This window comes from Anaerococcus sp. mt242, from assembly GCF_016798225.1.
Taxonomy (GTDB): Bacteria; Bacillota; Clostridia; order Tissierellales; family Peptoniphilaceae; genus Anaerococcus.
The window spans coordinates 1-215,891 of sequence record NZ_JAEUYX010000001.1 but is presented as its reverse complement, the minus strand read 5'-3'; the positions used below and the strand labels follow the sequence as shown (position 1 = coordinate 215,891).

227 protein-coding genes, 2 pseudogenes, 1 riboswitch and 1 other annotated feature are annotated in these 215,891 nt (G+C 32.3%); of the genes and pseudogenes, 44 read left to right on the top strand and 185 right to left on the bottom strand.

Annotation, left to right across the window (positions count from 1 at the left end; all coding sequences use genetic code 11):
• Positions 1-101: 101 nt before the first annotated feature.
• From recQ to srtB (JNO63_RS01075), 14 genes are all read right to left on the bottom strand, one after another.
• Positions 102-1,910 (bottom strand): DNA helicase RecQ, encoded by a 1,809-nt coding sequence (recQ, locus tag JNO63_RS01140; protein ID WP_203126426.1) that lies wholly within the window; start codon positions 1,908-1,910, stop codon positions 102-104.
• Between the two features lie 37 nt (positions 1,911-1,947).
• Positions 1,948-3,099, bottom strand: coding sequence for a DUF4097 family beta strand repeat-containing protein (locus JNO63_RS01135; RefSeq protein ID WP_203126424.1), 1,152 nt, complete (start codon positions 3,097-3,099; stop codon positions 1,948-1,950).
• The gene (locus JNO63_RS01130; protein WP_203126422.1) at positions 3,089-3,511 is read right to left on the bottom strand and encodes a hypothetical protein; all 423 of its coding nucleotides are present in this window, start codon (positions 3,509-3,511) and stop codon (positions 3,089-3,091) included. The genes JNO63_RS01135 and JNO63_RS01130 overlap by 11 nt, the downstream gene beginning before the upstream one ends.
• On the bottom strand, positions 3,504-4,247 hold the full coding sequence (gene truA / locus JNO63_RS01125; protein ID WP_203126420.1) for a tRNA pseudouridine(38-40) synthase TruA: 744 nt from the start codon (positions 4,245-4,247) through the stop codon (positions 3,504-3,506). Before truA ends, JNO63_RS01130 begins: the two co-directional genes overlap by 8 nt.
• The gene (locus tag JNO63_RS01120; RefSeq protein WP_203126419.1) at positions 4,241-5,038 is read right to left on the bottom strand and encodes an energy-coupling factor transporter transmembrane component T family protein; all 798 of its coding nucleotides are present in this window, start codon (positions 5,036-5,038) and stop codon (positions 4,241-4,243) included. The genes truA and JNO63_RS01120 overlap by 7 nt, the downstream gene beginning before the upstream one ends.
• Positions 5,031-5,888, bottom strand: coding sequence for an energy-coupling factor transporter ATPase (locus JNO63_RS01115; protein WP_203126418.1), 858 nt, complete (start codon positions 5,886-5,888; stop codon positions 5,031-5,033). Before JNO63_RS01115 ends, JNO63_RS01120 begins: the two co-directional genes overlap by 8 nt.
• A complete protein-coding gene (locus JNO63_RS01110) occupies positions 5,885-6,706 on the bottom strand; it encodes an energy-coupling factor transporter ATPase (protein WP_203126417.1) in 822 nt (273 codons plus the stop codon). Before JNO63_RS01110 ends, JNO63_RS01115 begins: the two co-directional genes overlap by 4 nt.
• A gap of 8 nt (positions 6,707-6,714) precedes the next feature.
• Positions 6,715-8,133, bottom strand: a complete 1,419-nt coding sequence (locus tag JNO63_RS01105; RefSeq protein ID WP_238390449.1) for a L,D-transpeptidase family protein — start codon at positions 8,131-8,133, stop codon at positions 6,715-6,717.
• Complete coding sequence (locus JNO63_RS01100) at positions 8,130-9,269, bottom strand: THUMP domain-containing class I SAM-dependent RNA methyltransferase (protein ID WP_203126416.1); 1,140 nt, start codon at positions 9,267-9,269, stop codon at positions 8,130-8,132. Before JNO63_RS01100 ends, JNO63_RS01105 begins: the two co-directional genes overlap by 4 nt.
• A 90-nt stretch (positions 9,270-9,359) precedes the next feature.
• On the bottom strand, positions 9,360-10,178 hold the full coding sequence (locus JNO63_RS01095) for an alpha/beta hydrolase family protein (RefSeq protein WP_203126415.1): 819 nt from the start codon (positions 10,176-10,178) through the stop codon (positions 9,360-9,362).
• 1 nt (position 10,179) lies between these two features.
• On the bottom strand, positions 10,180-11,556 hold the full coding sequence (locus JNO63_RS01090) for an NAD(P)/FAD-dependent oxidoreductase (protein ID WP_203126414.1): 1,377 nt from the start codon (positions 11,554-11,556) through the stop codon (positions 10,180-10,182).
• A gap of 66 nt (positions 11,557-11,622) precedes the next feature.
• Positions 11,623-12,168, bottom strand: coding sequence for a TIGR01440 family protein (locus JNO63_RS01085; RefSeq protein WP_203126412.1), 546 nt, complete (start codon positions 12,166-12,168; stop codon positions 11,623-11,625).
• A 72-nt stretch (positions 12,169-12,240) separates the two neighbouring features.
• Positions 12,241-13,146, bottom strand: coding sequence for a DNA-3-methyladenine glycosylase family protein (locus tag JNO63_RS01080; protein WP_295882805.1), 906 nt, complete (start codon positions 13,144-13,146; stop codon positions 12,241-12,243).
• Positions 13,143-13,931: a class B sortase gene (gene srtB, locus JNO63_RS01075; protein WP_203126406.1), complete on the bottom strand. Its 789-nt coding sequence runs from the start codon at positions 13,929-13,931 to the stop codon at positions 13,143-13,145. Before srtB (JNO63_RS01075) ends, JNO63_RS01080 begins: the two co-directional genes overlap by 4 nt.
• A gap of 85 nt (positions 13,932-14,016) precedes the next feature.
• Between srtB (JNO63_RS01075) and JNO63_RS01070 the strand changes: the two genes are divergently transcribed.
• Positions 14,017-14,250, top strand: a complete 234-nt coding sequence (locus JNO63_RS01070) for a glutaredoxin family protein (protein ID WP_203126405.1) — start codon at positions 14,017-14,019, stop codon at positions 14,248-14,250.
• 48 nt (positions 14,251-14,298) lie between these two features.
• Positions 14,299-15,120, top strand: a complete 822-nt coding sequence (locus JNO63_RS01065) for an HAD family hydrolase (RefSeq protein ID WP_203126404.1) — start codon at positions 14,299-14,301, stop codon at positions 15,118-15,120.
• 31 nt (positions 15,121-15,151) lie between these two features.
• Here the strand turns inward: JNO63_RS01065 and JNO63_RS01060 are convergent, their stop codons facing one another.
• The 18 genes from JNO63_RS01060 to JNO63_RS00975 form a co-directional block, all read right to left on the bottom strand.
• Positions 15,152-15,430, bottom strand: coding sequence for a hypothetical protein (locus JNO63_RS01060; protein WP_203126402.1), 279 nt, complete (start codon positions 15,428-15,430; stop codon positions 15,152-15,154).
• A 116-nt stretch (positions 15,431-15,546) separates the two neighbouring features.
• Positions 15,547-16,254 (bottom strand): aldose epimerase family protein, encoded by a 708-nt coding sequence (locus tag JNO63_RS01055; protein WP_203126400.1) that lies wholly within the window; start codon positions 16,252-16,254, stop codon positions 15,547-15,549.
• A complete protein-coding gene (locus JNO63_RS01050; RefSeq protein WP_203126398.1) occupies positions 16,251-16,760 on the bottom strand; it encodes a ferritin in 510 nt (169 codons plus the stop codon). The genes JNO63_RS01055 and JNO63_RS01050 overlap by 4 nt, the downstream gene beginning before the upstream one ends.
• A gap of 2 nt (positions 16,761-16,762) precedes the next feature.
• Positions 16,763-17,062 (bottom strand): hypothetical protein, encoded by a 300-nt coding sequence (locus JNO63_RS01045; protein ID WP_203126396.1) that lies wholly within the window; start codon positions 17,060-17,062, stop codon positions 16,763-16,765.
• A gap of 60 nt (positions 17,063-17,122) precedes the next feature.
• The gene (locus JNO63_RS01040; protein ID WP_203126394.1) at positions 17,123-17,773 is read right to left on the bottom strand and encodes an epoxyqueuosine reductase QueH; all 651 of its coding nucleotides are present in this window, start codon (positions 17,771-17,773) and stop codon (positions 17,123-17,125) included.
• A gap of 73 nt (positions 17,774-17,846) precedes the next feature.
• A complete protein-coding gene (gene rpsI, locus JNO63_RS01035; protein ID WP_203126392.1) occupies positions 17,847-18,239 on the bottom strand; it encodes a 30S ribosomal protein S9 in 393 nt (130 codons plus the stop codon).
• Between the two features lie 10 nt (positions 18,240-18,249).
• Positions 18,250-18,690, bottom strand: a complete 441-nt coding sequence (gene rplM / locus JNO63_RS01030; RefSeq protein WP_203126390.1) for a 50S ribosomal protein L13 — start codon at positions 18,688-18,690, stop codon at positions 18,250-18,252.
• A 190-nt stretch (positions 18,691-18,880) separates the two neighbouring features.
• Positions 18,881-19,675: an ABC transporter permease gene (locus JNO63_RS01025; protein ID WP_203126388.1), complete on the bottom strand. Its 795-nt coding sequence runs from the start codon at positions 19,673-19,675 to the stop codon at positions 18,881-18,883.
• Positions 19,672-20,496, bottom strand: coding sequence for an ABC transporter permease (locus JNO63_RS01020; protein WP_203126385.1), 825 nt, complete (start codon positions 20,494-20,496; stop codon positions 19,672-19,674). The genes JNO63_RS01025 and JNO63_RS01020 overlap by 4 nt, the downstream gene beginning before the upstream one ends.
• Entirely contained in the window at positions 20,493-21,569 is a 1,077-nt protein-coding gene (locus JNO63_RS01015) for an ABC transporter ATP-binding protein (RefSeq protein ID WP_203126383.1), read from the bottom strand. Before JNO63_RS01015 ends, JNO63_RS01020 begins: the two co-directional genes overlap by 4 nt.
• 9 nt (positions 21,570-21,578) lie before the next feature.
• Positions 21,579-22,613 (bottom strand): ABC transporter substrate-binding protein, encoded by a 1,035-nt coding sequence (locus JNO63_RS01010; protein ID WP_203126381.1) that lies wholly within the window; start codon positions 22,611-22,613, stop codon positions 21,579-21,581.
• 371 nt (positions 22,614-22,984) lie between these two features.
• Complete coding sequence (thiD, locus tag JNO63_RS01005; protein ID WP_203126379.1) at positions 22,985-23,788, bottom strand: bifunctional hydroxymethylpyrimidine kinase/phosphomethylpyrimidine kinase; 804 nt, start codon at positions 23,786-23,788, stop codon at positions 22,985-22,987.
• Between the two features lie 192 nt (positions 23,789-23,980).
• The gene (locus tag JNO63_RS01000) at positions 23,981-25,441 is read right to left on the bottom strand and encodes a TrkH family potassium uptake protein (RefSeq protein WP_203126378.1); all 1,461 of its coding nucleotides are present in this window, start codon (positions 25,439-25,441) and stop codon (positions 23,981-23,983) included.
• Between the two features lie 2 nt (positions 25,442-25,443).
• Positions 25,444-26,814 (bottom strand): Trk system potassium transporter TrkA, encoded by a 1,371-nt coding sequence (gene trkA / locus JNO63_RS00995; RefSeq protein WP_203126376.1) that lies wholly within the window; start codon positions 26,812-26,814, stop codon positions 25,444-25,446.
• Positions 26,815-27,098: 284 nt separating this feature from the next.
• A complete protein-coding gene (locus tag JNO63_RS00990) occupies positions 27,099-27,236 on the bottom strand; it encodes a hypothetical protein (protein WP_203126374.1) in 138 nt (45 codons plus the stop codon).
• Between the two features lie 88 nt (positions 27,237-27,324).
• Positions 27,325-28,530 carry a M20 metallopeptidase family protein gene (locus tag JNO63_RS00985; protein WP_203126372.1) on the bottom strand — a complete coding sequence of 402 codons (1,206 nt, stop codon included), beginning with the start codon at positions 28,528-28,530 and terminating at the stop codon, positions 27,325-27,327.
• A 12-nt stretch (positions 28,531-28,542) separates the two neighbouring features.
• Positions 28,543-29,349, bottom strand: a complete 807-nt coding sequence (locus tag JNO63_RS00980; RefSeq protein ID WP_203126370.1) for a hypothetical protein — start codon at positions 29,347-29,349, stop codon at positions 28,543-28,545.
• Between the two features lie 3 nt (positions 29,350-29,352).
• Positions 29,353-30,126, bottom strand: a complete 774-nt coding sequence (locus tag JNO63_RS00975) for a hypothetical protein (protein ID WP_203126367.1) — start codon at positions 30,124-30,126, stop codon at positions 29,353-29,355.
• A 76-nt stretch (positions 30,127-30,202) separates the two neighbouring features.
• Between JNO63_RS00975 and JNO63_RS00970 the strand changes: the two genes are divergently transcribed.
• Both JNO63_RS00970 and JNO63_RS00965 read left to right on the top strand, forming a co-directional pair.
• On the top strand, positions 30,203-30,487 hold the full coding sequence (locus tag JNO63_RS00970) for a GNAT family N-acetyltransferase (protein WP_203126365.1): 285 nt from the start codon (positions 30,203-30,205) through the stop codon (positions 30,485-30,487).
• A gap of 123 nt (positions 30,488-30,610) precedes the next feature.
• Positions 30,611-31,750, top strand: coding sequence for an MFS transporter (locus JNO63_RS00965; RefSeq protein ID WP_238390448.1), 1,140 nt, complete (start codon positions 30,611-30,613; stop codon positions 31,748-31,750).
• A gap of 26 nt (positions 31,751-31,776) precedes the next feature.
• Here the strand turns inward: JNO63_RS00965 and glsA are convergent, their stop codons facing one another.
• A complete protein-coding gene (glsA, locus tag JNO63_RS00960; RefSeq protein ID WP_203126363.1) occupies positions 31,777-32,709 on the bottom strand; it encodes a glutaminase A in 933 nt (310 codons plus the stop codon).
• 134 nt (positions 32,710-32,843) lie between these two features.
• On the opposite strand from glsA, the gene JNO63_RS00955 reads away from it, so the two are divergent.
• Positions 32,844-34,118 (top strand): NlpC/P60 family protein, encoded by a 1,275-nt coding sequence (locus tag JNO63_RS00955; RefSeq protein WP_203126361.1) that lies wholly within the window; start codon positions 32,844-32,846, stop codon positions 34,116-34,118.
• 31 nt (positions 34,119-34,149) lie between these two features.
• Here the strand turns inward: JNO63_RS00955 and JNO63_RS00950 are convergent, their stop codons facing one another.
• The 4 genes from JNO63_RS00950 to JNO63_RS00935 all read right to left on the bottom strand — a co-directional run bounded on the left by JNO63_RS00950 (position 34,150) and on the right by JNO63_RS00935 (position 37,621).
• Positions 34,150-35,130, bottom strand: a complete 981-nt coding sequence (locus tag JNO63_RS00950) for a DUF1002 domain-containing protein (protein WP_203126359.1) — start codon at positions 35,128-35,130, stop codon at positions 34,150-34,152.
• Between the two features lie 8 nt (positions 35,131-35,138).
• The gene (locus JNO63_RS00945) at positions 35,139-35,924 is read right to left on the bottom strand and encodes an Mrp/NBP35 family ATP-binding protein (protein ID WP_203126357.1); all 786 of its coding nucleotides are present in this window, start codon (positions 35,922-35,924) and stop codon (positions 35,139-35,141) included.
• A 110-nt stretch (positions 35,925-36,034) separates the two neighbouring features.
• Entirely contained in the window at positions 36,035-37,054 is a 1,020-nt protein-coding gene (locus JNO63_RS00940; RefSeq protein ID WP_203126355.1) for a PTS transporter subunit IIC, read from the bottom strand.
• Positions 37,055-37,123: 69 nt separating this feature from the next.
• A complete protein-coding gene (locus JNO63_RS00935; protein ID WP_203126353.1) occupies positions 37,124-37,621 on the bottom strand; it encodes a transcription repressor NadR in 498 nt (165 codons plus the stop codon).
• Positions 37,622-37,689: 68 nt separating this feature from the next.
• Positions 37,690-37,917, top strand: a binding site (T-box leader).
• Positions 37,918-37,976: 59 nt separating this feature from the next.
• Here JNO63_RS00935 and JNO63_RS00930 point away from each other — a divergent pair.
• From JNO63_RS00930 to murJ, 4 genes are read left to right on the top strand one after another with little or no spacing between them, the layout of a single operon-like run.
• On the top strand, positions 37,977-39,575 hold the full coding sequence (locus JNO63_RS00930; RefSeq protein WP_203126351.1) for an ABC transporter substrate-binding protein/permease: 1,599 nt from the start codon (positions 37,977-37,979) through the stop codon (positions 39,573-39,575).
• Positions 39,562-40,296 carry an amino acid ABC transporter ATP-binding protein gene (locus JNO63_RS00925; RefSeq protein ID WP_238390447.1) on the top strand — a complete coding sequence of 245 codons (735 nt, stop codon included), beginning with the start codon at positions 39,562-39,564 and terminating at the stop codon, positions 40,294-40,296. Before JNO63_RS00930 ends, JNO63_RS00925 begins: the two co-directional genes overlap by 14 nt.
• Before the next feature lie 8 nt (positions 40,297-40,304).
• Complete coding sequence (locus tag JNO63_RS00920) at positions 40,305-40,817, top strand: hypothetical protein (RefSeq protein WP_203126349.1); 513 nt, start codon at positions 40,305-40,307, stop codon at positions 40,815-40,817.
• Positions 40,814-42,322, top strand: a complete 1,509-nt coding sequence (gene murJ, locus JNO63_RS00915) for a murein biosynthesis integral membrane protein MurJ (protein WP_203126347.1) — start codon at positions 40,814-40,816, stop codon at positions 42,320-42,322. Before JNO63_RS00920 ends, murJ begins: the two co-directional genes overlap by 4 nt.
• Positions 42,323-42,440: 118 nt before the next feature.
• Here the strand turns inward: murJ and JNO63_RS00910 are convergent, their stop codons facing one another.
• From JNO63_RS00910 to JNO63_RS00855, 12 genes are all read right to left on the bottom strand, one after another.
• Positions 42,441-43,562 carry a transglutaminase domain-containing protein gene (locus tag JNO63_RS00910; RefSeq protein ID WP_203126345.1) on the bottom strand — a complete coding sequence of 374 codons (1,122 nt, stop codon included), beginning with the start codon at positions 43,560-43,562 and terminating at the stop codon, positions 42,441-42,443.
• A gap of 116 nt (positions 43,563-43,678) precedes the next feature.
• Positions 43,679-44,254 (bottom strand): hypothetical protein, encoded by a 576-nt coding sequence (locus JNO63_RS00905; RefSeq protein WP_203126343.1) that lies wholly within the window; start codon positions 44,252-44,254, stop codon positions 43,679-43,681.
• Between the two features lie 22 nt (positions 44,255-44,276).
• Complete coding sequence (locus JNO63_RS00900) at positions 44,277-45,326, bottom strand: FIVAR domain-containing protein (protein ID WP_203126341.1); 1,050 nt, start codon at positions 45,324-45,326, stop codon at positions 44,277-44,279.
• Positions 45,327-45,426: 100 nt separating this feature from the next.
• The gene (locus tag JNO63_RS00895; protein WP_203126337.1) at positions 45,427-45,912 is read right to left on the bottom strand and encodes a hypothetical protein; all 486 of its coding nucleotides are present in this window, start codon (positions 45,910-45,912) and stop codon (positions 45,427-45,429) included.
• Positions 45,899-48,925, bottom strand: a complete 3,027-nt coding sequence (locus JNO63_RS00890) for an FIVAR domain-containing protein (protein WP_203126336.1) — start codon at positions 48,923-48,925, stop codon at positions 45,899-45,901. The genes JNO63_RS00895 and JNO63_RS00890 overlap by 14 nt, the downstream gene beginning before the upstream one ends.
• A 205-nt stretch (positions 48,926-49,130) precedes the next feature.
• Positions 49,131-50,723 carry a hypothetical protein gene (locus JNO63_RS00885; RefSeq protein ID WP_203126334.1) on the bottom strand — a complete coding sequence of 531 codons (1,593 nt, stop codon included), beginning with the start codon at positions 50,721-50,723 and terminating at the stop codon, positions 49,131-49,133.
• A complete protein-coding gene (gene srtB / locus JNO63_RS00880; RefSeq protein WP_203126332.1) occupies positions 50,723-51,478 on the bottom strand; it encodes a class B sortase in 756 nt (251 codons plus the stop codon). Before srtB (JNO63_RS00880) ends, JNO63_RS00885 begins: the two co-directional genes overlap by 1 nt.
• Positions 51,479-51,633: 155 nt before the next feature.
• The gene (locus JNO63_RS00875) at positions 51,634-52,683 is read right to left on the bottom strand and encodes a DUF7601 domain-containing protein (protein ID WP_203126330.1); all 1,050 of its coding nucleotides are present in this window, start codon (positions 52,681-52,683) and stop codon (positions 51,634-51,636) included.
• Positions 52,684-52,938: 255 nt separating this feature from the next.
• Complete coding sequence (lepB, locus tag JNO63_RS00870) at positions 52,939-53,544, bottom strand: signal peptidase I (protein WP_203126328.1); 606 nt, start codon at positions 53,542-53,544, stop codon at positions 52,939-52,941.
• Positions 53,537-53,752 carry a hypothetical protein gene (locus JNO63_RS00865; RefSeq protein ID WP_203126325.1) on the bottom strand — a complete coding sequence of 72 codons (216 nt, stop codon included), beginning with the start codon at positions 53,750-53,752 and terminating at the stop codon, positions 53,537-53,539. The genes lepB and JNO63_RS00865 overlap by 8 nt, the downstream gene beginning before the upstream one ends.
• Positions 53,745-58,676, bottom strand: coding sequence for an InlB B-repeat-containing protein (locus JNO63_RS00860; RefSeq protein WP_203126323.1), 4,932 nt, complete (start codon positions 58,674-58,676; stop codon positions 53,745-53,747). The genes JNO63_RS00865 and JNO63_RS00860 overlap by 8 nt, the downstream gene beginning before the upstream one ends.
• Positions 58,677-58,994: 318 nt before the next feature.
• The gene (locus JNO63_RS00855) at positions 58,995-59,849 is read right to left on the bottom strand and encodes a class C sortase (RefSeq protein ID WP_238390446.1); all 855 of its coding nucleotides are present in this window, start codon (positions 59,847-59,849) and stop codon (positions 58,995-58,997) included.
• Between the two features lie 302 nt (positions 59,850-60,151).
• Between JNO63_RS00855 and hydG the strand changes: the two genes are divergently transcribed.
• A complete protein-coding gene (gene hydG / locus JNO63_RS00850; protein WP_203126321.1) occupies positions 60,152-61,570 on the top strand; it encodes a [FeFe] hydrogenase H-cluster radical SAM maturase HydG in 1,419 nt (472 codons plus the stop codon).
• Positions 61,567-62,715, top strand: coding sequence for a [FeFe] hydrogenase H-cluster maturation GTPase HydF (hydF, locus tag JNO63_RS00845; protein ID WP_203126319.1), 1,149 nt, complete (start codon positions 61,567-61,569; stop codon positions 62,713-62,715). The genes hydG and hydF overlap by 4 nt, the downstream gene beginning before the upstream one ends.
• Positions 62,716-63,018: 303 nt before the next feature.
• Here hydF and JNO63_RS00840 read toward each other — a convergent pair whose 3' ends face one another.
• From JNO63_RS00840 to JNO63_RS00780, 13 genes are all read right to left on the bottom strand, one after another.
• Positions 63,019-63,399 carry a GIY-YIG nuclease family protein gene (locus tag JNO63_RS00840; protein ID WP_203126317.1) on the bottom strand — a complete coding sequence of 127 codons (381 nt, stop codon included), beginning with the start codon at positions 63,397-63,399 and terminating at the stop codon, positions 63,019-63,021.
• Positions 63,400-63,629: 230 nt separating this feature from the next.
• Positions 63,630-64,670: a [FeFe] hydrogenase H-cluster radical SAM maturase HydE gene (gene hydE / locus JNO63_RS00835; protein ID WP_203126315.1), complete on the bottom strand. Its 1,041-nt coding sequence runs from the start codon at positions 64,668-64,670 to the stop codon at positions 63,630-63,632.
• A gap of 481 nt (positions 64,671-65,151) precedes the next feature.
• Positions 65,152-67,059, bottom strand: a complete 1,908-nt coding sequence (locus tag JNO63_RS00830) for a hypothetical protein (RefSeq protein WP_203126314.1) — start codon at positions 67,057-67,059, stop codon at positions 65,152-65,154.
• 81 nt (positions 67,060-67,140) lie between these two features.
• Positions 67,141-68,289, bottom strand: coding sequence for a toxic anion resistance protein (locus tag JNO63_RS00825; RefSeq protein ID WP_203126313.1), 1,149 nt, complete (start codon positions 68,287-68,289; stop codon positions 67,141-67,143).
• A 307-nt stretch (positions 68,290-68,596) separates the two neighbouring features.
• Positions 68,597-69,655 (bottom strand): hypothetical protein, encoded by a 1,059-nt coding sequence (locus JNO63_RS00820; protein ID WP_203126312.1) that lies wholly within the window; start codon positions 69,653-69,655, stop codon positions 68,597-68,599.
• Complete coding sequence (locus tag JNO63_RS00815; protein WP_203126311.1) at positions 69,652-70,263, bottom strand: 5-bromo-4-chloroindolyl phosphate hydrolysis family protein; 612 nt, start codon at positions 70,261-70,263, stop codon at positions 69,652-69,654. The genes JNO63_RS00820 and JNO63_RS00815 overlap by 4 nt, the downstream gene beginning before the upstream one ends.
• The gene (locus tag JNO63_RS00810; protein ID WP_203126310.1) at positions 70,263-71,870 is read right to left on the bottom strand and encodes a substrate-binding and vWA domain-containing protein; all 1,608 of its coding nucleotides are present in this window, start codon (positions 71,868-71,870) and stop codon (positions 70,263-70,265) included. Before JNO63_RS00810 ends, JNO63_RS00815 begins: the two co-directional genes overlap by 1 nt.
• A 226-nt stretch (positions 71,871-72,096) precedes the next feature.
• Positions 72,097-72,930, bottom strand: a complete 834-nt coding sequence (locus tag JNO63_RS00805) for an energy-coupling factor transporter transmembrane component T family protein (protein ID WP_203126309.1) — start codon at positions 72,928-72,930, stop codon at positions 72,097-72,099.
• On the bottom strand, positions 72,927-74,633 hold the full coding sequence (locus JNO63_RS00800) for an ABC transporter ATP-binding protein (RefSeq protein ID WP_203126308.1): 1,707 nt from the start codon (positions 74,631-74,633) through the stop codon (positions 72,927-72,929). The genes JNO63_RS00805 and JNO63_RS00800 overlap by 4 nt, the downstream gene beginning before the upstream one ends.
• A gap of 1 nt (position 74,634) precedes the next feature.
• Positions 74,635-75,186: an ECF-type riboflavin transporter substrate-binding protein gene (locus JNO63_RS00795; RefSeq protein ID WP_203126306.1), complete on the bottom strand. Its 552-nt coding sequence runs from the start codon at positions 75,184-75,186 to the stop codon at positions 74,635-74,637.
• An 8-nt stretch (positions 75,187-75,194) separates the two neighbouring features.
• Complete coding sequence (locus JNO63_RS00790) at positions 75,195-76,034, bottom strand: SAM hydrolase/SAM-dependent halogenase family protein (protein WP_203126304.1); 840 nt, start codon at positions 76,032-76,034, stop codon at positions 75,195-75,197.
• Between the two features lie 220 nt (positions 76,035-76,254).
• Positions 76,255-77,028 (bottom strand): hypothetical protein, encoded by a 774-nt coding sequence (locus JNO63_RS00785; RefSeq protein ID WP_203126302.1) that lies wholly within the window; start codon positions 77,026-77,028, stop codon positions 76,255-76,257.
• A complete protein-coding gene (locus JNO63_RS00780) occupies positions 77,028-78,113 on the bottom strand; it encodes a hypothetical protein (protein WP_203126300.1) in 1,086 nt (361 codons plus the stop codon). Before JNO63_RS00780 ends, JNO63_RS00785 begins: the two co-directional genes overlap by 1 nt.
• Before the next feature lie 198 nt (positions 78,114-78,311).
• Between JNO63_RS00780 and JNO63_RS00775 the strand changes: the two genes are divergently transcribed.
• On the top strand, positions 78,312-79,223 hold the full coding sequence (locus JNO63_RS00775) for a helix-turn-helix domain-containing protein (protein WP_203126298.1): 912 nt from the start codon (positions 78,312-78,314) through the stop codon (positions 79,221-79,223).
• Positions 79,224-79,273: 50 nt separating this feature from the next.
• On the opposite strand, the gene JNO63_RS00770 is transcribed toward JNO63_RS00775, so the two are convergent.
• The 5 genes from JNO63_RS00770 to uvrB form a co-directional block, all read right to left on the bottom strand.
• Positions 79,274-80,446 (bottom strand): ABC transporter permease, encoded by a 1,173-nt coding sequence (locus JNO63_RS00770; RefSeq protein WP_203126295.1) that lies wholly within the window; start codon positions 80,444-80,446, stop codon positions 79,274-79,276.
• Positions 80,439-81,329 (bottom strand): ABC transporter ATP-binding protein, encoded by an 891-nt coding sequence (locus JNO63_RS00765; protein WP_203126293.1) that lies wholly within the window; start codon positions 81,327-81,329, stop codon positions 80,439-80,441. Before JNO63_RS00765 ends, JNO63_RS00770 begins: the two co-directional genes overlap by 8 nt.
• A 131-nt stretch (positions 81,330-81,460) precedes the next feature.
• Positions 81,461-81,745 carry a hypothetical protein gene (locus tag JNO63_RS00760; protein WP_203126291.1) on the bottom strand — a complete coding sequence of 95 codons (285 nt, stop codon included), beginning with the start codon at positions 81,743-81,745 and terminating at the stop codon, positions 81,461-81,463.
• Between the two features lie 9 nt (positions 81,746-81,754).
• Positions 81,755-84,583 carry an excinuclease ABC subunit UvrA gene (gene uvrA / locus JNO63_RS00755; RefSeq protein WP_203126289.1) on the bottom strand — a complete coding sequence of 943 codons (2,829 nt, stop codon included), beginning with the start codon at positions 84,581-84,583 and terminating at the stop codon, positions 81,755-81,757.
• Position 84,584: 1 nt separating this feature from the next.
• On the bottom strand, positions 84,585-86,552 hold the full coding sequence (uvrB, locus tag JNO63_RS00750; protein WP_203126288.1) for an excinuclease ABC subunit UvrB: 1,968 nt from the start codon (positions 86,550-86,552) through the stop codon (positions 84,585-84,587).
• A 306-nt stretch (positions 86,553-86,858) separates the two neighbouring features.
• Here uvrB and JNO63_RS00745 point away from each other — a divergent pair, with 306 nt between their 5' ends.
• On the top strand, positions 86,859-87,491 hold the full coding sequence (locus tag JNO63_RS00745) for a PepSY domain-containing protein (RefSeq protein WP_203126286.1): 633 nt from the start codon (positions 86,859-86,861) through the stop codon (positions 87,489-87,491).
• A gap of 41 nt (positions 87,492-87,532) precedes the next feature.
• On the opposite strand, the gene JNO63_RS00740 is transcribed toward JNO63_RS00745, so the two are convergent.
• The 5 genes from JNO63_RS00740 to JNO63_RS00720 all read right to left on the bottom strand — a co-directional run bounded on the left by JNO63_RS00740 (position 87,533) and on the right by JNO63_RS00720 (position 90,031).
• Positions 87,533-87,694 carry a hypothetical protein gene (locus tag JNO63_RS00740; protein WP_203126284.1) on the bottom strand — a complete coding sequence of 54 codons (162 nt, stop codon included), beginning with the start codon at positions 87,692-87,694 and terminating at the stop codon, positions 87,533-87,535.
• Between the two features lie 66 nt (positions 87,695-87,760).
• Positions 87,761-87,931 (bottom strand): hypothetical protein, encoded by a 171-nt coding sequence (locus tag JNO63_RS00735; RefSeq protein ID WP_203126281.1) that lies wholly within the window; start codon positions 87,929-87,931, stop codon positions 87,761-87,763.
• A 77-nt stretch (positions 87,932-88,008) separates the two neighbouring features.
• Positions 88,009-88,182, bottom strand: coding sequence for a hypothetical protein (locus JNO63_RS00730; protein ID WP_203126279.1), 174 nt, complete (start codon positions 88,180-88,182; stop codon positions 88,009-88,011).
• Positions 88,183-88,192: 10 nt separating this feature from the next.
• Complete coding sequence (locus JNO63_RS00725; RefSeq protein WP_203126277.1) at positions 88,193-89,323, bottom strand: hypothetical protein; 1,131 nt, start codon at positions 89,321-89,323, stop codon at positions 88,193-88,195.
• A gap of 3 nt (positions 89,324-89,326) precedes the next feature.
• Positions 89,327-90,031, bottom strand: a complete 705-nt coding sequence (locus JNO63_RS00720) for an ATP-binding cassette domain-containing protein (RefSeq protein WP_203126275.1) — start codon at positions 90,029-90,031, stop codon at positions 89,327-89,329.
• Positions 90,032-90,145: 114 nt separating this feature from the next.
• Between JNO63_RS00720 and JNO63_RS00715 the strand changes: the two genes are divergently transcribed.
• The 4 genes from JNO63_RS00715 (at position 90,146) to JNO63_RS00700 (ending at position 93,637) form a co-directional block, all read left to right on the top strand.
• Entirely contained in the window at positions 90,146-91,147 is a 1,002-nt protein-coding gene (locus JNO63_RS00715) for an ornithine cyclodeaminase family protein (protein ID WP_203126273.1), read from the top strand.
• A 102-nt stretch (positions 91,148-91,249) separates the two neighbouring features.
• Complete coding sequence (locus JNO63_RS00710; RefSeq protein WP_203126271.1) at positions 91,250-91,552, top strand: ArsR/SmtB family transcription factor; 303 nt, start codon at positions 91,250-91,252, stop codon at positions 91,550-91,552.
• Between the two features lie 9 nt (positions 91,553-91,561).
• Positions 91,562-91,786 (top strand): cation transporter, encoded by a 225-nt coding sequence (locus JNO63_RS00705; RefSeq protein WP_004812500.1) that lies wholly within the window; start codon positions 91,562-91,564, stop codon positions 91,784-91,786.
• Between the two features lie 3 nt (positions 91,787-91,789).
• Positions 91,790-93,637 (top strand): heavy metal translocating P-type ATPase, encoded by a 1,848-nt coding sequence (locus JNO63_RS00700; RefSeq protein ID WP_203126269.1) that lies wholly within the window; start codon positions 91,790-91,792, stop codon positions 93,635-93,637.
• Between the two features lie 300 nt (positions 93,638-93,937).
• Here JNO63_RS00700 and JNO63_RS00695 read toward each other — a convergent pair whose 3' ends face one another.
• Positions 93,938-94,603, bottom strand: coding sequence for a hypothetical protein (locus JNO63_RS00695; RefSeq protein ID WP_203126267.1), 666 nt, complete (start codon positions 94,601-94,603; stop codon positions 93,938-93,940).
• A gap of 180 nt (positions 94,604-94,783) precedes the next feature.
• A riboswitch (TPP riboswitch) is annotated at positions 94,784-94,880 on the top strand.
• A 161-nt stretch (positions 94,881-95,041) separates the two neighbouring features.
• On the opposite strand from JNO63_RS00695, the gene thiS reads away from it, so the two are divergent.
• From thiS to thiH, 4 genes are read left to right on the top strand one after another with little or no spacing between them, the layout of a single operon-like run.
• On the top strand, positions 95,042-95,239 hold the full coding sequence (thiS, locus tag JNO63_RS00690; protein WP_203126265.1) for a sulfur carrier protein ThiS: 198 nt from the start codon (positions 95,042-95,044) through the stop codon (positions 95,237-95,239).
• 1 nt (position 95,240) lies between these two features.
• Positions 95,241-95,855, top strand: coding sequence for a sulfur carrier protein ThiS adenylyltransferase ThiF (gene thiF, locus JNO63_RS00685; RefSeq protein WP_203126264.1), 615 nt, complete (start codon positions 95,241-95,243; stop codon positions 95,853-95,855).
• The gene (locus tag JNO63_RS00680; protein WP_203126263.1) at positions 95,845-96,615 is read left to right on the top strand and encodes a thiazole synthase; all 771 of its coding nucleotides are present in this window, start codon (positions 95,845-95,847) and stop codon (positions 96,613-96,615) included. The genes thiF and JNO63_RS00680 overlap by 11 nt, the downstream gene beginning before the upstream one ends.
• Before the next feature lies 1 nt (position 96,616).
• Positions 96,617-97,777, top strand: a complete 1,161-nt coding sequence (gene thiH / locus JNO63_RS00675) for a 2-iminoacetate synthase ThiH (RefSeq protein ID WP_203126262.1) — start codon at positions 96,617-96,619, stop codon at positions 97,775-97,777.
• Between the two features lie 50 nt (positions 97,778-97,827).
• Here the strand turns inward: thiH and JNO63_RS00670 are convergent, their stop codons facing one another.
• From JNO63_RS00670 to JNO63_RS00600, 16 genes and pseudogenes are all read right to left on the bottom strand, one after another.
• The gene (locus JNO63_RS00670) at positions 97,828-98,610 is read right to left on the bottom strand and encodes a CPBP family intramembrane glutamic endopeptidase (protein ID WP_203126258.1); all 783 of its coding nucleotides are present in this window, start codon (positions 98,608-98,610) and stop codon (positions 97,828-97,830) included.
• A 61-nt stretch (positions 98,611-98,671) separates the two neighbouring features.
• A complete protein-coding gene (locus JNO63_RS00665; protein ID WP_203126256.1) occupies positions 98,672-100,186 on the bottom strand; it encodes an ATP-binding cassette domain-containing protein in 1,515 nt (504 codons plus the stop codon).
• Between the two features lie 242 nt (positions 100,187-100,428).
• Positions 100,429-100,809, bottom strand: coding sequence for a hypothetical protein (locus tag JNO63_RS00660; RefSeq protein ID WP_203126254.1), 381 nt, complete (start codon positions 100,807-100,809; stop codon positions 100,429-100,431).
• A gap of 29 nt (positions 100,810-100,838) precedes the next feature.
• Positions 100,839-101,276, bottom strand: coding sequence for a hypothetical protein (locus tag JNO63_RS00655; RefSeq protein WP_203126252.1), 438 nt, complete (start codon positions 101,274-101,276; stop codon positions 100,839-100,841).
• Between the two features lie 342 nt (positions 101,277-101,618).
• Positions 101,619-102,188, bottom strand: a complete 570-nt coding sequence (locus JNO63_RS00650; RefSeq protein ID WP_203126251.1) for a DUF2812 domain-containing protein — start codon at positions 102,186-102,188, stop codon at positions 101,619-101,621.
• Positions 102,181-102,519, bottom strand: a complete 339-nt coding sequence (locus JNO63_RS00645) for a PadR family transcriptional regulator (RefSeq protein WP_203126250.1) — start codon at positions 102,517-102,519, stop codon at positions 102,181-102,183. Before JNO63_RS00645 ends, JNO63_RS00650 begins: the two co-directional genes overlap by 8 nt.
• 531 nt (positions 102,520-103,050) lie before the next feature.
• Positions 103,051-103,902 (bottom strand): MerR family transcriptional regulator, encoded by an 852-nt coding sequence (locus tag JNO63_RS00640; protein WP_203126249.1) that lies wholly within the window; start codon positions 103,900-103,902, stop codon positions 103,051-103,053.
• A gap of 33 nt (positions 103,903-103,935) precedes the next feature.
• Positions 103,936-104,397 carry a DUF4368 domain-containing protein gene (locus tag JNO63_RS08610; protein WP_238390445.1) on the bottom strand — a complete coding sequence of 154 codons (462 nt, stop codon included), beginning with the start codon at positions 104,395-104,397 and terminating at the stop codon, positions 103,936-103,938.
• 122 nt (positions 104,398-104,519) lie between these two features.
• Positions 104,520-105,572 (bottom strand): recombinase family protein, encoded by a 1,053-nt coding sequence (locus JNO63_RS08605; protein WP_238390444.1) that lies wholly within the window; start codon positions 105,570-105,572, stop codon positions 104,520-104,522.
• 78 nt (positions 105,573-105,650) lie between these two features.
• Positions 105,651-105,812 carry a recombinase RecR gene (locus JNO63_RS00630; RefSeq protein WP_144398468.1) on the bottom strand — a complete coding sequence of 54 codons (162 nt, stop codon included), beginning with the start codon at positions 105,810-105,812 and terminating at the stop codon, positions 105,651-105,653.
• Positions 105,813-105,969: 157 nt separating this feature from the next.
• Positions 105,970-106,684 (bottom strand): annotated as a pseudogene (locus tag JNO63_RS00625) (phage replisome organizer N-terminal domain-containing protein).
• A 122-nt stretch (positions 106,685-106,806) separates the two neighbouring features.
• Positions 106,807-107,316, bottom strand: a complete 510-nt coding sequence (locus JNO63_RS00620; RefSeq protein ID WP_203126248.1) for a PcfB family protein — start codon at positions 107,314-107,316, stop codon at positions 106,807-106,809.
• 183 nt (positions 107,317-107,499) lie between these two features.
• Positions 107,500-107,673, bottom strand: a complete 174-nt coding sequence (locus JNO63_RS00615; RefSeq protein WP_203126247.1) for a hypothetical protein — start codon at positions 107,671-107,673, stop codon at positions 107,500-107,502.
• A gap of 73 nt (positions 107,674-107,746) precedes the next feature.
• Positions 107,747-109,362: pseudogene (mobQ, locus tag JNO63_RS00610) on the bottom strand (MobQ family relaxase).
• A 313-nt stretch (positions 109,363-109,675) separates the two neighbouring features.
• Positions 109,676-109,978: a DUF3847 domain-containing protein gene (locus JNO63_RS00605; protein ID WP_203126246.1), complete on the bottom strand. Its 303-nt coding sequence runs from the start codon at positions 109,976-109,978 to the stop codon at positions 109,676-109,678.
• Positions 109,979-110,325: 347 nt separating this feature from the next.
• Positions 110,326-110,976, bottom strand: a complete 651-nt coding sequence (locus tag JNO63_RS00600) for a hypothetical protein (RefSeq protein WP_203126245.1) — start codon at positions 110,974-110,976, stop codon at positions 110,326-110,328.
• 506 nt (positions 110,977-111,482) lie between these two features.
• Between JNO63_RS00600 and JNO63_RS00595 the strand changes: the two genes are divergently transcribed.
• A complete protein-coding gene (locus tag JNO63_RS00595; protein WP_203126243.1) occupies positions 111,483-111,653 on the top strand; it encodes a hypothetical protein in 171 nt (56 codons plus the stop codon).
• A 19-nt stretch (positions 111,654-111,672) separates the two neighbouring features.
• Here the strand turns inward: JNO63_RS00595 and JNO63_RS00590 are convergent, their stop codons facing one another.
• Together JNO63_RS00590 and JNO63_RS00585 are read right to left on the bottom strand one after the other, a co-directional pair.
• Complete coding sequence (locus tag JNO63_RS00590; protein WP_203126241.1) at positions 111,673-111,876, bottom strand: helix-turn-helix domain-containing protein; 204 nt, start codon at positions 111,874-111,876, stop codon at positions 111,673-111,675.
• A gap of 1,066 nt (positions 111,877-112,942) precedes the next feature.
• Positions 112,943-113,935, bottom strand: a complete 993-nt coding sequence (locus JNO63_RS00585; protein ID WP_203126239.1) for a helix-turn-helix domain-containing protein — start codon at positions 113,933-113,935, stop codon at positions 112,943-112,945.
• A 159-nt stretch (positions 113,936-114,094) separates the two neighbouring features.
• Here JNO63_RS00585 and JNO63_RS00580 point away from each other — a divergent pair, with 159 nt between their 5' ends.
• The 6 genes from JNO63_RS00580 to JNO63_RS00555 are packed head-to-tail and all read left to right on the top strand — an operon-like array spanning position 114,095 to position 121,614.
• Positions 114,095-115,849 (top strand): ABC transporter ATP-binding protein, encoded by a 1,755-nt coding sequence (locus JNO63_RS00580; RefSeq protein WP_203126237.1) that lies wholly within the window; start codon positions 114,095-114,097, stop codon positions 115,847-115,849.
• Complete coding sequence (locus tag JNO63_RS00575; RefSeq protein ID WP_203126235.1) at positions 115,833-117,554, top strand: ABC transporter ATP-binding protein; 1,722 nt, start codon at positions 115,833-115,835, stop codon at positions 117,552-117,554. The genes JNO63_RS00580 and JNO63_RS00575 overlap by 17 nt, the downstream gene beginning before the upstream one ends.
• Positions 117,555-117,565: 11 nt before the next feature.
• Positions 117,566-118,909, top strand: coding sequence for an MATE family efflux transporter (locus JNO63_RS00570; RefSeq protein WP_203126233.1), 1,344 nt, complete (start codon positions 117,566-117,568; stop codon positions 118,907-118,909).
• 60 nt (positions 118,910-118,969) lie between these two features.
• A complete protein-coding gene (locus tag JNO63_RS00565) occupies positions 118,970-119,557 on the top strand; it encodes an MptD family putative ECF transporter S component (protein ID WP_203126231.1) in 588 nt (195 codons plus the stop codon).
• A 1-nt stretch (position 119,558) separates the two neighbouring features.
• Positions 119,559-120,215, top strand: a complete 657-nt coding sequence (locus JNO63_RS00560; protein WP_203126229.1) for an energy-coupling factor transporter transmembrane component T — start codon at positions 119,559-119,561, stop codon at positions 120,213-120,215.
• A gap of 10 nt (positions 120,216-120,225) precedes the next feature.
• Entirely contained in the window at positions 120,226-121,614 is a 1,389-nt protein-coding gene (locus JNO63_RS00555; protein WP_203126227.1) for an ABC transporter ATP-binding protein, read from the top strand.
• 230 nt (positions 121,615-121,844) lie between these two features.
• Here JNO63_RS00555 and JNO63_RS00550 read toward each other — a convergent pair whose 3' ends face one another.
• The 18 genes from JNO63_RS00550 to JNO63_RS00465 form a co-directional block, all read right to left on the bottom strand.
• Positions 121,845-122,159, bottom strand: coding sequence for a plasmid mobilization protein (locus JNO63_RS00550; protein WP_203126433.1), 315 nt, complete (start codon positions 122,157-122,159; stop codon positions 121,845-121,847).
• A gap of 214 nt (positions 122,160-122,373) precedes the next feature.
• A complete protein-coding gene (guaA, locus tag JNO63_RS00545; RefSeq protein ID WP_203126225.1) occupies positions 122,374-123,906 on the bottom strand; it encodes a glutamine-hydrolyzing GMP synthase in 1,533 nt (510 codons plus the stop codon).
• Between the two features lie 12 nt (positions 123,907-123,918).
• Positions 123,919-124,737, bottom strand: coding sequence for a pyruvate, water dikinase regulatory protein (locus JNO63_RS00540; RefSeq protein ID WP_203126223.1), 819 nt, complete (start codon positions 124,735-124,737; stop codon positions 123,919-123,921).
• Positions 124,738-124,746: 9 nt separating this feature from the next.
• Entirely contained in the window at positions 124,747-126,813 is a 2,067-nt protein-coding gene (glyS, locus tag JNO63_RS00535) for a glycine--tRNA ligase subunit beta (RefSeq protein ID WP_338014972.1), read from the bottom strand.
• Positions 126,803-127,684, bottom strand: a complete 882-nt coding sequence (glyQ, locus tag JNO63_RS00530; protein WP_203126222.1) for a glycine--tRNA ligase subunit alpha — start codon at positions 127,682-127,684, stop codon at positions 126,803-126,805. Before glyQ ends, glyS begins: the two co-directional genes overlap by 11 nt.
• A gap of 1 nt (position 127,685) precedes the next feature.
• Entirely contained in the window at positions 127,686-128,453 is a 768-nt protein-coding gene (gene recO / locus JNO63_RS00525) for a DNA repair protein RecO (protein WP_203126221.1), read from the bottom strand.
• Positions 128,440-129,321: a GTPase Era gene (gene era, locus JNO63_RS00520; RefSeq protein WP_203126220.1), complete on the bottom strand. Its 882-nt coding sequence runs from the start codon at positions 129,319-129,321 to the stop codon at positions 128,440-128,442. The genes recO and era overlap by 14 nt, the downstream gene beginning before the upstream one ends.
• Entirely contained in the window at positions 129,318-129,719 is a 402-nt protein-coding gene (cdd, locus tag JNO63_RS00515; protein ID WP_203126219.1) for a cytidine deaminase, read from the bottom strand. Before cdd ends, era begins: the two co-directional genes overlap by 4 nt.
• A complete protein-coding gene (locus tag JNO63_RS00510; RefSeq protein WP_203126218.1) occupies positions 129,716-130,561 on the bottom strand; it encodes a diacylglycerol kinase in 846 nt (281 codons plus the stop codon). The genes cdd and JNO63_RS00510 overlap by 4 nt, the downstream gene beginning before the upstream one ends.
• Entirely contained in the window at positions 130,554-131,003 is a 450-nt protein-coding gene (ybeY, locus tag JNO63_RS00505) for an rRNA maturation RNase YbeY (protein ID WP_203126216.1), read from the bottom strand. Before ybeY ends, JNO63_RS00510 begins: the two co-directional genes overlap by 8 nt.
• 9 nt (positions 131,004-131,012) lie before the next feature.
• Positions 131,013-131,975, bottom strand: coding sequence for a PhoH family protein (locus tag JNO63_RS00500; protein WP_443111041.1), 963 nt, complete (start codon positions 131,973-131,975; stop codon positions 131,013-131,015).
• Between the two features lie 86 nt (positions 131,976-132,061).
• Positions 132,062-132,625, bottom strand: a complete 564-nt coding sequence (locus JNO63_RS00495) for a hypothetical protein (protein WP_203126214.1) — start codon at positions 132,623-132,625, stop codon at positions 132,062-132,064.
• Positions 132,618-133,562, bottom strand: coding sequence for a flotillin-like protein FloA (floA, locus tag JNO63_RS00490; RefSeq protein WP_203126212.1), 945 nt, complete (start codon positions 133,560-133,562; stop codon positions 132,618-132,620). The genes JNO63_RS00495 and floA overlap by 8 nt, the downstream gene beginning before the upstream one ends.
• A complete protein-coding gene (locus tag JNO63_RS00485; RefSeq protein WP_203126210.1) occupies positions 133,550-134,185 on the bottom strand; it encodes an NfeD family protein in 636 nt (211 codons plus the stop codon). Before JNO63_RS00485 ends, floA begins: the two co-directional genes overlap by 13 nt.
• 87 nt (positions 134,186-134,272) lie before the next feature.
• Positions 134,273-135,292 carry a type 2 isopentenyl-diphosphate Delta-isomerase gene (gene fni / locus JNO63_RS00480; RefSeq protein ID WP_203126208.1) on the bottom strand — a complete coding sequence of 340 codons (1,020 nt, stop codon included), beginning with the start codon at positions 135,290-135,292 and terminating at the stop codon, positions 134,273-134,275.
• Positions 135,285-136,505 (bottom strand): LCP family protein, encoded by a 1,221-nt coding sequence (locus JNO63_RS00475; RefSeq protein ID WP_203126206.1) that lies wholly within the window; start codon positions 136,503-136,505, stop codon positions 135,285-135,287. Before JNO63_RS00475 ends, fni begins: the two co-directional genes overlap by 8 nt.
• 204 nt (positions 136,506-136,709) lie before the next feature.
• On the bottom strand, positions 136,710-137,084 hold the full coding sequence (locus JNO63_RS00470) for a pyridoxamine 5'-phosphate oxidase family protein (RefSeq protein ID WP_203126204.1): 375 nt from the start codon (positions 137,082-137,084) through the stop codon (positions 136,710-136,712).
• Between the two features lie 8 nt (positions 137,085-137,092).
• Positions 137,093-141,370 (bottom strand): 2-hydroxyacyl-CoA dehydratase, encoded by a 4,278-nt coding sequence (locus JNO63_RS00465; RefSeq protein WP_203126202.1) that lies wholly within the window; start codon positions 141,368-141,370, stop codon positions 137,093-137,095.
• Positions 141,371-141,556: 186 nt separating this feature from the next.
• On the opposite strand from JNO63_RS00465, the gene JNO63_RS00460 reads away from it, so the two are divergent.
• The 6 genes from JNO63_RS00460 (at position 141,557) to JNO63_RS00435 (ending at position 146,578) form a co-directional block, all read left to right on the top strand.
• Complete coding sequence (locus tag JNO63_RS00460; RefSeq protein ID WP_203126200.1) at positions 141,557-142,255, top strand: lantibiotic protection ABC transporter ATP-binding subunit; 699 nt, start codon at positions 141,557-141,559, stop codon at positions 142,253-142,255.
• 1 nt (position 142,256) lies between these two features.
• Positions 142,257-143,009: a lantibiotic immunity ABC transporter MutE/EpiE family permease subunit gene (locus JNO63_RS00455; RefSeq protein WP_203126199.1), complete on the top strand. Its 753-nt coding sequence runs from the start codon at positions 142,257-142,259 to the stop codon at positions 143,007-143,009.
• A 118-nt stretch (positions 143,010-143,127) separates the two neighbouring features.
• Positions 143,128-143,736, top strand: a complete 609-nt coding sequence (locus tag JNO63_RS00450) for a lantibiotic ABC transporter permease (protein ID WP_203126197.1) — start codon at positions 143,128-143,130, stop codon at positions 143,734-143,736.
• Positions 143,737-144,405: a response regulator transcription factor gene (locus JNO63_RS00445; protein ID WP_203126195.1), complete on the top strand. Its 669-nt coding sequence runs from the start codon at positions 143,737-143,739 to the stop codon at positions 144,403-144,405. It abuts the gene before it with no gap.
• Positions 144,384-145,724, top strand: a complete 1,341-nt coding sequence (locus JNO63_RS00440) for a sensor histidine kinase (protein WP_203126193.1) — start codon at positions 144,384-144,386, stop codon at positions 145,722-145,724. The genes JNO63_RS00445 and JNO63_RS00440 overlap by 22 nt, the downstream gene beginning before the upstream one ends.
• A gap of 14 nt (positions 145,725-145,738) precedes the next feature.
• Positions 145,739-146,578: a sugar phosphate isomerase/epimerase family protein gene (locus JNO63_RS00435; RefSeq protein WP_203126191.1), complete on the top strand. Its 840-nt coding sequence runs from the start codon at positions 145,739-145,741 to the stop codon at positions 146,576-146,578.
• A gap of 26 nt (positions 146,579-146,604) precedes the next feature.
• Here the strand turns inward: JNO63_RS00435 and JNO63_RS00430 are convergent, their stop codons facing one another.
• The 13 genes from JNO63_RS00430 to ald form a co-directional block, all read right to left on the bottom strand.
• Positions 146,605-147,915: a family 4 glycosyl hydrolase gene (locus tag JNO63_RS00430; protein WP_203126189.1), complete on the bottom strand. Its 1,311-nt coding sequence runs from the start codon at positions 147,913-147,915 to the stop codon at positions 146,605-146,607.
• 9 nt (positions 147,916-147,924) lie between these two features.
• Complete coding sequence (locus tag JNO63_RS00425; RefSeq protein ID WP_203126187.1) at positions 147,925-149,328, bottom strand: PTS transporter subunit EIIC; 1,404 nt, start codon at positions 149,326-149,328, stop codon at positions 147,925-147,927.
• Between the two features lie 10 nt (positions 149,329-149,338).
• Positions 149,339-150,103: a carbohydrate deacetylase gene (locus JNO63_RS00420; RefSeq protein ID WP_203126185.1), complete on the bottom strand. Its 765-nt coding sequence runs from the start codon at positions 150,101-150,103 to the stop codon at positions 149,339-149,341.
• Positions 150,087-150,947 carry a MurR/RpiR family transcriptional regulator gene (locus JNO63_RS00415; RefSeq protein WP_203126183.1) on the bottom strand — a complete coding sequence of 287 codons (861 nt, stop codon included), beginning with the start codon at positions 150,945-150,947 and terminating at the stop codon, positions 150,087-150,089. The genes JNO63_RS00420 and JNO63_RS00415 overlap by 17 nt, the downstream gene beginning before the upstream one ends.
• A 147-nt stretch (positions 150,948-151,094) precedes the next feature.
• Entirely contained in the window at positions 151,095-151,709 is a 615-nt protein-coding gene (locus tag JNO63_RS00410) for an isochorismatase family protein (protein ID WP_203126182.1), read from the bottom strand.
• 51 nt (positions 151,710-151,760) lie between these two features.
• Positions 151,761-152,411, bottom strand: a complete 651-nt coding sequence (locus JNO63_RS00405) for a metal-dependent transcriptional regulator (RefSeq protein WP_203126181.1) — start codon at positions 152,409-152,411, stop codon at positions 151,761-151,763.
• Positions 152,362-153,285, bottom strand: coding sequence for a metal ABC transporter permease (locus JNO63_RS00400; RefSeq protein ID WP_203126180.1), 924 nt, complete (start codon positions 153,283-153,285; stop codon positions 152,362-152,364). Before JNO63_RS00400 ends, JNO63_RS00405 begins: the two co-directional genes overlap by 50 nt.
• Entirely contained in the window at positions 153,282-154,139 is an 858-nt protein-coding gene (locus JNO63_RS00395) for a metal ABC transporter permease (protein ID WP_238390442.1), read from the bottom strand. Before JNO63_RS00395 ends, JNO63_RS00400 begins: the two co-directional genes overlap by 4 nt.
• Before the next feature lie 2 nt (positions 154,140-154,141).
• Complete coding sequence (locus tag JNO63_RS00390) at positions 154,142-154,849, bottom strand: metal ABC transporter ATP-binding protein (protein WP_203126179.1); 708 nt, start codon at positions 154,847-154,849, stop codon at positions 154,142-154,144.
• A gap of 6 nt (positions 154,850-154,855) precedes the next feature.
• Complete coding sequence (locus JNO63_RS00385; protein WP_203126178.1) at positions 154,856-155,821, bottom strand: metal ABC transporter solute-binding protein, Zn/Mn family; 966 nt, start codon at positions 155,819-155,821, stop codon at positions 154,856-154,858.
• A gap of 112 nt (positions 155,822-155,933) precedes the next feature.
• Positions 155,934-156,857, bottom strand: coding sequence for a TIGR01212 family radical SAM protein (locus JNO63_RS00380; RefSeq protein WP_203126171.1), 924 nt, complete (start codon positions 156,855-156,857; stop codon positions 155,934-155,936).
• 14 nt (positions 156,858-156,871) lie between these two features.
• The gene (locus JNO63_RS00375; protein WP_203126169.1) at positions 156,872-158,344 is read right to left on the bottom strand and encodes an alanine/glycine:cation symporter family protein; all 1,473 of its coding nucleotides are present in this window, start codon (positions 158,342-158,344) and stop codon (positions 156,872-156,874) included.
• 110 nt (positions 158,345-158,454) lie between these two features.
• Positions 158,455-159,567 (bottom strand): alanine dehydrogenase, encoded by a 1,113-nt coding sequence (ald, locus tag JNO63_RS00370; RefSeq protein ID WP_203126166.1) that lies wholly within the window; start codon positions 159,565-159,567, stop codon positions 158,455-158,457.
• 291 nt (positions 159,568-159,858) lie between these two features.
• Here ald and JNO63_RS00365 point away from each other — a divergent pair, with 291 nt between their 5' ends.
• On the top strand, positions 159,859-160,686 hold the full coding sequence (locus JNO63_RS00365; protein WP_203126164.1) for a Cof-type HAD-IIB family hydrolase: 828 nt from the start codon (positions 159,859-159,861) through the stop codon (positions 160,684-160,686).
• A gap of 28 nt (positions 160,687-160,714) precedes the next feature.
• On the opposite strand, the gene JNO63_RS00360 is transcribed toward JNO63_RS00365, so the two are convergent.
• A complete protein-coding gene (locus JNO63_RS00360) occupies positions 160,715-161,242 on the bottom strand; it encodes a hypothetical protein (RefSeq protein WP_203126163.1) in 528 nt (175 codons plus the stop codon).
• Between the two features lie 110 nt (positions 161,243-161,352).
• On the opposite strand from JNO63_RS00360, the gene JNO63_RS00355 reads away from it, so the two are divergent.
• Positions 161,353-161,919 (top strand): DUF3783 domain-containing protein, encoded by a 567-nt coding sequence (locus tag JNO63_RS00355; protein ID WP_203126162.1) that lies wholly within the window; start codon positions 161,353-161,355, stop codon positions 161,917-161,919.
• A 13-nt stretch (positions 161,920-161,932) separates the two neighbouring features.
• Here the strand turns inward: JNO63_RS00355 and JNO63_RS00350 are convergent, their stop codons facing one another.
• Positions 161,933-163,111, bottom strand: coding sequence for a cation:proton antiporter domain-containing protein (locus JNO63_RS00350; RefSeq protein WP_203126161.1), 1,179 nt, complete (start codon positions 163,109-163,111; stop codon positions 161,933-161,935).
• A gap of 146 nt (positions 163,112-163,257) precedes the next feature.
• On the opposite strand from JNO63_RS00350, the gene JNO63_RS00345 reads away from it, so the two are divergent.
• Positions 163,258-164,397 carry a CD0519/CD1768 family membrane protein gene (locus tag JNO63_RS00345; protein WP_203126160.1) on the top strand — a complete coding sequence of 380 codons (1,140 nt, stop codon included), beginning with the start codon at positions 163,258-163,260 and terminating at the stop codon, positions 164,395-164,397.
• Positions 164,398-164,576: 179 nt separating this feature from the next.
• Here JNO63_RS00345 and JNO63_RS00340 read toward each other — a convergent pair whose 3' ends face one another.
• The 39 genes from JNO63_RS00340 to rpsJ all read right to left on the bottom strand — a co-directional run bounded on the left by JNO63_RS00340 (position 164,577) and on the right by rpsJ (position 188,036).
• Positions 164,577-165,161, bottom strand: coding sequence for a ribonuclease H1 domain-containing protein (locus JNO63_RS00340; protein WP_203126159.1), 585 nt, complete (start codon positions 165,159-165,161; stop codon positions 164,577-164,579).
• Positions 165,158-166,609 carry an alpha-amylase gene (locus JNO63_RS00335; protein WP_203126158.1) on the bottom strand — a complete coding sequence of 484 codons (1,452 nt, stop codon included), beginning with the start codon at positions 166,607-166,609 and terminating at the stop codon, positions 165,158-165,160. The genes JNO63_RS00340 and JNO63_RS00335 overlap by 4 nt, the downstream gene beginning before the upstream one ends.
• A gap of 8 nt (positions 166,610-166,617) precedes the next feature.
• The gene (gene deoC, locus JNO63_RS00330; RefSeq protein ID WP_203126157.1) at positions 166,618-167,250 is read right to left on the bottom strand and encodes a deoxyribose-phosphate aldolase; all 633 of its coding nucleotides are present in this window, start codon (positions 167,248-167,250) and stop codon (positions 166,618-166,620) included.
• A complete protein-coding gene (locus tag JNO63_RS00325; RefSeq protein WP_203126156.1) occupies positions 167,251-168,345 on the bottom strand; it encodes a PP2C family protein-serine/threonine phosphatase in 1,095 nt (364 codons plus the stop codon).
• 271 nt (positions 168,346-168,616) lie between these two features.
• Positions 168,617-170,080, bottom strand: coding sequence for a PTS transporter subunit EIIC (locus JNO63_RS00320; protein ID WP_203126155.1), 1,464 nt, complete (start codon positions 170,078-170,080; stop codon positions 168,617-168,619).
• On the bottom strand, positions 170,081-170,956 hold the full coding sequence (gene murQ / locus JNO63_RS00315) for an N-acetylmuramic acid 6-phosphate etherase (protein ID WP_203126146.1): 876 nt from the start codon (positions 170,954-170,956) through the stop codon (positions 170,081-170,083). It abuts the gene before it with no gap.
• Positions 170,937-171,926, bottom strand: coding sequence for a MupG family TIM beta-alpha barrel fold protein (locus JNO63_RS00310; protein ID WP_203126144.1), 990 nt, complete (start codon positions 171,924-171,926; stop codon positions 170,937-170,939). The genes murQ and JNO63_RS00310 overlap by 20 nt, the downstream gene beginning before the upstream one ends.
• Before the next feature lies 1 nt (position 171,927).
• Entirely contained in the window at positions 171,928-172,773 is an 846-nt protein-coding gene (locus JNO63_RS00305) for a MurR/RpiR family transcriptional regulator (RefSeq protein ID WP_203126142.1), read from the bottom strand.
• Positions 172,774-172,852: 79 nt separating this feature from the next.
• On the bottom strand, positions 172,853-173,509 hold the full coding sequence (locus JNO63_RS00300) for an HAD family hydrolase (RefSeq protein WP_203126140.1): 657 nt from the start codon (positions 173,507-173,509) through the stop codon (positions 172,853-172,855).
• A 283-nt stretch (positions 173,510-173,792) separates the two neighbouring features.
• On the bottom strand, positions 173,793-174,134 hold the full coding sequence (gene rplQ, locus JNO63_RS00295; RefSeq protein WP_203126138.1) for a 50S ribosomal protein L17: 342 nt from the start codon (positions 174,132-174,134) through the stop codon (positions 173,793-173,795).
• A 9-nt stretch (positions 174,135-174,143) separates the two neighbouring features.
• A complete protein-coding gene (locus JNO63_RS00290) occupies positions 174,144-175,100 on the bottom strand; it encodes a DNA-directed RNA polymerase subunit alpha (RefSeq protein WP_203126136.1) in 957 nt (318 codons plus the stop codon).
• A gap of 34 nt (positions 175,101-175,134) precedes the next feature.
• Complete coding sequence (gene rpsD / locus JNO63_RS00285; protein ID WP_203126135.1) at positions 175,135-175,728, bottom strand: 30S ribosomal protein S4; 594 nt, start codon at positions 175,726-175,728, stop codon at positions 175,135-175,137.
• Between the two features lie 12 nt (positions 175,729-175,740).
• Positions 175,741-176,136 carry a 30S ribosomal protein S11 gene (gene rpsK / locus JNO63_RS00280; RefSeq protein ID WP_203126125.1) on the bottom strand — a complete coding sequence of 132 codons (396 nt, stop codon included), beginning with the start codon at positions 176,134-176,136 and terminating at the stop codon, positions 175,741-175,743.
• Positions 176,137-176,145: 9 nt separating this feature from the next.
• Complete coding sequence (gene rpsM, locus JNO63_RS00275) at positions 176,146-176,490, bottom strand: 30S ribosomal protein S13 (RefSeq protein ID WP_203126118.1); 345 nt, start codon at positions 176,488-176,490, stop codon at positions 176,146-176,148.
• 9 nt (positions 176,491-176,499) lie between these two features.
• Positions 176,500-176,613 (bottom strand): 50S ribosomal protein L36, encoded by a 114-nt coding sequence (gene rpmJ / locus JNO63_RS00270; protein ID WP_004818043.1) that lies wholly within the window; start codon positions 176,611-176,613, stop codon positions 176,500-176,502.
• A gap of 14 nt (positions 176,614-176,627) precedes the next feature.
• Positions 176,628-176,846 (bottom strand): translation initiation factor IF-1, encoded by a 219-nt coding sequence (gene infA, locus JNO63_RS00265; RefSeq protein WP_203126116.1) that lies wholly within the window; start codon positions 176,844-176,846, stop codon positions 176,628-176,630.
• 111 nt (positions 176,847-176,957) lie between these two features.
• On the bottom strand, positions 176,958-177,620 hold the full coding sequence (locus JNO63_RS00260) for an adenylate kinase (protein WP_203126114.1): 663 nt from the start codon (positions 177,618-177,620) through the stop codon (positions 176,958-176,960).
• Between the two features lie 3 nt (positions 177,621-177,623).
• Positions 177,624-178,898, bottom strand: a complete 1,275-nt coding sequence (gene secY, locus JNO63_RS00255; protein WP_203126112.1) for a preprotein translocase subunit SecY — start codon at positions 178,896-178,898, stop codon at positions 177,624-177,626.
• Between the two features lie 11 nt (positions 178,899-178,909).
• Positions 178,910-179,404 carry a 50S ribosomal protein L15 gene (rplO, locus tag JNO63_RS00250; RefSeq protein WP_203126110.1) on the bottom strand — a complete coding sequence of 165 codons (495 nt, stop codon included), beginning with the start codon at positions 179,402-179,404 and terminating at the stop codon, positions 178,910-178,912.
• 9 nt (positions 179,405-179,413) lie between these two features.
• A complete protein-coding gene (gene rpmD / locus JNO63_RS00245; protein ID WP_203126109.1) occupies positions 179,414-179,596 on the bottom strand; it encodes a 50S ribosomal protein L30 in 183 nt (60 codons plus the stop codon).
• A 9-nt stretch (positions 179,597-179,605) separates the two neighbouring features.
• On the bottom strand, positions 179,606-180,115 hold the full coding sequence (gene rpsE, locus JNO63_RS00240) for a 30S ribosomal protein S5 (protein ID WP_203126108.1): 510 nt from the start codon (positions 180,113-180,115) through the stop codon (positions 179,606-179,608).
• A gap of 13 nt (positions 180,116-180,128) precedes the next feature.
• On the bottom strand, positions 180,129-180,494 hold the full coding sequence (gene rplR, locus JNO63_RS00235) for a 50S ribosomal protein L18 (protein ID WP_203126107.1): 366 nt from the start codon (positions 180,492-180,494) through the stop codon (positions 180,129-180,131).
• Positions 180,495-180,503: 9 nt separating this feature from the next.
• Positions 180,504-181,043, bottom strand: coding sequence for a 50S ribosomal protein L6 (rplF, locus tag JNO63_RS00230; RefSeq protein ID WP_203126106.1), 540 nt, complete (start codon positions 181,041-181,043; stop codon positions 180,504-180,506).
• Positions 181,044-181,053: 10 nt separating this feature from the next.
• Positions 181,054-181,449: a 30S ribosomal protein S8 gene (gene rpsH, locus JNO63_RS00225; protein WP_203126105.1), complete on the bottom strand. Its 396-nt coding sequence runs from the start codon at positions 181,447-181,449 to the stop codon at positions 181,054-181,056.
• 18 nt (positions 181,450-181,467) lie between these two features.
• The gene (locus JNO63_RS00220) at positions 181,468-181,653 is read right to left on the bottom strand and encodes a type Z 30S ribosomal protein S14 (RefSeq protein ID WP_203126104.1); all 186 of its coding nucleotides are present in this window, start codon (positions 181,651-181,653) and stop codon (positions 181,468-181,470) included.
• An 11-nt stretch (positions 181,654-181,664) separates the two neighbouring features.
• A complete protein-coding gene (gene rplE / locus JNO63_RS00215) occupies positions 181,665-182,210 on the bottom strand; it encodes a 50S ribosomal protein L5 (protein WP_203126099.1) in 546 nt (181 codons plus the stop codon).
• Between the two features lie 15 nt (positions 182,211-182,225).
• Positions 182,226-182,534, bottom strand: coding sequence for a 50S ribosomal protein L24 (gene rplX / locus JNO63_RS00210; RefSeq protein WP_203126096.1), 309 nt, complete (start codon positions 182,532-182,534; stop codon positions 182,226-182,228).
• A gap of 9 nt (positions 182,535-182,543) precedes the next feature.
• Entirely contained in the window at positions 182,544-182,912 is a 369-nt protein-coding gene (gene rplN / locus JNO63_RS00205; RefSeq protein WP_203126094.1) for a 50S ribosomal protein L14, read from the bottom strand.
• 18 nt (positions 182,913-182,930) lie between these two features.
• A complete protein-coding gene (gene rpsQ / locus JNO63_RS00200; RefSeq protein ID WP_203126092.1) occupies positions 182,931-183,191 on the bottom strand; it encodes a 30S ribosomal protein S17 in 261 nt (86 codons plus the stop codon).
• Positions 183,192-183,196: 5 nt separating this feature from the next.
• Positions 183,197-183,403 carry a 50S ribosomal protein L29 gene (rpmC, locus tag JNO63_RS00195; protein WP_101539544.1) on the bottom strand — a complete coding sequence of 69 codons (207 nt, stop codon included), beginning with the start codon at positions 183,401-183,403 and terminating at the stop codon, positions 183,197-183,199.
• A gap of 2 nt (positions 183,404-183,405) precedes the next feature.
• A complete protein-coding gene (rplP, locus tag JNO63_RS00190) occupies positions 183,406-183,834 on the bottom strand; it encodes a 50S ribosomal protein L16 (protein WP_203126091.1) in 429 nt (142 codons plus the stop codon).
• Positions 183,835-183,857: 23 nt separating this feature from the next.
• Positions 183,858-184,607, bottom strand: coding sequence for a 30S ribosomal protein S3 (rpsC, locus tag JNO63_RS00185; protein ID WP_203126090.1), 750 nt, complete (start codon positions 184,605-184,607; stop codon positions 183,858-183,860).
• A 9-nt stretch (positions 184,608-184,616) separates the two neighbouring features.
• Positions 184,617-184,955 carry a 50S ribosomal protein L22 gene (rplV, locus tag JNO63_RS00180; protein ID WP_203126089.1) on the bottom strand — a complete coding sequence of 113 codons (339 nt, stop codon included), beginning with the start codon at positions 184,953-184,955 and terminating at the stop codon, positions 184,617-184,619.
• A gap of 9 nt (positions 184,956-184,964) precedes the next feature.
• The gene (gene rpsS, locus JNO63_RS00175) at positions 184,965-185,252 is read right to left on the bottom strand and encodes a 30S ribosomal protein S19 (protein ID WP_203126086.1); all 288 of its coding nucleotides are present in this window, start codon (positions 185,250-185,252) and stop codon (positions 184,965-184,967) included.
• Between the two features lie 9 nt (positions 185,253-185,261).
• Positions 185,262-186,095 carry a 50S ribosomal protein L2 gene (gene rplB / locus JNO63_RS00170; protein ID WP_203126084.1) on the bottom strand — a complete coding sequence of 278 codons (834 nt, stop codon included), beginning with the start codon at positions 186,093-186,095 and terminating at the stop codon, positions 185,262-185,264.
• 11 nt (positions 186,096-186,106) lie between these two features.
• A complete protein-coding gene (gene rplW / locus JNO63_RS00165) occupies positions 186,107-186,400 on the bottom strand; it encodes a 50S ribosomal protein L23 (protein WP_203126082.1) in 294 nt (97 codons plus the stop codon).
• Positions 186,400-187,023 carry a 50S ribosomal protein L4 gene (gene rplD / locus JNO63_RS00160; RefSeq protein WP_203126080.1) on the bottom strand — a complete coding sequence of 208 codons (624 nt, stop codon included), beginning with the start codon at positions 187,021-187,023 and terminating at the stop codon, positions 186,400-186,402. The genes rplW and rplD overlap by 1 nt, the downstream gene beginning before the upstream one ends.
• A gap of 11 nt (positions 187,024-187,034) precedes the next feature.
• The gene (gene rplC, locus JNO63_RS00155) at positions 187,035-187,670 is read right to left on the bottom strand and encodes a 50S ribosomal protein L3 (protein WP_203126079.1); all 636 of its coding nucleotides are present in this window, start codon (positions 187,668-187,670) and stop codon (positions 187,035-187,037) included.
• Between the two features lie 54 nt (positions 187,671-187,724).
• Positions 187,725-188,036, bottom strand: a complete 312-nt coding sequence (rpsJ, locus tag JNO63_RS00150) for a 30S ribosomal protein S10 (protein WP_203126077.1) — start codon at positions 188,034-188,036, stop codon at positions 187,725-187,727.
• A 380-nt stretch (positions 188,037-188,416) separates the two neighbouring features.
• On the opposite strand from rpsJ, the gene JNO63_RS00145 reads away from it, so the two are divergent.
• Positions 188,417-188,770 carry a CidA/LrgA family protein gene (locus JNO63_RS00145; protein WP_203126076.1) on the top strand — a complete coding sequence of 118 codons (354 nt, stop codon included), beginning with the start codon at positions 188,417-188,419 and terminating at the stop codon, positions 188,768-188,770.
• Positions 188,763-189,464, top strand: a complete 702-nt coding sequence (locus tag JNO63_RS00140) for an LrgB family protein (RefSeq protein WP_203126075.1) — start codon at positions 188,763-188,765, stop codon at positions 189,462-189,464. The genes JNO63_RS00145 and JNO63_RS00140 overlap by 8 nt, the downstream gene beginning before the upstream one ends.
• Before the next feature lie 34 nt (positions 189,465-189,498).
• Here the strand turns inward: JNO63_RS00140 and JNO63_RS00135 are convergent, their stop codons facing one another.
• The 10 genes from JNO63_RS00135 to hcp form a co-directional block, all read right to left on the bottom strand.
• Positions 189,499-191,460 carry an ABC transporter permease gene (locus tag JNO63_RS00135; protein ID WP_203126074.1) on the bottom strand — a complete coding sequence of 654 codons (1,962 nt, stop codon included), beginning with the start codon at positions 191,458-191,460 and terminating at the stop codon, positions 189,499-189,501.
• Entirely contained in the window at positions 191,457-192,215 is a 759-nt protein-coding gene (locus JNO63_RS00130) for an ABC transporter ATP-binding protein (RefSeq protein WP_203126073.1), read from the bottom strand. The genes JNO63_RS00135 and JNO63_RS00130 overlap by 4 nt, the downstream gene beginning before the upstream one ends.
• A gap of 99 nt (positions 192,216-192,314) precedes the next feature.
• Positions 192,315-193,271 (bottom strand): sensor histidine kinase, encoded by a 957-nt coding sequence (locus JNO63_RS00125; protein ID WP_203126072.1) that lies wholly within the window; start codon positions 193,269-193,271, stop codon positions 192,315-192,317.
• Positions 193,255-193,941, bottom strand: a complete 687-nt coding sequence (locus tag JNO63_RS00120) for a response regulator transcription factor (RefSeq protein ID WP_203126071.1) — start codon at positions 193,939-193,941, stop codon at positions 193,255-193,257. Before JNO63_RS00120 ends, JNO63_RS00125 begins: the two co-directional genes overlap by 17 nt.
• A 70-nt stretch (positions 193,942-194,011) precedes the next feature.
• Entirely contained in the window at positions 194,012-194,791 is a 780-nt protein-coding gene (locus tag JNO63_RS00115; RefSeq protein ID WP_203126070.1) for a putative ABC transporter permease, read from the bottom strand.
• 58 nt (positions 194,792-194,849) lie between these two features.
• Positions 194,850-195,383, bottom strand: coding sequence for a DUF4367 domain-containing protein (locus tag JNO63_RS00110; RefSeq protein ID WP_203126068.1), 534 nt, complete (start codon positions 195,381-195,383; stop codon positions 194,850-194,852).
• A 57-nt stretch (positions 195,384-195,440) separates the two neighbouring features.
• Positions 195,441-196,919, bottom strand: coding sequence for a hypothetical protein (locus JNO63_RS00105; protein ID WP_203126067.1), 1,479 nt, complete (start codon positions 196,917-196,919; stop codon positions 195,441-195,443).
• 36 nt (positions 196,920-196,955) lie between these two features.
• Complete coding sequence (locus JNO63_RS00100) at positions 196,956-197,603, bottom strand: Crp/Fnr family transcriptional regulator (RefSeq protein WP_203126066.1); 648 nt, start codon at positions 197,601-197,603, stop codon at positions 196,956-196,958.
• Positions 197,604-197,661: 58 nt separating this feature from the next.
• Positions 197,662-198,957: an L-cysteine desulfidase family protein gene (locus JNO63_RS00095; protein WP_203126065.1), complete on the bottom strand. Its 1,296-nt coding sequence runs from the start codon at positions 198,955-198,957 to the stop codon at positions 197,662-197,664.
• Positions 198,958-199,097: 140 nt separating this feature from the next.
• Positions 199,098-200,717: a hydroxylamine reductase gene (gene hcp / locus JNO63_RS00090; protein WP_203126064.1), complete on the bottom strand. Its 1,620-nt coding sequence runs from the start codon at positions 200,715-200,717 to the stop codon at positions 199,098-199,100.
• Positions 200,718-200,886: 169 nt separating this feature from the next.
• Here hcp and JNO63_RS00085 point away from each other — a divergent pair, with 169 nt between their 5' ends.
• The 4 genes from JNO63_RS00085 to JNO63_RS00070 all read left to right on the top strand — a co-directional run bounded on the left by JNO63_RS00085 (position 200,887) and on the right by JNO63_RS00070 (position 204,470).
• On the top strand, positions 200,887-201,375 hold the full coding sequence (locus tag JNO63_RS00085; protein WP_203126063.1) for a PTS sugar transporter subunit IIA: 489 nt from the start codon (positions 200,887-200,889) through the stop codon (positions 201,373-201,375).
• 10 nt (positions 201,376-201,385) lie between these two features.
• Positions 201,386-202,186, top strand: a complete 801-nt coding sequence (locus JNO63_RS00080; protein WP_203126062.1) for a Cof-type HAD-IIB family hydrolase — start codon at positions 201,386-201,388, stop codon at positions 202,184-202,186.
• A 17-nt stretch (positions 202,187-202,203) separates the two neighbouring features.
• Positions 202,204-203,145 carry an alpha/beta hydrolase gene (locus JNO63_RS00075; protein ID WP_203126061.1) on the top strand — a complete coding sequence of 314 codons (942 nt, stop codon included), beginning with the start codon at positions 202,204-202,206 and terminating at the stop codon, positions 203,143-203,145.
• Positions 203,146-203,249: 104 nt separating this feature from the next.
• The gene (locus JNO63_RS00070) at positions 203,250-204,470 is read left to right on the top strand and encodes a diphosphate--fructose-6-phosphate 1-phosphotransferase (protein ID WP_203126059.1); all 1,221 of its coding nucleotides are present in this window, start codon (positions 203,250-203,252) and stop codon (positions 204,468-204,470) included.
• Between the two features lie 44 nt (positions 204,471-204,514).
• On the opposite strand, the gene JNO63_RS00065 is transcribed toward JNO63_RS00070, so the two are convergent.
• The 12 genes from JNO63_RS00065 to JNO63_RS00010 all read right to left on the bottom strand — a co-directional run bounded on the left by JNO63_RS00065 (position 204,515) and on the right by JNO63_RS00010 (position 215,298).
• Positions 204,515-205,444 (bottom strand): DMT family transporter, encoded by a 930-nt coding sequence (locus JNO63_RS00065; protein ID WP_238390441.1) that lies wholly within the window; start codon positions 205,442-205,444, stop codon positions 204,515-204,517.
• 9 nt (positions 205,445-205,453) lie between these two features.
• Entirely contained in the window at positions 205,454-206,011 is a 558-nt protein-coding gene (locus JNO63_RS00060; protein WP_203126058.1) for a chromate transporter, read from the bottom strand.
• On the bottom strand, positions 206,001-206,564 hold the full coding sequence (locus tag JNO63_RS00055) for a chromate transporter (protein ID WP_203126056.1): 564 nt from the start codon (positions 206,562-206,564) through the stop codon (positions 206,001-206,003). Before JNO63_RS00055 ends, JNO63_RS00060 begins: the two co-directional genes overlap by 11 nt.
• Positions 206,565-206,678: 114 nt before the next feature.
• Entirely contained in the window at positions 206,679-208,673 is a 1,995-nt protein-coding gene (tkt, locus tag JNO63_RS00050; RefSeq protein ID WP_203126055.1) for a transketolase, read from the bottom strand.
• A gap of 87 nt (positions 208,674-208,760) precedes the next feature.
• Positions 208,761-209,414, bottom strand: coding sequence for a fructose-6-phosphate aldolase (gene fsa / locus JNO63_RS00045; protein ID WP_203126054.1), 654 nt, complete (start codon positions 209,412-209,414; stop codon positions 208,761-208,763).
• Positions 209,415-209,484: 70 nt separating this feature from the next.
• Positions 209,485-210,165 (bottom strand): transaldolase family protein, encoded by a 681-nt coding sequence (locus JNO63_RS00040; RefSeq protein ID WP_203126053.1) that lies wholly within the window; start codon positions 210,163-210,165, stop codon positions 209,485-209,487.
• A 1-nt stretch (position 210,166) separates the two neighbouring features.
• Positions 210,167-210,979: an SDR family oxidoreductase gene (locus JNO63_RS00035; protein WP_203126052.1), complete on the bottom strand. Its 813-nt coding sequence runs from the start codon at positions 210,977-210,979 to the stop codon at positions 210,167-210,169.
• A 1-nt stretch (position 210,980) separates the two neighbouring features.
• Entirely contained in the window at positions 210,981-211,343 is a 363-nt protein-coding gene (locus JNO63_RS00030; protein ID WP_203126051.1) for a PTS glucitol/sorbitol transporter subunit IIA, read from the bottom strand.
• A 19-nt stretch (positions 211,344-211,362) separates the two neighbouring features.
• A complete protein-coding gene (srlE, locus tag JNO63_RS00025) occupies positions 211,363-212,403 on the bottom strand; it encodes a PTS glucitol/sorbitol transporter subunit IIB (RefSeq protein WP_203126049.1) in 1,041 nt (346 codons plus the stop codon).
• A 1-nt stretch (position 212,404) separates the two neighbouring features.
• Positions 212,405-212,956, bottom strand: a complete 552-nt coding sequence (gene srlA, locus JNO63_RS00020) for a PTS glucitol/sorbitol transporter subunit IIC (RefSeq protein WP_203126047.1) — start codon at positions 212,954-212,956, stop codon at positions 212,405-212,407.
• Between the two features lie 15 nt (positions 212,957-212,971).
• Complete coding sequence (locus tag JNO63_RS00015; protein WP_203126045.1) at positions 212,972-213,424, bottom strand: transcriptional regulator GutM; 453 nt, start codon at positions 213,422-213,424, stop codon at positions 212,972-212,974.
• 8 nt (positions 213,425-213,432) lie between these two features.
• Positions 213,433-215,298 (bottom strand): BglG family transcription antiterminator, encoded by a 1,866-nt coding sequence (locus JNO63_RS00010; RefSeq protein ID WP_203126043.1) that lies wholly within the window; start codon positions 215,296-215,298, stop codon positions 213,433-213,435.
• Between the two features lie 218 nt (positions 215,299-215,516).
• On the opposite strand from JNO63_RS00010, the gene JNO63_RS00005 reads away from it, so the two are divergent.
• Positions 215,517-215,852, top strand: coding sequence for a hypothetical protein (locus tag JNO63_RS00005; RefSeq protein ID WP_203126041.1), 336 nt, complete (start codon positions 215,517-215,519; stop codon positions 215,850-215,852).
• Positions 215,853-215,891 lie beyond the last annotated feature (39 nt).

The window sequence follows — 215,891 nt, the reverse complement described above, 5'->3', positions numbered from 1 at the left end:
TTATATTTGAATTCTGTTCTATATTTTGCCATAAAAAACTGACCTCCTTAAGTTGGTTAGGTCCAACTTTAAGGGGTCAGTTCATTTTTAGTGAGATTTTCTTAATTATTTGCTGCTAGAAATTCTGAAATTTCAGCTATAAATATATCGCCATATTGGATTAATTTTTTATCTCCCACACCCTTAACTTCTAAGAATACTTCCTCACTTTGAGGTTTTATAGTTGCCATTTCTTTTAGTGAAGCATCAGAAAAGATTATAAATGGGGGAATGTTTCTGTCTTTTGATAAGTCAAGTCTTACTTTTTTTAGATGATTAAATAGTTTATCATCATAGTCACGAGGGTCGATTGACCTAGAAATTCTTTCTTTTTCTTTGACAGGATCTTTTTTATTTTCGATTACAAATACTTTTTCATCTTCAAAAAGTACGTCTTTAGATTTTTCAGTTAATTTTAAAATTGGATATTGGCCCCCGCTTACTCTGATATATCCATCTGCAATAAGAGACCCTATCAAGTCTTTGATATACTTTTCATCATTAGATTTCATAATACCATAGGTTGAAATTTCTGATAAATTTTTTTCACGAGCATTTTTATTTTGTGAGCCCTTTAAGCAATCGACAATTGTTTTTGATCCATACCTTTGATCTAATCTATAAATGCATGATAGGATTTTTTGACTGTCAATTGTTGCATCAGTTTTTTTTGTATCTGACAAGCAATTTGAACAATTATCACAAAAATCCATTGAATCACTACCAAAATAATCCAATATAAATCCCCTTAAACAATTGCTGGTGTTTACATAATTTATTATTATTTGAAGTTTTTCTAGCTGATATCTTTTGAAGGCAGGGTTATTACTTTGATTTATTAAAAATTTGTTGATAATGATATCTTGAGCATTGTAAAGCAATATACATTCCGCATCTTCCCCATCACGTCCTGCACGTCCGGCTTCTTGGTAATAGGATTCCATATCTTTTGGCATATTATAATGAATTACAAATCGGACATTGCTTTTATCTATCCCCATGCCAAAGGCATTGGTCGCAACTATTACTTTTTTTCTATCATAAATAAAGTCATCTTGATTTTTAATTCTAGTTTTTTCAGCAAGACCTGCATGGTATTTTGCAACATCTACTCCTATCTTCTTAAGTGACTTGTGAACTTCGTCTACTTTTTTGCGAGTTGAAGCATAGATTATACCAGATTCATTGTTATGGTCTCTTAAAAAATTTTTTAGAAATTTGAGTTTATCATTTGGTTTTTCCACGATATAGCTTAGATTTTCCCTATCAAATCCTGTTACTTTTACAAATGGATCTTTTAAATCAAGATTTTTTATTATGTCATCTCGTACTTCTTTAGTAGCGGTAGCAGTAAATGCTGCTACTGGTATGTCTCCTAGTGCATCGTATATGTTTGGTATTAATTTATAGGCTGGTCTAAAATCATGCCCCCACTGACTGATACAGTGAGCTTCATCTATTGCTAGAAAATTAATATTTAATGTTTTTATAAAGTCCATAAAAAAGTTATTTTCTAACCTTTCTGGGGATATATATAAAAGTTTTATCCTGCCTCTACTTATTTGACTTAATGCATTTTTGTATTCATCACTTGTCATAGATGAATTTATAAAACTTGCACTAATACCATTTTCATTTAAAGCATCTACTTGGTCTTTCATCAGTGATATTAAGGGAGAAATCACAAGGGTAATCCCATCCATAATAAGTGCAGGCAATTGATAGCAAATAGATTTACCTCCGCCAGTTGGCAAGACTCCTAAAACATCTTTGCCATCTAAAATATTATTTATTATTTCTTCTTGGCCTGGTCTAAAGCTTTCATAGCCAAAATATTTTTTTAAATTTTTAATCAGTAAATTTTCTGTCATAATAAATCCTAAAAAAAATAATTAAGCTCCTAAGAACTTAATTATTATTTCCTTGGTCTTGGCTTTTCGCTTCCTCATCTACTTCTTCTTTAGGAAGATCTGAATCAGGATTGTCGGTAGGCTCTTCTTCATTTTCATCTTCTGATGTTGTATCTGTCTCTTCTTGGTCATCTTCAGTTGGAGTTTGATTTGTAATGTATTCTTCCTCTTCAAGGATAGCTCCTTCACCTTTATTAAAGGTTATATCCCCAACTTTAGTTTTTAAGCTGATATCTTTTTGAGCTTTATTATTTTTGCTAAATCCATCTTTTATATTTCTATAAGAAATATTTCCAAGTATGAAATTTCCTACTTCAAGATTTGCTTTTACATTGTAATTATCTAAACCATCTTGGGAGCTTATAATAATATCTCCAGTTTGGGTTGTAAAATCTGATCTGGTACCCAGTTTGCTTTCGTTTATTAAGATATCTCCAGCATTTGTTGTAAGTTTTGTATTTAATAGTTCAGATTTATCTAGTTTAATGTCACCAGCTTCATTTGTCACACTTCCACCAAAAAATGAATTTTCAAAGCTAATATGACCAGATTTTACATTTAAGTCTAGATTTCTAACTTCTAAATCACTTACTTTTACATCACCTGCATTAATATTTGCTTTAATTTCTTCAAGATTTTTATCCATAGGCAAGAAAATTCTAAGGATTTGCACCTTATTTTTCATATTTAATTCCTTACCCTTAATGTTTGATTTTAGATTCAATACCCCATTTTCATAAGAAACATCTATGGTATATTCATCTTCATCTCCTCTTTTAAGATTGGTGTATTCGATGTAAGGGTTGGTATTTGAACGTTGGATACGCACATCAGCTGTTTTTAAATCAATATTGATTTTATTGATTTGATTTAAGTCTACCCTCATGATTGTAGATTCATTGTAAGAATTTTGATCGATGGACTCAGATGTTTGAATATCCTTGCTGGTTGAATTTTGTTTTTTATTTACAAAGTAAAGAGCACCTGCTATTAGAATAATTAAAAGTAGGCCGATAAGTAAATTTCTGCGATTTAAATTTTTATATCTATTTTTTCTTTTGCCTGGTCTTTGGTCTTCTTCATTTAGTATTTCTTCAAGCTCAGGATCGTAAAGCTCTTCATCTTTTATTTTTTGGTTATTATCTTCCATAGTTTTCTCCACTAGGTCTATTTGAATTAACTTGTAGCATTTGCAAAAATAAAGTTAGGACAAAAATCCAAATTATTGCTGAAATATTAAAAATTTCTCCATCATAAAATGGTTTAAGCAATACTTCAAATAGCTTATTTTCTTCAATGCCGCCTATAAAATATTGTACCATAAATATGAGTGTAGTTATATTATAAAATACTATAATTATATTTAGAAAATGTTTGGTAAATTTTAAATCATTTTCATTTATATATATTACTACAGCAATAAGCAAAACACTTGCCAGAATCATAAAATATAACATTTTTTTATTTTCTACATTAAAAAAACCAAATATGGTCATAAATATTAGGACAAAGGCCTTAAATTCATTTAAAAAATTTGATTTTTTTGTTTCTGTATCACTCATAATCAATACTCCATAGATATAGCCCACTTGCAGAAAGGGCTGGGTTTGCTTTTTTTGTATTTTTAGGATCAAAAAAATTTCTAAAATCATCTAAAGATAATTTGCCACGAGCTAGCTCTATCAAGGCTCCAGACATTATCCTTACCTGATTGTGCAAAAAACTATTTGCTTTAAAATATATTTCTAATCTACTTTCATTTTCAATAAAGTATGCATCTTCAATACTACGGATAGTGTTTATTTCTAAATCCTTATCTATACGCATAAAAGCTTTAAAATCGTGTTCACCTTTTAATATATCAAGTCCTTTTTGGAGTTTATCCAAATCCAATGGATATGTAATTTGTTCCATATAATTTCTATGGATGGGATGCATTATTTTATCCCTAAAAATAACATACTGGTAGGTTTTATTTTTTGCAGAAAATCTGGCATGAAAGCCCAAATCTACTTCTTTTGACTCTAAAGAAATAATATCATCTGGTAAATAAGGCTCAATGTGAAATTTAAAGGCCCTAGGATTGATATTTGTAGCTGTCAAAAAATTTACATATTGAGCATAGGCATGGACTCCTGCATCAGTCCTGCCCGCTGCAATTATGCGATTATTTTCATTTGTTACCTTATGAATGGCTTTTTTTACTTCACTTTCAATATTTCTAAGATCTTCTTGGTACTGAAAACCGTGAAAATTAGTTCCGTCATAGCCGATTTTAAGTAATATATTTTTTACCATATATATTTTTTAACTATCATAAATACGCAAAATCCTAAGAATAAAAAGAGAGTCAGATAATCTGTTTTATCCATAAAGATTTCGTTAAGTTTAGTACGTTCTTCCCCAATGCGGTACATTCTGGCTTCCATAGCAGTTGCAAGCTCATCAGATCTTTTAAATGAATTTATAAAAAGTGGTACCAAAAGCGGAATCATAGCTGTGGCACGATTTATAATGTTTCCAGACTCAAAATCTGCACCTCTTGCCATTTGTGCCATTCTTATTTTATTTGCTTCATCAAATAATGTTGGGATAAATCTTAGGGAAATACTTATCATCATTGCAAGCTCTCCTGCTGGAAAACCAAATCTCTTTAGAGGAGAAAATAACTTTTCTAACCCATCAGTTAACTCCATAGGACTTGTTGTATACGTTAATATTGAAGTAGTAAGAATAATTAAAATCAATCTTATGACTGTAAAAACAGTTCTATATACCCCTTCATCGGTAATTGTTAGGGGTCCTACATTTAATATTACATTTCCTGGGGCTGTAAATAAATTTATAAGTGCAGTTACAATGATAATAAATAATAAGGGTCTAAGAGATTTAAATACATTTTTTATAGGAATCTTTGCTACAAAAAGCATAGCAAAAAGCAAAATTGCAAATGGAATAAAGCTAATAATATCATCTACAAAAAATATAGTGATGATATAAGCAAAAACTCCGATAAGTTTTACCCTAGGATCTAGCCTGTGGACAAAGGTATCAAAGGGTAAATATTGGCCTATTGTTACTTTATTCATTGGCTACTCCTAAATATCTACTAAGTTCTTTAACTGCATCCTCTATTGTGTAAATATCATCGCGAACATCATGTCCCTTTTCTTTGTAAGCTGTCATAAATTTTGAAATTTGAGGCACATCTAAGCCTATTTTTTCTAAATCTACTTTCGTAAATGTATCATATGTGGATGCGTCGCTATAAATTTGTCCCTTATTCATTACAATGACCCTATCTACATACTCTGCAACATCTTCCATAGAATGGCTGACTAGGACAATAGTAAGTTCTGGGTCGTTTTCGTAAATATTTATAATTTCTCTAAATATTTCTTCGCGTCCTACCGGGTCTAGACCTGCTGTTAGCTCATCTAAAACTAAAACCTTTGGATTCATTGAAATGATTCCTGCAACAGCGACTCTTCTTTGCTGGCCACCAGAAACTTCAAATGGGGATACATCCTTGTATTTCTCATAATCAAGGCCTACTTTTGCCATAGCTTCTTTAACTCTTAAATCTATCTCATCTTCTGATAGTTTCATATTTGTAGGGCCAAAGGCAATGTCTTTTGAAATGGATTCTTCAAAAAGTTGGTGTTCTGGATATTGAAATACCAAACCCACTTTAAATCTGATATCTCTGCGTTTTTCCTTATCTTTTGTATTTACGTCATCTACTATAACATCACCATTACTTGGAATTAAAAGTCCATTAAGTAATTGGACTAGGGTAGACTTTCCTGATCCTGTTTGACCAATAAGACCTATGATCTCGTGGCTTCCTATGTGTAGATTGATATCTTTTAGAGCATATACTTCAGAAGGTAGTCCCTGATTGTAAATATAATCAACATTTTTTATATCTAAATTCATATGCTCTCCAAAAATTCATCAATACTCAATGGTAGCCTATCAAATTTTACACCTTTTTGTTTAAGTTCATAAGCTACCTCGGTTACTTGAGGTACAGAAAGACCTAGGTCCTTCATTTGATCAACCTTAGAAAAAACTTCACGAGCAGATCCCTCTAGGGCCTTTTGTCCTTTATCTAAAACCACTATTTTATCAGCAATTATAGCCTCTTCCATATAATGGGTTATATATATAATTGTCTTACCATAATTTTTGTTTAAGTCTTCTACAAGCCTTATGACATCTTTTCGACCTTGTGGGTCAAGCATAGCTGTCGGCTCATCAAAAATGATATAATCGCTCATCATCGCTATTACACCAGCTATAGAAACTCTTTGTTTTTGTCCACCTGACAGATTAGCTGGATTTCTTGTTTTAAAATCACTCATACCAACTAATTCTATAGCATTATCTACTCTTTCACGCAGCTCTGGGTTTGGGATTTGTAAGTTTTCTACACCAAAGGCTACTTCTTCTTCGACAGTGGTTGCAACCATTTGATTATCTGGATTTTGAAAAACCATGGAGCACTTGCCCCTCACATCCCATATTAAATTTTCATCTTTAGTATTTAAGTCATCTATCCAAATATTGCCCTCTGTCGGAAAAATCTGTGCATTCATTAGTTTCCCTAGGGTTGATTTTCCAGAACCATTATGCCCTAAAACTGCAACAAAATCTCCCTTATTAATATCAAGATTTAGTCCATTTAGGGCAAAGTGTAACTCTTCATCATCATTTGATGGATAAGCATAACTTAGATTTTCAATTTTTATCATATTCTCTCTTAATAAGCCATTGCTGGCGAGTTATTTGTACTTGACTCGTAAACCACAACTGGTGTTAGGTAATCTACATTTTCAAATAAAGTTTTGGCAACTGATGGTGGCAGATTGTAGCAACCATGTGATCCCCTTTGTAAATATAATTGTCCACCAAAAGCAGATCTCCATGGCGCATCATGGAATCCTTCGCCGTCCCATCCAATTGGCATCCAATAATCTACTGGTGTTTCGTATGATGTTTGTCCATCAAAATTTAAGCCTCTTAATTTTGTATTAGCAGCTTTATTTAAGATTTGACCAACACCGACATTACTAGCCCATCCATCAACTGGTCTTCCTGAAACCAAGTCAGACTCTAAAATTAGGCTACCATTTTTATAAAACCATAAATGCTGACGAGAAATGTCTACTTCTACATAAGTATCACCAATATCTTCCCCAGTTTCAGTTCTAACAAAAGCAATATTATCATAAACTGGCTCGATATCTCCACTTTGTCTAGAGTTTATTTGCTCATAGATTTTATCAACCATGCCATCAACATCTAGTCTAAATCCATATACTCCAGGACCTACCACAATTTCTCCAATACCTGTAGCATTAAATTTACGATTTTTTCCATAAGTATCTGTTTCGCTTGCAAGATATTTTGCATATTCATATACTTTATCATAATTTAGTTCTGGGCCTTCATCATTCATATCAAATAAATCAAGTAATGAATCTCCCTCAAGTTTTAGGTCAAAACCATTAAAATTAAATTTAATTGACATATCTTTTAAGCTTTGAGCATCAGCCAAGGCATCTTGAATTTGTTTTGAATCACTTGTAAGTTCTGGATTTACATAATAACTATCATCTAAAAGCAAATCATTGCTTTTAGTATTTATGTTATCTATTATTGCTTTTTTTAATTTTTCCTTATCAATTTTATCTCCAGAAACTTCTTTTTCTATATAAAAATCTCCGTCCTTCATCGCAATTTTTGCATTTTCTGGCTCGGTAAAATTGCTCATCATGCTTGAGCTATCAATTACTTTATCAAGCTTATCTTTGTCATAAAATACCTTGTAGTCAACATCAAATTTTTGTTTTTTATTACTAAGTAAGGCAGATGGCCAAGTAAACGGATTTTGATCTATTTTTGCATCCTTAGGCACTTCTGCTTTGTAGTCTATGTCTGCTGGATTAATTTTAAAGCTTTTATCAGATCGACCGCTTACATTTAAGCTAAAATCCTCTGGTGCTGATGCTATGGCTTCCTTTTTTGATGCATAGGATATATCTTTGCCATTAAGATATGTGCCTGGCAAGGCTATATTTGAAAAAATTATTGTTCCTATCAAGTAAATAGCAACAACAATTGAAAGAATTATAAGTCCAATTCTTTTACCATTTTTGTTATTATTTGTCTCCGTCAATTATTTCCTCCATTTTTATCAGGCTTTTTTCCAAAATATTGGTAAAAATCAACTTTTTCACCACCGTTATATAACTTTCTTTTTTTTGAAAGTTTTCTTTTAAATTTTTGATCAAATTTCTCATCACTAGTTATAAAATAAAAAGACCAAGTCTCCATATTTTTAAACTTTTGATTTATTTTTTTGTATATATCATCTGTATCAACATGTGATAGTCGCTGTCCATAGGGAGGGTTTGTAATCATAATTCCAAAATCATCTTTTATAGCTACATTTGTAATATCGCGCGTTATAAATGAAATGTCTTCGCCCACCCCTGCATTAATCGCATTATTTTTAGCTAGAGAAATGGCTCTACCAGAAATATCTGAGCCAAGTAAATTTAGTTTCTTGTCATAGTCAATTACTTCTAGTGCTTCTTTTTTTGCCAATTTATGATGGTCTTTGTCTATAAAAATAAAGTTTTCAAAATCAAAATCTCGGTCTATGCCAGGAGCAATATTACGAGCTTTTCTGGCGGCCTCAATCAAAATAGTGCCAGACCCACAAAATCCATCAAATAAAAATCTATCAGAATTATAAAAAGATAAGTCAACTAAAGCTGCTGCTAAATTTTCACGAAGTGGTGCCTTTACGGTATCCTCGCGATATCCGCGTTTATGAAGTCCCTCTCCAGAAGTATCGATAGCAACTGTTGCAAAATCATTTTTTAACATTACTTCTACCTGTACTCTATGGCCATTTTTTTCAAAATGATTGATATTATATCTTTTTCTCATTGATTCGATAATAGCTTTTTCGCTGACAGATTGAATAGTGCGGATAGAAAATAATTTTGACTTATGACTCCTTGCAGAAACTATAAAATTGCTATCTTTTGCCAAAAAATCTGGCCATGAAATTTGCTTAACCTTTTCAAAAAGCTGATCGAAATCATGCGCCTTAAATTCATCAATAACAAGATAGAGCCTATCTGCCTCACGTAAATTTATATTTAGTTTTGAAATATTAGATAAATCAGTATTTAAACTAATCATCCCATCACTAACTTCAAAATCTTCAAATCCCATATCCAAAAGTTGTCTTTTGACAAGAGCTTCAAGACCGAAACTAGTGGTAATCAAAAATTTAGTCATACTTTTATTATAACTTTAAAAACTAATATTTCATCTTGATTTTTAAGGTATTTTGGTCATTAACAATAAAAACCACCCGTAGGTGGTTAATTATTTGTTCTCTTCTAAGAAATTGTACATTTTTTCAAAAACTATTTGTCTATGATCAAAGTTTTTAAATGAATGATCAGCTTCTATTATCTGCTCATATTTTGCATGTGGATAAGCTTTTTCAAGCTTTTGGTTGGCATCATTATACACCAAATCATCCTGGGTTCCTCGCAAGATCAATACATTACCCCTATATTTGCGAGCCTGTCCATAAATATCTTTTGGCAGAAAATCAATCAAGAAATTTTTGTGAAGTTTTACTCCGCCTATATCCACATCTTCTATTTCTCTTACTTTTTTTGCTATTTCTAGCTTTTCAAGATTTCCCCTATCGGTTTTTGGGTCAAAATAGGTCATTCCAGCTATTTTTAAATAATCAGGATTATTCATATCACTTGCTGGGGCTAAAAGCACCATGGCTTTTGGATTAATTTTTGGGGCAATAAGGGTCGATATTACACCACCTAAGGAATGTCCCACAAGATAAATCTTATTTCTATCAACAAATTTACGAAGCCTTGTAAAGTCATAAATCATAACTGCTTCTTCCTCTTCACGACTTACTGTCATATCGTAAAAATCGCCATCAGACTCATTTGTTCCAGAAAAATCAAAACGCACTGTGATATATCCCCTATCTGTTAGATATTGTGAGTTTTGTCCTCGAAACCATGCACTACCATTACGATCTCCACCAAAACCATGGTAGAAAATCACAGCCGGATATTTTTTGCTCGCATCAAAGTCATCAGGAGTATTTATAACACCCCTTAAAATTATTCCGTCTTTTTTTGATATTTGTTCGTAAAAATATTTCATATTAAGCTCTTGAATTTAATATTCTTGCCATTTCAACACCAGATGCTGATGCTTGAGAAAGTGAGTGGGTCACTCCTGAACCATCTCCTAGGCAATATAGACCTTTTTGAGTGGTTTCAAAGTTTTTATCAACCTCTACTACAGAATTATAGAATTTTACTTCTATCCCATATAAAAGTGTATCATCATTTGCCATACCTGGGGCAATCTTATCTAATTGATAAATCATTTCGATAATATCATCAAGCTGTCTTTTAGGCATTACTAGTGATAAGTCCCCGGCAGTCGCATTTAAGGTTGGTTTTGTAAATGATTTTGTCATACGTCTTTCTGATGAACGACGTCCTTTTACTAAGTCTCCAAATCTTTGCATCAAAACACCACCACCTAACATATTTGAAAGTCTTGCAATGGATTCACCATATTCATTTGAATCTTCAAATGGCTCCGTAAATTTATTTGTTACAAGTAGAGCAAAGTTTGTGTTTGGTGATTGAAGATTAGGATCTGTAAATGAGTGGCCATTTACTGTTTGGATTCCATTTGTATTTTCAACAACAACTTGACCGTATGGATTCATACAGAATGTACGGACTACATCATTATATTGCTTGGTTTGATACATGATTTTTGCCTCATAAACATCATCTGTAATGTGTTTGAAAACTTCTGCTGGCACTTCTACACGCACACCAATATCTACACGGTTTTTGTGAGTATTTACCTGAAATTTATCGCAAACTTCTGATATCCATTTGGATCCAGAACGGCCTGCAGCTAAAACTAGATCCTTGCATGTGAAAGTCTCCCCACCATTTGTTTTTATAGTATATGTATCATTTTCATAAGAAACATCTGTTACCATTGTTCTAAATTTAAAATCTATTTGATCTTTTACATAATCATAGATTTTTTGTAGAATAATCTTGTTTCTTTCTGTACCAAAATGTCGTACTTTTGCATCCAAAAGGTGCAAATCATGTCGAAGACATTTTGTTTTTAGGTCATTTTTATCAGTAGAATATAATTCTAAGTCTCCCCCATCAAATTCCATCAAAACTGAATCCACATATTCCATTAGTTCCATGGCTTTTTCTTCACCTATGTACTCGTGTAAGTCTCCACCAAAACTTGTAGTAATATTGTATTTACCATCTGAAAGTGTACCAGCTCCTCCAAATCCATACATAATATTGCAAGGTTTACAGTGAATACAGTGATCAACTTTTCCATCTGTAATTGGACAAGATCTATTTGCTACTTGCCTACCACCATCTATTACTAAAACTTTTTTATCAGTATTTAGCCTTTTAAATTCGTAGGCCATAAAGGCTCCAGCAGCCCCAGCGCCAACTACTATAACGTCATAATTTTCCATAAAAAGCCTCGTTTCTCTAAATTTGCCTAGAGTACTATACAATATTAATTATAAATGACAAGGCTATTATTCATATATAGCTCGGACTCCGCCAATAAGTTTTGGACGTGATTTAAGAGCAGTTACCCTTGCATCTCCAATATATTTTTCTTTTAGTCTAAGTGGTACTTGGACAAATTTTACATGCATTGCTATTTCTGTATCACCAATATCAATGCCCGCTTTTGCTATTACGTGTTCAATAACCACTGGATTTTTCATTTGGCTAAATGCTGCCACACTCATAGCACCACCTGCGTGTAGGGCGGGAACTACTGATACGATTTCAAAATTATTTTTATCGGCCACTTCTTTTTCTATTACAATTGCACGATTTAAATGCTCACAGCATTGTACAGCTAGTTTTATATTTTTTTCATCAAGGATTTCTAATACCGTTTCTATTACTGCGTTTCCAATTTCTAAGTTAGAATCTTTTCCAATCATCCCGCCTTTTATTTCGCTGGTTGATCCACCTAAAACTAAGATATCATTTTCTTTTAAATCTGCTTCTTCTATCAATTCAATAATCGCATTTCTAGTTTGATTTTTAATATTATTTAAATTTTCCATATGTAAATCTCCTTAAATATATTATACGGCTTTAAATTTTTCCAAAAAAATAACCCTAAGCTTTACTTAAGGTTATTTTCCGATTTTTTCTTCCCTACCATAATAAAATAAATATTGTTGGGCATATCCAGCAAGTTCACCAAAATACTCTCTAGCATAGTCATCTACTAATTTTTTTGGAACCTCGTGTCCTATAAAAAGTGTTTCCATAACACGTTTTATCCAAACATCCACTGGGAATGTTTCACGCCTATGATAGGTGAAAAGTAAAATACAATCTGCTACTTTTGGACCAATTCCTGGCATTTCCATTAATTTTTCTTTTAGTTCTTCAGTTGATAATGTCTGATCGCTATCAAAATCTAAATATCCATCAGCAACCAACTTGCTAGCTTCAACTATTCTTACATCACGAAAACCAACTCTGGCAAATTCGCGAAGCTCTAATGGATCTACCTTTGCTAAAACTTCTGGTTTTGGAAATCCATAATATTTGCGTCCCATATATTCGCCTATATAATCTCCATATCTTTCACTAATGATTCTTATAGAATTTTTTATCCTAGTGATACCATTATTTGCAGAAATTATAAAAGAAATTACTGTTTCAAACATCTCTTGATTTAAAATTCTAATTCCATAACCATAGTCGGATGCAGTTTTTAAAATCTCATTTTCTGATAATTGTTTTTTTATTGCGCTATAATCAATACCTAGATCAAAATAATCATAAAATATTTCATAAAAGTCATCTAGAGAAATATTTCTAATCAAAACATCACCTTCTCTTTTTAGGACATTTATGATTTTTCCCAGGTGTACTGCTGTGTATGAACCATCTTCTTCGATATTAAAATTAAAACATTGTCCACATTCAAAAATATGAGTTGGATTGAATGATTCGTGTTTTAAAACTAATCCATCACTAGTTTCTTTTATATTAATTTGATTTTTTTCTTTAAAGATATATCTCATTATTTAACCCTAACTGCATGAATTGCTAGTCTTTGGTCAGCATAGTCGTATTGGCATGTTGAAAGTGTGATGATTTGATCATCAGGTTTAAATGTAACATTTGGTAGACTAACTTCAGAGTTGCCTCTTAGTTGGTTAAAATAAGGAACAACGTCATCTCTATTTGTAAAATAAAGAGTTCTATAAGCATAATCTGCTGGTATACCATATGCTGAGAATATTTGATATTCGCGAAGTTCAGTTTTTGTTGCTAAATAGATAGTTGTATGTTTTTCAGCAAATTCTTGTTTTCTGTATTGGTCAAGCGGTGTAAACATGGAGTTTATTTCCAAGTGGTGACCATAAATTACTGTATTATCATCATTAAAATCTGGTTTATTATTCATATCTATAAATATAGATCCAGCTATGTCGTATTCTTTATTTATTCCTCGACGAAGGTAAAAATCATTATCCGACCCTTGTAAAACAGGATAAGCTATACCAACTTCAGGAATTTCTATAAATCCTACTATATCTTCGTTATTGTATTTTTTAGCTAGGGCGTCCATTACTTTTAAATAATGTTGGTGTTTTTGCTCCCATGGGTCAGCACTTGAGTTTTGATCAGAATTTTCATCACTTTCATGCTGCATTTCTGTCTCAACTTCTTTAACCACATTTGCTAGCTCTTTGTTATTATTTGAATTTGTTCGGTAATCTAGTAGCCTTTTTCCTAAAATTGCAATACAAGCAAGGATTATAAGAATTAGGAAAAACCTAACGACACTCATTACTTTAGATTTCATCGTACCACCTTTAAAATTTAGTTACTATTAGTATAATATACCATAATGAAGATAATATGAAAATAAATTTTAAGGAGATATAACAATGAATGATTATAAATTATTTGTAGGAACAATTTGCCCATATTGCCAAAAAGTAGAAAACTTTATGAAAGAAAATGATATCAAAATTGAAGTAGTAAATATAGAAGAAAACCGTGATGCTATGCGTGATCTAATCGAAAATGGTGGTAAAAGACAAGTTCCATGCCTATACCACGATGGCGAATACCTATACGAATCAGATGATATCATAGAACTTTTAAGGGAAAATAAATAACTGTCATAAATTTTGCTCAAATGGGAATAATATTTAGAAGGAGCAAATATGATAAAATTAATAACATCTGATATTGACGAAACCCTGGTAGACAATTTAAAAAACGTACCAGAGGTAAATACCAGAGCAATAGCCAAAGCAGAAGACAATGGTATAAAAGTAATGCTTGCTACAGGCCGTGGACCATATGAATTAAGGCAAATCCCAAGTCAAGCTGGAGTTACTGGCAAAGACAGATTTATAATTTGTTGTAACGGTGCCATAACTCTTAAGGCAGATACCCGTGAAATAGTAGACTCAATGCCACTAGAATTTGAATATGCTAAGAACGTTTTTGAATTCGCATACAAAAACAATTTACAGTTTTTCGTCTATACTCTGGATCGTAAATACGCAATAAACCTTGACCCAATCGAAGAGTCAAACGAATATACAAACGAGACCAGGGTTGAGGAGATCCAAGGCGATAATATTGATTTTCTAAAAGACGAAATTTTACTAAAAGCCTTGATAAAAAATAATGACATAGATTTCTTGCATTCATTAGAAGTAGATGTAGCTAAAATAACTGATTATAGTTGTGAAATAGCTTATTCTTCTGATTTATATATGGAAATAAATGCAAAAAATGTAAATAAGGCAACCGCCCTAAAAAAAGTTTGCGAATATTATGGATTTGGTATGGAAAATACTTTGGTAATCGGTGATAACTATAATGATGTAGCAATGATTGAAGCTGCAGGCATCGGTGTAGCTGTAGCAAATGCCCACTTGCAGGTAAAAGAAGTAGCAGATTTTGTAACTGATGCGGACAACGAAGAAGGCGCAGTTGCAGAAGCAATTAAAAAATATGCATTTGATAACAAATAAAAAAGAACTGACTAATGAAAGTCAGCTCTTTTTATTTGTACCAATATTTTCCGGAATCATCAATAAATTTTTTATAAACAAAATATATTGCTCCACCAGCTAAGATGACTGGCAAAAATTGAACTATAAGTCCAATTCCTAAACCGAAAATAATTAAAGGTAGGAAAAGTATGCCACCAATAAGTAAAAATGGCAATAATAAGGCTTTTCCAACTAATTTTAGTACTAAACCTAAAACACCAAATATAATTTTAAACACTAGGGAAAATATAAAAGCTCCCAGTGCAAATGTAAAAATTGTAGTCAACATAATCTTTTCCTTTCTGAAATATAATAAATGTCTTTTAATTTATTCTAATAATATTATACCACAATTTTAACAAATTCAACATATTGTTAAATATTTTAATTTAAATTTTAAATATATTAAAGTTTAACTCTTATTTCGCAAGATATTTCAAAAATTTCATTAGACTTCAAATGATAAATATCTTTTTCTTTATCATCAAAGGCATTGCCATTATATGTTGGCTCTATACAAATATAGTCTCCCTTAAAATCAGACCAGAAGACATATTTATTAATGTTTTTTATGCCTATAATTTCAATTTGTTTGTCATTTAATTTAAATTTTTCATTTGAAGAATCTTCACAAATGCTATTTGGTAATTCTTTTTTATCGATGCTTCTATCATTTATTACTACTGAATGATCATGAGCATAAAAGTACGGATGAAAGCCGGGTGCTACTAGTTTTTCTTCATCCGAAATATTTTCTATCATAAGATTTAAAAGTAAGTTTGGCCCGTCTAGCTCATAAACTACAGTAAATTTAACATCTTTGTAGGATTCTACACCCTCTAGGCTTAACTTTATAAAACTTTCTCTTTGTTCTAGAACTTCCCACAATAAATCCCTTCCAAATCCATGGGATGGAAGGGAGTTTAATGTATCATCTACACCAAAATTAGGAGCACAAACGTGCATGCCACCTCGAATTTTAAGAATATCCCCAATTTTAACCATTACTTTCGGAAAAAATATTGGAATATCTTTAACTTCAAAATTATCTATATATGCACCATTTGTATTTACTTCTAAACTTGCTAATGAATTTTTTAAGCTAATTTTCATATATTTTGTATGTCTGGCTCTTGTGCAGGTTGTCTTTTGCCTAAATCTTGGTCAAGCATATAGATTGAGTGCCAGTCATCCCCTACTCTTTCCATTCTGGTAATCATTTTTGTGAAGTTCTCTTCTTCTTCTACTTGTTCATCTATATACCATTGGATAAATGAAAATACACGTGCATCTTCTTCACGAGCTTTATCTGAGATTTCAATAATTCTTTTTGTTACTTCTTTTTCATGTTCTAGGGCAGTTTTTAATACTTCTAAAATACTACCGTAATCGCTTTTTGGTTCAGAAATTGCTTTGTAGTGTGGTCTATATCCAACAGATTGAAGGAATTTTCTCATACCTTCTCCATGCATGATTTCTTCATCTACTTGGATATCTAACCATGTAGTAAAACCATCTAAATCTAGGTCATCTGTGTATGCGCTCATTGCTTTGTATATATAAGCTGACTCATATTCAAAGTTCATTTGTTCATTTAATAAATCCAATACATTGCTCATTTTTATACCTCTTTCATTTCTAAAAAATTGTCATATAAAACATAAACCCCATAAAAACCCAAGTCATTTTTGAGTAAGATTTTAGTTATCTGGCCTATGCTTTTTAGTGGAATCTCGACTGTAAACGAATTATTGCCCACATTTATTTTATTGTGGGCAAGTAATGATTGATCTTTAATTTCATTAAAAATTTCTTTTGCCATTGACCTATCAAAATCAAAATCCAAGACAAAGGTTACTGGATAAGTTTTTGATAAATCCTCCTCATATTCAATTTTTTTGATTAAAGATACATTTTTCATAAAAAAGCCTCATAACTTTTATATTATAGAAATACCCAATTAAAGAAAAAAAACACAGGATTATACTCCTGTGTTCTCCTTTGCCATTTTTTCGCTATGTTCTTTCATTTCCTTATATGAAAATACACATCCACAATATGACTGCCTATATAATTGATATTTTTTTGATAGTTCAATGGACATTTGGTAACCATTGCGTTTTTTAAAATCTGAATATAGATATTTCACTCCAAATTCATCTTCTAATTCCTTGCCTATTTCATTTATCCATTTAGAATTTTTGTATGGAGAGATTGAAAGTGTTGTGCAAAAATAATCATAGCCGTGCTCTTTGGCATATTTTGCAGTTTCTCTTAGCCTTAGCTTGTAGCAATCATAACAAGCTTCTCCGCCTTCAGCTGAGTCTTTTCTTTTTTTTGCTACATCATAAAAGTCTCTTACATCATTTTCTGGGACAATAACTTTGCCATCTATGCCAATTCTTTTGGCCAAGACACCAACATAATCACTTCTTTTTTCTAATTCTGTTCTTGGATATATCATAGGATTATAAAAATACATATCTATATCAAAATCATCTTTTATCCTATGCATTACTGTTGTCGAACATGGAGCGCAACAGACTTGCATTAAAAGTTTAGGTTTTAATCCTTCTTTTCTATTTTTATCTATTATTTTTTCCATTTCTAGATTGTAGTTTATATTATTCATAAAAATGATTATACCTTTAAAATTTCAAATAAAAAAAGCACATATGATATATGTGCTTGTAGTTTCTGTAATATTATCTTTTTGAGAATTGTGAAGATTTTCTTGCTTTCTTTTGACCTGGTTTATATCTTTCTTTTTTACGTGGGTCACGTGTAAGAAATCCTGCTCTTTTTAGAGCTTGTCTGTAATCAGGGTTTACTTCAAGAAGGGCTCTAGCAATAGCGTGTCTGATAGCTCCTGCTTGTCCGTTGTATCCACCACCGTTTACATTAACTTTGATATCAAAGCTATTTTCATTTTCTGTTAGAGCAAGTGGTGCTTTTGCAACGATTCTTAAAGTTTCGAAATCAAAATATTCTTCGATATTTCTACCATTTACTACAATATTTCCGCTACCTGGTCTCATTGTAACTCTGGCAACAGCGGATTTTCTACGTCCTGTTGATTGAATAATTGTATCTGCCATTTAAGTCTCCTTACTTTAATTCCAATTTTTCAGGCATTTGCGCTTCGTGATTGTGATCAGGGCCTGCTACAACTCTAAGTTTTTTAGCCATTTGGCGACCTAGTTTGTTGTGTGGAAGCATACCGATAACTGCATGTTCAACGATTCTTTCTGGGTGTTTATTCATCATATCTTTGTAAGATGTGATTTTTAAACCACCTGTATAACCTGAATATCTTTTGTATTCTTTTTGGTTTTCTTTGTTACCTGTAAGTCTAACTTTATCAGCATTAACAACAATTACATAATCTCCCATATCCATATTTGGAGTAAATGTAGCTTTGTGTTTACCTCTTAAAATTGCTGCTACTTGTGTAGCAAGACGTCCTAATACAGCTCCTTCTGCATCAACAACATACCATTTTCTTTCGATGTCGTTTGCACTTGGAGTGTAAGTTTTTTGATATTTCATCAATATTCCTCCTATAAAAATTTTCGCCTATCATATTTAGACACCGCAGCTGATAGGTGGCGGCTGTACTCGTCCTGACATTTATTTTTAAAATCGCTTACAGGAAACGCGATTTGATCGAAAAGTTTCATAAAAGAAACTTCATAGTCGACTGCTATATATTACTATAAATTCATGACCTTGTCAAGATTTAATGCATAAAAGTTGTTGGATTTTCTTCCTTGCCAAAGATTACTTTTCTATTTTGAATTAATAAGAATATAAATACAACAACAAAAATGATTGCAGATAGGGCATTTATAGATGGATTTATACCTCTACGAGCCATTGCATATATAGTCATTGATAGGTTTGATACTCCATTTCCAGATGTAAAATATGATATAGCAAAATCATCTAAAGAAAGTGTAAAAGAAATAAGAGCACCTGCAAAAATACCATTTTTGATATTTGGTATCAAAACTTTTCTTACTGCATATGAAGGAGTAGCTCCTAAGTCTAGGGCTGCTTCTATTATATTTTTATCCATAGACTCTACCGCTGGTAAGACTGTCAAAACTACATAGGGAATGCAAAACATCACATGAGATAATATCAAAGTGATATACCCAAGATTTAATTTTAAAAATCCATAAAGACCCATCAGAGATATTGCTGTGATGATATCTGGATTTAAGACTGGTAGATAGTTCATATTTAGAATCGCATTTTTCTTTCTACCTCTTAGTTCAGAAATACCTATTGCTGATAGTGTGCCAATAATAGTTGCAACAATTGTAGCTACTACTGCCACTATCAAAGTCGTTTTTACTGCAGAAATAATTTCAGGATTTGAAAAAAGTTCTTTATACCAATCAGTTGTAAAGCCAACCCAGCGTCCACGAAGTTTGCTATCATTAAATGAAAAAACTATCATCACCACAATTGGAGCGTACAAAAACAAAAATACAATTATTGTATAAAGGCGTTCTAAAAATTTTCTCATACAATATCCCCTTCCAAATCACGACCAAATCTTCTTTGAATAAATAGGGCTAAAAATAATATCAGCATTAGTATAATTGCAGTTGCCGAACCAAATCCCCAATCACCAGTAAAGGTAAATTGTTGATCAATTAAGTTTCCTATCATATATACTTTTTGACCACCTAATAGGTTAGAAACAACAAAGGTAGAGATCGCTGGGATAAATACCATTATTATTCCAGTATAAACTCCGGGCAATGATAATGGAAATATTACTTTTCTAAATACAGTTTTCATATCAGCCCCGAGATCTAGGGCAGCATCTATTAGGTTTTTATCAACTTTTTTTAGAGCATTATATATTTGTATAACCATAAATGGCAAAAATTCATAAATCATACCTAGGATTACAGCACTTGGTGTGTACATTATGCCTAATGGCTCGGCCCCCAATGACGCCAAAAACCTATTTAAAACACCATTTCTACCTAAAAGAGTAATCCATCCATAGGTTCTTAGTAAAAGATTTATCCACATTGGCATTATAAAAACAAAAATTAACGATGATGCTACTGCCTCATCCATTCTTGAAATAATGTAGGCAACTGGATAACCGATAAGTAAACAACCAAGAGTTGCTAAAAAAGATATTAGTAGAGTAATTCCAAGCATTTTTAAATACCTAGGTTCAAAAAATCTAGCGTAGTTTCTTAGACTAAAGGAAAAATTATCAAAGGCTATGGATTCAGACCCATTAAATGAGTAAAGAAGAATCAAAACCAGGGGTAAAATTATAAAAACTCCAGCCCAAACTAGGTAAATATTTAGATATTTTTTCATATAAGATTTCCTCCAGGCTCATAAGCTGATACGCTTTCATCTGTGCTTGATCTTTCTTCCATTACATGGATGGCATCAGGATCAATTGCAACACATACATTTGTGCCAATTGCAACATCCTCTGGATGATGAACATTTATCCCAAAATTATCTCCACATACACGAATGTCATAATAGGTTCCTTTAAACATTGAGTTTTGAACAACTCCTTTTAAATTAGCATCTTCCGCTAGATACAAATATTCTGGACGAAGCATAACGCTAACATTTTTGCCAGGCTTTACCTTATCAACGCAAGGATAATCATGACCTAGAAAATTTACCTTGGAACGGTCGACCATTTTGCCTCGAAAAATATTTGAATCTCCCAAGAAATTTGCTACAAATGCATTAACTGGTTCTTCGTAAATGTATTGAGGAGTTCCAAATTGTTCTATAACTCCCTTATTCATAACTGCAATCTTATCTGACATAGACAATGCTTCTTCTTGATCGTGGGTTACGTAAATAAAGGTAATTCCTACTTCTTTTTGAATATTTTTTAGCTCTATTTGCATTCTTTTTCTAAGCTTTAAGTCAAGGGCTCCTAACGGCTCATCAAATAAAATTATTTCTGGCTCATTAACTAAGGCGCGAGCAATGGCAACCCTTTGTTTTTGGCCACCAGATAATCTTGAAATATCCCTATTGCCATAATTTGCAAGATCTACTAAGTCTAAAGCTTTTTCTACCTTTTTTTTGATTTCACTTTCATTTGTTTTTTTTATTCTTAGTCCAAAGGCAACATTGTCAAAAACATTTAGGTGAGGAAAAAGTGCATAGTTTTGAAAAACTGTATTTATATTTCTTTCATTTGGAGGTATTTTTGATATATCCTTGCCCTCAAAAATTACTTCTCCGCTATCCGGTTTTTCAAATCCCCCGATAATTCTTAAAGTAGTTGTTTTCCCACAACCTGATGGACCAATTAGAGTTAAAAACTCGCCTCTTTCTACATCTAAATCAATAGATTTTAGTATTTGTTTTTCATCATAAAATTTATCTATGTTCCTTAATTGTAAAACTTCGCTCATTATCTCCTCCTAATATGATGCAAGAACTTCCACCCACAAGTCGTTATAAACTTGCATATAGTCTTCTAAGTCTTTAAACATTTCTGGCTGTGGATGTTTTGAAAAGTCTGGATACGCTTCTTCTGATTCTGCTATGTATTCTGGAAGATTTTCCCTTACTCCATCTACAACACTAGTAAAACCTTCCATCCACTCAGCATTTGCTGTAGCCACTTTTGGATCTGTAAAATAATTTATAAATATTTCAGCATTTTTTTTGTTTTTTGCGCCCTTTGGTATGGCAAGATTATCAACCTGCATATTCATTCCTTCTTCAGGAGTGACATATTTTAAGTTTTCATTTTGAGTTCTCATTAAGAGTGCATCACCAGAGTACATGACAGTAATTGCAGCATCACCTTGTACAACCAAATCACGAGCCTCATCTGTAAGATATGCATATACCAAAGGTTTTTGCTTAATCAATTCATTTTTTGCTTCATTTAGTTGATCCATATCTTGTGTATTTATAGAATATCCTAATTTTTGCAAGGCAACTGACATGGAAAGTCTTGGCAAATCATACATTATTATTTCGCCCTTATATTTTGGATTCCAAAGGTCGGCCCATTTTGTGATAGGTTCTTTTATAATATCGGTATTGTAAACTATGCCAAAATGGGAGGCAAAATACGGAACTGTGTACTCGTTTTTTGGATCATAATCTAGCCCCTTATATTTTTCGTTTATATATTTAAAGTTAGGAACATTTGAAAAATCAATTTTTTCCAACATATCATTTTTTAATAGTCTTTCTACCATATAATCACTTGGAACTATTACATCATAATTATTTGATGATTGAGAAAGCTTTATAAACATTTCCTCATCAGATGTAAAGGTTTCATAGACAACATCAATGCCAGTTTCTTTTTCAAACTCTGGTATCAAATCCATGTCTAGATATTCCCCAGCATTAAAAACTACAACTTGATTTTTATCTTTGCTGGAGCATGATGTTAAAATTAGTAAGATAAATCCCATCAAAAAAATTTTCTTTTTCATAATTCCTCCTTTTTTAAAATTAGACAAAAAAAGTCCTTGCACATTATTTTGAACAAGGATTTTATAATCATACCTACTTACTCATTATTTAAACCCTCTAGGTATGAAGTTTATTATCAGGATTTGGCAATTTGCCCCCTGTGGTTGTGAGTTTTAACCATATAAATGAGTCTAAAGTATGGCTAAATGTGAGTTGCCCCACCAGTTCTTACCCCACAGGTGTTCTTAATGTATTTTTAAATTTATTAGATTGTAACTACCCCAATTATAAGGTTAAATATTTCAAATGTCAAACTAAATTTTACTAGTTTAACACATGAAATTGATAGTGATAATCATTGCAATTTAAATATTTAGAGTTGATTTTAAAATTAAATTTTATAAGCTTCTTTTATATCAAAGGCATGGTTCATAGGTCCACTGCCTTTACCTAAATCTAGTCCATCTTTTAAGGCGCCTTCTAGATACTTTTTTGCATTTCTTACAGATTCTTCTAGAGATTTATCTTTTGCAAGATTTGCAGCAATTGCTGATGAAAGTGTACATCCAGTTCCATGAGTATTTTCGTTTTTTATGCGTTCTCCCTCAATCCATGTAATATTTAGTGAATCAATTTCAAATAATACATCATTTGCATCATTTATTGAGTGACCACCCTTTACAAGCACACTTACTCCCAGTTCATTAGCCATTTTTTCAGCAGCTACTTCCATATCTATTTCATTTTTAATTTGCATATTAGCTAATATTTCTGCCTCTGGGATATTTGGTGTAATAAAGTCAGCTAGAGGAATTAATTTTTCTTTTAAAGTATCAATTGCATCATCTTTTAAAAGCTTTGCCCCACTTGTTGCTACCATTACCGGATCTAGGACTATGTTTTTTGCTTGATATTCTTCTAATTTTTCTGCAATAGCAGTAATTAAATCTTTATCAGAGACCATTCCAATTTTTACTGCATCTGGATAAATATCAGTAAAAATTGCATCAATTTGTGATTTTAAAAATTCTGGACTTACATCCATGATGTCCGTAACGCCTGTTGTATTTTGTGCAGTCAAAGCTGTAATGGCAGACATAGCAAAAACTCCATTTAAAGTCATGGCCTTAAGGTCGGCTTGGATTCCTGCTCCACCTGATGAATCTGAACCTGCAATTGTTAAAGCTGTTTTCATTATTTTCCTCCTAAATTTATAAAAAAAGAATACCACTTAGGGTATTCTAAAACTACAAAATTTAAAATTTATACTTTGCCATTAACTAAATAAGCTAAGGCCGATGGTATAGTTCTATTTTAGAACTCCCCATATTTACTAAAATATTTCATTGATATTTTCATTGTATAAAATTCAGTTTTCTTTGTCAATTTATTTATTTTTCATATTCTTATAGGTTGCTGGTGAAAATAATAATATCATTGGGTAAAGTTCTAGTCTTCCAAATAGCATTGCAAGGGTTAAAGTAAATTTTGATAGGTATCCTAAATTTACAAAACTATTTATAGGACCAAACTCCCCAAGCCCTGGACCAACGTTGTTATATGTGGTTGCAACTGCTGTAAATGATGTTTCTAAATCATTTGTTTCTAATGTCACTATTAACATAAAAATTATAAACACTAATAAATAAACTAGTAAATATTTATTTACAGAATTTTCAACTTCATCATCTACTTTTTTGCCGTCTAGTTTGTTTACAGTAACTCTCATTGGGTTTATGGTTTGTTTGACTTGATTTATTGCAGATTTACATAACATAGTTATTCTTGAAACTTTTAGACCACCAGCTGTAGATCCTGCAGACCCACCTACAAACATTAATAAGATTAAAATATTTCTAGAAAACATTGGCCATTTTCCATAGTGGGCGGATACATATCCTGTTGTGGTAATAATAGAACTAACTGTAAAAAATGAGTTTACTCCTGCATAGAACTTATCATCATACATTCCTGAAATATTTATAAAAATTAGGATTGATGAGATAGCAACTATTATAGCGTACCATTTTAATTCTTCTGACTTAAAGCTATCTTTTACAGATCTAAATATAGCATAATAATAAAGATTAAAGTTTATTCCAAATAAGAAAATTGCTATACCAAGAACTATTTCAATATATCTAGAATCATAATAACCAACAGAAATGCCACTATTTGCAAAACCACCAGTTCCTGCTGCACCAAAGGCATAGATTATGCTATCAAACAAATTCATGCCGCCAAAAAGTAAAAATATCACTGTAATTGCTGTCATTACCAAATATATAATATACAAAACTCTTGCAGTGTGTGAAAGTTTTGGTGTAACTTTTCCAAAAGTTGGCCCTGGTACTTCTGCTTGCATTAGATTGGTTGATTCTTTATTTGCCATTGGCAAAACTGCAAGAGTAAATACCAAAATACCCATTCCGCCTATAAGATGGGAAAATGATCTCCAAAAAATTATAGAATGTGGCAAAAGTTCCACATCTAATGCAACCGAAGCTCCACAAGTAGTAAAACCGCTTGCCATTTCAAAAAATGCATCAATAAAAGAAGGATAATTTGATGGGGTCAAATATAAGGGAATAGCTCCAATTAAAGAATACAACACCCAGCAAAAAGCTGTTGTAAACATAGCCTCTTTTGTAAAAATGTGGCCTTGTTCACTTCCTAATTTTACTAAAATGGTGCCAGCTAGGCCTGATATGATTATAGGAATTATAAAATTAATTTTTTCATTTGTGGGTTCTTTATAAATAAATGCTACTATCAAAGGTAAGACCATCAGTACTGCTAAAACTTGTAAAAGTCTACCTATGGCATTATTTATTATTTTTAAATTCATACTTACTCCAATATATCATCGATTTGAGTAATATTTTTACTTTTTGTAATAATCATTACCCTATCTCCCCTATCGATTATCGAATTACCAGTTGCTACTTCTATCTGACCATTTAATTCGCTATGTTCTATTACAGCTACTAAGGTATCAGGTCTTATATTTACATCTTTTAGTCTTTGATTAAATATTCTAGAATTTTCACCAACTTCAAATTCTAAGACTTCAACTTGGTCTCCCTCAAGTTTATAAAGATTGTTTAAATAAGAAAGACCTCTTGCATCATATCTAGATCTAATTATCCTGTTAATATAATTACTAGCTGCAGACTTTGGAGTAAAGGTAGCATCAATATCTAATATTCCTGTTAGTTTTAGTAAATTTGTCCTATTTACTTTTGAAATTATCTTATCAATACCATATCTTTGGGCAATTAGAGCTATTAGTATATTTTCTTCATCGATACCTGTTAGTGAAATAACTGCATCAAAACTATCAATTCTTGCTTCTTCAAGGATGTCAGGGTCAGAACCATCAGCATTTATTACTATAGCTTCACTATATTTTTCTTGGATATCAATAGCTTTTTTTCTATTTATTTCTATAATTGTTACATTAAAGTGTCTTTCGAGTAATAGATGAGTCAGATGGTGGGTAATATTGCTTGCACCTATAATTAGAATATCTTTCATCCTAATATTTTCAGGAATTTCTGCCTTATAGAATAAATCTACATCATCTTTACTGCCCATTACATAAATCTTTTGCCCGGCTTCTAGGATAAAATCACCATTAGGTATATAAACTTGATCATTTTCAATAACCATACCTATTAATACGTCAAATTGATTTAAATAAGAGTCAGCATCTTTTAGTCTTAGTCCGTTTAATCTTGAATTTGGGTTTATGGTAATTTCAATAATCAATGCTCTTTCTTCAAGGAAGCTTTGTACATTTCTAGCGTGGGAGTATTTGATTGATCTTTGGATTTCTTTTGCCGCCAGATATTCTGGATTTATAATCAACTTTGATCCAGATATTTCTCGGATTTGATCTAAGTGGCTTATATACTTTGGATCACGAAGTCTTGTTATAATTTCTTTTGCACCTAAAGACCTTGCCAGAGAGGCTGATATTAAATTTGTATCATCATCTCTAGTAAGGGCTATAAATAAATCACAATCACCTACATTTGCCTCTTTTAAAATATTAAGGTCAGTTCCATCACCAACCAAAGCCATTACATCATTTTGTTCAAGCAATCTATTTAATACATCCTTATTATGGTCAATTACTAAAATGTTATGATCTTGTAAGGATAATTCGTTTGTTAAATGGGAACCCACCTTTCCTGCTCCCAAAATTATAATATTCATACAATCCTCCTAAGCCTAATCAGTATAGCACTTTTATATTTAAAATCAAATATGAAAAAACTATACTCTATTTGCTAGTAATTTTAATACTTATTTTCTTTTGTAAGTTGACGGGCTTAACAATAATAGTAGAGGATAAATTTCTAGTCTACCTAAAAGCATGGCAAAGATATTAATATATGACAATGGAATAGCTCCAAATAGCGAATAAAAAATCCAACATATAGCTACTAGAGTCAAGGCATCCTTGATATTAAAAGTTTTTTTAACATTTATTTTATCAATTAATATGTATCTGCTAAAACATATTCTAGTACATCTGGATCTTTTTCTATTATCAATACATCGTGGCCTTCTTCTGCTAGAATCGAAACTATGTTAGATTCGACAGATCCTATCACTATTATGACTATTCTCATCATATGTCAATTCCAATATAATTATGTTTTATAACAAATATTGGATAATTGAAATAAAAAAAGAGGCCTAGGGCCTCAAATTTTTATAATTTTATTCATTGTCTTGCTTTAAAAATTCATAAGCATATTGGGCTAGTAATAAGGCTCCATCTTTAAATGCTTTTTCATCTGGGTTAAAGTCTTGAGCATGGTTGATTGGAAAAGTTGATGGATCCTCTGGATCCCTTGCTCCAATACACATATAAGCTCCTGGCATTCCTTCAAATTCATCATAGCCTGCAAGTAAAAATCCAAAGTCTTCTGATCCAGCAACTTTCATATCAGTCATTACTTTATCATCACCAAATAATTCTCTAGCAACTTTTACAGCTGTGTCTGTAGAAGATTTTTCATTTATAACTGGACCTGCACCTTGATTGTAGGTAAGTTCGCAAGATCCCCCATAAAGTTTTGCTGATAAATCAGCTATTTCTTTTAGTTCATTTAAAAATTTATCCGCTGATTCATTTGAGAAAAATCTAAAACTTCCGACTAGTTTAGCTTCACTAGCCACTGCATTTGCAACTGATCCACCAGAAATCGTTCCATAATTTAAAACTATTGGTTCATTTAGGGCATCCACTTTTCTAGCAACTGCACCATTTGCTCCGTTTATAAAGCTATTGAGCATCATAATTGCATCATGTCCTTCAAATGGAGTTGAGCCGTGAGCAGATTTTCCCTTGAAGTTTACTTCAAAAAAATAATTTCCTGCCATTACTTGGTCATATCCAGTAGCTGCATATCCAAGCGGAATGTTTGTGAAAATATGGATTGCAAATCCACTATCAACACCTTTTGTAACGCCTTGCTTTACAACTGCTTTTCCACCATCACCAGTTTCTTCTCCTGGTTGGAATAAAAGTCTAACTGTTCCTGGTAATTCATCTTTTATTTCTAAAAGTGCACGAGTTGCTGCAAGTAACATTGCTGTATGGGTATCGTGGCCACAAGCATGGGATTTGCCGGCATTTTTAGATTTAAAGTCAAAATCATTTGTCTCTTGGATTGGCAAAGCATCAAAATCTGCACGTAGTAAAACAGTTTTTCCTTCACTTTCTGGGTTTATTTCCGCAATTAGTCCGGTTGGATCAAGTTGTTTTACTTCTAGTCCATAGGATTCCAATTCTTTTTTTATAAAGTCATTGGTTTCTTTTTCTTCCATGGATAATTCTGGATTTTGGTGAAGCTTACGTCTTTGTTCTATTATTTTTTCTTCATCATTATATATAAGTTCTTTTAATTTTTCATTTATCATAATTCATCTCCCTTATATATTATTCATACCCTTTGATTCGTAAACTTCTTTCTCATTCTCATTATTATCAATAGTTTTTGATTTATAATCTAAATAGTGATCGGAAAGCTCTCCCACTACTAGGGTAAGTGCAATCAGAACATAAACTAAAGCAGCTAATAAAATTATTAATATAAGTCCTATGGCAATCGTACCATCTAATCCATTAAAAATAGCTGATAATATAACTATAAATAAAAACACTGGTACTATTATCCATTTTAAAAATGTAATAATAGTTTTACCAAACAAGTCTTTACCAACTTTAAATACTTTTTTAAACATTTCTCCAAAAGTTAAATTTGGATTATCCGCTATCACAAAAAATTGATAGCTTATAAAAACTCCATAAATAATCAAAGCAAGTATCAAAAGTAAAAATACGCCTATACCAGCCCCTAAACCTGAGGGGTCATTTCCAGTGGCTAAACTAAGCACAATTGATGCTACTATTCCAGTAGCAAAAATAATAATTGCAAGTGTTGGAATTATTGAAATCAGAAATGCTAAGAAAAATGATTTAAAATTGAAATGGTTTATATTATCAAAATATTCTCCAACAGTACCCATCCTATTAGAAATCAGTCCTCTAGCTATAATAAAATTAAATATAACATAAACTGCTGTTCTTAATATATTGGAAACAATACCTGATAACGATATAGTCATTGCCTCTAAATCAGCACTTGCTTGAGACAAAATCGCGCTAATTATTGCAATAATTACTATCATGATAAGATTGATAATAAATACTGAAGAAAATTTATAATCTCTTTTCAAAATCTACTCCTTTTCCGTTTCTTCCTTTTTAGGAAATACTTCCTTTTTTACATCCATAGACTCATTGCCTATGTAATCTAGATACACATTTGAGTATTTTATTGTGATAAATATATCCCAAATCTCTCCTAATATAACTATTATTAATGCTAAAAATGGAATGCCACCAATATCTATAAAACCTTGATATCCTGATAAAATAATGAGTACTAAAACAAATCCTGGTAATAGGACATACTTCAAAAATATTTTTATGGTGTGACCAGTTAAGTCTTTACCAACTTTAAATATATGTCTAATTAAAAATGTGAATGGCAAATCGTCCCTATCCGCTACAACAAAATATCTATAGTTTATATATATCAAGAAAATTAAATAAACTATTAATAAAACAATATGTATGATAAGCCCCATCCCTGTTAAAAAGAGTGAGTCAGAAAATAGTAAATATATAAATTCTATTGCATTATCACTATCATTGATCAATTCAAATATAGCTTTAATAAGTTCTAGGAAAAATAAAACTCCTATAGAATTAAAAGTTAGGTGTTTAATATTATGTAAGTAATCTTTAAAATTACCCATCCTATTATGGATAAGACCATAGGAAATTATGTATCTTGTTACAATTATTATAATTGTCGATAAAAATATATATCCTAAATCTACCACTGAGCTATCAAGGACCGATTCATATATCAAAAGCAAAACAATTTGGATAATAAGTGACAACATCACAACACCAATAATAGGACCTATCTTGTAATCTCTATTCATAGTCACCCCCTCATATGTATCTGATTGTTATTAACTTACCCAAAGATGGGTAATTGTATACTAAGAGGTGATAAATATGATTATTAGATTTGATGAAGACCAACTAAAAGCACTTGCCTTTGATGGAGATGAGCAAGTAGGCTATTGCGAAGTAGAAGAAAAAATTGATAGTACATGGGCAATTACACATACAGTTGTAGATGAAGAATATAGGGGCAAAGGGGTTGCTGAAAACTTAGTAGATAAAGTTTGTGAACAAGCACGTGGCAACTACAAAAAAATTCTTCCAATATGCTCATATGCAGTTAAAAAATTTGATGAAGAGCCAGAAAAATACGGTGATATTGACGCAAGAGCATAAAGTTAACTGAGGATTTTCCTCAGTTTTTTTGTGCTTATTTTACTGCTTAAAATGGAAATAAATCTTTACCAAAATCTCTACATTTGATATTATATTTAAAACCAAAGATAATGAGGAAAAATTTTGAAAAAAGATTTAAAAAGACAAATAGCAATCCTAAGTATCGCCCTATATGTTGCTAGCAATAGTATCATATCTGGTGCCCTTGTTTTTATGCAAAAAGACTTTGGGATTTCTATTACAAATGCAGAATCACTAATAACTTTATCATCTATAACCTCGATTATTACCATTTTTCTAAGTGAAAAACTTACTAAAAAAGTAGGGATGAAAAAGTGTGTTTTAATCGGTCTTTTTTTAGTAGGTATATCTTCCATCTTGCCAATTATAAGAACTACTTATACATCCGTTTTCATCAGTCGCCTTATAATGGGAGCTGGTGTAGGTTTGTTTAATGGTCACAGTGCAAATTATATAAATATATTTTACGAGGGTGATAAGGCCTATAGGCTCCATGGTATAAGAAACTCAACCGAATTTATTTCACAAATGGTATTTTTATTTATAGCAGGACTTTTTATTAAGATTCACTGGAAGTATGCATTTTTAGTTTATTCTTTTGCTTTTTTCACTATGGTATACTTTAACAAAATCATTCCAGAAATAGATATAAATGATAATACAGATCTTGGAAAATTTACTATTAATAAACAAATATTTTTCTACATATTTTTTGCCGCGGTAATGATTATGAATGTATCAGCCTTAAGTGTACGTTTTCCAACCATTGCTACCAATCAAAAGGGTCTAGGAGTTGATGCCAATTTATATATGATAATACTGCCTATGTCAGGTATGATTTTTGGATTTTTATTTGGTATTATAAATCGTATTTTGCGTCATAAAACTATCTTGCTGGGCCTTTTTGTATATATAGTCGTAAATCTAGTCCTAGCTTTTTTTGGAAATGATATGTATATATTTTTAATTTGTATGGTTTTCATTGCATTTTCTCAATCACTATGTATCCCCTATCTTTTTACAGAAGTATCAAGATTTGTAAAAGGATCCCATGCTAGAATTGCAAACAACCTTATTTTTATAGGTTGTAATGTAGGCGGATTTCTTGCACCATTTTTCCTAAAGGGTGTAAATGAGCTTTTAAAAACTAATTCCCTAACCCTTGCATTTACTGCCTTTAGCGTAATTTATGGACTAATGCTAATCTTAAATATATATGAAAACAGCAAAACTAAGTCATAAAAATAGAGCAGGATTTCTGCTCTTTTTTAATTTATAAATATTGATAAGTCTAGTTCTTGGCCTAACATATTAAAAATTTCTTTGCCCCTAATGCTATTTCCAGTTTCATCAAGCCTTGGTGAATAAACTCCTATGCCACACACTCCCGGAACTACTCCTAAAATACCTCCAGAAACTCCAGATTTTGATGGAATACCCACATTCATTAAATATCTTCCAGAATTTTCATACATGCCACAAGTTGCCATTTGGCTTAAGACAATTTGTACTTCCGACTTTGATAAAAGATTGTAATGGGTTTCTAAATCACATCCCCTATTTGCAAGGGCTGCACCCATTTTTGAAAGATCTGTCACATTTGTAGAAATTGAGCATGCTCTTATGTATAAATCCAAGACTTTTTCTGGATCATCTTCAAATATTTCCTTACTTTTTAGATAGTATGAAATAGCCTTATTCCTGTCAGTAGTCTCCATTTCTGACTTATAGACCTCATCCATTAGATAAGCTTTTTCTTTTTTGGATAGTTTTTTATAAAAGTCTAGGATCCTTTCAAATTTGTCATCAACGCTAGTTCCTAAAATCATAGAAGCTGTCGTAATGGCCCCTGCATTTATAAAGGGATTTGCGGCCTTATCAGTTATCGGAACTAAAGAATTAAATTCATAACTAGTTGGCTCGCTACCAACCTTGCTAAAAACAGCTTCTGGATCATTATCATGAAGAGCCATTATTAAAAGTAAGACCTTTGATATAGATTGGAGGGAAAATTCATAATCAGAGGATCCATAATTGAATGTCTCCCCAGTTACAGATGTTATGCTTAAGGCAAAATTATCAGGATCAACATTAGCAAGCTCAGGTATATAACTTGCAAGCTCACCTTGACCAATGCATGACTCACTAGTTTTTATTACACTTTTTATTTTTTCATCAATAAATTCTCTGTTATATAACATATTTACACCTCATATAAAGATATACCCAGATTTTTGCTTTGATTTTCCAAAAATATTCTCTTATCCCCTTATAATTGACAACCTATGCAATTTCTTTTAAAATTATACTATAGTACTTTACAAGGGAGATTAATGTGGCAAAAAGATTTCAAAAAGCCTTTATTACTTCATTGATATTTTCTCAATTTTTTATAAATCCAGCAATTTCTCAGGCAGATTCTATAGTTTTAAATAAAAACACAACTGACGGGGTAAATGTGCGCGTAAAAGAAGATGTAAATAGCGAAATCTTTGGTGGGATAGAAGACTTTACAGCTTATGAAATAAAAAATGAATCTAATGATTGGTACCAAATAGAATTTGAAGGCAAAAAGGGTTATGTGGCCAAAAAATGGTTTTATAAATTAAATCACACTAGCCTTTTAGCAGAAACAAACCTAAAAGAAAAAGCTAATAGCGATTCAAATAATCTTACTGATCAAAAACTAAAAGAAAAAACAAAAGTCACAATATTAGAGTTTATCCCTGACAGTGATTTTGTAAAAGTATCCTATGATGAAGACTTTAAAGACAACAAAAAAATAAATACCGTTGACATAAAAGAACTCGAAAATAGCTCATTGCTCTATGACCTAGCAGATACAAATGAAACAAACGATGTTCAAACCGTAATTCTAGGTAAAGAAAATACAGAAATCCCTAGTGTAGTGACCTTAAAGGAAAGCCCTGAAGCTGTTGCTCTTGATACAAATACTCCAAGTGATGAAGCTTCAGATGATGATAACACTTCAGAAATTAAAGAAGGTTATGTCAAACTAGAAGATCTTGCAATTTCAAAAAAAGATCCTAGTGATTTGGAAAAAATGACTAAGTTTTATAATGAAATGAATAACTTCATTAAGGATCAAAAAGCCCGTGAAGAGGCGGCTAAAAATGCTGTCAGAGAAATTACAGAAATTTCATATGTGACTACAACTACATCAGAAAATCAAGTCTCAAATACCAGTCAGTCACAAAAATCAGACACAGTTATGGTTCCAGTTACGGGAAGTCAAACTGGTAACGAGATTTATAAATGGGCCACCCAATATCTTGGAAATCCATATGTTTGGGGTGGAATCGATCCAGTTCGTGGTATAGATTGTTCAGGATTTACTATGCAAGCTTACCGTCAAATAGGTATCAATCTCCCACACTTTGCCCAAAGTCAGCAAAGATACGGGGTAGAAATTCCATTTGGCCAAGAAAAGGCTGGAGATTTAGTATTTTTTGGAACGAGTTTAAATAATATAACCCACGTAGGAATGGCGGATGGAAACGGAAATATGATCCACGCATCAAGCCCACGTTATGGAATAATTATAGGACCTATTAGAAATCCTATATCAATTAGAAGAATTGTAAATTAAAAAAAGGAGCAAAACTGCTCCTTTTTTTAATTTAATTATTGTTTTCACTATTTGATGAATTACCAAATATATTTAAAAATGAATTTACAATTGATTTAAAGAAGTTAAATATTGAATCCAAAAGTCCGCTATCTTGAGCTTCTTTTGCTATATTATCAATTGATTCTTTGTTTTCGTTGTAAAATTTGCCCGCATTATCTGCTAATTCATTTCCAAATTTGATAAGATTATCTCTAACTTCTTCACTATCAATAGCTGAAGAATTTTGATATTTATCAAAGAAATTTATCAAGATATTTATGTTATTATCACTTAGCACATTTTCAAGATTTACATTTTTAAGTGCGTCTTGAATATAAATTCCTATTTGATTAGCATCTGCTGCTTGGCCTGTTTCTTCCTTATGTTCTGCAAGTTTTTGCTTAACCTCGATTACGACCTTATCCAGTTCTGCTGGATCAAATTCTGCCTTATTTTTGTTTTCTTCTGAAATTTCATTTACAGTTTCTAGCTCTTCTTGGGCAACTTTTGCTCTTTCTGGATCTATGTCTTTACCAGAATTAGCTAGAGCTGCATAAACACCAACTAGGGCTGACTCACCTGTTACTGGTTTTGGACTAGCTACATAAATATCTGCATCTGTAATTCCTGCTGTAATGGCCGCATTTGTGTATTGACCTTGGGTAATAGATGTAATATTTGCAGGGGTTACTATATTTACCTTAATACCAGAATTTTCTGAAAGTTTTTTGATATATACTGATGAAATCATATTAGAATTATCAGTATAATAACCTAGATATTTTTGTAGGTCTTCTCCAGTAGCTGTTTTGTAATTTAGATTTGGGTCATTTTCTTTAACACCAAAGGCTTGATTCATTTGGCTAATTTGTTCATTATTTAAAGCTGCACCATAGACTACAGCATCTTTATTTGCATCATTTGCTGCAAAAGCTATCGATGGTACAAAAATACTTAAGGCACATAATAGTGCTAAGAGTCTCTTTTTCATAAACCCTCCTATAATGATTCGATTTTCTCGATTATTGGATTTAATTCTTCTAAGTTTACGTCTTCTACAAGACCTGCATCGATTTTACTTGCTATTTCTGGATTTATAGGAAGCTTGGCAATTGTGTCAATATCGTATTTTCCAGCTACTTCCTCTACATGACTATCTCCAAAAATTTTGTGGTCTGTTCCACAATCTGGGCATTTAAAGTATGACATATTTTCTACAATACCAATTACTTTTTTGCCCATCATTTTTGCCATTTTTAATGATTTTTCTACAACCATACCTACTAAATCTTGTGGTGTTGCTACTGCAACTATTCCATCTATTGGTAGTGATTGAAATACTGTTAAAGGCACATCACTTGTTCCTGGTGGCATATCTATAAGCATGTAGTCTATTTCGCCCCAGTCTACGTCTGTATAAAATTGTTTAATAACGCCTGTTACAATTGATGATCTCCACACTACTGGGTCAGTTTTATTAGGTAAGATCATATTTACTGAAATGATTTTGATCCCATCGCGTGTTACCCCTGGATACATTATACCTTCTTTGGTACCTGTAACGCTTTCATCTATACCAAAAGCTTGCGGAATTGATGGTCCTGTGATGTCGGCATCAAAAACTGCTACCTTGTATCCTTTTTTATTTAATTTATTAGCTAGCATACTGGTTACAGATGATTTACCTACTCCACCCTTACCACTCATTACTGCTATAACTTTACCAACTGAAGAACCTTCATTTAGGTTAACTTTAAATTGGTCAAAATTTCTTTGTTTTTCCATTGGTCTCTCCTTTATAAAAGAAAAAAGCATTATTTAATGCTTCTTCCATAATTATATCTATTTTTCATTAAATTGCCATAAAGGACTTTAAAAAGCTTAATTTCTAGGCATTAAAAATTGATTTTCATATCATTATCTTTAATTAATCCTTTTTTATACATTATATTATAAATTAGATATGAAAGGATTGCTGGCAGGATAAAATGTAAAAATAAAATTTGAATGAGTAAAATCGAAATACTTCTGCTATCAGCCATAGCATTTAAAGTAGAGATTTGACCAACAAGACCACTTGTCCCCATACCAGAACCTAGTGGAGTATTTTCCATTTTAAAAACCAAAGTTGAAATAGGTCCTAAAATTGCTCCAGCAAGCGTTGATGGGATCCATATCCATGGATTTTTGATAATGTTTGGTACTTGAAACATTGATGTACCTAGTCCTTGGGCGAGCAAACCCTCCAGACCATTATCCTTATAGGAAATCACTGCAAATCCAATCATTTGTGCGGCACAACCAACTGTTGCGGCCCCACCTGCAAGACCTGAAAGAGAGAGCATCATGCAAATTGCAGCTGATGAAATTGGTAGAGTTAAGGCCATGCCGACCAAAACCGAAACAACTATACCCATTAAAAATGGTTGTAGTTCTGTTGCCCTCATAATAATATTTCCAAGACCTGTCATAAAGGCAGATACCCCTGGTCCTATTACATCTCCCACTAAAACACCTACTAAAATTGTAAGAGCAGGAGTTATGATTATATCTAGTTTGGTGCGTTTTGATACTAGTTTTCCAAATTCCACTCCAAATATTGTTGCAATATATACTCCGACTGGCCCTCCTAGTTCATAGGCACCTAGACCTACAATAGTGGATGCAAACAAAACTAGATTTGGAGCTTTTAACGCATAGGCTATTGAAACTGCAATTGCAGCTCCTGTTGCTTGACCTACCAAAGGCCAGATTCGTTCTGTTAAAAATGGAATATTAAATGTATTACCAATTGAATTTAAAATCGTCCCTACAAGCAATGAAGCAAAAAGCCCAAAGGCCATAGCTCCCAAAGCATCTATAAAATAAACCCTAGCTGATATATTTATCCCCTGTTGATCTAAATATTTTTTCATTATAACTCCTTAGTTTTTATTAACTAAAGTATAACACAAAAAATATTTATTGTATATACAGTGGGAAAGTCAGCTTAAGTATCCTTTTTCTTTTAGAGCCTTTTCAATATTATCTAGAGTTTTTATATTCTTTGCACTTATAGTGTGATAGTGAACATTTTCTGTAAGATTTTTTAGAGGGGTTGAAATCGTCATATTTTTTACGAAATTATTGACCCCGTTGCGGGAGTGAATATCTAAATCTTTTTTTATAACTCCATATACTGAGTGGTTTATAAAAACATCAATTATTACTCCACCGTTATCAACAATTGTATTTAGCTCATCTTTTATATCTACATCCTCATGTTTTGATTCTATAATGCGGGTTAATTTTTCGCTGTTATCTATTTTGTATCCTTTATTTGTAGAAATTATTTCTATGCCAAATGCTTTTAATACACCTATATCTTTTACAATTATTTGCCTGGATACTCCAAACTTTTCCCCCAAAACTTCGCCTGAAATGGGATTATTACTTGATTGTAATGCATTTATTATTTCTTTTTGTCTTTCACTAAGTTTCATACTTTACCTCTTTTGTTAACTATACCATTTTGTTCTTGACTTTTTTATCAAAATCTTGTATTATATCTTCAACAACGATGAGAAGAAGAGTAACTATTTGGAAAAATCTAGAGAGTCCCGGCTGGTGGAATGGGATATTTGGAAGATTAGTGAAAAAAGCCTTTGAGTTTCTTTGAGGATATTTGATTCAAAGACGTGATTGCACGTTACAGCAAACGAGTATGATGGTACTTAATGAGATGTGCTTTGCAAAAAGTACATGAATTTGGGTGGTAACACGGCCTTTCGTCCCAACAATGCGAAAGTGTGCGTGTATTTTTTTTGGAAATTTTTAAGGCCCAAGAAAGGAAAAATTATGAAAAGAATAAGAAAAATTTTGTTAAGCCTTATCCTTATCTTAGTAACTTTTACAAATGTAAGTTTTGCTAGTGAGGATAGCAATGTTTTAAGAGTTGGAATGGAAGTAAACTATGCCCCATTTAACTTCTCTGAGGTAGATGATAAAAATGGAGCTATCCCAGTTGCAAATTCCCCAGGTGAGTATGCAAATGGATATGATGTGGCAGTTGCAAAAAGAATTGCCGATGAGCTTGGTAAAGAGCTTGAAATTTACAAAATAGATTGGGATGGACTAATACCAGCCCTAACCTCAGGCAAAATCGATGCAATTGTTGCCGGCATGAGTCCAACAGAAGAAAGATTAAAACAAATTGATTTTACAGATAGCTATTATAACGCGACAATAGGGGTTGTAACAAGAAAAGACTCCGCCTATGCTAATGCCAAAGATATCAACGACTATAAAGATGCAAAAATCACTGCACAGCTTGGTACTTTCCACCTTGATCTAATCGATCAAATGGATGGAGTAAATAAGCAACAAGCTCTTGATTCATTCCCAACAATGATTACTGCCACAGTTTCTGGCACAATTGATGGATATATTTCTGATAAGTCTGGTGCATTGATTGCAACAAAGGCAAACAAAGAATTAGTATATAGAGATTTCAACGCAGAAGAAGGATTTGAAATCGACCCAATGCTGACAAGCGTAGCTGTTGGTGTTAAAAAGGGATCAGAATTAAAGGATGATATAAATAAAATTTTAGCAAATCTTCCACAAGATGAGCAAGATAAAATTATGGAAGATATGATAAATGTCGCAAGCCTTAGTGAAGATGATGGCATAGAAGCAGCCGATGAAGATAAATCATTTTTTGGAGAAATGAAGTCAATTTGGAGTAGATATTCTTCCCTATTCTTAAAAGGGATTGTAAATACTTTATTTATTGCAATCGTATCTACAATTTTAGGATTTTTACTTGGTTTACTTGTAGCAATTATCAGAAAAACTGAAGTAAACAAAATCAAAAATCCAATTGGCTATGTAATTTATAAAGTAGTGAACTTTTTACTAGGTGCCTATGTAGAAATCTTCCGTGGAACACCAATGATGGTTCAATCAGTAATTATTTTCTACGGATTAAAACAATATTTTGGCATAAACCTTTCCACAATGTTTGCAGCTATCTTAATTGTATCAATTAATACAGGAGCATATCTATCAGAAGTTGTACGTGGTGGTATAAATTCAATCAATAAGGGACAATTTGAAGCCTGCAAAGCACTTGGAATGACCCACTGGCAAACTATGAAAAATGTAATAATTCCACAAACTGTAAGAACAATCTTGCCATCATTAGGTAATGAATTTGTAATTAACATTAAGGATACATCAGTACTTAACGTAATATCAGTTACAGAATTATTCTTTATGAGTAAGTCAGTAGCTGGATCAACCTACCAATATTTTCCAACCTATTTAATAACAGCCCTAATATATTTCATCCTAACATTTGCAATTACTAGAATTCTTTTAGTAGTAGAACGCAGAATGATGGGCAGAGAATATATCAAAGAATCAAGTACAGGAGCAAAAAATGTCAATAATTAAAGTAAATAACCTAGAAAAAAGCTTTGGAAATTTAAAAGTTCTAAAAGATATTAATTTTAGTGTAGAAAAAAACGAAGTTGTTTCAATCATTGGCTCCTCAGGATCTGGAAAGTCAACACTTCTTAGATGTCTAAACCTACTTGAAACACCAACAAGCGGGGAAATCTTATATGAAGGTAAAAATATCTTGGAAAATGAATTTGATGAACGTCACTATCGTTCACAAGTAGGCATGGTTTTTCAAAACTTTAATCTTTTTGAAAACAAAAATGTCCTAGAAAACTGTACCCTAGGCCAAGAACTAGTAATGGGCAAAAATAAAAAAGAGGCAGAAGAACTTGCCATGAGCTTTTTAACAGATGTCGGTATGCAAAATTTCATCCACGCTAGACCATCACAATTATCCGGTGGACAAAAGCAAAGGGTAGCCATTGCACGTGCCCTTTGCATGAATCCAAAAGTCCTACTTTTTGATGAACCAACAAGTGCCCTTGACCCAGAAATGGTGGGAGAAGTTTTAGAAGTTATGACCAAACTTGCTAAAACTGGAATTACAATGATTGTAGTAACTCACGAAATGGACTTTGCCCGTGATGTATCAACTAGAGTTTTATTTATGGATAAAGGTATAATCCTAGAAGATGGATCTCCAAAAGAAATTTTTGAAAATCCAACTCACAATAGAACTAGAGAATTCTTATCAAGATTCTTAAATAACTAGGAGAACTAATGAAAGATTTAGTAGAAATTTATTCAACTAATGAAGATTCCTTTGCTGTTGGATACATCATTTACCAAAATACAGAAAGATTATTTACCCACTTAGTGGATGATCAAGGCAAATTTGATGGATATCTTTTATTTGATAAATCCACCATAGATGGAATCGAGCGAAATACTGAATATCTAAAAAAAATTGAAAAATACATGGGATTTTGGGGCAATATTTCTATCGGGGACAGCGACAATGAAATCTACCAATCAAAACCTGACTTTAGAGATTTGATAAAATATGCCAAAGATCATAACAAAATCATAACTCTTGCAACAAGCTTTAATTATTATGATGCATCAACAGGTTATGTTCGAGATTTTAACGAAGAATACGTAGTTATAGATGCCATAAATAAGGCAAATGCCCAAGTATTTGACCAATTTGAAATAAAAATAGATGAACTAATAACCCTAGAAATCGAGTCAATCGACAATTTCCTATTGGGTTATGCCAATAAAAAATCATGAACAATACACTGATACTTATAATATTAAATTTAGTAGGAAAAATCTTCTCATTTATTCGTGAGATGATTTTTTCTTTCTTTTATGGAACCGGTCCGATAACCGATGCCTTTAACACATCGACAACCGCAGCTACCCTGATTTTTTCTGTAATCACCTATGCCCTAAGCAAAACTTACATACCAACATACAATGAAGTTTTAAAAAAGGGTGGAGAAGAATCAGGAGATAAATTTACAAATAATCTTCTAAATTTCTCCCTATTTTTGACCTCTGCAATTATGATATTAGGCTTTGCTTTTGCACCAGCTATTGTAAAACTTTTTGCAGCAGGTTATAGTGGAGAAAAATTAAAAATTGCATCTAGCTTTATGCGTGCAATAATTTTAACCATTTATCCAAATATCTATGCAGCAATTTTTTCTGCATACTTACAAATTAAAGGAGATTTTATAACTCCTGCCCTGCCATTAATTATATTAAATATAATTTTGGCAATCACGGTTGCAATTTCAAAGGGTAATGTGACCATAATGACTATTGGTATATTTTTGGCCTACTTTGTCCAATTTATAATTTTTCCAAGAGCCATTAGAAAAACAGGTTTCAAACGTGGTAAGATTAAATTTTCCTTTGACGAAAATGTCAAAAAAATTATAATCCTATCGCTACCAACAACTTTTTCTATGGCTGCAGTTTATATATCAACCATAGTCGACCAATCATTTGCTTCTCTAGTAGCAACTGACGGTGGAGTTTCTATTATAAACTATGCCTTAAAAATCCTTAGGATAGTTAGTTCAACATTTATCGTCCCATTCCAAGTTACAGCCTATCCAATAATTGGAAAATTAGTAGCTGATAATAACTTAAATGGTATGAAAAAATTAACTAGCCAGACCTTGGTAAAAATAATGATTTTATTTATCCCTTCTATAATTGGGATGATGGTTTTATCAGAGCCAATAATTTCATTTGTATACTACCGTGGAGAGTTTACCTACAATGATATGATTGCAACAAGCAAGGTTTTATTTACCTACACCCTATATTTACTAGGTCCTGCCATAGTAGATTTGCTTTATCTATCATTTTTCTCAAATCAAAATACAAAAATACCAACGGTAATTTCATTTATCCAGCTAGGAATAAATATCTTACTAGACTATGCCCTATCAGTAAAATACGGATTAGTAGGACTAGCAATGGCAACAACAATCAGCCAATTTTCATCAGTATTAATGGCTTTTGTAATGTATAAACGAACTTTTGGCAGTTTGGATAATAAATATATTCTAAAAAATATAGGCAAAATTCTAATAGCAGGAGCTGTATTAGGTATATTTGCAAAATATTTCTATCAATTAAGACCATCAAACCTATGGTTGCTAGTCACAATTGCATTTGCTGGAGTGATATATGTAGGAATCATTTATTTGTTAAAGGTAGATGAATTTGATGATATAAAGAATGCTTTTTTAAAAAGGAAGAAAAATAAAAAAGCCTAAGGAGAAATCAGTAGAATAATCATAACGTCATTGGCTTTGTTCTTTTATCATAAGTGATATATAAAATACAATAAGTAAACAATATAAAAAGACCTTTTTTAAAGGTCTTTCTTTTTTTCTAATTTACTACCCTATATTCACCATCAATTCGTTGAATAGTAGTATTTTTCAAACCAGTCCTTAAAGTAGAATTACTTTCAGGTCTATCTGGATTATCATCTATTGTTCTTGATTTGTTAATTTCTTCATCACTTTTTAGGAAATAGTCGTATATTACAAAATCTCCAATATTTTCTACATAACCTTCATTAAAGTTAATAGTTGGATCATCCCATGTTGTGTCTATGTTATACCAAACTCCATTTACCCTAACCATATTCCAGATATGGGGCTCACCTGTTTTTTTAGAATGTCCTGTGGCATATCTAACATCTAGTCCTGCTTTTGTTGCTAGTTTGTCAAAAAGTGTTGCATAGGCATTACATACTCCACCTTCTCCATAAATAATTGATGAAGGATGGTAAATTGAAAATCCGCCGCTCTTATCATTACCATCTCCCCTATTATATTGATTTTTAGTAACGATAAAATCGTGGATTTTTTGAGCTTTTTCTAGATCGTCATCATAAGCATTTATATTTTGATTTACCCATTCATTAGCAAAAAGATCTATTTGGTCATCCACAGTTGGATCTTCCCTAAAAGTTACTGTGAATGTTGCAGATTGAACATATACCTTATCTCCCTTTGTTTTATTAGGATCGTATTTTGTTTTTACATTTGTTTTTCCATACATACTATAGAAGAAATACCAGTCTTCCCTAGCCGTTTCTAAAAACCATGATTGGATTTGTTGATTTGTAGTGTAAGCATTGATATTTACAGTGAAATTTGTATTTCTCTTATCCAAATTTGCTCTAACTATATTTTTTGCTCTGATATTTAAATTATCATTTGTCTCGAGACTAGCCTTATAATTATTTATCCTAACGATAAGATTTTCACTTTTTACTATCAAATCGTCTAATTTTTTTCTATTTTCACCGCTAATAATATTTGGCATATTTTCTATAAGATATTTTGCAGCCCTTATTTGACTTTCGAGTGAACTTGTATCAAGCTTATCTAACTTTGCCTGATCAGCTGCAGCATAGGCAATGTTTGGTCTAATATTTGTATTTATAAGCGGGTTTATGGCCAAAATCATCGCCAAAGAAAACCCAAATAATTTCTTTTTCAAAGTGCAAACCCTCTCTAAATTAAAATTGTATCACTATATAATATACATTTTTTTGACACATTTTAAAGGCTTTTAGACACAAAAAAGACCTACAAGCTGTACTTGTAGGCTTATTTTTAGAGGGTTGATAATATTTTATTTGCTCTTGCAATTAGATTTTCTGATCTTGCTATTAATGCATTTAGTTGTTTATCGAACTTTTTAACATAGTTTGGCATTATTTGCTTAAGCTGTTTTGCAGCCGCTAGAGTAGTTTGATTTCTTTGTATAGCTGCTCTTAGCTGATTTTTTTTATTTTCATTTTGAGCCTTGTTGTTTACCTCTGCTTTTATATTTCTCTTTGCAAGATTTATCCTATTCATGGCATTTCTAAGCTCATCATAGCTTGCTGTATCAAGTCTTGCCAAAACAGATTTTGCTTCAGCGATTGCTGATTCATATTCTGCTTTTACATCTTGACTAGCATAATTGAAATATGCATTTGAATTTACTACATTAACCTCGTCATCTACTGCCAATTGTAATTGTCTTGCTTGGTCAGTGAAATTTTGATTACGGGTAAGTGCTTCTGAGTTTTGAGCAACATTTGCTTGTCTATCATTTGTGTTAGCAAAAGCACTTTGGCTACCTAAACTTAAAAATGCTATATTTACTAATAAGAGTGATTTTAATATTTTTGATTTAAATTTCATCATACCTCCTTAAGGTTTGGTTTTAGCCTCTAATTCCCTTTAGTTGGTTTAAAACTTTTGTTGATCTAGCTACTATATCTTCAGATCTTTTGATTAGTTGGTCTAAGTATTTGGCATTTTTTGTTGCAATATTTGGAGCAATTTTTTTGATTAATAAAACTGACTCTCTAGTTTCCTTATTTTGTCTTATAGCTTCTTCTAATCTTTCAATTTGTTTTTGTCTATCAATGTCACCTTGAGTTTGTTTTTTAGCTAGATTATTTCTTGCTGATTGAACTAAGTCTCTTGCTGATTTGATTTCATCTAAGCTTGAATTTGGATTTTCGATTGTAGATTTTGCAAGGATTGCAGCATTGTTATAAGTATTATATGAGCTATCTGTATAGATATCTTTTTCTGCTCTGATATCTGCTGTTTTTGCAATTTCTTCTCTAAGGCTGTCTAAAGCTTTTTTTCTCTCATCATTTGCAATTATTTCATTTTTTGCTGATTGAACAGCATTTATTGCAAGTTCGTTTTGTAGGTTTGTAAGGTTAAGTCCATTGTCACCTACAGTTTTCCAAGCATTTTGTACCGCAGCATCATATTTTTCTTTTAATTCTTTTGGTGCATTTTTATATGCATCACTTGCTTGGAAGTTTGATTGTTCTGTAGTTAGTTTGATAAGTTCACTTTTGTCAACTTCTCTACCATTTAGATTTGCTTTTGCATTTTCTACTAACTCTACCCTACTATTTAGTTGATTGATGTATAATCTATAAAAATCGTCGTTTTCTGTTTTATAGTTTATCAAACTTTCATATCCCTCTTTTAGGCCTTTTAAGGCATTGGTATATTGTAATTGAGGTTTTTCATCAGCATTTTTAAATTCATATCCCATCAATACAGAATCGTATTGGACAATCTTTTGATTTACTTCTTCTAATTTTTGTCTAAATTCTTTTTCTACTTCAGACATTTCCGTACTAACACTTGTATCTGTGCTTGCCGCGTAAACATTATTTGTGCTTGGTACTAGTAATAATGTTCCTAGAGCAAGAACGGCACTTGTTTTTAATATTTTATTTTTCATATATAACTCCTTTAGTTATTAGAATTATTTCTTGCTTTCATTATACCCTAATGAAGTATTTTTAAAATTATACTAAAAAAAGACCCCGGAGGGTCTTTAATTATTGTGCTTTTAATTGGTCAAGGGCTGTTTGAGCTTTTTCTAGTAGTGAGTTTGATGTTTCTAGTAACTCGTTTAGCTCATCTTCATGTCCGCTTACAGTTTCTGGTGAAAGTTCAAATAGGATTTCTACTGCACGTGCACTTGATCTGTTATCAAAGATTGCTTGTTCTAAAGCTTCGATTTTTTGATCTGCTGACATATCTGCTGTTGATGTATCTTGAGATTGGTCAGTAGTTTCATCTGCATTTTCGTTAGTATCTGCTGAATTTTGTGTATCCTCTGTATTTTCTGCTTTATTTTCAGCTGTTTGTTCTGGAGCTTTAGCTTCATCAGCTGTGTTTTGATTTTCCTTTGCAGTATCTGCTTTGTTTTCTTCTACAACTGGTGCGTTTGCATCTTTGTTTTCATTTTTTACCATGTTGTCGCATCCTGTTAGTGTTACTGTTAATAGTAGTGCTGATGCTAGTGTTTTATTTAATTTCATTGTCTTTTCTCCTTTTTGCTTTTACATTTTTATTTTTATCTTTTTCTTTATTTTTGCCAGTAAGAATATATGCTCCAATGGCTGCTACTAATAGTACTCCTACCCCTACAAGAGATTTTATACCCGTTCTTACAATAGATCCTGGATTAATTGTAGAAGGTACTTGTCTAGTAGTAGTTACTGGTGTAGTTGTTGTTCTTGTACCAGGTACTGTTGTTGTATTTGTCGTAGTTGTTACTGGAGTGCTGCTACCATTTAGTTTTAAAGCATTTGTAAGCTCTGTTTCTGCTGCTAATAGATCATCCATAGTTGCATTTTTATCTTCAAGAGCTTTTAGTTTTGCTTCAACCGCTGCTTTTTTATTTGCATTGGTGATTTGAGATCCATCTTTTTTGTATTTTTCTTTAAGCTTTTCTACTCTTGCTGCAAATTGGTTACCATCTAGAGCATTTACTGCTTGCATTATTTTTTCTGATACTGCTGATAAATCCTCTTCGCTTGCATCTTTATTTTCAAGAATTGCTTTACCTTCTTCGATAGCTTTATCATAAGCATCTCTTAATGTTTTCTGAGCTTTTTTATAATTAACTGAATCTCTTAAATTTTTGTCACCTTTGATAAAGTCTTCAATATTTTGTCTTGATGATTTTTCGTTTTTATTAATATCTTCAATAATTTTTTTGAATTTATCATCAGCTAATACATTGCTTAAGGTATCCTTAGCTTCTTTTATCTTTGTCTTATCCTTACTTTGGATTGCTAGATTTGCTTTTTTAAGCGCATCTTCCAGTTTGTCTTTTAAATCTTTATCAACATTCGCGTATTCTTTGTGTTTTGTAACTTTTGTTGCTAATTCAGCTAATTTTCTAAGTTCTTTTAGATCTTCTGATTCATTTAGGTTATTTATTTTAGCAACAATTGGTTTTATTTCGCTTTGATTTAATTGATTTGTTAGATAAGTTCTAGCATCTTCAATATCAGATGCATTATCACTATTTAGCGCTCTTCTAGCAGCTATAATTGCCTTATTTAAATTTTTGCTTTGAGTAGCTTTTACATTTACATAATCTGGATGAGCTTGAACTTTTGTAGCTAAGTCTATTAAATTTTGTAGGCTCTCCTTATTTTCATCTGCTGCAGGATTGCTAGATTGGCCTACAATTTTTCTTTTAATTTCATTAATACGATCTACATATTTTTGTGATAGTTCTGTGTCTTGACTTAGAGTATCTAAATTTTCGCTTACTAATTTTATCAAATCATTGTATGTTTTTATCAATGACTTATCAGAGTCTTTGCTACTATTATTTTTTACATAATAGCCATAAGTTTGTCTAAATGTAGGAGCTTCATCTACTAGTTCTTTTAAAGTGTTTGAATATTTTACTACATCTTTGTAGCCTAGGTCGGTAAGTGCATTTACAATTTTACTGATGTTCTCATTGATTTTTTCAGTACTTATATCTTTTCCATCTGCAATATCTTTTAATACTAAGCTAGCATCAGATATAGCTTTATCATAAGCTGATTTTTTGTCTGAATTGGCACTTGTATAAGCTGTGCTTTTTGTAACTTCTTCTTTATTTCTTACCAAACTATCCAATAATACTTTTGCTTGGTCATAGGAATTTTGGTCGCCTGTTTCTTTTGAACTTGCTATTTTGTTTTGAGCATCTTTTATAGTTTGTATAGCTGCATTTAAATCATCGACACTTGATTTATTATTCTGAAGAACTCCATTTGCAGCAGTGATAGCATCATCATATGATTTTTTATCTGCATCACTTGCTGATTTGTATGGATCTTGTGTCTTATAAGTTGTTGCTGCATCTACCAATTCTTTAAGAATATCCTTAGGTGCCTTTTCGATTTCTGTGCTGTCAATAACTTTTGTTTTTATTGGTGCTAAGGCAAGCTTTGCAAGGTTTAGGTTATTTAGAGCTTTTTTAAGTTCATCAGCTGTCGCATTTTCCTTTTTTAATACTGCATTTGCATTCGCTTTTGCAATATTATAAGTTAATCTTGCTGTTTGACCTGCATTTTCAAATCCAGCTGGACTTGTATTAATTTCATTTTGAATTTGAGACTTTAATCTACTAGCTTCAGTATTTTTTGAATTTGCTGCAGTAAGTGCATCGTTATAGGCCTTATTTAAGTTATTGTAGGCTGTATTTAATTCAACTGTTGTTGACGAAACATTTTTATACACTTCTTCTGCTTTAGTTAGACTATTATTTAAATTATTTTTAATATTTGAATCTGTAATATTTTTAAATTCGTCTAACTCTGTATAACCATAAGCTTTCTTATCTAACTCTAATAAATTTTTGTAAGCTCTACCATAGGATGTACTATCAGCTGGAGTGATTTTTTCAATTTCATCATTTGTTAGTGCTGAATTTTTAGCCTCTAGATTGTTATCACTAATGATATCATTGATAGTTTGAGCTAATGTTTTATTAGTTGTATTGATTTCATCTCCACTTTTTGCCAAGTTTTTTTCGTCAGACTTAGCAGAATTTATTGCATTGGTTAATTTCTCCTTATCAGCTTTTGATACATTGTTATCATTTGCTATTGTTTTTGATAACTTTTCTGCAATAGCGATTGTAGAACTAAGACCTTGACGTTGTTCGTTTGTCGGCAAATAGTCTGTTCCAAATTTATCTTTAGCTTGTTGAATATTCGCAATTAGTTCATCTAATTTTTTATCTTCAGTTGTATTGTTTGCTTCTCTTCCTGCACTGATAGCATTATCATATGCTTTTCTCTCAGATTCAGAAGCAATGTTATAACGAGCTGAATTTTGAACACTTGATTTCTCATCTGTTAAATCTTTTAGTTTATCTAATTTTGTAGTTTTATTTTCCGAAGCTGCTCCACTGTTTGGATCAGTGTTTTCAGCTCCAGTTGCATATGCTACAGAACTAATTACATTGTTTCTTACTGGAGCGATTGCCCCGATAGATAGTGCTAGAGCAATAGTTCCTACATATAGTTTTTTATTTTTCATTTCTAGCTCCTAATTTCTCTTACCATTTAAGCTTATTGCTTAATTATAGCTATCTAAATTATACAATTTTTAGAAAATATTGTCAAAATCATAAGCTTGATAATTTCAAATAAAACGTTTAAATTTCAACATTTTTCACTTTGAGTGATCTCCATATAATTTTCTACAAAAAAAGCTCTAGGGATATGTCCCTAAAGCTTTGAGTTTAGTCTTTATGTGGATTTTTTCTTTTTTGCTTTTCTAGTTTATAAAGTGCATATGCTGCAATTAACAATATAATTAACCACATACCAACACTTTCTATACCAGTTTTGACGCGGCCAGTTGATGACCTATCGCTGCCCTTTCTTCCCCAGCCAAAGATACCTTGATTTTGTTTATCATCTTGGATATTTGAGGATGGAGATTTTACTGTGCTTTCTGATAAGTCAGATTCATTATCTTTTCTATTTTTTCTTGATGCATCATCATTTTCGTGGTCCTTGTTTTGACCGTCTCCCTTATCAATTTCTCCATCTTCTTTATTTCCTTTATCTGGACTTGTAGAGTCATCTTCGGTTTTTGATGGATTTTTACCATTTGGATGATATGGATCTTCTGGATTATAAGGAACTTCTGGGAATAGTTTGTCCCACCACCATGGTTTCTCAGCCGGTGGTTTTTCTACTGGCTTATCTGGATTTTCTGGGTCAAATGTTTTTTCTGGATAATAGATATCCCACCACCAAGGTTGTTCTGGCCTTGTTGTATCAACCGGTTTAGTTGGATTTTGTGGATCTGTTGGATCTATTGGTGGATTTTCTGGTTTGTAATCCTTATCAGGATTTATCTTATCCCACCACCAAGGTTTTTCACCTTCCTTAACTTTTGGAGGATTGCTTGGTGTGATTGGATTTTCTGGATCGCTTGGATTAGTAGGTTCATTTGGATCTACTGGACTCCAAGGCCATTCTGGCCACCACCAGGGCCATCCGCCATTTTCATTTTCGGAATCTCCAGGCTTTGATGGATTATTTGGGTCAGTTGGTTTAGGGTTTGGGTACTCTGGCCAATAATCTTCATTTCTTCCTGGCACTGGAGGATCTATAGGATTGATTGGTTTGTTTGGATTAGTTTTATCCTCTGGTTCTGTTGGATATATTGGAGTATTTTCTTCGTTCCTATTTGGATTTGTGGGATCAATTGGTCTATTTGGTTCTGTTGGGTGGTATGGGTTTTTAGGATCCATAGGATCATATGGATACCAAGGATTTTGTGGATGAAAAGGATGGTAAGGATCCTTAGGATCTACAATATCTCCATTATTTTTGTGAATATGGGGATCATCATTTGCAAACTTAATTTCAGTTTCTTTAGCATTTTTATCATTCTCATCTACTTTATCCGCATCAAAGGAATAAACTGATGTGCTAAGTCCATCAGTTCCGTTTTGAACAAAGAACATCACAATGTATTTGTTCTTGCCGTAAGTAACTGACCTTCCCTTTTCCTTAAAATCTTTATTATTTTGATAAATAAGATATTTATACTTGCCCGGTTTGCTAAATTCTGGTGCAGTAAATTCTATTTTGTAATCTCCCGGATAGTTAAAAGAAGATACGCTAGGCGCTGGTGCACCATCTTGTGGCTCAATAACTACATTTGCAAAATGAGGACTACTCGCCCACTTTTGCCCTTCATAAAACCACTCTACAGAAATAGGTATCTTAATTTCGCCTGCAGCTTGAGTATTTAGAAATGGAAATATAATAACCATTGCTATTAATATTAAATTTCTAATTTTTTTAATTGCTTTCATTATTTATCTCCATTCATTGGTCTAATTACACCAAGTATAACCGTTCTACCATTTGTCGTTGCCTTTTCACATGTAGAGAGGGCTATTATTCTGTCATTTCCTATATTTATATCTCGTTCGTGAAGTTTTGTTTTTCGGGCGTGTTCAATAAGATTTTGCCTACCCTCCATAGTGCTTATTGACGATGGGTTAAATATAACAGAATCATAGGCATCAATTTTGCTTACCATAAATATCTCTATATTATAAGTTTCTTTTGGTAAGAAAAGTGTACCAGTTTTATGTTTATCAAAATAATCTTTTTTTTCAAATAGAACCACATCTCCAAACATCCCACCCTGGTCCATATGGTGACCGTATAAAAGGGAGTATGGATCTTTGAATTCTTTATTATTTCTATAATCTAGGAATATTGCACCACTTAAGGCAAAGTTTTTGTAAACATCTTTGTTAACATATTCCATATTGTCTTCACCTTGGACTACTGGATGGTCGATATTTGTATCATCGATAGTAACCCAAGCTACTACATCTTCATTTATCTTCATCAAATCCCACAGAGTAGGGTTTTCGCCATCTTCAGTAATTTGAGGTTTGTATTTTAAAAGCTCATCCCCAGCAAAACCACCTCTAAAAAGCATATATGAATTCCAAAGGGAGTAGCCTGCAAAAAGCATGACCAATATTAAAATTATTGCGACTATACGGTCTAGTATTTTCTCGCCAATACGCGATATATTTGCTACTGTCTGCAAATTGCTTGCTCCTTTCTTTGGAATTTGTTTAAATTGTTAAGCCTTTGCTATGGGCTTTGGTATATAAAAAGTTAATTGTATGGTAGTCCCTTCCCGGGACTAGGGGCCGTTTTAAATCTGGCGAGATTTTAATTTTTAATATTTTATTCTAGCTATTACGCATATTGTTCGTCTTCTTTATTTCTTTTGAAGTATACAAAGAATACAATTCCTGCTGCTGCGATTGCTAATACGAATGGTGCGATGTTTTCGATAAGACCTGTTGGAATTGTTTCGTTTTTATCATTTGTAAAAGTAATATCACCCGCATCCCCATATGCTGTAATGGTTTTATTTGCATTATCAATAGTAGCTCTCTGAGTATTAGTAGCTTCAATAGTTGTTTCGTAGTTTTCAACATTATTAGCATCTAATTCAGATTCTACAATTTTAACTTGGTCGCTTGTAGCTAGTCCAGTAATTGTTAAGCTTTCGTCATCACCTAGTTCAAAAGTTTTTCCCCCTGCTGGAAGAGCTTCACCATTAACACGTACTGAAGTGTTATTAGCATTATTTTCAGTAGTAAATGTAATTGTAAAATTAAATCTATCACTTAGGTCTGCCTGGTTACCAGTAATATTCTTAGTAACTTTAATATCATTTGTTGTGATTTTATTAGTAAATTCTAGGTTTGATTTTGTTCCGTTGCTTGAAACTATATATTTAACAATTTCACGTTTATTATCAGTTGTGCTTTGAATAAACACATCCACATTAAATGATTGTTCATTCTCTTCCATACCTGAGATATTTGGATTTTTCTCTGTAATTACATATCTATATACACCTGGTTGAACTGAATCAGCTGGAGCTTTAACTCCTAAATCAACTGAGTTTGTTAATTCTTCGGTTGTAGTCCCAGCATTAATCCTAACTGTTCTTTCACCCTCTTCTATAATTCCAGGATCTGCAGTTGGTTTTACCCATTTTCCATATTCATTATCTGAGACAGTAGTTCTAGCTACATTAAATTTGAAATCAGAACCACCGAAATATTTACCACCTGCATCTACTGTTTTTGTGATAGAAGGAGCATCTGTTGATTCACCTTGACCATTATTAGGTGTAGGTGATGATGCTTTTGCACTACCTGCAAATCCTGCAAATGCAATTGCTCCTGCTAGAGCAATACCGCTTACTTTTTTGAAAATATTGTTTAAATTCATTTATTTTTTCTCCCTATTTTTATTTTTCCTAAGCTTAATTAGTATCTCATCTATGAGACCCTTGGGCTCCGCTATCGCTGCGCTCAGGGTGACAGCGTGGGATTATACGTTTTTTACATTCTTTAAAACTTGCTCATGCCCCCTAGTTTGTCATTTCGACCGGAGCGAAGCGTAGTGGAGAAATCTTTTTTCGAAAATCTTTATTAAATACTGAAATTCTTAGATGATAATTCTCCATGTAATTGATAATTTCAATTAAAATTTACTTCTTCTATAAAGGGCAAATACTTTTCCCTTTATTTCATCTCTATCAACCGGGCCAAAATATCTACTATCTTTGGCTCCTCTTCTCATATCTCCTAGAGCAAAAACTTCATTTTCTTTAAGTTTTAGTGGGAATTTGATTTCTTCTGCTGTTTCGTCATATTCTCCTGTTGGATAAAAGATATTTGTTTCTGCCTGATATGATCCGTTTACTATCAACTGACCTTCTTTGGAGATGTCTACTTCATCTCCTCCACTTGCTACTAAGCGTAGCGCATAGTCTGCCTCATTCTTACCTACCACTACTACATCGCCTACATAGAAATTTCTATCAAGCCTGTAGTACATCAACAAGTCACTTGGTACCATTTTTGGAAACACGTCGTCGTTATAAACTACAAAAAATCCAAAAACAAAAGTGAACAACAACCATAATACTAAGATGATTAGTAATAGTTTTTTTAAAAAACTTATAATTGCATTTTTATTTGAGACATCAACTCGCTTTTGTCTGATGATTTTATTTACATTAGTAAAATCGACAAAATCTTGCGAGGTTTTACTATCCGCATGAGCTACTTTTATTTTTTCACTCATTGCTATTCTCTCTTAATGCTTTTATTTCTCTATTCTTATCATCTAGTAGAGTCTCATATTTGATTTGTTGATTTTTAAAAGCTTCGGCATAGAGGTCTGAAAGCTTTTGAATCTTTGCCAAAACATCAGCCTCAGACACTCCGCCAATATTTTGCTTTTTAAATTTAACTTTACTTAAAAATTCTTCAACTTTTTCTAATTCATTCATCAATACCCCCTGCTAATTTATTTCTTTTATATAATCTATATGCAAAGGCCATGCTGGCTAATGCAAGCATAATAGCCATTGGGGTGAAGTTATCAATTAAGCCTGTTGGTGGAGGAATGGTAATGGTTGTTGTAAATATAACATCTATGTTAGTATTCACAGGAACTTTGTCATATATATCATTACCGCTATCAGTTCCAATCTTATCTCCATTTTCATCTAACACTTGCGCTTGATAAGTAGTCTTACTCATTGGCGATGATGATTCAGTAGTTATTTTAAATCCACTATATGGGACTGTTATATTGTCAATAGAGTCAGCATTTTTTAATTCGTATTCCTTAGATTGAATTTCTCCAAGTGTATCTGTGTACTCAATTGTCAGTTTGACTGTTTCGTCACCATATAGAAGGTTACCATTTATAATATTTCTCACATTTAGATTAAATGTTTTTTCTTCCCAAATACCATATAGTATATTTTCCTCACCATCACTTGTAAGCATGATATTATCACCAGGTTGAAATGGCATGGCATCAGGTTTATTTAAATCAGATTCACGATACCATCCTTTAAAAGTGTATCCTTCATTAGCTATCATAAGCTTTTTGTTTTCGTCTACCTCAGGACCAGGGAGTTCTACTATATCATTGTCTCTTAAATGTTGGTTCTCTAAATCTCTATGATCTCTAAACCCATAATCTTCTGCATTTATAGGAATTGGGGGTTTTGTAGCAAACTTACGCCCTTCAATTATTCTTTCACCGTCATTTCCAGATAGCTTAACAGGACGTTTTTCTACTAATTTTAAATGAGTAGGTGGAAATTTACTTACTACTGGTTCAAATACAATATCATCTATTACAGTTATAATATCTCCTGGCTGATAGATTTTATTTAGCATATCCTCAGTTATCTTAGGGCCTGATCTTTCAGGATCAATTTGCCAACCTTGAAACACTTGATCTTTTCCCATTTGGATTTCTTTACCATCAGGAAATTGATATTTTCTATCTGTATACGGTGCTAATACTATAGCTTCAGAATTATCTACATAATCATTTTTATCAGTATAGGAATGTGGTGTGCCGTCTGATAACCAAGCTGTATATGTTACTTTATGAATTGTAGATAATTGCCTAAACTCATTAGGATTTTCTGGGTCTCTGGCTACCCATACAGGATATAAGTATACCTCACTGGTAACAGGAGAAGAGAATGTATATTCTGCAAATTGGCCATTAATAAATGCATACCACTTTAAAAACACATCATCTCTACCCTGCAAAGCAGGTGGCTTTTCGATTTTAAAATCATCTCTGTTTAATATCTCGCCATGATCAATTTCTTTTTTTATTATACCGGCAGCTGGATTATTTCTTTCTTTATACGCAACAACTGTATGAGTTTGAGAATCCCATTTAGCATATAATGTAAGGTCCTTATCGGGCATAGTATCTGTACTTATGTCGATTGATCTACCAGCTCCAGACATATTGTCATACCAACCTCGAAACGTCTTGTTGTTAATTACTGTTTTCCCAGCAATATAATTAGGTGGTGGATAATTCAATAATGGCTTTCCATATTCAATATCATAATAGTAAGCCGAACTTTGACTGTTTCCAATAAAATAACTTAGAGTATACTTGCCCTTCTTGTAATATGCCCATACTTCATAATTTGCTGTAGTTTCGTTGTTTATTCCATGTGAATTTTTACTTGGTCTAGCAGAATTTGTTCCAGGTTTTTCAAAGTACTGGAATTCATAACCAGGATAGTCATTTTTCTGACTATACGTTTGGGTAATAACTGTGTCAGTATATTTCGGAATAGTTTTCAATAACTTACCTGTGTCTATATCATAGATTTTTAGATACCAGGTTGGTTTTACAGTAGATACATTATATGCATATATTGTTAAATCACCCTTAGGCATTGGTTTATCTCTAGGTACTGTTTCTCCAGTCAAACCACCTATTTTCAAGTTATATTCTCCTTGATTTAATTCAGCGAGCTTTTTCTTAGCCTCATCATAATATTTTGATGTGTCTTGCCCGTGTTTTAACATCTTATTTACTACATCAATTGAACTTCTAATGCCTCTACTTTTTTCAGCATCAGTCGGATCCCTATATACTCTATAAGTATATGTTTTTCTGTTGTAATATAAATTTATAGTTGTACTTTTATCTCCCCTAATGATTTTTGGAAGATTTTCACTCTCTATGTCACTTTTGACATACATAATATCTCGATTTTTCATCTCTTGGTCTGATAATTTATAAGAAGATGGAAGATCAGTTTTAGTACCTGTTTGCCCCGGCACAATCTTATCTAACTCCAATGTATAACCATCATCATTAGCATTTTGTACCCAATGGTTTATAGTAAACTCACTGGCTAGAGGTGTATACTTGGCCTTTAGCCTTCTATTTCTAGTGATGGCAGTATTCTCATCAAATTTATTTCCACTTTCATCTAACCAATAATCAAACTTATATCCTACTTTAGTAGGTTTTGTATGATCACCAAATTTTGCGGTTTCACCCTCATTTACCACTAATTTAGTAACAGGGGTACCACCATCGGAATCAAAAGTTACTGTGTAAGCTTTTTTATAAACAGCATAAAGCTTTAGCTCTGTGTAGTAACCCTTTTTACTAACTCCATCTGAAGTTTTACTAATTGGATCATTAATTGGATATGGAGCGCCATTTGGTGTAAGTGACCAGTGGGAAAATACAAACCCTGGTTCACCTAATTCTCTTGATATTTCATCTGCTGGAATTTTATTACCTACTGAAACTTCACTAGTTGTTACTACCTCATCTTGATATTTTATAGTACCATCATTATCTTTGTATTCTTTTTTATCAATGAAGTCTACATAAATTACGTCCTTATACTGTCCTTTAAGATATATAATCCCGTCCTTAAATTTATTACGTAATTCATCAACTTTAATAGGTTGATTAAAGTCAAACTTTTCACCAAAAATATCTTTACCCGCTGCAATACTATCTTCGTATTTATAGTAGTACCATCCGATAAACTTACCTTTGTAAGAAAATATTGGTAGCTCGGGTTGTTTCACATATTCTCCGTCACGTAGTGTTTGTATATCCCATATTTCTCTAATCGGTTCTTTTTCATTTTCATAATTTTTGTTTACAAACACAACGGTAACCGTATTCTTATCATCTTCTGTAACAGCATAAATAGAAAAGCTTTCTGCCTTAAATGATACTGTGTCTCTATTTTTATTTTCTATATCAACTTTTTCTTCTGGAGTAAACTCACTTTTTTTGTGGTATACTTCTACCTCTTTAGCTTCTTTTATCTTTTGATTTGTGATTTGAACGTTGATATCATTTTTTTCTGTGACTTTATATTCTTCATCATTTTCATCAAAGATTGTTATATCGTAAGCTGCAAGGATTTCTTTGCCTTCGATTTTGATTTCTACTGGATAGGCTTTTACTTTTGTAAATCCTGGTAGACGGCCTGAAAGTTTTATCCTTGTCTGATCGTTTGATTTTTGGCTATAAGAGCTATCTGTGTAGATATCTGCTAATACTTGTTGATAAGTTAGTTTTTCTTCTGTCTCTTTAGAATCTTCGGTTTCTTCATTAGTTTCAGACTTTTCGATATTTTCTTCACTTGCTTCTTTATCTAAGTCTTCATTTTTGACAGCATCTTCAGTAGTAGTCTCTGTTTTAACTTCTGAGTTTTCTTCTTTTTCATCAGATATTTGTGAGTCAGGAGTAATATCTTCTGATTCTTCAGTAGATTCTTCTTTTGTCTCTTTTTCTGATATTTCTTCAGCTTCTTTGTCTTCTTTTATAGTTTCTTCACTATTTTTTTCATCTACTGGTTTTTTATCTCCTAAATTACCAGCAAAAGCTTCTAATAAGTCTTTTTTCCAATCTACTAGTTCTGTATCAGCAGATGGCTTTTCATTTTCTTGTTCAGGTTCTGTATTTTTCTCTTCAGTAACTTTTTCATTTCTAGCTTCTATAGTTTGTTTTTCATCCACTGAATTTACTAAGCTATCTAGGATATCTTTTGGTTTTTCAATTTCTTTTTCAGCAACTTCTTTTTTATCTTCATTAATTAAGAACGGAGATTTTACTTCTTCATCCTTTATTTGTTCTTTAGTAGTTACTTCTTCTTCTTTTTCTAAGTCTTTTGCAATAGCAAATTCCTCTGCTTTACTTTCAAGTTTTACTTGGTCAGAAAGTTTTGAGAAATCTGTAGTTTGTGCAAATCTTATGTCGTTTTCATTTTTTTCGTAAAGATAGATTTTATCTAAATTTCTTAGTTTACTTGACTTAATTTCGACTTTGTATTGGTCAGTAGGATTTTTATAGTATAGATTATCGTCTTTATCAAATATTTCAAATCCAAATGCTAGTACATTTTCTTTTTTAATATCTGTAACTGCATTTTGGATTTCGTAGGCTTTTATTGTGCCATTTTCTGGCATTCTGCCTGTGATTTTAATGTCGATAGCTTCATTGGATAATGTATCGTAGGAACTGTCTTCGTATAGATCCACATCAACAGATTTATCAATTATTTTTTCTTTTTCTTCGATTTCTTCTGTATCTGTTTCTTCTATTGCTGTATCTATCGTATCTTCTTCTTTTTCCACTTGTATTTCTGGTATTTGCTCTTCAGCTTTTGGCTCTGCTGGAGATTGTTCTTTAACTTCCTCAGCTTTTTCAGGAATATCAAGTTTTGTGTCGCTAGTTTCTGCTGGCTTCTCATCATTTCCTACTTCATCGGTTTTTTCGTTCATTACTGTAGGATTTTCTTCTATTTCTGCACTTGCATAGGATTTGCTTGCTGCAAGCGGAGCAATAGTTGATGATACTAGCATTGAAAAAGCCATTATTGCGGACATTAACTTATATTTCAAACTTAACAGTCCCCCTTTCTCTAATTTTTCTGTGATATATTTAAACTATTTTTAACTTGTTTTAGTTTTAATTTTAATATCATTATTATACTATTTTTTGTACACATTTCAAACAAATTTCAAATTTTTTATAAGATTTTTAGTTTATAGAATATTGAATTTCAATGACATTAAAGGAAATCATTTACCATAGCATTTTAGTATGTTTTGAAATGATATTTTATAATTATACTGGAAAATTTTACTTTATCACTCCTTCTTTACTTTATATTTACCCCCAAATAAAAAACCCTTTGTTTTTTATGCAAAGGGTGCTAATTATTTTGCGTAATCGATATTTACTTTTAATCTTCTTATAAATCTGATTAGGGTTAAGATAAATAATATAGTTCCTAGAATTGCAAATACTAGGGTTATTATTCTTGTTATTTTTACCATATTATCAGTCTTACTATCTGCTTGTTCGTTTTGACTTGCAGGCAATTCCTTGCCTGGGATTTGGAACTCTTCTGCAATAGCGCTTTCATCGCGGTAACAATTAATCAAAAGTCTATTTGGTCTTGGTGGCATAAAAGGACTACAAGTCATCAGTGTCAATATGTCTTCATCTCCTCGTGGAGCAAGTTTATCCCAATCGTATGGTCCGATAACTTCTTTATCATGTACAACATAGCGCATGGTTTGCTCAGCCCTTTCTACATAAACATAGTCTCCTGCTTGGAGTTGGTCTACGTATAAAAACATAGTGTCTGTCCACCAGCCCCTGTGGCCGGCAATGACTGATCTCATGCCAGCACCACCAATAGGTATTGCTGTTCCATCCACTTGAGCAACACCCCTTGAAATGTGATCTAGAGTCGCATCAAGATAGAGTGGCAAGTGTTTATCTAGTTTTGTTATTGATAGATAAGCAAACGGTGTGTTTGTTTTAGTAAATTTTTCATACTTTGTTTGATAATCTTCAGCTGTAAATGGATCAGAAACAGTAACATCAGAGTTTTTTACAACTTCGTTATATTCTTCTGCATTTTCTGTTTCTTGATTAACTTCATCAGCAGATCTTTTTGCCTGCACTTGTTCAAATTTTTTCCTGGAGGCAATTGCTGAGTAATCATTGTAAGTTCTTCTTATTAGCGGGATGGTTACAAAAAGCAAACCTAAAAGGATTAGCAAGTAGCCTATAGCACTACTTTTTGTAAGTCTTAATCGATTCTTCAGTTGTTTTTACCTCCGTACTTAGTGTTTTTTTTCTTCTGAGCTCTCTAATTACAATTATTAATAAAAGTGCCATGATTGGCAAAAGAATTAAGAATAATTGTAAAAAATCTGGAGCTAATCTCTTGACATTTGCAACCCCATCATCTACTGCTTCTTGATAAGGAATTCTGTGTCCCGACTAAAAAGCTTACAAATATGATTTTAGGCTTGTAAATCCTATCAAATTAGTATTATAATTAAATGTGAAAGGAGATTTTATGGCACAATATAACCCAAAAAGCTCAGATCCAGCTGAGTTTATAAACCATGAAGAAATATTAGAAACAATTGACTACGGTCGCAAAAATGCACACAATAGACCGCTTATCATAGATATATTAGAAAAGGCTAGAAAGGCTAAAGGCCTTGATCACAAAGAAGCTTTTGTGCTTTTATCTTGTGACGAAGATGACCTCAATGAGGAAATATTTAAGGTTGCTAAAGAATTAAAACTTAAGTTTTATGCTAACCGTATAGTTTTATTTGCCCCATTATACTTATCAAACTACTGTATCAACGGATGTACATATTGTCCATACCACGGACATAACAAACATATCCCTCGTAAAAAACTAACCCAAGAGGAAATCCGCGAGCAAGTAATTGCCCTTCAAGATATGGGACACAAAAGACTTGCCCTAGAGGCAGGAGAAGACCCTAGAAATAACCCTATTGATTATATACTAGAATCCATTGACACAATTTACAATATTCACCACAAAAACGGTGCAATTCGTAGGGTAAATGTAAATATTGCTGCAACAACCACAGAGAATTACAAAAAAATTCATGATGCAGAAATAGGAACATATATCCTATTCCAAGAAACATATAATAAAGAAAATTACGAAAATCTTCACGCTTACGGTCCAAAATCAAACTATGATTACCACACCACAGCTCACGACCGCGCTATGGATGCAGGTATAGATGATGTGGGTCTTGGAGTTTTATATGGACTTGATTCTTACGAATACGAATTTATCGGCCAATTAATGCATGCTGAGCACTTGGAAGCAAAATATAATGTCGGTCCACACACAATTTCTGTACCACGTATCCAACCAGGAGATGATGTAGATGTAGCAGACTTTGAAAATGCATTGGCAGACGATGTATTTGAAAAAGTAGTAGCATGTATCAGAATCGCAGCACCATACACAGGTATGATAGTATCAACTCGTGAAAGTGAAGAAATGCGTGGCAGATTACTAGAACTTGGTATCAGCCAAATCTCAGGTGCATCAAAAACATCTGTAGGCGGATACACTGAAAATGTCACAGAAGGATCAGACCAATTTGAACTATCTGACAACAGAACCCTAGATGAAGTTGTAGACTGGCTAATAGAAAAAAACCACATTCCATCATTCTGCACAGCTTGCTATAGAAAAGGCAGAACTGGTGAAGTATTTATGGAAATGGTTAAAAATGTTGGAATCGGTAATATTTGCCAACCAAACGCTTTGGTAACTCTAAAAGAATACGGCGAAGATTACGCAAGCCCAAAAACAAAAGCAGACATCGATGCCCTAATAGGCCGCGAAATCAACACCATTCCAAATGAAGAAGTCAGAAAAGAAACCATAGAAAATCTAGCATCAGTAGAAAATGGCAAAAGAGACCTATATATATGAGAACTTCTAGCGGAGAAAGATTGCACATTGCCATATTTGGTAACACAAATGCCGGCAAGTCCACTCTTTTAAATTACATCACAGGCCAAGAAACCGCCATAGTTTCAGAAACTCACGGCACAACAACCGACCCAATAAATAAGCCCATGGAAATCCACGGGCTTGGGCCGGTAATTTTTATAGATACAGCAGGAATAAACGACGCAACAGACCTATCTAATAAGAGAATCTCAAAATCTCTAGGCGTTTTAGAAAAAGCAGATATTTTCCTTTATGTCTTAAGTTTAGAAGATGATTTAAAATTTATCGACCAATTAAAGGCAAAAGATAAGCCAATTATATTTATCGCACCAAAACAAGATTTAGAAATTGGACAAGAAATTGTAGAAAAATTCAAGGACCTAAAACCTATTTCTATAAATGTAAATAAAGACGATAGGCACAATTTATTTGAAGAAATAAAAAAAGTAGTAATTGATGATGGCCCATTGACTTTGACCGGAAAATTGGCAAAAAAAGGTGACACAGTAGTTTTGGTAATGCCCCAAGATGAAGCTGCTCCAAAAGATAGGCTCATAAAACCACAAGTGATGACCATTAGAGAATTAATCGACAAAGATGCAGTATGTATCAGCACAAATTTGGAAAATTTCGAAAATACTCTAAACGTTTTAAAAAATCCACCAGATTTGATAATTACAGACTCAAAGGTATTTAAAGATGTTTACGAAAAAAGTCCTAAAGAAAGCAAATTGACAAGCTTTTCAGTGCTAATGAGTGGATTTAAGGGAGATGTAGAATACTTTAGAGATTCAGTAAAAGTATTGGACAATGAAGTAAAAAACATCCTAATAGCAGAAATCTGCACCCACCCACCTATCGAAGAAGACATAGGGACAATAAAAATCCCAAAAATGCTTAGAAAAAAATATCCTAATGTAAATATAGACTTTGCCAGAGGCGAAGACTTCCACGATATTGAAAAATACGACCTAATCATAGAATGCGGATCATGTATGTTTAACCGCACAAGTGTTATGAATAGGGTAAAAAAATGCAAAGAAAAAAATATCCCAATGACAAACTACGGAATGACAATCGCGTATTTGCAAGGGATAATAGACAAAATAGACTACCAGGTGTGAGCTTGGTGGTTTTTTTGGGGAAATAGGAAAATTACTGTCAAGGAGACCAATCGACTACGCTTTGCTGCGCTCATAGTGACAAGTGTGATAAATTGGGTCTATTGTCATAAAATATTATAAGGATATGTTATCCCCAGAACCTCGCCTGTCATCCTGAGTGAGTGAATGTAATGAACGAATCGAAGGATCTCCTTGGTTGGTATTATTTGAAAACGGAGATAATTATTTTCCAGGAGACCCTTCGGCTGCGCTTTGCTCCGCTCAGGGTGACAAAGAGAGTAACAATATGGATGACAGTAATTGCTAATATTTATTATTATTTTTCTTCTTCTCTTCATTCAACTTTCTATAATTCTCAACCCAAAGCCTACGTTCTGTTGGACTTAAAATAGAAATCCCCCAACTTTCCGACAAGTCCTTTCTATCGGGATTTACCTTATCGACCAATCCATACTTTTTCGAACGCGTCCAACCCTTTAGTTGCTTTTCTCTTTTTATCGCCTCTTTTGAATCCGCAAATTCTTCTAAGTAGATTAATTTTGTTGCGTTGTATTTATCAGTGTAACCATTAATCAAATGATTTTTATGCTGGAACATACGATTAATAATATTTCCTGTGATACCAATATAAGGTGATCTACCATATTTACTTTCTAAAATGTAAACGTAATATGCTTTAGACATAAAGTTCTCCGCAATTAGAAAAATGTTATACTAGGAGACCCTTCGACTACGCTCAGGGTGACAGAGTGCAAATTAGGTTTTATGTATGAAAAGAATGTGAAAGACATGTTATTTCCAAGAATCCCATTGTCATCCTGAGCAGGATTTGCACGTGCAAATCCGTCACCGAAGGATCTTCTAGATTGAGATTAACTTTTGATACAAAATAACTAATTATAAAATTATCTAAACTAATACACCAACTCAGCCTTCCTAGTAATCACATCTCCCCTATCAGTTACAATCTCGTAGCCAGCCCTATCTACTCTCATACTTAGACAAGCCTTGCATTCAGCCGCTTCATCTCCTGTACAAATTTTGTTGTCGTAAAGTTGGTATTGTTTTCTATACATAGTTGGCGATAGGTTTGGCATTAGTACGTTTGCTCCTGCTTTTAGTCCCATTTCTCGTCCTAGTGGGTTGATTGTTCCTAGGGCTGTTGTTGCTGGTATCAGTGCATATGGAAATAGGATTCTTAAAATTGAGACCAATCTTAGTGTTTTTGTATATGATCCGTTTGGAAAATCTTTAAAGGGTGTGTCATGGCTGGTTAAGAATGGTCCTATGCCTATCATATCTGGTTCTAGTTTTTCTAAAAATCTTAAGTCTTTTATCAAATCCTCAGTTGTTTGATATGGGCTATCCACCATAAATCCGCCACCTACTTGGTAGCCAATTTCTTTTAATTGCCACAAGGCCTCGTGACGCTCTTCCATTGTCATGCCAGCTGGGTGAAGTTTGCTAAAGTGTTCACTGTCAGATGTTTCTTGACGTAACAAATATCTATCTGCCCCCGCATCATAAAATCTTTTGAAAGATTCATAAGCTTTTATACCTAGTGAAAGGGTAATAGCTGTGTCCGGATGTTTTGCTTTTATTTCCTGTATGATATCTACAATCATATCGTCTGTATAATATGTATCCTCCCCACCTTGCAAAACATAAGTCCTAAAGCCAAGCATATAACCAGCATCAGTGCATTGAACTATTTCCTCTGGAGTCAATCTGTAACGATCAACATTTTTATTTGATTTGCGAATGCCGCAATATAAACAGTTGTTTTTGCAAAAGTTGGAAAACTCAATAAGTCCACGGATATATACGGCATCACCGTAAATCTCTCTACGAATACGATCAGCAGTCTCCGCCAACCATTCATTCATAGACTCATCCTCTATCCAATTTTTTAGCTCTTCGTCTGTGTAATATGTAGTATTTTTAAAGTTTTTCATAGTAATATTATATCAATGAATAGGAGTGCTTGTCTAATATATTTTAGTGTTTTGCTCGGGATTAAGATTAGAAACAGAACTCTCCACGCACTATGCTCACGCTTGTTTGGCCGAGATGTAAAGCTTAGAAGCTCTAATTATTTTGAACTCCAAAACTTACCGTTTAGACCGCGCATCTATGATGCGAGTGGATAAATCTTTCTCAATATACCTAAATATATATATTTAATTTTATCACACTACTATATTAGTGTTACTAATAGAGTTATAGAGTACTTTAAAATAAATTACTAGAAAAAATATTTTTCAATTACACTAAAACATTAGAGTTGTTAAATTTTAAAAGATTTTGTTCAGTTTAAAACTCCACTATATAAATGAATACTTTACTAGTTTAAAGTAGATTTTGAAGAAATATTACTATAAAATATAAAAACGCCACAGCTGTTCGCCTTGGCGTTTTTACGTAGTTTAGATTTCCTTATTTTTGGAACTTTTGTAATAGTTTTAAATCTTCTAGGTATTTTGCTATAGTTGGATAATTTTTGTGTGCTTGTTCATTAGTAACTTGATTTGTTGTTTTGTTTAGTGGATCTAGGGTTACTGTAACCACTTTTTCTAAATCATTGTAGACATTTTCTGAATAACCTGGTACTAAATTTTTGAAGCTTTCACTTGTTTCTCTGCTTACTTTTGCATCATCAACTTTTTCTAGAGCTTTTTCGTTGTTTTTCTCTAATTTGTCGATATTATCTAGTAAAGCCTTTATATTTGCTAGTTCCTCTTTATTATCTAAAGCTTTGTTTGATTCTATTGATAGGTTTATTTGGTCAATGATTTTACTGGTCTTTTCGTTATTTTTATCAATATTAGTTAGCAATTTGTAAGTCCCATCATCGATTGATTTGCTTAGGTCCATTACTGTGCTTGCAGCGTATTTACCATAAATATTTACTAGTTCATCTTGTATAGTTTGATTTCTATCTTCGATTTCTTTTATAAGACTAGTAATATCTGAGCTCTTTTCATAAGATGTATTTGTGTTGTTTGCTAATGTAATAAGGCTTGGATATTCCTTATCAATTTCTTGAAGAGTGTTGAGGATTTCTGTATTTCTATTTTCAATATCTAATCTTAATGCTTCGATATCTACATTATCTATATCTTCTTGGCTATTGCTAGTTAATAGATTTCTTGTTACTTTATCAGAAGTCTCATCTTTTAGAACAACGATATTAACATCCTGACTTTCATTAGTAGTGTTTTTATTTTCGCTTGAAGCTACTGCTTGATCCTTATCTATTTCTTTCATTTGTGAAAGGATTTGCTCATTTCTTTCTTTTATTTCATTTGTTAAGGCATCTACATCATTGTTTGCTTGTGTGTCTATTTTTGGAGCTTCTTTTGTTTGTGTAGCAACATCCTTATCAATTGCTTTTAGCTGTTCTTTTATTTTTAAATCATTTGCTGCAATTGTATTGGTTAATTGAGCAACGTCGTCACTCTCTGACACATCTAAGTCTCTTTTTAACTGAACTTGATTTGCTGAAAAAGTATTTTCTTTACTATTAACTAGAGAATTGAATGTGATTTTTGTAGCACCATTTGCTGGAATTATTAGATTTTGAATATCTCCAAAGTCTAGATCGAAAGCTTGTTCACTTACAAATCCATCTTTGCTTGCTCTAAGAGTTTCGATTTTGATTTTACCTGGATTCTTTTGGTTTTCACTAAGATTAATAGGATAATTTATTGAAATATCTTTATCAGATTGATTTACTAGAAAATCAGACCACTCAATATTTGATTCATCTATAAACTTACCATTTATAAGCGATTCTAATCCTGAGATATCTTGGGTTTTTAAGTTTTTATTACCCTGTGCATCTGTTTCTATAGCTGAAACTACTCTTTTGCTAACAATTTTACTTTCACTATTGTTTGCTAATATGTAATCGAAAACAAAATTATTTTCCTTGCCTTCTTGGATATTTGCTCTTAGATTTATAGTTTTTACATTTTTTAGGTCAACTGTGATTTTTTTACCACCTGTAATATCTTCTGTTTTTACTGAATCAACTGAGATGTTTTCATCTGGAGGTATTTCTAGATTTTCAAGATTTGATCTATCTAGTAGGTAAAAAACTCCTTTTAAATCTTCATTTGCATTTGCAATGTTAATTGTGTAGTAAGCTATTTTACCTGTCCCATCAAGCTTTGTTGTTATATCTGATGAAACTTTACCTGTCACATCATTCATTATTTGTTCTTCTGTTATTAAGGGTAGTTGATTTTTATCAGTAGGCTCAGCTGCTTGTGCTGTAGTTGGCAAAATTATTGCTAGAGATAGAGCCATGTATGCATATTTTGTGATATTAGTATATTTCATGAGTCCCCCAAATCCATACCATTATATTAAAAATAATCATAAATTTCAATAATTTAGTATATTAACTCAATATAACTAAAATCATTCGCCTCTTGTGCTTGGATCCAAGGTTTTTGCTAGCTCATCTCTTAATTCATTTTGAATGTCTATAAGTTCTTTTTCAGCTATCTTTCTTTGGTTGGCAGCATCGCGTTGGATTTGGACTGATTCATTGATGGTTGCAATAAGATTTTGATTTACTTCTTTGATCGTATCTACATCTATGGTTGACCTTTGTGCTTCTTTTTGAATCTCTACTGTTGAGTTTCTAAGGTTTTCTGAGTTTCTGCGCAGTAGCTCGTTTGTAGTATCAGAGACTTGCTTTTGCATATTTACTATCTCTTGTTGGCGGTTTAGGCCAAGGGCTATGACTACCTGAGATTTCCAAAGTGGAATGGTATTGTTGATAGAGTCTGTGATTTTATCAACCAGTAGTTGGTCGTTGTTTTGAATAAGCTTAATTTGGGGAGCAGTTTGTAAGGCAACGGCCTTTGATGTTTTTAGGTCAAATATACGTTTTTCAAAACGGTTTACATTTTCTTCAAAGTCACGTACTACCTGCATAGCCATTGGTTCATCAGAACTTTCAGCATCCTTATATAGGGCTGGCAGAGTCTCCTTTCTCATTTCTTTTACGGCTTCTTCCCCAGCAATTATATATCTTTCTAGCTCCTTAAAATAGACGATATTTTCTTCGTAAAGCTTATCAAATATACCAATATCTTTTAAAAGTTCCATGCGCGCACTTTCAAGTTTTGCAGAGATTTTATCTATTTGCGTTTCCATATTTTGGTATTTTGCAAGATATCTTTCTACTTGTTTTTTTGGACCACCAAAAAATTTATCAAATAATGATTTTTCTCTAAAATTTTGGATATCTACATCATTTACCTTTACAAGTAAGTCAGTCATCAGCTCTCCCACTTCTCCAGCATCCTTACTTCTTACCTCAGATAAGATTTGCTCAGAGAATTGGGCAATGCCTTTTTGGGCATTTGTCCCATAAACTGATGATAGTTGTGAGTTTCTAAGATCGATTTGATTTTTAATCTGGTCAACCTTCGCCCTATCTTCTGGGCTGATTTTTTCAACTCTTTTTTCAGTTACTTCTGCAATTTCATTTTTATCAAGGCTAATGTCTGTAGCAGAACCCTTGTTGTCCATAAGGTTGTCTAGTGAATAATCTGGCATAATAATATCTCCTTATTATTGTATTGTCGTATCTTTAAACTCTATTCTTTCAATATATGTTTTCATTGAACTCGGGGGATAGGGCATAGGGGTAGCGGAGACCCCTTATTCCCTTTCCCCCGAACCCCCTAAACCCATTTCTACGAAAACATGTTTCTACGAAACTTCTTCACGCTCCCACGTTAAGTTTTCGGGATAAAAGTCCAAAATCAATGGACTTTTATCTCCCACCGCCACTGCGTGGAGCATTAGATTAGTAGAAGTTCGCTTTGCGAATTCTTTTTTTAAACATAAAGGAATTTAATAATTATTTTATTGCGTCCATTAATTCTAACATCACATCTATATTTGGCATTTGCATTATTTTGGTTACTTGGTCTGCCATGCCGTTTACGTTAAATTCGTCTGGGTTTTCTGTTCCTGATACTATTGTCCTAAATCCGTGATCTTTCCAGGCGAGTGCTTGGATATCTTTGTCCATTAGGGCATTTAGTCCTACTTTTCCCGTCTCAGTGAGAGCAATATATACATGGGATGACCATACTGTTGGCTCTGGGTAAAGGATTATGATGTCATCTCTGATTTGCTCATACATATCAGGCTCTTGTTTAGAAAATTCTAATAATTGAGATTCGTAGCCTGCTATGATTGGAAATGATCCCACTCCTTGGCGGAGAAATTGGTTAAACATATCTATGGATGATGTTTGCATATAGCCAATCTGATTGTAAATACGGGTGATGTCCTCTTTTACATTATCAATGCTTGCGGTTGTTACTGGTTTATTGTCGTTTAAGGCATTTGCCAAAAGACCTAGAAACATGTTTCCTGAGTTTGACTCATTTGGGTCTGTAGTATCAACTAGTATTGGCCCATAAAGTTGGGATAGGCCAATATCTGCCCAAGTTTTTTCATCTTTCATCAGACCTGCAAGCTTGGTCATATCTACAAAATGTACTCCATTTTCTTCACGGACTACACCTTGATCTATGAGGGCATCTACTACTATTTTTCTGGAATATAGGACTATGGGAGTGTTAAAAACTATCTCATTTTGCAAGTCCTTGCCACCATTTTTCCTAAATAGCTCTAAGGCCAGTTGGCTGGATGGCCATAAGTAGTCTCTGTCACTGGTATCTACACTTGCCATGGCAAGGGATCCTTTTTTTCTGTAGTCCATGCTTAGACCATAAGATTTTTTGGCCTTTTGTTTAAATTGTTCATTTTCAACCATTGGGATCTTCTCACCACCTATAAATCCCGTTATAGCGACTTCATTTGGAGTCTGACTTTGATAATACATATAGCCGCCTGCACCAACTATTACTAAAAGAAGTATTAATAATCCCCATTTTTTCTCTTTCATCTGATGTCTCCTCCAAGCTTGATGGTTTGCTCTAATAAGTCTGTTTCTACCTCAAGTTTGTTGATTTTATCCTTGTGATAGGCATCCCTCTGGCTGGCAAATATTTTTATAAGTAAGTCTAGCGATTCGTTAGTTTTTTCCTTGATATCATTAAATTTATTAGCACTAACATTTGCCCTATCTAAGTCGTTATAATTATCCACTATTTCACGCGCTGTACTTAGATAATAGTCAAGAAAATGGCGTGATTTGCTAATTTCTCTAGGATTGTTTTCTAGGTAAAACTCTATATCATTGGTTATTTTTGCAAGCTCGTTTGCCTTTGTTTTAATATTGGTATCTTTAATGCTTGCTGCAGATTCTTTTAATTTTTTCTGGTCTATTTGTAGCTTTTGGTAGATTGCTTTAATTTCTTCGGCATTTTCTAAGGCCTCGATATCGGTATTGCCTACCATTAGCTTTGGTTTGCTAACCAAATATACTCCAGCATATACCCCCAGGGCCAAAATGGCTGATATAAGAAAGTGCCATTTTGCACCAATTAGTAGGCCAAAAAAAGTTATTAGCGCTGCAAGAAGTGCCCTAAAGTCCCTTCTACTGTCATTCATTAATTGTATCCTTTAACATTTTGGAAGGCCTTAATCATATCTGTCCTCCCGTCAAAGACTCTTGCCCTTGACATATTTGCAATTTCTTCCAAATCGCTTTGTTCAGCATCTCCAAACATTATTGAAAATATTGGCACATCGTAATCTAAATCTGAGTAGGCTGCTTCTAGGTCATCGAAAGTTGCGGCTCCATTTGGTCTACCATCTGATAAAACAACTATGGCTGGGCTGTAATTATCAAGTTTTGCTTTGTTATCATTTAATATGTTAACTGCTTTTATTATAGCCTCATACATATAAGTTGATGTCTCCGGCGCATAATTATCCTTAAGGTCTTCATATATTTTGTTAAGATCCTCGCCATTGCCATCAGCTGTAATTGTGCCTAATATTTCTTCAGAAAACGGTATGAGTACTGTGTAGTCTTTTTCAGTTCCTAAAAGTAGGTTGGCTTTTGCATTTTCAGGGACCAAAACTTGATTCATAGCTTCAAGCATTTGAGTGTAGCCGTTATTATCATGCATAGATCCTGAATAATCTAGGACATAGATTGTAAAAGCTGGTTTTTTAAACTCAGTTTGGTACATATTTAGGGCTTGCATAATAACATCTGCTTTTGGAAGTCTAACAGGACTTAAAGTCTTATCCAAATCAATACCCCAGTCTGATTTATAGACAGCTCTATTGGTCTCGCGTACTGTACCAAAGGCTGATCTTTTGCCTGTTTTCTCAATCTTAGATTGGGCATCATCGCTTAGTAAATAATCTCTAAATTTCCTAAAGGCTTCTTCTTTTTGACTATCGCCCTTATCTACATAAGCGATTGGTGAATCGGATATTGAAAGTCCGTCACTTGGATAAACTATGTAAAGCGGCTCTTTTCCTTCTTCTTCAAGTTTTTGATTGGTAGCAATAATTAGCTGCTCGTAGTTGACCATGGCATCATAGTCACCACTTAAAAACAAGTCTACTAGCCAGTTTGATGATCCTGATGAGCGCTCCACACCTGATAAAAGTGAGGTAATTTGCTCTTTGATATTTTCGTCTGCTAGGTCATCGCTAGTTAGGCCTTTCTTATCTTTTGCAAGTGATTGGAGGAAACCTAAATATGCACTGGCGCCAGAGTTAGATTGAGTGGCTGAAGTCATAGTAAATTTAAGTTTTCCTGACTTAATAGCATCTATAATCTCACGAGTTTCGACATCCCTGTCCATAAAGCCTAAGTCTTGGGCTAAAGATTTTTTGATTCCAAAAACTACCGGAGACTGGGAAGTGGTTTCAGCATATTTTAATATGTGATTAGTATCACCTAGATTTAGCCAAATAGATGAAGCTGGCCAAACCGCATCATATGTAATATCCTCAGTGCCAATCATTCGCATAATATCAAGAGATCCCAGATAATCAATCTCAATATTTTGCTTATTAGCCTTTGCGTATTCCTCAATAATCGGCTCAAGTTCCTTATTTTCTGAACCTGCTACTATACGAAGAGGCTCTCCACTTTTATAAGAGCTTTGAAAATCAGCATTGCTAGTAGTCTCAGAATTTGCCCCACAAGAGGTCAAAATAATAAGTGATAAGAGAATAGTGAATATTTTTTTCATAGAAGTTCTCCTTAAATCTTTGTATTAGATTTATACCTAAATTTTAGGGTTTTAATCGTTAAGATTAAAGGATTTACATACATTTAACAAAACTTTGCAAAATTTTTAAAATCTAAAAAAACGGCGCCAAAGCGCCGTTCGATACATATAATGTTTTGATTTATATAGCTTTAAAGATTGTTTAGCAAAAATTAATTGACTTACATATTTTTAAATCAATAGAAGATCATCCGATAAAAGGATTATAAAATCTACCTCCATTTACAAAGAATAAATATACCCCAACAGCCGTAATCAAAGCAGAAATCACAATAGCAAATATATCTATTTTTCTAAAGGGCCTATATGAGTACCATGTTCTTGAATTTTCTTTGCCGAAACGTCTAAGTTCCATGGCTTGGCTAATGGTTTCTATTCGGTTTAGACTATCCAAAATTAAAGGCCATACGATATTTGACGATGATTTTATCCTATCTATCAAGCTTGCTTTTTTACTCATCTCTATCCCCCTAGCTTGGCTTGCTAGTTTTATGTCATTGTATGACTCTTGTATGTCTGGTATATATCTAAGAGCCAAGGCAACTGCATAGCTTATCTTATAAGACACACCAATTTTATTTAGACTTGATGCAAATTCGCTTGGACTAGTGGTAAATATGAATATTAATGCAAGTGGTATGGTTGAAAAGTATTTTATAGCTACATTTAGTTCATAAAAAAGCTGTTCTTTTGTTAGAGAATACCTGCCCCATCCGTCTCTAATGATAGTTCTGCTATTGTATAGATTTACACCATATTCTGGCTCAAAAATGTAGATTGCAAGCAAATTTAGGATTGCAAAAACCAGAACAAACTTGACCACAAAACTAACCGCCTCCCACGGAATTTCTGCTAACTTAAATAAAATTAGAGAAAAGATTGTTACAAAAAGTAAAAATCTTGTATCGTAACTTGTCATCACAATGATAGAAAGCATGAGAAAATAAATCAGTTTTGTAGTTCCAGATAGCCTATGAATGATGGTATCATTTTCTATGTAACCTAAGATTTTCTCACTCATAGTTTACCCCTTTCATAGCTAATAAATTTCTCTATAAATTCTTCTGGGTCATAATCAATGCTTCTTGCAAGTTTTGAAAGTGAAGTTTCTGCTAGTGAAGCATGGTTTAAAAGTTCAACATTAGAAAATAGCTCCTTTGGACTCGTATCCGCCAAAAGTGTACCATCGGCAAAAACCATTGTCCTTTGTGTATATTCTTGTATAAGATGCATATCGTGGGAAATCATTAATATTGTAAGGTCATATTCTTCGTTTAATTTTTGAATAAATTCCATAATTTCTGTATAATGCCTATAATCTTGGCCTGCCGTTGGTTCATCTAGGATAATTATTTCTGGATTTAAGATTAAGATAGATGCAATAGTTACCCTACGTTTTTGCCCATAGGAAAGGGCATTTATTGGCCAATTTCTAAAGGGGTATAGACCACATATTTTGAGAACTTTCTCGGTTTTTTTCTCTATTTCCTCATCACTTGCACCGCGTAATTTTAAACCAAATCCTACTTCTTCTTTAATATTTGTTTTTGAAATCATGGCATTTGGATTTTGCAAAACGTAGCCGATTTTTTCTGCAATTTCTTTTATTGATAAGTTTGCTGTATCTCTGTTATTTAAAATAATTTGTCCACTAGTCGGTCTTAAAAATCCACAAAGAAGCTTGGCTAAAGTTGATTTGCCAGCCCCGTTTGGACCCACTATACTTACCACTTCTCCCTTATTGATTGAAAATTTGACATCATGGAGAATTTGATTATTTTTATCATAAGCAAATGACAATTCTTTTGCTGTAAGGATCGGATTATTTTTTCTATCTTCATTTGTAATTTCAATATTATCAGCCCAGTTTTTTACTAAGGACAGTTCATTTTGTTTTAAGTACGTATTTTCAAAGGATCCTAAGTGTTCGATATTTGATAAGCCAATACCAGCATATTCTAAGGCATTAATATAAAGAGGCTTTCTGACCCCTATTTTTTCTAAAATATCAGATTTTAAAATTTCAGATGGAGTGCTATCTATCAAAACTTGACCCTCATCTACTACCAATATACGGTCTGGATTTAGGTTTAGGGCTTCTTCTAGTCTATGCTCTATGACGATAATCGTATAATTATACTTTTGATTTAGCTCATCGATTAACTTCATCGTAGCCAAGCCACTTGCGGGATCTAGGTTTGCTAATGGCTCATCAAGTAGCAAAATTGGCGTATCTGATACTAGCACTCCAGCTAGTGACACACGTTGTTTTTGCCCACCTGAGATTTGATTTGGTTTATGTGCCAAAAGATTTGAAATTTCAAGTCTGTCAGCCCATTTTGAAACTGTATCTTTCATCAAGTCTTGGTCTATATTATCATTTTCTAGAGAAAAGGCTATGTCCTCTGCGACAGTTAGACCCACAAATTGCCCATCTGTATCTTGCAAAACTGTTCCAACTAAAAGAGAGATATCAAAAATCGAAGAATTTCTGATATCTTTATCTAGTATGCTCACTTTCCCAGTGATGTCTCCATCAAAAGTATTTGGTATTTGGCTATTTATGGCCTTGGCTAGAGTTGATTTGCCAGACCCGCTTGGGCCAATGATAACAATTTTTTCTCCCTTTTTAGCTTCAAAATTAATATTTTTTAAAGTTGGTTCTTGCTGGGATTTATATTTAAATGTAAAGTTTTCAAATTTGATTTGTGTATTATTTTCCAATTTAATCTCTTCTTAAAGAATTTTCTGCTGTTTGTGTTTTTGTGTAGGCAATGATTAAAAGTGTACCTAGGATTGCAACAGATAATGAGTTTGTAAGAGCTGCTACAATTCCTTGTACAAAAACTTTATTTGCTGGTTCTGAATAAATAAGGATATCTAGGACTGGAGCTACTACTGCCCAAGCAACTATATTTGTTAAAAATTGTCCGATGTTAAATTTGATAATATCAGTTTTTTCAAAAACGCCGTTGTTAATATTTATTCTTTTTGCAGCTAATCCATATCCAAATCCTGTGATACCTGATGATATAACCCAGCTAATCCAAAGGCCATAGGTTAATAAATCTTTTACTCCATGTCCAATTAGTCCTATTAGTCCACCAACTACTGGCCCAAAAAGAGCGCTCATTAATGCTAAAAATGGATAGGTTGTTTCAAGGGAAGTATTTGGTATTCCAATAGGTATGGATAGAAAACGGCCTAGGATAAAAAATACTGCAGCGCCAATACCTACTGCTACGATTTTTGTTGTGGTTGATTGGTTTTTATTCATTATTACTCCTAATTAATCTTTTCTACTTCAATAGTCCATGATGACCCTGTACCGATTTGATAAGTTTCTGAAAAATTGCTTTGGTTGATTGCAATTCCAAGATTTATAAGCGAATTTATATAAGCTATAACTTCACCTTGTTTTACATCTGAGAAGCTGTGACCGTAAATGATTTGGTTTTCATATTTTTTTGTATCTTTATAATAAATTTTAATTTTTATAGTATCCCCAGTATTAAATCCATTTTCCTCAAGCATTTCTTGGGGGATATTTGTCCATAGGGAACCAAAACGTATGTCTAGAATATCAACTGTTCCATGGATTGTACCATTTTCCACATAGGCCTCTTGGATTTCTAAAGTTTCTATCTTATTTACATCATAATCTTTTAGTGTTTCATAATATGACATATCAGATGCAATCTTTGCCCCATTGTATGAATATACATCTCTCCCGTGAAAAGTGTGACTTTTTTCAGAGAAAGGCAGACGATTATTTTTCTCATCTATTATTTTTGCAGACTCTATACCAATATATTTTTTTATATGAGAAATCGTGCCGTTATCAGGTGTTACAACAAAATGGCCAGTGGAAGTTTTTACAGCAATACTTTTTCTATCAGATCCTACGCCAGGATCCACGACTGATACAAAAACAGTATTTACTGGCCAATATCTAAGAGTTTGGATAAGCCTATAAGATGCTTCAAAAATATTATATGGCTTGATGTCATGAGTAAGATCATCTACTTTTATAGTAGGATCGACAATATTTGCCACCCCATGCATAGCAGAAACCGCCCCATCACCCAAACCAAAGTCGGATTGGATAACTAATAATTTGCTCATAAATACTCCTTTGTTTATATATGTATATTATAACTTCTAATCAATTATTTTCCACAAAAGACATTTTAACTAAGCTCTACTTATATATAGAAATATATAGCAATCTTTCCCGATTTTTACATAAATTAGTAATTTGGTATAGGATATGGAAATTTCGGATTAATTCTTTTAAATATCAAATTTAGACCAATAAAAATAGAGAGAATAAATCTCCCCATTTCTAAAGTTGTTTTGCCCTCATATATCTCATAGGATTATACATGGCCCATGTTGTATTTTGAAGTAAGTCTGCACCAAATACTATTTTTATATCTCCTTCATTTAAATTTGGGTTAAGGCTAGCACTTGGCAAGCTTATAGTATCTTCATCAATTTTAAAAGTTAACTTTGTTTCATATGTTAAATTTTCATTGCCTAGGCCTAGCATTTCTATTGTGCTTGCTGCATCTTTATTTTTCATTATCTTATCAAAAACATCTTGGCTAACTGTTGTGATTGGCTTTGAAGTATCTAGACCCGCAAGGATTTTTTCTCCTTCAAACTCTACATATATTATCGGTAAATTATCAGATTCCTTACTAGAATTTTCCCTAAAATCATCCACTTGGACCTGAAAATCATTGGTTTTTAAATCTCCCCTAAAGCACAATTGAGAAATGATATTCCAACCTAGGATAAAGTCAGCTGGATATTCATTACCTGATGGGTCTTTTGGCAGGTCAAAGGAATCATCATTTGCTACAATAATTGGAGCTGACCCTATTTCAAGACCTCCGAGTCGAAGACTTACCCTAGCCCTTCTCCAGCCTCGTTTTTCATCAATTGGCTTACTATCTATATAATTAATGTCAATTTTATCAGCAATTGATTTTTTCAAAAGACTATTACCTTTTGTGTCAAACATAAGAGTTACAGGCTCTCCACCTACTGATGCTTTTAAGAAAATGAAATTTAAGTATTTTTTTTCTGACAATTCTACCTGTGTAAAATTCATTATTGCTCCTTTTTGTTTACAATTTTAATGTGCTTTATAGCATCTTCATCTGTGTGAAATATATAATCTGTATCATTTTTTGCATTAAATACAAATTCCATAAGATTATCCTCAATCTTGCCTTCAATATTTAATCTGCGTGGATTTTGATTTTTCTTATCCATTTTCTTTAGCTCATCAATGCTTGCGCCTACATAAATATTTCCTACTGATAGGTCAGAACTATTCTCCGACGTTAAGCTTATTATTTGAGCATCTTTTATAGAAATTGGCTTATCACTTGTATTTTTTATATCAAAATCCACACCATAAGCGTTAGGATTTTGTTCATTATTTTCAAATAATGGAGAATATATCCTAAGGGATATAACCTCACCTGGACCTATCGTATCATAATTTTGATCTATATTTATATTTGAATTTAGCAAATCTTCTAAATCTCTTACAGTAAGGGGAAACATTACTGTTTGACCAAATATTACAAATTCTCCATTGCTATATGACTCATCTCTCATAAAACTTTTGGAAAATATGGCTGCTGAGCTTAGTTTATCTTCTTTAAAATACAAAGAAACATAGTTTTTGTCGGTATAATAATTTAAAGTTTTTTCATTATTCATATTAGCTTCTTCTGTACGAACATCCTTTAGGGAATTAACTGCATTTTGGTAGGAATCACCCCATCTTAATCCATTTATAGAAAAATCTTTATTTTTATCATTATTATTATTTATGTAAAGCTCTATTATTGTAGAATCTTTAATATCCATGGCTTTGGAACTGGTATTTTTAAAGGTGGCACCCAAATCATTTGACTTTCCTTTAAGATTTGCCATAGCTTGACCATTTTTGCTAATTTTTTGATAGTAAAACTCGTCTTCATTTAGGCTTATACCATTTTTTTCAAAGTCAGTATAGTTTGCAGGTAAGCTATATGTTTTGCCATTTATAGAAAAAGTATCATAATCATTTTCATTAATCTCTAAAGGGGCTAGAGTCTCTATTTTTTTTGCCGGTTCTAATTCTTTTTGACCACAAGATGACAATAAAATCATCAATATAATATAAAAAAACTTTCTCATCATTACCCCTCCTTTTACTTATTATACAATATTTTTGAAAAATTTACCTTTGGGATATAAATAAAGTAAGATAATTATTTTAAAATGAAAATCGCTATTTTATGCGAATGCAACCGGCAGTTGACAAATTTCCAAAGCGAATTGCTGGTATGTTAAGGCAAATTTTTATAAAATGAACTTAGAAAAATAAAAGGAGGACCTATGATACTGGCCGATAAAATTATAAGTTTAAGAAAAAAAGAAGGAATGACTCAAGAAGATTTGGCTATCCAAATCGGTGTAAGCCGACAGTCAGTTTCAAAGTGGGAAAGCTCTATGGCTATGCCTGATCTGGATAAGATTATAAAGCTTTCAAAAATATTTTCTGTAAGCACAGATTTTTTACTTGATGATGATCTAGGTATGGAGCAAATAATAGTAGACGAAAAGGTAGAAGATACTTCTAAGCTCGTAGATCTAGATTTACTCAATCAATATTACGGTGCATATGAAAAAATAGCTAGGCTTATATCCCTTGCAACCATTCTTGTCATAATTTCACCTATAGCTTATATGACCCTAGATAATATTAATGAAAGTTTAGGTGTTATTATATTTTTGGCACTGATTGCTTTAGCAGTAGGGCTATTTATAAATTCTGGCTTTGCTACTAGTAAGTTTGAGTTTATAGAAAAGGAACCTTACAATTTTTCTTATGGAGTTGAAGGTGTTATTAAGAAAAATTTAGATGAATACCAACCAATACTTAAAAGAAATATAATCCTAGCAATCGCAATATTTATCCTATCCCCAGCAGTTTATGTATTAGCGATAAATGCAGGGGTAACAAACAATATTCCTGTCTACTTATTTTTGATACTTACTGCTATAGGCGCAAGCCTTATGGGATATAGTATGATAAAATATTCATCATATAGGGATATATTAAAATATAGGGATCCAAAAATCCAGAAAAAAGAAGGAAAGATTGGTAAGATATCAGGTGTGCTTTGGATAACAGCCATTGGTGTTTTCTTTATATACAGCTTTTGGACTGGAAATTGGCAAGCTAGCTGGATAATATTTGTAATTGCTAGCTTTTTGCAAGTTATAATCGCTATGGTACTTGAATAAGAACAATAAAAAGGGGACAAGTATCTACTCGCCCCCCTTTTTATTTAAAATTATTTTTTAAATCTTCTAGTTACCCAGTTATCAGTGGAATAGTTTAAGATATTTCTCTTATAAACTCTTTCTCCAAATTTATAAACTAATAATATAGTTATTATAAGGATAATTATTGAAATCAATCCCTCTGTTAGGCTTGCATAACCATTTAAAAGTCTTAGCGGCATAAAGAATGTTGATGCTAGTGGTATATAGCTTAGGACTTGTGTTAGCATAATATCCCCTCTTTTTTGGAGATTGATAGCTAGGAAAAATAGTATTACTGTTACGAAAACAAGTGGTGTTCCCATTTTTCCTGCATCTTCTACCTTAGTTGCAAAAGAACCTAACATCCCTGCTATTACTAAGAAAATAAATATTCCTAATATAAATAGTAATACTATCTCTGCAATCATCCCGTATGATTCGGGTGTCAATGCAAAGTTTAAATCTAGGTTATCAAAAAGCCCCTTTGATTTTGCAATAAAGTATCCTATTATGGCAAATATTACATAGGTGAAAATTTGTACAAATACTGCAATAAAGTTACCCAGCATCTTGCCTGCAAAATAATCACCAGGTTTTACAGATGAGAATATAAATTCAATCATCTTTGTACCTTTTTCTGTGGCAATCTCAGCTAGTACAAGGTTTACAAAGCTCATTAATACCATGTACATTAAGAATATTAATACAAAGTATATGGCTTGGCCAATAAATTTATTTTCAGATTTTTCATCTGTTATTTGGTTAATTAGAGGTGTTTTTGCTAAGATTTGTGCCTGATTTTGATCTAAGCCAGCATTTTTACTATTTAATTGATTTTGGATATTATTTATTATTTCTTGAAATCTTAGGATTTCTACCATAGAGGCATCAGCTTCATTAAAGTCAGCAATTATCTGCCCATTTTCTTCCCTGACTTTGGCATATGAAGAAATTTCCTTTTCTTCAACCAATGTTTCAAGCTCATCTTCGTTTACAAATTTATATTTATCATCATCAAAATAAGTTTTTAAATCTTCACTAGCAACAATACCCATATGGCTATCTTCAGGTGCTGCAGCAAAGTAACCAGCAAGACCACTTATAACTCCAAATACAACTGGCAGTAAGATCATAGCCCAAAATGTACCGGATTTCAGGTGATTTTTGAGGGTTTCTTGCATTACAATTTTTATTCTACTCATGACTTTCCACCACCTTTGCAAAGATTTCATTAAGGTTTGGAGCAGCTTGGCTAAATTGAGATACAAAACCAATATTTTTATTTATATCTTCATAAATGGCTTTGCTATCTTCTGGATTATTTAAATAAATATTCCATAAGTCTCCAGATTTAGTATAAGACTTTACTTTTCCATCGATTATTGGAAGTAAATCTTTATCAGTTTCTACAAGGACTTTTTCTCTTGGGAAGGTATTTCTAATCTCTGTTGGTGTACCATTTAGGACAATTTTCCCATTTTTAATCATCACAAGTTTATTACAAAGGGCTTCCACATTTTCCATATTATGAGATGAAAATAATATTGTCATGCCCATCTCATTTAGCTCTTTGATGATGTCTTCTAAAAGTCTGATATTGTAAGGGTCAAGTCCAGAAAGTGGCTCATCTAGGATTACAAATTCTGGTTTATAGATAATAGCTGCCAATAGTTGGACTTTTTGTTGGTTCCCCTTTGATAGGGATTTGATTTTGTCAGTTAGTTTTCCCTTTATTTCGAACCTATCAAACCATCTTTTTAACTCCTCATCTGGGATGCGGTTCATTTGGTTTAATTTTGCAAAGTATCTGATTTCTTCTTCGATAGTCTTTTTTGGTGAAAGTGATCTTTCTTCAGGCAAGAATCCAATTTTTTCAAGTGGAACACTCTTTATAGGTCTTCCCTCATATGTAATGGATCCTTCGTAATCATCAAAAAAGTTCATTATCGATCTAAATAGTGTCGACTTTCCTGCACCGTTTTGACCGATTACACCAAACACATCGCCTTTATCAACCTTAAATGAAACATCATCTAGTGCTTTAAGGCTTCCAAAGGATTTTGATACATTTTTAATCTCAATCATAGGAATTCCTTTCTATTTTTTATAATCAAATAGATTATATCACATTTTAGAATTATTTTATATATTTACAAAATAATAAACTATAAAAAATAGCCATAAAAAAACTGGTACTAATTTGTACCAGTTAATATTTATTCAAGTTCTAAATCAGAAAGATCTCCTTCAAGAAGTTTATTGATATCTTTTACACCCATATCGTGAAGCAAGTCTTCAATCTCAGCATTGTTGGAATCAATTTCAGTAATTAAATCTTCAATTTCTTGATCATTCATATCATTTGTATTTGTATTTTCCTCCCCAGGAATAGATCCTGGTAGGTCGATTACAAAATCATTGCCATCGCCAGTTGAAAAACTAACTGGTCTGCCGTTTTTGTTTGTATCTACCTTGTTATCTCTTTTTTCTTCTAAACTCATTTTTTGCTCCTAATTTTTATTTTCATTTAAAATTTTCTTTAAATACTTACCTGTATAAGACTTTTTATTTTTTGCTATCTCTTCTGGAGTGCCACAGCCTACTAGAGTACCACCGCCATCTCCACCTTCAGGGCCAAGATCTATTAGGTAATCAGAAACTTTTATCACATCTAAGTTGTGCTCAATTACAACTACTGTGTTGTTTTGATCAACTAGTCTGTTTAAAACATCGATTAGTTTATGCACATCTGCCATATGAAGACCTGTTGTTGGCTCATCTAGTATATAAAGTGTTTGGCCTGTACCAACTTTTGCAAGTTCTGTGGCAAGTTTTACCCTTTGGGCCTCCCCACCAGATAATTCTGTGGATGGTTGGCCAATTTTTATATATCCAAGTCCTACATCATATAAGGTTTGAAGTTTTCTAACAATTGGAGGGTGGTTTGCAAAAAATTCTATGCCTTCTTCCACTGTCATATCTAAAACTTCTGATATATCCTTACCCTTATATTTTACCTCCAGAGTTTCTCTGTTGTAGCGTTTGCCATGGCAAACTTCACATGGGACATAAACATCAGGTAGGAACATCATATCAACTTTTATAGTTCCATCACCCTTACAAGCTTCACAACGTCCACCCTTTACATTAAAGGAAAATCTTCCCTTTGTATATCCTTTCATTTTTGCTTCATTTGTCATTGCAAAAACATCACGGATATTATCAAAAACTTTTGTGTAAGTTGCAGGGTTTGAACGAGGTGTACGGCCTATTGGCGATTGATCAATGGCTATTACCTTATCGATTTGGTCTAGGCCTAGGATTTCGTCATGTTTTCCTGGACGGACCTTGGTTTTATTTAATTTTTTAGTTACAGATTTGTATAAGATCTCATTTACTAGTGACGATTTACCAGATCCTGATACCCCAGTTACTGATGTAAGAACACCTATTGGGATTTTTACATCTACATTTTTTAGGTTATTTTCACTAGCTCCTTTTATTTCGATAAATTTATCGCTAGTTCTGCGCTCAGCTGGGATTGGGATATGTTTTCTGCCTGATAGATAGTCTCCGGTTATGGATTCTTTTGATTTTATAATATCATCAACAGATCCCTTTGCAACTACCTTACCACCATTAACACCTGCTTTTGGACCAATATCCACTATAAAATCTGCTTCACGGATGGTATCTTCATCGTGTTCTACAACTATTAATGTATTTCCAATATCTGTGAGATTTCTAAGGGAAGTTATCAATTTGTCATTGTCTCTTTGATGAAGACCTATGGATGGTTCATCTAATACATAGCAAACTCCAACTAAACCTGATCCGATTTGAGTAGCAAGACGGATACGTTGACTTTCTCCCCCGGATAAGGTTGATGCGGAACGGCTTAGTGTTAAATATCCAAGACCCACATCATATAAAAATTTAAGACGGGACTCTATTTCTCTTATAATAAGCTCTGCAATATTTGCTTTCATTTCTGATAATTCTAGATCTTTAAAGAATTTTACAGAGTTTTCTACGGATAATTTTGTAAGGTCGGCTATATTTGTCTGATCAACCTTGATTGATAAAACTTCTGGTTTTAGCCTATCGCCATGACAGGTTTTACACTCTTCCTCACCCATAAACTCTCTAAATCTTTTTCTTTGGGTTTCAGAATTTGTTCTTTCGTACCTATCTGCAAGGTTAGTAACTGCACCTTCGAATTTGCCCTTGTATCTTTTTCTCCCAGAAAATCTTGAGTCAAATACAAAAGATAAGTCATAATTTGTTCCATAAAGTATATCATCAACCATTTCTTTTGGTGCATTTTTGATAGGCTCATCATAGGAAAAATCATAATGATCAGCTATGGCACGGATGGTTTCATAATAATAAGAATCTTTGGCAGAGCCACTATAAGCATCTACCGCATCTTGGTTAATGGATAAATTTAAATCTGGAATTACAAGTTCCGGGTCAATTTGTAAGTGAAAACCAAGTCCATTACAATCAGGACACATACCAAGGGGCGCGTTAAATGAAAACATATTTGGTGTAATTTCAGGAAGTGAAACGTGGCCATCTGGACAAGCAAGTTTACTACTTAGCATGAAAGGCTCGCCATCAATTACATCTATCAAAATTATTCCATCTGCAAGGCCTAGGGCTGTTTCTAGGGAATCAGTTAATCTTGATTCTATGCCTTCTTTTATTACAATCCTATCTACAATGATTGAAATGTCGTGTTTTTTAGTTTTTGAAAGCTCTATATCTTCTTCCAAGTCGTGGCGTTCGCCGTCTATTACAACCCTTACAAAACCTTGTTTTTGGATGTTTTCTAGGGCTTTTTTGTGTTGTCCTTTTTTGCTGCGTATCATTGGGGCAAGGATTTGGATTCTTGTTTTTTCAGGTAATTCTAGGATTTTATCCACCATTTGGTCGATTGATTGGACCTCGATTTTTTTGCCACAAACTGGGCAATATGCATCCCCAATCCTTGCATATAAAAGTCTATAATAATCATAAATCTCAGTAACTGTTGCTACTGTAGATCTAGGGTTTCTATTTGTGGTTTTTTGGTCGATTGATATAGAAGGAGAAAGTCCCTCTATGCTATCCACATCTGGTTTGTCAACATTGCCCAAAAATTGTCTGGCATATGATGATAGACTTTCTACATAGCGCCTTTGCCCTTCTGCATAAATAGTGTCAAAGGCTAAAGTGGACTTTCCTGATCCGGAAAGCCCTGTAAAAACTATCATTTCATCGCGTGGCAGGGTGATGTCGACATTTTTTAAATTGTTGGTGCGGGCACCTTTTATAACTATGTCGTGTTCAGTCAAATTATGCTCCTACGAAATTTTCTTTCATATGTTTAATCTGATCGCGGATGTTTGCAGCTCTCTCAAAGTCTAGCTCTTCTGCAGCCTTATACATCTGACTTTCAAGATTAATTATTATTGTATCTATATCTTCTCTATTAAATTCTTCTATTTCAGCTTCTTCAGCTGCTTTTGTAACTTGGATCATTTCCCCGATATTTTTTCTAATAGTTTGTGGGGTGATGTTATGCTCTTCGTTAAATTTCATTTGGATGTCACGGCGGCGGGCTGTTTCATCCATAGCTTTTTTCATCGATTTTGTAATGTTATCCCCATACATGATTACATGGCCCTCGCTATTTCTAGCTGCACGACCGATAGTTTGGATAAGCGATGTTTCCGAGCGTAAAAATCCTTCCTTATCTGCATCAAGGATTGCAATTAGACTTACTTCTGGTATATCAAGACCCTCTCTTAAAAGGTTGATACCTACTAATACGTCAAATTCTCCCAAACGCAATTCACGGATGATTTCAGATCTTTCAATAGTTTTAATATCTGAGTGCAGATATTTTACCTTGATACCATTTTCTGTAAGATAGGTAGTTAAGTCCTCGGCCATTTTTTTGGTTAAGGTTGTAACCAAGGTCCTGTCGCCTTTTTCTGTTGTCTTATAGATTTCTTCAATCAAGTTATCTATTTGATTTTCAGTTGGTCTTACTTCAACTATTGGGTCAAGTAGTCCTGTTGGACGAATAATTTGCTCAACCAATTCTCCACCAGTTTTATCCAGCTCATATGGGCCTGGAGTTGCAGAAACATAAATGGCTTGGTTTACTAAAGACTCAAACTCATTAAATTTTAAAGGTCTATTATCAAGGGCTGATGGCAATCTAAAACCATAATCAACTAGGTTTTGCTTACGAGCCCTGTCCCCTTCATACATACCCCCAACTTGAGGAATGGATACGTGGGATTCATCGACCATTATTACAAAATCTTTTGGGAAATAATCGATTAATGTGTATGGTCTACTGCCCGCTGGCCTTTGACTAAGATGTCTAGAGTAGTTTTCAATGCCTGAACAAAAACCAATTTCTTTTAGCATTTCTATATCATATCTAGTTCTTTGTTCTAGCCTTTGGGCTTCTAATAATTTATTATTTTCGTTAAAATATTTTAATTGTTCTTCTAGCTCCTGCTCAATAGTCACAATAGCACGTTCTGTTTTCTCACTAGTTGTTGCATAGTGGCTGGCAGGGTAAATGTAGGCGTGGGATAATTTTGCAGTTACTTTTCCTGTTAATGAGTCAAATTCAGATATTTCCTCGATTTCATCTCCAAAAAACTCAAAACGAATTGCCTTTTGGTCAAAACCTGCTGGAAATACATCAAGGATGTCTCCACGTTTTCTAAAAGTACCCCTATCAAAGTCAATATCATTTCTCACATATTGAACATCGATAAGTTTTCTCATAACTTCTTCTGGAGCAATTTCTTGACCAGGCCTTAGTGAAACTACAAGTTCCTTATAATCTATCGGATCTCCCAAACCATAAATACAAGAAACAGATGCAACAATTATTACATCGCGGCGTTCAAATAGTGCCATTGTTGCTGAGTGGCGCATCTTATCAATCTCATCATTTATTGATGAGTCTTTTGCAATATAAGTATCAGTAGCTGCAACATATGCTTCTGGTTGGTAATAATCGTAATAAGAAACGAAATACTCCACAGCATTATCTGGGAAAAATTCTTTAAATTCTGTAAAAAGCTGATAGGCCAAGGTCTTATTGTGAGCTAAAACCAAGGTTGGCCTTTGGACTTCTTCTATTATATTTGCCATGGTGAAAGTCTTACCAGATCCTGTAACACCACGGAGGATTTGATGTTTTTTGCCCTGATTTATACCATTTGCAAGGGTTTTGATAGCCTCAGGTTGGTCACCCTTTGGCTTATAATCAGAATTTATTTTAAATTTTTGCAAAGATTTATCCTTTCTTAAATAAAAAGGCTAAAATTTAATTTCGCCTTTAAAAATTTATATATGATAGGCCAGTTTTTTTGACTAACTCTGACCTTTATTTTAATGTCTCTTTCTAATAAAATATACTATTTTTAGGTGGAAATTCAATTGAATATAGGATTAAGTATTTAGAATACAATTTTCTTTAATTTATCTACTGTTTTAAAATATTAAAATTTAATTATAAATATAGCTCGTATTTTAAAGATGTTGTTTAAATAAATTAAACGGGTATATTAATAAAACAATTTCATTAAGGAGGGTATTATGAAATTTAAAAACTTAAAATTAGGAGCATCAGCTATCGCACTAGCAACTGTACTAACAGCTTGTGGTGGAGAGAATGCTCAACAAGCTAAAGAAGACGCAAAAGATGCTGCAAACAACACAGAAGCAGCAGTAACAGAAGAGGTTGATAAAACAAAAGAAAATGTAGAAGAAAAAATCGATGACCTAAAAACAGGTATTGAGGAAAAAGAATTTGCAATAAGCCTTGATGATGCTGTAGCAAAATTTAAAGAAACTTTTACAGAAGAAGGCATTGAAATTTCATCAGTAGAACTTGACGAAGAAGATGGAAAATATGCTTATGACATCCAAGGATTCAAAGAAAATAAAGAATTTGAAGCAAAATTTGATGCTGAAAGCGGCGAAGTATTAGCCCAAGAAGAAGAAAATGACGATGATAATGATGATTCAGACGATGATGTAGCAATCGATTTTGAAAAAATCATCTCTCCAAAAGAAGCAATGGAAAAAGCCTTAGAAAACAACAAAGGATACGTAAAATCATACGAAATTGACCACAATGATGATGGAAAATTAGTATATGAAATAGATGTTGAAGATGGAGATGATGTTGAACTAGATGCTGAAACTGGAGACATCATTCACAAATAATTATAAAAATTTAAGGACCTTTAAAGGTCCTTTTTTATTTATTACATTGATTTATAATCAGTGCCACGTCTACTATAAATATAAAGTCCAAGCCCTATAAGAAATACAAAAAATCCTAAGCCACCTCTTTTATTAAAGAACATAAAGACGGATAAAATTAGTAAAGCCAGGCCAATTATACTTTCTATTTTATTTTTTCTCATAACAATTTCCCCAATTAAAATATGTACAAAAAACCTCCCAATTACGGGAGATTTCATTTTTTAAAATTATCTAGGCACGTAGTTTGTGTCTTTTTCTGATTTTTTACCAAATGCGTAAATAGCTACACCGATTAATAGTACGAAAAAGCCCTTGCCTCCTCTGCTGTCAAAAAACATATATACTGAAAATAGCATAGCAATGATTCCTATAATTTTTGCAATTTTTCCTGTTTCCATAATAATTCCTTTCTTAATTTTATTTAATAAAATTATACCCGAAATAAAAAAATCCCCCCAGGGGGAGATTTTTTAAGCTAATAATTATTACGAGTGTTGTTAGTTTCATCCGTCTTAAAGGCAAATACTAAAAATACAATACCTACAATTGCACTGATAATTGTAAAAGGTATCTCATTTCTTGTGTAAGAAAGAATTGCAACAACAATCCATATTAATCCTATGATGATTCTTAAAACTTTTCTATTCATTATTTACTCCTTAAATCATTACAAAGACTACAAAAGCCAAGATAAAAACAACTGCACCCAATATGTACTTTCTTGGAGACTTCCAAACCGCCATTGTGGTTTTCTTGCCTACAATAGGATATTTATTTTCCATAAAATATGCTACAAGTGTATCAATAATTGTAAAAGCTATCAGGCTTATAACAAGTTTTGCTGGCATCTGACCTTGATTTGCTAATAAAATTATTAAATGTACAAAAGCAAAGTATATGAATAAGACTTTTATATAATCCTTATCCAAGGATTTGTTTGATTTTGGCAGCATTTTTTTATATGTAGCAATGCCAATATCCGTAGAAAAAATTGTAAGCAAGGGGGTATTTACCGTTGCGATTGCTAGGGCAAGTGGGATTTTAATTGCACCCGGCATCATTAAAGAAACAAATATTATCATTAAAATAATACCCACGGTGTTAATCAAATATACATTTTCTGCTAGGATAAATTTTAAAAAGTAATTAGACACTTTGTATTTGCTAATTGATCCCATTTCTTCTTGAGAAAATATAGCTTGATTTAGGTAAAAGTTGCTTAAAATTATTATTAATATAAAAATAGTTAGGATTGAAAACAAGGTCTTTATTCCTATATTTAAATCAGTCTTGTAAAATAAAAACATTATTACAGCAACTGAAAGAATTAAAAGCAAGAATACCATTATTTTTTTATCTTTCCCAACATTAGTGCTAGTAGGTAAAGAGCCCAGCAAGCATATTATTGGAATTATAAGAAAAATTAAGGGATAAAATTCAGCTGGTGCCTTTAAAACATAAGCTATGACTGCAAGAGGCAAAAATTTTCTTATTATGGAATCGATAAGCAAACTTAGGATAAATGATAAATTTACATCTTTGCGCCTTACTGGCAACTGGTAATACATAAGTGTGTTTTCAGTTGATGTATAAGTTTTTGCAAAATAAAATATAGTTGTAAATAGGGCAAATGATACAAATAGTACAAGTTTTAAATCAAAATTGATACTTAGTAGATTTGGGTCCTTGTCAATTAAAAAATCCATTCCTACATATATTAAAACCAGACCTACAAAATATTTTAAGATTGTTCTTCTATCTAGCATATCCTTTAAAAAAACTTTTGTCATGGCCTACCCCTTAAAGCTTTGCAATATCTTTTCAGATGTTAGGCTGCTGTCGACCTTATTTTTTTCTGACAATTTGCCATGGTCTAGCAAAACATATGTATCGCAGGATTCAGTAATTGATTCTAAAATATGACTTGCCATAAAAATCGACCCGTATTTTTTGTAATCTTGCATAATTTTATAAAGAAATACAGATCCTTCAAAATCCAATCCATCTACTGGCTCATCTAGTATTAGCAAGGGTAATTTTAAGCCCAATGCAGCGATTATAAAAAATTTCTTTTTATTACCCATAGAAAGTTCTTTTACAGGTTTGTTTATGTACTGGGTAAAATTAAAGTTTTCTATCATATAATTTTGATATTCTTGATCAATTTCCCTATTATAAACCTTATGCAAAAATTCATTGTATTCTGGAAAGGTCCAGTATTTAAAACTATTATCTTCAGAAAACACAGCAATACGATTGAGTTTAAAATCCTCATTAGAAAAATCAATGTTTTTCCCATTAAAATTTATCCTGCTAGCATCAAATTTGGGATGGATGTCAGTAATAGTTTTTATCAAGGTGGTTTTTCCTGATCCATTGCTACCAACAAGGGCAACTATTTCATTTTCTTCTATATCAAAACTACAGCCATTCAAAATATTTTTATCAGTTTCATACCAAGATTCTAAGTTATCCACTTCCAATAATTTATTAGCCATATCAAGCCTCCTTATGTTCTTTTTTTACCCTAATTTTTCAAAATAAATTGTTTTTGACAAAATATTTTTATATAATTAAGGCAAAATAACACAAATTATATGAAAGGAGTTTTTATGCAAATTCGTGTTTTAAATGAAACTGATATAAAAAAAGTAATGGATATGAAGGCTGCTATTGAAGCTACAAAGGATGCTTTAAAAGCTTATTCAAGTGGTGGAGCAGATATTCCTCTTCGTGCAAATTTAGATGTAGCTGAGCATAACGGCCAATCTTTATATATGTATGGCTATGTGCCAAGCCAAAGTGCCTTGGGTGTGAAAATTGTTTCTGTTTATCCAGATAATATTGCTAAAAATCTCACATCTGTGCCTGCTACCATGGTTACTTTAGACAGTGAAACTGGTCAAGTAAATTCATTAATGGATGGAACCTACCTTACTCGTTTACGTACTGGTGCCATTTCAGGAGCAGCTACAGATGAGCTATCAAATCCTGATAGCAAAATATTTGCTCTTTTTGGAACAGGTGGCCAAGCAGAAACTCAACTTGAAGCAGTTTTGAATGTCCGTGATATTAAAGAAGTAAGGGTTTTTGATATTTCAAAAGATCGTGCAGAAGATTTCGCAAAGCGTATGAAAGAAAAATTTGAAGCTAGTTTTGATTTTGAAATCATGGCTGTAGGCTCTGCTGATCAGGCAATAGATAATGCAGATATTATTACATCTGTAACCACTGCCAAGGACCCTGTTTTTGATGGCCAAAAGGTAAAGAAAGGCTGCCATATAAATGGTGTTGGTTCCTATACTCCAGAAATGAGCGAAATACCAGAATATATAATTACAAATTCCGATAAAATATATGTAGATACCTTTGATGGTGCAGTTAGTGAATCTGGGGATTTTATAAAGCCAATCAAAAAAGGTATTTTTGATGCAGATAAGGATATTACAGGAGAACTTGGTGAAAAACTATTAGGTGAAATAGCCGGTCGTGAAAGTGCTGAGGAAATCACATTTTTTGAAACAACTGGATCAGCAGTTTTAGACCTAGTTGTTGGACAAAAAATCTTAGAAGAAGCAGAAGATAAAAATATTGGACAAATTATTGAAATGTGAGAAATATAGCCTAGATTAGCTAGGCTTTTTTAAGTTGACTTTATATGTATATATGATATAATGCTCATATGAACACATGTTCAAATTTAGTAAGGAGGTAACATGGATGAATCGATAAAAAGTGCGAGACTTGAGGATATAATGGAGCTCTCAGACCTATTTAAGGTTTTTGCAGACTCTACTAGACTTAGGATACTCCACAAGCTATTTAATGGTCCTATAAGTGTAGGGGTCATTGCTGATGCTCTTGATATGAGCCAATCAGCTATTAGCCACCAGCTTAAGTATCTAAAGGATAGTAACTTAGTAAAATCAGAAAGAAATGGCAAGTCTATATATTATTCACTTGCCGATGATCATATAAAGACAATTTTTAAAACAGGATTAGAACATATTAAAGAATAGGAGAATATAATGAAAGTAAAATACAAAGTAGAAAGTGATGACCTATGTCCAAATTGTGCAGCAAAGATTGAAGAGGCTGTTAAGAAAATTGATGGAGTGAATGATGCTAACCTATCATTCCTAACTTTGAAGCTAAAGATGGAATTAGCTGATGGTGCTGATGAAGATGCTATCTTTGATGAGGCTAATAGACTTGCTGATAAACTTGAGCCAGGGACTGTCTTAGTGAGGTAGGACATGTTTGAGTCTATGACAGATGCTCACAAAAAGGAGCTGAGTAAACTTATAGCTATAGGTATTTTTACTGCTATATTAGCAGTATTAAGGAATAATATAGGTGAAAGTATATGGATTGTGGGTGGGTTTTTATTAGCCTACTTGCTATCCGCATGGAATGTTTTGATAAAAGGGTTTAAGGGAATCATCCGTGGCCAGGCCATGGATGAGAACTTACTTTTGACTATAGCATCCATATCAGCCTTTCTCTTGGGACAACAGATAGAAGCTATAGCTGTAATACTTTTTTATAATTTTGGTGATTTATTTGAAAATATAGCAAGCCATAAGTCCCGCCAAAACATAGAAGGACTCCTAGACTTAGTGCCTGATGTGGCCAATAAGGTAAACCCAGATGGTTCTACTACAGAAATCGACCTAGATGATGTAGAAGTAGGAGATATCCTCCTGGTTCGTGATGGTGAGAAAATTGGTGTGGATGGTGTCGTTATAGAAGGTCACGGCCTCCTTGATACATCCTCTGTCACTGGAGAATCCATGCCAGTAGAAGCCGAAGTAGGGTCTGAGATTATATCTTCATCCCTTCTTACTGAGGGTATTATCAAGATGGAAGCTAAGAAAGAATTTGATGATTCTGTTGCAGCAAAGATTATGGAGATTATAGAAGACTCCGCAGAAAGTAAATCTCAAAGTGAAAAAATGGTAACAAAATTTGCCAGAATCTATACCCCAATTGTTGTAGCTATTGCGCTTATAGTAGCTATCATCCCTCCCCTATTTTTTGGAGGAGATTGGTATGACTCTATATTCTTGGCAGCTACATTTTTAGTAATATCATGCCCATGTGCCCTAGTACTATCGGTCCCACTAAGCTTTATGTCAGGCCTTGGCCTAGCTAGTGAAAATGGCATCCTTATAAAAGGAAGCCAGTATTTTGAAGGACTAAACAATGCCAAAGTCCTATTATCCGACAAAACCGGAACCCTCACTACAGGGAATTTCAAAGTAAAAGATATAGAATATTTTACTGACCATGATAGGGAAAAAATCCTCGATTATATATACAATATCGAGCTAATGAGTACCCATCCTATCGCAAAAGGGATAGTAGAAAGTCTAGACCGTGATGAAAAACATGATTTGTTTGAAGAAGTGACCAATGAAAAGGGCCTTGGTGTAAGAGCTAATAGCAAGGATGGCGACCTAATCAAGATAGGTTCTGCTAGATTTATTGGCTATGATGGAGAAGAAAATGACAGGGCAATCTATGTATCTATAGATGACAAGCTTGCTGCAAAAGTAATAATCGAAGATGAAATCAAAGACCAATCATTCGAAACTATAGAAGATCTTCACAAGCATTTTGAAAATATAGCTGTAGTATCAGGCGATGGCAAAAATGCAGTTGAAGAAACAGCCAAAGAACTTGGCCTAGATGACTACTACGCAGAAGTCATGCCAGACCAGAAGCTAGAAATTATGAAAGGCTACCAAGATAAAGGACTTCCTACAGTCTTTGTAGGAGATGGTATCAACGACGCCCCAGTCCTTACCAATGCAGATGTTGGTATATCAATGGGAGAAACAGCATCTGACCTTGCTATAGAATCATCCGATATACTCGTAGTTAACGGAGAGTTTAGAGAGATGAGCAAGCTAATGAAAATCTCAGACCTTACCAATAGAACAGTAAGGCAAAACGTGATTTTCATAATGGCTGTCAAAATAGGAATCCTAATAGCAGGACTACTAGGATATGCAAATATGTGGGCAGCAATATTTGGAGATGTTGGAGTTACAATAATAGCAGTCCTATGGGCAATGAGGATATTGAAGAAAAAAGTTTAAAAATATTTTATATAATTATATAATAAAATAATTTGTTTATTCTAATTTTTTACTTCGATTCGGGGGATAGGGATAAGGGGTAATTAGCCCGTCCGGCTTTTAGAGGACAGACCCCTTACTCCCTTTCCCCCGGTCCCCCTATACCCTTTAAACCCCCACCGCCACTGCGTGGGGCAATGATTAGTAGAAGTTCGCTTCGCGAATTCTATTTTAGAAATTAATAAATACTCGACTTTTAATAATATTAAGAATTACAAAAATATTAGGATAAAATTTAAATTAAGAAAACTATTTAAAGTCCTACAAAGACAACTGATTAAAGACCTCATCCTCATACTTATTCCAAATTATAAATCCTTGAGTCTTATCTTCTTTTGCATCTTCTTTTTTATAATTATTATCTAATCTACTATCTTCATTAGGCAATAAAGATGCAGGTGTGCCTGGGATATACAGATAATAATCAGCATCTGGCTTTATCCCCAAAGCAAAATCTACATTAAAATAAATATCATCATAACGCCCATATTCTGAAGTTATTTCAAAATTATCAAGTTTCATCTTATAAACATTATCATTTACTTGCTCAAGAATTTTAAATTTTCCTTTAAAATCAGAAGTATGGATTTCCTCACCTCTATGCCAAATCCAAGCATAATCAGTAAGACCAGCATCAAATCCATCATTTTTTATTTTCCCAAAATATGATCCTGTAAAGTTACCTTCCTCAGTAAATTCCAAATTTGTCCAACCAGTATCTTCACCATAATTTCTTACAAGCTGCTGGCCATTTAGTTTTTCAAAAAGGAATTTTTGTAACTCTTCTAAACTCGGTCCTTTGCCTTCTTTCTCTTCTAAATTTACTATATCTGGAGTTTCTTTCTTTTCTCCTTCACAGCTAGTTAATAAAAATATGGATATAAGCAATAAAATTATTTTATTTCTATAAATGTTTAATCTTCCCATCAATTTTTAATTTCCTTTTGTATTAAATTTTTCTTTAAATCTTCATGCCAAAATCGCATATAAATCTCCTTTATATATCTTAAAGTGTATTATACTACATTTAAAATATTGATTTTATAATATTTCTTTCATAAAAATATAATATATCCTTGCAATTTTTATAACTATGTCCTATAATGTAGGTGAAGCTAGGGGTGCTTCATAGCTGAGAGACTTTGGTCAACCCTTAAAACTTGATGCGGCTAATACCGACGAAAGAAAGCTAACTATAAAGCTAAGTTTTAAGACTCTCTCAGTAGAGTCTTTTTATTTTATAAAATTTTAAGTCTCTTAGACAATTAAATATTTTTTAAGTTGAGAGTGCACTAAGCGCGAAGGGGCATACCACCACGGGTATGGTATTTCCTTCGCGCTTTTTTTTGATGAGGAGGTGAAAAAATGATAAAAGTAAACTCTAAAAATTTTGATTTTTTAGAAAATGAAAGTCTATATGATTTGCTAGAGCGTGCTAACTTTAACCCAGACTTTGCAGCTGTAGAAGTTGATGAAAAATTAGTAAAAAGAGAAAACTTCAAAGATTACTTTTTACAAGATAAAGCAAAAGTCGAGGTTTTTTCATTTGTTGGAGGAGGTTAAAATGGATGATATTAGAGAAAAAGTTTTAAAAAGACAAGATCCAAAAGTAAACGAAAAGCTAAAAAATGCTAAGGTTTCTGTTCTAGGATGTGGTGGTTTAGGGTCAAATATTGCTATGACCCTAGCCCGCGCTGGTGTGGGCGAGCTTTACCTTTATGATTTTGATACTATAGAATATTCTAATCTAAATCGTCAAAATTTTACCATTGATGAGCTAGGAGGAGATAAGGCTCTTTTAACTAAAAAGAAAATTAAGTCCACTCTTCCCTATGTAAAGTGCCACAACCAAAATATCTATCTAACAAATGAAAATATGAACACTATAGTTGATAATACAGATATATTTATAGAAGCCTTTGATAATAAGGAATCAAAAACCATGCTATTTGACTACTTTGTAGGCAGAAAAGATAAATATCTTATCACAGGTACAGGATTATCGGGTCTAGGTGAGCTTAGCGATATAAGAATAAAGCAAATAGATAATGTTACTTTGATAGGTGATTTTACTTCAAATCCAGATCAAGGATTATACCTTGCCTATGTAGGAATCATAGCAAATCTTGAGGCCTTAACAGCTATAAAAATTCTAACAGGAGATTATAATGGAAAATAAAGACTACTTAGAGCTTGGTGGTAAGAAATTTACATCAAGATTTATACTAGGAAGCGGGAAATATTCCCCAGAACTAATCGATGCTGCTATAAAAAGTGCAGAATCTCAAATGATAACAGTAGCATTAAGAAGAGCAAACACAAAAGAAGTGGCAAATATATTAAATTACATACCAAAAGATGTTACAATCATTCCAAATACATCAGGAGCGCGTAATGCAGACGAAGCTATCAGAATTGCAAGACTTGCCCGCGAAATGGGTTGTGGTGATTTTGTAAAAATTGAAATCATGAGAGATAGTAAATATTTACTGCCAGATAATGAAGAAACATTAAAAGCTACTGAAATTTTAGCAAAAGAAGGATTTGTAGTATTACCATATATGTATCCAGATTTAAACTACGCCAGAGATTTAAGAGATGCCGGTGCAGCATCAATAATGCCACTTGCTAGTCCTATAGGATCAAATAAGGGACTTGCTACAAAAGACTTTATAAAAATAATTATAGATGAAATCGATCTACCAATTATTGTTGATGCTGGAATAGGTACTCCATCACAAGCAGCAGAAGCAATGGAAATGGGAGCTGCTGCAATTATGGCAAATACTGGTATAGCAAGTGCTGGAGATATAACTAAGATGGCAGAAGCCTTTAAATTAGGCATACAAGGTGGCAGACTTGCATATCTTTCAAAACCAGGACGTGTACTAGACTCTGGAGCAGATCCATCAAGTCCATTAAGGGATTTTTTTGATTAATATGAATATAAAAAATGTAGAAGAATATTTTCCAGGCATGGATATAATCGATTCAGATATAAAAGAAAAAGTAGATGCTATCTATGAAGAAGTTAAAAATTTTAAAGTTACAAATGATGACATAAAGTCATCTTTAGACAAAGATAACCTATCCTACCAAGATTTTTACAATATTTTAAATGACAAAGATGGTATATTTTTAGAAGCCATGGGAGAAAAGGCCCATCAACAAAGAATGAGATATTTTGGTAACAATGTTACTCTATTCTCCCCAATCTATATAGCAAACTACTGCGAAAATTCTTGTAAATATTGTGGTTTTAGGGCGCAGAGTGATATTAAAAGAGCCAAATTAACCCTTGATGAAATAGAAGCAGAAATGGCAGCCCTTGCTGCAACAGGTATAGAAGATGTACTAATTCTTACCGGAGAAAGCGAAAAATTTTCCTCAATCGATTATATAGCAAAATCCTGTGAAATAGCAAAAAAATATTTTAAGGTAATAGGAGTAGAAATTTATCCTGCAAATGTGAAAGATTATAAAAAATTAAGAAAGGCTGGAGCAGACTTTGTAACAGTTTTTCAAGAATCATACAATAAAGAAACATACGATTTTTACCACCCAGCAGGACATAAAAGATCATTTAATTATAGAATAGATACTCAAGAAAGAGCAATGATGGGAGGCATGCGAGGAGTAGGTTTCGGAACCTTATTTGGACTAGGAGATCCAATAGAAGAAGCTTTTAAACTAGGAATCCATGCAAGCCTAGTTCAAAAAAAATATCCTCAAGCAGAAATATCCATATCCCTTCCTAGAATAAGACCAACCCACGGTGCAGATGAAAGCTTAATCTTTAAAAACCTAGTAGAAGATAGGGAATTTTTCCAAATCATGCTAGCAATCAGGATATTTTTACCATACGCATCCATCACCCTATCCACTAGAGAATCAAGAGACTTTAGAAATCTAGCTGTAAAATACGCAGCAACAAAAGTCTCCGCCTCAGTAGATACATCAATCGGCCACAGATCAAAAAACAACCAACACAGCGGTGGCAGTCAATTTGAAATAGATGATATCAGAACAACAAAAGATGTGGTAGATGATCTAAATAGCATAGGTATGACCGCTGTGTTTACTGATTATATAAATGTATAAAAAATTTCCCACATCCTTTTGATGTGGGAATTCTTGTTCTTACAACTTATTTATTTTTTCTTATACATCCTATAAAATATTAAAATCAAGATTATATTTGTTAGAAAAACAAATATACTACCTTCCATTTTAAAGATACCACCAGATATGATGGAATTACCAGTAATCTTAATATTATATAAATGAGGATAATCCTCTGCTAAGGATACTGTGCCAAATATTATCCCGCCCATAACATTCCATATAAAATGCATGATTGTAGGCATTAATAAAGAATTAGTATATTCTAAAATAATAGTCATTAGTAAAGACATAGTAAGAACATTTACAACTGCCATAGGACCTGCTTCAAATGCTCCTCCGTGCATAAAAGTAAATAATAAAGTGCTAACAATTGTCGCAATCATAATATTATATTCTTTTTTTAATAGTTGATAAATATATCCGCGAACCAAAAGTTCTTGCATAATAGTGTTTATAAATGCAGAAACTATCCAAATGCTTAACATATTTATATAATTTTTGTCAGTTATTTCCAAATATCCTAGACTGTTAAGCAATAAGAATGGTATAAAAAACCATATTAATCCTAGCAATATTCCTACTAAAGTTTGTTTAATTGGATTTTCAAAATGTAATATAAATAATCGATTTTTCTCAAATTTACTAAATATGTATGTTAGAAATACTATAGCTAAAAATGGAATTAGTTCTGCTAAAAATCTCCACCAATTATCTGAAATATCATTAGGTATTGGAATTAATACAGCTAAAACTAGCCATGATATGAAAAATATTAATGTTTTTAAAATGGTTTTGGTAGATTTTTTCATATCATGATTATACTTTTAATTTAATTGATGTAAAATACCAATATATTAATATTTTTAGTATTTATTTCAATCCCTGGCAAGTTAAATTATAAATCTTATCAAAAACTTGGTCTATAAATTCCCTATCGTGAGAAACTGCTATTATTACTCCCTTATAATTTTTAAGAGCTTTTATTATCTCAGGTTTAGATAGTGGGGATAGGTTTCGGGTTGGTTCATCTAATATTAAAACTTCTGCCATATCCAGATTCATCTTTGCAAAAAATAGTTTTACCTTTTGTCCTCCTGATAAATCAGCTATATTTCTAAACATTTCCTCTCTTTTAAAATTTAAGCTTCCTAAAAGATTTGAAGCTTTTGTTTGTTCATCTTTTGTAAAAGAATTGGATAGATATTCTATAGCATTTGTGTCAGTCTTTTCAAATTCGAAATAAGATTGGGGCATGTAGCCTATTTTTAGATTTAATTCTTGGCATTCATTTTTTATCTTTTTTAATAAAGTACTTTTGCCTACACCATTTTTACCTACTATACATATTTTCTCAGGGCCAATTACTTTAAGATCTATATTTTTAGCTAATATTTTATCGCCAGCTTTTAACTCATCGAGTTTAAAATCTAATATTTGCTTACCATTAGCCACTTTGATATCTTCATCAAAAAATATATCAATAGCTTCTTCATAATCAGGTTTTTCTGTAAGATTTGCTTCTTCTTTTTCTAGTCGTCTGCCTATAGATTTTACTGTATGCATTTTTTCTTTAAGCAACCTACCTTCCACATCATTTTTAGTAGATCTTAGGCTATGCTCAACAGAATCATGGACTTTTTTGTACCTTCCTAATTTCTTATCAAACTCTTCCCTATCTTTATTAGCTTTATTTGTCTCTGTCTCTATAAAATTTTCTCTTTTTTTGACATAATCATCATAAGAATTATTAGAAATAGTGTGTTTTGCTTCAGTTCTTCTTTTTACCTGTTCCAGATGTATTATCCTATTAGCCACATTTGAAAGTAATTTTCTATCATGAGATACAAATATTAGCGGAATATCCAATTCTTTCATAAAATTTTCAAGCCATATTAAGGAATCATAATCAAGGTCATTACTAGGTTCATCAAAGAGGAATATAGTTGGATTTTTTAGTATTTCTATAAGAAGCATAAACTTTATTTTTTCTCCACCAGATAGATTTTTCATTTTTATGTTATCTGATAAGATATCCTCCGGTAAGTCAAACTCACTTATATACTTATACAAGTGATTATAGTCTAGTAAATTTAAATCAACTCTTTCATAAAAATACTCATTAGTAGTATAGTTATAATATTTCTCATCCAAAGACTGGGGTAAGTAAGCGATTATATCATTATTTTTAAAAATATCGCCACTTATATCACAGTAACTTTCAATCTCTTTTCTATTTACAATAGCCTTTAAAAGCAAAGACTTCCCATTGCCTTCCTCACCTATTAGCCCCACCTTGTCTCCATCATTTAAAACAAAGTCAAAATCTTTTAAAATAATTCTATCATCATCTCTTAAATTAATAGTTAAATCTTTTATATTAAGCATATATCCTCCTAAAGGAAGCATGCCATATTAAAAATAAAATATAAAAAGGCCTATTCACAAAAGTGAATAGACCTCTCCTAAGATAAACGCAAAGATCTTATTCACAATATGGCATACTAAACTAGCCTAAATAGGCTAAAAAATAGTATCAAAATTTCCATATTGCTTATAAAATCAATGTACATTTACCTCCGTATTTTTTATTCAGTTATAGTATACCATAATTTTTCTAGAATGCTTATTTATATCTGAGTTGATAATTGGATTTGTTCTACCTTTAAATTTTCATCTGAATTATCATCACTTAATTTTTCTAGCTCAGAGTTTCTAATATTTACAATAATTGCATCTCCAACTTTTAAGTCAGAAAAGTCTATCTCACTCACTTTTCCAGTTTTGTAGTTACAATAAATAACAGGTGTATCTTTAGCATCTATTACAGAATGATTACCAAAAATCCCATCCTCCGGATTATCCTTAACAGTTAATATTTCTTGTTTTTCATCGGTTTCAGTAATTACAGCATTTACACCAATACTTAGATCATCTTTAGCTTGATTACCACATGATGATAAAAATAGTACAAATGACAATAATAAAATGATTTTAAATTGCCTTTTCATAAGCCTACTCCCAAATTATGACCTCTTTTTCAAATTTTTTTACGTTTAAGATTTGCTAAAATCATATCTTTATTTTCAATATCATAGGTTTGAATATATGTACTACCGTATGCTTTTATTATTAAGTCCAGATTATTATTATCCTTTTTTAAGGAAAGATCATTTAAATCTTTAAAACTTATATGCTTTAAAAAGGGGGTTCCTCCCATAAAAACATTAAACCCATCTTTTCTAATACCTGGATAAAAAGATATGGTACAAATTAAAAGTACACTTGTTACTGCTATAGCATATCCTAAAATTGTATTATCTAACCTATAACACAACATGCTTGCAAAAACAGCAAATACAGCTATTACAAATCCAAAAATTGGTTTCTTTTTTATATTTATTATATTGTTTCTGTGTATCATGAAATTATAGATTGTTGGAATCATAAACATTAGTAATACAATGATTTTTGGCAATTTTAGCTCCTTAGTTTTGCAATACTTAATTTTTTTGATTTTTTTTATTATATTTATAGTATACTAGGCACTTTCTATAATTTAAAGATTATTTTTACAAACAAATAGTGATTGCTAGCATCTAAAAATTATTCTTTATCCATCCAACTGAAGAACTTTACTTACCAGTCTTCTTCCTTAATCCAAGGAATTATATAACCCTTCATTTATTTTTAGATCATCATTTATCTATATAATATCTTTAATATCCATTTTTTAACTCTATTTTTGTTTTTATTAGATAACCTTTTATATAAAACACAAAAATTTTAACTATATATCCTTATTAAAAGAATGTACTTACTATTCACATATATAATTAAATCTGCATATGCCTGTAATAGCAATTATAAGCAAAATTGATCCAAGAATAATAGATTTGTTATCTAAAATATTAACTATACCAAGTCCTATAAGTAAAATAGAAACTACTAGAAGGTAGTAATAAGGTAATTTTCTTCGTTTTAAATACTCATCTTTGCTTGAACTATCCGTAAAAATAGGAATTTCTTTGCCTTCACTCGACTCTATTATTAAAATCTCATTATTTATCATGCCTGGAGATGTTGCGATCATACTCTTAGGGTTGTTATAAGGTCTTAGTTTTACATTGCCGAAAGAGATTTTCCCAATATTTAATGGAGCTGAAAAAACTTTAAAATTCATATTATTTAAAAATTCACTATATTCTTTTCTTTCTTTGTTAGTCATATAACCAATATACTGAACAGCATATTTATAGTCTGAATTAGTTTTTTCAAATTCATGTAAAATGGACCCACTTTTTACAAGACGATATCCCTGACTTGCAATACTATTGATATATTTTTCCCTGCCTTCTATAGGATTTAGAAAAATTTTTATTTTATTCATGCCCTTCCTCCTTTTTAAGTTTCTTTTCACCCTCCAAAGCTAAAATTCTCATTCTATTGATTTCTAACGAAACTAATTCTCTTCCAATATCTGTAGCTATATAAACTTTTTTTCCACTATCATCTTTATCGACTAATTTAATCCATCCTTTTTTATTAAGATTATTTATTGCTCCATATAGTGTTCCCGGACCCAAAATAATCCTTCCATTTGTTATTTCTTCAACTTCTTGTGAAACTTTATAACCATAATTTTCTTCTAGCATTGTTAATAAAACTAGAAACATTGTTTCGGTTAAAGGAATGTATTTCTCTAAATCATCTCCCACCATTAACACCTCCGTATTTGATTATCTAAAGTATATCACGAAACATACTACGCATCAAATAGTATGTTTCGCATAATATATACTAAAAAAAACCGTAACCAACATGTACTCTTTTCTATCTCCCTCCAATGACAAGTACGTTGATTACGGTTAATTTTATATATTAAATCACTTAGAATTATTATTCCATTTATTCTTTTTTTACAAATGTACCCAATTTAATCACAATTACAGTTTTAATCTTCTATAACCGTCGAATTTACAAGATTTTTTAGTTTTTTGCTACTTCTTTTCTAAATATACTATACATCTCAAATCGTTCAAAACACTAAGTTCTATTTTTTCTAATTTCGTTAACCCGTCTAAATATAATACATTTTCAAATTTTCAATCCCGTCCCTGTCCCAAAGCCTCAATCTATGTCTATTTTCTAACCGTCTTTGATAAAATTAAACTATTTTTTTAACTCTGAAACTCTTTACATTTGGGCATAGAAAAAGCACCTACCAAGTACAAGTAAGTGCTTACCTATGATTATTGATTTTTATTATTTAGATACTGTTCATTTGCCTTTAGCAACTTCTTATAGTACTCATCATAGCTCTTGCTAAATTTTCTAATAAGTGGAATTGCTGTTTCATAATATTGATTTTTCCTGATAAAGTTTTGCAACTTTTCCTGGATCTGTTTCATCATGCTATTTTGATACTCTTCACTATTCTTATAACTTTCATATTGATAAATTACATATTCATGATCTTTCATCCACTTTTCTGTATTTTCAATAGCATCGAGTTTAGTCAAATTTACTTCCTTTAAGGTTTTCATATCCAAGGATGAGCTAATCTTCTCAATATAATTCTTCTCTTCTTCGGTTAATTCAAACGCAGGGAGTCTATCGAGATAATCTATATATTTGTAAAACGAATCCTTACCATCATTTTCTAATGGCTCATTCAAAAATGGTTGATAAGCAGCAAATAACATTTGTCCAAAATATGCTGGAAAAGCAATTTCTAGTTTTTCATAGATCGTTTCTTCCATCTCAAGCAATGAAACTTTCTCATTGATTACTTCATTGTTTTCACCTTTAACAATCATTTCTAGTATTACTTTTCTTTTTTCATCAACCTCCAATTGATGTTGCTTTTTCCTTAAAACAGAAGACAGCTTATCACCACCTGACAATATACACTCACCAATATCTGAGATATTCATTCCCAATTTTCTAAATATAGATACCTTTTTCAAAATTTCTAAATCCCTGGTACTATAGTCTCTATAACCATTCTCAGATTTCTGAGGATGGATCAATCCTTTATCCTCATAATACTCTATTGCCTTCCTAGTTAATCCCGTTTCTTTTTGAATTTCACTTCTTAACATGGTTATCTACCTCTGGTGAGTAGTCCGAAGTGGTCAATTTAATTTACCTATAAACTTGTAGTGAATTTCAACCTTTTGGCTTATTTGACCGTCTATTTCTTCCTTGTCATAGACATATATTTTATCTATAACTTGATTTAGAATATATCTGTTTAGCGATTTTATCTTAGCGTACTTGCTAATATTATTCATGAATTTTTTGTAGTTATCTTCAGTTTCAAAAGATTCTTCTATATCGCCCTCTAAAACCTTAATTTCCTCGATTAACTTGTCTTGTTTTTTAGATATGCTCACATTCATTAGATTGAAGTTTCTTTCGGTTATATTTCCCTCTAACCTATCTTCATATAACTGTTCATAGCTTCTGTCTAATTCTGCTAATTGGTTCTTTTTAAGCTCCAGCTTGTTAGATAGTTCTTTTCCCTCATCAATTTTTTCTACTTCAATCTTTTCTATTATCTTTTCTACAAAGTCTTCTTTAGCAGATAGTGCCATACTTCCATGATATTGTATATCTTCAAGAACAATATTATATAAATCCCTAGCTTCAATTCTGTGTGATGAACAAGCACTTACTCCATATTTTTTATATGTGGAGCAAAAAAAGTGAACAAAGTCTATGAGTTCTTTCTTTTTAAGCCTATAATCAGTTTAAGCCTATAATCAGTTTTTGGTGTCAATGCATAACCACATTTAGGACATCTTACAAGTCCTTGAAAAATGTTGTCATAATAAAGTCCCTTTTTATTGTTACACTTCCTCTTATCAACCATTGTTTGAACTTGTTCCCATATTTCCTCGCTGACTATTCCCTCGTGGGTATTTCTAGCATAAATATAGTCGCTTTTAGGAATATATAATCTTTTTGAGTTCTTGAATGATAAAGTAGGTCTTTTATTTCTTGCCATATTTCCACAATAAACTGGATCTCGCAAAACATTTAAGACCATTCTATGTGACCATTGATATTTATTTTCTTCAGTTAGTCCATAGAGTTTTTCAGCATTTTCAACAAAAGCACTTGGTCTTGGAATTTTTCTCCTCATCAACTCCTGGCTAATAAGTTGAGTACCCTTACCCTCTAAACACAGTTTATAAATGAGTTCTATTATAGGTTTAGTTTTCTCATCTATGATTAATCTGTGCTTATTATTAGGGTCTTTTAGATAACCAAATGGAGCTTTAGAGCCTATATATGTTCCCTCTCTCATTCTACTTTGAATTGCACTTTTAACTTTTTTGGAAGTATCCTTTGCGTACATTTCATTTAGAATGTTTTTAAATGGCATAATATCATTTTGATTGCTATTTAATGTGTCTATACCATCTGTTATTGCAATATATCGTATGTTTTTTTGCGGAAAGTACATTTCGATATATGCTCCACTTTGAAGATAGTTTCTTCCCAACCTTGATAAGTCTTTTGTTATAACACAATTTATTTTTCCGTTTTCAATATCAGTAATCATCTTTTTAAATGATGGTCTTTCAAAGTTTGTTCCCGAATAACCATCATCTACATAATAATCATAAATAGCGATACCGTTATTTTCTGCATATTGTTTTAGCATAACTTTTTGTGACCATATACTCATACTCTCAACTGAGTTTCCATCATCTTTTGATAGTCTACAATAAAGTCCTGCTACATATTTTTTAGTCCTGCCCAATTTCAATCTCCTTTCCCTAAACAGAACTATCTCAATAATTTAATTATACTAAAATACTCCCGTTTAATCAATCAATACTTACGCTTGCGTTTGTTTGTTTTCTTTGTCTTTTTCTAAGTTTCTTTCGACTACATGCTCGATAATATCCTCAAATACTTCTTCAATCGGCTTTTTCCCTACATATACTCGCTTTATTTCATAGTTGATTTTTCCACTTCGTTTTTTCTTTTTTAATTCCATATAATTCCTCCCTTTTGTTGCAATAAAAAAAGGCGATTAGATTTTTAATTTTCTAATCGCCTTTTAAGTGTCATATTTATATTTTTATTATCTCTGGCATACTTTTATACCTTTTTAGACTTAAAGTCTTTAATAATGCCTTTCCACCTCTTTTTATCTATAAAGATTCTCCTACATCATAGTTCATTTTTTTATTTAAACCTTTCTGTCTTAGTTTGTCTTTATCCTGTTCATACCAATTAAGGATTGTTACATAGTGGTTTTTGTATGTCTTACCACTGCTTTTCATGTATCTTGATAGTTTATTTATCATTATTTCTGTGTGTGAGTTTAATTTTTCTTTAAGATTTTTGTATTCTTCATTGCTTAGCTTTACATTTTTGTATTGTCCATAAAAGATGGGGGTGGACTTTTTATCTATCTCTCTCTCTTTATCTATCTCTATATCTTTCTCTATCTCTCCGTTGCACTTTTGTTGCTTATGTGTTGCATTGCAACATTTTTAATTCTCTAGACTTTCTTGAACGCCTTGTGGAAGCTGTTTCTGATCCTATTAAGTTTGGTATTTCAGTTAAGTAGTATTCATCATTTTCTGTTACAACTTCTAGTAAGCCTTGATTTATTAAATAATTAACTGTAACCATTACATCATCATCTGTTTCATCTATGGTTAGTCCTAACTCTTTTATAAAATCACTTTCTACTCCGTCATAATAGAGTTTGCCCTCATCTTTTAGGCTTAGGAGTAAAAGTTTGAGGTAGATTATCGTGTAGGTATCTCCTCCCGATATTCTCCTTAATCTTTTTATCCTTTTGTCTGTGAAAAATTCTTCTTTTAGTTTTATCCAATAATATTTTTTGTTTGTTGCCATATCTGCTCCTTTCTTGATTTTCGATAATCGAAATTCTTGATTTCCGATTTTCGGAATTCTGGACTTCTGCTTTTTGGAAGTCTTGTTTTTTGTATCTAAGGGTGTAACTCTTCGTTACTCCCTTAGATTTCTCTGGTCATATCTTTTTTGCTTGGTTTTACTTTTCTTTTGATTTTTTCTTTTGTCTTATCCTTGTTCTTGGATAGGTCTTTGTATTTCTTTATTTGTTTTAGGATACTTTCTTTTTTATTTTCTTTGGCTATGACTTGCTTAAAGGCATATTCCATTACTTTTATGTCTTTGGCTTGGAAAAATACTTCATAGTTTTGAGTTTCTTTGTTTTTCATTACTGAAAAACTTACTCCAAGTTTGTTTAGTTCTTTTTTTAAGTCTTTGAGATTACTTTGATCTATGCTTATATTTTCTAGTTGTCCTTTTTTGTAGAGGTCTTTTATTTTTATTTCATCGCCCATAAGACTTTTGAGGTTTCCATTTGCTTTTTCTAAAGTACCATTCATCTTTTTTCTTATTTCTTTTTCAAGATTGATTGATTCTTTTGCTGCCTTTATTGTGTATGTTATTATGGTTTTTGCTACTTGACCTGCTTCTTTACTTATTTCTTCGTTTATCATGCTTTATCTCCTTTGTTTGAATTAAAAAAAGGGAAGTATAGGCTTTAATTTTTCTATACTTCCCTTTGATTGTTTTTATTTTATTGTTCTTGGTGGTGGAATGCTTTATTTTGATGTTTTTATAGCTTTCTTAGGTCTTTGTCCCTTTTATACTTTTAAATAGCTTACAATACCTTTCCACCTTTAGTAGTTTATGTGTGTTCTTTTGTCTGATAGATAGTTTTTCATGTTGGAATATATAACTTGTATTTCTTCGTTGTTCATTGCTTTTATTTCTTCTGTGCTTTTATATGTTTTGTATGTTCCATCTTGATCTGCTTTTATGAGTTCATCTATTAGCTCTTGCCTTTTATTCATCTCTATTACCTCCTAGAACGGTTTTATTTTCTTGGTCATATTATAAGCTTAGATAAGATATTTTTACCAAGTCTTATCTTTCTTGATCCATTTTCTTGTTTTTCATCATTTCTCTGTATTCATTATCTTTATTAACTTGGTCTTGGAATTTTTTAATCTGTGCTATTACACTTGATTTTTCACCTTGTTTTATTAACTTATCTATTTCTATGGATAAATCTATACCTAATTCTTTGTTTACAAAATCTACTGAATATTTTATATGATTAATTTCCTGGTATTCATCTTTTATCTTGTCTTTTTCTTTATTTATTTCTTCAAGCTTTCCCATTAAAAGAATTTTTTCTTCATTCCATTTTTTAGGAGTTTTTTTAATTTCTCGCTTACTACCTTATATTGGTCTATATCTTTCTTATGCTTATTATAAAATGCTTCTTTTCTGAATATATTTTTCTTTTGATATTCTTCATAAACTTCTTTTTTGGCTTTGTAGATTTCATAGTATAGAATTTTCTTTTCTACATCTTCCATTTCTTTATGGATTGTCTTTGCTTTTTTATTTAGTTTGTAACTATTGGACTTTAAACTTTCTATTTTTGTTTGCAACTGACCAATGGTTTCTATATTATTTTTTCTTAAATAACTATATGCCCTTGTTAGCTTTTTGAAGTCATATTTTTCTTTATTAGTTTTTGCATATCCTTTTAGATATTTACTTTTTTCTTTTTGAATTTCTGAATAAGTTAATAGATAATTTGTTAGATTGAAAAGTTTAGGGTTGTCTATTATCTTATCTCTTTCTATCTCCTTAAATTTTTCATAAGCAGTAGATAAGTTATCTAATAAATTCCCTATCCAACCCTTTAATGTTTTTATCTCTTCTTTTATTGTTTTTACCAAGTCATTATATTTTCTTATTTCTCTATTATAGTTTCCCTTGTCAGTTTCTATTCCCTTTCGTTCCATTGCACTTGCTGCTGATCCTAAATGGATTGTCGGTAGATAATCTGAATTTTGTCTTTTAAAACTCCTATGGTCTACTCTTTTTCTACATTATTTTTTTTCCAGATATTCATTGCAGAGGTCTGAAAATTTTTCTCTCCATTTTTCTACATTGCCTTTGTCGTTCCAGGTTGTTAGTTCTACTTTTCTTGTTTTAGGTTTTCCATTTTTGTTTAATACTTTTTCTCCTTTTTCATCTAGGATATATTCTTTTTTTGACTTTGCTAAGAACTCTCCTTTTTCGTTTGTGGGTCGCATTATGGTCATTATATGACAATGGATATTTCCATTTTTATCTTGACTCTCATCATGAATTGCATAATCTACTATCATTCCTTGTGATGTTAGATTTTCTTTTATAAATCTTTCGACTAGGTTTTTATTTTCACTTAAAGATAATTCTTTTGGTAGTCCTATTATGAATTGTCTTGCTAGTTGTGCATTAGAATTTTTTTCTGCCATTTCTACCTTATTCCATAATGTCGACCTATCATTAAATTCTTTTGGTATATGATCAGGTAATATTATATTTTTTACTAATACTTTTTCTTTTCTTGTATAGTCATGAGTTACTCCGTTCCATTCATTTTTTATTTTTTCTCCACTTATATATGCTGCACTTGCTACTGCACTTTTGCCTTTTCCTCTTGATAGTATGTTTACTGAAAAATGAAAACTGTCTGCCATTTTTATCACTTCCTTTCTTTTTTTGTTGTTTTAGGTGGAGGCTTAGAAGTTTTCTATATCCACTTTGTGAATGAGCGTTTTGAAATGATAGAATAGAAAAAGTCGACTACTGAATTAATTTTTGTTGTTTCAGTATGTCGGCTTAATTGTTACTTTCATTTCAAATTTTAAAAGTCAAGGGAGAGCGTTAGCGAGTTTATTTACCCTTGACTTTTAAAAAGCGAATGGTTATTGCTCCCTGCAAGGGTTTGGCTCTAAAGGCACGCAAGCACCCTTTAGGGTGTATAATTACGCCCTTGTACCCAAGGGACAATTATGTTATTTCATCTTTAGATGATTTTTCTACATCTTCATCTATTCTTTCTTCTAAAAATTCCATTATGTTTAATCTTATTTCTTCATCATTTAGTGATTTCATTAGTTTATAAAATTCATCTTTTGTTAAATCAATACTTTCTTCAAAAATACTTTCAAACACTGCCCCTTTTTCTATGAGCCTTTTGTTTCTTACTTTTCTTTCTTGTTCATTAAGTTTTTTCTTCAACTGTCTTTTTTGATTTTGTAACTGCTTGATTTCTTCTTCTGCAATTAAGATTTTTTCTTCTATATTTTTCATTGGTCGTATTCCTCTTTCTTTTAAAATTTGAGCAATATAAAAACAGTAAACCGATTTGATTTACTGTTTTTTATATGCTGATAATTTATTTTCCAGTCTTCTTGTACAATGCCATATAAAAGGTAAATAATTCAAGCACTTTTATACAAATAATTCGCCTTATTTGCGTTTTCTTTTTTTGAATTTATCTATTAAAGTCATAAATAAAACATCATAAACTATAAATAGTATAACTCCTATTATTACTCCAATTGGATTTGGAAGTCCAAAATAACTGGCAGTTATAGCAATCGCAAAAATACATGTAATGACTATAATTTGAATTATTAGAGACACTATTTTACCCATTAAAATGCCTTAACATCTACAAAACCATTTCTTGGTTTATGATCTCTTTTGTCTAACCATTCAGCAACTGTACTGCCGGGATCAAGTACATTTTTTATTACGGCTCTGATAATAGTTCCAATACCAGTTACTTCTCTTATCCCCAATGCCAATAATTTTGAAACAACAGCCTTTGTTAACTCCTTAACCGCTACACGAGCTCCTTTTTTTAGAATATAAGCTCTAATAGCTGCACTTGTGGCTCCTCCTACAATCATTGAAACAGCTATATTTACAGCCGTAGCAACTACATTATTCGGAATTGCAAATTCAATACTTGCAAGTGCCATTTTGGACTGCGGTACAACCGATGTTCCCGTAGAATCCATATCAACAAGAACTTGATTTAATTGCTCAAGGAATAATTCTTGATCAAAGTTTGGATCCTCTTTTTTATACTTCTCTATATCACGCCTTACTACTTCCCAATATATTGCTTGCTCCTTAGCACTCATATCATTGTAATTTAACTCAACTTCTGCTAGTGTTTGGTCATATATACTCTCTAGCCCCATGTTTCCATAAGAAGCTGCGAATGAGTTTATTGGTGTAGCACTTAAAAATAATGTGATTGATAAAAATAATGCTAATGCTCTATTATATGTTTTCATAAAAAATCTCCCTTTTTTAATTCTTTGCCTATAATTTGTTTTTTTATTTGATTCTCAATTTGTTCATAAATTGGCTCACTAGAATCAGTGTTTATAGTAATATTTATAATGTACTATGACCACCCTCACAAGTGTACTTATCGATTTAATATTAACCTATTTAAAGAAATTTTGCAATATATTTTTCTCCTTTCACAATATATATTCTAAAATCACTATTTATACTATGGTAAACTTGTAAAAGTACGCAAATTTTCTTATCATAATTTTGTCTGTTATGTCTGATATGAAAAGCTTCGTTAATGGCATTGCTACTATGCGTTTTAATGATCTGAATAACTCTTTAGAATATGTGAGATCAGAAATCATCAGCTAAAATCCTGATGTAGATAGATACAAGAACTTTTGTAGCTTCCAAAATAAATGAGGAAGATTTCTTTTGTCATATTACTCACAAGACTTTGGATACTATTCTAAAAGATATTCGTTAAAATCACGAAGATGATATGAAAAATACTCCAGATATCAATAATAATTCTATGCTTGTCAGTGAACTATCACAAATTATGCATTATTTCAATGATGGTATAGATATTTTTATAGAGATTTTCTATAATTCGTTTCAAATCAAATATAAGAAACTACCTGAAGATGATAAAAATCACCCAATTATTTAATCGAGTGGTTTTACAAATGTTAATCTTTAATGATTTCAACTACATTTTCAATTCTGCAATCCAATGCCAAGCAAATCTTTTCTAGTGACTCTAAGTTCACATAAGAGTTTTTGCTCATTCTTGAAACTATGTTGCTTGTTATGTTTGCAGCTCTTTTTAAGTCTTCTTTGTTCATTTCTCTTTCTACCAATAAGTGCCATAATGGTTTATAAGAAATTGCCATATTATTACCCCTTATCCGTTTTATTGTTAAGATATATTATATCATAAATAGGCTAATAAGTCACTTTAGCCTATTTTATACTTCTGCTTGCGTTAGTATTTATTGAGATAGTCCTTGTTTTTTTCTTGTCCCACTTGGAACTGCTCCAAATCTTTTGATTAAAGGATAACATGGTCCCCAACGGACAGATCAAACCCTATACACAATATAAAATTCACACTTATCTATAAACCAAAACAGTGCATCAACATTTTTGCGAAGTGCTTATTTTATTTTCTATTAACTCTTATTCAAACCGACATTTTATTGTCGCATAATTTACTTGTTTGCTATATAATCTAAATATTTCCTCAAATATCCTGTTATGGTCTTTATATTTTTTAATATTTTATTCAACTTAATTAATGATCTAATTTATAATAACCCACATAATTATATAAAATCAATATTTTCAAAATAAAATATGTGCGCAAAAAGACCGCAGTTTGAAACTACGGTCTAATTTTTTGTCCAAATGTAAACCACTTGGAACTATTATTTTAATTATTCTTTTTTACTTCCAGTGCCATTTGAGTACCGGTAGCCATTTTTCACTCTCTTTATAGATTTTAATTAAGCCATTTTAGAAAATTTTACGACTATTCCCACTCTTCTTTTCCAAACGTCCGATATATACCAAACCATTCAAAATACTAGATTCTATTCTTTAGACTACCACTAAATCCATCTAATTATAGGACGTTTTCAGATTTTTAGTCCCGTCCCAGTCCCAGTACCGGAGAAATATTATTTTAATATAATATCTCTTTTTGTCTTCCAAGCTATTAAAAGCAAAAGAACAAGTAAAGAGTCAAGATAAGGAAAAAAAGTCCATATTAGGGCAAATAAAAATCTTTAAGACAGATGACAAAGCTAAGTCAAACAAGAAAGAACATAGCAAAGGAACAGAGAGGTAAATGCGGCAGTCTTCGGACTGCCTTTATTTTTTTGCTCATTTTTTTAAATCAAATTTATAGATGTAAATATAAATATCTATAAAATAAATACGTATAAATAAAAAAATAGTTTAATCGCAGCAATCACAATTTAAATTGTAATAGTCGCAAGCTAAATTACGGACTTCACTAGGAAGTTTTCCCTTGTACCTTTTGTAATAAATGGAAAATTTGCTATGGGATGAGTATCCAACAGATTCTGCTATTTCCTTTATAGGAAGCTCGGTATTTAACAAAAGAGTCTCAGCCACATTCATTCTTTTCCTTTGGGTGTACTCTGTAATACTTTGACCATATTTTTCTTTGAACAAATTTTTTAATTTTGTTCCGCTCATTTTAGATATTTTTTCAAGTGTTTCCTGATTTACATTCATGGCAAAATGATCATCTAAAAATCTAGCTACATCTTCAAGTGCTTTATTATCATCAGACTCAATTTTATATTTTTTCCTATTTAAGTAGGTATCTATTACTATACTTACCCATTCATTTGCTTTGGCTTTAAAGAAAAAATCAGCGGCAGGAGCTTCCATCTTACAATTTAAAATTTCCATAGCCACTTTTTCTAAGGATTTTGTAAGTATTATTTGATTTGTTTGAAGTAAAGCCCTATAAAATGATTCCGGATCAATATTAATGGATGATAGGTGCTTGTCTAGAAGCTCTCTTTTAAATCCAATAGAAACAGCAAGATAGTAACAGTTTTCATGTAATAAAAAAAGAAAGTCATCTTTTATATTGTCAAAATCTAGAGTACATAATGAGTTAGAAGTCAAAGTTTGATATGGATTAAATTTTTCTCCGTTTGCACTAACGATGTAGCTTGAATAGATTGAAACATAGTCTGAGATACTATAAGTACTATTTTGAATAACTTCTTCTTTGATATAAAAATCGTGGACATCAATAATGAATCCATCTCCTTCATAAAACCAATAAAGTCCTTCTGCACAAGTTGAATCATTTTTGCTCCAACAAAATGTATGCCCGGCACTTGAATATTTCTTATTGTTTTTACATTCATCTACGTTCATATATTCTTTTACAAAATCATAATAATTCATATCACACTATCCCTTCTAGACAATATTCCAATTAGCCTTATTAATCCAAAACTATTGTATTAGTAATTATAACCGATGTATAATAAAAAAGCAATGATAATTAGTATCATCTAAGCAAATTTATATCTAAACGGGATATTAAAGAAAGGGGAGATAATTATGAAGATTTATAAAAAGCTATTTGCTTATGTACAAGACAAAAAATATCTTGGATTTTTCGCTATAGTTTTTTCTGTTATATCTGCAGTACTTACAGTATATGGATACTATTTAATCTACAGATTTCTAGATAACTTAATTATTCATACAGATTTATCCGGAGCAGAAAATTTAGCACTAAAATCTGCTCTTATATTAACAGCAGGAGCAATATTTTATTTTGTTTCAGGAGCTTTTTCCCATTTATTGGGATTCAGACTTGAAACAAATTTAAGAAAAAGAGGAATCGATGGTTTAGAGAACGCAAGCTTTAGGTTCTTTGATTTAAACCCTTCTGGGAAAATAAGAAAGATCATAGACGATAATGCTGCACAAACTCACCAGGTCGTAGCTCACATGATTCCCGACAGTGCTCAGGCAATAATAACACCTGTTCTTGTCCTTGTACTTGGCTTTATAGTAAGCACAAGGGTAGGTATCACTTTACTTGCTCTTACCATAATTGGAGCCTTTATTTTAGGAGCGATGATGGGAGAACAAGAATTTATGAAAATATACCAAGAAGCTCTCGCTAATCTGAGTGCTGAAACGGTTGAATACGTAAGAGGAATGCAAGTTGTAAAAATATTTGGTGCAAGCGTTGAGTCTTTTAAAAGCTTCTACAAGGCAATAAAAGATTATTCGAAATACGCTTATGAATATTCACTATCTTGTAAAAAGCCTTATGTTTGGTATCAGTGGTTATTTTTTGGATTAATTGCCATATTGATTATTCCGGTTGTCTATTTTATGGAGAACTTGGGAAGCGACAAGATGATTTTGTTGGAACTTGTCATGATTTTATTTTTATCAGGAGTTATGTTTGTTTCATTTATGAGAATGATGTGGTACTCCATGTATATTTCTCAAGGAAGTTATGCTGTAGATACTTTAGAATCACTATACAATGATATGCAAAAAGATAGTTTAAAACACGGGAATATAAATAATTTTAAAAACTATAATATAGAGTTTGACAATGTTAGCTTTGCTTATAATGATAAACCGGTAATAGAAAACTTATCTTTTAGTTTGCAAGAAGGAAAGTCTTACGCACTTGTCGGTTCTTCAGGCTCAGGAAAATCTACGGTAGCAAAACTTATATCAGGTTTCTACAATGTTGATGAAGGAAGTATAAAAATAGGCGAAAATTCAATAAATGAATATTCTGATGAAGCCTTAATTAAAGCGGTCTCCTTTGTTTTCCAAGATTCAAAATTGTTTAAGAAGAGCATTTATGAAAATGTAGCTTTAGCCAATAAAGATGCAACGAAAGATGATGTTATGAGAGCTTTAAAATTAGCAGGATGTGATCTGATATTAGATAAATTTCCTGAAAGAGAAAATACAGTTATTGGTTCAAAAGGAGTTTATTTATCTGGAGGAGAGAAACAAAGAATAGCAATTGCAAGAGCGATTTTGAAGGATTCAAAAATTATTATTATGGATGAAGCTTCAGCTGCTATTGACCCTGATAATGAGTATGAATTACAAAAAGCCTTCAAGAATCTTATGAAAGATAAAACAGTTATAATGATTGCTCATAGACTTTCTACAATTAAAGATGTAGATGAAATTCTTGTAATGGATAAAGGACGAATAATAGAAAGAGGAGCTGACAAAGAATTAATGTCAAAAGACTCCAATTACAAAAGACTGCAAGAGATATACCATAGTGCGAATGAATGGAGTGTTTCAAATGAAGGAGTTTTATAAAAAAAGATTTGCCCTTACTGATAAGGGAGCAAGCAACTTAACTAAAGCAACTCTATCCTCATTTTTCGTATACTGTATAAACATGCTTCCTGCGATATTACTAATGATTTTTGCTCAAGAAGTATTGGAGAATATTGATAAAAGCAAGAGCTTTTATATAGTATTCTCAGTTTTGACTTTGATAATAATGTATATTTTGCTTTCTATTGAATACGATAAATTGTATAGCACGACATATCAAGAAAGTGCAGATTTAAGGATAAGAACTGCAGAATACTTGTCAAAATTACCTTTGTCATATTTTTCAAAACATGATATTTCCGATCTTTCGCAAACAATTATGGCTGATATTGAAGGTATAGAGCATGCAATGAGTCATTCAATACCAAAAGTGGGCGGTATGGTACTGTTTTTCCCATTAATATCCATCATGATGTTAATTGGCAATGTGAAAATGGGTTTAGCTGTGATTATTCCATCACTCTTAAGCTTCATATTCATACCTTTATCTAAAAAATATCAGGTTAAGGGGCAGAAAAGATATTATGATATTCTAAGGAAAAACTCAGAAAGTTTTCAGGAAAATATCGAAATGCAAATGGAGATTAAAGCATATAATTTATCTAAGGATATGAAAGATGAGTTATATAAAAAGATGGAAGAGAGTGAAAGAGTACACTTAAAATCGGAAGTAACTACAATTTTAACTATGTGTATATCTTCAATATTCAGCTTTATATCTCTTGCTGTTGTCATACTTGTAGGAGTTAATTTGATAATAAATAAAGAGATAAACACCCTTTACCTTATAGGGTACTTACTGTCAGCTATTAAGGTAAAAGACGCCCTTGATGCATCTAAAGAGGGTGTAATGGAAATATTTTATTTATCACCAAAGATTGAAAGATTAAAAGAAATTCAAAAGCAAAATCTTCAAGAGGGCGACAATTATAGTTTGAAAAAATTTGATATTGATCTAAAAGACGTTGAATTTGCTTACAATAAAGATGCAAAAGTTTTAAATGGTGTAAGCTTTAAAGCTAAGCAGGGAGAAGTTACCGCTTTGGTAGGTGCGAGTGGCTGTGGTAAAACAACTATCTTGAAACTTATATCAAGACTTTATGATTATGACGAGGGACAAATTTTAATTGATGGCAAAGATATAAAAGAAATATCAACAGAATCACTTTTTGACAAGGTATCAATAGTTTTCCAAGATGTGGTCCTCTTTAATCAAAGTGTTATGGAAAATATTAGAATAGGAAATCAAGATGCAAGCGATGAAGAGGTTAAAAGAGCAGCGGAGCTTGCAAATTGTACAGATTTTATAGAAAAAATGGATAAGGGTTTCGATACAGTTGTTGGCGAAAATGGTGCAGAGCTATCAGGCGGAGAAAGACAGAGGTTATCAATAGCCAGAGCCTTCTTAAAAGATGCACCGATATTAATATTAGATGAGATAGCAGCAAGCCTTGATGTTGACAACGAGAAGAAAATTCAAGAGTCTTTAAATAATTTAATTAAAGATAAAACTGTTGTCATCATTTCACACAGAATGAAATCTATAGAAAATGCAGACAAGATAGTAGTTCTTGAAAACGGAAGAGTAGAAAGTGAAGGCAAACATGAAGAGCTTTTACAAAAATCAAAAGTTTACAAGAATTTAATAGAAAAGACAAAAATGGCAGAAGAATTTATTTATTGAGGGGATTAAAAATGAAACAAAACATGAAAGAACAGTTGTTGACCAAGAAGCCATTGTCTTTAATGTTTCAATTATCTATACCAGCAGTAATTGGGATGGTAGTTATAGGCCTATATCCACTTATGGATGGAATATTTGCTGGACAAATAATTGGTGAGAATGCTATGGCGGCTTGCTCAATAGCTATGCCACTTACATTTTTTAATAATGGGGTTGCAACGCTTATAGGGATAGGTTCGGCGTCGATTTTGTCAAGAGCCATTGGAAAAGGTGATAAAGATACTATAGACAAACTTATGGGAAATCTTATCTATTGGGTTATCTTTTTTTCAACGATTATAACAATAGGAGGAATACTTCTAGGACCATATTTTTTAGATTTAGTTGGAGCAACAGGAGAAATAAAGGCATTAGCCATAAGGTATTTAAGAATAATATTTCTAGGCTCAATTTTTGTAAACTTTACCCAGTCAGCCAATATGGTTATGCGTGGTGAAGGGCTTATGAAAAGAGCAATGACTATTATGGGACTTGGTGCCTTTATCAATATAGCTCTTGATCCAATATTAATGAAAGCAATGGGTGATTATGCCATTGAGGGAGCAGCTATAGCGACAGTAACCGCACAAATAATTCAAGCAATTATTACTCTTTATTATTTTAAGAATAAAAGTGAAAATGTAAAAATAGGTAAAATAAAAAAAGAAAAAGATATATCAAAGGAAATGTTTGGAGTAGGAGTTTCAGCCATGATAATGCAAGTGCTTTTCATGGTTCAACAAACATTACTGTATAGACAAGCTTTTAAATACGGTGGAGATTCAAATGCAATACTAATGTCAGCAACTATGAGATTTTATGGATTTTCATTTATACCAATTTGGGGAATGAGTCAAGGTCTACAACCGATTATTGGTACAAACTACGGAGCAAAAAAATATGATAGAGTCAAAGAAACTATGAAGATATTTTCTATAGGAGGAACAGTACTAGCATCAATATTTTGGCTACCAGCTCAATTTTTTTCAAAACAGCTACTTGGTCTATTTAAAGTAAGTCAAGATATAATCTTAAGTGGAGTTAATAATTTTAGGATATTCTATTCTGTATTCATCCTCTATGGAATTATGATTATGACGATAACTTTTTTCCAAGCGATAGGAGATGGAAAAAAAGCAGGAATTATTGTAATGCTAAGACAGTTAATACTACTTGTTCCAGCCTTACTTATATTGCCAAGAGTATTTGGAGCAGGTGCTGTTTGGTGGGCAGAACCAGTTGTAGATTTTACAATAATAATGTTAGGTTTAGTAATGCAAGCCAAGGCTCTTTCAAATATGAATGTAAATAATTAAAAATAAAATAAAGAGAAAAAACAAAAATAGCAGAAGAATTTATTTATTAGGAGGAATAAAATGGATAATAAAAAATTAAAAGGAAAAGATGTTATTACAATAGGTATATTTACTGCAATATATTTTGCAATCAATTTTGGGTTTATGCTTTTAGGCGGTCTTCATCCACTAATGTGGATATTTATGCCTGGATTTATAGCCTTGGTTGGATCTATACCATATATGATTATGGTTCAAAAAGTTAAAAAAACAGGAGCAGTCATAATAATGGGAGCTATTGTTGCTATAATATACTATTTAACTGGTCAGTTTAGTTTAATAATAATTGCATCATTAGCAATTGCCAGTATTTTGGCAGAAGTGATAAGGTACCTATCAAAGTATGATAGTTATAAATGGAATTCACTTTCATATGCTTTCTTTTCATTAGGTATGATAGGTTCTCCAGCCCAAATATGGATTTTAAAAGAACAATTCATATCAAAAATTCTTGAAAATGGAATGCCAGTAGATTATGTTAATACATTAAAAAGTTTTATTAATACACCAATGTTAATTGTGTTAATTGTAACACCATTTGTTTTTGGATTATTATCTTGTGGAATTTTAAAATCATTTTTATATAAAAATTTTGAGGCGAGAAATTAAAATGTTCAAGCGATTAAAATTAGATCCTAGAACCTCAATAATATTGCTTTTATTGGTAAATATATTTTTCTTTAAAAGTAGATCGGTGGCAAGTGAATTAATTTTAATGAGCTATTTGTTGATTATTTTGACAGTTTGCGGAAATTTTAAATCGGGATTAAAAGTATATTTAACTTTTATTACTTTTTTAATAATAAATTATTTTGTTTTTCCCCATTCACCCAAGTGGATTGTAACGACATTTATTGTACCTGTTTCTTATGCAAGGAAGATTTTTCCTTGCATAATGGCAGGAACATTGTTATACAAAACGGTGACGGTAAGAGGAATTGCAGGAGTTTTTAGAAAATTTAAATTCTCAGAAAATTTTATTTTAGCATTTATGATAACTTATAGATATTTTCCCACATTAAGACAAGATATACATTGTGTTAGAGAATCAATGAAGATTAGGGGGATTAGTATGATTAAAAATATGGATATATTTACTGTACCTATAATAAATTCTGCAATTGATATGTCTGAAGAGTTATCTAAAGCAGCTGTAACACGAGGAGTCGAGAATCCAGGTAGAAAAACAACTATAATTGATTTTAAATTCACTGTTTATGATGTTTTAGTGATTTTATTTGTTGTTTTAATTATGGTTATATTTTAGGTGAGTTGGAATGGGTTATGTTAATATAAATGATGTATCTTGTACCTCTAAAACGGGATATAAAATATTAAAGGATATCAACTTAAATGTTGAAAAAGGTGGATGTATACTACTTATGGGACTAAGTGGTTCAGGCAAAACGTCATTGACTAAATTAATAAATGGAATTATACCACATTTTGAAGAAGAAACTGACTTTGTTGGAGAAGTTTTAATGGAGGGAGAATCTACTAGAAACATATCACAGTATAAAATTTCAGAAAAAGTTGGTTCAATATTTCAAAATCCAAAATCTCAATTTTTTAATTCTGATGTTGAGGGAGAAATTGTATTTGGTCTTGAAAATATGGGAATTGAACCAGAGTTAATAAAAAAAAGCTTAAAAAAAACTATTAATAATTTAAATATAGATAGATTAATAGGGAAAAATGTCATCTCATTGTCCAGTGGGGAAAAACAAATTTTAGCTTTTGCATCTATTTTTGCATTAAACACAGATATTGTCGTATTGGACGAACCATCTTCAAATCTTGATATGGATACAATTGAAACGATAAAAAACAATATTGAAATATTTAAAAAAGAAGGAAAGACAATTATAGTTGCAGAACATCGACTATATTATTTAAAAGACATAATTGATAAAGCATATTATATAGACAAAGGCATAATTAAGGATTGTTTTACACAAGAAGAGATAAAATCATTTAATTCAAAAAAAGAAGATAATCTCAAAATTAGAACTTTATCTACTCCGAAGTTGGAAGTTCTTGAAAAAGAATTTAATAAAAATGATGATTATTTATGTAAAGATTTATCGTATACAATAAATGGAAATTTCATATTCAAAGATATTAATATTTCTTTGAATAGAGGTGAAATATTAGGTATAGTTGGGAAAAATGGTATAGGAAAAACAAGTCTATTAAAGTGTATTTCAGGACTTATAAAAAAGAATACAGGAAATGTTTTTTTAAACAATAAACTCTTAAATAATAAAGATAGATTAAAAAACACATACCTTGTAACACAGGACATTAATTCACAATTATTCACTCGAAGCGTAAAAGAAGAATGTGAATTAAATTTACCTGAGTATAGATTAAATCAGGTAGATATAGTTCTTAACAGGCTTGGATTAGATAAATATAAAGATAAGCATCCAATGTCGCTTTCAGGAGGACAAAAACAAAGGTTGACAATTGCCTTAGCTCTACTTTCAGATAAAGAAATCATAATCTTTGATGAGCCTACAAGTGGCTTAGATTTCAAAAATATGATAATTGTATCAGAAGTTATAAAGGATTTGGCAAAAAAATCTAATAAAGTTGTAATTGTTGTTTCGCATGATTATGAGTTTTTAAATAATGTAGCAGATGGAATATATAAAATGGCATAAAATCAATAATTAAAATCTTAAGGGTCTGTAGGGTCTGTAAATAATTTTGTGTATCAACCTAAATCCTGGTAAAAGGTAAGGGTTGATACATTTTTTTGTATCAATGTTTAACCATTCCTAAGGAATAGATCTTTACTTAATTTTACACGACTCTAATAAACCATCAATTTTTCATGAAAATTTGCAGCTGATTTTATAGGATTATTTTTGTAATTGCCATACTAATCATTTTAACTTTCTTTTGATTTATTAAGAAGTAGAGAATGGATCTGCCATATTTCTCTTGATAATTTTTCTATCTGTTTATTCATTGATTCGATTTCATTTTTGTAAATAACTCCAGTTGTATTAGTTGCTTTTGCAATCTGGTTTATGTTATTTGTTACATTTGAAAGCAGCCATTGTAGATTTCTAAATGGTTCTAGATCTACAATATAAATTTCTTTTTCTAATACACATTTCCTAAGAAAGTGGGACATGGTTTTACAATTTGCAAGTTTCATTTTCTTTTCAAAAATTTCTTTTTCTTCATCTGTTAAATTTATTTAAGTTGATTATTTTGATTTTTAATAAAAAGATATTTTCAAAATAGGAATATGTACTCAAAAAGACCGCAGTTTGAAACTACGGTCTAATTTTTTGTCCAAATGTAAACCACTTGGAACTATTATTAAGTTTATTCTTTACCATTTGAGTACCAGTAGTCATTTCCCATTCTCTTTATAGCTTGTAATTAAGCCATTTTAGAAAATTTTGCTATTACTCCCACTCAATAGTCCCAGGTGGTTTTGAAGTTATATCATACACTACTCTACCAACTCCAGTGACTTCGTTTATCATTCTGCTTGATAGGGTTTGTAGTAGTTCGAATGGTAGTTCTGCTGCTTCTACGCTCATTGCGTCTGTTGTTTCTACAGCTCTGATTGCTACTACATTTTCGTATACTCTGGCATCGCCTTTTACTCCTACTGTTTTTATTGGAGTCCATACTGTGAAATATTGCCAGATGTCTTCGTTTAGGCCGTGGTTTTTTACTTCTTCTCTTAGGATTGCATCTGTTTCTCTTACTATTTCTAGTCTTTCTTCTGTGATTTCTCCGATCACTCTGATTGCAAGTCCTGGTCCTGGGAATGGTTGGCGCCATACCATATCGTGTGGTACACCGATTGCTTCTCCTAGTTCTCTTACTTCATCTTTAAATAGATCACGCAATGGTTCTACTAGGCCTTCAAAAAGCATATCTTCTGGCAAACCACCTACGTTATGGTGGGATTTGATTACACTTGCCTTATCTTTTCCTGATTCAATTACGTCTGGGTAAATTGTTCCTTGGACTAGGTATTTTGCTTCGCCAAATTCTTTGGCTTCGCGTTCGAATACTTCTATAAAGTGGTTACCAATGATTTTTCTTTTTGTTTCTGGATCATCTACGCCTTTTAGTTTTTCTAAAAATTCAGCGCTTGCGTCTACTTTTTTGACATTTAGTCCTAAGTTTTTGTAAGTTTCCATTACTTCATCTGCTTCGTTTTTACGTAGGAGACCGTGGTCTACAAATATACATTGAAGATTATCACCTATTGCTTTTGAAACAATGGTTGCTGCTACAGATGAGTCTACTCCACCAGAAAGTGCGCAAATCATTTTTTCGCCAGCATATTTTTCTTTGATGTCTGCTATAATTTTTTCTGCAAAGTCATCCATTTTCCAAGTTTTTTCTGCATGGCAGATGTCTATTACAAAGCTTTCTAGCATTTCTTTACCGTATTCTGAGTGAACTACTTCTGGGTGAAATTGTACTGCGTAGATATTTTTTTCTTTGTTTTCCATACCTGCTACTGGGCAGTTAAGTGTCCATGCAGTTTTCTTAAATCCATCAGCAATTTTGCTTACCCTATCTCTGTGGTTCATCCAAATTGTTGATTCTTGTGGTACATTTTTAAATATTTCGCTTTTGTTATCTACCAATAGTGGTGTTTTACCGTATTCACCGTTTTTTGGTGTTTCGATTTGACCACCATAATATTGGTTGATATATTGTAAACCATAGCAAATACCTAAAATTGGTACTCCTAGGTCAAATAATTTGCTGTCTGTTCTTAAAGAATTTTCATCATTTACTGATTGTGGGCCACCTGTTAGGATAATTCCTGCTAGTCCCTCTAAATCAAGTGTGTCCAAGTTTACATCGCATGGATGAAGCTCTGCGTAAACGCCTAGTTCACGCACGCGTCTTACGATAAGTTGGTCGGTTTGGCCACCAAAATTTAGTACAAAAATTTTGTTTAAACTCATCTTCTCTCCCTTTTACTTTTTATCTTCAAATTTGGATTTGTAATATTCTACTATCTGTGTTGCGGTTTGCTCAATGGTATTGTTTGTCACATCTATAACCTTGCAATCTAAGTCTTTAAATACTTCTTTTGCATAATTTAGCTCATCATTTATACGGTTTTGTTTTGAATATTTTGATTCTCCTTCAAAACCTAGTTCTTTTGAGCGGTCTTCTCTTATATTTACAAGCTTTTCTGGATCTATTATTAGACCAATTAGCCTATCGGAATCTACATCAAAAATCTCTTTTGGTAGTCTTGATTCTGGCACTAATGGCAAATTACTTACCTTATAATTTTTGGTTGCAAGAATCATAGTTGTTGGAGTTTTACTAGTTCTACTTACTCCAAGCAAGACTATATCAGATTTTAAAAATCCTCTAGGATCTTTGCCATCATCATATTGGATGGCAAATTCTATGGCCTCAATCATAGAAAAATAGTCTTTAGAAAGGGCTCTTGTAAGCCCTACTTGCCTAACTGCCTTTTGACCTGTGACTTTTTCAAAGGCTCTAATGCCCTCTTCTAGGATTGCCAGCACTTCTATATTCTTTTCTCTGGCCAAATCGCAAATGTAATTTGCCAAGTTTTTATCAGCCATTGTTGGCACAATTATCGAATACTTAGGAATTTGCTTAAAAATTTCATCTATTTCTTCTTTTGTTTTAACATCTGGTCTTCTTATGACTCTAGTGCTTAGATCAGGAAACTGGGTAGTAACTGACTTTAAATAGGTCTCGGCAGTTTCTCCAGTTGAGTCGCTGATTATAAATATAGTTAATGCTTCATCCATAATTTTCCTCTATTTAACTATTTGACTGACATCAAATACTTTGTTGATTCTTTTTGATAGGGCATTTAGCATGGTAAGTCTATTATTTTTTACCGCCTCGTCTTCAACATTTATCATAGTATTGTCTAAGTATTCATTACCCACATTTGCAGTTAGAGCCACACTTTTTAGCTCACTTTTGTAGTCTTCACTTGATTGGAAGACCCTATTTGCTAGATTTCTAATCTCATCATAAAAACTTTTTTCAAGATCATTTTCAAATAAATCTTTGTTAATGTCAACTGATATATCTTCTTTTGCTAGGTTATTAATCCTATTAAAGTAGGATAAAGCTTCTTCATCATCTGCTAAAAATTCGCTTACAGCTTGAGCTCTATGATATATTCTTAGTACATTTGTATCATCTCCATTTATTACTGAGTTTACAATATCATATCTAAATCCATCATCTATTAGCATATTTCTTAGTCTATCTTTGATAAATTCAATAGTTTTTTCCATTGTAATGTCATAATCAAATGGCAATCCATTTTCTTCTGTATAAACTATTAGGGCATCATTTATCAAATCCTTAAGATCAACATCAATGTTATTTTGCAAGATTATATTGATAAGTCCTAGGGCAGAACGACGTAATCCAAATGGGTCTTGGCTTCCTGTTACATATTTTTCAATAGCATAAAGTCCAACAATTGTATCGATTTTATCAGCAATTGATAAAACTATACCTGTAATAGTTTTTGGTAGAGCTCCACCAGCTGATCTTGGCAAGTACTGTTCTTCTATAGCATTTGCTACTCTTTCGTTTTCGCCAGAATTTAGGGCATAGATTTTACCCACGGTTCCTTGAAGCTCGGTAAATTCTATAACCATTTTTGTGACTAGGTCTGCTTTTGAAAGATATGCTGCACGCTTTAAGTCTTCCTTGATATCTTCACCAAGTTTTAATTCTTGTTGATATCTCTCGCTTAAGTCCACAAGTCTTTGTGTTTTTTGATACATAGATCCAAGGCCTTCAAAAAATGTAAGTGATTTTAAATCTTCTACATACTCTTCTAGTTTTTTTGCGCTATCTATCTCATAGAAGAATTTTGCATCTTCAAGTCTTGCTACTAATACTTTCTTATTACCTAAAACTACATTTTCACCGTGATTGTCATCCCCATTTCTAACTAAAAGGAAGTATGGCAATAAGTTGCCGTTATCATCCAAAACTGGGAAATATCTTTGATGGTCTTTCATTGGAGTAATGATAACTTCTTTTGGTAATTCCAAATATTTTGTATCAATATCTCCAGCAAGCACTGTTGGATACTCAACGATATTTATTACTTCATCAAGTAAATCCTCATCGTGCATATACTCCCCACCCTTTTCCATATTTATTTTATTTAGTCCACGGATAATGATATCTCGACGATCTTTATATGGTAGGATTACAAAATTTTCTTTTAAAAGATTTTCGTATTCATCTATAGAATTTATAACAACTTTATCATTGCCCAGTGTTCTATGACCACGGGTCACATTTGAAACTGTAATGCCTTCTGCATCAAAATCTAAGATTTTGTCATCTAAGATAGAAACAAAGTATCTAATAGGCCTTGCCCAGCGGATAGATTTGCCACCCCAACGCATGGAGCGTTTGAAGTTGATTGATTTTACTAAATCATATACATTTTCTTTTAAAACTTGTACAACAGATTTGCTTTCTTCTTTTTTTTCTATATAAACATAGTCAGATCCATTATAATCTTTGATAACTACATCAGAAAGTTCTGCACCTTGTCCTCTTAAAAATCCTAAAAGTGGCTTATTTGGATTGCCATCTTCATCATAGGCAATAGCAGCACTTGGTCCTTTGACACAAATTGTTACATCTGATTGATTTGAATTTATATTTTCTAAAAAGATTGCAAATCTTCTTGGTGTTGATTCCACTCTAATTTCATCTACTGTTAATTTGTTATCATCAATTAATTTTTGAAATTTTTCTTTAAGTTGTTTTTTGGTCGATTCTATATAATCTGAAGGTATCTCTTCTACACCGATTTCTAATAAGTATCTACTCATCATTATCCTTTCTTAGAAGAGGAAATCCTTGCTCTTCTCTTTTTGCAATATATTTTTCAGCTACTTTTGAGCTTACATCACGCACTCTTTTTATGTAGTGGCTACGTTCTGAAACAGAAATGGCCCCTTTGGCATCAAGAGTGTTAAAGGTATGGCTTGTTTTTAGTACATTGTCATAGGCTGGATAAACTAAATCAAGATCAATTAGTCTGTTTGCTTCTTTTTCATAAATATCAAATAAGTTCATCAAAACTTCATTATCTGCATCTTCGAAAGAGTATTTGGAGTTTTCGTACTCTGCAAGTTTAAATACATCACCGTAGGTTAAATTTTCTGACCATTTGATATCATAAACATTGTCTACATCTTGAAGGTACATACAAATTCTTTCAAGACCGATTGTGATCTCTCCACTTTCAATCTCACAGTTGATACCACCTACTTGTTGGAAATAAGTAAATTGTGTGATTTCCATCCCATCAAGCCAAACTTCCCAACCAAGTCCCCAAGCACCAAGGGTTGGTGATTCCCAGTTGTCTTCTACAAAACGAATATCATGTTCTTTTGGATTGATACCAATTCTTTCAAGGCATTTTAGATAAATATCTTGGATATTATCTGGGCTTGGTTTTAGTAAAACTTGTAATTGGTGGTGTTGGTATAGCCTGTTTGGATTTTCTCCATAACGACCATCTGCTGGTCTTCTTGATGGCTCAACATAAACTACTGACCAAGGTTCTGGTCCAAGAGCTCTTAAAAAAGTGCGAGGGTTCATAGTTCCAGCACCTTTTTCTGTATCATAAGAAAACATTACAGAGCATCCCTGCTCTTTCCAGTATTCTTCTAAAGTTAGTATTAAATCTTCAAAATACATACTAATTCCTTTCATTAGCGTTTTTTAGCACCCAATCTATGGAAGAAAATTTGCTAATTTCTAGCTTATCAAGGGTGTAGTTAATAATTAATCTTGTAATTTTATTATGATTTTCGGGTGGATTTAGTTTTTCTAAATCTTCTGATTTCGTGTACAAAAGGCCTTTAAGATAGGCAAATTCCTCTTTATATAGAAAAATCTTATCACGGATAATATATTTATCATCTTCACAAATCAAAGACGATTGGCTTTCTGAGAAAAAAACTTCACTACTAATAACTTTTTTACCGCAAACACCGCAAGTACTCAAATTTGGTTTAAAACCTGAAAATGAAATATATTTTAATAAAAATGCCAAAAAAATGTTTATTTGATTACTTCCTGCATTTTCAAAGGCTTCAAAAGTATTTTCAATAAGTTTGTAGACAACTTCGATCTGGATTTGATCATAAGTTCTTAAAAGTAAATCACAAATAGCTGATTTATATAAAATCACATCAAAATTTTTATTTGACTTTGAATAAGATTTTATAAGACTTGCTTCCTTTATCCCATAAAATTCTTTGCCAGATTTATATAGGTTGTAGGAAGCTTTTACAAATCTTTGAGTAACTCCTAGGGTTTTAGATTTTTTGTTCATAGTACCCTTGGCAATTATTGATACTCTTCCAAAATCTTTGCTAAAAACTTCGATGATTTTGCTAGTTTCCTTGTAGGGGAATTCTCTTAGGACAAAGCCTGTCACATCAGAAAGATCATTTGTAGCCAAACCTATCCACCAATTTTTCTTTTTTGCGCCAGTCTTTTTCGACCTTGACCCAAAGTTTTAAATTGACCTTGCTGTCTAAGAAAACTTCGATTTCTTTGCGGGCCTCTATGCCAATTTGCTTAACCATAGATCCACCCTTGCCGATAACAATTTCCTTATGAGAATTTTTTTCAACAATGATAGTTGCATCGATATCGATAAGATTTCTATTTTCTCTTTGTTTAAAATTATCAATTCTTACAGCAATGCCGTGTGGGACTTCTTCATTTAGATTATTTAGAGCCTTTTCACGGATAATTTCTGAAACGATAAATCTTTCTGACTTATCAGTGATCATATCCCTATCATAGTAGGCTGGGCCCTCATCTAGCATTTCTTTTATGGTTTCTATATATTGGTCGATATTTTTATCTTCCAAGGCAGAAATACCAATAATATGCTCAAACATTTCCATGTTCTCAAATTTATTTTTTATTTGCTCAAATTCATCTTCGCTTAGCAAATCTGTTTTGTTAATAAGTAAAATTTTAGGAACATGGATGCGTTTTAGCATTTCAATTATTTCTCTATCAAGTCTGCCTATTTCTAAGGAATTGTCCACTATAAAGGTTACAATATCAGACTCTTTTAATGACTCCTCACTAAATTCAAAAAGTTTTTCTTGAAGCTTGTTTTGTGGAGTTTGGATGCCTGGTGTGTCGATAAAAATTATCTGGCTATCCTCATCATTATATATTATTTGTATTTTATCTCTGGTTGTTTGGGGTTTGTTTGAAATAATCGATATCTTTTCTCTTAAAATCTTTTCCATAAGAGTTGATTTTCCAACATTTGCCCTGCCAACTACCGATATAAATCCTGATTTCATTTATTTTCTAAATCCTTACTTGAAAAACTGTGTGGCAAAAGCTCATCTATGGTGAATATCTTGTAATCATCCACACTATTTGCTATCACTATTTTAGTTTCATCATCAGCAAATTCTTTTATAAACTGCCTGCACACTCCACAAGGGAATGTATCTTGACTATCGCCGGTTATCACTATATATGCAAAGTCCATTTCTCCCTCGCTAATGGCAGTGCTCATTGCTGATCTTTCTGCACAAAGGCATGGAGAATAGGCTGCATTTTCTATATTTACTCCCTTATAAATGGCTCCTGACTTTGTTTTTACAACTGAGGATACCCTAAAGTTTGAATAAGGAGAGTATGAATTTTTCTTATTTGCTATTGCAATATCAATTAAATTTTGTATTTCCTTCATGAAAATATCCCAAATATAGCCATGGCCATGGATGCTCCAAGGATGGCTCCTCTAACAATTTCCGGTATGGAGTGAATATTAGCCTCATACCTACTTTCTGCAATAATAATTGCAAGTCCTAAAAATAAAAGTTTTACAAGAGGATTTGTACTTTGCATAATACCAATAGTTGCAATGCAAAATCCTAGCGATGTATGACCACTTACAAATCCGCCCTTAAAAGCCGTCCCGTGACCTTCATAGAATACACCTTTTAAGAAAATTGTAACTACAATTGCTAAAGAAAGTGTAATAACCGCTAAATGTGACGGTTGTCTAGTAATCCTAACAATTACTGAATTATAAAAATCTATAAATTTATCAAAAAATATTAGATAGGCCACAAAAAGCGCATTAAGTGCTGAAATAAAAACTGCAGCTGCAGCTATGTCTTTGCTGGCCTTTGCAAAGGGAGAATATTTGCCACCACTGGCTAGGTTTACTGCTTGCTCTAAGGCTGTATTTAATAATTCAAATCCTAATACAAAGCTAACTGCAAACACTAAAGTTATCATCTCTATTCTAGAAAGATTAAAAAATAAAGATGCAACTAATAAAATCGCCAGGGCAAGCAAGTGAAATTTCATATTTTTTTCGTGATTTATAGCCCAAACCAAACCCTCATAGGCGTAATCAAATCCTTTTAAAAATTTTTGCCCATGAGAGAGTTCTTCTTTTTCAAAGTTTCGATCATTTAACTTTTGGCGGGCTGCTTCATTGCGCTCTTGTTCTTTTCTCCAGTCTTCGAGGACTTCTTTTTTGATTTCTTCTTTAAGAGTCTCTCTTTCATTTTTTTCAGTCATTTTTAAAGACTCCCAATTTTTTCATAACTTCCTTTTCTCGAGCACGCATTTCAGATTTTTCCTCATCTTCCATGTGGTCATAGCCTAATAAATGTAGCATTGAGTGGGCTGTAAGATACATAATTTCACGATCTAGTGAATGGCCAAAATCTTTTGCTTGTTCCTTTGCCACATCCATAGAAATTACAATATCTCCAAGCATAGTATCTACACCCTCAATAGAAAAGTCCTCATCCATAGGAAAAGATAGGACATCAGTTGGCCTATCTACATTCCTAAATTCTTTATTTAATTTGTGAATCTCATCTATATCTACAAAAGTAATGGAAACTTCGTATTCTAATGGCAGTCCCTCTGTTTCTAGGACTGTTTTTACAACACTTTTTAGCTTTTCATCCATGTCAATTTTTTCATTAGTTTCATTTGCAATTATGAGATTCATATACTATCCTTAAAGTTCTTTTTCTTTGTCTGTTTTTGCTTGTTTTTCTTCTCTTTGCGCTTGATTTTTGGCATCTTCCTTATCGTAAGCATCGATAATTCTTTGAACAAGAGGATGTCTAACTACATCTACTGATGAGAAGTTTTGAAAACCAATACCTTTGACATCTTTTAGTATACGTTCAGCAGTTCTAAGCCCACTATTTTTGCCACGAGGCAAATCAACTTGGGTTTTATCTCCAGTGATGATTGCCTTTGAACCGTAACCTAAACGGGTTAAAAACATTTTCATCTGCTCACTTGTTGTATTTTGTGCCTCATCAAGTATTACAAAAGCATTATCTAAAGTACGTCCTCTCATATAAGCAAGAGGGGCAACTTCAATCATTCCTTTTTCTACCAAGCCTTGGTAAGTTTCAAATCCTAGTATTTCAAAAAGTCCGTCATATAGTGGGCGCAAATATGGATCCACTTTATCTTGTAAGTCACCTGGTAAAAATCCTAGACTTTCTCCAGCTTCTACTGCTGGACGAGTAAGGATAATCCTATTTACTTCGCCTTGCTTAAAGCTTCTTACTGCCATAGCAACAGCCAGATATGTTTTACCAGTACCAGCAGGACCTATACCAAAAACCACATCATTATTTTTTATTTTTTCAATATAGGCTTGTTGGCCTAGTGTTTTTGGTTTGATTGGTTTTCCTGTTGCAGTTGTGATAATTGAATCATCAAGGGCTTGTTTGATTACATCCTTGTTTTCACGCTCCAGCATATCTGCATAATATTTTATTTTTTGAAATTCCAGGCTACCATTTTTATCAACTTCATTTAATAGCTCTATAATAAGTTCTTTGGCAAATTCTGTGTTTATACCCTTACCACTTACTTCTAGGCCATCTTCTTTAAGTTTTATTTTGGTATTGAAACGTTCTTCTATATATTTTCTATTTTTATCAAAATTACCAAATAAAATTCTTACATTATTTGGATTTTCAATTGCTATAGTTCTATTAATATCAATCCCTCCGATTGTTTTTGTGTGTATTTATTATACCTTTTTTAGAATTTTTTTCTCTTAGCCAAGGGAGGGGCCAGTATTTCTGACATAATAATTGCTTTTCTGAAATTCTCTTTGTTTTTAAGAGTTTTTTTGTAAGAATCTATTTTTTCGTGTTTTTCTGCGTCTTTTACACTTTTTCTCTTATAGTGGATGTCTTTTTTATATAATTTTTGCTGTTTTTTTTCTCTAAGTTCTTTAGCTCTTTTTTCTTCTAATCTTTTTCTTAAATCTGGATTTACTGGATCTCCTTCAGGACCCATCATGGATTTTCCACTTATGCTACCTTTTGAGTTTACATTTCCCTCATAAGATCTTTTATTCATCCCACTTTTTTTATTATTTGATTCTTTTTTAGGAAAAAGCTCTTTTACATCTTTATTGTCAGAAAATTTTCTAAACACTGTTGGTTTTCTGCCAGATTGGTAACTTTGTTTTTTCTTTCTCTCTTCTTCCTCGACTTCTCTTTCAGCTTCTTCTATAAGTTCATTTATAGAATTTTTTGCCGACTTTATCCAAGAATCAAAGGATTCATAAGATGTTTTTTTCTTCTTATTATTAGACATCAAAATCACCCGCATCTACATCTGATAAGCTTTCGCGCATTTTTGTATCTGCGTTGATATTTTTCATATTATAATAGTCCATGATTCCTAAGTTTCCACTTTCAAATGCATCAGCAATGGCTTCTGGTATTCTCGCTTCTGCTTCTACTACTTTTGCTTTATTTTCTTGTTCTAGAGCGATAGCTTGAGCACGACGTTCTTCAGCTTTAGCTTGAGCAATATTTTTGTCAGCTTCTGCTTGGTCACGTTGTAATTCTGCCCCAACGTTACGTCCTACATCCACATCAGCTATATCTATTGATAAAATCTCATAAGCTGTTCCTGAATCAAGTCCCTTCATTAAAACTGTTTGGGAAATATTATCTGGATTTTCTAAAACTTGGGCGTGGGAATTTGCAGACCCTACTGTAGTTACAATACCTTCCCCAACTCTTGCGATAATTGTTTCTTCGCCAGCTCCACCTACAAGTCTATCTATATTTGCTCTTACTGTTACTTTTGCAATTACTTTTACTTCGATACCATTTTTTGCAACTGCTGCAATTACTGGTGTGTTGATTACTTTTGGTGTTACAGAAACTTGTACAGCTTCAAATACATTACGTCCAGCAAGATCGATTGCTGCTGCTTGCTCAAAAGGCAAGTCAATATTTGCTCTTTCTGCTGCGATTAGGGCATCAACAACTTGGTTGATATTACCTCCTGCAAGATAATGGCTTTCTAAGTCTTCTGTTCTAATTGGAATGCCTGCTTGGTGAGATTTGATAAGGGCATTTACAATTACATGTGGATTAAGTCTTCTAAAACGCATGGCAACTAGGGATGCCATTGAAATATTTACTCCAGAAAATCTTGCTGTTATCCATAGTCCTATTGGAACCATTGTGAAAAATACTATAAGTACAATTATAATTATTGCTGGTGCTAAGAATTCCATACTTTCTCCTTTACAATTATGTGGCCATCTTTTATGGCAACTACTTCTACATCTTTGTCTTTACCTATGAAATCACTGTTAGATTTTGCATCGTAAGCAGTCCCTTCTATCTCTATTCTACCTGTTGGCCTTAGAATAGTTTTTGTAACTCCAATTTTGCCAATCAAACTTCTGTAATCATTTTTGCTATTATATCCCCTTAGGGATGAATTAGTATTTGTTAGGATAAATCTATCAAATAGATTTCTATCAAATCCTAATTTTACATAAATAGTTACGGTAAGAACTATTGCAAGGGCGCTTACAACAAGTATTAATATACCTGTTTGGCTATCGGCAAAACTATCCATCACAGAATAAATGGTCAAAATGATACCTACTATGCCAATCACCCCGAAACTTGGTATAAATATTTCTAGGGCAAGCAGAGTGATTCCCATTATAAAGGTTAAAATCGTCATATTATCTGCTACATTATATATGGTGTTTTGGTAATAGAAAAACCCAAAAAGTAACAATGCTAATATGCCAAAAAAAACCTTTTTTTCTGTGAAAAGTATTGAAATCACAAAAATAACTGCCAGTACAAAACTTAGGGCAATTATAAGATCATTTGCAAGCATACTTTCCGCCTTTCTTTTTTCTTATGACAATTATCTAATAAAATTGCTAAAAAATCAATATTTTAGACCAAAAAAGGCTAGTAACAACTAGCCTTCTATAAGTTCTCTTAGCTCTCCTGTTAGCTTGTAATCAACTTTTTTAAGCTCATCAATGTTTCTTACTCCAAGAAGGGCCATAATTATTTTTATTTTTAGATTTATTTCTTTTAAGAAGCTTTCGCAAGCCTCATAACCACCATGCAGGAGGTAGCTTAACACTTCCCCACTCATTGCTGCCATATCAGCTCCAATTATTATTGACTTTACAATATCCATAGCAGTTTTTATCCCACCTGATGCAATTATAAAGCTATCATCTGCTACACTTCTTACATCTATAATAGATTTTGCTGTTGGTATCCCCCAGTCATAAAGATCGGAGTAGTCAACTTCAAAGTCTCTTAAATCCTCAATTTCTATAAAATTTGTACCGCCCTTGCCGGCAACATCGATATATTTTACGCCAGCATTTACAAGTTTTTGGGCAACTGATTTTGAAATACCAGATCCAGTTTCTTTTACAATTATTGGATATGAGAAATCTTTAATTAGTTTTTCAATCAGATCTATGGATGAGTGGTAGGAATTGTCTCCCTCTTTCATAACAAGCTCTTGGGCAAGATTTAGGTGGACTTGCATGGCGTTAGCATCGATTAGATCTCTTGCAAATACAAAATCTTCGTACTCACGTTCAAATCCAAGATTACCAATCCTAAATAAATTTTCCTTGTACTTTACAAGTTCAAAGGAATCACGGGATTCTTCATCAGCTATGGCAATTGATTCGCTACCTACAGCCATTGGTATATTTAGCGATTCGCAAATGGATGATAGGTCTTCATTTATATTTACTGATGCAGATCCCCCACCAGTCATTGCATCTACCATTAGGGGCATAGCAATTTTTCTGCCCATAAATTCAATGCTAGTATCAATTTCATTAAGGGAAACATCTGAAACTGCGTTGTGTTCTATATAGACATTTTCTAAAAGAGTGGATTCTCGTGATTTACTTTTTAAATAATTTTCGATATGAGCATCTTTTCTTTCACGTCTTTGACTATTCATCCGCATTTTCCTCTCTTGGTTCTGCATTTAGTGATTCATCTAACATATCTTGGTTTGTAGTGGTCGTTGTAGTAGTTATGGTTTCAGTGTAACTATCTTGCTCATTATTTTGATCTTGAGTTTGTGCTTGGCCTTGATTTTGCTCATTATTTACTGGCTTTTCTTCAATTGTTTTTGTTTTTGGTAGTGGTGCTTCTTCTGTTTTTGTTTCTTCTTGCTTATTCTCATCATGAAGTCCCCTATCAGTGGACTCATCTTTGATTTCGTCATAGTGTTCGTATTCCTGATAGCCAGAATCTTCTTTTTCCCAATTTTTTAGCTTAAAGTTTGGGAAAACCTCATCAACTATTTTCCAAGTTTTTTCAAAATCAGGAATGTAGTAGCTGGTACCATCGATGGTTTGCTCCATACCTGGTACTATGTGGGTGTCCATCTTATCGGATGAGAAATTATTTATATTTCCCGCTAAATCCATAATAGCCATCATTGGCAGATTTGTTTTTACATATTGTAGATAGTTTGAAATAAATGTCATTATATTCATATTTTTTGATTTTTTGACAATTTCATCTACCATGGCTTTTACAAATCCTTGTTGGGTATTTACCCTACCGATGTCACCATTGTTGTAGATATTTCTAGTTCTTAAATACCACATCACTTCGTTGCCATCTAAATGGTTTAAACCTGGTTTTATTTGAACTTTTCCTTTATCGATACTAATACCTTCAGGAACTTCATAATCTACTCCACCTAAAGCATCCACTATATTTATCAGCGCTTGATAATTTATTTGCACGTAATAATCAATGTCTAGTCCCAAGAAACTTCTTAATGTTTGCATGGTTAGCTCTATACCGCCAAAGGCATGGGCATGGTTGACCTTATCAAATTTGTCGCGGATTTTTATCCTGCTATCACGAGGAATACTCATTAGATCCATTTTCCCCGTTTTTGTATCTGCCTTTAAAAGCATGATGGTATCTGTACGGGTAAAATCTGTATTTTTGTCATCATCTCCATTTTTGTCTACACCAACTAAGAGGATTAGATATTCTCCGTCGGCTGTCTTCACTGCGTCGTCATTGTAATTTGGTATGTCTTTGTAAGCTAAATCCTTTTGGTTTTCTACTAGCTTATCTAGGATAAATTTTGTCCCAAAAAAGCCCACAAGTATAACCAATAAGCTTAAAAAAAATCTTTTTGCTTTCATAAAACCTCTTCTCTTATTAAAAATTATTATACCATCAAAAAATAAGTTTTAAATTTTAAACTTTAGGGACTAAATATATTAATTGCAAGTTTATAAATGTAAAACTTAAATCGATATATATTTTTATAAAACTTATTTCTACATTCATAAAAAAAGGATGCAGGAAATTTACCTTGCACCCTAAAGTTTATATATTTATTCAATTTACAATAGTTGTTTAGCTTCTTTTACATCTACTACTAAGACTCTGTTGGCAAAAGGATATTTATCATGTACTTTATCAAAGTATTCACCATCGTCTAAAAATTCTGCACTTCCAGTAATCCTAAAGCCTGTTCCTTGATATCCGTTAAATCCTTCTACTTCTCTTGCTGCCATTGTTAGGATAACTTCATTATTTTCTTTAACATCATTTTCTGTTGAAGTCATTCCTGCTGCTGGGATTAGTATTTTATTATCTTCAATAACTTGTAGATAAGTATTCCATGTGCAAGTTACATGCGCTCCTTTACTTGTCCAAGAAGTGATGGATACGCTACCCTCATGGCTTATAACTTCATAAAATTTTTCGTTTAACATATTTTCTCCTAATTTTCTATTTTTTGTAATTCTTTTTGTTTTAGGGCATCGCGAGCCTGGCTCATCATTAGTTTTACACGGTTAATTTGGTTTACCTCGCTTGCTCCTGGGTCATAATCAATTGCTACTATATTAGCTTGTGGATATTCTTCTCTAATTTTTTTCATAACACCTTTTCCTGTTATGTGATTTGGAAGACAACCAAATGGCTGGATGCAGACAATATTTGGTGCATCAGCGTGGATTAGTTCTACCATTTCTCCAGCTAGTAGCCAACCTTCACCAGCTTGGTTTCCAAGACTTGTCACATCTTTTGCATATTCTGCAATTTGGTCGATATATTCTGGTTCATTAAATCTTTTTGACTCACGGAGAGCTTTTCTTACTGGTTTTCTATATTGTTCGACAATGCTTATACCAATTTTACCAACTGTGGCACTCATTTTGCTTTTCCCGTACAGATCAGCTTTTAATTCTGAGTTTTTCATGCAATACATAAAAAAGTCTGTTAGGTCTGGAAGTATTACTTCCGCTCCCTCTTCTTCAAGGACTTTTTGTAAGTTATTATTTGCCTCTGGCAAGAATTTCACTAGGATTTCTCCAACAATCCCCGCTTTTGGAATTTTGATGTCTTTTACTGGTAAATTATCAAAATCTTCTACAATTTCTTTAACAGCTTTTTTGTATTCTCTATCATTCATGGTTGGAGCGCTAGATTCTAGGCGGTTAATCCATTCCTCTTTTAATTTATCAGTTGCACCCTTTTCCACTTCATAAGGTCTTGTTGCATTTGCAACTCGATTTATCAAATCTCCAAAAATTATTGCCCTGATTCCTCTTTTTAAAAACGGAATTGTGGATGGTTTTCTTAAATCAAGTCCTGAGTTTGTTTCGATACCTTGGGCAGAAATTGCAATTACTGGAATATTTGGATATCCAGCATCACGAAGACCTTTTCTAATGTATCCAACATAGTTACTTGCTCGGCATGCCCCACCTGTTTGTGTCATTACAATTGCAAGTTTATCTGTATCATATCTACCAGAATTAACAGCTTCCATAAATTGTCCCACAACTGTAATTGATGGGTAGCATGAATCATTATTTACGTATTTTAATCCTTGGTCAAGGACTTTGTCATTTACAGTATCTAAAAACTTAATATTCATGCCAAAGTGATGGAAAACTGGACTTAAGATTCTAAAATGTTCTCTTGCCATTTGTGGAGCAAGAATTGTGTATCCTTCTTCTACCATTTGCTTAGTAAATTCTGGGGTTTCATAATCTAGGCGATTCAAATCTTTTCTAAACTCGATACCCTCCATTTTCTTTTGATTTAGGGCTTGGAGTAAAGATCTGATTCTAATTTTTATTGCACCAAGATTTGAAACTTCATCTATTTTAAGAAGTGTGTAAATTTTGCCGTAAGCTTCAAGTAAATCTTGGACTTGGTCTGTTGTTACCGCATCAAGTCCACATCCAAAGGAGTTTAGTTGGATTAATTGTAGATTTGGATTTTCTGCTACATATTCTGCTGCTCGGTAAAGTCTTGCGTGGTATGACCATTGGTCAAGGACGCGGACTTTTGTGTCTACATCTTCGATATTGTAGGCAACTGCATCTTCAGAAATAACTGGTATATGCATAGACTCGATAAGTTCTGGAATTCCGTGGTTAACTTCTGAGTCAATATGATATGGTCTACCTGCAAGGACAATTGCATTTAGATTATTTTTATTTACATAATCAATAATTTCCTTGCCTCTGATTCTTATTTGATCGTGGTAATTTTGAAGTTCCTTCCAAGCGGCAGCTGTTGCGTTTTTGATTTCTTTTTTACTTAGTTTCTTGCCATTGTGCTCATAGCCTTCAAATTCTTCAATGAGTCTATCTGTAATTATTTTTTCACTTTCTAGCGAAAGATATGGATTCATATATTTTTTGCCAGCTAAGGACTCCACATTATTTTTAATTACATCGGGATATCCTGATACAACTGGGCAATTCATATGGTTTTGAGCCTTGTCAAATTGCTTGTATTCGTAAAAAATTGCTGGATAGAAAATCAAATCCAAATCATCTCTTGCTGCCAAATCTTCTATATGACCATGGGCAAGTTTTGCTGGATAGCAGGCAGTTTCTGATGATATGGAAGAAATCCCTTTTTCATACATTTCTCTGTCTGATTTGCCAGATAAAACAACATCAAAACCTAATGATGTAAAGAATTTATGCCAGAATGGATAGTCTTCGTACATATTTAGCACGCGTGGCAAGCCAACCTTTCCCATACGAGCGGCATCTCCCAGAGTTTTTCTATTAAATAGCAGGTTGTTTTTAAACTTGTACATATTTAAATCTGCCATTGTTTCTTCTTTTTTAACGCCAGCACCGCGTTCGCATCTATTGCCTGTTACATAACGAGTTCCATCTGGGAAAACATTGATGATTAAGGCACAATTGTTGGTGCACAAACCACATCTTGCATTTTTTTGTTCATAAGTAAAGTTTTCTAATTCTGAAATATCAGATAAGCTTGATTGGCCAGTTGAATTGTCGCGAGAAATGAGGGCCATACCCATAGCTCCCATAAGTCCTGCAATTTCTGGTCTGGTTGTTTTTCTGCCAGTAATATTTTCAAAGGCTCTTAAAATCGCATCACCATAGAAAGTTCCACCTTGGACTACAATATTATCTCCAAGAGATTTTGGATCGCGAACTTTGATTACCTTTTGGATAGCATTTTTAATTACAGAATAGCAAAGACCTGCTGCAATATCCGCTACTTCTGAGCCTTCTTTTTGGGCTTGTTTTACTTTTGAGTTCATAAAAACTGTACAACGGCTACCAAGATCTGCTGGTTCTTTGGAAAATAGTGCTTTTTCTTGAAATTCTGCTGCAGACATACCTACGCTTGCGGCAAAGGTTGATAAAAATGATCCGCAACCTGAAGAACAAGCTTCATTTAGCTGGATAGAGTCAATAATACCATCACGGATATGCATGGCTTTCATATCTTGGCCACCAATGTCTAGGATAAAGTCAACATCTGGATTGAAAAATTTTGCTGCACGGTAGTGGGCAATGGTTTCTACTTCTCCATTGTCAACACGGAGGGCATTTTTTATAAAATCTTCCCCGTAACCGCAAATACCAGATGAAGCAATGTATGCCTTTGGATTTTTCTTAGCATATGCATCTTTTAGCATATTTATAACTACTTCAAGTGGTCTGCCTAGGTTCATTCTGTAATCTTCGTGGATAATATGCGCATCTTCTGTAACCCACACCATTTTGCTTGTAGTAGATCCTGCATCTATGCCGACATAGATAGGCCCCTCATATGTAGATATATCTTGGTAAACTACTTCATCTGTTTTGTGTTCTTTGACAAAACGCTCATACTCTTCTTTGTTAGTAAATAGAGGTTCTAATTTTTTTGTCATTTCCATATCTTCTGGAGCGTCTTTTTCTAATTCTTTTATCAAAGTACTGTAAAGTACGTAATCATCGTTCTCAGCTGAAAGTATAGCTGCACCCTTTGCTACGTAAAGTTGTGCATCCTCTGGAGTTGTGAAAGTATTGCCATCTTGGCCCAAAGTTTCGACAAATCTATTGCGTAGTGCAGGTAAGAAGTGAAGTGGACCCCCTAAAAATGTAACATTGCCACGAATTGGTCTCCCACAGGCAAGATTTGAAATAGTTTGGTTAACAACTGATTGGAAAACAGAAATTGCAATGTCTTCACGGCTTGCACCTTGGTTCATCAAGGCTTGGATATCAGTTTTTGCAAAAACACCACAACGGCTGGCTATCGGATAGATTTTCTTATAATTTTGGCTTAAATCATTTAAACCAGAGGCATCAGTATCTAAAAGTGCCGCCATTTGGTCAATAAATGCACCAGTACCCCCTGCACAAATAGAGTTCATCCTTTGCTCAACTGATCCTGATAAATATGTAATCTTAGAATCTTCCCCGCCTAGTTCAATTACAACATCTGTTTCTGGTATAAATTTTCTAATTGCAGCAGTTTCTGCAATAACCTCTTGGACAAAGTTGATGCCCATATATTTTTCAAGAAACATACCACCAGAGCCGGTAACATTTATAGTTATATAATCGTCCTTAAACTGATCATAAGCCTCAGTTAAAACTGCCTTTACAGTTTCTTTAACATCCGATTTATGTCTTCTATACACTTGATAAAGGGTGTTAAAATTTTCATCTGTAATAACAATTTTTACAGTAGTAGACCCTACATCAAGTCCCATATGTAAATTCATATTATGCCTTTCTTATTCTAATCTATATTTAAAATTTATCTATAATTTGACTTTATTTTTTATATAAGTAGCACTTATATTTTACCACTTTGAACAAGCTAAATACAAGCAAAAAAGTAGGGTTAATTTTAGTTATAATTTAGTTATTTTTTGTTTTTATAATCGATATATAAACGGAGGTATATTATGACAAATATTATTGAAACTAAAAATTTGACCAAGCAATTTAAGGGTTTTAAAGCATTAGATAATGTCTCTATAAATATTGAAGAAGGCAAAGTTTATGGACTTTTGGGTCCAAATGGCGCTGGAAAATCAACATTTCTTAAACTCATAACTCAAATAATAAAGCCAAGCTCTGGCGAAATTGTTTTTAAAAACCACCAAATTTCTCAAAATGATTTAAGGCAAATAGGTGCTATCATTGAAAATCCAGCTATTTATCCAAACCTAACTGCCTATGAAAATTTAAAAGTACTAACAACTTTATTAAGTATTGATGAAAATAAAATTAATGAGGTCTTAAAAACAGTGGACCTTACTAATACCGGCAACAAATTAGCTCGCGAATTTTCTTTAGGTATGAAACAAAGGTTAGGTATTGCTATGGCTCTTATTAATAATCCCAAACTTTTAATCCTAGATGAGCCAACCAATGGTCTTGATCCGGTGGGCATAGCAAAACTTAGAGAGCTTATAAAATCTTTTACAAATGATGGAATTACAGTTCTTATCTCTAGTCACATCTTAAGTGAAATTGACCAAGTTGCCGATAAAGTTGGTATCCTTGTAAATGGGAAATTAGCCTATGAAGGTGAAAATGATAAGGGAAGCGATCACTTAGAAAATTTATTTATGGATATTATCAAGAAAGAAGGTTTTTAATATGGTAAATACTTTAAAAGCTGAACTTTTAAAAGAAAAAAGATCTGCTAACTTTAAATTACTCCTAATAGTTCCCATAGGATTTTTGATATTTAACCTGATAATGGGTAATTTGATGGCACCAGATCCAGAAGGTAAAAGCTATCTAATAGCCACTACTTTTAATTGGTTTCCCATACTAATCTTACCTATAATAATCAGTTTACTTACTACAAATATTTTAAAAAAAGAAAAGCAGGGCCAGTTAAATTTACAAAAAAGCTTGGGCTTAGATGGTAAGCAAATAAAACTTGCCAAAGCTCTAGTAGTTATACTGGAACTTTTTGTAATAATAATCCTATCATCTATTATAACCTATCTAATAGGTGGGTTACTCTTAGGGAAAAATATAAGTTTAGGGCTGGTATTTAAGGCTGGATTAGTTTTATTTGCTGGATCTCTAGCTATTGTTGGTTTTTCATTTTTTTTGATGAGTCTAGTTAATAAGAGCTTTGTAATTATTATCTTAAACTTTGTCATGTCACTAGTTTCACCAATCCCTGCTACTAGCAATATGTGGAAATTTTATCCTCACTTCTATAGTTTAAGGATGCTAGCCCCTGTTATAGGTGTCCATCCCAACGGAACTTTTTTAGAAAAAGGCTCAGAATTATGGAATGCCCAAGTGATACCTATAGCTATAGTTTTAAGTTTTATACTTTTTGCTATTTTTATAGGCTTATCTTTGCTTAGAAAGGATAAAGAAAATGCTTAATATAATAAAGTCAAACTGGTTGAGAACGAAAAGAGAGCCTATAAGATGGGTTTTATTTTTAGCACCCATCTTATACAGTATTTTATTTTCTATATATGTATATGGACCTAATAGCATAATGGGATTTGAAGTCTATGGATTTTATATAGGTCTTGCAATCTTATCAACATTTTCTTTAAGTTTTTTTGTTCCAATGGCTTATGAAGCAGACAAAAAAGCTAGCTATTATTTAAATGATATAAGATTTGCCATAAGCCGTAGGAAAGCTTTTATAGGAAAATTTTTGCTAATTGGCATTTTATATGCTTTAATAATTTTAATAGCTAGCCTAATCTTCTTATCCTTTTGGATATTAATAAAAAATAAGCCAGCAAATTTTAGTGAAATTATTACTATAATCTCTGTTCTATTTTTTACTTTGTTGCCCTTGATATCTATCTATCAAGCCCTAAATTTAAAATTTGGACAAACTGGATCAATTCTTGCAGGAGTTTTTATAACTTTAGCTGCAATCTTATTAGGAACGACCGAACTTGGAGCACTTATTTGGAAATACTTGCCCTTTGTATGGCCTATAAAATTACTATATTTATTAGCACAAGCAAACATTAGCTTAAAAATATCTTGGATATATATTGGTCTTAGCCTTGCTATTACAATTATATGTCTGTATTTAACATCAAGTTTTTTTAAGAACTGGGATGTTTATCAAAAAACGGAGGATTAGATGAAAATATTACTAATCGATGATGATATTGACCTTACGAGGTTAATAAAAAACACCCTCAAAAAAGAATATGAAGTTGATATCTTTAATGATGCATCGATTATTGATCCAAATATTTTTACCAAATATGATTTAATAATCCTAGATATTATGATGCCTAATATGAATGGTTTTGAGTTTTTAGAAAAATATAGGGATATGATTGATGTCCCTATTTTACTTTTAACGGCCAAAGATTTTGAAAACGACAAACTAGCAGGATTTGCCCTTGGTGCTGATGATTACATTACAAAACCATTTTCAATTAATGAACTTCGCGCAAGGGTAACAGCTCATCTTAGACGAGAAAAAAGAGAAAAACATAATCGTCTGCTAGATTTCCCCGTTTCTTGTGATTTACTAGCAAAAAAATTTTACTGCTACGAAGATGAAATCCATCTAACAAAGAGTGAATATGGCATATGTGAGTTACTTATGAAAAATAAGGTCCAAGTTTTTACCAAAGAAATTATTTACACATCTATCTATGGCTATGATGCTGACGGTGATAGCCAAACTTCAATAACTGAACGAATAAAGCTAATTAGAAATAAATTTGGAAAATACAAAGTTAACCCTATAAAAACAATCTGGGGAGTAGGATACAAATGGGAAATAGAAAATCTTTAGGTAGACTTATAACAAAATATGCAATTTTAGAGATAGTTTATACTTTTTTTGTATTCCTCTTTTTCTTAATTAGCATCACTTTATTAATAAGAAAAGGATATATTTATCCAGCAAATTATGCAGAAATGAACATATCAAAAGTTGAAGAAAGTTTAAAAAATCCCGATTTCAATCCTAAGAGCATCCCATACTATTTTGACTATAAATATACAAAAAATGGGGAAGTTTTAGCAAATACAATTGATACTAAATATAAAAATTATGTAGAACAAACAGAAAAAACTGGATTCACAAATACAAACTTACCCTTTAATAATAAATATTTTAAGAAATTAGCTAGAGATGATAAAACACTAATTTTAGCCTATCAAATCTCCCCCATCCTCGCATCAGAAAGAGCCTACAATAAGGTAAAGAATGTAGAGCTTCTTTATATTTCTCTAGCATTTATAATCTGGTTTTTAGGATTTACACTTTTAATTAGAAAATCCATAAAAATCATAAAAAATGAAATAGAAAAAATTTCAAAAACCAACCAGCAAATCAAAAATATGGATCTAGATTTTAAATCAGAAGATTCAAAATACACAGAAATTGCTGGAGTATTAGATTCCTTAGACGCTATGGCCATAGATTTAAAAAAATCCTTACATGACCAATGGCAGATAGAACAAAGGCAAAAAAATCTAATAGAATCAATCACCCACGACATCCGCACACCTATTACCCTAATAAAAGGAAACACGGAACTTTTAAAAGAAGAAGGCAATCCTGATCAATTAGAATATATAAATGATATAGAAACCGGTATAGATCGCTTAAATATTTATATCGAAAAACTAACTAATTTTTCAAAAAACATAGCAAATAATCCACAAAAAGTAGATGAAAACGCAATTAATTATTGGATAAACATTGCAAAATCAATATGTAAAAACGCAAATATAAATCTAATAGTAACAAAATCAGAGCCTTCAACGATAAAGCTAGATAGAGAACAAATAGCAGTAGCTATACAAAATATAATAGTAAATTCCACAGAACACAGTCCCAAAAATAGTAACATTTATCTAACATTTGAAAACCAAAAAAATTACTTCCAAATAATAATAAAAGATCAAGGTCCAGGTTTTAAAAAAGAAATCTTCGATAAGATCCCACAAAAAAATCTAACCACCAAAACCGATAAAATAAAGCACGGCATGGGTTTGGTAATGGTTGATGAGATTTTAAAATCTAATAAGGGAAGACTAAATTTGGGTAATTATCAAAAAGATAGTAAGAGCGGAGCAATAGTAAAAATTATTTTTTATAAATAAAGGGAAAAAAACAAATGTCAAAACATATACCATTAACTTTAAGCTCATGGACCTTGGGAGACGAATGTACATTTGAACAAAGGGTAAAAGCCGCAAGCCAAGCAGGATTTGATGGAATTGGATTAAGGGCTGAAAATTATATAGATGCCATCCATTCAAGATTAAGGGATGCGGATTTATTAGAAATTTTAAACAAATATCAAATAAAAGTAACAGAAGTAGAAAGCATAACCCAATGGGCTGATGATAATATGCCTTACGAAATGAAGTACAAAGAGAAAATGTGCCACCATATGTGTAGAATTTTTGGTGTAAATCATATTAATGTGTTTTTGTTAGAAGACTATCCATTAGAATATGTATCTGAGAAATTAAAAAATCTTTGTCTAAGAGCAAGGGATTTAAAGATTGCTCTAGAGCCAATGCCATATAGTGGCATATACGATTATTTAGATGGATATGAAATAATAAGAAAATCCGGAATGGATAATGCTTATTTAATTTTAGATAATTGGCATTGGGTAAAAGCCGATCATAATTATAATGGAATACTGCCAAAAGAAATATCAGAAAAAGTAATTTCTATTCAACTTAATGATTCCTATAGAAGATCTTATGCACAAGATTTTCTTAGAACTGAATCTATGCATGACAGACTCCTTCCAAATCACGGGCAAAATAATACTTCAGGATTTGTAGAAATGATCAAAAAATCAGATGTAAATCCCCAAATCATAAGTGTAGAAGTAAATTCAGATGATTTATTAAGTATGGGAATATATAAAGCTGCAAAGATGGCTTTTGATTCAACTAAAAATGTTTTAAATAAATCATGGCCAGAAGTTTTAGCATAATAAAAAAGAGCCCTAAGGCTCTTTTTTTAGTGTAATTCTGGCCAATAATCACCATTAGCTTCAATAAGTTCATCTAAAACTTCTTTTGCTACTACCGCATTTGGTACAGTTTGATTCAATGTAAATGCTTGTAAAGCCTTATAATAAGAATTCTCAAAAAAAGCATCTACTAATAATTTTTCTGATGCTACCTGTGCTTCCATCAAACCTTTATGAAAATCTGGTATATCATTTCTAAGCGAAATTGGCTCAGCACCATTTGCTCCAACATAGCATGGAACTTCTACTGATGCATCGTTTCTTAGATTTGGAATTGCTCCTTTATTTGGTTTTATAAGCATAAATCTGTCATTTTTATCATGTAAAATTGATGCTGCAATATCAACAATATATTGACCATGATGGTTGCCCTCATAATCAATTGATTCTAAATTTGGATCTTCCTTAATTTCTCTTACAGTCTCTTTTATTTTTGTAATACGGCCATCCATAATTTGGTTTGCTCTTGTATAATTAGGGTCTTCTTTTGCTACCATTTGTTCCGAGAAAAGATAATAAAGTAAATAATTATTCGCAAGCCTATCTGGAAATGTTTTTATAAGGCTTTGATATGACTTCCATGTGCTTGCCCAGCTTGGATCTTCACCCTCTGTATTTAGACCTTCGTTTATAATTTTATCAATTATTTCTGGCATAACATCTCTTTTTAGAGTTTTATCATAAATAGATTCATACCAACCAAAGTGATTTAGCCCATAATAAGTTGGTATCCAATCTTGTCTATTATAACCAAAACTTTGTGCAATTATTTCTTCAATAGCAATTGTCATATCACATGCATTTATTATTTTTGCATTTGGGTATTTTCTTCTTACTACTTCTGAAATTATTGTTTCTGGATTAGTATAGTTTAAGATCCAAGCTTCTTTATTAAATTTTTGAATAAGATCTACCATCTCGGAGAACCCTTTCATAGATCTCATTGCATAAGCAAATCCACCTAGTCCACAAGTTTCTTGTCCAACCAGACCATATTTTAATGGGATTTTTTCATCTAATTCTCTCATTTTAATTCCACCAACTCTTATTTGAGAAAATATAAAATCTACCCCTTCAAATCCTTCTTTTGGATCTTCAGTCCTTATTAATTTAACACCATAATCGCCTTTTTTTATTAGGAATTTTATTATGGTTTCCATATCACTATTTTTTTCTTTATCGATGTCATAAAGTCTAATTTCTGATACATCTAATTCTTTATGATTTAATAATGAAAGGATTATTCCAGGTGTATATCCACTTCCTGATCCAGCGATGGTTACTTTTACTTTATCCATTATTTCCTCCTATAATAATTTTTCAAACTCGTTATAAACTTTTTCTACCTCTGGTCCGATAATAATTTGAATATTATTTGGTGATGGCCTGTAAACTCCTGCAACGCTTGTTGCTTTTATTTGCTCTTCATTAATAAGTGATGGGTCATTCACTTCAAGTCTTAATCTAGTAATACAGTGATAGCTATCTTTAATATTTTCTTTGCCACCAACTGATTTTAATAAAGTTTTTGCTAAATATCCATAATTGCTTGTTTTTAAGCTAGCTTTTGATTCTTTCTCTACATTTTGCTCTGAGTAATCAATCTTATTTTCATTTCTTCCAATAAGCTTAACATCCTTTTTGGTTATAAAAGTATAGAATACAAAATAGTAAACGGCAAAAGTAATGATACCAAGCAAAAGTACTTTTAAACCATTTGTTGATATGCCCAAGTTCAATATATAATCTATGAATCCAGATCCTGCTGCAAATCCTATTCTTATATTCATTAAATAAGATATTACACCAACTATCCCCGCTAAAATTGCATGGATTAAATATAGAGTTGGTGAAGCAAACATAAACATAAACTCAACAGGTTCTGTAATACCTGTTAAAAATGAGGTAAAAGCACTACTAGATATAAGGCCCTTTGCATTTTCTCTTTGATCTTTGAAACTTGCTTTGTAAATTGCAAGAGAAATTGCAGGTATAGCAAACATCATAATTACGAAAAATGGTGCCAAGAAATATCCAGCAGATGGATCTTGTGCAATATATCTACCGATTTCACCTTTAACCTGTTCTCCCGCTGCATTGGTAAATGATCCCATTTCAAAATAAATATATGTGTTAAGAACATGATGAAGCCCTGTTGGAAGAAGCAATCTATTAAAGAATACGAATAAGCCAACTCCTATAGCTCCCATACTACCTAACATTTGAGCAAAACTATCTATCCCATTTTGGAAAACTGGCCATATAAAACCAAATACCAAGGCTAGTAAAGTTTGTACAAGTAAGACTACCAAAAATGGGAAGTTTTCGCCAGCAAAGAAGAATAAAGCTGATGGCAGTTTTACTTCTTTAAATTTATCAAAACAATATGCTGACACTAAACCAGAAATAATTCCCCCAAATATACCCATATTGATATCAGGATTCATTACTTTTAATCCCTCTTTTAGTGTTAATATAGCAACTACTGCAAGCATGGCAGGTTTACCACGATCTTTTGCATTTACAAATCCCATTGCAACACCAATTGCAAATAAAATATCCAAGTTACCAAAAACAGCATTACCTGCTGCGCCTAATATAGGAATGTTTAATAAATCTTCCGATGCAATTCTAAGTAATATACCAGCAATCGGCATTACTATAACTGCTAGAAGCATTGCCTTACCTAATCTCTGAAAAAATCTATTCATATTTATCTCCTCATTTGAATTGTTTATATGTTACAAGTTCAATGTTTCTTTCTTTTAAAAGCCCTTTAATATAATCACTTGTCAACCACATATGTTCATAAACCCTCGCTGTATTAAAAGACGAATTATCCATCAAATAAAAATCTACATAAGCGGGATGAACCATAAGCTCTACAGTTTCGAAACTTGTAATATGATCAAAAAGTTCTACAAATTTTTGTTTATCTGTATTTTTGTTTGATAGTAGTCCATCACCATCAAGTTTTACAAAATCAGGTGAGTTAAAATATTTTTCGTCTAAATAACTACTCCTAACCGGCAATTTATATTCTTCACTAATTTTTTTAGCAGCAACTCTTGTTTGTTCATGGGTGTGCATGTGATGATGGCTATCTATATGATCTACATTAAAACCAGCATCAAGTATTTTATCTAGCTGCGCTTTCCATTCTTTATATATAAGTTCACCATCCAGCCAATCTCTCTCTATAGATTCATTTTGATCATCTAAATAAATAGGTCTTCTTAAAAATTCACCATTATCATCCAAAAATTCTTTCGGAAGATTAGTTAAAGGTTTTCCACTTGTCAAAACTAAATGTGCTCCAACTCCAAGCCCAGGATATTCTTTATGAAGTTTAAGAGCATCCTCAAATCCATACATATTTGCCATCATGGTAGTTGATGATACTATTCCATTCTTATACGCATCTACAATTCCAGTATTTACACCTGGACTATAGCCAAAATCATCTGCATTAACTATCAATTTCATTTAATAATTCCTTTCTGCTAATTTCAAAATAGATATCGCTTAATAAATTACAAATAAAAGGCATGACATACCTGATTGATATATCAGCTTCATAGCTTATTCTAAGTCTAAATATATCCTTGCCACTTAGACCCTCTATTTTGGGTATTCTAAATATCTTATAAAATTCTTTTTCGTTTACATTTGTGTCTTCGAAAGTTACCAAGCAATATTTGCTGTTAGAAAAATTTATTTGATTTTGCATCAGATTTAGGAATTTACCAGTCCATGATATTACAAATATTAAATCATCTTCATTGTGTATTGAAAGATACTCCTCATTTCGTTCATTGATATCCATTAAACTAATAACTTTACCTATCGTTGCCATAGATACTTGAAATCCTTGTAAAAAAGCTAGTTGCATGCCTGTTGATAAAATCGTGCATTTTTTAGAATTTTTAATCAAATATGCTGTAGTTTCTAAATGAGACTTTAATTTTTTATAAGAAAAAGATTTAGATAATACCGATAAATCGTTTGCAAGATTATTATAATCATCTTCATTTAATTCTTTGTAATCAAGATTTCTTAAAATTCCAAGACTATAATCTTCCATTAAAGTTTGTTTTAAATCAGCAAAATTTTCATATCCCATTCTTATGCAAAATCTTCTGATAGTTGACCTTGACACGGAAATTTCTTCTGCAATTTCATAAATACTATAATTTTCGAGATCATATAAGTGATTGATCAAAAACTTTGCTATTTGATAATCTGATTGATCATATCCTTCAGTATTTAAAATATTACATAAAAGATTTATGATTTGTAAACTTTCAATATTTTGAATACCTTCTTGCATTTACCTCCTCCTTAAAATGTTTTCATAAATATAGTATCATAAATAACGTTGGATTTTGGAGCGAATTTTGAACCTATAAATGATTTTAAGTACATTTCAGAAAACGTTTCCTTAAACAATAAAAAAAAAGAGAGCTGTGTCTCTTTTTTAACCCCTAACCCTCATCTCTTTCACAAGTCCTGAAATAAATTTAAAATTAGGATCTTTAGAATCACGGGCTAGGTCAAATAGGATTGTTTCTGTTTCTGTTCTTACTGCTCCCATTTCTCTTAGTGTTTTTAATGCTTCTTCTTTTTGGCTTTCTTTAAAGCTTGCTAGGGCATCTTTTGGTAAAAATACCTGTATGCCAAAATTTAATAGACTTCTTGTTGTTTGATAAACACAAATGTGGGCTTCTGCTCCTGTTATTACTACTTTTTTAATATCATTTTGCTTTATAAATTTTAAAACTTCTGCTATTGCTGCATCAAATATAGTTTTTTCAAAAATATTATCTTGATCTATTTTTTCTAGTATTCTTTCATCTGTATTGCCAAGGCCTTTTGGATATTGTTCGGTTGCAATGATTGGCATTTCATATTTTTTAAAGGCTTCTATTAAGGTAAGGGTATTTAATATTACCTCTTCTCCATTTTCTAGAGCCTTCATTAATCTTGGTTGTTCATCTATTACTAGCAAAAGTGTGTTTTCTTTTTTGCTATAGATTCCGCTTTCTTGATCAAAAGTGTTTACAAAATATTTATCGTCTAATTTTCTTTCCATAAGTCCCCCTTGTATTTATATAATAAAATTATACTTTAAAATAAACAGCAGTTATTCTATTTCTTTTAAATATATATCTTTACAAGCTTTTGGAGAAATTCTTTTTTCTTCTTTGTCAAAGCTTATAATAGCTGTATCATCAAAGCTATCAAAACCTATAAATTTTATTTTATCACCTATATCCATTTTCATAGCTTCGCAATAGGTTAATAATTCATTATCATCTCTAATTCTTCTAATTATATATACCTTGCCAGGAGTTGCTTGGCTCATTTTTATAAAATCTTTTGAAGTTTCTTCATTATTTATATAAATTATTGATCCGTGAGGACAATAATCAGGATATCCTAAATACGTATTTAATTTATTTAGAAGATTTTCATTTGTTACTGATTGCAAACTACTAGCTATTGGGTGAACCTCTTTCCGTGAAAATTTCAGTTCTTTTTCCAAAAAATATTCCCATAGTCGATGCTTGGAGAGTAATTTTTTTGTGTATTTTAGACCCTTTTTTGTAAGCATATTATCTTTGTCATCGCTTACCAGGCCTTCTTTTTTCAATTTTTTTAGCATTTCAGTTACAGAAGAAGGAGCCAGGTCTAAATGTGTGCTAATTGATTTATTAGTAACCTTCTCAGATTCTCCCATTAATTTAAATATTGTTATTAGATATTCGTCTTTTTGTGGATTTAAAGTTCTCATTTACTACCATGTCCTTACTAGCATTAACTTTCTTGTTAAGTTTGTTAACAATAGTATACTTCTTTATGCTTAGTAGGACTAGATAGACTAACATATTCACAGCAGCTACAGTACCTGCTATAGATACATTTAAACTTAATGCTAAATAAAATCCTATTGCTGCGTTTATGCTTCCAATAAGGCTGCTGAATATTAGAGTTTGCTTTAATGTTTTACTAAATAAAAGAGCAGTTGAGCTTGGTCCTATAAAAAAGGAGATGACAAGTATAGCCCCAACACTAGTAAAGGATGTCACTGCAGATAATGATGTAAATGCCATCAACATATAAAATATAAGTGTAGTAGGCACGCCAATCAAATATGCAAATTCTGAATCAAAAGTTGAAATTTGTAATTTTTTAAATTGGGATATTATAAAAATTAATATAACTACAAGTAAAATTACTTGATAAAAAATCGCCTGTGTTAACTTAAATCCTAATATATCTATCTTTACTAAGGATGCAAATAATACTTCTCCATCTAAAACCATATCTGAATCCAAATGAACATTTCTAAAGAATATGCTTATCAAAATAATCGCAGCAGAAAATAGTATTGGAAATACTACGCCAATTGCTTCATCATATTTACTCAAGCCTTTTGAACCTAGAATTTCAACTAGAAATACTGTGAGAAATCCCATAGCCGATGCACCTAATATCAGGATTGGAGATGACAAGTCTGGTATTATAAAAAAAGCCAAAACTATACCTAGTAATACTGTATGGCTAATCGCATCTGTGAGCATTGATACTCTTCTAAGCACTAGGAAAACGCCTAATAAAGAGCAAGATATGGATGTTAATATTAATAGTAATAGAGATATTATCATTTTGTATCAGCTCCTTTTAATAAAGTTTTCCCTATTGTTACTATAACAAAAATTAGCCCTTGAAAAATTATTATTGATGGACCTGTAGAAAAACCCTTGTATGTGGTGGATACCATGCTACCCAAAACGGATGTTATTATTGAAAATAATGCTGACAATCCGATAACTTTTAAGAAGCTATTGCTGATTTTTTTTGCTGTAACTATAGGAATAATTAATAGTGAACTAATTAGAATTACTCCTACAGCTTTAATTCCAACTCCAATTACTAAGATAGTCAAAAACAATAGTAGATAATCTAGGAATTTCGTATTAATCCCGATTTGATTTGCAAATTGTCTATCAAACAAATAACACTTTATGTCCCTATAGAAAATTATCATTATTCCTAAGCATAATAGAAAGGCTAACAATATCAAAAAAATATCAGCCTCTCTTAGATATGCAGCCTGACCAAAAATATATTTATCCAGTCCCGCCTTACTTGCATTGGCAAAGGTAGGGTTAGCTTGGATATAGGATTTTAAAAGCAAACCCAATCCAAAGAAACCAGATAAGTAAATCGCCATATTAGCATCCGCACCTACTTTCGAATTTTTATTTGAGTAATCTATCAAAAAATAACTTATTGCTGCACTTATTACAGATCCAAAAAGGAGAGTAATAGGATCTTTTTTGTAAGTTAGCATAAAGGCTATTATGATACCTGGTAAAGTAGAATGACCTAGGGCATCCCCTATTAGTGATTGATTCTTGTAAATATTAATAGTTCCAATAAGAGATGATGCTAAAGCTAGAAGTGTGATTCCTACGACAACTATTTGAAAGGAGTATAGCTTAAATAGATCAATCATATCTAACTCCTAAATCCCTTATCAATTTCATCTTTTATATTATCAATGTAAAGGCTGCCAGAATATTTTATATCTTTGTTTAAAACCACCAAATTATCAAAGTACTTTTCTAGTGTATATATATTATGGTGGACTGCAAGGACAGTCTTTCCCATCTCTTGCATTTTTTTAAATTCATCAGCTATAATATCTTCAGTTTTTACATCTACTCCCGTTAGGGGTTCATCAAGGATATAGATAGCAGCATCTTGAGCTAAGGCTCTGGCCAAAAACACCCTTTGTTTTTGACCACCTGATAGATTTGAAATTTGTCTATTTTTTAAGTCTAAGATTCCCATTTCATTCAAAGCATCACTTACACAATCATGATCTTTTTTATCAGCTTTTGCGAATGATTTCATGTGGGGATATCTCCCCATCATAACTACATCATAAACACTTATTGGAAAGTCCCAATTTACTGAATCTTTTTGTGGAACATAGGCTACATTTTGCTTTGTGCTTTTTATGTGATTGCCTAAAATCTTGACATCACCTTTTTCTTTTTTTATTAAGCCTAATATTGCTTTTATAAAAGTGGATTTCCCAGCACCATTAGCTCCGATTATTGCAGTCCTAGATTGTAGGGGAATATCTAAGAACACATTATCTAATACTTTGTTTTTTCCGTAAGATACACTTAAATCCTTAACTTCTATCGCATTTCTCATCATTTCCTACTTTAGATTATCAACAATCAAATCTACATTGTGCTTATACATATCAATAAAATTATCTCCATTTTGTCCTTTTTCAGCTAATGAGTCAGAGAATAATTCTTTACCGTCTCCTTGTACAATCTTTGTTTCAAATCCTTTTGATTTGACAATATCTGCTAGTTTTTCCATTCTTTCTGGATTGGTAGTAGATTCAGCAAAAATTGCTTTTATTTTTTTATCAGCTATAAATTGTGCAGTATCTTCCAAGTCCTTGTTTGAAACTTCTGATTCAGTTGTTACTCCTTGAGGGGCAATAACTGATATATTATATCTTCTTGAAAAGTAATTGAAAGCATCATGAGGAGTGACTAAATATTTATCTCCATCTGGTAATTCATTGAGTCTTTCTGCAATATACTTATCTAAGCTATCAAGTTCTTTGATATATCTGTCATAATTCTCATCGATTAATTTAAGCATTTTATCATCCGATTCATAAAGTTCTTTTAATTTATTTGCAGTATTTGTAAATGCTTCTTTGTATAGATCAATATCAAACCAAAAATGTGGATCTGTTACTGTCCCCTCATCTTCTTCCATTTCACCTAATTTATTTTTATCAAAAGTTGACGCTACTGCATATCCTGCACTTTCAAGAGCATCCACCATTTTTCCTTCAAAATGTAAACCATGATATAAAACTAGATCAGCATCTGTAATTTTGTTATAATCTTCTGGCTTAGCCACATAAACATGTGGGTCTTCTCCCGCTGGGATTATCGTATCTACATTTGCCTTATCAGCTATTAGTTCATTTACCATATCAGCAATAAAAGTAGTTGTAGCTGTGATATTTTTCTTATTATCATCCTTACTTTCTACTTCATTTTTACTGACATTTTCAGTTTCACTTACTTCTTTGTTAGCACTACATGCTGTAAAGCTTAGCAATGCAATCATAAATAATAATATTTTTTTGAACATTATGTCCTCCTTAAATTATTTTATGTGTATTATAATACTTTATTTTCAATTTGTAAAGTATTATTTTAGGTGTACCTAATTATTAAATAAAAAAAAAGAAACTTATCTAGTTTTAACTAAATAAGTCCCCCTGCCTATATATATTGTTTTTCATGATCTTATCTATAGTCGATAGCACTGCTGCTTTGTTTTTTGACCAGCCTGGATAGGCAATATTATCATTAATTCCATCTCCCGTTAGCCTATTTATTACTGTGTTAGGATTTAGATACCTAAGCATTTTTACGACTGTATTTGCATAATCATCCTTACTCATTGTATATTTTATTTTGTTTTTTTCATAATAGTATTTTAAGTAGCTGTCATTTTCTATATACAAATTGTGAATTTTGACTCCCCAAAAGTTTTTTTTGTTTATATATAAAATATTATTTATATAGTCATTTTCGTATTCATTTGGAAGTCCTACTATGATATGAGCAATGTATTTTATGCCTAATTTGTTTAATTTATCTACCCCCTGATCAAATGTTTTGTGGTCATATCCACGATTTATAAATTCTAAAGTTTTTTCATTTACACTTTGCATTCCAAGTTCTACTGTAAGGTCTGTAATTTGATTTAATTCATCTAGCAAATTTAAAACTTCATTAGGTAGACAATCTGCTCTGGTTGCAATGGATAGTCCCACTATGTCTGGTTCATTTATTGCTGCAAAAAACATCTGACGCATCTTTTCTACATTACCATAGGTATTGGTAAAATTTTGAAAATATGCTATGTAGGCTTCTTCTCGGCCGGGCTTTGATAGTTTCTTTTTTTGAAATGCTATTTGATTTTTAATATCTCCGGCTGAATTGTAAGTCCATTCGCCTGCACCATCATCTGAGCAATAGATGCAGCCTTTAAATGACAAACTCCCATCACGATTGGGACAGGTAAATCCGCCATCGAGTGGGAGTTTAATAATTTTTTTATTGTATATGATTTTATAGTAAGTATCTAAATCCCTATATCTCTTTTTATTAAGCTCCATAGGGAGATTATACCCTAGTTATCATAATCGTATAGTTCAAATACTTGGGTATCTCTTTTCTTACGCTTTTCAAAAACTGCTCCCCAATGATTGTCAAAGGTCCAATTGTAATTACCAAGTTTACCTGAGTCTTTATAGTTTTTATTAAAGTCGCGTACAAGCCATACTAATTGCTTTGAAAGTAATATCAAACCGATAAAGTTTGGTATTACCATCAGAGCATTAGCCACATCTGAAATTGACCAAACAAATTTAAGTCCGCCTAAAGAGCCTACTACTGAGAAAATAATATATACAGCCCTATAGATACCACGTACTACTTTTGATTCACTGATATAGGAAATACATTTATCTCCATAATAATACCAAGAAACTAGTGTAGTAAAAGCAAATAACATAAGGCCAAGGCTTACGATTATTTCTCCACCGACTGGTAGGGCTTTTTCAAAGGCTGCTGCTGTAAGTTTGTTTGCATCAATATTGCCATCTGTCCACAAGCCTGAGCAAATAATTACAAGAGCAGTCATGGTACAAATTAATACTGATGATACAAATACTTCAATAGCCCCCCACATTCCTTGACGAACAGGATGATCAGTATGTGCAGCGGCGTGTGCCATTGGTGCAGAACCTAGTCCTGCTTCATTTGAAAAAATACCTCTTGCAAGTCCATGACGGATAGTTAGTAGTACAGTTGCACCTGCAAATCCACCCACAGCTGCGGTTGGTTGAAAGGCATCTTTTACTATGTATCCAAGGGTTGGAAGTAATTCGTTTCTATATATTACTAATATAACTATTGTTGCACCAAGATATAAGATACTCATTAATGGTACAATTTTTTCTGCAAAGGCTCCAATTCTTTTGATACCTCCGATAATAATTATTACCATAAGAATCATAATTCCTACACCTATAAACCTAAGATCTATACCTGTCATCGTATGAATTGAGTTTGCCATTGCGTTTGACTGAACAAGAGAACCCGTTCCAAGTATAGCTATCGCCCCAAAAATTGAGAACATAATTGCTAGCCATCTTTTATTAAGACCATTTTCTAGATAGTACATAGGCCCACCTGAAAATTCACCTTTTTCATTTTTCTCACGTGTTGCAACTGCAAGTGTGATTTCGGCAAATTTTGTAGTCATGTTTACTAAAGCAGCTATCCATAACCAGAAAATAGCTCCTGGCCCACCAAGTTTGATGGCTGTTGCCACACCTACAATATTTCCAGCTCCAATTGTACCAGCAAGTGCGGTAGATACAGCTTGAACTGGTGAAATCGATTTCTCACCGGCTTCAGTTGCTTCTGATTTTTTAAATAATTTACCAAATGTGTTTTCAAATATATATCCAAAGTTTCTAAAAACCCAGGCTCGAGTTCTATAAATTAAGTATGATCCACCAAGTAACATAACTATAATCATAGGGACACCCCATAAAAAGTCACTTAGTGAACCGACCATGTCGATAAACGTTTTCATATTTCCTCCAATAATATTTTGTGAATATTTTATTTATATCTAATTAGCACAAAAGACACGACTAATGCGTGTCTTTTTAAATGCTAATTTTTTCTAGTTAAATTTATTTCTTATTTAAGTCCAAGATCTTTGTATTCGTAACCAAGGTCCTCTGCTACACCTTCAAGTGTTACGTATCCATCGTGTGTATTGATTCCTGGGATTAGTTCTGGGAATTTTTTAGCTGCTTCAAGAGTACCTAAGTTTGCGATTTGTACACCATATTTTGTTGTAGCATTTGATAAAGCATATGTTGATGTAAGTGCTGCTGCTCCTGGCATGTTTGCTACTGAGTAGTGGATTACATCGTGTTCAACAAATACTGGGTCATCGTGTGTTGTTGGTCTACCTTTTGTAAGGTCTGTTGAACCACCTTGGTCGATAGCAACGTCAACGATTACTGAACCTGGTTCCATTTCTTCAACCATGTATTCTTTTACTAATTGTGGAGCTTTACGTCCTGGGATTAGTACTGTAGATACTACTAAGTCAGCATCTTTAACTGCTTTTTCGATGTTTAATGGGTTTGAGTATTCTGTTTCAATTTTTGATCCGTATACATCTTCAAGTCTTGCAAGTGCATCGATATTTACATCAAGAACTTTAACTCTTGCTCCCATACCAACTGCAATTTGTGTAGCAGCAGATCCTACGTTACCTGCACCGATAATTACTACGTATGCTGGAGCTACTCCAGGAACACCGTTTAATAATTTACCTTTACCACCATTTGTTTTTAATAGGAATTTTGCACCTTCTTGAACAGCCATTCTACCAGCTACTTCACTCATTGGTCTTAATAATGGAAGTAAACGTCCTTGTTGAACTGTTTCAAATGCAACACCTGTTACTTTTTTATCTACTAAGTGTTTTGTTAATTCTGGGTCAGCTGATAAGTGAAGGTATGTGTAGATGATTTGACCTTCTTTGAAATATTTGTATTCGCTTTCGATTGGTTCTTTAACTTTGTAGATCATTTCAGCTTTATCCCAAACTTCTTCAGCTGTTTCTAGGATTGTCGCACCAGCTTCTATGTATTCTTCATCAGTAATACCAGAACCTAGTCCTGCGCCTTTTTGTACATAAACTTCGTGATTATTTTTAACGAACTCAGATACTGCACCTGGTGTTGCAGAAACACGGTTTTCGTTATTTTTAATCTCTGTAGGTACTCCAATAATCATAATAATTTCCTCCTATTATATTTGCAAAAAGTTTAGATACAAATCGCAATTTTCTTTTTCTTTTGTATCTCTATGTACATTATAAATCCTTTGCAAATCGTTGTCAAACATTTATTGCAAAAAAATAAAAATAACTTATAATATGCGAATATTTAGCTATTTTTAAGTATATATATATTTCAGGAAATAGTATTCATATGTAAATTTTAATTTACAATTAGTAATTACTATTTTTTATTTAAATCTAACTTTTAGCATTTACTAAATTAAATAATATAATATAATAATTTTATGATAAAACTTATTACCATTGATGTGGATGGGACTTTGGTCACTCCACTAAAAAGACTAACAAAAGCAAATATTTTAGCCATTGAAAAAGCCAAGAAAGCCGGTGTACATATAGCTTTGGCATCAGGTAGGCCTTATTCTGGAATGAAGCCTTTAGTTGAAAGATTAAATTTAAATCAGGAGGGTAATTTTTCCGTTTGCCAAAATGGGTCTTATATTTTTGATAATTATACCCATAAACCTCTATCTGGTACCTTTCAAAATCCTATCGATTTAAAAATAATTGATGATCTTTTAAAAGATTTTAATGTACAGATATCGGCCATGGATCATGAGAGCTTCTATACTCGCCATACTAATCCAAATATCTATACCAAAATAGATGCAAAGATTTCAAAACTTCCTCTGCAAGTTATCCAATATGATGACTTTGCCGATGATAAAACTTTTGGTAGAATTTTAATCATGGGCAAAAAATCCGAAATGGATAGACTATATAAAAATATGCCCCAGGAATTAATAGATAACTATTATGCAGTAAAAACCGCTCCATTTTTAATTGAGGTTATGAACAAAAATACTAATAAGGGTTATGCAATTTCTGTAATGGCCCAGGACCTTGACATCAATCAAGATGAAATAATGAGCATTGGAAATGAAAAAAATGATATTCCAATGCTGGAGCAAGCAGGTTTTGCTGTTGCTATGGCAAATGCGGTCCCAGAACTTAAAATCTATGCTGATTATATAACCAAAAACAATTTACAATCTGGTGTGGGCTATGCCATTGAAAAACTTTTGGCCAACAATCTAGAAATATATAAATAAAAACTGCAAGAAATCTTGCAGTTTTTTTCTATAATGCGCCTTTATTTTTATCTTTTGCGTATTCAAATAATTCTTTTTCTTTGGATATTTCGTAAAAAGCCTTTTTTCTTTCGCTTTCAAGTCTTCTAACAATAACTTGCATACTACGTTTTGCTTTTGTAATATCAAATTCTTTTAAACGCATATTTGTTCTAATTGCAATATCACTTGCCTTGCCATTAACAGAAGAAAATTCACTCATTTTGCTAGGTAAAGAAATTTTATTTGCTAATTTTTCATCAAATAACAATAAATTTGCATGAAAATCTAATAGGGCTTGTTGGGCACGATCTATATTGTTATTTACCGCACTAACTTTATTGCCTCTTAGCAAATTACCTAAAAAGTTTCCTCTTAAAACTTGGTGTGATGAAAAGTCATATTTGCCATTTATTTTGCTTTCTGCTCTAGATAATAAACTCTCAACATCCTTAGCTTGTCTTAGTAATGCTTCAACTTGTTTTAATTTTAATTTATAATCTTCTCTTTGATAAAGATTTGTTGTCTTAATTGCCATAGTCCCTCCGTATACGAATATTTCGCTATCTATTTTTAACATTTATACCCAAATTATAAGTTTGTTTATCAAGTAAATATTTAGTATAGTGATTTAAAAAGTGAGGAATTATGGCAAAAGTTTTATTATATAATATTAAAGAAGATTATGACCTAGAAAAATTTGAAATACTTGCAATAAAAAACAAGATTCAAATTGTCCGTGCAGAAAAAGAAGATATTGACCAATACGTAGGATATCTAGTAGGACATGAAGGCTACGAAAAAAGAGATGAAAAGCTTGAGGAGGATCCAAGCCTTGATTTTCCTTTTATCCTATTTGAAAATTTTGAACGCGATCAATTATTTAGTTTCTTAGACGAAATGAGACAAGCCGGTCTAGCTATACAACATAAGGCTGGAGAAACTGAAAATAATATAAAGTGGACTTTAAGAGAACTATTAACAGAAAATGATCGCGAAGGCAAAATGATGGGCTTAATTCACAGAATAAATGCCCTAGTAGAAAGAGCATCAATCTTAAAAGACCAATACGGTGAAGACGAAAAACTAACTAAACTAATCGATGAAATGCAAGCATATTTTGATGACTCAAGCCTATTTGAGCTAGAAGTAGCAAAAGATTATTACGAAAAATTAGCTGAAGAAATAAAAAGAGTAGAAATCGAAAATAATTAAGAGTTAGCAATAGCTAACTCTTTTTTAATAACTTTTTATATGATTTATCGGTCAAAATAGCTCCTAAGGGAGCTGTAATTAAAATTGCAATTACAGATACGGATAGGATTAAATTTCCAGATGCAAGTCCCATTTGTAGGGCAACTGGACCTATAGCTGCTTGGACAGTCGCCTTTGGCAGATATGCTAAAGATGTAAAAAGTCTTTCTTTTTTATTTAACTTTGTTCTAATAAGTGCTAAATTTACCCCTAGCATTCTAAAAATGAGTCCAATAAAAATTAAAATAACCGCTAAAAATCCAGCTTCTTTTACATAGGCTAAGTCTACAGATATACCTACTAGGACAAATAAAAATAATTCAAATACTTTCCATAAACGATTGTAAGAAAATAATAATTCTTCAGCTAATTTTGGATTTTGCTTATTGATCGTCATTCCCGCAGTCATTATAGCAATAAGAGCAGAAAATCCAATATAAGATTCGATTAGTTTTTGAAGGTCTAATGCCAAAAATGAAATACCTATAAAAATCATTGTCTTATAGATCTCATTTATATTTATTTGTTTAAATAAAGCAGAAAGAATTCTCCCATATATAATTCCAAAAATTATACCAGTAATAATAGAAATTGGTACATTCAAAAAACTCATAGCTGATAAGTGTCCACCAGTTTTTAAGGATAAAAACGATGAGAAAAATACAATCACAAAAACATCATCCACACTAGCCCCAGCTAAAATCATTTCAGGAATATTTTTATCTACCCCATAAGCTTCATCGATTAATTTTATCATACGAGGTACGACAATGGCAGGGCTAACTGCAGCTAGGACTGCTGCCATAATTCCAGCATCAATTACATCAATTGAAAAAAATCTCTGAGCACAGAAAATAATAGCAAGCATTTCAATAGAAGCAGGCAAAAAACTAAGTAAAATAGCTGGTCGGCCAACTTTCTTTAGTTTTTCAAAACTTAAAGCAAGACCCGCTCGAGTTAAGATTGTGACAAGGGCAATTTGCCTAAGGTCAGAAGAAAGATTTATAATATCCTCACTTACTAAATTCATTTGATTGGGACTAATAATAATACCTGCTATAAGCATGCCAATAATTGGAGCAAGCCCTATTTTTTCAAAAATCAGCGCCATAAAAATGCCCAATATAAAGATAATAGCAATATCGTTTAACATAAACCCCCCTTAAATTTTTATAAAAATACGTCTATTATTATACTAACATTATAAAGTTTTTCAATTATTATTTGACAATCTTTTTTTATTTTCCTATAATTAAAATATAGTAGTTTATTCAACTTATAGATTTTAAGGAGAATAACATGAATAAGAAATATGTAAAGAAAATTGGAGCAGAAAACTGGCTGTTTGCCTTAATATTTTTTGGTATCTTTGCTTCAATTGGTAGGGTAATGGGCGTTTCTAATATGATATCTACTATGATGAACGGAGCCTATGACTTGTTAATTAACACTTGCCTGTTCATAATGGCTATATCAGTTTTGACAGGTGCTCTGTCAGCAATATTTTCAGAATTTGGTTTCATATCTTTGGTCGATTTAATCTTATCTAAAATCATGAAACCTATTTATAATCTACCTGGAGCGGCATCTCTAGGAATTATAAATTGTTATTTATCTGATAACCCATCTATCCTTCCACTAGCGCATGAAGATAACTTTAAGGCCTTATTTAAAAAATACCAGCTGCCTTCTTTAACCAATCTGGGCACATCATTTGGTATGGGGCTTATAGTTACTACAACTTTAGGATCTCTGCCTCTTGACGGTGCTGGAAAAGCTGCCCTAATTGGTACCCTTGGAGCCTTTATTGGATCTATTGCTAGTGTTAGGATTATGCAAATCTTTACTAAAAAAGTATATAATACAGAAGAAATGGTAGAAGTAGAAAGTTTAAAAGATATCCCAAAAAATACAAGAGTAGTAAGAGATGGATCTTTCGGACGTAGATTTATTGAAGCTTTATTAGATGGTGGGAAAACTGGAGTAGATATGGGACTTTCTATTATCCCTGGTGTAATAGGAATTTGTACTATAATAATGCTACTGACAAATTCAGTTGGTCCAAATGGCGTTTATACGGGTGCTGCCAATGAAGGAGTTCCTGTTTTGCCATGGATTGGTGATAAGTTATCATTTATCCTAAATCCTTTATTTGGATTCTCTCATTCAGAATCTATTGCCGTACCAATAACTGCTTTAGGATCTGCCGGAGCATCAATGGGGCTTGTAAAAAACTTAGTAGCAGACAATCTTGCAACTGCAAACGATTTAGCAGTTTTTACTTCTATTTGTATGTGCTGGTCAGGATATCTATCAACTCACGTTGCAATGATGGATGCTATTGGTGCAAAAGAATTAACAGGTCCAGCAATTTTATCTCACACAATTGGAGGAATTGTGGCAGGAATATCAGCACACTTGATTTTTACACTTTTATAATCGTATCTATTATTTTAGTAAAAGTCTTAAGTTAAGATAAACAATCAATCTGAAAATTTAACAAATTTGTAAGTAAGAAATAAATTAAGTACATATTTATAAGTTATAAACTAATATATTATTTTTATTATTTACTGTAAAAATATAAATGATGGAGGAGACAAATGTCCCTCCATCATTTATTCTATACCGCATGCCTGTTTAGCAAGCCCATCTGCCCTATCATTATATTTATCATTGGAGTGACCCTTTACTTTTACAAAGTCAATTTCGATGATTTTTTTAGCATCATCTATAAATTTTTTATATGACTTTGTCAAAGCATTATTTGTTTTCCAATCTCCTGTGGCCCATGATGCTATGCCTTGGTAGTCATGGTAGATTACTATTTGCTTTTTTTTATCTTTTATAGCCTTTGATATAGCAAGCTCGCTTGCTTTTACTTCTCCAGCTACATTTCTGTGGATGTGATAGTCATCATCAAATGATTTCATTAGTTCTATCTCATCACCTTCTGAGATATACACCACTCCTGCCCCATATACTTTTAATTTCTGGTTGTAGGAACCATCAACATAGGCTATTGCAGCATTTTCTCCAATTTCTAATTCTTCCTTAATCCCTGTCATAAATTCATTTGCATCTTCTAGGGTCTTAAATGATTTGTAAATTGCGCCGCTATATCCTTTTACTTCTTCTAAACAAGAATCCCAGGATGTGTATATCCCAGGATTTCTGCCTTTTTTTACTGCGTAATATTTCATAATGTTTCTTTGTTTGCCCAATATGTTACTTGGCCTGGACCAACTGTGAATACTCCGTTTCCCTCTTCATTGATTGTTACATCTTCATTTTTTCCAGAAAGATCTACGTAAATTGCCCCCGCCTCAGATTCTCCCACATGCATTTGTTTTTCTGCCATATCCTTGATAGAGATTAGGACTGCAAGTGGTTTATGTTCATCATCTCCACGTCTTACCCAACCAATTACTGACGGATCATCAAAATAATCATCTTGGTCACCATAATTGTAATTTTTGCGGACACTTATCATATTATTTATCATTTCTTCTAATGGATCGGTTTTTACAGGCCCACATAGACCATAATAATCTCCTGCAAATATACAAGGATAGCCATCTTTTCTAAATAATATTAGTGCGTAGGCAATTTCTTTAAACCAATCTTCTACCCAAGATTCTAAGCCTTGGCCTGGTTGACTGTCGTGGTTGTCTACAAAAGTTACAGCTTGTTCTGGGAAATCTTTTACGATAGTATTATCAAATATTTTTCTCATATCGTAATTGCCCATAGACTTGCTGGCTTCTTCCATATGAAAATGTAATGGCACATCAAATAAATCTACTTGATAGGATGTGGATTCTAAATATTCTTCCATAGATTCTTTAGAGTATTGCCAAAACTCGCCAAATAAATAAAAGTTATCAATTCCGCGTTCATCTGTAATGTGGCAGGATAAATCACGGATAAATTCTTCAGAGATATGTTTTAGGGCATCGTATCGGAAGCCATCTACTTTTGTTTCATCAATAAACCAATCAGCCCATTTAAATAATTCTTCGCGCACTTCTGGATGATCGTGGTCGATGTCATTGTTCATCAAATAGTCAAAATTACCTTTTTCATTTGAAACATCGTCATCCCAGTATTTGCCATCTCCAACTATCCTATAAACAGCTGATGTACCTGATAAATCATCATAGTCAACTCCAGTAAAGTGATACCAGTGCCATTGCATTTCAGAATATTTGCCAGCTCGTCCTGGAAATGTAAAATGTGTCCAAGCTTCAATGTCATATGGATCAGAAACATCATTTGTTCGATTATTTTGATCAACCATTACCGCTTGGAATTTTTCTTTTTCATCTCCATTGCCCTTATGATTTAAAACTACATCGGCATAGCATTTTATACCTGCTTGATGAAGGGCATCAATTGCTTGGCGAAGTTCTTCTTTGGTGCCGTATTTTGTACGAACTGTTCCCTTTTGATCAAACTCACCCAAATCCCAAAGGTCATAGGCTCCATAACCTACATCCATATCTGATCCACCCTTAGTCATTGGTGGTAGCCATAGGTCATCTATTCCATTTTCTTTTAATTTTCTAGCATTTTTACTTAAATTTTTATAAAAACTGCCATCTCCCCAAGTATCCCACTCGAAAGATTGCATCATAACTTCATTTGCCATAGTAATTCCTATTTACAAATATCAATTGATTTGCTTGCACCTATTCTTGTTGCACCATTTTCTACCATTTCCAGTGCTTCTTCTTTTGTATGAATGCCACCAGATGCTTTTACTCCAATGTCTGGTCCAACTGTTTTTCTCATTAGGGCAATATCAGATGCTTTTGCACCAGCTGTTGAAAATCCAGTTGATGTTTTTACAAATTCTGCACCAGCTTCTACTGATAGTTCACAAGCTTTTACAATTTCTTCTTCATTTAATAAGCATGTTTCAATAATAACTTTTAAAACATTATCCCCACAAGCTTCTTTTACAGCCTTTATATCTTCTAGGACATAGTCGTAATCGCCTTCTTTTAAACGACCAATTTCAATAACCATATCTATTTCACTTGCCCCATCTTCGATAGCACATTTTGTTTCATAGGCCTTTACACGTGTAGACATTGCTCCTAATGGAAAACCTACTACTGTCGCAATTTTTACTTGGTCATTGTATTCTTTGATAAATTTTACAAAAGATGAGTTAACACATACACTAAAAAAATCGTGTTCTATTGCTTCATCTACTAGTTTTTTAATATCAGCTGTTGTTGCATCAGCTTTTAAATTTGTATGGTCAATTAGTCTGTTTAATTGCATTTAATTCTCCTTATATGAAATCATAGCTAGAGTAATATCATCTTGTTGCTCACCCCAGCTATAATCATTAATTTCCTTGTAAACTTTTTCTAAGTCCCTGTGCTTACAAAAAGATTCTTCCAGTCTAGCAAGTCCATATTCCCTTTTATCTTCATTGGTTGCTTCTATAGCTCCATCTGTGAAAAATAAAATCTTATCGTTACTTTTTAATTTTATGTTTATTTCATTATAGACATCAGGCTCGATTATATTTGAAATCATCCTGCCGTTACCGTGCAAATACGCACACTCTCCACTGTAATTTTTATAAATCATAGGTGGGCAATTATGACCTGCATTTGAATAAGTTAGTGTATTTTCCTTAAAATCAAATATACCCAGCCAAGCTGTAAAATATTGCGAAGAATCCATTTCTAGCTCATAAAATCTCTCACGAAGTTTTAAAAGAGCCTCGGAAGGTGTAAAATCTGGATGTTTATCAAAAATAGAAAATACAGAAACTTTTATAAACATAGTCATAATAGATGCTTTAACACCATGGCCCATCACATCAGCTATGTAGAAAGCATATTTGTCATCATCAATTTTTACTATATCATAAAGGTCACCAGAGACATTTGCACTTGGAGTATAAATACCCGAAAGGTCAATATTTCCGTATAATTTATCCTTAGGTAGGATTGATGTTTGTACTTTTCTTACAAATCTTACATCATCAAGCATAGATCTATTTGCATCAAAAAGTTCGATTTTCATCATCGTTTCACGGGTAATATCACGGAATACTTCAACTATGCCAGTATAAGTATTGTTCATAAAAATAGGAGAAGCCTTGATACTGTAATATCTATTGGAAATAAGTTTTTCTTCGACAACTGTCGTATCTCTAATGGCTTCATTTTCGGAGGATAAATTAAGGGGAAGATTTTCATTTAAATATATTTCTAAGTCTTTAGAATTGTTTTTTGCTTCAGCTAAGGATTGATTAATAAAAATGGTCGCACCGCTAGGATCGACAATACGAACCCAATCATCCATTGAATTTAATACTGCAAAATTTGTTTCTTGCAGTCTATCTACGAGTGTTTTTCCCATAAAATCCATCCCTTTTGTTTAATAAGCTAAACTTTCTTTCTTATAACTATATCATTTAATTATTTAATTGGCAAATAAATCCGAATGTACTAAAGCTTGAAATTTTAACGTTTATTAACAATAAATTTTAAATTAGGAAACTAAAAAAGTGAAGTGTTTTCCCTTAACTTTAAAATTTAAATATTTTTATATTTTTTGCTTTAATAAATAAAAGGCCCACATATAAAATATGTTTTGGCCTTTTAATTTTTATTTTTAAATTTACTTTCTGCTATCTAAATTCAAATTTATTTGAATTATCTAGTTCTGCTCCATTTACATATTTTTCATCTACGCCAAAGAAATATGTTAATACAAAGCCACCGATATATCCAGCAATTAGACCTGCTAGATATCCTATCCATCTACTTTTATAAATAAGTGGGATTAAGGCTATACCTGAAGGTCCAATTGCAGTTGCACCAATACCTCCAAATAAACCAATCACTGCACCACCGATACCTCCACCTAGGCAAGCTGTTATAAAGGCTTTACCCATCGGTAAGGTTAAAGCGTAAATTAATGGTTCTCCAATACCTAAAAATCCTACTGGAAGTCCACCTTTTGCTATAGTTGTGATTTGTTTATTTTTTCTACATTTAACAAGGATTGCTAAAGCTGCACCAACTTGGCCAGCTCCTGCCATAGCAAGAATTGGAAGTAAATATGTTGCACCTTGTTGCTCGATCATCGCTACATGGATTGGTGTTAATATCTGATGAAGTCCTAGCATTACCATTGGTAAAAATACTGCGCCTAGGATAAATCCAGAAACTGCTCCACCCATATTTATTACAGCATTTATAAATCCAATTAATCCATTAGAAATTACCCCGGCAAAAGGCATTATGATAAACATTGTCAATATACCTACTGCAAGTAATGATAGCATTGGTACTAAAATAATATCTAAAGAATCTGGTATTACTCTATGAAGGGCGTTTTCTATTTTTGAGAGAATATAAACTGATAATAGTACACCTATTACTCCACCTTGTCCTGCCGCAAGTGGTGATCCTAAGAATATATTATTAATTGGCATATCTGGATTCATTCCTGTTAGATAAACCATGCCACCTACAACACCACCGAGCCCTTCATTTGCACCAAATACTTTAGCTGCGTTGATCCCTATAAAAATGTTTAGATAAGCATAGAGTCCACTTTTCATTACATTTAAAATTTGAATGAAATTATTTATATTATCACCAGTAAGAGTTCCTGCTGTTGCCATATTAGAAAGAACTGAAGCTATACCACCTATAAGACCTGCACCTACGAAAGCAGGAATTAATGGAACAAATATTGAGGCTATAGATGCTGTAAATTTCTTAAACCCACTTTGTTTTTGTTTAGATTTATAAGCTTCTTTATTTTCTTTTGTCCTTCTTTCTAGTCTTTCTTTATCTGTTTCTTGGCTTTTTGTTGCTCCTACTTCTTCAGATAATTTTGTATTAGAAATTTCTGCCATAGCCTTTGCTACTTTTTCGCTTTTACCTGGTCCTAAGACTACTTGGATTTGATCGCCTTCAATTACTCCCATTACTCCTTCACGAGATTTTATAGCATCATAGTTGACTTTGCTATCATCTTTTACTTTTACCCTGACCCTTGTCATGCAATTAATAACTTCATTAAGGTTAGAGCTGCCTCCAAAGTCATCAATTAAAATTTTAGCCAATTGATTATTATCCATTTATATTTCCTCTCTTATAAAGCCTTTATTTTTTTCCAAGATTTCACTTGCTTTTTCATAATCCACATCTTTTATAGCCATTATTATAGCTGCCTTTACATTGTTATTAGCTTCTTTTAGTAGTTTATTTGATCTATCATAATCACAACCACTTATTTCGCTAATAATTTTTGTAGCCCTATCTACTAATTTTTCATTTGTAGGTCTAACATCTACCATCAGATTGTCATAAACTTTTCCTATCTTAATCATGGCAGTAGTAGTAATCATATTTAAAACGAGCTTTGTGGCTGTTCCTGCTTTCATACGAGTTGAACCACTTAAAACTTCTGCACCTGTTTCAATCTCGATTGGAAAATCTACATATGAAGAAATTTTTGCATTTTTATTACAAGCAATAGATCCTGTGCTAGCTCCTAATTCTTTAGCATATTCTACTGCTCCTATAGAATATGGCGTACGACCACTGGCAGCAATTCCTATTACAAAATCATTTTCTGTAAGATTTTCTTTTTGTAAATCTTCTTTGGCAGCTTCCTTAGAGTCTTCTGCGTTTTCAATAGGATTTCTTAGAGCATCATCTCCGCCTGCTATAAGTCCTGTTACCATTTTAGGATCTACTGAAAATGTTGGGACTGTCTCTGATGCATCTAATACTCCAAGCCTACCACTGGTACCTGCTCCTAGATAAAATAATCTGCCCCCATTTGTAAAAGTTTCGATAACTTTATCTACAAGTGCCTCTATTTGATCCATAGCTTCGTATACTTTTTTTGCTATAGTTTGATCTTCTTGGTTTATAATCTCTAGTATTTCTCTAGTCGATTTTATATCCAAATCATAGCTTCTAGGATTTCTATCTTCTGTTGAACTCAACTAAATCGCCTCCTTTTATATAATCTACAATTTCTAGATAATCATCTTTTACTCTACCAATCACATTTCTTTCTGGACTTACTCCTAAATCTTTTTTAATAATCTCAATTTCACCTCTATAACGACCAGATAAATTATTTAACATAACTATATCGCCGCGTTTAATAAATGTAGGATTTTGAGGATCTACATCTCTCTTTTCCCTTTCATTTCTAATTAAATAGTCACTTATGTCAGCTCTTACTTTTATTTTTTCTATATATTTAGAATCCTCTAAAAATAAAACTGGTAAGGTCACAATCTTTTCATTGTTAAATTTAGAAATATATTCCTTATCCAAAGTTCTTACATCTTCTGATAAGAGTATTAAATCTAGTTTATATTTTCTTTCAAATTTTATAAAAGTACTATAAGGATTTTTGTATCTATCATTTTCCAAAGTAGGAAGTCCCTTATAGACTGGACCTCTTAGATTTCCATTTCCAGGAATAAATCCTCCTAAGTTTAATCCATAAGATTTTATAAGACTGTTTTGCTTAATAAAATATTCTTCAGATAGTCCACTATATTCTAAAGGATAAAAATTATGAATAGCAATTATATTATCCATTTTTGTATTTGCTAATTTAAGCTTAGATAAAAAGTCATTATTAACAGTGGATGCATTAATAGCTAAAGATTTTTTATGTGAGAGCTTAGATATCTCTTCATAAGTAAAACCAAAATCAAGCCTTAAAATCAAATCCATATCAATAAGTTCTGGATGATTGTTTAAAGTTTCATTATTGATATCTACACAAACCCTAATACTATAATCTTTGCACAAATTATATAATTCTAAGAATTGCCTATAACTTTCATCACTGGTCGGATAGTGAAGGGAAGTAAATACTAAGTCAAAATCCTTATTTTTTTCTATTTCTTTTTCTATATCAATATCTTTCTCAAAGTAAATGGAAAAACCTAACATTTTATTTATCCTTTAAATTATTGGTTAACTGCTTAGAAATTTTTAAATTATCAGTAACAGCATCCATGTTTTCAGCCAAATATCCATAATATAAGATATCAGTTACTATTTGTGATGATAATCTAGATGATACAGCCCCAAATCTCATTTCTTTTTCAATTTCAGGTATTAACAAAACCTCATCTGAAAGCTTGGATAAGCTAGTATTTGCACCCTTAGTTATAGTTATAACTTTTGCACCAATACTTTTAGCAAAGTCTGCTGCAATTATTACTTCCTTAGTATTTCCAGAATAGCTTATACATACCAAAACATCATCTTTTTTTATATTTGCAATCAAAGCCAAATTAGTATGGGCATCTCTTTGATAATAAGCTTTTTGCCCAGCCCTTTGAAGTTTATATAAAAAATCTTCGCATACCAGTCCAGAGCTTCCTACTCCTGCTAGGTATATATCATTTGCTTCTACTAAATATTTTGTTGATTTTTCTATAATTTCGTCATCTAACAAAGCAAAGGTCTTTTCTACAGCTGATAAGACATTGTTTTTGCTTTTAGAAACAATGCTTGGAGTAGCTTCACCACCCTTAATAACTTCATCTTTAAGCTGATTAGTATCTGTTTCAAGGGATTTGGCTATATCAACTTTCAAATCAACATATCCCCTATATCCTATTTTTTTTACAAATCTAATAATGGCTGATTGGCTTGTTTCAATCAAACTAGCTAATTGCTGAGTATTGCTATTTAAAACCAATCTAGGATTATCAACCATAAAATCTGAAATTTTTCTGTCAGATGGTGTAAATTCAGACTTTCTTTGATTTATTTTTATTAAATAATCCATAAACACCTCTTTTGTGAAAAGCTTTTCTTAAAACTATTATATCATTATAAATAAATGTTTCAATTATTTTTTTGATTTATTAAATATTTATTTTATTATTTAAATATGAAATTACTTCATTTAGATTACTAGCTTCTTTATCAGCTTCAAAATCTTTTTTAAAACTATTATCATGAATTATTAAATAATCAATACCACTTGCCTTGGCCGCCTTATAGCCGTTAAATGAATCTTCTAATATAAGAGCTTCATCTTTTTTTAGTCCAGATTCTTCTAAAGCCTTTAAAAATATATCCGGATGTGGTTTTCCATTTTCTAGTTCATGACCGGACACATAAAAATCAAAGTAGTGATCTATATCTTGATTCTTGAGCAAATATGAGATCTTTTCTCTAGAACTTGAGGAGGCTACACAAACTTTAATTTTATTTTCTTTTAAAAATTCTAACAAATTAACTAGCCCCTCTTTTTTCATATCACCCTTATAATTTAAAAAATATTCTTTGCGATATTCTGTTAATTTGTTTCTTAATTCACTTGCTTTTTCCTTGATACCAATTTCTTTTGCAATAATTTCTTTTATTTTCTTACCGGACATGCCCGCAAGTTGCTTTCTCTTTTCATTATTATATTCAAAGCCATATTCTTCACTAAACTTAAACCACGACTCATAATAAAATTTTTCTGTATCTAACATCAGTCCATCCATATCAAATATTACTAATTTATAAGACATAATCTACTCCTTTATATTTCTATGATTTCTTACCCTACTTTTGGCAAACAAAAAAGCACCTTTGTACACGCTCAAAGATGCTAGAAGTTTTATTATTAATTTATTAATTGATTTTATTATGGGTTGGATTTTTTAACTTATATGCTATATTGATTCTCTCTGTGTTTTACCTGAAAGTGATCCTTTCACAGGGTAATACCTGTTGTGAATTTAGTTTTTAGAGCTAAAATTTACTGTGGGTACTCTAGATAATCTACACATAAGTTTTTTAGTATCCTTGTTATTAAACAAGTTCAAGTATAGCTCTTTCTGAGCCGTCGCCTCTTCTTGGTCCCATTTTTAGTACTCTTGTGTAACCACCGTTACGTTCTTCATATTCTGGTGCTATTTCATCAAATAATTTTTGAACTGTAGATGGTTTGTAAATGTAGCTTGCAGCTTGTCTTCTTGCATGAAGTGAGCCATCTTTGCCAAGAGTGATCATTTTTTCAGCCATTTTTTGTGTTTCTTTAGCTCTTGTAACTGTAGTTTCAATTCTACCGTTTTCGAATAAAGAAGTCACTTGATTTCTAAGCATGGCATTTCTATGGTCAGTTCTTCTGCCAAGTTTTCTTTTATTAGCCATTTTTACCTCCTATTCATCTTTAAGACTTAGTCCCATTTCATGAACTTTGTCTTTTACTTCTTCTAGTGATTTTTTACCAAAGTTTTTAATTGATTTTAATTCTGATTCAGATTTTTCTACTATATCACTTACTGTATCGAATCCTGCTCTTTTTAGACAGTTAAATGAACGTAGGGATAGGTCCATTTCTTCGATTGTTTTTTCTAGTTGTTGGTCTGTATTATCTTCAACAACAACTTCTTCGTTTTCTTCTTTAATTTCTTCTTCTACGAATGACACATTTGGAAGGTCTCTAAAGTATTTAAAGTCATTAATTAAGATATTTGCTCCTTCAGAAAGAGCTTCTTGTGGTGATATAGTTCCATTTGTCCACACTTCTATGATTAATTTATCATAGTCAGTAGCCTCACCTACTCTAGTATTTTCTACAAAGTAGTTTACTTTTTCTACTGGTGTAAATGATGAATCTATAGCAATAGTACCTATTGGATCTGATTCAGATTTGTTTTGGTCTGATAATTGGTATCCCTTACCATTTGTAACTTCAAGAGAGATAAATAGATTTGCTTTATCATTTACTGTTGCAATGTAATGATCTGGGTTTGCAATTTCGATAGAGCTATCTTTGCTAATATCTTTTGCTGTTACAATTTTTGGTCCTTGAATATCTAAAAATAGGGTAACATCTTCATCACCATGTTTTTTGATGTCAAGGCCTTTTAAGTTTAAAATTATTTCAGGAACGTCTTCTACTACTCCATCTATAGTGGAAAATTCATGAAGGACTCCTTCAATTAGAATTTTTGAGACGCTAGAACCAGGTAAGGATGATAAAAGCACCCTTCTAATACTGTTTCCTATGGTTGTACCATAGCCTCGTTCGAGTGGATATAGGGCAAATTTGCCATAATGATCGCCTTCGTTTATATCGAGTATTTCTATATTTGTATCTAATTTTTCGATCATGGTAACTCCTTAGTTCTAACTTTTTAGTTCTTAATTATTTAGAGTAGAACTCTACGATCATACGTTCTTCTACTGGGATATCAATTTCTTCTCTTGTTGGAAGTCTATCAATAGTTACTTTTAGGTTTTCTAGATCTGAGCTCATCCATTCAACTACTCCAAATGTAGCATTTGTTTCTTTGATAGTTTTAAATAAAGCTTTATTTCTAGATTTTTCACGTACTTCGATAACATCGCCAACTTCTACTAGGTATGATGGGATGTCTACTTGTTTACCATTTACTAATAAGTGTCCGTGAGTTACAATTTGTCTTGCTTCTCTTCTTGTTCTTGCAAGGCCTGATCTAAATGCTATGTTATCAAGTCTTCTTTCGCAAAGAACGATTAATTGTTCACCTGTTTGACCTTCAATTTTAGTAGCTTTTTCATAGTAGCCTCTAAATTGTTTTTCGCTTACGCCATAGATGAATTTAGCTTTTTGTTTTTCTCTTTGTTGCATACCGTAATCTGACATTTTTCCACGTCTTTGTGGTAATTGTCTTTTTGATTCACCTGTGTAACCTAGGTATGCTGGAGAAATTCCTAAAGCTCTTGCTCTTTTATAAACTGGATCTTTTGATACTGCCATAATTTCTCCTTATTAAACTCTTCTTCTTTTTGGTGGTCTACATCCATTGTGAGGAATTGGTGTAACATCTTTAATCATTGTTACTTCAAGTCCTGCAGCTTGTAAGCTTCTGATAGCTGATTCACGTCCGCTACCTGGTCCTTTTACATAAACTTCTACTGTTTTTAAACCATGATCGATTGCTTTTTTAGCTGCTGTTTCTGCTGCTTCTTGAGCTGCAAATGGTGTAGATTTTCTGCTTCCTCTAAATCCTAATTGACCTGCTGAAGCCCATGATAATGCATTACCTTGCATATCAGTAATTGTCACCATTGTGTTATTGAATGTTGAGTTAATGTGAGCTTGGCCACGTTCAACATTTTTCTTAACTCTTCTTCTTCTAGAAGTTTGTTTGCCTCTTGGTGCCATTTATTCTCCTTAACCCTTTCTTCCTTTTCTTGTTCTTGCGTTGTTTTTAGTATTTTGTCCTCTTACTGGAAGGCCTGCTTTGTGTCTGTTTCCTCTGTATGAGTTAATTTCGCGAAGAGCTCTAATATTCATTGATGTTTCACGACGTAAATCACCTTCGATTGTATATTGATTTAGTTGTTCACGAATTTGACCTAATTCTTCTTCAGTAAGATCTTTCATTTTTGTATCAGGATTGATTCCTGTGTTTTTTAATATTTCATTAGCAGTTGCACGGCCGATTCCGTAAATATAAGTAAGGCCTATTTCTGCTCTTTTTTCTCTAGGTAAATCTATACCAGCTAATCTTGGCATTAAACCCTCCTAACCTTGTCTTTGTTTATGTTTTGGATTTTCGCAAATTACCATAACTTTTCCGTTTCTTTTGATAATTTTGCATTTATCGCACATTTTTTTTACTGATGCTCTAACTTTCATTTATTTCTCCTTGTCTACTTGCGTCGCCAAGTAATTCTTCCCTGTGTAAGGTCATATGGAGATAGTTCTACTGTTACTTTATCTCCTTCTAATATTCTTATGCTGTTCATGCGTAGTTTTCCTGAGATATGGGCTTGGATTTCGTGTCCATTTTCTAGTTCTACTTTAAATATTGCATTTGGGAGTGCTTCTTTTACTACTCCTGTAACTTCTATAGCATCTTTTTTTGACATATATAGAACCTCCTTATCTTATCTAATATGTCTTGTTTAGCAACGTTCATCTCTTTTTTAAGACATATTGGCCTAAAGAGATTCTTTATTTTCTCTTTTTTTAACCATAAATTAGTTAAATTCTCCTAATTTATTGTTAAATTCATCAAATATTTCATCAACAGATTTTGTGCCGTCAATACTCTTTAATATACCTTTTTGGGTGTAATAATCAATAAGTACTGCGGTTTGTTCGTTGTAAACATCGATTCTGTTTTTTACTGTTTCTAGTTTATCGTCTTTTCTTTGAATTAATTCTGTATCGCATTTATCACAGATGCCTTCCACTTTTGGTGGATGATTTTCTATATGATATGTTGCTCCACAGTTTGGGCATACACGTCTACCTGTTGTTCTTTTGATAAGTGTATCATAGTCAACATCAAAGTAGATTACGCCATCTATTTTTTGATTTCTTTGATCCATTCCGCTATCAAGCGATTTTGCTTGATTGATTGTTCTTGGGAATCCATCAAATAATACGATTAGTTCGCTATCTTCGTTATTTTCTAATTTATCAAAATAATCCCAAAGTAGGTCGATGGTTACTTCATCTGGAACAAGATCACCCTTGTCCATATATCCTTTTGCTTTAAGTCCTAGAGGAGTTTCATTTTTGATATTGTATCTAAAAATGTCTCCTGTGGAAATTTGAACTGCATTTAAGTTTTCTATAATTTTTTTTGAAAGTGTACCCTTACCTGCTCCTGGGGGTCCTAACAATATAATATTCATCTTTTACCTATTTAAAAACCCTTTGTATTGCTTCATTGTCATCATTGCTTCTAATTGTTTAATTGTCTCGATTATTACTCCTACTACGATGATTACTGATGAACCACCAAATGATAGGGATAATCCTAATAATTTTGATGCAATTGCTGGAATGATTGTTAGTAGAGCTAGTGCAATTGATCCTATAAAGGTTATTCTTGTTGCAACTTTTGCCAAATACTCACTAGTTGGTTTTCCTGGTCTAATGCCTGGGATAAATCCACCATTTTGTTGTAATTGCTTAGCGTATTCTACAGTATTAAATTGGATTTGGTTATAAAAATATGCAAATATTAAGATTAACGCTGATTGGATAATTAAGTATAGGATAAATCCTCCAGTTGTATTTTGGAAGAAATCTGTTATCCCACTTTTTCCACCGTTTCCAAAGAAAAGTCCAATTGTTGATGGTATTGCAAGTACTGCTGATGCAAATACTATTGGCATTACTCCACCCATGTTTACTTTAACTGGGATGTGAGTTGATTGGCCACCATACATTTTGCGTCCTACAACTCTTTTTGCATATTGGATTGGAATTTTACGTTCACCTTCTGAGATTAGTACTACTGCCATTACAATTAAGATTATTAGTATAACCATGATGATAATTGGTAGGTAGTTTACTAATCCATAGTGAACTTGATCACCCCATCTTGCAATTGTTCTTGGGAAGGATGCTATAATACCCATAAATATTAAAAGACTTGTTCCATTTCCCAGTCCTTTTTCTGTTATGGTTTCACCCATCCAAGTTACAAACATTGTTCCGCCGATTAGTATGACATTCATTGCAAGTTTTTGAAATCCTGTTGCATTTGCAAGTGCTGCTCCGTATAAACCGTTTGTTACTGCTACTGCTTGGAATATTGCAAGAATGATTGTTACATATCTAGTGTATTTTTGGATTTGTTTACGTCCTTGCTCACCTTCACGGGTTAACTCTTCCAGTCTTGGTATTACAACTGTTAAAAGCTGCATTACGATACTAGATGTAATGTAAGGTTGTACTCCTAGGGCAAATATTGAAAGGGTTGATAGTCCACCACCTGTTAGCATATTTAGGTAGTCAACTAGGGTTCCTTCAACAGATGAGTAAGCATTTCTAAGAGTTTCTTGATCTATAAATGGTATTGGAATATTATTTCCAAGTCTATAGATAACTAGCATTAGGATAGTAAACCAAAATCTCTTCCTAATCTCTGGCTCTTTAGATGCTTTTTTTATTGTTTCTAGCATTGCTCACCTTCTTAATTTTCTTGTGTAGTTTCTTTCTTAGATGGTTTTACCCATTTTTTAACTTCAATTTCTTCTACTGATCCACCAGCAGCCTCAATTTTTTCTTTTGCACTTGCTGTGAATTTGTGAGCTTTAACCGTTAGTTTTGATGTAAGTTCTCCATCACCAAGGATTTTAACTCCATCTTTTGCTTTATTTTTATTTAATATTCCGTTTTCAAATAGTAATTCTGGTGTTACTTCTGTACCATCTTCAAAAGCATTTAATGTTTCAACATTGATAACTTCGTATTGTTTTTTGTTGATATTTTTAAATCCTCTTTTTGGAAGACGTCTGTATAGTGGCATTTGTCCACCTTCAAAACCTGGTCTTACGCCACCGCCGCTTCTTGAGTTTTGACCATCTTGACCACGACCTGCGCGAGTACCATTTCCTGAACCTGGACCTCTACCTTTTCTTTTTCTCTTTTTTAGAGGTTGATTAGGTTGTAATTCATGTAATTTCATCTTACACTCCTAGTTTAATTCTTTTACTTCTAGCATAAATGGAATTTTATTGATCATTCCTCTTACTGCTGGATTATCTTCTTTTACAACGCTTTGGCCGATTTTTTTAAGTCCAAGGGCTTTTGCTGTTGCAATTTGATCATCTTTTCTACCGATAAAAGATCTTTTAAGTTTGATTTCTAATTGTGCCATACTCTCTCCTTAATAATCGAATTCTTCTACCGATTTACCACGAAGTTTAGCAACTTCTTCTACAGTTTTCATGTTAGAAAATGCATCTAGACATGCATTGATGATATTTCTAGGGTTACTTGAACCTAGGTTTTTAGCTCTAATGTCTTTATACCCTGCAAGTTCACAGATAGCACGTACTGGACCTCCAGCGATAACTCCTGTACCTTCTACTGCAGGCATTAGTAATACATGACCTGCTCCTTTTTGTCCTTGAACTCTGTGAGGAATTGTTGTTCCTACTAGTGGAACGTGGATCATGTGTTTTTTTGCATCTTCTGTTGCTTTTCTGATTGCTTCTGGTACTTCTGTAGCTTTTCCTGTTCCAACTCCAACTACTCCGTTAGAATCACCAACTACTACAAGTGCTGCAAATCTCATGTTACGTCCACCTTTTACAGTTTTAGCAACTCTGTTAATAGCAACTACTCTATCTTCGAGGTTTAGTTTTTCTACTTCACTTCTTAATAAATAATTCATCTAATACCTCCTATTAAAACTTAAGACCAGCTTCTCTTGCTGCCTCTGCTAAAGCTTTAACTTTTCCGTGGTATAGGTTACCATTTCTATCAAAGGCAACTTCTGTTATACCAGCATCGATCGCTCTTTTTGCAATAGCTTCGCCAACTTTGCTTGCTGCATCGATATTTGATTTGCTTTCTAGTCCGTCTGCTATATCACTTTGTAGTGTGTTTGCACTTGCTAGTGTTAGACCATTTACATCATCAATAATTTGAGCGTAAATGTTAGCATTTGATTTGTATACGGAAAGTCTTGGTCTTTCAGGAGTACCGCTGATTTTTGCTCTAACTCTTCTTTTACGAGTTTGAAGTCTTTGTTTTTTATTATCTTTAGCCATTTATATCTCCTACTTACCTGTCTTACCAACTTTACGTCTTACATATTCGCCTTCATATCTGATACCTTTACCTTTGTAAGGTTCTGGTTTTCTCCATTTTCTGATATTAGCTGCGTGTAAGCCTACTAATTGTTTATCGATACCTTTTACGATTATTGTTCTATCATTTGGTACTTCAGTTTCGATACCTTCAGGATCTTCCATAGTTACTTGGTGTGAGAAGCCTAGGTTCATAACTAAGTTATTTCCTTGTTTGCTTGCTCTGTAACCTGTACCTTCGATTTGAAGTGTTTTGCTAAATCCTTCAGTTACACCTGCTACCATATTTGCAATAAGTGATCTAAATAAACCGTGGTCGATGTTTTGTTGTTTTGTATAATTTTCTGGAATGTTGATTAGGATTTGATTATCTTCTTCAACTACTTCAATTGTTTTTGGAAAATCTTGAGTTAGGTTACCTTTTGGGCCTTCTACTCTGATATTTTGTCCTTCAATAACAACTGAAACTCCGTTTGGTATTTCAATTGGTTGTTTACCTATTCTTGACATATATTTCTCCTTACCATACGTAACAAATAACTTCGCCACCTACATTTTCTGTTCTTGCAGCTTTGTCAGTTAAAAGTCCTTTTGATGTTGAAATAATTGCTGTTCCTAGACCGTTTAGTACTTTTGGTACTTCGTTTGATTTTACATAAACTCTTAGGCCTGGTTTACTTATTCTTCTTAGTCCTGAGATTACTCTCTCACCGTTTTCAGTATATTTTAAGTCTATTGTAAGAATTCCTTGTTTGTTGTCTTCTTCAACATTAAATCCGTTTATGAAGCCTTCATCAAGAAGAATTTGTGCAATAGCTTTTTTTTCATTAGAAGATGGTAAGCTTACTGATTTGTGGTTAGCTTTTACTGCATTTCTAATTCTTGTTAGCATATCCGCTATTGGATCTGTCATCATAATTAATATCCTCCCTAATTACCAGCTTGATTTTCTAACTCCTGGAATTTTTCCTTCATTTGCTAATTCTCTAAAGCAAATACGGCAAATTCCATATTTTCTAAGGTAGCCGTGTGGTCTACCACAAATTTTACATCTGCTATATTCTTGTGTTGAATATTTGTGATGTTTTTTTTGTTTAGCTATCATTGACTTTCTAGCCATTAAGCGCTCCTTTATTTTGTAAATGGCATTCCCATTAATTGTAAGAATGCTTTAGCTTCTTCATCTGTGTTTGCTGTAGTAACTATTGTTATATCCATTCCGTGTAGGAAATCTACATCATCGTATTTGATTTCTGGGAAAATTAATTGTTCTTTGATTCCTAGTGAATAGTTTCCACGTCCATCAAATGAGTTTGGATTAATTCCTCTAAAGTCTCTAACACGTGGTAGTGAAATTGAGATTAGTTTATCTAGGAAATCATACATTTTTTCACGTCTTAATGTTACTTTTGCACCAATTGCTTGGCCTTCTCTAAGTTTGAAGTTAGCTACTGACTTTTTAGCTTTTGCTTCAATAGGTTGTTGACCTGTAATTAATGCAAGTTCATTTTTAACTGCGTTTAATAGATTTTGGTTATCTTTTGCTTCTCCAAGACCAACGTTAATTACGATTTTTTCAAGTTTTGGTACTTGCATTACATTTTCATAGCCAAATTGATCTATTAATGCTTTTACTACTTCATTTTCGTATTTTTCTCTTAGTCTGCTGTTTGCCATAATTTCTCCTTAAACTCAATCGAATTTTTCGTTTGTTTTATGGCTTACTCTGATTTTTCTGCCATCTTCAAGTACTTTGCTTGTTCTTACACCTTTTTTAAGTTCTTCTGAGTATAAAAGTACTTTTGAAGCATCAATTGGGCATTCTTTTTCGATTCTTCCGCTTTCTTCGCCCATTTGTGTTGCTTTTTGGTGTTTGATTCTTACATTAGCACCTTGAACTACTACTTTATTTTCTCTTGGATAAGCTTCGATTACTTCTCCAACATGACCCTTGTATGAGCCTGATATAATTTGAACTTTATCGCCTTTTTTAACGTGCATAACTTCCTCCTATAATACTTCTGGAGCTAGGGATATAATTCTCATGAATCCTTCCCCTCTTAATTCTCTAGTTACTGGTCCAAATATACGAGTTCCTACTGGTGATTTGTCTTCTTTTATGATTACTGCTGCGTTTTCGTCAAAGTTGATTTTTGATCCGTCAGCTCTTTTTAATCCTCTTTTGCTTCTAACGATTACAGCTTTTACAACGTCACCTTTTTTTACCGCTCCTCCGGGTGTTGCACTTTTTACTGAACAAGTAACAACATCACCGATGTTTGCATATCTACTTCCAGTTCCGCCTAGAACTTTGATTACTAATAATTCACGTGCTCCGGAGTTATCTGCAACTCTCATGCGAGTTTCTTGTTGTATCATGAATATCTCCTTAACTTATTAAACAATTTCAGCAGCTTCGGCTACTCTTACAAGTCTCCATCTTTTTGTTTTTGATAGAGGACGAGTTTCCATAATTACTACTGTATCGCCTACTTTAGCTTCATTTTTTTCATCATGAGCTTTATATTTTTTACTTCTGTTGATTCTTTTTTTGTAAACTGGGTGTGAAATTTTTTCTTCAACTAAAACTGTAATTGTTTTATCCATCGCATCAGATACTACAACACCACGTTCTACTCTTCTACTGTTTCTTTCCATGAAATTTAAGCCTCCCTATTTATATTAAGCTTTCTTTCAGTTTGAATTGTTTTAACTCTTGCGATGTCTTTTTTGACATTTCCAATTGCTGATGGATTTTCTAATTGTCCAGTTGCAAGTCTGAAACGAAGATTAAAAAGCTCACTTTGTAAATCATATAATTGTTTATCTAAATCATGGTCTGATAAATTTCTGATTTCTTTTGCTTTCATTATTATTCCTCCGTACCTGTAACTTCAAGTCTTTGTATGAATTTGGTTTTTACTGGAAGTTTGTTTGCAGCAAGTCTCATTGCTTCTCTTGCAACTTCTTCGCTAACCCCACTCATTTCAAATAGTACACGGCCTGGTTTGATTACTGCTACCCAATATTCTGGAGCACCTTTACCAGAACCCATTCTTACTTCTGCAGGTTTTTTAGATACTGGTTTATCTGGGAATACTTTAATCCAGATTTGACCACCTCTTTTGATATATCTTGTCATCGCACGACGAGCAGCCTCGATTTGGTTAGCTGTCATCCAAGTAGCTTCAAGGGCTTGTAAACCGTATTCACCGTAAGCTAGTTGGTTTCCTCTTTGAGCTTCACCTTTCATTCTGCCCCTATGTTGTCTACGATATTTAACTCTTTTAGGCATTAACATAAGTTTTTCTCCTTATTCAAATACTATTTGTTAGTATTTTCGTTTGCGTTTCTGTTAGGACGTCTGTTATTGTTTCTTCTTTTTTTGTTGTTTCTGTTGTTTGGTCTTTGTTTCATTTTTGGTTCGCGAACTGCCTTTTCTCCTGGTAGGATTTCGCCTTTGTAGATCCAAACTTTACAACCAATTTTACCGTATTCTGTATCTGCTTCTGCAAATCCGTAGTCAATGTCTGCTCTTAGTGTTTGAAGTGGAATTGTTCCTTCTGAATATCCTTCGCTTCTTGCCATATCAGCTCCACCAAGTCTACCTGATACCATAGTTTTGATACCTTTTGCTCCAGCTCTCATTGTTCTTTGGATTGGTTGTTTCATAGCACGTCTAAATGCAACCCTATTTTCTAGTGCTGATGCAATATTTTCTGCTACTAGTTGTGCATTTAGGTCTTGGTATTTGATTTCTTCAACGTTTATGATTGTTCTTTTACCTGGTGCAACTTTTTCGATTTTTTTCTTAAGTTCTTCAATACCAGCTCCACCTTTACCGATTACCATTCCTGGTTTTCCAGCATAGATGGTGATTTTAAGGTTGTTTACAGCTCTTTCGATTTCGATATCTGCAATACCTGCATCATAAACTTCTTTTTTTATTACTTTTCTGATGTTATAGTCTTCTACTAAAAGATCTGAGAATTCTTCTTTGTCTGCAAACCATTTTGAATCCCAATCTTTAATAACACCAACTCTAAATCCTTTTGGGTTTACTTTTTGGCCCATCTTTTCCTCCTATGCCTCTATATTTTCAAGAACAACACCGATGTGGCTGCTTCTTTTTAGTATTGGGTATGCTGCACCTTTAGCTTTTGGATGCCATCTTTTCATTGTTGGAGCATCATTAGCAAATGCGTTTTTAACAAACAAGTCTTCTCTGTCAAGTCCGTTGTTGTTTTCTGCATTTGCGATAGCGCTTTTTAGTACATCTTCAAGTAATCTTGCACCTTTTTTGTTTGTAAATCTTAAAATATTTAGTGCTTCGTCTACTTGTTTACCTCTAATTTCTTTGCAAATATAGTTTACTTTAAGAGGAGATATTCTTTGATATTTAGCTGTTGCTTTTACTTCCATTGTCATCTCCTAACGCATTTTTGATTTCATTTCAGTAGCTTTTTTAGCATGGCCTCTGAAAGTTCTTGTTGGTACAAATTCACCTAGTTTGTGTCCTACCATATCTTCTGTGATATAGATTGGCACGTGTTTTCTACCATCGTGAACTGCTATTGTATGTTCTACAAATTCAGGGAATATTGTAGAACGTCTTGACCAAGTTTTTACAACTTTTTTCTCATTTTTTTCATTTAATTCGTCAATTTTTTTCATTAAATGATCATCGACAAATGGTCCTTTTTTAAGTGATCTAGCCATTATATCCCCCTATTTTTCGTCTCTTCTTCTTACAATGTATTGTGTAGAAGCTTTTTTCTTATTACGTGTTTTAACACCGATAGCTTTTTTACCCCATGGTGTCATTGGTGATGGACGACCGATTGGTGTTCTACCTTCACCACCACCGTGTGGGTGATCTACTGGGTTCATTACTGATCCTCTTACGTGTGGTCTACGTCCTAGATATCTAGATTTACCAGCTTTTCCTAGTCTGATTAATTCGTGTTCTTGGTTTCCTACAACACCTATTGTTGCTTTACAGTTTAAGTGGATAAGTCTAACTTCACCACTTGGTAGTCTTAATGTTGCAAAGTTACCTTCTTTAGCCATTAGTTGTGCACCAGTTCCTGCTGATCTTACAAGGACACCACCTTGTCCTGGTCTCATTTCGATATTGTGAACTGTTGTACCTACCGGGATATCTTTAAGTTCTAATGCATTACCCGGTTTGATATCTGCATTTTCTCCTGAGATAACTTTATCGTTAACTTTAAGTCCTCTTGGTGCTAGGATATATCTTTTTTCTCCATCTGCATATGCAAGTAGAGCGATATTTGCTGATCTGTTTGGATCGTATTCGATAGTTTTTACTGTTGCTGGGATATCGTCTTTGTTTCTTTTAAAGTCGATGATTCTGTATTTTCTTTTTACTCCGCCGCCTCTAAAGCGAACAGTTGTTCTACCTGTATTGTTACGTCCACCTTTGCTTTTTAGGTCTGTTAAAAGTGATTTTTCTGGTTTGTTTGTTGTGATTTCTTCGAATGTTGAAACAGACATATTTCTATGGCCGTTTGAGGTTGGTTTTAATTTTCTAATAGGCATTTAAATCCTCCTTATAAACCTTCGAAGTATTCAATTTCTGCACTGTCTGCTGTTAATGTAACTACAGCTTTTTTCCAGTCAGCTTTTTTACCGATACCATGACGTGTTCTTACTTTTTTACCTTCGTAATTCATTGTTCTAACTTTTTGAACTTTTACGCCATCAAAGATTTGTTCGATTGCAGCTTTGATTTCTGGTTTGTTTGCATTTTTGTCTACTTCAAAAGTGTATTTGTTTTCATCAAGTAAGCTCATTGATTTTTCTGTAATAATTGGTCTTTTAATTATTTCATAAGGTGATTTCATTATATAAATACCTCCTCAAGTTTAGCAATTGCATCTTTTGTAATTACTAGCTTGTTATGTCTTACTAAGTCATAAACATTGATTAGGTTTGCAGCTGATACATCTACACCTTCGATATTTCTAAATGATCTATAAACTAAGTTATCATTTTCTGCTGTTACTACATAAGCTTTTTTACCAGCATCGATTGTATTTAAGATGTTTGCTGCTTCTTTTGTTTTAGGAGCTTCAAATGATAGGCTATCTAAAACGATTAATTCATTTTCGTTTACTTTTGAAGTAAGAACTGAGTAAAGTGCTTTTCTTCTTAGTTTTTTAGGAACTTGATAGCTGTAGTCTCTTGGTTTTGGTGCAAATACAACTCCACCGCCTGTATAGTGTGGTGCTCTAATTGAACCTTGACGAGCTCTACCTGTTCCTTTTTGTCTAAATGGTTTACGTCCACCTCCACGTACTTCAGCACGTGTTCTAGCAGATTGTGTACCTTGTCTTTTATTTGCAAGTTGGTTTTTAACTACTTCGTATACAGCGTGTTCGCTAATTTCAGTGTTAAATAGAGTTTCGTTTAACTCTAATTCTCCAACATTTTCTCCTTTTATGTTTAAAACATTAACTTTAGGCATCTAACTCCTCCTTAGTTTTGGCCTTTGACTGCTTGTTTAATTTGAACAAGTCCGCCTTTAGGTCCTGGAACCGCACCTTTAACTAGGATGTAAGAGTCTTCTGTATTTACTTTAACTACTTGTAAATTTTGGATTGTAACTCTTTCATTTCCCATTTTTCCTGAGCCTTTTCTACCTTTGAATACTCTTGCTGGATCTGAACCTGCTGCACGAGCACCTGCTACTCTGTGAGATTTAGAACCGTGAGATTGTGGACCTCTACCATAGTTCCATCTTTTGATAGCACCTTGGGTACCTTTACCCTTGCTTGTTGCAACAACATCTACGATTTCGCCTTCTTCAAAGATGTCTACCGCTACTTTATCACCAACTACTAGGTCGATCGGGTCATTTCCGTAGTTAACTTCTTTTAAATATCTTTTGTAAGATGCGCCTGCTTTGTCAAAATGTCCTTTGATAGGTTTTTTAACATTTTTTTCTTTTTTGTCCATATAACCGATTTGTACTGCGTTGTAACCATCTGTTTCATCTGTTTTAATTTGTACAACTACATTTTCATCAGCTTTTAGAACAGTAACTGGAGTGATAACTCCATCTTCATCGATGACTTGAGTCATGCCTACTTTTGTTGTAAATATACTCTTCATGAGTACCTCCTTAATTACAGCGGATTGATTATCCAATCATTCTAATTACAGTTATTATAACTTAATTTCGATATCAACACCTGCAGGTAAGTTTAACTTCTTAAGTGCATCTAGTGTTTTAGCATTTGGTCCTAAGATATCGATTAATCTTTTGTGTGTTCTTTGTTCAAACTGTTCTCTAGAGTCTTTGTATTTGTGAACCGCTCTTAAAATTGTAATTTTTTCTACTTCTGTTGGAAGTGGAATTGGTCCAGATACTTCTGCTCCGCTTCTTTTAACCGCTTCTACGATTTTTTCTGCTGAGCTATCGATTACTTCATGATCGTAAGCTCTTAGTCTAATTCTGATTTTTTGTTGATTAGCCATTTTTCCTCTCTCTTTCTTTACCACGCCTCCGGGCGTTTGATATGTGTGGAAACCGCTTAGAATGATTTCTAAACTTGCTAGGCAAAAGTTCCCTTGTGATTTTGGCCTAAGTCACAAGCAACATCTTGCTTCAAAGCACCATATAATAATACAATAAAAACACCATAAAATCAAGTGTAAAATAAACATTTTACAATATTTTATATAAATTTATAAATATTGCTAAATAGCTTCTATAAACCTGAGTTTTCCAGCATTTCTTTTGCAACGTTTCATTAATATACCGGCTAATTAGCTTATGTCAAATAAAAATTTGTAAAATATTTTATTTAAATTATAATAGAAACTATATTATATATAGAAAGAATTTGAGGAGAATAATGAAAATCTTAAAAGAATTTGTAATCCTATGCGCTTGTTTACTCATTGGCAGCATTCTAAAGTATCTTATCCCATTACCTATTCCTGATACAATCTACGGTATGGCGATACTATTTATTTTATTTGTCACAAAGAAAATAAAAACTGATGATGTAAGAAGAGCTTCAAATGTAATTTTAGATAATATGAGCTTTTTATTTGTACCTGTTGGGGTTGGTATCATCGAAAACTTTGATTTATTTACCCAAAATTTTGTTGCTATGTTTGTAGTTACCATAATAGCTTGTACTGTTGCAATGGCAGTAACTATGATTGTAGTTGAATTTGTACAAAAAAGGAGCAAACATGTTTAGTAATGCATATTTTGGTATTGTCTTATCATTTGTTATATTCCAATTATCAAAAAAATTAACAAACAAAATACATAACGGTATTCTAAGATCTATCCTAAATCCACTTTTAGTTTCAATAATTGTAATATCCATTATCCTATCTGTCGCTGGAATTTCTTATCAAGATTATAACTTAGGAGGGTCGCTAATATCATTTTTTATAGGCCCTGCAACAGTAGCCTTAATGGTAAGTCTTTATGATAACATACATATATTAAAGAAAAATTTTGCTGCGATTATGATTGGTATTTTTGTTGGAAGCTTTGTTTCAATGCTTGTTACCGCCCTACTTTCAAAAGTTATGGGTGTGGATGATATGATGATTATCACCATGCTTCCTGAATCAGTAACAACTGCCATAGCCGTAGGTCTTTCCGAAGAATACGGAGGTATTGCTGCCCTTGCTGCAATAGCAGTAATTATTCGTGGTATTATTGGTATAATAATCGCACCTATAATTATAAAAGTGTTTAAAATTTACAATCCAGTTGCCCAAGGTATAGGCCTTGGAACAGCTGCCCACGCCCTAGGTACAACAAAAGCCCGCGATATGGGTAATGTTCAAGGAGCCATGGCCGGCTTATCCATAGCCGTAGCTGGAATTGTGACAGTTATTTTAATGCCACTTATGGTTTTAATTTTAAATTCAATATAAGAAAAACTGCAGGATTTTGCTTCCTGCAGTTTTTTTATTCTAGAACTATGTCATTATAAGTCTTTTCTGTCATTTTAAATGTTATTAGATAAAAAATAATATAGGCTACAAATACGGAAACTAAGCATAGTATATATAGTTTAACATTATTTAAGCTTAGCATTTGTAAGAATTTGGTAATAATCGGTATAGCAAAAAGTGAATGCATAAATGCAAAAGCTAGCGGCAAGAAAAATACAAGTCCCATTTGCTTTGAAATTGACTTTTTAGCTTCCCTATCTGTCATACCAAGCTGTCTCATAGTTTTAAATCTAGATTTATCTTCCATACCTTCTGAAAGTTGCTTGTAATATATTGCTAGAACTGTTGATACCAAAAATCCTAAACCTAAGATAATGCCCACAACAAATATACCAGCATATATGGCTAATAGGTCGTGTTTTTCTGCTTGACTATCATAAAAACTAAACCAATCATCGTCAAAATTATTTTTCAACTCATCCCACATCTTATCTCTTAAATACGGATCGTAGTCACCATCAACATCAAAATTTACATTATTAACTGGACCATCCCCAAACCACTCTGTAGCAAATGCTTTGATAGCCTGATCAAAAACTTTAGGATCTTTAAAGATAAGCTGGTCTGTGTCATTTAATGAAATATCAGTTATTGAAATTGGACTTGGATAATTTTCTTTCAATTCTTTTTTAACCTTAATATCTAATCCATCTATTTTTTCTATTTGCCTATTTTCATTAGTTTGGATGAAGACAGCATCATTTCCAGCAAAATCATAAGTTGAATCCTCATCTAAAACAAAATAAACCATATCTATCTCGCTACCATCTAAGGATTGGTCATCTGTAATTTTCTTTCTTATTGTAGAACCAGCCCTATCAACAGGTAGTAAAGTACTTTTATAGGTCCAGATTTTACCTTTTTTGTTATTTTCAGTTAAAATTTCCTCTACTTTATTTTTATAATAATCTATTTCTTTATCAGCTGGAAAAGATAATTTGTAATCGGTCCTATAAACGGATTCTTGGATTTCACTTGTAGCAAAGTATAAGGAAAAACCTGATGTTAAAACTACAATAACCATGGTTGATAGTATTGCAATACTAGCAAGGGTATTTGCAGAGTTTTTAACCCTATAAATAAGGCCAGAAACTGCAGTAAAATTTGATTTTTTATAATAAAAGTTTTTGTTTTTTTGCAACAGTTTTAAAATACCAGAAACTATTACAGAAAAAGCCGCATAAGTTCCTATAATTACAAGTATTACAGCCAAGAAAAATAATTTAAAGGCTTGTATTGGATTTTGGGTTGTTAGGCTTATATAATAACCAGCGCCTATACAGATAATTCCAAAAATCCCAAGCAAAATTGGAAATCTCGGCGCTTTTTGCCCAGCTCTTCCCTCCTGCATAAAGCTTAAGGGAGTAAAATTTTTGCTTTTTATACTTTGTTTTACTAGTAATACTATAAATATCCCTAGCATAATTAATGCAGTTAAAAGTAGGGGAGCAAAATCTGCTAATATTCCATTTTCCAAAACATTTACATCAGACTCCATAAGTTTAAATAGGCCTGCTAAAACCAATTTGTAAATGACCGCAGAAATTATAGTTCCTATAATAACTGATTTTAAGTATAAATTTAAAAGCTCATGGAAATATATTTTTGTTAAGTGCCTTTTTTCCATACCCAGCATTAAGTATAGACCAGATTCTTCAGACTTATTTTTCTGAATAAAATTATAATTGGTCAAAATTGTAATTAGGGCAAATATTGACAATATTATAGAGCCTAATTTCATTAAGCTTCCTATAGTTGTAGCTCCAAAAAACTGTTTTATCAAGGGATCTTGCATAATAGATAAGCATAAATTTATCAAAACAATAAAAAATACTGTTGTCCCAATAAAGGGTAAATAAAGTCTCTTGTGTCTTCTTATCCCATCTATGGCTAGCCTATGGTAGAGTGATTTCATTTTACATCACCTCTTTGAAGCATTTGCATAGTATTTGCAATTTTTTCGCCCATTTCATAATTTGAAAAGCCAGAATTATAAAGTTGGTGGAAAATTTTACCATCTTTTATAAAGAGTACTCTTTTTGCTTCAGAAGCTGCTTGAACTGAATGAGTAACCATTATTATGGTTTGGCCAACATTATTTAACTCTCTAAATACTTCCATCAATTCTCTTGACGAATTAGAATCAAGGGCTCCTGTTGGCTCATCTGCTAAAAGTAATTTTGGATTGGTGATTAAAGCACGGGCTACTGCACATCTTTGCTTTTGTCCCCCAGATACCTCGTAGGGATATTTATTTAAAATTTTATCAATTCTTAAGGGTTTAGCAACATCATCTACTCTCTTATCAAAAGTTTTTGGATTTTCTTCTGCAAGTATCAGAGGTAATAATATATTTTCTTTAAGGGTTAGGGTATCTAATAAATTAAAATCTTGAAATACAAAACCCAAGTGATCACGTCTAAATTTGGATATTTCAGCATCAGCTATTTTTGAAAGGTCTTTTCCTTGTAAAATTATTTGTCCTTTAGTAGGTCTATCTAAAAGTGCTAATAAATTTAAAAGTGTCGTTTTACCTGATCCAGACTCTCCCATTATGGCTATATATTCTCCCTCTTCTACAGAAAAATTTACATTATCTAGGGCCACAACTTTATTGTCTGATAATCTTGTCTTATATATTTTTTCTAAATTTGAAACTTCAAGTAACATAAAATCTCTTTCCTTTCTTATCTTTTCTATATAATACAATAGAAAAAAATAAAAATCCTTGGATTAAGCTAACAAATATAATCTTAAAGTGACAATTTGTTAGTTTAACACTCGGCTAAGATTTAAAATCACTTTTGTTCCCATATCAACTTCTGATTCTATGCCCACATCTATGGACAAATTTGTAGCAGCTGTCTTTACCAAATTTAAACCAATACCTGTTGATTTTTTGTAAATACGTCCATTATACCCAGTATAAGATTTATCAAAAACCCTAGGCAAATCTTCGCTTCTAATCCCAATACCCGTATCTTCAATTATCAAATTTTTTCCACTCATATATATAGAAATACTTCCGTTTTCAGTGTATTTATTTGAGTTTGATAATATTTGATCCAGTATTAAGCCAAACCATTTTTTATCAGTAGTTATCATTAGATTTGTAGGGGTAAAGTCAGCCTTATTTTTCTTTTTTATAAAGACTTTAGCATATTTTTTTATAGAAGAGCTAACCAGCTGATCAAGATTAGCTTTCTCAAAAACAAAATCTGTTGAAAGTGACTCAAGTCTCATATAAGACAAAAGGCTATCTATGTATTGCTCAATTTCAAAGACTTCATTTTTTGCTCCATGGCTATCCACAGGGTGATCATTTAAAATTAAATCTAGTGAAAACAAAGGGGTTTTTATTTGATGAGTCCATAGGGTGATGTATTCTTTAAATTCTTTCATTTTTAGCTCAAAAGCATTGGCCATTTCTTTATTTTCTTCATTAAGACTTACAATTTTTTCAGCAAATTTTGTATCCTTAATTAAATCAGGCTTCTTTAGGTAAATATCCCTAGACCAGTCATTTAATTCTTGGATTGCTTTTTTAAATTTAAAAAAAGATATAGCCATACTAGCAGTAAATACCAAAATCGAAAATAAAATGATATATAAAACATAATTTTTATCTAAGCCAAACCAAGTACTTGCAAACAAGGCTAGGATGTAGATTAGAAACATTATTAGAATATGGCTTTTAAATCTTAAAAACTTAGATATTTCTTTCAATATAATATCCCACCTTTTTCTTAGTTTTTATAAAATCTTTTAGTCCAATTTGATCCAATTTATTTCTTAGTCTCATAACATTTACTGTCAAGGTATTATCATCGATAAACTCATTAGTTTGCCAAATCTTATCCATAAATTCTTCACGTCTAAAAACTTTTTCAGGATATTCAAACATCATTTCTAAGATTAGATACTCGTTTTTAGATAAAGATATTTCCTCATTAGCAAATTTTAAAATCATCCTGTCCCTATCAATAATTACATCCTTATAGGCGATATTATCCAAAGATTCAGTATATTCAAAAGTACGTCTTAAAATCGCTTTTATCTTTGCAAGGAGCAATTCCAAATCAAAAGGCTTTGTTATATAATCATCAGCTCCCATATTCATGGCCATAATTTTATTTAAATTCTCATCCGCAGAAGATATGAAAATAATAGGTACATTTGATGTTTTTCTAATCTGTTCACACCAATAATAACCATTAAAAAAAGGCAAAGAAACATCCAGTAAAATCAAATCTGGATTTATTTTTATAAAACTATCATAAACATTAGAAAAATCTTCCGGAAAATAAACATCATAAGACCAATTTTGCAAAAACTTTTTTAAAGCATTTGATATAACTTCATCATCTTCAACTATAAATATTTTTATCGGATTCATAATTACCTGCTTTCTTAACTATAATTATAAATTAAAAATCAAAAAATAAAACCGCCCAAAAGGCGGCTTATTATTTCTTACTTATTCTATTTTTCAAATTTTCAAAATCATAAGCTTTATCTTCCAAATCATGAATTAAATTTGGGAAGGCTTTTAGCAGACGTTTTTCTCCGTATTTTTGGAAATTATTTTTAAATTCTTGGCTGCGTTCATCAAATTCTTTTCTTCTATCGCTTGTTTTTTCTGCAGTTTTTATGCCTTTTTGAGCAATTCTTTCACCAATTTCTGTTGTAACTTCTCCTAATTTTGTTTTTGATTTTTCTATTTCTTTAAATTTCTTATTGATACCTAAGATAGTATTGATTGTCGCAACTGTATCAACTATAAAAATTATTGCAAATACAGAATTTATAATTATTAAAATTTTAATTGGGAATGGTGATATCAATTTTACTATCATTGGGTGGATTGCTTCGTAGAGGATAAAGCAAAGCGCTCCCCAGATTAGAGAATATTCTGCACAAATATAGCCAGCAATATTAAATCTTTTATCTGAATAGTCCCACCATTTTTTATGAAAAACTTTTTCTAAGATAAATCCTGTGATTAGCTCTATTATAGATGCTACAATCATGGAAGCGAAAAATAAAAATAGCTTGCTATATGTATTAACCTTACCAAGCATAAATAATATAGAAATAGCTGCAAAACCATAAATCGGACACCACGGACCATTTAAAACTCCGCAGTTGATGTATTTTCCTTCACGAATCCCATTGTATGTAACTTCTATAGCCCAGCCAATTATTGCATAGATAAAAAAATATATTATGTAGTAGACAATTAGCATTTTAGCTCCTAAATAAAAAAACTCCTAAGAATTGCTTCTTAAGAGTAATTTTACATATTTATTTAATTTCTTCAATGATTTTGACAGCTTCATCTTTTTCAATTGTGCTTCTTGTGTATATGTGGTTTTGCCCATTTTTTATTACGATGTAGTTAAATGATCCATCATCCCAGAATTTTCCTGTATTTTCTCCAATTGTAATGTCTTCAGCATCTTCTGGCACTATTACAATTTCTTCTAATCTTTCATCTTTTGGAGTAATTTGTATGGTGATTTTTTTAGCTGGATTATTTTCTGCCATATATTCTACAGTTCTCAAATCCTTTTTTTCATCTTTAAAATTTTCTACAAATTTTTCTGGTAGGTATCCAAATTCTAGATCATAGATTCCTTTTTCTCCAGAGTCTTTGTTTTCTACTTCACTTGCAGGATCTGGTTCTACTGCTACATCTTCTGTATTTTCAGCTTCTTTTACTTCTTCGCTAACTTCATTAGCTGGTTTTTCTTCCGCTGGCCTTGTATTGCCACAAGCTATAAGTGGTGTTAATAAAGCTAAAATCAAAGCTAGTGATAAATATTTTTTATTTTTCATAACCTCTCCCCTTTTTGATACAAGGATAATTATACTATTATTTTTAAAAATAAAAATTTATTTATTATTGTTCTTATCATATTCTTTTAAATGAGCTTTAGCCCTTAATAAAAACTCTTCCATTACTTTAATTCGTGCATAATGTTTCTGATTACCTTCCACAATTATCCATGGAGCATAGTCGACATTTGTTCGATATAACATCTCATCCATAGCATTTATATATTCATTCCATTTATCACGATTGCGCCAATCTTCATCTGTAATTTTGTAGTTTTTATCAGGATCGTTCTCTCGATCCATAAATCTTTGATATTGGGTATCTTTATCTATTACTACAAAAAATTTCAAAATTAATGATCCATGCTCAGCAATTTGTTTTTCAAACCCTAGAATTTCATCATAGGCTCTAGCCCATTCATTTGTACTCGCAAATCCTTCTACTCTTTCAACCATCACTCTTCCATACCATGATCTAGAGAAAATCCCTATATAACCATCTTCTGGTAATTTATTATAAAATCTCCATAGATAATTATATTCATTTTCTTCTTTGCTTGGTGCAGAGATAGCATGAACAGTATAAAGTCTTGGGTCAACTTTTTTTATCAAACGTTCAATAGCACCATCTTTTCCAGCTGCATCTACACCTTCAAATACTAAAACGGTCGATATATCTCTTTCATAAAACTCAAAAAGAACATCTTTGATTTCTTTTTCTAGGCTTTCTTTTTTCTCTTCATATTCTTCATCTGAAATATTTTTGTTTAGGTCTAAATTTTCAATTACTTGAACTGGATTGCTATAAGATCTTACTTCATTTTTGCTATCAATTCTTTGAGTTGATACGCGCTCTAGTCCTATTGTAAGCTCTTCTAACATTTGATAAAGGGCTTGTTTGGATGCTTTTTTCAAATTGTCGCTTTCAATAATTGTCCAAGGACTAAAATCAAAATTTGTTTTTTCTAAAATATTTTCAAAGTGACTTTGATATTTTTTATAGTTTTTATTTTGATCTTTATCAGATTGGGTTAAATAAAAACTTTTTTGATTGCTATTTTCTAATTCTTTAATTCGTTTTTTCTGCTCATCTTCACTTACATTTAAAAAAAGTTTTATAATTATTGTCTGATCATCATAGAGGATTTTTTCAACTTTTTCTAAAGACTCTATCTTATTTTCTAGTTCTTTATCGCCTATATTTACATCATCAAATAATTTGTAATAAAATGACCTGTCAAAAATTTTTATGTGACCTTTTTTGGGGATATTGTCAAAAAATCTTTTTGTAAAAGGATATTTTTTGTCATATTCCTCATCTTTTTCAAAAACTTCAACATCAAAGTATTTTGGATTGAGCTCTTCAGTTAAATTATTGATTACATAACCCTTGCCTGAGGACTCAAAACCATCTATCATAACAAGTACAGGTATTTCCAAGTTTTCACAAATCCTTGAAAGTCTTGCAAGTCTTGTCTTTAAATCTGATTTGCTTATATCATCAAAATTTGCTTGATAATTCTTATTTAAATCCATATTATTCTCCTTAATGCTTTGATACCCCGTTTTTTTCTAAATGATATCTGCTATAAGAGCTCGATTTTTTATTTTTATTGTTTTATTCTTTATTTCAATCAACCCATCATCTACCATATTTGAAAGCTCACGTGAAAGGGAGGGTCTTGTTGTTGCCAAAATATCCGCCCACTCTTCGCGAGATAAATTAGTTTTTACCACTCCATTTTCTTCATTTATTATCAAATATTTTGCTATTTTTTGCCTTAAGGTTGGCTGGGATGTAATTTGATTGGATCTGCTTAATTGCAAGCATTTTTTAGAGACTAATTTTGTGTAAGCAATTAAAAAATCCTTAGGTGTATCAGTCGCAAAAAGTTTTTTAAAATCATGGATTAATAGGACTTTTGAATCAGTTTCTGCTTGGGCAGAAAAATCAAAGGGTTCGTCTAAATAGGAGTAAACTTCTCCAAATATAGCTGGCTTATTAAATTTTCTAATTATAAATCTTTTGCCATTTGGATCGATTTTATAAACTAAAATACTACCTTCTACTAGGTAATACATTGCTCCTGTTACCTCGCCAACTGTAAATATTTGTGAATTCTTAGGATAGATTTTTTCTTCAAATTTTGTTTTTTGGGCCAATATTTTTAAATCTTCATCAGATAAGTCTTTAAAAATAGAAATTTCTCTTAAATTCATATTTCACCTCAATTTAAGTATAAAAAAAGACGCAATATTTTTCAATGCGCCTTATGTTTTATTTTTCTATTATCTCAAGTATTGTCTTATCTGCTGACTTAAAGCCTTGGTGGGAAAGTTTACCAACATTTGCAATAGTTTGTTCAATATTTTCTCCTACTACACCAACATTTGCTTCGCTTACAATACCATTTAATGAAAGGTAGGCTGCAATTATTGCTTCCTCGGCACTGGTAGAAAGTTTCATAGAGCAGGATTCTTTGGCTCCATCACAAAGCATACCAGTAAGATTTGCAAAAACATTTGTACAAGCCCCTGCAATTTCTTTTTGACTACCTCCAAGCATAAAGGCTATAGCTGCTGTTGATCCAATAGCTGCCCCGATAGCACAACCACAGATTCCGCAAAGTTTTCCAGCGTATTCTTTTACATAACGATTGATTATATGAGCAAAAAATAAAGCACGAGCTAAAATTTCATCATCCAATTTTTCATGTTTAGCTACCATATATACTGGCAAAATAATTCCTACACCTTGATTGCCGCTGCCACCTGATGTCATAACTGGTAATGGTCCACCACCCATACGCATATCAGCTGCAGCTGCGGTTAAAATCCTAGTTTGACTTATAAAATTATCCGGCAAAATTTTATTTTCCTTAAGCTCATTTAATTTTTTACCAAGACCCATACCATAGCCTTTTAGGCCTTCTTCAGCTGCCTTAAGGTTTACATCCACTCCTTCTAGGACAAAATTTATATCTTTAATATCCATCGATCTTACAATTTTTTCTAAATCTGCAAAATCCATTTCTTTTATATCAAAGTCTGACTTGTCTTTTTTTACAAATGGATTATCCAAAATAACATGGCCATTTTTTATGATTTTACTTATATGGGAGTGAGAATGTGAGATAATTGTTGTTACTATATCTTTTTCTGTCATTAATGTAACTTCTATGTATATATCTGGTAAATCTTCATTGAAATATTCATTAGATAAATCTCTAATATTTACAACTAAATTATTACTAACAAATTCTCTAGCTTTTTTTATTTCATCATCACTAAGATTTGAAAAAATCAAAAATGCTTTATCAGTTTTTTTGGTAAATGCACCCAAACTTGCCGCAAGTTCTAAGCCATGATCTCCAGTCTTGGGGATTTTTACAGATTTACCATTTTTATATATATTATTACTTACTTTTAAATTTATTTTTGTAATTTCATCTTTATTTAAATAGTTACTAGCAATATTTGCCGCATAGGCAACAGCTACTGGCTCTGTGCATCCAATAGCTTTTGTAGAGTCTTCCCCAACTATGTTTATCAATTCTCTTTGAATATCATCCATAAAATATCCCCTTTCACCATAATTATATTAAAATTTTTTATAATTGGCAAAGGTTTTCATATGATTTTAAGCTATATTACAGAAAATCTTTTTGTATAAAAAAATCAGGCCCCTTTGAGGACCTGATTTGTAAATATTTATTAAGCTGTCATTGTTGCTAAATCTTCTTCTACTGTTGAGATTGGAGCAATGCCAAAGTTTTCTACTAAGAAGTCTACAACTGTAGGAGATAGGAATGCTGGTAGTGTTGGTCCTAGGTGAATATTTTTTACTCCTAGGCTTAGTAAAGATAGTAAAACTATTACTGCTTTTTGTTCATACCAAGCAATGTTGTATTCGATTGGTAAATCGTTGATATCATCTAATCCAAATGCATCTTTTAATGCTAGTGCAATTTGTACTAATGAGTATGAGTCGTTACATTGACCAGCATCTAGTACTCTTGGGATACCATTTATATCTCCAAGTCCTAATTTGTTGTATCTATATTTTGCACAACCAGCTGTTAGGATTACGTGATCTTCTGGAAGTCCTTGGGCAAATTCTGAATAGTAATTTCTTTCTTTAAATCTACCGTCACATCCACCCATTACTACGAACTTTTTAATATTTCCAGCTTTAACTTCTTCTACAACTTTATCAGCTAATTGGATAACTTGATTGTGGGCAAAACCACCTACTACTTTTAAATCTTCAAGATTTGTTGGAGCTTCACAAGTTTTAGCTAATTCAATGATTTCAGAGAAGTCTTTGTAGCCATTTTCATCAGCTTCGATGTGTTTGCAACCTGGATATCCTGCTTGACCAGATGTAAACATCTTATCTTGGTAAGTATTGTCTTTTTTCATTGGTACAATACAGTTAGTTGTCATTAAGATTGGACCATTGAAAGCTTCAAATTCTTCATTTTGGTGCCACCAACTAGAACCATAATTTCCGTGGAAGTGATCGTATTGTTTAAATTCTGGATAGTAGTTTGCAGGAAGCATTTCTGAGTGAGTATAAATTTCTACTCCGCTGTCTTTACTTTGTTCTAGAAGCATTTTCATATCGTGTAGGTCGTGGCCCGAAATAAGGATTCCTGGTTTGTTACCTGCAGAATAGTCTACTTCTGTAATTTCTGGGTTACCGTAGCTTGTTGTATTTGCTTTATCTAAAAGAGCCATAGCTTTTACACCGTGTTCACCAGTTGCCATTACAAGATCAATTAGATTTGGTATTTCTTTGTCAGATTTTGTTGTTTCTTCTAAGGCTTTCGCGATAAATCTATCAACTTCCACATCCCTATAACCTAATACATTTGCGTGGTGGTTATAAGCAGCCATTCCTTTTAAGCCGTATGTAGTAAGTTCTGTAAGACTTCTTTCATCTTCATTCATAATATTTAAAACACCAACTTCAACAGCTTTTCTTTCTAATTCGCTATCATTCATTGATGAGTATAAAGCAAAGTTTGATAGACCTTCTTTATCTTCTACTTTTTCTAAAAGCTCATCTTTCATTTTAATAGTTTCTTTAACTATTTTAAAGATAGCTTCTGTATCAAAGTTTGCATTTGTAATTGTTACGAATAAGTTTTTTGAAATTTTTTCATAAACTTTTTCATTATCCTCGCCTAGTTTATTAGCAACTTCAGCAAGTCCTTTTGTTACATATATTAATAAATCTTGGCTATTTGCAGTATCTTCTTTTTTACCACAAACACCTTGGATAGTACATCCTTCGTTTTTAGCAGTTTCTTGACATTGATAACAAAACATATATTACTCCTTTTGTAAATTCAAATGTTAAATATCTCTTATGGTCTTATTATAGAATATAGAAAATTAAAAATCGGTAACATATGTTACAAATACGATTTTTTTTACCATAAATGTATAAAAATTTATGGGTATAATATAAAAAAGTTAACAAATTTAGGAGGATAATATGGGATTTTTTGATAGATTTAAAACAAAAAATAACGAAAATTTAAATATGATTTATGCACCAATGACTGGTGAAGCTAAGAATATAGGAGAGTGTGAAGACCCAGTTTTTGCCGATGAGATTGTGGGCAAGGGTACTATGATCATTCCAAGTGAAGGAAAACTTTATGCGCCAGTAGATGGAAAAATTTCAATGATTGCTGATACAGGACATGCAGTGGGCATTACATCTACAAATGGTTTTGAAATATTAATCCATATCGGTCTTGATACAGTAGAGCTCAATGGTGATCCATTTAATATAATAGCAAGCCAAGACCAAGATATAAAAAAAGGTGATTTACTTTTAGAATTTGATATTGAAAAAATAAAATCAAGCGGAAAATCTACCCAGTCACCAGTTATTATTACAAATCCAGATAATTATGAAATTTCTGTCCTAAAAACTGGCAATGTGAATCATGGCGATGAGCTAATCGAGGCTAAATGAAGGCAAGATTATGAAATTAATTGCAATAGATGTAGACGGGACTCTTTTAAATAGCAAAAATGAAATCTCCCCAAAAACTAAAGATGCCTTAATCAGAGCAGGAGAGACCGGCCACAAAGTTGCCATAGTTACTGGACGTCCAACATCAGGGGTAGGATATCTTGCAAAAGAATTGGAATTTGAAAAATATGGAGGACCCCTTTCTAATTATAACGGTGGATCAATAACCGATTTTAAAACCGGCGAAGTAATCTCAAATCACACACTTGATTTAGATTTAGCCAAGGAAATCTTAGCTAAAACAAAAGACCTACCCTTAGAAATACTTATCCCAAGTGGGGATAAAGTTATTTCTGATTCAGAAAATAAATATCTGGATATTGAAAGAGATTTACTAAAAATAGATGTAGAAGCTATAGAAGGACTTAGGGATAATATTAATTTTGCCCCAAACAAAATAATCTTTGCAAATGATCCTGAGATACTTGAAGAACATTTAGATTTTTTGTTTGATACTTATGGCGAAAATACAGCCCAAGTCAGAAGCCAAAGATTTTATTATGAAATCATGCCAAAAGGCCTTTCAAAAGGAAATAGTCTCTTAGAAATAGCAAAATATTATGGCATTGATCAAAAAGATATAATTGCCTTTGGGGATGAGCTAAACGATGAAACTATGATTGAAATTGCTGGCACCGGGGTAGCCATGGGCAATGCAGTAGAAAAAATAAAAGAAATCGCAGACTATGTTACATTATCAAATGATGAAGATGGGATAGCTGATTATTTGGAGAAATTTGTACTAAATTAAGTCTTTAGGAGAGGCTTATGAAAATAATAAAAATATTACTTGCAATAATTGTAGTTTCAGCAATTTTTGTAACAACAAGCCATATTGCCAAGTTAAACACTCGGCTAAATGCAAAAATGGGCAACATGGATTATAGGCCTGACATAAAAGAAAATATAGACAAACACGCCGGCGAGCATCATTTTGAAGATAGAGATATAGTTTTTAAAACTGTAAACCATTACGCTAAGATTATGGATGATATATTTATAAATTCTTATGATAATACCAGTCTTGGCGGTTCCTATCTTTTAGGAGAAAACACAAATCTTTGGGCAATATTAATCCACGGCTACACTGCAACAAACAAAACGATGTTTACCATTGCCGATGAATATTACAAAAGAGGTTTCTCAATTTTAGCTCCAAATTTAAGAGGCCATGGCAACAGTGCTGGTATTTTTACTACATACGGTATAAAAGAAAAGGAAGATATAAAATCACGGATAAATTGGATAAAAAAATCTTATCCAGATGCAAAAATAGTTTTGCAAGGCGAATCATTAGGAGCTGCAACAGCAATGTTTCTAATAGCAGAAAATCCAAAAGATGTCATAGCATGTGTTGAAGATTGCGGATATACCAGCTATTTTGAAATGTATGCCAATCAATTTCCAAAAAGACTAAAATTTTTAACCAAACCAATAGGACTTCTAGCCAATTTGTTCATAAAGCCAGTAATTGGCGCGGATTTATTTAAATCAAACATAGAATCCATACAAAAAACCAAAATCCCCACCCTATTTATAAATGGTGCAAAAGACCACTTAGTACCAGTAGAAATGTGCAAAAAACTCTACACTGCCCACAAGGGGAAAAAGGATATACATATAGCAAAAGGCGCAGGACATGCCGAAAGCAAACTTTATGATGCAGAAATCTATTATAACAAAATATTTGATTTTTTAAGTGGGATTTAAAACTAGCTTTACATCAAGCTAGTTTTTTTATTTATCTTATATAATAAGATAAAACCTAAGAATTATAGTAAGGTATTATTAGTAGAAAATAAGGAGATTAATTAATGAATATTATAGTTGCGCAGTCTGGTGGTCCTACTAGTGTTATCAATTCTTCCCTTGCCGGAGTGATTTCTGCTGGGATTGAAAATGATTTTGATAAAATTTATCTTAGCCTCCATGGCATTGAGGGGATAATAAATGATGAAATTGCTGAGGTGGATAAGGAAAAGTATATAAATAAAAATATAAAAGAAAAGTTAATGGCTAGGCCTTCTTCTATCTTAGGTTCATGTCGTTTTAAGCTACCGGCATCTTTAGATGATGAAATTTATGAGAAAATTTTTGAAACTTTAAAAGCTTACCAAATATCAACTTTCGTCTATATAGGTGGAAATGACTCTATGGATACTGTTATGAAGCTTAATGAGTATATGAAATCACATAATATTAATGATATAAATATCATTGGCTGTCCGAAAACTATAGACAATGACCTAATGGGAATGGATCATTCTCCAGGATTTGGATCTGCTGCAAAATACATAGCTTCTACCTTAAGAACTCTTAGAACCGATGTTGATATTTATGACTTAAAATCAGTTACCTTTGTTGAAATTATGGGCAGACACGCTGGCTGGCTGGCTGCATCAGCACTTAGTGCAAATTATGGAATGGACAAAGAAGTAGTAAATTTGGTTTATCTACCAGAGGATCAAAAATCCTTGGAACAAGTATTTGAGGAAATAAAAGAAGCTTTAAAGTACGAAAACAATTTAATAGTTGCCCTTGCAGAGGGTTTTAGAGATAAAGACAATAAATTAGATGAAGAAAGTTTTTCTAACCAAAATGATGCCTTTGGACACAAAATCGTATCTGGAGTTGCTAGTAGGCTAGCAGATTTGGTGAGAAATAAACTTGAAATCAAATCACGTGCAGTAGAACTTTCTATCGTACAAAGAACAAGCAATCTAATTAGCAAAACTGATGCAAATGAAGCATATAAATTAGGCTATAAGGCAGCAAAACTTGGCATTGACAATACAAATCTTGTGCCTGTATTAAAAAGAAAATATGTTGATGGATATGAAGTTTACTACGAATCTGTAAGCCCAGAAGAAATAGCAAATAAGGAAATGAAAATCCCTAAAGATTGGCTATTTGATAAAAAAACTTTAGAAGAAAAAATCACCGCCTACATCCTTCCCCTTATAGAAGGTAGTATTGAGCAAAATTATGAAAATGGCATGCCTGTTTTTGTAAAACTAAATGATTTTATAAAATAAAAAGTAAAGCTCTACTTGGTTTAGCAAAGTAGAGCTTTTTTATTCTAAATTTTTCTTCTAACATATCTCTTATTAAGATTTAAAATTATAGAACCAAAAATTACAAGTATAAGTCCTATTAAAAGGTTAATTGTGAAATTTTCTTTAAGAATTAGGACTGAAAGCATGGATCCAAATATTGGGATAAATAATTTGTACATGCCCATTTCTCCCGCTGCGTGATATTTTAAAACTGTATTCCAAGTTATATAGGCAGTTGCTGAGATAAAGGCCCCATAGATTAGCAAAACTATTGCAAGGGGCGAAAAAGTTAGTTTTGTCTTATTCATAATTAGACCAATTATTATTAGCGGAATAGATCCAATTACAAATTGGGCTGCAGTTACAAAAAATTCATTTTGATTTGCCCCGTATTTTCTAACATAAACTGCAGAAAGTGCATTAAATGTTGTTGCAAGTAAGATAAAACCTTCACCAAGCAGGGTAAATCCTGTACCTACATTTCCAAAACCACCATTTGCTATAACAATTCCAAAAGTTCCAATAATTATTGCAAATATAGTTGCTTTATTTATTTTTTCCTTTGGCAGCATTATAGCAGAAAGAATAACAACTATAAATGAATTCATAGCCTGGATTATAGAAGCTTTTATACCACTTGTATTTATCATTCCAATGTAATAAATTAAGTATTGGACCATGGTTTGAATTAGAGATAGGACAATTATATATTTCCAGTCGATTGACTTTTTATTTACTCTATTTTTGTTAAATGTCAGATAGTAAACAAAGGCTAATACTCCTGCAAGAAAAAATCTGATTCCTGCAAGTAGTATTTGTGCGCCTGTGTCAACAGAAGTCACATTCATTTCAGCATAAGTTGTTTTTATAGTTGGTACAGCTGATCCCCACAAAAGCATAGCAAAAAGTGTAAAAATAATAGCAGTTTTTTTATCTTTTAGTATTTCTAGCATAAAATTTCCTTAAAAAATTACTAGAGAAATGAGTAAGTAAACCGCTCCACTTGCTAGCATAATCTTTATCGGGTCGGTTTTAAATTTAAACATTGCAAAAAGTGCTACAAGAAAAATTATTACCATCAAATAATCTATATTTGAAATAGCAATGGCATTTGTATCAAAAAAGGCAGTTCTTAAAATTTGCACACCTGCTATCAAAATCATTGACACGATTGCCGGTCTTAAAAAATATAGGATATTTGTCATCGCATCGAGATTTTTATATTTTTTATAAAAATAGGAAATAGTCCCCACAATAATTGCTGATGGCAAAACACAACCTAATGTTGCTGCCAAAGCCCCAGGAAATCCTGCTAATCGTGTTCCTACAAAAGTTGCAGAATTTATTGCAATAGGCCCCGGAGTCATTTGGGAGATGGTAATCAAATCATTAAACTCACTTAAAGTTAACCAATTATTTAGATCAACGACTTCTTCTTGGATAATAGGTAGGGCCGCATATCCGCCACCAAAGGAAAAAAGTCCAATTTTTAAAAAACTTATAAACAATTTAATTAGCATCTTGTCCCCTTTTCACAAATGTGTAAATTACACCAATTACAATTAGAGCTGCAATTATATAAACAACATTTATATCGAAGAAAAATCCTAAAACAAAGCTTGAAATCATAATAAGTGGGATGATTTTTGACTTTGTCTTTAGCAAATCTTTTGCCATATCAATTACAACTTTTATAATCAAAGCCCCCACTCCAGCCTGCATACCCTTTAAAAACAAAGCAATATATTGATTTGTTATAAAAGCTTGATAGGCCATTGATATTAAAGAAATTATTATAAGTGGCGGGATAATTGTTCCTAAGATTGCAACAAGCATACCCGGAAAACCAAGTGTTTCAAAACCCACTACTACAGATGCATTTACCGCAACTGCTCCTGGTGCTGATTGGGCAATTGCAGTCATATCTAGCATCTCTTCCTTGCTAATCCATCCCAATTTTTCTACAAATGTTTCCTTCATCAGCGATAAAATCACATATCCTCCACCAAAGGTAAAGGCTGACAAATAAAGGGTTGACTTAAACAAATCCCATAAGTTTTTCTCTTTTTGCATCAATTCCTCATTTCTATTTATCTAATTAATATAATATCATAAAAACTTTCAAATTAGACAAAAAATATCCCCAAATTGCATTAATTTGAGGATATAGTTTATTAATTAATATTTCTAGTTAAAATATTTTTCATTAATTTTTTCAGCTACTTTTTCTGGAGTAAATCCATACTCTGCAGTTACTTCATCGCCCTTTCCAGATTGGCCAAATTTATCAATACCGATATTTAATCCATCTGTACCAGTCCATTCTGCCCAGCCAAAAGTAGATCCCATTTCAAGAGAGATTTTGTTTGTAACTTCTTTTGGTAAAACTTCTTCTTTGTAAGCTTCATCTTGGTCTCTAAATAATTCCATAGATGGCATTGAAACTACACGGATGTTTTTGCCATTTTCTGCTAATATTTTCTTAGTTTCTAGGGCAAGTTCTACTTCTGAACCTGTTGCAATAATAATTGCATCAGCATCTCCTTCACTATCAGAGATTACATATGCACCCTTATTGATATCGCTAATATTTTCTGTTTCAGCAAGATTTCCTATATTTTGACGAGTAAGAGCCATTACAACTGGTTTTTCTTTTGACTCAAGTGCTAGTTTCCAAGCAAGTCTTGTTTCATTTGCGTCAGCTGGTCTTAACATAATAGTATCTGGTATAGATCTTATCATTGCGAGCTGCTCAATTGGTTCATGGGTAGGACCATCTTCACCAACTGCAATTGAATCATGAGTCATTACATAGGTTAGTGGCAATTTTGATAATGCAGATAGTCTAATAGCTGGTTTTAGATAATCTGTAAATACAAAGAATGTTGAAACATGGTGCCATGTTCCGCCGTGGGCAATGATACCATTTCCTATTGCAGCCATTGCAAATTCACGTACACCATACCAAACATTGCGTCCTTCTGGACTTATGTCTGTAAATGCAACTGTGTCTTTAATATTTGTTTTATTTGATGAGAATAAATCTGCAGATCCTCCCCAGAAGTTTGGATTATTTTTTGCAAGATCTTGGATGATTTCTCCATTTGATGCACGAGTTGCTATTGCTTTATCATCTGATGAGTATTTTTTAACTTCATCCATAAAGTTTTCTGGCAATTCGCGGTTTATACCTGCCATAAGATTTTTGTAATCTTCTGGGTATTTTTCTTCATAGGCTTTTAGAAGCTCATCCCATTTTTGGTTTTCTTTCTCACCTATTCTACCGATTCCATCAGCAAAAGTTTCGTAAATATCATCTGGGACATTAAAGTCATCCTCAGTCCATTCATAAATTTCTTTTGCTTTTATAAATTCTTCAGCTCCGATTGGGGCACCGTGAACTTTGTTTGTTCCTTGGTTAGTTGATCCATAACCTATAATTGTTTTTACTTCGATAAGAGTTGGACCGTGGAAATTACCCTTAGCATGATTAATTGCTTCATAAATTTGATCAAGATCTCTTCCATCTTTAACTTTGATGTAATTCCAATTTAAAGATTCAGCACGTTTTTTAATATCTTCTGAGAAAGTTGTATTAGTCGCACCATCTAAGCAAATGTCATTTGAATCATACAAAACGATTAATTTTGAAAGGTTTAAATGTCCTGCTAGACTCATAGCTTCATAGGAAATACCTTCCATAAGGTCGCCATCACCACAAAGTACGTAAGTGTAGTGATCAATAATTTGTGCATCATCTTTGTTATAGATAGCTGCAAGGTGTTTTTCTGCCATAGCAATCCCAACAGCTTGGGCAAAACCTTGACCTAAAGGTCCAGTAGTAACTTCTACACCTTCAATATGGCCACGTTCAGGGTGACCTGCAGTTTTTGCTCCGAGTTGTCTAAAATCTCTTAGATCATCAATACTTACATCGTATCCTGCTAGATGTAAAAGTGAATAAAGCATAGAAGACCCATGGCCAGCTGATAAAACAAATCTGTCACGGTTAAACCAGTTAGCATTTTTAGGGTTTGCCTTTAAATACTTATTCCACAAAACATAAGCCATAGGAGCCGCTCCCATTGGAAGACCAGGATGCCCACTATTAGCAGCTTCAATTTGAGCAATAGAAAGTGCACGAATAGCACTAATTGCACGTTCATCATTTTTGTTAAACATAATCACTCCTTATCTTTCTATAAAAATAATACCATAAAACATAATTAAATAAAAATAGGGAGGGCCTAGGGACCCACCCAAAATTTATTATTTATTTCTAGCCTCAAAAGCATCCCAGTCTTTAACAAATGCTGCAATACCAGCTGTTGTAAGAGGATGTGTCCACAATTTTTCAAAAAGAGAACCAGGGATAGTCGCAATGTGAGCACCAGCTAGGGCAGCTTTTTCAAGGTGGTTGATGTGTCTGATACTTGCAGCTATGATTTCTGATTCATAACCGTAAATATCAATAACATCACGAAGTTCAGCAATTAATCTAGCTCCATCTTCACCCATATCATCCACTCTACCCATAAATGGAGAAATAAAAGTAGCTCCAGCCTTCATAGCCATAATTCCTTGAGAAACAGAGAAAATCAATGTGCAGTTAGTTTTAATTCCCTCCTTGCTCAAAGTATGTATAGCCTTAAGCCCCTCTTCAGTCATAGGAACTTTTACGACAACGTTCTCAGCCCACTTAGCAAGATCACGAGCTTGCTCAACCATACCCTCATAATCATAGCTAGTAACCTCAGCAGAAACAGGCCCATCAATTAAATCAGAAATTTCAGAAATAACTTCCTTAAAATCACGCCCCTCTTTATTAATCAAAGAAGGATTAGTAGTAACCCCATCAACAAGCCCTAAGTCATTAATTCTTTTAATCTCATCAATATTTGCAGTATCTAAGAAAAATTTCATAGTTAAACTCCTTTAAAAAGATTCTAGATTTATTATACCATGATAGGAATTATATGAAAACGTAAACAATTTATTTTAAATAGTCAATCCAAGAGATTTTGCTTTCATTTATAGATTTGAAGTCATTTACAAAAACTTCCACAGCCTTGCTGACATTACTATCATCTAGAAATTTCTCAAATATTTCATAAGAACATGTTGCTGTGTCAATACCATATTCCGCTAATTTTAAAACTTGATTTGTACTTTTAAAACTAGCTGCAAGAACTTTTGTATTTGGATTAGTCTCATCTAAGATATTTTGAATTTTTATCGTTGTTTCAATGCCATCATATCCTAGATTATCAATTCTATTTACATATGGAGCTAGGTAATCCGCACCAGCCAAAGATGCTAAAAACGCCTGAGTTGGACTATAAATTGCTGTTGCTGTTATTTTAGTTTTCTCATTTTTTAATAGTCTCATAGCTTTTAAACCTTCTTTATCTGTAGGTACTTTGATAAAAGTATTTTCCCCAAACTTTTCTTTTAAAAGCCTAGCTTCTTTTACAATATTATCAGCATTGTCAGATAAAGCTTGAATATGGAGCTGATCATCCCCAATGAATTCTCTAATTTCTGTTAAAGTTTCTATAGGGTCTTTTTTATTTTTAAAAAGTATGCTGGGATTAGTTGTTACCCCAGATACTGGAAAATATTCGTATAGATATTTTATATTCTTTATATTTGCATCATCTATTAATAATTTCATATTAACCTCTAGTTTTTCCACCAGCTACATTTATAGTAACACCATGGATATATGATGAACGATCACTTACTAAGAAGCAAACCAAATTTGCTACTTCTGTAAGTTTTCCACTTCTACCAAGTGGAGTAGTTTTGGTACTTTCATAACCTTCTCTAAGTTTTTCGACTGTAATATCTCTTGTGTAAGATAAGGATTCTTCATATTCTAAAGTTCTAAGACCTGTAGCTTCTAAAATTCCGGGAGCAACACCCACAACTCTTACATTATGTTTTCCAAGTTCTTTTGCCCAACTTCTAGTTAAGGAGTTTACTGCATTTTTTGTTGCGGCATATATTGATTGGCCTTCGCTACCTTCTAATCCTGATTCACTTGACATATTTATGATAACACCTTGACCTTGGTCTACAAAAACTCTCGCTGCTTCTTGGGCACAGTAGATTAGACCCTTAAAATTAATATCTATTACTAAATCAATTACTCTGTCATCAAGTTCGTATTTTCCATAAGGGTCTTTAGGATCAACAAGTAATCTTGGGATGTTTATTCCTGCATTATTTACAATAGCATCTAGGTGTCCAAATTTTTTAACTGATTCATTGATTGCAGTTTTGATGTTTTCTTTATTAGTTACATCCAGGTGTACATACAATAAATTATCAGCGCTTTCATCTTTATACTCTGGTTTATTATCGTTGATATCTGTAGCAATAACATTTGACCCAGCTTCTAACAATCCTTCAACAACTGATTTACCAATACCAGATGCAGCTCCTGTTACTAAAACAACCTTATCTTCTAATCCTAACCATGTCATTTTATGCCTCCAATATTTTGAATTCAGTTCCCACATTTATTTCAGGAATTTCTACGTTTTCTGTTATAACTGCCCCTGGTAGTAGATCTTCTACATTTCCACTTAAATTTACAGTTAAGTGAGCCAATCCTTCTAAATTAGCTTGCGCTTCATCTCCTACTGCTAGGATTTTAGCTTTTACCCCGTCAATATCTACATAATCCCCAACTTCTATATATCCATCGACATCTTTTAATTCTAATGAATAGCAATAATCTCTTAGTTCTTCTGGTGCGTTATCTCCAAAGAAAATTATTATCTCATTGCCAAATTCATCAACTGAATTTCCAATATTATTTACTGTATTTTCATAAATTGTTTTCATTACTAAACCTTCCTTTTTTCTAAGCATATAGCCCTATACTTGCAAAATAAGCTACTAATACTCTTGGTACTCCAATTAAAAATCTTGAATACATAACTGATACTACACCAACTTCTACAGTCTCTGCTTCTGCTTCAGCAAGTCCAAGACCAACTGGTATAAAATCGCAAGCATTCTGAGTGTTAATTGCAAACAATGCTGGAAGCGCTAAGCTTGGATCAATATTTCCTCTTGCAATTTCTGATCCAATTAAGGTACCTATTACTTGAGCAATTACAGCTCCAGGTCCTAAAAGTGCTGATAAAACTGGAATAGAGCAAATAAATCCTAAAATTACTAAACCAACTACATTTCCTGTAAGTGGGATAAGAAGTCTTGCAAACCAATCACCAAATCCTGATCCCTGAATAATACCAATTAGCATTGCTACAAAGGCCATAAATGGAATTATAGTATTAATCATTGTTTGAACAGCATCTCTACCCGCTTGGAAGAATATATCTATGACTCTTCCTGCACCCATACCTACTTTTTGGATAAAGGTATTATTGCTTTGTTCTGCAAGTGTTTGAGAAACTTTTTTATCTTTTGTATATGTTATTTTTTCTTCTTTAGCTTCAGTTGATTCACTTGCTTCATAAACTTTTTCTGTATCACTTTCTTTTGCAGATGTATTTATAGATTCTGCTTCTCCTTCAACAAGCGATACTTGTTTAGGACCGACATCTGATACATAGATTGTTTCATTTATATACTGAGCAAGTGGGCCGGATTTTCCAGTTGGTTTTATATTTAATGTTGGAATTCCTTTTTTAGGATATATTCCACATCTTAATGTCCCACCACAGTCAATCACTACCGCAAAAATTCTTTCTTCTGGAATAGAAGTTTTAAAACCATTTACAATTTCACATCCTGTTAGTTCTTTTATTGTATCTACAACTGGTGGTTTTGCTCCACCGCCTGTGATATATAATAAAACGTTTTTGTCACCTTCAGGACCTATAACTAATGGGCCTCCATATCCAGCGGATCCTTTAACTACTTTTATTTTTGCCATTTTATGCCTCCACTTTTAATGTTCTACTTAATTTTTTATTTTGCTGTTTTTCAACATATACAGTTGTAAAGTCAGTTATCCATCCTGCAAAGAAGTTCATAACTAGACCTACTAAAAGGTATCTAATTGCAAGTGGTGTTGTATCTAGACCTAACGCCTCAACTCCTTGTGCAATTCCTAGCCATACGAATAATTCACCAGGGTTTATGTGAGGGAAAATACCATTGTTGGTATGGCAGTGATAAGCTCCAGATGCGTAATAAGATGGCTTTTGATATTCTGGTAAAAACTTACCCATAGAAAGAGCCATTGGGTTACCAAGCATAAAAGCTGATACAAATGGTAGTATTCCGTATGCCAATAATTTATTTTTTGATGCTAATTTTCCAAATTTATTTATTTTTTCTGGTCCAATGATTGCAATAAGTGAGTTCATAAACACTAAAAGTAGAAGCACTTTTGGTATAATCCCTCCAACCCAACTTACAAATGTTTCTCCACCTAATTCAAATAAATGGATAAATCCTTGTGCTAAATTAACTAAAAAATCCATAACTTCTCCTTATAATTATGCTGTTTCCTTTCTTATCAGCCCGCTAAATTTTTGAAGGGGAGATTTTGCCATTGGGATTTCCTCTCCTCTTTCTGCTCTTAGATAATTTTCTTTGGCATTTAATATAGCTTGCTTTAAACTTTTAGGAAATTTCGTTCCGGCCAATACTTCTTTATCAATATCTTTTATATTGATATTATTAAAGTCACAATTTTCTTTAAATCTGGCAAATACTGTTATCCCGTTTATGAAAGCAGCATTTCTAATAATTCCGTTTTCATCAACACCGAACATAACTATCGATCCAGACCTAAAACCTCCTTTTTTTATTCCTATAGCAACCTTGCCTTCTTTAATAAATTTTCTAAAATATTCTTTAAATGAGTTCATTTGCAAAAATGTTAGAAAATATTGAAGAATAAACATTGCTCCTAGAAATAAAATTATAAATATATAAGACTTTTCCATTTTTGCTCCTATCTAAATAATTCAGTTTCTTTAATTATTACTTCCATTAGTTCCCTGTAATTTTCTACCTTTTCAACATGATTTAAGAAATCACTATCTGATGATACACTCACAATTTCATCATATAAATTAATAATTAAAGTGTCATCATCATTAGGCACTCCTACAATAAATATGACCTTTATATCTGAATTAGGGAATATTCCCATGCTTAAAATAAATTTCTCATTCTTGATATGAGGAAAGGCTACTTTGTCGGAGAATTTCGTTGAGGATTGAGTTTCTCTTAATAATATTGAATTAGTAAACTCTACATCAATAAGTTTTTTATTTTCCAAATATTCTAGCATTTTAACCAAGTTAGTTTCATATTCATTATAATTACCAATAAAAAGTGTTTCTTCTCTTAGCTCGGTAAAAATAAGCGATTTCAGTGCTCTTTCTTTTCGGAAAATATTTTGTTTAAAATAAAAATTATCCAATTCTTTTTGAATTAACTTTTTATTTTTAAAACCATCTGGTAAGAATAAAGCATTTTCTAGATTAACTGCTTGCGAGCTAATTATTAAATCGTAATTCTCTTTTAAGTTGAGTTGACTAGTATCTTCAAAATAGTCTATTGCGTTAATATTTGAAAACCTCTCTTGTACCAAAGGGATAATTTGTACAGCTTCATCCTTATTTTTATTTATAATACCAACTTTAAATTTATTTATTGGAGATGAATTTAACTTATCGAATAGATATATTTGAAAATATGATGCTAGATAACTTTTTTCAGATTCATTAATTAATTTTTTCTTTTGTTCAAATATTACATCCGAAGCTATATCACTCATTTTATATGCAACTTTATATTCATTTTTAATATTTTCACTAAGTGGATTTTTAATATTGTAATTTAAACTTATTCTATTTAACAGATAATAAATATGATAATTAAAATTCTCGGTTATTTCTCCCAAGTCTACATTGATATCCATCTGAGTTTTTATTCTTTCAAAGATTTTATTTGTTAATATTCTTATTTCATCTAACTGAGCAGAATTAAAACTATCTTTTAAATGAGAGAATGTTCTCATTCCCATTAATGGGATTAATATGAAATTTAACTCCGTATCTGATAATTCAATTTCTTCTAATTTAATTACAAAATCTTTTATTTGATATGAAATATCCATATATTCTTTATTCTCATAGAAAGAATAATCCTTTGATTCTTTTATAAGAAAATTACCATTCCTGATTCTGTACATTGTAGTATGAAAAAATCTTGTTACACCCTTACAAGTATCTTCATTTATAAAAAAGCTTACTAATAATTTTTGTAAAAATTCATTATATTGATCATCGAATTTTGAATTATCTAGCATATAATCATAGCCATTTTCTAGAATAAAATAACGTTCATCCAGTTCAGCACCTATTAAATTTATTCCAACATTTGGTTTTCCATATATATTTAATTGATAACTAGATAGACCTTCATTGGCCAATTTTATATCTTTTGTTAGAGTTGATTTAGATATATTCATTTCATCGGCTAATTCATCCAACTGTAAATTTTTTTCATTTAAAAGTCTTTTTACGATATATAAAATCCTAATTTTGAGATTAGTAAAATCTGTAGATGAAACAACATTTTTCTTTTTAATAGAGTCATATATATCAAAATTATAGATAAATAACGATATCACTCCATTTTTTATATAAATATAGGCTCCGTCTTTTAATTCATGATTAAGAACTTGTATTTCATTTTTTATAGTTTTCTCCGAAACCGACAGCGCATTTGATAAGTCAATTATGCTTACATTGCTTTTCTCAAGAGCAGACAGCATAAGAGTTTTTCTATCATCTAAGCTCTCCCACATTGTTGCCTCCTAGTATTATTATAGATGCATCATTCACATAAATTAATATTAACTTTTTCTTCATAGCAGAAATATAATAAGTTATTAACTTGTATGATTGATTTTCTAATAATTATAGTGTTTTAAAATTCACTTTTCATTATAATTATTCATTTAAGATTACACTTATGTATTAAACAGGTTTAATTACATAGCGAAATTTTTAACAAATAGGAATTATGAGGAATAAAGAAAAATTTATCACAAGGATATTAATGGGACTTTTTGGTAGGATTATAGATGGTATTGCAGTTGATGGAGATTATGATGCAATTCAATTAATAATGACTGATAAAATCAAGTCGCTACAATATAAATATTCTAGAATAATATGTGATGTTATTTCTGTAATTATAGGATATATAGGAAGAGCAGTCCTTGGTGTAGGTACTGTTATAAATGCTTTCTTAATGGGCCCTATTGTTTCGGTTTTTGATAAGCACTTACTTCTAAATTTTATGATAGAAATCATGGCAAATAAAAAAAGCTGTTACTTTTTTGAGCTGAACCCATAAACACGGAATAACTTAATAATATTTTAAGCGGAATGTAAT

Bases quoted from the DNA above. Each gene is read 5' to 3' on its own strand.
- recQ (WP_203126426.1), bottom strand. From the start codon at position 1,910: ATGACAGAAAATTTACTGATTAAAAATTTAAAAAAATATTTTGGCTAT.
- JNO63_RS01135 (WP_203126424.1), bottom strand. From the start codon at position 3,099: ATGGAAGATAATAACCAAAAAATAAAAGATGAAGAGCTTTACGATCCT.
- JNO63_RS01130 (WP_203126422.1), bottom strand. From the start codon at position 3,511: ATGAGTGATACAGAAACAAAAAAATCAAATTTTTTAAATGAATTTAAG.
- truA (WP_203126420.1), bottom strand. From the start codon at position 4,247: ATGGTAAAAAATATATTACTTAAAATCGGCTATGACGGAACTAATTTT.
- JNO63_RS01120 (WP_203126419.1), bottom strand. From the start codon at position 5,038: ATGAATAAAGTAACAATAGGCCAATATTTACCCTTTGATACCTTTGTC.
- JNO63_RS01115 (WP_203126418.1), bottom strand. From the start codon at position 5,888: ATGAATTTAGATATAAAAAATGTTGATTATATTTACAATCAGGGACTA.
- JNO63_RS01110 (WP_203126417.1), bottom strand. From the start codon at position 6,706: ATGATAAAAATTGAAAATCTAAGTTATGCTTATCCATCAAATGATGAT.
- JNO63_RS01100 (WP_203126416.1), bottom strand. From the start codon at position 9,269: ATGACTAAATTTTTGATTACCACTAGTTTCGGTCTTGAAGCTCTTGTC.
- JNO63_RS01095 (WP_203126415.1), bottom strand. From the start codon at position 10,178: ATGAAATATTTTTACGAACAAATATCAAAAAAAGACGGAATAATTTTA.
- JNO63_RS01090 (WP_203126414.1), bottom strand. From the start codon at position 11,556: ATGGAAAATTATGACGTTATAGTAGTTGGCGCTGGGGCTGCTGGAGCC.
- JNO63_RS01085 (WP_203126412.1), bottom strand. From the start codon at position 12,168: ATGGAAAATTTAAATAATATTAAAAATCAAACTAGAAATGCGATTATT.
- srtB (WP_203126406.1), bottom strand. From the start codon at position 13,931: ATGAAATCTAAAGTAATGAGTGTCGTTAGGTTTTTCCTAATTCTTATA.
- JNO63_RS01070 (WP_203126405.1), top strand. From the start codon at position 14,017: ATGAATGATTATAAATTATTTGTAGGAACAATTTGCCCATATTGCCAA.
- JNO63_RS01065 (WP_203126404.1), top strand. From the start codon at position 14,299: ATGATAAAATTAATAACATCTGATATTGACGAAACCCTGGTAGACAAT.
- JNO63_RS01060 (WP_203126402.1), bottom strand. From the start codon at position 15,430: ATGTTGACTACAATTTTTACATTTGCACTGGGAGCTTTTATATTTTCC.
- JNO63_RS01055 (WP_203126400.1), bottom strand. From the start codon at position 16,254: ATGAAAATTAGCTTAAAAAATTCATTAGCAAGTTTAGAAGTAAATACA.
- JNO63_RS01050 (WP_203126398.1), bottom strand. From the start codon at position 16,760: ATGAGCAATGTATTGGATTTATTAAATGAACAAATGAACTTTGAATAT.
- JNO63_RS01045 (WP_203126396.1), bottom strand. From the start codon at position 17,062: ATGAAAAATGTATCTTTAATCAAAAAAATTGAATATGAGGAGGATTTA.
- JNO63_RS01040 (WP_203126394.1), bottom strand. From the start codon at position 17,773: ATGAATAATATAAACTACAATCTAGAAATGGAAAAAATAATAGATAAA.
- rpsI (WP_203126392.1), bottom strand. From the start codon at position 18,239: ATGGCAGATACAATTATTCAATCAACAGGACGTAGAAAATCCGCTGTT.
- rplM (WP_203126390.1), bottom strand. From the start codon at position 18,690: ATGAAATATCAAAAAACTTACACTCCAAGTGCAAACGACATCGAAAGA.
- JNO63_RS01025 (WP_203126388.1), bottom strand. From the start codon at position 19,675: ATGAGAAAATTTTTAGAACGCCTTTATACAATAATTGTATTTTTGTTT.
- JNO63_RS01020 (WP_203126385.1), bottom strand. From the start codon at position 20,496: ATGAAAAAATATCTAAATATTTACCTAGTTTGGGCTGGAGTTTTTATA.
- JNO63_RS01015 (WP_203126383.1), bottom strand. From the start codon at position 21,569: ATGAGCGAAGTTTTACAATTAAGGAACATAGATAAATTTTATGATGAA.
- JNO63_RS01010 (WP_203126381.1), bottom strand. From the start codon at position 22,613: ATGAAAAAGAAAATTTTTTTGATGGGATTTATCTTACTAATTTTAACA.
- thiD (WP_203126379.1), bottom strand. From the start codon at position 23,788: ATGAAAACAGCTTTAACAATTGCAGGTTCAGATTCATCAGGTGGAGCA.
- JNO63_RS01000 (WP_203126378.1), bottom strand. From the start codon at position 25,441: ATGAATTTAAAAATAATAAATAATGCCATAGGTAGACTTTTACAAGTT.
- trkA (WP_203126376.1), bottom strand. From the start codon at position 26,814: ATGAATATTATAATTTTGGGAGCAGGAAAGGTGGGTTCCCATTTAACA.
- JNO63_RS00990 (WP_203126374.1), bottom strand. From the start codon at position 27,236: ATGATGAGAATAGTCATAATAGTGATAGGATCTGTCGAATCTAACATA.
- JNO63_RS00985 (WP_203126372.1), bottom strand. From the start codon at position 28,530: ATGATAAATGAAAAATTAAAAGAACTTATATATAATGATGAAGAAAAA.
- JNO63_RS00975 (WP_203126367.1), bottom strand. From the start codon at position 30,126: ATGAATAGAGATTACAAGATAGGTCCTATTATTGGTGTTGTGATGTTG.
- JNO63_RS00970 (WP_203126365.1), top strand. From the start codon at position 30,203: ATGATTATTAGATTTGATGAAGACCAACTAAAAGCACTTGCCTTTGAT.
- glsA (WP_203126363.1), bottom strand. From the start codon at position 32,709: ATGTTATATAACAGAGAATTTATTGATGAAAAAATAAAAAGTGTAATA.
- JNO63_RS00950 (WP_203126359.1), bottom strand. From the start codon at position 35,130: ATGAAAAAGAGACTCTTAGCACTATTATGTGCCTTAAGTATTTTTGTA.
- JNO63_RS00945 (WP_203126357.1), bottom strand. From the start codon at position 35,924: ATGGAAAAACAAAGAAATTTTGACCAATTTAAAGTTAACCTAAATGAA.
- JNO63_RS00940 (WP_203126355.1), bottom strand. From the start codon at position 37,054: ATGAAAAAATATTTAGATCAACAGGGGATAAATATATCAGCTAGGGTT.
- JNO63_RS00935 (WP_203126353.1), bottom strand. From the start codon at position 37,621: ATGAAACTTAGTGAAAGACAAAAAGAAATAATAAATGCATTACAATCA.
- JNO63_RS00930 (WP_203126351.1), top strand. From the start codon at position 37,977: ATGAAAAGAATAAGAAAAATTTTGTTAAGCCTTATCCTTATCTTAGTA.
- JNO63_RS00925 (WP_238390447.1), top strand. From the start codon at position 39,562: ATGTCAATAATTAAAGTAAATAACCTAGAAAAAAGCTTTGGAAATTTA.
- JNO63_RS00920 (WP_203126349.1), top strand. From the start codon at position 40,305: ATGAAAGATTTAGTAGAAATTTATTCAACTAATGAAGATTCCTTTGCT.
- murJ (WP_203126347.1), top strand. From the start codon at position 40,814: ATGAACAATACACTGATACTTATAATATTAAATTTAGTAGGAAAAATC.
- JNO63_RS00905 (WP_203126343.1), bottom strand. From the start codon at position 44,254: ATGAAATTTAAATCAAAAATATTAAAATCACTCTTATTAGTAAATATA.
- JNO63_RS00900 (WP_203126341.1), bottom strand. From the start codon at position 45,326: ATGAAAAATAAAATATTAAAAACAAGTGCCGTTCTTGCTCTAGGAACA.
- JNO63_RS00895 (WP_203126337.1), bottom strand. From the start codon at position 45,912: ATGAAATTAAATAAAACACTAGCATCAGCACTACTATTAACAGTAACA.
- JNO63_RS00890 (WP_203126336.1), bottom strand. From the start codon at position 48,925: ATGAAAAATAAAAAACTATATGTAGGAACTATTGCTCTAGCACTATCT.
- JNO63_RS00885 (WP_203126334.1), bottom strand. From the start codon at position 50,723: ATGAAAGCAATTAAAAAAATTAGAAATTTAATATTAATAGCAATGGTT.
- JNO63_RS00875 (WP_203126330.1), bottom strand. From the start codon at position 52,683: ATGAATTTAAACAATATTTTCAAAAAAGTAAGCGGTATTGCTCTAGCA.
- lepB (WP_203126328.1), bottom strand. From the start codon at position 53,544: ATGAGTGAAAAAATAAAAGTAGCTCATGCGGATAGTAAAACCTCGCAA.
- JNO63_RS00865 (WP_203126325.1), bottom strand. From the start codon at position 53,752: ATGAATGAATTAGAAAAAGTTGAAGAATTTTTAAGTAAAGTTAAATTT.
- hydG (WP_203126321.1), top strand. From the start codon at position 60,152: ATGGCACAATATAACCCAAAAAGCTCAGATCCAGCTGAGTTTATAAAC.
- hydF (WP_203126319.1), top strand. From the start codon at position 61,567: ATGAGAACTTCTAGCGGAGAAAGATTGCACATTGCCATATTTGGTAAC.
- JNO63_RS00840 (WP_203126317.1), bottom strand. From the start codon at position 63,399: ATGTCTAAAGCATATTACGTTTACATTTTAGAAAGTAAATATGGTAGA.
- hydE (WP_203126315.1), bottom strand. From the start codon at position 64,670: ATGAAAAACTTTAAAAATACTACATATTACACAGACGAAGAGCTAAAA.
- JNO63_RS00830 (WP_203126314.1), bottom strand. From the start codon at position 67,059: ATGAAATATACTAATATCACAAAATATGCATACATGGCTCTATCTCTA.
- JNO63_RS00825 (WP_203126313.1), bottom strand. From the start codon at position 68,289: ATGCCAGATTATTCACTAGACAACCTTATGGACAACAAGGGTTCTGCT.
- JNO63_RS00820 (WP_203126312.1), bottom strand. From the start codon at position 69,655: ATGAAAGAGAAAAAATGGGGATTATTAATACTTCTTTTAGTAATAGTT.
- JNO63_RS00815 (WP_203126311.1), bottom strand. From the start codon at position 70,263: ATGAATGACAGTAGAAGGGACTTTAGGGCACTTCTTGCAGCGCTAATA.
- JNO63_RS00810 (WP_203126310.1), bottom strand. From the start codon at position 71,870: ATGAAAAAAATATTCACTATTCTCTTATCACTTATTATTTTGACCTCT.
- JNO63_RS00805 (WP_203126309.1), bottom strand. From the start codon at position 72,930: ATGAGTGAGAAAATCTTAGGTTACATAGAAAATGATACCATCATTCAT.
- JNO63_RS00795 (WP_203126306.1), bottom strand. From the start codon at position 75,186: ATGAATAAAAACCAATCAACCACAACAAAAATCGTAGCAGTAGGTATT.
- JNO63_RS00790 (WP_203126304.1), bottom strand. From the start codon at position 76,034: ATGAGCAAATTATTAGTTATCCAATCCGACTTTGGTTTGGGTGATGGG.
- JNO63_RS00785 (WP_203126302.1), bottom strand. From the start codon at position 77,028: ATGAATTTTACACAGGTAGAATTGTCAGAAAAAAAATACTTAAATTTC.
- JNO63_RS00780 (WP_203126300.1), bottom strand. From the start codon at position 78,113: ATGATGAGAAAGTTTTTTTATATTATATTGATGATTTTATTGTCATCT.
- JNO63_RS00775 (WP_203126298.1), top strand. From the start codon at position 78,312: ATGATACTGGCCGATAAAATTATAAGTTTAAGAAAAAAAGAAGGAATG.
- JNO63_RS00770 (WP_203126295.1), bottom strand. From the start codon at position 80,446: ATGAGTAGAATAAAAATTGTAATGCAAGAAACCCTCAAAAATCACCTG.
- JNO63_RS00765 (WP_203126293.1), bottom strand. From the start codon at position 81,329: ATGATTGAGATTAAAAATGTATCAAAATCCTTTGGAAGCCTTAAAGCA.
- JNO63_RS00760 (WP_203126291.1), bottom strand. From the start codon at position 81,745: ATGAGTTTAGAAGAAAAAAGAGATAACAAGGTAGATACAAACAAAAAC.
- JNO63_RS00745 (WP_203126286.1), top strand. From the start codon at position 86,859: ATGAAATTTAAAAACTTAAAATTAGGAGCATCAGCTATCGCACTAGCA.
- JNO63_RS00740 (WP_203126284.1), bottom strand. From the start codon at position 87,694: ATGAGAAAAAATAAAATAGAAAGTATAATTGGCCTGGCTTTACTAATT.
- JNO63_RS00735 (WP_203126281.1), bottom strand. From the start codon at position 87,931: ATGGAAACAGGAAAAATTGCAAAAATTATAGGAATCATTGCTATGCTA.
- JNO63_RS00730 (WP_203126279.1), bottom strand. From the start codon at position 88,182: ATGAATAGAAAAGTTTTAAGAATCATCATAGGATTAATATGGATTGTT.
- JNO63_RS00725 (WP_203126277.1), bottom strand. From the start codon at position 89,323: ATGACAAAAGTTTTTTTAAAGGATATGCTAGATAGAAGAACAATCTTA.
- JNO63_RS00720 (WP_203126275.1), bottom strand. From the start codon at position 90,031: ATGGCTAATAAATTATTGGAAGTGGATAACTTAGAATCTTGGTATGAA.
- JNO63_RS00715 (WP_203126273.1), top strand. From the start codon at position 90,146: ATGCAAATTCGTGTTTTAAATGAAACTGATATAAAAAAAGTAATGGAT.
- JNO63_RS00710 (WP_203126271.1), top strand. From the start codon at position 91,250: ATGGATGAATCGATAAAAAGTGCGAGACTTGAGGATATAATGGAGCTC.
- JNO63_RS00705 (WP_004812500.1), top strand. From the start codon at position 91,562: ATGAAAGTAAAATACAAAGTAGAAAGTGATGACCTATGTCCAAATTGT.
- JNO63_RS00700 (WP_203126269.1), top strand. From the start codon at position 91,790: ATGTTTGAGTCTATGACAGATGCTCACAAAAAGGAGCTGAGTAAACTT.
- JNO63_RS00695 (WP_203126267.1), bottom strand. From the start codon at position 94,603: ATGGGAAGATTAAACATTTATAGAAATAAAATAATTTTATTGCTTATA.
- thiS (WP_203126265.1), top strand. From the start codon at position 95,042: ATGATAAAAGTAAACTCTAAAAATTTTGATTTTTTAGAAAATGAAAGT.
- thiF (WP_203126264.1), top strand. From the start codon at position 95,241: ATGGATGATATTAGAGAAAAAGTTTTAAAAAGACAAGATCCAAAAGTA.
- JNO63_RS00680 (WP_203126263.1), top strand. From the start codon at position 95,845: ATGGAAAATAAAGACTACTTAGAGCTTGGTGGTAAGAAATTTACATCA.
- thiH (WP_203126262.1), top strand. From the start codon at position 96,617: ATGAATATAAAAAATGTAGAAGAATATTTTCCAGGCATGGATATAATC.
- JNO63_RS00670 (WP_203126258.1), bottom strand. From the start codon at position 98,610: ATGAAAAAATCTACCAAAACCATTTTAAAAACATTAATATTTTTCATA.
- JNO63_RS00665 (WP_203126256.1), bottom strand. From the start codon at position 100,186: ATGCTTAATATAAAAGATTTAACTATTAATTTAAGAGATGATGATAGA.
- JNO63_RS00660 (WP_203126254.1), bottom strand. From the start codon at position 100,809: ATGAAAAGGCAATTTAAAATCATTTTATTATTGTCATTTGTACTATTT.
- JNO63_RS00650 (WP_203126251.1), bottom strand. From the start codon at position 102,188: ATGAATAAAATAAAAATTTTTCTAAATCCTATAGAAGGCAGGGAAAAA.
- JNO63_RS00645 (WP_203126250.1), bottom strand. From the start codon at position 102,519: ATGGTGGGAGATGATTTAGAGAAATACATTCCTTTAACCGAAACAATG.
- JNO63_RS00640 (WP_203126249.1), bottom strand. From the start codon at position 103,902: ATGTTAAGAAGTGAAATTCAAAAAGAAACGGGATTAACTAGGAAGGCA.
- JNO63_RS08610 (WP_238390445.1), bottom strand. From the start codon at position 104,397: ATGGCACTATCTGCTAAAGAAGACTTTGTAGAAAAGATAATAGAAAAG.
- JNO63_RS00630 (WP_144398468.1), bottom strand. From the start codon at position 105,812: ATGGAATTAAAAAAGAAAAAACGAAGTGGAAAAATCAACTATGAAATA.
- JNO63_RS00620 (WP_203126248.1), bottom strand. From the start codon at position 107,316: ATGATAAACGAAGAAATAAGTAAAGAAGCAGGTCAAGTAGCAAAAACC.
- JNO63_RS00615 (WP_203126247.1), bottom strand. From the start codon at position 107,673: ATGAATAAAAGGCAAGAGCTAATAGATGAACTCATAAAAGCAGATCAA.
- JNO63_RS00605 (WP_203126246.1), bottom strand. From the start codon at position 109,978: ATGAAAAATATAGAAGAAAAAATCTTAATTGCAGAAGAAGAAATCAAG.
- JNO63_RS00600 (WP_203126245.1), bottom strand. From the start codon at position 110,976: ATGAAAACATATAATAGAGCATTAGCATTATTTTTATCAATCACATTA.
- JNO63_RS00595 (WP_203126243.1), top strand. From the start codon at position 111,483: ATGAAAAATACTCCAGATATCAATAATAATTCTATGCTTGTCAGTGAA.
- JNO63_RS00590 (WP_203126241.1), bottom strand. From the start codon at position 111,876: ATGGCAATTTCTTATAAACCATTATGGCACTTATTGGTAGAAAGAGAA.
- JNO63_RS00585 (WP_203126239.1), bottom strand. From the start codon at position 113,935: ATGAATTATTATGATTTTGTAAAAGAATATATGAACGTAGATGAATGT.
- JNO63_RS00580 (WP_203126237.1), top strand. From the start codon at position 114,095: ATGAAGATTTATAAAAAGCTATTTGCTTATGTACAAGACAAAAAATAT.
- JNO63_RS00575 (WP_203126235.1), top strand. From the start codon at position 115,833: ATGAAGGAGTTTTATAAAAAAAGATTTGCCCTTACTGATAAGGGAGCA.
- JNO63_RS00570 (WP_203126233.1), top strand. From the start codon at position 117,566: ATGAAACAAAACATGAAAGAACAGTTGTTGACCAAGAAGCCATTGTCT.
- JNO63_RS00565 (WP_203126231.1), top strand. From the start codon at position 118,970: ATGGATAATAAAAAATTAAAAGGAAAAGATGTTATTACAATAGGTATA.
- JNO63_RS00560 (WP_203126229.1), top strand. From the start codon at position 119,559: ATGTTCAAGCGATTAAAATTAGATCCTAGAACCTCAATAATATTGCTT.
- JNO63_RS00555 (WP_203126227.1), top strand. From the start codon at position 120,226: ATGGGTTATGTTAATATAAATGATGTATCTTGTACCTCTAAAACGGGA.
- guaA (WP_203126225.1), bottom strand. From the start codon at position 123,906: ATGAGTTTAAACAAAATTTTTGTACTAAATTTTGGTGGCCAAACCGAC.
- JNO63_RS00540 (WP_203126223.1), bottom strand. From the start codon at position 124,737: ATGGATGAAGCATTAACTATATTTATAATCAGCGACTCAACTGGAGAA.
- glyS (WP_338014972.1), bottom strand. From the start codon at position 126,813: ATGATGAGTAGATACTTATTAGAAATCGGTGTAGAAGAGATACCTTCA.
- glyQ (WP_203126222.1), bottom strand. From the start codon at position 127,684: ATGTATTTTGAAGATTTAATACTAACTTTAGAAGAATACTGGAAAGAG.
- era (WP_203126220.1), bottom strand. From the start codon at position 129,321: ATGAAATCAGGATTTATATCGGTAGTTGGCAGGGCAAATGTTGGAAAA.
- cdd (WP_203126219.1), bottom strand. From the start codon at position 129,719: ATGAAGGAAATACAAAATTTAATTGATATTGCAATAGCAAATAAGAAA.
- JNO63_RS00510 (WP_203126218.1), bottom strand. From the start codon at position 130,561: ATGACTGAAAAAAATGAAAGAGAGACTCTTAAAGAAGAAATCAAAAAA.
- ybeY (WP_203126216.1), bottom strand. From the start codon at position 131,003: ATGAATCTCATAATTGCAAATGAAACTAATGAAAAAATTGACATGGAT.
- JNO63_RS00495 (WP_203126214.1), bottom strand. From the start codon at position 132,625: ATGTCTAATAATAAGAAGAAAAAAACATCTTATGAATCCTTTGATTCT.
- floA (WP_203126212.1), bottom strand. From the start codon at position 133,562: ATGGAATTCTTAGCACCAGCAATAATTATAATTGTACTTATAGTATTT.
- JNO63_RS00485 (WP_203126210.1), bottom strand. From the start codon at position 134,185: ATGCTTGCAAATGATCTTATAATTGCCCTAAGTTTTGTACTGGCAGTT.
- fni (WP_203126208.1), bottom strand. From the start codon at position 135,292: ATGAATAGTCAAAGACGTGAAAGAAAAGATGCTCATATCGAAAATTAT.
- JNO63_RS00475 (WP_203126206.1), bottom strand. From the start codon at position 136,505: ATGAAAGCAAAAAGATTTTTTTTAAGCTTATTGGTTATACTTGTGGGC.
- JNO63_RS00470 (WP_203126204.1), bottom strand. From the start codon at position 137,084: ATGTTAAACGAAAAATTTTATGAAGTTATAAGCCATGAGGGTAGCGTA.
- JNO63_RS00465 (WP_203126202.1), bottom strand. From the start codon at position 141,370: ATGAATTTACATATGGGACTTGATGTAGGGTCTACTACTGTAAAAATT.
- JNO63_RS00460 (WP_203126200.1), top strand. From the start codon at position 141,557: ATGACAAATATTATTGAAACTAAAAATTTGACCAAGCAATTTAAGGGT.
- JNO63_RS00455 (WP_203126199.1), top strand. From the start codon at position 142,257: ATGGTAAATACTTTAAAAGCTGAACTTTTAAAAGAAAAAAGATCTGCT.
- JNO63_RS00450 (WP_203126197.1), top strand. From the start codon at position 143,128: ATGGGATTTGAAGTCTATGGATTTTATATAGGTCTTGCAATCTTATCA.
- JNO63_RS00445 (WP_203126195.1), top strand. From the start codon at position 143,737: ATGAAAATATTACTAATCGATGATGATATTGACCTTACGAGGTTAATA.
- JNO63_RS00440 (WP_203126193.1), top strand. From the start codon at position 144,384: ATGGGAAATAGAAAATCTTTAGGTAGACTTATAACAAAATATGCAATT.
- JNO63_RS00435 (WP_203126191.1), top strand. From the start codon at position 145,739: ATGTCAAAACATATACCATTAACTTTAAGCTCATGGACCTTGGGAGAC.
- JNO63_RS00430 (WP_203126189.1), bottom strand. From the start codon at position 147,915: ATGGATAAAGTAAAAGTAACCATCGCTGGATCAGGAAGTGGATATACA.
- JNO63_RS00425 (WP_203126187.1), bottom strand. From the start codon at position 149,328: ATGAATAGATTTTTTCAGAGATTAGGTAAGGCAATGCTTCTAGCAGTT.
- JNO63_RS00420 (WP_203126185.1), bottom strand. From the start codon at position 150,103: ATGAAATTGATAGTTAATGCAGATGATTTTGGCTATAGTCCAGGTGTA.
- JNO63_RS00415 (WP_203126183.1), bottom strand. From the start codon at position 150,947: ATGCAAGAAGGTATTCAAAATATTGAAAGTTTACAAATCATAAATCTT.
- JNO63_RS00410 (WP_203126182.1), bottom strand. From the start codon at position 151,709: ATGGAAAGAAAATTAGACGATAAATATTTTGTAAACACTTTTGATCAA.
- JNO63_RS00405 (WP_203126181.1), bottom strand. From the start codon at position 152,411: ATGAGAACTTTAAATCCACAAAAAGACGAATATCTAATAACAATATTT.
- JNO63_RS00400 (WP_203126180.1), bottom strand. From the start codon at position 153,285: ATGATAATATCTCTATTACTATTAATATTAACATCCATATCTTGCTCT.
- JNO63_RS00395 (WP_238390442.1), bottom strand. From the start codon at position 154,139: ATGATTGATCTATTTAAGCTATACTCCTTTCAAATAGTTGTCGTAGGA.
- JNO63_RS00390 (WP_203126179.1), bottom strand. From the start codon at position 154,849: ATGAGAAATGCGATAGAAGTTAAGGATTTAAGTGTATCTTACGGAAAA.
- JNO63_RS00385 (WP_203126178.1), bottom strand. From the start codon at position 155,821: ATGTTCAAAAAAATATTATTATTTATGATTGCATTGCTAAGCTTTACA.
- JNO63_RS00380 (WP_203126171.1), bottom strand. From the start codon at position 156,857: ATGGAGCTTAATAAAAAGAGATATAGGGATTTAGATACTTACTATAAA.
- JNO63_RS00375 (WP_203126169.1), bottom strand. From the start codon at position 158,344: ATGAAAACGTTTATCGACATGGTCGGTTCACTAAGTGACTTTTTATGG.
- ald (WP_203126166.1), bottom strand. From the start codon at position 159,567: ATGATTATTGGAGTACCTACAGAGATTAAAAATAACGAAAACCGTGTT.
- JNO63_RS00365 (WP_203126164.1), top strand. From the start codon at position 159,859: ATGATAAAACTTATTACCATTGATGTGGATGGGACTTTGGTCACTCCA.
- JNO63_RS00360 (WP_203126163.1), bottom strand. From the start codon at position 161,242: ATGGCAATTAAGACAACAAATCTTTATCAAAGAGAAGATTATAAATTA.
- JNO63_RS00355 (WP_203126162.1), top strand. From the start codon at position 161,353: ATGGCAAAAGTTTTATTATATAATATTAAAGAAGATTATGACCTAGAA.
- JNO63_RS00350 (WP_203126161.1), bottom strand. From the start codon at position 163,111: ATGTTAAACGATATTGCTATTATCTTTATATTGGGCATTTTTATGGCG.
- JNO63_RS00345 (WP_203126160.1), top strand. From the start codon at position 163,258: ATGAATAAGAAATATGTAAAGAAAATTGGAGCAGAAAACTGGCTGTTT.
- JNO63_RS00340 (WP_203126159.1), bottom strand. From the start codon at position 165,161: ATGAAATATTACGCAGTAAAAAAAGGCAGAAATCCTGGGATATACACA.
- JNO63_RS00335 (WP_203126158.1), bottom strand. From the start codon at position 166,609: ATGGCAAATGAAGTTATGATGCAATCTTTCGAGTGGGATACTTGGGGA.
- deoC (WP_203126157.1), bottom strand. From the start codon at position 167,250: ATGCAATTAAACAGACTAATTGACCATACAAATTTAAAAGCTGATGCA.
- JNO63_RS00325 (WP_203126156.1), bottom strand. From the start codon at position 168,345: ATGGGAAAAACACTCGTAGATAGACTGCAAGAAACAAATTTTGCAGTA.
- JNO63_RS00320 (WP_203126155.1), bottom strand. From the start codon at position 170,080: ATGGATAATAATCAATTGGCTAAAATTTTAATTGATGACTTTGGAGGC.
- JNO63_RS00310 (WP_203126144.1), bottom strand. From the start codon at position 171,926: ATGTTAGGTTTTTCCATTTACTTTGAGAAAGATATTGATATAGAAAAA.
- JNO63_RS00305 (WP_203126142.1), bottom strand. From the start codon at position 172,773: ATGGATTATTTAATAAAAATAAATCAAAGAAAGTCTGAATTTACACCA.
- JNO63_RS00300 (WP_203126140.1), bottom strand. From the start codon at position 173,509: ATGTCTTATAAATTAGTAATATTTGATATGGATGGACTGATGTTAGAT.
- rplQ (WP_203126138.1), bottom strand. From the start codon at position 174,134: ATGGCTAATAAAAGAAAACTTGGCAGAAGAACTGACCATAGAAATGCC.
- JNO63_RS00290 (WP_203126136.1), bottom strand. From the start codon at position 175,100: ATGATCGAAAAATTAGATACAAATATAGAAATACTCGATATAAACGAA.
- rpsD (WP_203126135.1), bottom strand. From the start codon at position 175,728: ATGGCAGTATCAAAAGATCCAGTTTATAAAAGAGCAAGAGCTTTAGGA.
- rpsK (WP_203126125.1), bottom strand. From the start codon at position 176,136: ATGGCACCAAGAGGCAAACAAACTTCTAGAAGAAGAAGAGTTAAGAAA.
- rpsM (WP_203126118.1), bottom strand. From the start codon at position 176,490: ATGCCAAGATTAGCTGGTATAGATTTACCTAGAGAAAAAAGAGCAGAA.
- rpmJ (WP_004818043.1), bottom strand. From the start codon at position 176,613: ATGAAAGTTAGAGCATCAGTAAAAAAAATGTGCGATAAATGCAAAATT.
- infA (WP_203126116.1), bottom strand. From the start codon at position 176,846: ATGTCAAAAAAAGATGCTATAGAAGTTACAGGAGTAGTAAAAGAAGCA.
- JNO63_RS00260 (WP_203126114.1), bottom strand. From the start codon at position 177,620: ATGAATATTATATTGTTAGGACCCCCAGGAGCAGGTAAGGGTACACTT.
- secY (WP_203126112.1), bottom strand. From the start codon at position 178,898: ATGCTAGAAACAATAAAAAAAGCATCTAAAGAGCCAGAGATTAGGAAG.
- rplO (WP_203126110.1), bottom strand. From the start codon at position 179,404: ATGAAATTACATGAATTACAACCTAATCAACCTCTAAAAAAGAGAAAA.
- rpmD (WP_203126109.1), bottom strand. From the start codon at position 179,596: ATGGCACAATTAGAAATCAAACTTAAAAGATCTTTTATCGGTAGAAAA.
- rpsE (WP_203126108.1), bottom strand. From the start codon at position 180,115: ATGAATTATTTATTAAGAAGTGAAGTAGAAAAACTAAACCTCGAAGAT.
- rplR (WP_203126107.1), bottom strand. From the start codon at position 180,494: ATGGCTAAAGATAATAAAAAACAAAGACTTCAAACTCGTAAAAGAAGA.
- rplF (WP_203126106.1), bottom strand. From the start codon at position 181,043: ATGTCAAGAATAGGTAAACAACCAATTGAAATACCAAACGGAGTTTCA.
- rpsH (WP_203126105.1), bottom strand. From the start codon at position 181,449: ATGATGACAGATCCAATAGCGGATATGCTAACAAGAATTAGAAATGCA.
- JNO63_RS00220 (WP_203126104.1), bottom strand. From the start codon at position 181,653: ATGGCTAGAAAGTCAATGATAGCTAAACAAAAAAAACATCACAAATAT.
- rplE (WP_203126099.1), bottom strand. From the start codon at position 182,210: ATGGCAAACAGCAGACTAAGAGAAAAATACGAAAATGAAGTAGTAAAA.
- rplX (WP_203126096.1), bottom strand. From the start codon at position 182,534: ATGCACGTTAAAAAAGGCGATAAAGTTCAAATTATATCAGGCTCATAC.
- rplN (WP_203126094.1), bottom strand. From the start codon at position 182,912: ATGATACAACAAGAAACTCGCATGAGAGTTGCAGATAACTCCGGAGCA.
- rpsQ (WP_203126092.1), bottom strand. From the start codon at position 183,191: ATGGAAAGAAACAGTAGAAGAGTAGAACGTGGTGTTGTAGTATCTGAT.
- rpmC (WP_101539544.1), bottom strand. From the start codon at position 183,403: ATGAAAGCAAAAGAAATCAGAAATTTATCAGACCATGATTTAGATAAA.
- rplP (WP_203126091.1), bottom strand. From the start codon at position 183,834: ATGTTAATGCCTAAAAGAGTTAAATATCGTAGACAACATAGGGGCAGA.
- rpsC (WP_203126090.1), bottom strand. From the start codon at position 184,607: ATGGGCCAAAAAGTAAACCCAAAAGGATTTAGAGTTGGTGTTATTAAA.
- rplV (WP_203126089.1), bottom strand. From the start codon at position 184,955: ATGGAAGTAAAAGCAACAGCTAAATATCAAAGAATATCTCCTCTTAAA.
- rpsS (WP_203126086.1), bottom strand. From the start codon at position 185,252: ATGGCTAGATCACTTAAAAAAGGACCATTTGTCGATGATCATTTAATG.
- rplB (WP_203126084.1), bottom strand. From the start codon at position 186,095: ATGCCTATTAGAAAATTAAAACCAACCTCAAACGGCCATAGAAATATG.
- rplW (WP_203126082.1), bottom strand. From the start codon at position 186,400: ATGAAATCACCTTATGAAATAATTAAAAGACCAATTATTACAGAAAAA.
- rplD (WP_203126080.1), bottom strand. From the start codon at position 187,023: ATGCCTAAAGTTAATGTTTTAAACATAAAAGGAGAAAATGTTGGAGAA.
- rplC (WP_203126079.1), bottom strand. From the start codon at position 187,670: ATGAAGAGTATATTTACAACAAAAGTAGGCATGACTCAAGTCATCGAT.
- rpsJ (WP_203126077.1), bottom strand. From the start codon at position 188,036: ATGGCTAATCAACAAAAAATCAGAATTAGACTAAGAGCTTACGATCAT.
- JNO63_RS00145 (WP_203126076.1), top strand. From the start codon at position 188,417: ATGAAAATCTTAAAAGAATTTGTAATCCTATGCGCTTGTTTACTCATT.
- JNO63_RS00140 (WP_203126075.1), top strand. From the start codon at position 188,763: ATGTTTAGTAATGCATATTTTGGTATTGTCTTATCATTTGTTATATTC.
- JNO63_RS00135 (WP_203126074.1), bottom strand. From the start codon at position 191,460: ATGAAATCACTCTACCATAGGCTAGCCATAGATGGGATAAGAAGACAC.
- JNO63_RS00130 (WP_203126073.1), bottom strand. From the start codon at position 192,215: ATGTTACTTGAAGTTTCAAATTTAGAAAAAATATATAAGACAAGATTA.
- JNO63_RS00120 (WP_203126071.1), bottom strand. From the start codon at position 193,941: ATGAATCCGATAAAAATATTTATAGTTGAAGATGATGAAGTTATATCA.
- JNO63_RS00115 (WP_203126070.1), bottom strand. From the start codon at position 194,791: ATGCTAATTGTCTACTACATAATATATTTTTTTATCTATGCAATAATT.
- JNO63_RS00110 (WP_203126068.1), bottom strand. From the start codon at position 195,383: ATGAAAAATAAAAAATATTTATCACTAGCTTTGATTTTAGCTTTATTA.
- JNO63_RS00105 (WP_203126067.1), bottom strand. From the start codon at position 196,919: ATGGATTTAAATAAGAATTATCAAGCAAATTTTGATGATATAAGCAAA.
- JNO63_RS00100 (WP_203126066.1), bottom strand. From the start codon at position 197,603: ATGAATTTAAGAGAAATTTCTATTTTTAAAGACTTATCTGATGAAGAT.
- JNO63_RS00095 (WP_203126065.1), bottom strand. From the start codon at position 198,957: ATGGATGATATTCAAAGAGAATTGATAAACATAGTTGGGGAAGACTCT.
- hcp (WP_203126064.1), bottom strand. From the start codon at position 200,717: ATGTTTTGTTATCAATGTCAAGAAACTGCTAAAAACGAAGGATGTACT.
- JNO63_RS00085 (WP_203126063.1), top strand. From the start codon at position 200,887: ATGGGATTTTTTGATAGATTTAAAACAAAAAATAACGAAAATTTAAAT.
- JNO63_RS00080 (WP_203126062.1), top strand. From the start codon at position 201,386: ATGAAATTAATTGCAATAGATGTAGACGGGACTCTTTTAAATAGCAAA.
- JNO63_RS00075 (WP_203126061.1), top strand. From the start codon at position 202,204: ATGAAAATAATAAAAATATTACTTGCAATAATTGTAGTTTCAGCAATT.
- JNO63_RS00070 (WP_203126059.1), top strand. From the start codon at position 203,250: ATGAATATTATAGTTGCGCAGTCTGGTGGTCCTACTAGTGTTATCAAT.
- JNO63_RS00065 (WP_238390441.1), bottom strand. From the start codon at position 205,444: ATGCTAGAAATACTAAAAGATAAAAAAACTGCTATTATTTTTACACTT.
- JNO63_RS00060 (WP_203126058.1), bottom strand. From the start codon at position 206,011: ATGCTAATTAAATTGTTTATAAGTTTTTTAAAAATTGGACTTTTTTCC.
- JNO63_RS00055 (WP_203126056.1), bottom strand. From the start codon at position 206,564: ATGCAAAAAGAGAAAAACTTATGGGATTTGTTTAAGTCAACCCTTTAT.
- tkt (WP_203126055.1), bottom strand. From the start codon at position 208,673: ATGTTTAACAAAAATGATGAACGTGCAATTAGTGCTATTCGTGCACTT.
- fsa (WP_203126054.1), bottom strand. From the start codon at position 209,414: ATGAAATTTTTCTTAGATACTGCAAATATTGATGAGATTAAAAGAATT.
- JNO63_RS00040 (WP_203126053.1), bottom strand. From the start codon at position 210,165: ATGAAATTATTAATAGATGATGCAAATATAAAGAATATAAAATATCTA.
- JNO63_RS00035 (WP_203126052.1), bottom strand. From the start codon at position 210,979: ATGACATGGTTAGGATTAGAAGATAAGGTTGTTTTAGTAACAGGAGCT.
- JNO63_RS00030 (WP_203126051.1), bottom strand. From the start codon at position 211,343: ATGAAAACAATTTATGAAAATACAGTAAATAATATTGGAAATTCAGTT.
- srlE (WP_203126049.1), bottom strand. From the start codon at position 212,403: ATGGCAAAAATAAAAGTAGTTAAAGGATCCGCTGGATATGGAGGCCCA.
- srlA (WP_203126047.1), bottom strand. From the start codon at position 212,956: ATGGATTTTTTAGTTAATTTAGCACAAGGATTTATCCATTTATTTGAA.
- JNO63_RS00015 (WP_203126045.1), bottom strand. From the start codon at position 213,424: ATGGAAAAGTCTTATATATTTATAATTTTATTTCTAGGAGCAATGTTT.
- JNO63_RS00010 (WP_203126043.1), bottom strand. From the start codon at position 215,298: ATGTGGGAGAGCTTAGATGATAGAAAAACTCTTATGCTGTCTGCTCTT.
- JNO63_RS00005 (WP_203126041.1), top strand. From the start codon at position 215,517: ATGAGGAATAAAGAAAAATTTATCACAAGGATATTAATGGGACTTTTT.